General features: G+C 41.2%; 197 protein-coding genes, 9 pseudogenes and 1 riboswitch (1 of these 207 running past the window's edge). Of the genes and pseudogenes, 55 read left to right on the plus strand and 151 right to left on the minus strand.

The features are described from left to right. Positions 1–166 precede the first annotated feature (166 nt). Positions 167–1,036, plus strand: a complete 870-nt coding sequence (locus F0342_RS00275; protein WP_149154072.1) for a nuclease-related domain-containing protein — start codon at positions 167–169, stop codon at positions 1,034–1,036. A gap of 483 nt (positions 1,037–1,519) precedes the next feature. Here the strand turns inward: F0342_RS00275 and F0342_RS00285 are convergent, their stop codons facing one another. From F0342_RS00285 to vanR, 4 genes are all read right to left on the minus strand, one after another. Next, positions 1,520–2,176 carry a VanZ family protein gene (locus tag F0342_RS00285; RefSeq protein ID WP_149154074.1) on the minus strand — a complete coding sequence of 219 codons (657 nt, stop codon included), beginning with the start codon at positions 2,174–2,176 and terminating at the stop codon, positions 1,520–1,522. 76 nt (positions 2,177–2,252) lie between these two features. Then, on the minus strand, positions 2,253–3,131 hold the full coding sequence (gene vanY, locus F0342_RS00290; protein ID WP_149154075.1) for a VanY-A/VanY-F/VanY-M family D-Ala-D-Ala carboxypeptidase: 879 nt from the start codon (positions 3,129–3,131) through the stop codon (positions 2,253–2,255). Between the two features lie 105 nt (positions 3,132–3,236). Next, entirely contained in the window at positions 3,237–4,349 is a 1,113-nt protein-coding gene (locus tag F0342_RS00295; protein WP_149154076.1) for a sensor histidine kinase, read from the minus strand. Continuing rightward, positions 4,342–5,043 (minus strand): vancomycin resistance response regulator transcription factor, VanR-F/VanR-M family, encoded by a 702-nt coding sequence (gene vanR, locus F0342_RS00300; protein WP_149154077.1) that lies wholly within the window; start codon positions 5,041–5,043, stop codon positions 4,342–4,344. Before vanR ends, F0342_RS00295 begins: the two co-directional genes overlap by 8 nt. A 702-nt stretch (positions 5,044–5,745) precedes the next feature. Here vanR and F0342_RS00305 point away from each other — a divergent pair. Beyond that, positions 5,746–6,480 carry a DUF421 domain-containing protein gene (locus tag F0342_RS00305; RefSeq protein WP_483861458.1) on the plus strand — a complete coding sequence of 245 codons (735 nt, stop codon included), beginning with the start codon at positions 5,746–5,748 and terminating at the stop codon, positions 6,478–6,480. Between the two features lie 479 nt (positions 6,481–6,959). On the opposite strand, the gene F0342_RS00310 is transcribed toward F0342_RS00305, so the two are convergent. The 5 genes from F0342_RS00310 to F0342_RS00330 form a co-directional block, all read right to left on the minus strand. Further along, the gene (locus F0342_RS00310) at positions 6,960–7,349 is read right to left on the minus strand and encodes a glyoxalase superfamily protein (protein ID WP_149154079.1); all 390 of its coding nucleotides are present in this window, start codon (positions 7,347–7,349) and stop codon (positions 6,960–6,962) included. A 189-nt stretch (positions 7,350–7,538) separates the two neighbouring features. After that, positions 7,539–7,892, minus strand: coding sequence for a ribonuclease toxin immunity protein CdiI (cdiI, locus tag F0342_RS00315; protein ID WP_262481615.1), 354 nt, complete (start codon positions 7,890–7,892; stop codon positions 7,539–7,541). 32 nt (positions 7,893–7,924) lie between these two features. Beyond that, a complete protein-coding gene (locus F0342_RS00320; protein ID WP_149154081.1) occupies positions 7,925–10,144 on the minus strand; it encodes a PrsW family glutamic-type intramembrane protease in 2,220 nt (739 codons plus the stop codon). A gap of 977 nt (positions 10,145–11,121) precedes the next feature. Next, positions 11,122–11,979, minus strand: a complete 858-nt coding sequence (rsiV, locus tag F0342_RS00325) for an anti-sigma-V factor RsiV (RefSeq protein WP_188048340.1) — start codon at positions 11,977–11,979, stop codon at positions 11,122–11,124. Next, positions 11,979–12,476: an RNA polymerase sigma factor SigV gene (locus tag F0342_RS00330; RefSeq protein ID WP_149154083.1), complete on the minus strand. Its 498-nt coding sequence runs from the start codon at positions 12,474–12,476 to the stop codon at positions 11,979–11,981. Before F0342_RS00330 ends, rsiV begins: the two co-directional genes overlap by 1 nt. Positions 12,477–12,816: 340 nt before the next feature. Between F0342_RS00330 and F0342_RS00335 the strand changes: the two genes are divergently transcribed. Both F0342_RS00335 and F0342_RS25595 read left to right on the plus strand, forming a co-directional pair. Continuing rightward, complete coding sequence (locus F0342_RS00335) at positions 12,817–14,691, plus strand: acyltransferase family protein (protein WP_149154084.1); 1,875 nt, start codon at positions 12,817–12,819, stop codon at positions 14,689–14,691. Positions 14,692–15,267: 576 nt separating this feature from the next. Next, entirely contained in the window at positions 15,268–19,425 is a 4,158-nt protein-coding gene (locus F0342_RS25595) for a S8 family serine peptidase (RefSeq protein WP_149154085.1), read from the plus strand. A gap of 329 nt (positions 19,426–19,754) precedes the next feature. On the opposite strand, the gene F0342_RS00345 is transcribed toward F0342_RS25595, so the two are convergent. The 5 genes and pseudogenes from F0342_RS00345 to F0342_RS25660 form a co-directional block, all read right to left on the minus strand. Then, entirely contained in the window at positions 19,755–20,639 is an 885-nt protein-coding gene (locus F0342_RS00345; RefSeq protein WP_149154086.1) for an LCP family glycopolymer transferase, read from the minus strand. Positions 20,640–20,657: 18 nt separating this feature from the next. Then, entirely contained in the window at positions 20,658–21,077 is a 420-nt protein-coding gene (locus F0342_RS00350; RefSeq protein WP_149154087.1) for a polysaccharide deacetylase family protein, read from the minus strand. 538 nt (positions 21,078–21,615) lie between these two features. Further along, positions 21,616–21,957: a zinc ribbon domain-containing protein YjdM gene (locus F0342_RS00355; protein WP_149154088.1), complete on the minus strand. Its 342-nt coding sequence runs from the start codon at positions 21,955–21,957 to the stop codon at positions 21,616–21,618. 215 nt (positions 21,958–22,172) lie between these two features. After that, a complete protein-coding gene (locus tag F0342_RS00360; RefSeq protein ID WP_149154089.1) occupies positions 22,173–22,511 on the minus strand; it encodes an ArsR/SmtB family transcription factor in 339 nt (112 codons plus the stop codon). Between the two features lie 318 nt (positions 22,512–22,829). Beyond that, positions 22,830–23,036: pseudogene (locus F0342_RS25660) on the minus strand (SulP family inorganic anion transporter); the annotation flags it as partial. Positions 23,037–23,414: 378 nt separating this feature from the next. On the opposite strand from F0342_RS25660, the gene F0342_RS00365 reads away from it, so the two are divergent. Then, positions 23,415–23,888, plus strand: coding sequence for a DNA mismatch repair protein (locus F0342_RS00365; RefSeq protein ID WP_149154090.1), 474 nt, complete (start codon positions 23,415–23,417; stop codon positions 23,886–23,888). Between the two features lie 180 nt (positions 23,889–24,068). Then, entirely contained in the window at positions 24,069–24,743 is a 675-nt protein-coding gene (locus tag F0342_RS00370) for a DUF421 domain-containing protein (RefSeq protein ID WP_149154091.1), read from the plus strand. A gap of 525 nt (positions 24,744–25,268) precedes the next feature. On the opposite strand, the pseudogene F0342_RS25225 reads toward F0342_RS00370, so the two are convergent. After that, positions 25,269–25,343 (minus strand): annotated as a pseudogene (locus F0342_RS25225) (chitin-binding protein); the annotation flags it as partial. A 141-nt stretch (positions 25,344–25,484) separates the two neighbouring features. Beyond that, on the minus strand, positions 25,485–26,036 hold the full coding sequence (locus F0342_RS00380) for a carbon-nitrogen hydrolase family protein (protein ID WP_149154093.1): 552 nt from the start codon (positions 26,034–26,036) through the stop codon (positions 25,485–25,487). A 371-nt stretch (positions 26,037–26,407) separates the two neighbouring features. On the opposite strand from F0342_RS00380, the gene F0342_RS00385 reads away from it, so the two are divergent. Continuing rightward, positions 26,408–27,952 carry a metal ABC transporter solute-binding protein, Zn/Mn family gene (locus F0342_RS00385; RefSeq protein WP_149154094.1) on the plus strand — a complete coding sequence of 515 codons (1,545 nt, stop codon included), beginning with the start codon at positions 26,408–26,410 and terminating at the stop codon, positions 27,950–27,952. Positions 27,953–28,070: 118 nt separating this feature from the next. On the opposite strand, the gene F0342_RS00390 is transcribed toward F0342_RS00385, so the two are convergent. The 12 genes and pseudogenes from F0342_RS00390 to F0342_RS00440 form a co-directional block, all read right to left on the minus strand. Next, entirely contained in the window at positions 28,071–29,312 is a 1,242-nt protein-coding gene (locus F0342_RS00390) for an ATP-binding protein (RefSeq protein WP_149154095.1), read from the minus strand. Between the two features lie 644 nt (positions 29,313–29,956). Beyond that, a pseudogene (locus F0342_RS00395) lies at positions 29,957–30,873 on the minus strand (DMT family transporter). Beyond that, positions 30,873–31,004 carry a hypothetical protein gene (locus tag F0342_RS25230; protein WP_262481577.1) on the minus strand — a complete coding sequence of 44 codons (132 nt, stop codon included), beginning with the start codon at positions 31,002–31,004 and terminating at the stop codon, positions 30,873–30,875. Before F0342_RS25230 ends, F0342_RS00395 begins: the two are co-directional and overlap by 1 nt. 796 nt (positions 31,005–31,800) lie before the next feature. Continuing rightward, on the minus strand, positions 31,801–32,253 hold the full coding sequence (locus F0342_RS00400) for a VOC family protein (RefSeq protein ID WP_149154096.1): 453 nt from the start codon (positions 32,251–32,253) through the stop codon (positions 31,801–31,803). Between the two features lie 445 nt (positions 32,254–32,698). After that, positions 32,699–33,046 carry a hypothetical protein gene (locus F0342_RS00410; protein ID WP_149154097.1) on the minus strand — a complete coding sequence of 116 codons (348 nt, stop codon included), beginning with the start codon at positions 33,044–33,046 and terminating at the stop codon, positions 32,699–32,701. 149 nt (positions 33,047–33,195) lie between these two features. Next, positions 33,196–33,585, minus strand: a complete 390-nt coding sequence (locus tag F0342_RS00415) for a VOC family protein (protein WP_149154098.1) — start codon at positions 33,583–33,585, stop codon at positions 33,196–33,198. Between the two features lie 59 nt (positions 33,586–33,644). Then, on the minus strand, positions 33,645–33,923 hold the full coding sequence (locus F0342_RS00420; protein ID WP_149154099.1) for an ArsR/SmtB family transcription factor: 279 nt from the start codon (positions 33,921–33,923) through the stop codon (positions 33,645–33,647). A 532-nt stretch (positions 33,924–34,455) separates the two neighbouring features. Then, positions 34,456–35,186 (minus strand): annotated as a pseudogene (locus tag F0342_RS00425) (class I SAM-dependent methyltransferase). Positions 35,187–35,505: 319 nt separating this feature from the next. Then, the gene (locus F0342_RS00430; RefSeq protein WP_149154100.1) at positions 35,506–35,775 is read right to left on the minus strand and encodes a hypothetical protein; all 270 of its coding nucleotides are present in this window, start codon (positions 35,773–35,775) and stop codon (positions 35,506–35,508) included. Positions 35,776–35,900: 125 nt separating this feature from the next. Next, positions 35,901–36,455, minus strand: a complete 555-nt coding sequence (locus F0342_RS00435; protein WP_149154101.1) for a cysteine hydrolase family protein — start codon at positions 36,453–36,455, stop codon at positions 35,901–35,903. Between the two features lie 124 nt (positions 36,456–36,579). Beyond that, complete coding sequence (locus tag F0342_RS24575; RefSeq protein WP_188048341.1) at positions 36,580–36,741, minus strand: hypothetical protein; 162 nt, start codon at positions 36,739–36,741, stop codon at positions 36,580–36,582. 138 nt (positions 36,742–36,879) lie between these two features. Beyond that, positions 36,880–37,389, minus strand: coding sequence for a MepB family protein (locus tag F0342_RS00440; RefSeq protein WP_149154102.1), 510 nt, complete (start codon positions 37,387–37,389; stop codon positions 36,880–36,882). Positions 37,390–38,685: 1,296 nt separating this feature from the next. Here F0342_RS00440 and F0342_RS00445 point away from each other — a divergent pair. The 4 genes from F0342_RS00445 (at position 38,686) to F0342_RS00460 (ending at position 41,985) form a co-directional block, all read left to right on the plus strand. Then, positions 38,686–38,961 carry a hypothetical protein gene (locus F0342_RS00445; protein WP_149154103.1) on the plus strand — a complete coding sequence of 92 codons (276 nt, stop codon included), beginning with the start codon at positions 38,686–38,688 and terminating at the stop codon, positions 38,959–38,961. Between the two features lie 651 nt (positions 38,962–39,612). Continuing rightward, positions 39,613–40,236: an HNH endonuclease family protein gene (locus F0342_RS00450; protein ID WP_149154104.1), complete on the plus strand. Its 624-nt coding sequence runs from the start codon at positions 39,613–39,615 to the stop codon at positions 40,234–40,236. A 14-nt stretch (positions 40,237–40,250) separates the two neighbouring features. Next, the gene (locus F0342_RS00455) at positions 40,251–40,556 is read left to right on the plus strand and encodes a hypothetical protein (protein ID WP_262481578.1); all 306 of its coding nucleotides are present in this window, start codon (positions 40,251–40,253) and stop codon (positions 40,554–40,556) included. Between the two features lie 238 nt (positions 40,557–40,794). Next, entirely contained in the window at positions 40,795–41,985 is a 1,191-nt protein-coding gene (locus F0342_RS00460) for an MFS transporter (protein ID WP_149154105.1), read from the plus strand. A 73-nt stretch (positions 41,986–42,058) separates the two neighbouring features. On the opposite strand, the gene F0342_RS00465 is transcribed toward F0342_RS00460, so the two are convergent. From F0342_RS00465 to F0342_RS00495, 8 genes are all read right to left on the minus strand, one after another. Then, the gene (locus tag F0342_RS00465) at positions 42,059–43,204 is read right to left on the minus strand and encodes a serine hydrolase domain-containing protein (protein ID WP_188048342.1); all 1,146 of its coding nucleotides are present in this window, start codon (positions 43,202–43,204) and stop codon (positions 42,059–42,061) included. Between the two features lie 141 nt (positions 43,205–43,345). Next, a complete protein-coding gene (locus F0342_RS00470; protein ID WP_149154107.1) occupies positions 43,346–43,783 on the minus strand; it encodes a DUF4275 family protein in 438 nt (145 codons plus the stop codon). Positions 43,784–44,517: 734 nt separating this feature from the next. Then, complete coding sequence (locus F0342_RS00475) at positions 44,518–44,961, minus strand: GNAT family N-acetyltransferase (protein WP_149154108.1); 444 nt, start codon at positions 44,959–44,961, stop codon at positions 44,518–44,520. Positions 44,962–45,139: 178 nt separating this feature from the next. After that, the gene (locus F0342_RS24580; RefSeq protein WP_188048343.1) at positions 45,140–45,310 is read right to left on the minus strand and encodes a hypothetical protein; all 171 of its coding nucleotides are present in this window, start codon (positions 45,308–45,310) and stop codon (positions 45,140–45,142) included. Further along, complete coding sequence (locus F0342_RS00480; RefSeq protein WP_149154109.1) at positions 45,297–45,494, minus strand: hypothetical protein; 198 nt, start codon at positions 45,492–45,494, stop codon at positions 45,297–45,299. Before F0342_RS00480 ends, F0342_RS24580 begins: the two co-directional genes overlap by 14 nt. Positions 45,495–45,751: 257 nt before the next feature. Next, on the minus strand, positions 45,752–46,261 hold the full coding sequence (locus F0342_RS00485) for a DinB family protein (protein ID WP_149154110.1): 510 nt from the start codon (positions 46,259–46,261) through the stop codon (positions 45,752–45,754). Positions 46,262–46,543: 282 nt separating this feature from the next. Continuing rightward, the gene (locus tag F0342_RS00490; RefSeq protein WP_149154111.1) at positions 46,544–46,753 is read right to left on the minus strand and encodes a hypothetical protein; all 210 of its coding nucleotides are present in this window, start codon (positions 46,751–46,753) and stop codon (positions 46,544–46,546) included. Positions 46,754–47,051: 298 nt separating this feature from the next. Next, positions 47,052–47,243 carry a hypothetical protein gene (locus tag F0342_RS00495; protein WP_149154112.1) on the minus strand — a complete coding sequence of 64 codons (192 nt, stop codon included), beginning with the start codon at positions 47,241–47,243 and terminating at the stop codon, positions 47,052–47,054. Between the two features lie 288 nt (positions 47,244–47,531). Between F0342_RS00495 and F0342_RS00500 the strand changes: the two genes are divergently transcribed. The 7 genes and pseudogenes from F0342_RS00500 (at position 47,532) to F0342_RS00530 (ending at position 54,669) form a co-directional block, all read left to right on the plus strand. After that, positions 47,532–47,849 (plus strand): DUF3870 domain-containing protein, encoded by a 318-nt coding sequence (locus F0342_RS00500; protein WP_149154113.1) that lies wholly within the window; start codon positions 47,532–47,534, stop codon positions 47,847–47,849. Positions 47,850–47,953: 104 nt separating this feature from the next. Continuing rightward, on the plus strand, positions 47,954–49,120 hold the full coding sequence (locus tag F0342_RS00505) for a DUF819 family protein (protein ID WP_149154114.1): 1,167 nt from the start codon (positions 47,954–47,956) through the stop codon (positions 49,118–49,120). Positions 49,121–49,135: 15 nt separating this feature from the next. Then, a complete protein-coding gene (locus tag F0342_RS00510; protein WP_149154115.1) occupies positions 49,136–50,221 on the plus strand; it encodes a dipeptide epimerase in 1,086 nt (361 codons plus the stop codon). Positions 50,222–50,248: 27 nt separating this feature from the next. Next, a complete protein-coding gene (locus F0342_RS00515; RefSeq protein WP_149154116.1) occupies positions 50,249–51,280 on the plus strand; it encodes a C40 family peptidase in 1,032 nt (343 codons plus the stop codon). Positions 51,281–51,344: 64 nt separating this feature from the next. Continuing rightward, positions 51,345–51,595 (plus strand): annotated as a pseudogene (locus F0342_RS00520) (PTS transporter subunit EIIC); the annotation flags it as partial. Between the two features lie 89 nt (positions 51,596–51,684). Continuing rightward, complete coding sequence (pbp4b, locus tag F0342_RS00525; RefSeq protein WP_149154117.1) at positions 51,685–53,046, plus strand: penicillin binding protein PBP4B; 1,362 nt, start codon at positions 51,685–51,687, stop codon at positions 53,044–53,046. A gap of 954 nt (positions 53,047–54,000) precedes the next feature. Further along, on the plus strand, positions 54,001–54,669 hold the full coding sequence (locus F0342_RS00530; protein WP_149154579.1) for a Type 1 glutamine amidotransferase-like domain-containing protein: 669 nt from the start codon (positions 54,001–54,003) through the stop codon (positions 54,667–54,669). 261 nt (positions 54,670–54,930) lie between these two features. Here F0342_RS00530 and F0342_RS00535 read toward each other — a convergent pair whose 3' ends face one another. The 8 genes from F0342_RS00535 to F0342_RS00570 all read right to left on the minus strand — a co-directional run bounded on the left by F0342_RS00535 (position 54,931) and on the right by F0342_RS00570 (position 61,265). Next, the gene (locus F0342_RS00535; RefSeq protein ID WP_149154118.1) at positions 54,931–55,191 is read right to left on the minus strand and encodes a CPCC family cysteine-rich protein; all 261 of its coding nucleotides are present in this window, start codon (positions 55,189–55,191) and stop codon (positions 54,931–54,933) included. Positions 55,192–55,377: 186 nt separating this feature from the next. Continuing rightward, positions 55,378–55,665: a DUF4181 domain-containing protein gene (locus tag F0342_RS00540; RefSeq protein ID WP_149154119.1), complete on the minus strand. Its 288-nt coding sequence runs from the start codon at positions 55,663–55,665 to the stop codon at positions 55,378–55,380. A gap of 325 nt (positions 55,666–55,990) precedes the next feature. Continuing rightward, positions 55,991–56,977: an HAAS signaling domain-containing protein gene (locus tag F0342_RS00545; RefSeq protein ID WP_149154120.1), complete on the minus strand. Its 987-nt coding sequence runs from the start codon at positions 56,975–56,977 to the stop codon at positions 55,991–55,993. After that, positions 56,974–57,315 (minus strand): PadR family transcriptional regulator, encoded by a 342-nt coding sequence (locus F0342_RS00550; protein ID WP_149154121.1) that lies wholly within the window; start codon positions 57,313–57,315, stop codon positions 56,974–56,976. Before F0342_RS00550 ends, F0342_RS00545 begins: the two co-directional genes overlap by 4 nt. 300 nt (positions 57,316–57,615) lie before the next feature. Next, positions 57,616–57,792: a hypothetical protein gene (locus F0342_RS00555; RefSeq protein ID WP_262481580.1), complete on the minus strand. Its 177-nt coding sequence runs from the start codon at positions 57,790–57,792 to the stop codon at positions 57,616–57,618. Between the two features lie 162 nt (positions 57,793–57,954). Continuing rightward, a complete protein-coding gene (gene add / locus F0342_RS00560) occupies positions 57,955–58,950 on the minus strand; it encodes an adenosine deaminase (RefSeq protein WP_149154123.1) in 996 nt (331 codons plus the stop codon). Between the two features lie 53 nt (positions 58,951–59,003). Beyond that, positions 59,004–59,103: riboswitch (purine riboswitch) on the minus strand. Between the two features lie 88 nt (positions 59,104–59,191). Then, positions 59,192–60,580 (minus strand): sensor histidine kinase, encoded by a 1,389-nt coding sequence (locus tag F0342_RS00565; RefSeq protein ID WP_149154124.1) that lies wholly within the window; start codon positions 60,578–60,580, stop codon positions 59,192–59,194. Then, complete coding sequence (locus tag F0342_RS00570) at positions 60,570–61,265, minus strand: response regulator transcription factor (protein ID WP_149154125.1); 696 nt, start codon at positions 61,263–61,265, stop codon at positions 60,570–60,572. Before F0342_RS00570 ends, F0342_RS00565 begins: the two co-directional genes overlap by 11 nt. 192 nt (positions 61,266–61,457) lie before the next feature. On the opposite strand from F0342_RS00570, the gene F0342_RS00575 reads away from it, so the two are divergent. Beyond that, a complete protein-coding gene (locus F0342_RS00575) occupies positions 61,458–61,895 on the plus strand; it encodes a hypothetical protein (RefSeq protein ID WP_149154126.1) in 438 nt (145 codons plus the stop codon). A 57-nt stretch (positions 61,896–61,952) separates the two neighbouring features. Here the strand turns inward: F0342_RS00575 and F0342_RS00580 are convergent, their stop codons facing one another. After that, entirely contained in the window at positions 61,953–62,468 is a 516-nt protein-coding gene (locus tag F0342_RS00580) for an SRPBCC domain-containing protein (RefSeq protein ID WP_149154127.1), read from the minus strand. 452 nt (positions 62,469–62,920) lie between these two features. Between F0342_RS00580 and F0342_RS00585 the strand changes: the two genes are divergently transcribed. Beyond that, positions 62,921–64,207 carry a phytoene desaturase family protein gene (locus F0342_RS00585; protein WP_149154128.1) on the plus strand — a complete coding sequence of 429 codons (1,287 nt, stop codon included), beginning with the start codon at positions 62,921–62,923 and terminating at the stop codon, positions 64,205–64,207. Then, positions 64,207–65,073, plus strand: coding sequence for an RNA polymerase sigma-70 factor (locus F0342_RS00590; RefSeq protein ID WP_149154580.1), 867 nt, complete (start codon positions 64,207–64,209; stop codon positions 65,071–65,073). Before F0342_RS00585 ends, F0342_RS00590 begins: the two co-directional genes overlap by 1 nt. A gap of 322 nt (positions 65,074–65,395) precedes the next feature. Here the strand turns inward: F0342_RS00590 and F0342_RS00595 are convergent, their stop codons facing one another. The 20 genes from F0342_RS00595 to F0342_RS25665 all read right to left on the minus strand — a co-directional run bounded on the left by F0342_RS00595 (position 65,396) and on the right by F0342_RS25665 (position 91,240). Continuing rightward, positions 65,396–65,593: a hypothetical protein gene (locus F0342_RS00595; RefSeq protein WP_149154129.1), complete on the minus strand. Its 198-nt coding sequence runs from the start codon at positions 65,591–65,593 to the stop codon at positions 65,396–65,398. Between the two features lie 356 nt (positions 65,594–65,949). Beyond that, the gene (locus F0342_RS00600; RefSeq protein WP_149154130.1) at positions 65,950–67,035 is read right to left on the minus strand and encodes a Ger(x)C family spore germination protein; all 1,086 of its coding nucleotides are present in this window, start codon (positions 67,033–67,035) and stop codon (positions 65,950–65,952) included. Further along, positions 67,028–68,113, minus strand: coding sequence for a GerAB/ArcD/ProY family transporter (locus tag F0342_RS00605; RefSeq protein WP_149154131.1), 1,086 nt, complete (start codon positions 68,111–68,113; stop codon positions 67,028–67,030). Before F0342_RS00605 ends, F0342_RS00600 begins: the two co-directional genes overlap by 8 nt. A 19-nt stretch (positions 68,114–68,132) precedes the next feature. Beyond that, positions 68,133–69,602, minus strand: a complete 1,470-nt coding sequence (locus F0342_RS00610; protein WP_149154132.1) for a spore germination protein — start codon at positions 69,600–69,602, stop codon at positions 68,133–68,135. Between the two features lie 282 nt (positions 69,603–69,884). Beyond that, the gene (locus F0342_RS00615) at positions 69,885–74,273 is read right to left on the minus strand and encodes a discoidin domain-containing protein (protein ID WP_188048344.1); all 4,389 of its coding nucleotides are present in this window, start codon (positions 74,271–74,273) and stop codon (positions 69,885–69,887) included. A 74-nt stretch (positions 74,274–74,347) separates the two neighbouring features. Further along, on the minus strand, positions 74,348–74,770 hold the full coding sequence (gene agaF / locus F0342_RS00620) for a PTS galactosamine/N-acetylgalactosamine transporter subunit IIA (protein ID WP_149154133.1): 423 nt from the start codon (positions 74,768–74,770) through the stop codon (positions 74,348–74,350). 22 nt (positions 74,771–74,792) lie between these two features. Next, on the minus strand, positions 74,793–75,668 hold the full coding sequence (locus F0342_RS00625; RefSeq protein ID WP_149154134.1) for a PTS system mannose/fructose/sorbose family transporter subunit IID: 876 nt from the start codon (positions 75,666–75,668) through the stop codon (positions 74,793–74,795). Then, the gene (agaW, locus tag F0342_RS00630; protein ID WP_149154135.1) at positions 75,658–76,434 is read right to left on the minus strand and encodes a PTS N-acetylgalactosamine transporter subunit IIC; all 777 of its coding nucleotides are present in this window, start codon (positions 76,432–76,434) and stop codon (positions 75,658–75,660) included. The genes F0342_RS00625 and agaW overlap by 11 nt, the downstream gene beginning before the upstream one ends. An 18-nt stretch (positions 76,435–76,452) precedes the next feature. Continuing rightward, complete coding sequence (gene agaV, locus F0342_RS00635; protein WP_149154136.1) at positions 76,453–76,926, minus strand: PTS N-acetylgalactosamine transporter subunit IIB; 474 nt, start codon at positions 76,924–76,926, stop codon at positions 76,453–76,455. Positions 76,927–77,901: 975 nt separating this feature from the next. Next, on the minus strand, positions 77,902–78,864 hold the full coding sequence (locus tag F0342_RS00640) for a carbohydrate kinase family protein (protein ID WP_149154137.1): 963 nt from the start codon (positions 78,862–78,864) through the stop codon (positions 77,902–77,904). A gap of 4 nt (positions 78,865–78,868) precedes the next feature. Then, a complete protein-coding gene (locus F0342_RS00645; protein WP_149154138.1) occupies positions 78,869–80,374 on the minus strand; it encodes a glycoside hydrolase family 32 protein in 1,506 nt (501 codons plus the stop codon). Positions 80,375–80,438: 64 nt separating this feature from the next. Further along, positions 80,439–82,052 carry an ABC transporter substrate-binding protein gene (locus F0342_RS00650; protein WP_149154139.1) on the minus strand — a complete coding sequence of 538 codons (1,614 nt, stop codon included), beginning with the start codon at positions 82,050–82,052 and terminating at the stop codon, positions 80,439–80,441. Positions 82,053–82,081: 29 nt separating this feature from the next. Further along, positions 82,082–82,960, minus strand: coding sequence for a carbohydrate ABC transporter permease (locus tag F0342_RS00655; protein WP_148967672.1), 879 nt, complete (start codon positions 82,958–82,960; stop codon positions 82,082–82,084). 15 nt (positions 82,961–82,975) lie between these two features. Further along, positions 82,976–83,941: an ABC transporter permease gene (locus tag F0342_RS00660; protein WP_395940606.1), complete on the minus strand. Its 966-nt coding sequence runs from the start codon at positions 83,939–83,941 to the stop codon at positions 82,976–82,978. A gap of 187 nt (positions 83,942–84,128) precedes the next feature. Then, a complete protein-coding gene (locus tag F0342_RS00665) occupies positions 84,129–85,466 on the minus strand; it encodes an ABC transporter substrate-binding protein (RefSeq protein ID WP_149154140.1) in 1,338 nt (445 codons plus the stop codon). Then, positions 85,463–87,055: a response regulator transcription factor gene (locus tag F0342_RS00670; protein WP_262481581.1), complete on the minus strand. Its 1,593-nt coding sequence runs from the start codon at positions 87,053–87,055 to the stop codon at positions 85,463–85,465. The genes F0342_RS00665 and F0342_RS00670 overlap by 4 nt, the downstream gene beginning before the upstream one ends. Next, a complete protein-coding gene (locus F0342_RS00675) occupies positions 87,030–88,787 on the minus strand; it encodes a sensor histidine kinase (protein ID WP_262481582.1) in 1,758 nt (585 codons plus the stop codon). The genes F0342_RS00670 and F0342_RS00675 overlap by 26 nt, the downstream gene beginning before the upstream one ends. Positions 88,788–89,237: 450 nt before the next feature. Beyond that, positions 89,238–89,456: a hypothetical protein gene (locus F0342_RS00680; RefSeq protein WP_149154142.1), complete on the minus strand. Its 219-nt coding sequence runs from the start codon at positions 89,454–89,456 to the stop codon at positions 89,238–89,240. A gap of 158 nt (positions 89,457–89,614) precedes the next feature. Continuing rightward, positions 89,615–90,871 carry an MFS transporter gene (locus F0342_RS00685; protein ID WP_149154143.1) on the minus strand — a complete coding sequence of 419 codons (1,257 nt, stop codon included), beginning with the start codon at positions 90,869–90,871 and terminating at the stop codon, positions 89,615–89,617. Between the two features lie 48 nt (positions 90,872–90,919). Beyond that, positions 90,920–91,240, minus strand: coding sequence for a GNAT family N-acetyltransferase (locus tag F0342_RS25665; protein WP_149154144.1), 321 nt, complete (start codon positions 91,238–91,240; stop codon positions 90,920–90,922). A gap of 152 nt (positions 91,241–91,392) precedes the next feature. Between F0342_RS25665 and F0342_RS00695 the strand changes: the two genes are divergently transcribed. Further along, the gene (locus F0342_RS00695; protein ID WP_149154145.1) at positions 91,393–91,716 is read left to right on the plus strand and encodes a hypothetical protein; all 324 of its coding nucleotides are present in this window, start codon (positions 91,393–91,395) and stop codon (positions 91,714–91,716) included. Positions 91,717–91,872: 156 nt separating this feature from the next. Here F0342_RS00695 and F0342_RS25235 read toward each other — a convergent pair whose 3' ends face one another. The 4 genes from F0342_RS25235 to F0342_RS00705 all read right to left on the minus strand — a co-directional run bounded on the left by F0342_RS25235 (position 91,873) and on the right by F0342_RS00705 (position 93,009). Beyond that, entirely contained in the window at positions 91,873–91,998 is a 126-nt protein-coding gene (locus F0342_RS25235) for a hypothetical protein (RefSeq protein WP_262481583.1), read from the minus strand. A 14-nt stretch (positions 91,999–92,012) separates the two neighbouring features. Beyond that, positions 92,013–92,267 (minus strand): sodium:solute symporter family transporter, encoded by a 255-nt coding sequence (locus tag F0342_RS25240; RefSeq protein ID WP_262481584.1) that lies wholly within the window; start codon positions 92,265–92,267, stop codon positions 92,013–92,015. A gap of 173 nt (positions 92,268–92,440) precedes the next feature. Further along, complete coding sequence (locus F0342_RS25245; protein WP_262481585.1) at positions 92,441–92,572, minus strand: hypothetical protein; 132 nt, start codon at positions 92,570–92,572, stop codon at positions 92,441–92,443. Continuing rightward, a complete protein-coding gene (locus F0342_RS00705; RefSeq protein WP_149154146.1) occupies positions 92,563–93,009 on the minus strand; it encodes a hypothetical protein in 447 nt (148 codons plus the stop codon). The genes F0342_RS25245 and F0342_RS00705 overlap by 10 nt, the downstream gene beginning before the upstream one ends. Before the next feature lie 235 nt (positions 93,010–93,244). Here F0342_RS00705 and F0342_RS00710 point away from each other — a divergent pair, with 235 nt between their 5' ends. Both F0342_RS00710 and F0342_RS00715 read left to right on the plus strand, forming a co-directional pair. Then, positions 93,245–94,897, plus strand: a complete 1,653-nt coding sequence (locus tag F0342_RS00710) for a M14 family metallopeptidase (RefSeq protein ID WP_149154147.1) — start codon at positions 93,245–93,247, stop codon at positions 94,895–94,897. A gap of 795 nt (positions 94,898–95,692) precedes the next feature. Further along, positions 95,693–95,962: a DUF3986 family protein gene (locus tag F0342_RS00715; protein ID WP_188048345.1), complete on the plus strand. Its 270-nt coding sequence runs from the start codon at positions 95,693–95,695 to the stop codon at positions 95,960–95,962. Positions 95,963–96,028: 66 nt separating this feature from the next. Here the strand turns inward: F0342_RS00715 and F0342_RS00720 are convergent, their stop codons facing one another. From F0342_RS00720 to F0342_RS00780, 14 genes are all read right to left on the minus strand, one after another. Continuing rightward, positions 96,029–96,313, minus strand: a complete 285-nt coding sequence (locus F0342_RS00720; protein WP_149154149.1) for a hypothetical protein — start codon at positions 96,311–96,313, stop codon at positions 96,029–96,031. A gap of 62 nt (positions 96,314–96,375) precedes the next feature. Next, positions 96,376–97,728, minus strand: a complete 1,353-nt coding sequence (locus tag F0342_RS00725; protein WP_149154150.1) for a replicative DNA helicase — start codon at positions 97,726–97,728, stop codon at positions 96,376–96,378. Then, complete coding sequence (locus F0342_RS00730; protein ID WP_149154151.1) at positions 97,679–97,993, minus strand: replicative helicase loader/inhibitor; 315 nt, start codon at positions 97,991–97,993, stop codon at positions 97,679–97,681. The genes F0342_RS00725 and F0342_RS00730 overlap by 50 nt, the downstream gene beginning before the upstream one ends. Further along, entirely contained in the window at positions 97,990–98,835 is an 846-nt protein-coding gene (locus F0342_RS00735) for a hypothetical protein (protein ID WP_149154152.1), read from the minus strand. Before F0342_RS00735 ends, F0342_RS00730 begins: the two co-directional genes overlap by 4 nt. A 207-nt stretch (positions 98,836–99,042) precedes the next feature. After that, entirely contained in the window at positions 99,043–99,804 is a 762-nt protein-coding gene (locus tag F0342_RS24585) for a hypothetical protein (protein ID WP_188048346.1), read from the minus strand. A gap of 55 nt (positions 99,805–99,859) precedes the next feature. Continuing rightward, a complete protein-coding gene (locus F0342_RS00740; protein ID WP_149154153.1) occupies positions 99,860–100,879 on the minus strand; it encodes a restriction endonuclease in 1,020 nt (339 codons plus the stop codon). Positions 100,880–100,912: 33 nt separating this feature from the next. Further along, entirely contained in the window at positions 100,913–103,381 is a 2,469-nt protein-coding gene (locus F0342_RS00745; protein WP_149154154.1) for a restriction endonuclease-like protein, read from the minus strand. 2 nt (positions 103,382–103,383) lie between these two features. After that, positions 103,384–105,948: an MrcB family domain-containing protein gene (locus tag F0342_RS00750; protein ID WP_149154155.1), complete on the minus strand. Its 2,565-nt coding sequence runs from the start codon at positions 105,946–105,948 to the stop codon at positions 103,384–103,386. Positions 105,949–106,517: 569 nt separating this feature from the next. Next, on the minus strand, positions 106,518–109,316 hold the full coding sequence (locus F0342_RS00755) for an AbiH family protein (RefSeq protein WP_149154156.1): 2,799 nt from the start codon (positions 109,314–109,316) through the stop codon (positions 106,518–106,520). 368 nt (positions 109,317–109,684) lie between these two features. Beyond that, the gene (locus F0342_RS00760) at positions 109,685–112,840 is read right to left on the minus strand and encodes a type I restriction endonuclease subunit R (RefSeq protein WP_149154157.1); all 3,156 of its coding nucleotides are present in this window, start codon (positions 112,838–112,840) and stop codon (positions 109,685–109,687) included. Positions 112,841–112,863: 23 nt separating this feature from the next. Continuing rightward, entirely contained in the window at positions 112,864–114,027 is a 1,164-nt protein-coding gene (locus F0342_RS00765) for a restriction endonuclease subunit S (protein ID WP_223145689.1), read from the minus strand. Next, a complete protein-coding gene (locus F0342_RS00770; RefSeq protein WP_149154159.1) occupies positions 114,017–115,609 on the minus strand; it encodes a type I restriction-modification system subunit M in 1,593 nt (530 codons plus the stop codon). Before F0342_RS00770 ends, F0342_RS00765 begins: the two co-directional genes overlap by 11 nt. Positions 115,610–115,636: 27 nt before the next feature. Beyond that, the gene (locus tag F0342_RS00775) at positions 115,637–116,203 is read right to left on the minus strand and encodes a restriction endonuclease subunit S (protein ID WP_149154160.1); all 567 of its coding nucleotides are present in this window, start codon (positions 116,201–116,203) and stop codon (positions 115,637–115,639) included. A 304-nt stretch (positions 116,204–116,507) separates the two neighbouring features. Beyond that, positions 116,508–116,831: a nucleoside triphosphate pyrophosphohydrolase gene (locus F0342_RS00780; RefSeq protein WP_149154161.1), complete on the minus strand. Its 324-nt coding sequence runs from the start codon at positions 116,829–116,831 to the stop codon at positions 116,508–116,510. A 257-nt stretch (positions 116,832–117,088) separates the two neighbouring features. Between F0342_RS00780 and F0342_RS00785 the strand changes: the two genes are divergently transcribed. After that, a complete protein-coding gene (locus F0342_RS00785; RefSeq protein ID WP_149154162.1) occupies positions 117,089–117,352 on the plus strand; it encodes a helix-turn-helix transcriptional regulator in 264 nt (87 codons plus the stop codon). A gap of 252 nt (positions 117,353–117,604) precedes the next feature. On the opposite strand, the gene F0342_RS00790 is transcribed toward F0342_RS00785, so the two are convergent. Then, complete coding sequence (locus tag F0342_RS00790; RefSeq protein ID WP_149154163.1) at positions 117,605–118,621, minus strand: HNH endonuclease; 1,017 nt, start codon at positions 118,619–118,621, stop codon at positions 117,605–117,607. A gap of 99 nt (positions 118,622–118,720) precedes the next feature. Here F0342_RS00790 and F0342_RS00795 point away from each other — a divergent pair, with 99 nt between their 5' ends. The 3 genes from F0342_RS00795 to F0342_RS00805 all read left to right on the plus strand — a co-directional run bounded on the left by F0342_RS00795 (position 118,721) and on the right by F0342_RS00805 (position 120,729). After that, a complete protein-coding gene (locus tag F0342_RS00795) occupies positions 118,721–119,545 on the plus strand; it encodes a nuclease-related domain-containing protein (protein ID WP_149154164.1) in 825 nt (274 codons plus the stop codon). Between the two features lie 188 nt (positions 119,546–119,733). Further along, positions 119,734–120,432: an alpha/beta fold hydrolase gene (locus F0342_RS00800; protein ID WP_188048347.1), complete on the plus strand. Its 699-nt coding sequence runs from the start codon at positions 119,734–119,736 to the stop codon at positions 120,430–120,432. Positions 120,433–120,528: 96 nt separating this feature from the next. Continuing rightward, on the plus strand, positions 120,529–120,729 hold the full coding sequence (locus F0342_RS00805; RefSeq protein WP_149154166.1) for a hypothetical protein: 201 nt from the start codon (positions 120,529–120,531) through the stop codon (positions 120,727–120,729). 86 nt (positions 120,730–120,815) lie between these two features. Here the strand turns inward: F0342_RS00805 and F0342_RS00810 are convergent, their stop codons facing one another. After that, positions 120,816–121,307: an LURP-one-related/scramblase family protein gene (locus F0342_RS00810; RefSeq protein WP_149154167.1), complete on the minus strand. Its 492-nt coding sequence runs from the start codon at positions 121,305–121,307 to the stop codon at positions 120,816–120,818. Positions 121,308–121,890: 583 nt separating this feature from the next. On the opposite strand from F0342_RS00810, the gene F0342_RS00815 reads away from it, so the two are divergent. Beyond that, complete coding sequence (locus tag F0342_RS00815) at positions 121,891–123,435, plus strand: peptidase G2 autoproteolytic cleavage domain-containing protein (RefSeq protein WP_149154168.1); 1,545 nt, start codon at positions 121,891–121,893, stop codon at positions 123,433–123,435. Between the two features lie 433 nt (positions 123,436–123,868). Here the strand turns inward: F0342_RS00815 and F0342_RS00820 are convergent, their stop codons facing one another. The 3 genes from F0342_RS00820 to F0342_RS00835 all read right to left on the minus strand — a co-directional run bounded on the left by F0342_RS00820 (position 123,869) and on the right by F0342_RS00835 (position 127,793). After that, positions 123,869–124,366, minus strand: coding sequence for an LURP-one-related/scramblase family protein (locus tag F0342_RS00820; protein ID WP_149154169.1), 498 nt, complete (start codon positions 124,364–124,366; stop codon positions 123,869–123,871). Positions 124,367–125,092: 726 nt separating this feature from the next. Beyond that, entirely contained in the window at positions 125,093–126,850 is a 1,758-nt protein-coding gene (dhaK, locus tag F0342_RS00830) for a dihydroxyacetone kinase subunit DhaK (RefSeq protein ID WP_149154170.1), read from the minus strand. Positions 126,851–127,151: 301 nt separating this feature from the next. Then, the gene (locus tag F0342_RS00835) at positions 127,152–127,793 is read right to left on the minus strand and encodes a pyridoxine/pyridoxamine 5'-phosphate oxidase (protein WP_149154171.1); all 642 of its coding nucleotides are present in this window, start codon (positions 127,791–127,793) and stop codon (positions 127,152–127,154) included. A gap of 372 nt (positions 127,794–128,165) precedes the next feature. Here F0342_RS00835 and F0342_RS00840 point away from each other — a divergent pair, with 372 nt between their 5' ends. Genes F0342_RS00840 through F0342_RS00855 form a run of 4 tightly spaced genes read left to right on the plus strand, consistent with a single transcriptional unit; the run spans position 128,166 to position 132,389 of the window. After that, entirely contained in the window at positions 128,166–129,920 is a 1,755-nt protein-coding gene (locus F0342_RS00840; RefSeq protein ID WP_149154172.1) for an alkaline phosphatase D family protein, read from the plus strand. 19 nt (positions 129,921–129,939) lie between these two features. Then, positions 129,940–130,704, plus strand: coding sequence for a twin-arginine translocase subunit TatC (tatC, locus tag F0342_RS00845; protein WP_149154173.1), 765 nt, complete (start codon positions 129,940–129,942; stop codon positions 130,702–130,704). After that, the gene (locus F0342_RS00850) at positions 130,701–132,134 is read left to right on the plus strand and encodes an alkaline phosphatase PhoX (protein ID WP_149154174.1); all 1,434 of its coding nucleotides are present in this window, start codon (positions 130,701–130,703) and stop codon (positions 132,132–132,134) included. Before tatC ends, F0342_RS00850 begins: the two co-directional genes overlap by 4 nt. Before the next feature lie 21 nt (positions 132,135–132,155). Further along, positions 132,156–132,389 (plus strand): twin-arginine translocase TatA/TatE family subunit, encoded by a 234-nt coding sequence (locus F0342_RS00855; RefSeq protein WP_148967593.1) that lies wholly within the window; start codon positions 132,156–132,158, stop codon positions 132,387–132,389. A 542-nt stretch (positions 132,390–132,931) separates the two neighbouring features. Here the strand turns inward: F0342_RS00855 and F0342_RS00865 are convergent. From F0342_RS00865 to F0342_RS00930, 15 genes and pseudogenes are all read right to left on the minus strand, one after another. Further along, positions 132,932–133,864, minus strand: a pseudogene (locus tag F0342_RS00865) (ISL3 family transposase); the annotation flags it as partial. A 192-nt stretch (positions 133,865–134,056) separates the two neighbouring features. Then, a complete protein-coding gene (locus F0342_RS00870) occupies positions 134,057–134,611 on the minus strand; it encodes a T6SS immunity protein Tdi1 domain-containing protein (protein WP_149154176.1) in 555 nt (184 codons plus the stop codon). 14 nt (positions 134,612–134,625) lie between these two features. After that, positions 134,626–134,979, minus strand: a pseudogene (locus F0342_RS00875) (polymorphic toxin type 15 domain-containing protein); the annotation flags it as partial. 160 nt (positions 134,980–135,139) lie between these two features. Continuing rightward, a complete protein-coding gene (locus F0342_RS00880) occupies positions 135,140–135,745 on the minus strand; it encodes a hypothetical protein (RefSeq protein ID WP_188048348.1) in 606 nt (201 codons plus the stop codon). A 36-nt stretch (positions 135,746–135,781) separates the two neighbouring features. Continuing rightward, positions 135,782–135,955, minus strand: a complete 174-nt coding sequence (locus F0342_RS24590) for a hypothetical protein (protein ID WP_188048349.1) — start codon at positions 135,953–135,955, stop codon at positions 135,782–135,784. Positions 135,956–136,062: 107 nt separating this feature from the next. Beyond that, positions 136,063–136,446, minus strand: a complete 384-nt coding sequence (locus tag F0342_RS00885) for an immunity 22 family protein (RefSeq protein WP_149154179.1) — start codon at positions 136,444–136,446, stop codon at positions 136,063–136,065. A 4-nt stretch (positions 136,447–136,450) separates the two neighbouring features. After that, positions 136,451–138,202: a ribonuclease YeeF family protein gene (locus F0342_RS00890; protein WP_262481586.1), complete on the minus strand. Its 1,752-nt coding sequence runs from the start codon at positions 138,200–138,202 to the stop codon at positions 136,451–136,453. A 20-nt stretch (positions 138,203–138,222) separates the two neighbouring features. Then, the gene (locus F0342_RS00895) at positions 138,223–138,522 is read right to left on the minus strand and encodes a DUF5344 family protein (protein WP_149154181.1); all 300 of its coding nucleotides are present in this window, start codon (positions 138,520–138,522) and stop codon (positions 138,223–138,225) included. After that, complete coding sequence (locus F0342_RS00900; RefSeq protein WP_149154182.1) at positions 138,523–138,951, minus strand: YwqH-like family protein; 429 nt, start codon at positions 138,949–138,951, stop codon at positions 138,523–138,525. Positions 138,952–139,249: 298 nt separating this feature from the next. Beyond that, positions 139,250–140,602 carry a (R)-1-hydroxy-2-aminoethylphosphonate ammonia-lyase gene (gene pbfA, locus F0342_RS00905; RefSeq protein WP_149154183.1) on the minus strand — a complete coding sequence of 451 codons (1,353 nt, stop codon included), beginning with the start codon at positions 140,600–140,602 and terminating at the stop codon, positions 139,250–139,252. Next, positions 140,577–141,407, minus strand: coding sequence for a phosphonoacetaldehyde hydrolase (gene phnX, locus F0342_RS00910; protein ID WP_149154184.1), 831 nt, complete (start codon positions 141,405–141,407; stop codon positions 140,577–140,579). The genes pbfA and phnX overlap by 26 nt, the downstream gene beginning before the upstream one ends. Next, positions 141,404–142,498: a 2-aminoethylphosphonate--pyruvate transaminase gene (gene phnW, locus F0342_RS00915; RefSeq protein ID WP_149154185.1), complete on the minus strand. Its 1,095-nt coding sequence runs from the start codon at positions 142,496–142,498 to the stop codon at positions 141,404–141,406. Before phnW ends, phnX begins: the two co-directional genes overlap by 4 nt. Before the next feature lie 18 nt (positions 142,499–142,516). Continuing rightward, positions 142,517–143,497, minus strand: coding sequence for an extracellular solute-binding protein (locus F0342_RS00920; RefSeq protein ID WP_262481587.1), 981 nt, complete (start codon positions 143,495–143,497; stop codon positions 142,517–142,519). 83 nt (positions 143,498–143,580) lie between these two features. Continuing rightward, positions 143,581–145,203, minus strand: coding sequence for an ABC transporter permease subunit (locus F0342_RS00925; protein ID WP_149154187.1), 1,623 nt, complete (start codon positions 145,201–145,203; stop codon positions 143,581–143,583). Then, entirely contained in the window at positions 145,196–145,948 is a 753-nt protein-coding gene (locus F0342_RS00930) for an ABC transporter ATP-binding protein (RefSeq protein WP_149154188.1), read from the minus strand. Before F0342_RS00930 ends, F0342_RS00925 begins: the two co-directional genes overlap by 8 nt. A gap of 220 nt (positions 145,949–146,168) precedes the next feature. Here F0342_RS00930 and F0342_RS00935 point away from each other — a divergent pair, with 220 nt between their 5' ends. The 3 genes from F0342_RS00935 to F0342_RS00945 all read left to right on the plus strand — a co-directional run bounded on the left by F0342_RS00935 (position 146,169) and on the right by F0342_RS00945 (position 149,065). Further along, positions 146,169–146,930, plus strand: coding sequence for a DeoR/GlpR family DNA-binding transcription regulator (locus F0342_RS00935; protein WP_149154584.1), 762 nt, complete (start codon positions 146,169–146,171; stop codon positions 146,928–146,930). A 149-nt stretch (positions 146,931–147,079) separates the two neighbouring features. Beyond that, positions 147,080–147,577, plus strand: a complete 498-nt coding sequence (locus F0342_RS00940; protein WP_149154189.1) for a DinB family protein — start codon at positions 147,080–147,082, stop codon at positions 147,575–147,577. A 171-nt stretch (positions 147,578–147,748) separates the two neighbouring features. Next, positions 147,749–149,065 (plus strand): MFS transporter, encoded by a 1,317-nt coding sequence (locus F0342_RS00945; protein ID WP_149154190.1) that lies wholly within the window; start codon positions 147,749–147,751, stop codon positions 149,063–149,065. 73 nt (positions 149,066–149,138) lie between these two features. On the opposite strand, the gene F0342_RS00950 is transcribed toward F0342_RS00945, so the two are convergent. The 5 genes from F0342_RS00950 to F0342_RS00970 form a co-directional block, all read right to left on the minus strand. Continuing rightward, positions 149,139–150,029, minus strand: a complete 891-nt coding sequence (locus F0342_RS00950; RefSeq protein ID WP_149154191.1) for an EamA family transporter — start codon at positions 150,027–150,029, stop codon at positions 149,139–149,141. 81 nt (positions 150,030–150,110) lie between these two features. After that, entirely contained in the window at positions 150,111–150,815 is a 705-nt protein-coding gene (locus F0342_RS00955) for an AraC family transcriptional regulator (RefSeq protein WP_149154192.1), read from the minus strand. 488 nt (positions 150,816–151,303) lie between these two features. Then, positions 151,304–151,915, minus strand: coding sequence for an FMN-binding negative transcriptional regulator (locus tag F0342_RS00960; RefSeq protein ID WP_149154193.1), 612 nt, complete (start codon positions 151,913–151,915; stop codon positions 151,304–151,306). Positions 151,916–151,937: 22 nt separating this feature from the next. Beyond that, on the minus strand, positions 151,938–152,456 hold the full coding sequence (gene paiA, locus F0342_RS00965) for a spermidine/spermine N(1)-acetyltransferase (protein ID WP_149154194.1): 519 nt from the start codon (positions 152,454–152,456) through the stop codon (positions 151,938–151,940). A 15-nt stretch (positions 152,457–152,471) separates the two neighbouring features. Then, entirely contained in the window at positions 152,472–152,924 is a 453-nt protein-coding gene (locus F0342_RS00970; protein ID WP_149154195.1) for a MarR family winged helix-turn-helix transcriptional regulator, read from the minus strand. 147 nt (positions 152,925–153,071) lie between these two features. Between F0342_RS00970 and F0342_RS00975 the strand changes: the two genes are divergently transcribed. Continuing rightward, complete coding sequence (locus F0342_RS00975) at positions 153,072–153,905, plus strand: YitT family protein (protein WP_149154196.1); 834 nt, start codon at positions 153,072–153,074, stop codon at positions 153,903–153,905. Between the two features lie 207 nt (positions 153,906–154,112). On the opposite strand, the gene F0342_RS00980 is transcribed toward F0342_RS00975, so the two are convergent. Both F0342_RS00980 and F0342_RS00985 read right to left on the minus strand, forming a co-directional pair. Beyond that, positions 154,113–154,532, minus strand: a complete 420-nt coding sequence (locus F0342_RS00980) for a universal stress protein (RefSeq protein WP_149154197.1) — start codon at positions 154,530–154,532, stop codon at positions 154,113–154,115. Positions 154,533–154,543: 11 nt separating this feature from the next. After that, the gene (locus tag F0342_RS00985; protein ID WP_149154198.1) at positions 154,544–155,992 is read right to left on the minus strand and encodes a SulP family inorganic anion transporter; all 1,449 of its coding nucleotides are present in this window, start codon (positions 155,990–155,992) and stop codon (positions 154,544–154,546) included. 196 nt (positions 155,993–156,188) lie between these two features. On the opposite strand from F0342_RS00985, the pseudogene F0342_RS25795 reads away from it, so the two are divergent. Continuing rightward, a pseudogene (locus F0342_RS25795) lies at positions 156,189–156,272 on the plus strand (SRPBCC family protein); the annotation flags it as partial. Between the two features lie 92 nt (positions 156,273–156,364). Further along, complete coding sequence (locus F0342_RS00990; protein WP_149154199.1) at positions 156,365–156,745, plus strand: VOC family protein; 381 nt, start codon at positions 156,365–156,367, stop codon at positions 156,743–156,745. A 184-nt stretch (positions 156,746–156,929) separates the two neighbouring features. Here F0342_RS00990 and F0342_RS00995 read toward each other — a convergent pair whose 3' ends face one another. From F0342_RS00995 to F0342_RS25600, 14 genes are all read right to left on the minus strand, one after another. Continuing rightward, positions 156,930–158,018 (minus strand): Ger(x)C family spore germination protein, encoded by a 1,089-nt coding sequence (locus F0342_RS00995; RefSeq protein WP_188048350.1) that lies wholly within the window; start codon positions 158,016–158,018, stop codon positions 156,930–156,932. Further along, the gene (locus F0342_RS01000; protein WP_149154201.1) at positions 158,015–159,139 is read right to left on the minus strand and encodes a GerAB/ArcD/ProY family transporter; all 1,125 of its coding nucleotides are present in this window, start codon (positions 159,137–159,139) and stop codon (positions 158,015–158,017) included. The genes F0342_RS00995 and F0342_RS01000 overlap by 4 nt, the downstream gene beginning before the upstream one ends. A 22-nt stretch (positions 159,140–159,161) precedes the next feature. Further along, positions 159,162–160,454 (minus strand): spore germination protein, encoded by a 1,293-nt coding sequence (locus tag F0342_RS01005; RefSeq protein ID WP_188048351.1) that lies wholly within the window; start codon positions 160,452–160,454, stop codon positions 159,162–159,164. Positions 160,455–160,654: 200 nt separating this feature from the next. Continuing rightward, positions 160,655–161,812 (minus strand): Ger(x)C family spore germination protein, encoded by a 1,158-nt coding sequence (locus F0342_RS01010; RefSeq protein ID WP_149154203.1) that lies wholly within the window; start codon positions 161,810–161,812, stop codon positions 160,655–160,657. Then, positions 161,809–162,900, minus strand: a complete 1,092-nt coding sequence (locus F0342_RS01015) for a GerAB/ArcD/ProY family transporter (RefSeq protein WP_149154204.1) — start codon at positions 162,898–162,900, stop codon at positions 161,809–161,811. The genes F0342_RS01010 and F0342_RS01015 overlap by 4 nt, the downstream gene beginning before the upstream one ends. A 35-nt stretch (positions 162,901–162,935) precedes the next feature. Continuing rightward, on the minus strand, positions 162,936–164,447 hold the full coding sequence (locus tag F0342_RS01020) for a spore germination protein (protein WP_149154585.1): 1,512 nt from the start codon (positions 164,445–164,447) through the stop codon (positions 162,936–162,938). 592 nt (positions 164,448–165,039) lie between these two features. Beyond that, positions 165,040–165,459 (minus strand): RidA family protein, encoded by a 420-nt coding sequence (locus F0342_RS01025; protein WP_149154205.1) that lies wholly within the window; start codon positions 165,457–165,459, stop codon positions 165,040–165,042. A gap of 46 nt (positions 165,460–165,505) precedes the next feature. Then, positions 165,506–166,033 carry a DinB family protein gene (locus tag F0342_RS01030; RefSeq protein ID WP_149154206.1) on the minus strand — a complete coding sequence of 176 codons (528 nt, stop codon included), beginning with the start codon at positions 166,031–166,033 and terminating at the stop codon, positions 165,506–165,508. 190 nt (positions 166,034–166,223) lie between these two features. Continuing rightward, the gene (locus F0342_RS01035) at positions 166,224–166,931 is read right to left on the minus strand and encodes a DNA alkylation repair protein (protein ID WP_149154207.1); all 708 of its coding nucleotides are present in this window, start codon (positions 166,929–166,931) and stop codon (positions 166,224–166,226) included. A gap of 87 nt (positions 166,932–167,018) precedes the next feature. After that, a complete protein-coding gene (locus F0342_RS01040; RefSeq protein WP_149154208.1) occupies positions 167,019–167,231 on the minus strand; it encodes a helix-hairpin-helix domain-containing protein in 213 nt (70 codons plus the stop codon). A 168-nt stretch (positions 167,232–167,399) separates the two neighbouring features. After that, a complete protein-coding gene (locus F0342_RS01045) occupies positions 167,400–168,644 on the minus strand; it encodes an MFS transporter (RefSeq protein ID WP_149154586.1) in 1,245 nt (414 codons plus the stop codon). Positions 168,645–169,629: 985 nt separating this feature from the next. Then, the gene (locus F0342_RS01050; RefSeq protein ID WP_149154209.1) at positions 169,630–170,883 is read right to left on the minus strand and encodes a helix-turn-helix domain-containing protein; all 1,254 of its coding nucleotides are present in this window, start codon (positions 170,881–170,883) and stop codon (positions 169,630–169,632) included. A gap of 290 nt (positions 170,884–171,173) precedes the next feature. After that, the gene (locus F0342_RS01055; RefSeq protein WP_149154210.1) at positions 171,174–175,400 is read right to left on the minus strand and encodes a S8 family serine peptidase; all 4,227 of its coding nucleotides are present in this window, start codon (positions 175,398–175,400) and stop codon (positions 171,174–171,176) included. Between the two features lie 706 nt (positions 175,401–176,106). Then, positions 176,107–179,949 carry a S8 family serine peptidase gene (locus tag F0342_RS25600; protein WP_149154211.1) on the minus strand — a complete coding sequence of 1,281 codons (3,843 nt, stop codon included), beginning with the start codon at positions 179,947–179,949 and terminating at the stop codon, positions 176,107–176,109. Positions 179,950–180,823: 874 nt separating this feature from the next. Between F0342_RS25600 and xylE the strand changes: the two genes are divergently transcribed. Together xylE and F0342_RS01070 are read left to right on the plus strand one after the other, a co-directional pair. Then, a complete protein-coding gene (gene xylE / locus F0342_RS01065; protein WP_149154212.1) occupies positions 180,824–182,239 on the plus strand; it encodes a D-xylose transporter XylE in 1,416 nt (471 codons plus the stop codon). Positions 182,240–182,320: 81 nt separating this feature from the next. Then, positions 182,321–183,358 (plus strand): aldose epimerase family protein, encoded by a 1,038-nt coding sequence (locus F0342_RS01070; protein WP_149154213.1) that lies wholly within the window; start codon positions 182,321–182,323, stop codon positions 183,356–183,358. Between the two features lie 31 nt (positions 183,359–183,389). On the opposite strand, the gene F0342_RS01075 is transcribed toward F0342_RS01070, so the two are convergent. The 3 genes from F0342_RS01075 to xylA form a co-directional block, all read right to left on the minus strand. Next, positions 183,390–184,370, minus strand: a complete 981-nt coding sequence (locus tag F0342_RS01075) for an aldo/keto reductase (protein ID WP_149154214.1) — start codon at positions 184,368–184,370, stop codon at positions 183,390–183,392. An 89-nt stretch (positions 184,371–184,459) separates the two neighbouring features. Continuing rightward, positions 184,460–185,959: a xylulokinase gene (gene xylB / locus F0342_RS01080; protein WP_149154215.1), complete on the minus strand. Its 1,500-nt coding sequence runs from the start codon at positions 185,957–185,959 to the stop codon at positions 184,460–184,462. A 25-nt stretch (positions 185,960–185,984) separates the two neighbouring features. Next, positions 185,985–187,310 carry a xylose isomerase gene (gene xylA, locus F0342_RS01085; protein WP_149154216.1) on the minus strand — a complete coding sequence of 442 codons (1,326 nt, stop codon included), beginning with the start codon at positions 187,308–187,310 and terminating at the stop codon, positions 185,985–185,987. 327 nt (positions 187,311–187,637) lie between these two features. Here xylA and F0342_RS01090 point away from each other — a divergent pair, with 327 nt between their 5' ends. Beyond that, the gene (locus F0342_RS01090; RefSeq protein WP_149154217.1) at positions 187,638–188,252 is read left to right on the plus strand and encodes a YesL family protein; all 615 of its coding nucleotides are present in this window, start codon (positions 187,638–187,640) and stop codon (positions 188,250–188,252) included. 555 nt (positions 188,253–188,807) lie between these two features. Here the strand turns inward: F0342_RS01090 and F0342_RS01100 are convergent. The 3 genes from F0342_RS01100 to F0342_RS01110 all read right to left on the minus strand — a co-directional run bounded on the left by F0342_RS01100 (position 188,808) and on the right by F0342_RS01110 (position 191,906). Next, a complete protein-coding gene (locus tag F0342_RS01100; protein ID WP_148967542.1) occupies positions 188,808–189,629 on the minus strand; it encodes a carbohydrate ABC transporter permease in 822 nt (273 codons plus the stop codon). A 13-nt stretch (positions 189,630–189,642) separates the two neighbouring features. Then, complete coding sequence (locus tag F0342_RS01105; RefSeq protein ID WP_149154218.1) at positions 189,643–190,521, minus strand: carbohydrate ABC transporter permease; 879 nt, start codon at positions 190,519–190,521, stop codon at positions 189,643–189,645. An 86-nt stretch (positions 190,522–190,607) separates the two neighbouring features. Next, on the minus strand, positions 190,608–191,906 hold the full coding sequence (locus F0342_RS01110; RefSeq protein ID WP_149154219.1) for an extracellular solute-binding protein: 1,299 nt from the start codon (positions 191,904–191,906) through the stop codon (positions 190,608–190,610). 157 nt (positions 191,907–192,063) lie between these two features. Here F0342_RS01110 and F0342_RS01115 point away from each other — a divergent pair, with 157 nt between their 5' ends. Continuing rightward, entirely contained in the window at positions 192,064–193,248 is a 1,185-nt protein-coding gene (locus F0342_RS01115) for an ROK family transcriptional regulator (RefSeq protein WP_149154220.1), read from the plus strand. Positions 193,249–193,278: 30 nt separating this feature from the next. Next, positions 193,279–194,889: a glycoside hydrolase family 43 protein gene (locus tag F0342_RS01120; RefSeq protein ID WP_149154221.1), complete on the plus strand. Its 1,611-nt coding sequence runs from the start codon at positions 193,279–193,281 to the stop codon at positions 194,887–194,889. A 152-nt stretch (positions 194,890–195,041) separates the two neighbouring features. Here the strand turns inward: F0342_RS01120 and F0342_RS01125 are convergent, their stop codons facing one another. The 7 genes from F0342_RS01125 to F0342_RS01155 form a co-directional block, all read right to left on the minus strand. Then, the gene (locus F0342_RS01125; RefSeq protein ID WP_149154222.1) at positions 195,042–195,929 is read right to left on the minus strand and encodes an EamA family transporter; all 888 of its coding nucleotides are present in this window, start codon (positions 195,927–195,929) and stop codon (positions 195,042–195,044) included. 273 nt (positions 195,930–196,202) lie between these two features. Further along, complete coding sequence (locus tag F0342_RS01130; RefSeq protein WP_149154223.1) at positions 196,203–196,673, minus strand: SRPBCC family protein; 471 nt, start codon at positions 196,671–196,673, stop codon at positions 196,203–196,205. Positions 196,674–196,840: 167 nt separating this feature from the next. Further along, on the minus strand, positions 196,841–198,793 hold the full coding sequence (locus F0342_RS01135) for a DUF4910 domain-containing protein (protein WP_188048352.1): 1,953 nt from the start codon (positions 198,791–198,793) through the stop codon (positions 196,841–196,843). A 151-nt stretch (positions 198,794–198,944) separates the two neighbouring features. Beyond that, the gene (locus F0342_RS01140) at positions 198,945–199,688 is read right to left on the minus strand and encodes an ankyrin repeat domain-containing protein (RefSeq protein WP_149154225.1); all 744 of its coding nucleotides are present in this window, start codon (positions 199,686–199,688) and stop codon (positions 198,945–198,947) included. A gap of 157 nt (positions 199,689–199,845) precedes the next feature. After that, the gene (locus tag F0342_RS01145; protein WP_149154226.1) at positions 199,846–200,973 is read right to left on the minus strand and encodes a Ger(x)C family spore germination protein; all 1,128 of its coding nucleotides are present in this window, start codon (positions 200,971–200,973) and stop codon (positions 199,846–199,848) included. Continuing rightward, complete coding sequence (locus F0342_RS01150) at positions 200,970–202,064, minus strand: GerAB/ArcD/ProY family transporter (RefSeq protein WP_149154227.1); 1,095 nt, start codon at positions 202,062–202,064, stop codon at positions 200,970–200,972. The genes F0342_RS01145 and F0342_RS01150 overlap by 4 nt, the downstream gene beginning before the upstream one ends. Then, complete coding sequence (locus F0342_RS01155) at positions 202,061–203,575, minus strand: spore germination protein (protein WP_149154228.1); 1,515 nt, start codon at positions 203,573–203,575, stop codon at positions 202,061–202,063. Before F0342_RS01155 ends, F0342_RS01150 begins: the two co-directional genes overlap by 4 nt. A gap of 199 nt (positions 203,576–203,774) precedes the next feature. On the opposite strand from F0342_RS01155, the gene F0342_RS01160 reads away from it, so the two are divergent. Further along, on the plus strand, positions 203,775–205,379 hold the full coding sequence (locus F0342_RS01160; RefSeq protein WP_149154229.1) for an acyl-CoA dehydrogenase family protein: 1,605 nt from the start codon (positions 203,775–203,777) through the stop codon (positions 205,377–205,379). Between the two features lie 23 nt (positions 205,380–205,402). Next, the gene (gene menE, locus F0342_RS01165; RefSeq protein ID WP_149154230.1) at positions 205,403–206,920 is read left to right on the plus strand and encodes an o-succinylbenzoate--CoA ligase; all 1,518 of its coding nucleotides are present in this window, start codon (positions 205,403–205,405) and stop codon (positions 206,918–206,920) included. Between the two features lie 40 nt (positions 206,921–206,960). Here the strand turns inward: menE and F0342_RS01170 are convergent, their stop codons facing one another. Then, on the minus strand, positions 206,961–207,563 hold the full coding sequence (locus F0342_RS01170; protein WP_149154231.1) for a TetR/AcrR family transcriptional regulator: 603 nt from the start codon (positions 207,561–207,563) through the stop codon (positions 206,961–206,963). A gap of 233 nt (positions 207,564–207,796) precedes the next feature. Further along, positions 207,797–208,483, minus strand: coding sequence for a FadR/GntR family transcriptional regulator (locus F0342_RS01175; protein WP_149154232.1), 687 nt, complete (start codon positions 208,481–208,483; stop codon positions 207,797–207,799). A 163-nt stretch (positions 208,484–208,646) separates the two neighbouring features. On the opposite strand from F0342_RS01175, the gene F0342_RS01180 reads away from it, so the two are divergent. Then, entirely contained in the window at positions 208,647–209,813 is a 1,167-nt protein-coding gene (locus F0342_RS01180) for a trans-sulfuration enzyme family protein (RefSeq protein WP_149154233.1), read from the plus strand. A 19-nt stretch (positions 209,814–209,832) separates the two neighbouring features. Next, positions 209,833–211,311, plus strand: coding sequence for a Na+/H+ antiporter NhaC (gene nhaC, locus F0342_RS01185; RefSeq protein WP_149154234.1), 1,479 nt, complete (start codon positions 209,833–209,835; stop codon positions 211,309–211,311). Positions 211,312–211,506: 195 nt separating this feature from the next. On the opposite strand, the pseudogene F0342_RS01190 reads toward nhaC, so the two are convergent. The 3 genes and pseudogenes from F0342_RS01190 to F0342_RS01200 form a co-directional block, all read right to left on the minus strand. Further along, positions 211,507–212,607: pseudogene (locus tag F0342_RS01190) on the minus strand (GerAB/ArcD/ProY family transporter). 24 nt (positions 212,608–212,631) lie between these two features. Next, complete coding sequence (locus F0342_RS01195; RefSeq protein ID WP_149154235.1) at positions 212,632–213,858, minus strand: Ger(x)C family spore germination protein; 1,227 nt, start codon at positions 213,856–213,858, stop codon at positions 212,632–212,634. After that, positions 213,848–215,470 carry a spore germination protein gene (locus F0342_RS01200; RefSeq protein ID WP_149154236.1) on the minus strand — a complete coding sequence of 541 codons (1,623 nt, stop codon included), beginning with the start codon at positions 215,468–215,470 and terminating at the stop codon, positions 213,848–213,850. Before F0342_RS01200 ends, F0342_RS01195 begins: the two co-directional genes overlap by 11 nt. Positions 215,471–215,600: 130 nt before the next feature. Between F0342_RS01200 and F0342_RS01205 the strand changes: the two genes are divergently transcribed. After that, a complete protein-coding gene (locus F0342_RS01205; protein ID WP_149154237.1) occupies positions 215,601–215,825 on the plus strand; it encodes a YczF family membrane protein in 225 nt (74 codons plus the stop codon). A 51-nt stretch (positions 215,826–215,876) separates the two neighbouring features. Here F0342_RS01205 and F0342_RS01210 read toward each other — a convergent pair whose 3' ends face one another. From F0342_RS01210 to F0342_RS01225, 4 genes are all read right to left on the minus strand, one after another. Beyond that, on the minus strand, positions 215,877–218,459 hold the full coding sequence (locus F0342_RS01210; protein WP_149154238.1) for an ABC transporter permease: 2,583 nt from the start codon (positions 218,457–218,459) through the stop codon (positions 215,877–215,879). Further along, positions 218,456–219,139, minus strand: coding sequence for an ABC transporter ATP-binding protein (locus tag F0342_RS01215; protein ID WP_149154239.1), 684 nt, complete (start codon positions 219,137–219,139; stop codon positions 218,456–218,458). Before F0342_RS01215 ends, F0342_RS01210 begins: the two co-directional genes overlap by 4 nt. Positions 219,140–219,259: 120 nt before the next feature. Further along, positions 219,260–220,255 carry a sensor histidine kinase gene (locus F0342_RS01220; protein WP_149154240.1) on the minus strand — a complete coding sequence of 332 codons (996 nt, stop codon included), beginning with the start codon at positions 220,253–220,255 and terminating at the stop codon, positions 219,260–219,262. A gap of 1 nt (position 220,256) precedes the next feature. Next, positions 220,257–220,943, minus strand: a complete 687-nt coding sequence (locus tag F0342_RS01225; RefSeq protein ID WP_149154241.1) for a response regulator transcription factor — start codon at positions 220,941–220,943, stop codon at positions 220,257–220,259. Between the two features lie 334 nt (positions 220,944–221,277). Here F0342_RS01225 and katG point away from each other — a divergent pair, with 334 nt between their 5' ends. Then, positions 221,278–223,494, plus strand: coding sequence for a catalase/peroxidase HPI (gene katG / locus F0342_RS01230; RefSeq protein ID WP_149154242.1), 2,217 nt, complete (start codon positions 221,278–221,280; stop codon positions 223,492–223,494). A gap of 165 nt (positions 223,495–223,659) precedes the next feature. Here the strand turns inward: katG and F0342_RS01235 are convergent, their stop codons facing one another. The 3 genes from F0342_RS01235 to F0342_RS01245 are packed head-to-tail and all read right to left on the minus strand — an operon-like array spanning position 223,660 to position 225,293. Continuing rightward, positions 223,660–224,142, minus strand: a complete 483-nt coding sequence (locus F0342_RS01235; RefSeq protein WP_149154243.1) for a DMT family transporter — start codon at positions 224,140–224,142, stop codon at positions 223,660–223,662. A gap of 13 nt (positions 224,143–224,155) precedes the next feature. After that, positions 224,156–224,851 carry a Crp/Fnr family transcriptional regulator gene (locus F0342_RS01240; protein WP_149154244.1) on the minus strand — a complete coding sequence of 232 codons (696 nt, stop codon included), beginning with the start codon at positions 224,849–224,851 and terminating at the stop codon, positions 224,156–224,158. Positions 224,852–224,867: 16 nt separating this feature from the next. Continuing rightward, positions 224,868–225,293 carry a DMT family transporter gene (locus F0342_RS01245; RefSeq protein WP_149154245.1) on the minus strand — a complete coding sequence of 142 codons (426 nt, stop codon included), beginning with the start codon at positions 225,291–225,293 and terminating at the stop codon, positions 224,868–224,870. A 246-nt stretch (positions 225,294–225,539) separates the two neighbouring features. Here F0342_RS01245 and F0342_RS01250 point away from each other — a divergent pair, with 246 nt between their 5' ends. After that, positions 225,540–226,091, plus strand: coding sequence for a DUF3231 family protein (locus tag F0342_RS01250; protein WP_149154246.1), 552 nt, complete (start codon positions 225,540–225,542; stop codon positions 226,089–226,091). A gap of 144 nt (positions 226,092–226,235) precedes the next feature. Here F0342_RS01250 and F0342_RS01255 read toward each other — a convergent pair whose 3' ends face one another. After that, on the minus strand, positions 226,236–226,589 hold the full coding sequence (locus F0342_RS01255; RefSeq protein ID WP_149154247.1) for a hypothetical protein: 354 nt from the start codon (positions 226,587–226,589) through the stop codon (positions 226,236–226,238). 187 nt (positions 226,590–226,776) lie between these two features. Beyond that, a complete protein-coding gene (locus F0342_RS01260) occupies positions 226,777–227,241 on the minus strand; it encodes a geobacillin-26 family protein (RefSeq protein ID WP_149154248.1) in 465 nt (154 codons plus the stop codon). Positions 227,242–227,381: 140 nt separating this feature from the next. On the opposite strand from F0342_RS01260, the gene ahpC reads away from it, so the two are divergent. The 4 genes from ahpC to F0342_RS01280 form a co-directional block, all read left to right on the plus strand. Further along, entirely contained in the window at positions 227,382–227,945 is a 564-nt protein-coding gene (gene ahpC, locus F0342_RS01265; RefSeq protein WP_113971351.1) for an alkyl hydroperoxide reductase subunit C, read from the plus strand. A gap of 12 nt (positions 227,946–227,957) precedes the next feature. Beyond that, complete coding sequence (gene ahpF, locus F0342_RS01270) at positions 227,958–229,484, plus strand: alkyl hydroperoxide reductase subunit F (RefSeq protein ID WP_149154249.1); 1,527 nt, start codon at positions 227,958–227,960, stop codon at positions 229,482–229,484. A 264-nt stretch (positions 229,485–229,748) separates the two neighbouring features. After that, complete coding sequence (locus F0342_RS01275; protein WP_149154250.1) at positions 229,749–230,309, plus strand: CBO0543 family protein; 561 nt, start codon at positions 229,749–229,751, stop codon at positions 230,307–230,309. 195 nt (positions 230,310–230,504) lie between these two features. Continuing rightward, positions 230,505–230,686 carry the 5' end (the start) of a spore germination protein gene (locus F0342_RS01280; RefSeq protein WP_149154251.1) on the plus strand. 1,225 nt of this gene lie beyond the right edge of the window, so the window shows 182 of its 1,407 coding nt (coding positions 1–182); its start codon is at positions 230,505–230,507; its stop codon lies off the right edge, out of view.

The raw sequence follows: 230,686 nt of genomic DNA on the forward strand, positions 1-230,686 counted from the left end.
TGTCCTATAATAGAATTTAAGTTTTGTATAGACTGTAAGGCATACATATATCTAACGGCTTATACTGGGAATCAGAATTCACCATAAAAGAGATATACACCAATGCGATGTTTCCAGCACCTCAATTCGTTGATGGACCAAAAAATTAAAATTAAGGAGAAAATAAATGACCTGGTTAATTTCTACTTTACTTGCTGTTTCTGTCGCTTGGTTAGCTTATAAAGTAAAAAAGGAAAAGGCTAAACAAAAAGAAATGAGAAACAACCATTACGAAGAGTTAGCGGCTATTAAAGAATTACAAAAAGCTTCTATGGAAACGTCAGCAGCCAAATTCGATGAGAAGGTTATTCGTTTGTCCGAAACCTACAAACGAAAAATAGAAATGTTGATGATTGAGAATGAAGATATACGGAAAAATTATAGAAACCAAGGGGAAATCATCACCCATCAAATACTAGAAAATTTCAAATCGGATCTAATTAGTAATCAAATCATATCACCAGATGAAATGATTATTATGCCGAACATTTTTATACCAGAAATAAACGGTAATAGCCGGCAGATCGATCACCTTGTACTTTTATCGACCGGTATATATGTAATAGAAACAATAAATTGGAAAGGCCACATAGTAATGGGATTGACAAGAGGGGGCAGCCGCAAATTTTCTTTTTTAGCAGATTTATTAGACAGTGAAAAAGAGGAATCGCTTATATTTGATAAAGATGAGTCGGGAGCATTAACTTTAAATACTTATGAAAATCCTATAAGTCAAGTTCAACAGACAGCTGTCATCCTATCAAATTATTTAAAAAGTCAAGATATTGAAACGTGGGTAAATCTCTTGGTATTCTTTAATCACGATGAAAAAGAGCTACACGATTGGTCGGATAACAGCATAGTTAAGAGGTTTACAAATAGTGAGCAATTACAACAGTTTTTTATAAATGAACTTACTTCCCAAAAAAGAATATATGGAGCTTTTCAGCTTAATAATATAAAGCATCTTATCGAAAGCGCTAATCATATTAATTAATAGATATGTAATACCAATCAAAAGTTTAACCGTTTTTGCAAAGCTACAATTTTCATTTGATACATCTTTATCAGTTAGTTTATTAACTATATCTTGAGCGTTCTTCAAGTCAGTATCTGATATTGATTCCTCTACTTTCTTGTCATTTGTCCAAGCTTTGGTTTCGTCAAATTCTGGACGACCCTTTACATCGACATGGCCAAGTTAGCCTACTACGAAGACTTAAACTAAAAAGGCTGAGACAAAACAAAAAACCACGACATCAAGACGAACAATTTCAGTGTAGGATCTTAATACCGCTAATGATTTCCGTGCAAGACTACGCTTTCCGCGGGTAGCCCGTGAGCCTCCTCGGCAAGCCTGCGGGGTCTCACATAAGCTACTCTTCCCGCAGGAGTCTTCGTCTTTCACTCCAATCAACCGCTGGAAAGCGCTAAAATCTAAATGTACATTGAACAAATTAGTTCGGGTTTTACTTGACTATCACACTTTTGTCCCAGCCTCTTTGTCTTGCCTGTAACCTTGTCGTCTAAAAGCCCAATAAATCCCTCTGTCATAAAATTTGACGCCAAAGTGTCGGATTAATGCAAAGGTCAGAAAACCTACCAAAATCCCCGTCATGTTAGTCATCACATCCACAACATCCGTGATACCTAGGCGAAAAACATATTGAGAGGACTCAATCAGCAGGACCAAAGCCAATCCCGCGAACATTGTCCGCCAGAAACCTCGCAACAGCAGATAAAGCATCCAACCAATAGGAAGAAAAATCAGGATATTGGCCAAAGTTTTTATAGTATTATTCCAGAAGACCGCCTGCCACTGCAGATTAACCCCGGTAATGCCATCACCGTAAGTCTTGAAAAGAATAAAAATCATGCTACTTAGAAAATACATGATGCCTTCCAACCAAACAAACCATTTGTAAAAGCGCCCACGGCAAAGCTGATAAATATTAGCCACAAAAAAAAGACTGGTCAAAAGATAGAGAGCCGTGGCTGGCCAGATACTATCAAAAGCAGCCATTCCAAACATGAGCCTGAGCAAATAGCGCCCAAAGCCCCCATAAAACCATAGATAGGCGCACAGAAAAGGAAGAAAAAGAATAGTTGTCAGAATAAGTGCTGTTTTTTTAGTCATGTACCATAATGCCTTTCATCAATTTCGTTAGTTTCATTCCGCATCCTCACCTTCCCTTTAGTTTCATGCGTGCTTATTAGGGAAACACCGTCACAATCACACCATCGATATTGTTACCCGATATCTCATAACGATGATTGGCAGGCACATGTATGGTCGTATTTTTAGTAACAGGATAATAAGAAATCTCATAGTTTTCCCCATTTAAACTAGAAGAAATGGTTTTTTTTTCTTTTAGGTATGCCATATATTCTTCTAAAACGAAGTTCTTTTCTTTCATAATCGCGCTATGAGGGAAACCAACATAGCGGATGTGCCATGGTTCATATTGAATTCCTGTTATGTCCGTTTTATCCTCTGGATAACGTAAAATGAACCCGTATTTCCAAGCGTTTTCTTCTATCCACTTTCCTTCTGGTGCATCAGCCATCTTCATTTGAGTAGATCCTACATCAAGGGATAAGCCCAGATTGTGTTCACTATAGCCAGGTGGCAAGGCATAGGCAGAACCCATATCTTGATAAAGGACACTTTGCTCACCAAAGTCTCGAAAGCCGCTTGTAATGGCGAAATATTGAAGGCCATCTTTTTCAGCAGCTGCAACCATCTCTGAGAATTTATTTGCAACATCCTCTGACAAATGAATGTCACTGCCTAACAACACGTAACCTTGTGCCAATTCATAGTTTGCAGATAAATTGACAATATCCGATTTAATACTCTCTTGGTGAACAGGATATTCACTATTGACCAAAAGCAGATCTCCTTGATAGATTTGGTCTTCTGAAATTTCAATTTTTTTGATATCTCTATTAACTCTTACACCCTCTGCTATATCAATTTTAGGTTGATCATAGTGTTGTATTTTTACTTTTGGTTCAGAAAGAGGTTCCATATTTACGAAAGTTAACCCTAGGCAAAATAATAATAATAATAAAAAGCCCCACTTCTTCATTAATCAGTTTCCTCCTTAATCTTATTTGCTTATAAGTGTAGGGAAAACTATTTAAAAAAAGAGTGGGGTAAATTTTAAATTTTTCTTAAATCCTTTTCTCGGACTTTATACTTGATCTTTTTTTCCACTATCCTCCGGTAAGCGCACTTCAAAACTGGTACGTAATATACTACTTTCGGCAGTAATGGTCCCATCATGCTGCTCCACAATATTCTTGGCAATGAACAGGCCGATCCCGGTGCCACCTCCTTGATGAGTTCGTGCCTTGTCACCGGTATAAAACATATCAAAGAGATAGGGCAATTCATTCTGAGGAATGGGATCTCCATAATTCACAACCTGAACAACCACTTTCCCAGAATCAATAAAGCCGTTAATATCCACAAACTGGCCATCGTTACCATAGCGATTCGAATTGGTAAGTAGATTTTCAAACACACGCGCTAATAGCTCTCCATCACCCAATACAGGTAATTGCGGAGTCACATTCACTCTAGCAATCAAATCATTCTTCTCGAAGACAGGATACAATTCTTCCTTTAATTGATTAAGGAGGTCACTTAAATTTATATGATTTTTTTTAATTGGCAATATGCCATAGTTCATTCGCGTTATTTCAAATAATTCATCAATAAGTCTTTCTAAACGCTGAGATTTCGTAAAGGCAATTGTTAGAAAATGTCTGACTTGTTCTTTTGTCAATTTCTCATCCTTAAGGATTAAATCTAAATAACCTAAAACGGAGGTGAGCGGTGTACGGAGATCATGAGCTAAATTGACGACTAACTGCTCTTTACTACTTTCCGAAAAATCCCCTCTTTCTATGGCTTGTTCCAATTTTTCACTTGCCAGATTAATGCTTTGTGCAAGATCACTAAATTCATCATTTGACAATATTTGAACTCGATGCTTAAAGTCACCCTGAGCGAGATAATGAATTCCTTTTGAAATCTCATTGAAATAAGCAGAATAGGGTTTTGTAAGTAAAAAGAAAAAGAATATCGAAAGCAGGGTAAATACCAGTAAAAAGACGTTAAGGTCTCCAAAATTCCCTATGATATTGCGAAAATAAGCTAGTGTATCCCCATAATTAACATTTGAATAATAATACAATTGGAGTCCTTTAAAGAGTAAGTATGTTATGGCGCTAGACAACAACATGCTTAAGCCTAACAACATTATCATTTTTGAACGAAAGCCTCGTAGAATATTACCCATTGAATGTATACCCCACACCCCATACCGTTTTAATAAATTTATTTTTCCGTTTATCCTCTTCAAGTTTTTTTCGTAATGTACGGATATGAACCATTACGGTATTCCCACCTTCAAAGTATGCATCGCCCCATACCTGCTGAAAAATATTTTCCACACTAAATACTTTCCCTGGGTGACTGGCTAGTAAGTACAAAATATCAAACTCTTTAGGCGTTAGTTCGATATTTTCACCATATAGAGTCACTTTACGTTGATCAGGAGAAATAATTAATCCACCATTTTCCACGTAGGCTTTATTTTCTGTACTTGTTTTAGGTTGATTTAGCTTCAAAAAACGGCGGAGCTGAGCATTTACACGAGCAACCAATTCTATTGGGGTGAATGGTTTAGTCATATAATCATCTGCCCCAATTACCAGGCCCTGTACTTTATCGAAATCAGATGTTTTGGCACTCAAAAATATGATTGGCATATTATGCTGTTCCCGAATGCGGCGGGTGACTTCATATCCATCCATTTTCGGCATCATGATATCCAAAATCAGCAAATCAATTACCTGAGTCTCGACAACACGAACAGCCTCTTGTCCATCCGATGCTTTAATCACATGGTATCCTTCTTTTTCTAAATGGATGGCAATCAGATTTGCAATTTCCTCTTCATCATCTGCTATTAAAATTGATAAACGTTTCATTTATTTCACTCCTATGTAAAGTGATATTCAGTAAATATCCGTCAAGACTTTCCAACCGAGAAAAAATTCGTTTTTTTGGTAGGGACGCTTCATCATGATATTAACATTCGTGGCAGCTAATTGAATCATTTAGGGCGTTCATTTATTTTCTATTATTTTTTCCATAATAATACTCTTTGGATAAATTATATATAACGGCAATGAGATCCCTCATTTTCTTCTCTTCAACCACTACGAGTATTGTTTATTTACTCATAAAAAAACTTCCAATTGTCAATAAACTTATGCGATAGTTTAAATGAAATTTCTTAAAAAAATAATGGGAGAATTCTTAACTTTTTCTTAAGTTAATATTATATTGTGCATTAATTACATTTTAAGTTATATTCTACTTTCACAATATGAACCGTTCATCTATTTAATAAAACTACATAACTGTAGCTTTGGAAAAATGATCAAATTTACACTAATAACCTTTGGTACTTCTTTAATTAAAGCGCCCTATAATGAATAACTTAGAGCTTTATTTCATTTACTTTAATTTCCCTCATTTCGCTTTTTGAGATATTAGGGAATAAATGTGAAAAAATTAAGTTGTAGAGATAAAGATTTTTCTACAGCTTTTTTATATTTCATCGACATGTAAATAAATAATAAATATTTGTGTCATATTAAAATGTAAAGTTCCCTATATGAGGTGATATGATGGAATATACATTACAAATATTAAAAATTTTAGGACGAATTGTCACCATTTTGCCACTAGCACTATTTGCAACACTTTATATGGGAAAACGCTCCATAGGTGAATTGCCGGTGTTTGATTTTTTAGTCATTTTAACTTTGGGTGCTGTAGTTGGCGCTGATATTGCAGACCCAAAGATTAATCATATATATACAGCGATTGCGGTTATTGCAATAGCTTTACTACAGAAATTAGTTGCAACTTGGAAAATCAAAAATCGTAAAATAGGCCGTTTGTTAACATTTGAACCTACAATGGTTATTTATCAAGGACAATTTTTAGTGAGCAAAATGAAAAAAATACAGTATCCTATTGATACCATTTTACAGATGTTAAGAGAACAAAAAATTTTTAATGTACAGGGTGTTGAATTAGCTATAGTTGAAGCAAATGGAAATTTATCTGTTAAATTGTATCCTGAAAAGGAAGTTGCACGCGTCGAACATATTCTACCAAAACCGAATGTACCTAATAAGGGAATTGATGTACCAGTAGTTATTGAAGGAGAGATTTATGAAAAGGTCCTATATTCAAGGAATTTAAATGAATCATGGCTTTATGAGGAGTTAGAAAGAAAAAATATTTTCGATGTAAAGGATGTCTTTTATGCTGCTGTTAACGATATGAATGAACTACATGTAAGCATAAAAAACACAAATAATCTTCAAAACCTTCCACCTATTCTACACTAGCTTGAAAAGGCAGGTTTTGAAGTTTTATATTTCTAATTATAAAAATCTGACTATAAATGGGGTTTTATGTAGCTTCTTATTCAATAACATTGCCCTTTAACGGAACAACTATATTGTCACTCCACAGGTGACAAACTTGACCTCACTCATTACAACATAAGGAATCGATGAATGATTCCAGAATTGCTTTACATTTTCAACGATTATTCCATTTTTCGTCTATATTCAATCTTAATATATCCACATAATCATCTTCTTGATAATCTCGAACCACAACTGCTTGTCCGTTTAGGGTCAGTTCCATAAGTATCTCCTTCTTTTATAACGTATGACATCAAATATATCATTTAAAATACTCCATGTTTCATACTTATTCCTGATACTCGTTTAAGATCATTAATGTTGTATTATAAAACTAAAGTAGCACTCGTTACTTCAAGAAGCACCAAATAATTAAGCTATATGTACAACGAAAATTATCAATGTTTTTTTCGAAGGTTCTCAAAAAACACAATTCTATTTGCGAATGGGTCTTTAACGGTAACCTCCTGAGTATTCCAAGGCATTGTTTCGATACCAGGACGGGAATTTTTATATTTCTTTGAAATAAGGTTTGAATGGAGTAACTTTATGTTTTCTACTTCAATTCTGATTGCTGCTCCTGGACAGCAATCTCCGTGATGCTCTGAAAGATGAATAATACAATTTTCATAAGATATTTGCATGTATAAAGGCATACCATCAGCAAATCGATGTTCCCAATCTAACTTAAATTCCAAAAATGATAAATAAAATTCTTTGGCTTTTTCCTCATCGAAAATACGCAGGATTGGAGTAGGGCTTTTCATATTTAATTTAGATGTACTCATTATATCATCACCTTTTCTTAAATTTATTTTAGAACTACATTCCTCTACTCTTTTGTAGTTGAAATTACACTGTCTCTCACACGAGATCTTTATATATTCATTTTTCTTTCAAGAAAAGGTCTCTCTAAGTATGGTCTATAGAAGCATTTATAAAGCATATTAAAAACCTTGAAAAGCATAAAAAGCTAATCAAGGTTCTCGTATATTAAATCTTTCTTTAATCCTTTCTAATTGTTCTTCTACTTCTGATTTATCTTGGGGGTAATCTTTAAGATAACGAACACAATCTTCTCTTAAATATTTAAAGAATGCCGGATAATCTAAAATAATTTCTTGGTCTTCTTCTACTGCAGGCCGATCAATGTAATAAGCTATACCTTCTTTACCAAAATAATCTTCTTCCCACTCTTCATAATAGTCAGCAAACACAAACCTCGCATATTCGGTACCATATCCTTCACCATTCGCATAACTTCTTAAGATTCGTAAAAATTTACCGTCTCCCATATGGTGATAGAAATAACTAATCAATTTTCTATTCATATCTTCCACGTTGCTTCCAACTCCTTCATCAATTAATCCAGGGTAGGGAAGAAATTTGATATTTCTCCTGATTCATTAATAAAGCCTCTAAATTGGAGTCCGTTAGAGGAAACACCTGTTATCTCTCTCCCAGCGCCAACGACCTTACCATTTTTCATGGCTTCCTCTCCCCATTTTAGCATCTGTTCGTCTGATATGATGTTTGGGTCGTAAACTGTTTTTGGATGGGAAACATTCTTAAGCTCCCCAGGTATTAGCTTTCCTTCCATGTCTAGTTTAGGTAAGCCATATTCTATTTCATACACTCCCTCGATGGAAGGGTGCTTTCTTTTTGAAATAATACACTCCTCTAAATCCCATCCTTTCCCTTTAAATGCCTTTTCGAAATTATTGAGATTATGTCCTCCAACTACGCCCTTACCTTTTTTCCTAACAATATCTACTACTTCCCATAAATGTTTATCATATCCTGGTTTAAAAGTAATATTTTTAGTTGTTTCCTTATTTTCTTTAGAATCATCTTCACTATTACCGTTCTTATTTGTTTCCTTATTTTCTTCAGATTTATCTTTCCCTCTATCGTTCTTATTCTCTGGATCTTCTTCCTGGTGATCTTTTTTCCCAGAGGAATTTTGGTCATGGTCATGATTATTGTTACTTTTACTTTTCTTGCCTGTGAACGATTCAATGATCTTTTTTAAATAAGGTTTTAATTTCGATGAAACTGAGTCACCTAGTTTTACAAGAGCTTTCCCAAAAGGAATTCGACTTAACAGTGCACCGATTCCCAGTGCAAGAGCCGTTTCTGGCGTAAGATATTTTTTAGGATTGCGGATGATGTCTGCAATCTGACTTCCGCCTGCTGCAATTCCGATTCCAGTCGATACGGCACCTATTGCCGACCAGAATCCTAATAACGGGAACGTTAAAGCAAATGCTCCAAGGACAATCAAACTTTTTTCCAAACCAGACAAACCATTCCACCAGTTTTGCAGATTATCAAATAAACAGGCAATACAAGCTTCGGGGCCATTGGCAGTAACTCCCCATTCAGTTAGAAACATAGTTGAGAATAATGCTACAAAGACAACGATTAAAGCTTTGTAGTACTTCTGAATATTTGCTTCTATGCCTGATAAAAGTTCCCTTGCTTCTGTTTTACCGTGTAACAAGGTAAATCCCAGTTCTCTCCGTTCTCGATAAAAAAGTAGCATGTATCCAAAACGCTGTCTTTCCTCAAAAACACATCTGAATAAATTCCACATTTCAGAAACAGGATTAATCAAGGTTTCCCCATCCAGCATAGGAATCTTCGCTCTTACTCGGTTCAATTCCCAATAATCGATGAGTAACGCAGCACTGAGCATCATTAAAAATACCGGTTTTGCCGCATATCCGCTTCCTAATAAATCATGAATTCCGGTTAACCAATCCGGAGCATTGTAACTAGCATTCCATATTGCGTGATCAAAAATGGCCCAAACCAAAAGGATAACAGGAAAAATAAATGTAGACCGTTTTAATTTACTTTTATACCTCACTGCTAACCCGATTCCTAACGTTACCATAGCGGTGAGCAACGAATGTCCTGCAGACATTTTATCAGGGAAAAAGCCCTCCTCAAAATAGCCTGGAAATAGTGTAAATAAATCCCAATGGAGTACTTTCCCTCCAAATAGTGTCACACCATATTCGAAAATACCTCCAGAAATAAACCGACGAGTGGTTTCCTCCAAAAATTGAAAACCAGCTCCCGTTGCCGCTCCAATAAGCGCATAATCGCTTAAACTCAATGTGGAAGCACGTCGTGACAAAAACAGATAAACTCCAATGGGGATCAGTTTTAACACTTCTTCAGAAATCGGGGTTAAAAATGCTTGACTCCATACATCTTGTTCCCTCCCACCGAAAGTAGCCGTAATGAAACGGACGATAAAAGAATTCAAAGGTACGATTAACCATGCCCCCGCCAAAAAGAAATAGGTGTACTTCTTCCAAGTTAAAGTTTTACTGCGACATAACAACCAAAATTGCAAAATGACGTAAAATGACCACAAAAACTGGACAAACATTTTTCTGGAGTCTTCCATAAAAATTAAGCTTAGTACGAACGCACATAGCGATATCCAAGAAAAAATCGTAAAGAGCCGTAAAATGAATGGATGGTTCTGAATAAATTCATTCCAAAAGTGAAAGAAAGACTCGAGTATCTTCCTTAAACTCACTTTAAAATTTTTAACCTGACTCGTCATATTGCTCAACTCCGATGCAGTATTTTTTCACTCCTGCATGATTTAAATAAAATTTTTTATGATAACCGCTGCTTCCGATTTCATACTATACCCCAATTCACCAATAATTGGAATAGGTCGAATATTATAAATATTTTTAACGATAGTATCGTTGTTCCTATGTCAATATCAAAAAAAGGGGACATAAACAATAATGTTTGATTACGCAATTGATTTGTAAATATAGGGAGGTAAAAAACTTAAAGACAACAACATCAGGGTTTTGTAACCGTCAGATAACTTTGAACACTTTTTGTTAAATTGAAGTGAACACTTTACTGGAATTTGAACTTGCACATTTTCACTTTACATAGAGCCTCTACAGGCAAGATCATGAGTCATGAAGTCAGATGTACCAAGGTATCTGGCTCATCCGAAGTAGGCAATCATGCCCACCTCTCCAAATAAAGTGCACGTCCCTACTAGAAAATAGTGCTCAGTCTTATTCAGTATTTTCAGGTAAGAAAGTGTTCAGCTACTTGGCGGTTACAGGTTTTAGTGGATAAAATCGAGGCTATGGATGGATTATTTGTTGATAGATACCTTGGTGGTGATGTAGCCTTTCAATAAAGTTTGATTAAATTAACTCTATAAACCTTAATTAAAGAGCAAAAAGGATTGTGTTTTGAGAAAAAATTTGATGATTTTCTACGTATGTTGTTCCACAATCTGGCCCGTTTGATGAATAAAAAAAATCCTATAATTTCAATACAGGATTTTGTACGAACATTATTTCTTTATCAAGATCTAACTCGCAAAAAGTGAAACATATTAGTAGTCTTCAGCTTTTGCTCCTATTTAAACAGTAGTGCCCAATGAAAATAGGGCAATCGCCAAGTCAAAAATGGCGACCGATTCCTGTTGTTAACATGGTTTTCAAGAAAACCTAACTAACAAAAAATCAGGTGAGCGCCACCTGATTTTTTGTCATATTTCTGCTATTTGATATATTCTTTACTGGCTAATACATTGGAAATCACATCAGTTGGAATGGTAAATTCACAAACTCCCATATACCCTGGTGCGACTTCGTATTTATTGAATACGATAACAAGTTTTCCTTTATCGTTAATATAAAAGCTTTGATCTTTGGCAATGGTTTTAAAGCCCAATTCACCATCCAGCCAATAAAATTTGTCGGGGTTTGCTTCCATTTGACTCCTCATCTGTTCCTTAATATTTTCGTTTATCAGGTTAATATAACTATCATCCTTAAATAAACTTGGCAAGGTTATCAAAAGTTCATTCTTCTTGTCGATCGTATCATAGGTATATTCGGAGTAAGAATTCACCGTGCTTACAACATATCTGCCTATAGCAAGAATTTGATCATTGTCAGTTTTGATATCATATCCGCTTTCTACACCCAGATGACCTCCGCCATTCTCCTTTACTGATTCCATTTCCTCCATAAAATCTTTGTATAGTTTTTTACTTTCTTCCAGGTATTTTTTGTTCAAGGTGGATTCTAATGTTTTATTTTCCATATTCGTAATGACAGGTACTTTTATTTCCGTTTTGGCAGTTCCCTCATCAACTTTCAATTCTGTAAAAGTTATCACCTTAACGAGTGAGCCAAAAATAGGTACTCCTGATAAGGTATTTGCAAGGCTTGGACTCGCATTAACCCCTGTGATGAATATCAGAACCGCTGCTCCGACCCCAATAAGACGCTTCATCATGTTCACATTTCTTTTCTTTTTTTGCTTGAGGGCTTTTTTCACGATGAAATCCAATTCATCTGGGATAGGTGTATTCTTATATTCTTTTCTCAAAGCTTCCAATTTCTTGTCCATTATACTAATTCCCCCTCGGCAATGATGATCCGTAATAATTTTAATCCCCTGTAAAGCCGTGATTTCACTGTATTAATATTTTCATCCATTATTTCCGCTATTTCCTCCAATTTTAAATCTTCAAAAAAGCGAAGAATAATAACGGTTTTGTACTGAGTGGGTAATTCATCCAAAGTATTGTAAAGGTCAATGTCATGGTATGCATCTACTTTTCCCTGACTTAAAAAGTCAATCATTTGATCATCCACAAGGGTGATTTTCTTTTGTTTTCTTAAAAAATCAATCGACGTGCGAACGACAATTTTATAAAACCAACTTTTAATCGATCCTGATTTTTGAATGGTATCGATAGAGAGAAGTGCTTTTTTTATTGATTCCTGGACGATATCCAATGCATCCTCTTGATTTTTTACATAACTGAACGCCAAACGATAAAAATCCTCTTTGTGATCATTCATACAGGTGACGAATAGTTCATTCACATCTTTTTTCTTCATTAGTTCAAAGAGCCCCTTTTTGCAAAATACTTTATTTTTATAAGCTATTCAAAGTTTAGACGAAGAAACGTCATTAAAAAGTTTCATTCGCATATTTGAGAATTCGGTCCACCATTAAAAAAATTCTGGGTTTGACAATTAGACCATCCTATTCTATCTCTTTAAGCAAACTATGTTGAATAGAAAATAATGTATTTTTTTATTATTTCTTTATCTTTTTTATGAAACTAAATGATTGGGTGTTCACGTCTATTCACGGGAATGATTTTTGCTCCTCTACCGTAATTTTAAATTTCATGACAACCATGAGGAGCAGTATAGATTATTGGAGGAATAAATTATGTCAGGCAAAACACCAAATCACCGTTATATCCATGGATTGGATGGACTTAGAGCTTTAGCTGTACTATTTGTTATTGCTTATCATTTGAACTTCAGTTGGGCTAGGGGAGGGTTCCTCGGAGTAAATATCTTTTTCGTTTTATCAGGATACTTAATCACGTCGATCATGTTGCCGGCACAAGGGCAGCGATTTACAATTAATTTGCGTGATTTTTGGATTGGACGTATGAAGCGTCTACTTCCGGCAGCCTATGTCATGATTTTGCTTACTATCATTTGGGTGACGTTATTTAACAGAGAGCTTCTTCATACAGTAAGAGGAGATGCAATCTCTTCTATTTTTTATACAAGTAATTGGTGGTTTATCTTTCATGAAGTTTCATATTTTGATAGTTTTGGCTCCCCTTCACCGTTGAAGAATTTATGGTCATTAGCAATAGAGGAGCAATTTTATATCATTTGGCCGATTGTGTTGGCAATTGGTCTATACATATTTAATAAGCAAAGCAAGTTTGCGATTTATGTCTTTAGCGGTGCAATCTGTTCTGCCATGTTAATGTCTCTGCTCTATGAACCCGGGACCGATCCCAGTCGTGCTTACTACGGGACCGATACCCGTTCATTTGAACTGTTGATTGGCTGCTGGTTGGCTCTTGTTTGGCCAATGAAGAGACTCTCGTCCAAAAAGCTTTCTGTCAAGCTTCACAATACGCTGAATATAACAAGTATCATTTCATTGGTCATCTTCATTTTTTGCGTATTGTTTGTAGATGAATATCAGGTGTTTTTGTACAGGGGAGGCATGTTCCTGATTTGTATAAATGCTGCGATCCTGATCGCTTGTGTTTGTCATCCGGCAAGCCTATTAGGGAAATTACTCGCCTGGAAACCTCTATGCTGGATAGGTACAAGATCTTACGGAATCTACCTATGGCATTACCCAGTGATCGTGTTGAGCACTCCCGTTTATGAAATAGGAAATCCTGCATACTGGCGTGTCGGTTTGCAGCTAGCTGTTACATTCATCATTGCGGAACTGTCTTATCGTTTTATTGAAATGCCGATTCGAAAACATGGATTCCGATCATTTTTTCGGAGGTACTTTGTCATCAATAGGATAAAGTGGAGAAGCTTTTCTTTTGGCAGAAAGATAGTAACGGGGCTCACCCCTTTAGTCCTACTGGTGTTTATTACCGGGATCACGGGTATGGTAAAAGGTGAAGAACAAAAGGAAGTAATGGTGTCATATCCAGATAAAGTGAAAATAAGTGGTGAAGCGACTTCCGGCAGTAAAAATACCGATACGAATCAGGAAAGCACTGAGCATCCTTCACCAGGAACCGAACAGAACAAAGAAACACCCCAAAAGGAGAAAAGTGATATACCTCTAAATCAACCGTATACGGAAATACTGGCCATTGGAGATTCTGTTATGATAGATATTGCTCCAAACTTGCAAAAACTATTTCCTGACATTACGATTGATGCGAAAATTGGAAGACAAGTTTCACAAACTATCAAATTAGCCCCTGGTTATGCCGATTTTAATCATCCGGATAAAGCAGTCATCATTCAACTAGGAACAAATGGTTATTTTACTAATCATCAAATGGACACATTACTCAACGCTTTCTCGCAGGCTCATATTTATTTAGTCAATACACGTGTTCCGCGCTCCTGGGAAGGCAAAGTGAATCAAGCATTATATAAAAAATCTCAAGAGTATGAGAATGTTACGTTGATTGATTGGCATTCCGAAGCAATTGACCACCCAGAATATTTTGCAGCAGACGGTGTCCATTTGTTGCCAAAAGGAATTGAAACCTTAACAGATCTCATTAACCAATCTATCATTCATTTAGATTTAGAATAATTTTTGATCAAATTGATACGAATAACCTGAACAATATATTCGTATCAATTCTCCAGCCTCTCTCATAATAAGAAAAAGTCATTTGCAGAGTTCTATGATGTGGTGTGCCCCCCAAAAGTTAGAGTTTATTTTAAACAGCTATTTGGCTAGTGTGAAGACGGTGCTGAACCGGACTCACGCCAGCCAATTTTTGTTTACTCCGTTTCCTTGAGCTCTCATAACAAGTTTTTCATAATTCCACTTAATTTCGCTTATATTCTGGCTGATAGCTCCAGAAAAAGCAGGATATAAGACCTATATATCGAGGAATATAAGCCTTCCCAAAACCCCGATTGCCGATTGCTCTATTTATTAGGAAAATAATAAAAAGTGGTACGCACTTTTTTTCCGAATGAAAGGAGTTGATGGGGTTTTTTTGATGGCCAAACATGTTCTGTCACCATAATTGCCATTCCTGTAAATATCAAAGCATGTGTGACTAGCAAAGCTAGCTTCGGGTATTCTCAGCACCTATGAAACTACTAGATATGGAACATATTCACAAATTCTTTTTTTAGAGAAAGGGTTGATCCGAAATTGAATAAGAAATCTCTATTTCTATCTAAAGTAGTATCTACAAGTTTTATAGCGGTTAGCTTGATATTTTCTAGTGCTCTTCCGGCTTTTGGAGAACCTGCTGATCAAAGCAATATTACAAACGTAGAACTCTATCTACAGCATGTTACGAAGGAAGACAGAGACCGAATCCATAACAGCCAGGAATTTGGGGAAGAAAACAAATATCTCTCTCCTACTCTCGACACAGTAAGTAAAAAAGAAGTAAACATCATTGTTCAATTCGCCCAAGAGCCTGTTAAATTAGGAGTAAAAATGAGTGCTGAAAATGGAAAAACACTATCTCTTAGCGAGGCAAACAATAAAGTAGAGCAATCTCATCAAGATTTCAAGGGGAAAATAGGAAAAGCAAAAAAATCTATCCCTAGCCTAAATATCAAAAGAGAATATCGTCATGCCTTTAACGGTGTTTCAATGACAGTACCGGCTCATGAAGTACAAACGATTCTCTCCATGGATGGCGTAAATGCCATTTGGGAAGATAAGCAAGTAACAGTGGACCCACCTGTTACAGAAAATAATGAACAAACAAAAAGTGCCTCCCTTGCTCTAGATAGCATTTCCCATATCGGTGCAACAAAGCTTCATGAAGAAGGCATTACCGGAAAAGGCATAAAAGTTGGCGTTATTGACACCGGCATTGATTATACACATCCTGATTTAAAAGATGCATATAAGGGTGGATACGATTTTTTCAATAATGATATGGATCCGATGGAAACAACCTACGAAGATTGGAAAAAGTCCGGAGAGCTTGAAATACACCCTTTGAACGGATCAACATACTATACTGACCATGGAACTCATGTGTCTGGTACCATCGCTGGACAAGGAAAAAATGTGGCTGATTATGCAGTAACTGGGGTTGCACCAGGGGTGGAACTATATGCATATAAGGTGCTAGGCCCATACGGTTCAGGCTCATTAAGTACAATTATAGCAGGGATTGATCAAGCAGTAGAAGACGGTATGGATGTTATTAATCTCTCATTAGGAAGCCCATCTAATAATCCACTTGATCCGTCCTCTATTGCTATTAATAACGCTGTGCAGGCAGGAACTGTTGCTGTTATAGCTGCTGGAAACTCAGGTAGCGATTTGTATACTCTAGGCTCTCCAGGAACTTCAGCATTAGCTTTGACAGTGGGTGCAAGTGATTATTCTATTACTATTCCAACAGCAGAAGGAACGGTATCATCTAGCGACAATCTTTCGTTAACCAATTTACGATTACTTGCAAAAAACTACAACGATGATTTAACTACACTGAAAGATGAAGCACTTTCCATCGTTAACGTAGGGCTGGGCTCTGTATACGATTACTGGGGAAAAGATGTTAATGGCAAAATTGCACTGATCGCCCGTGGAAATATTAGTTTAAACGAAAAGGTTATGAATGCTAAAAATTATGGAGCAAAAGCAGTATTACTGTATAATGATAACCCCGAAGAAGGCCAAATCCCTTATTATCTAGGAGAAAGCTTTAAATTTATTCCTACTTTTTCACTTACGAATGAGCAAGGCTTGCAACTAGTAGAGCTTGTCAAGCAAGACAGCGCTACATTCACCCTCGATACAATTGGCGAGCTAAAAACAAACGGAGATACATTGGCTGACTTCAGCTCCCGCGGTCCTTCCAATAGAATTTATGATATTAAGCCCGAAGTCACCGCGCCAGGAGTAGCTGTGTATTCAAGTGTACCTGCTTACGTACATGGAGAAGAGCATCTAAATGATTATCAATATGCCTATCAAAGATTCTCTGGTACTTCCATGGCTGCACCACATGTAGCAGGAGCAGCAGCTCTACTCTTACAATCACACAAGGATTACAAGCCGGATGACGTAAAAGCTGCATTAATGAACACGGCTGACTCAATGCAGAAAGATTACAGCGTATTTGAAGTTGGTGCCGGAAGAATTGATGTGTATGAAGCCGTTCACTCTGATGTACAGGTGAAAGTTCATGATCAAACTCCAAGCATTATGGGTGATAAAGACATTACCATATCTGACGTTACAGGTGCTTTAAGCTTCGGACCACAGGTTATGAAAAAACGAAAGATAACCGATAATCGAAAACTAACCATTACCAATACAAGTAACCAAAGTAAAACATTTGATGTACAAGTGAAATTCAATCAAAACGTTCCAAGTGCAAAGGATGCAGCGAAAAATAAAGTGACGCTGGATGTACCAGAAACGATCATTGTAAAGCCAAACAAAACGCGTAAGCTAAAACCATCTATTCAAATTCCATCTGGGGCAGAGCTCGGCAATTATGAAGGGTACATCTATTTTACAAATAATGAAAATCCTGAGGAAGAATATCAAATCCCATTTGGATTGAAATATATGGAGGAAGGCGTTAATGAAGTAGATGCATATTTTAAATCCTTCACAACAAGACGTGATTATAACCATGGCTATATGGGTTATACTCCAATCCTATTTTCACTTAACAGTGCCATGGAAACTGTCGATATTATATTGAAAGACGCGAAAACAGGAAAAGCACTAGGTATAATGGATTCATGGCAAGGTTTCTTTCCAGAACATAATCTTTATGGGATTGAATTTGGATTTGTCGGTTTATATTTCCTATTTACAGGAAATCCGGATAACCCTGTTGCCTATGCAAAAAAGCTTGCTGGTCCAGGAAAATATGAAGTAGAAATTGTTGCTACGAATAGAGAAGGCAAAACGTTTAAAAAGTCGGATACATTTTTCATTGAAAATACTCTTCCTGAAGTAAACATGAAGCAATTAGGCGGGGTATATGAGGTAAATGAAGAAGGCATGACGATTAAAGGGAACATATACGACAAGCATGTAGACACGATGAAACGGAATGGGTTTGATTGGGATCAATCTTCCAAGACTATAGACAATAAGAGTAATAATGCAATTAATCTGATAAATCAAACGCAATACGCATCAACACCTCTTTCAATTGATAAAAATGGTAATTTCGAACTTAAAGCTGGACTGCTTGAAGGTAAAGATGTTACAAAGGTTACACTTCAAACATTCGATTATGCTATGAACGGAATGCAGAACCATCCTGATTTCACATACACACTCGTGAATCAAGGTCTGCCATATGCAAAGCTTGTTTCTAACAAAAACGATGCAAAATACGGAGAATCTGTAACTGTAACGCTAAGTGCACATCATATTGAAGATTTAACAGGTGGAGAGTTTACATTATCATTCCCTTCTGGCACATATGAGATGACAAATGTAGCTTTAAATAAAGAATTTACTGCATTTGCGGGGTCACATAACATGAAAGCTGACCTAACAGCAGGAGATGTTACTACTGAAGGTAGTCAAAGCAATATCACTTTAAACACCCGGATAACAGGCGAAGCAGTACAGCCTATTCCAAACTCTATGCCGTTAATCGATGTAACATTTAAAGTAAACGAACATCCAAGCAGCTATATCAAGTGGATTCAAAATATTGATGTAGTAAATGCAAAAGCATTCTCATTAAATCAAGAACCGGCATCCATTCAAGGATTTGGACAAGGAGTGAATATCGTTCCAACCGTATCTCAGCTTGAAGGAGGCATTCTTGCAGATGGCTTCTTAGATAAATGGGGCACTTGGTTAGACTACACTAAGGATTTTTCTAAAGCTGGTATGACTATTCAAGCAGTTGGAGAAGACAGGAAAAAGTATACGGGCGAGTTTAACAGCAGTGCTCGTTACTTTCTAAAAAATCTTCCAACAACAGATCAAGCATATGACATAACAGTGAAAATACCAGGCCACTTTGACCGGCATGTAACAGTAAGTGATTTAAATGATATGCATCATGGCGAATCGGTTGGCCGTATGACCTACATTTTCTACGCATCAGTAATGGGTGGAGATGTAAATAATGATAACGTGATTGATATTAAGGACGCAGTAGCAATCCAAAAACATTGGGGATCGAACGAACGGAGCGCAGACATCAATTTTGATGGTATGGTAGATGAGAAGGATATGCAGTTTGTACAGAAAAACTACTTAACGCAAAACCCAGATATACAAAAAGCGCCAAAAGCGAAAAAGGTTTATAAAGGAAAAAGATTGGAAGATATTTTGAAAGAACTAAACATTCAATAGCCTTATGTCTTTACAAGGGATATCTCAAAGTTGCGAGATATCCCTCTTATTATTGTGGAATACGGGAATTGCTGGCTCAGGAAATGGCTAACTATTCTTCCTGAATGAATTAAAAATGCGCGATTTCTAGTGCTTTATTCGTTTGGTTTGTTTTGGAATAGTAGCTCGTTTCAAATTGATTATAAGTATAGAAGTGAAAAACTCCTCCTGGATTATTATCGTCACCAATCATATATATGTCTTTTATGATAAGCATGTAGAACCATTTAAAAAGGGCTTTTCATGCTTTTAAAGTGGCTTTAGCCATGGGATTCTCAATTGATTCCTGTTTATTGAAATACGGAAGTCGGTTCTTCAGCTCTAAAATACCAGAGACCGTCTTCCTCAAGGCTACCTTCGCCTGGCAGTTTTTCCTGTTTAATAGCCCTTAAAGAAGGCAGATAATTCGTATACAAAGTTTTCAAATCTTTCCCCTGAATATTCCATTGTAGATATGGCGATATTTTTTCAAGAAATCCTAGTGCCTCTACAAAATCCTTCTCCCCGATGATTTTTTCGATTACCGCTTCGATCACCTGACGTTGGCGGATATTCCGTCCCTCGTCCCCTAGTGAATCGTCTTTTCGCATTCGAACATAAGATAGTACTTCATCTTGATCCAGTTCTATATTTCCTTCCGGGAAATGATGACCATCATACGTAAATTCTCGTTTGTTTTGAACCTTGAGGGGTCCTAATTCTCTTATGATTTCTTCAAATCCGTTCATGTTCACTTTGGCATAGTAGTCAACTGAAATATCCAATAGTTGCTGTACAGTTTGAACCGTCAACGGAACGTCTCCATAGGTATAGGAATGGTTAAGTTTCGTCGTTTTATTCATACCTGGGATCTTCACTTTCGTATCCCTTGGCAGACTCACGATCTTTGTTTGATTGGTCTTAGGGTTCAGTTCTGCAACCATCAACACGTCTGGTCTCCCTTTATCGTTCTCCCGCTCATCTACACCCATTAACAGGATATGAATGACTTGATCAACGTCCACGTCCTCTTCAACTGTTTTCTCATGTAGTTCATTCTTGGTACTCGTTTCAATAGGATGATAGGTATCATCAAAAAACGCACCTATCTTAGAAAACACAAAATATAAAAAGACTCCGGATATTACAGTTAATACAATTAATATACTAATAGCAATCTTCCACTTTGACTTCATTGATACTTTTCTCCCTCCTTAAAACGTGATCGGTTCCATCTGTTCTGTTATTGCCTTCATACTATAGCCTTGATTGGACAGTTTTTGAAGGAGAGGCTCTAAATGAGTGCCCGTCGACTGGTTCTCATACGGAAAGGAAGCTAGTCGTGACATGACTCTTTGAACATACTCCTCACTATCTACATTCCAATCCCGTAATCTAAAGCCTTCATTCTTCACTGCGTCCAAATAATCCAGCTTCATATATGCTACGGACTCGTAAGGAACACGAATCAATTCACTATGAATTCCTGTAATGGACTCTAAAGTAGACTGGACCGTCAACATTTCTCCCACAACAGATTTATAGATTTTGGCCACATCATGAGTAATACCATGCAATCCTACACTATGACCATCTTCTACCATATGTTGAACGGCATTACTATGCTTTCTCATATTTGGTTCTTCAGTTAGATGTTGGTTCTTCCCCTACATCAAGAGTTGGTTCATCTTGAACCTTTTCTGTTTGATAGTCGTTGTATCGTTCGAAATCTTTGCTTCCCCCGTATCAAGTACCCACGAAGTGGAAAGTATGAGTAAAATCACGGAAGCTCCCACTCCCCCGTCAATTCAATGGGTTTGATCCATTTTCTTTTATCCCTCGTCTACCCATGTCTATCACCTTTCTGTTTTCTAAGTTACGTTTAATGATAGAGTCATAGGAAAAGAAAAGGGTTACTTATTAGTTACAAATAACGACGACTTTTGTTACTTTTTTGTTACTTTTGTCGATTGAGTTTACACTATGCTAGTGAAAATCTGAAATGGAAAAGTTTCTATCACATTTTGTTTTGGAAGAACCATCCTATTTATTAGGATTATTAAAAGCCTGTTAGAACTCAAATACAAGTTCAAACAGGCTTTGCTATTTATGTGCAATAGTTTTTAATTATGTTGATAAATGAAATCATTTCGGCTCTACAAACGACCTTACTTATACCTTTTTTACAAATTCCGATTTTAATTTCATAGCTCCAAATCCATCAATTTTGCAATCAATATCATGATCTCCATCAACTAAACGAATATTTTTTACTTTTGTACCTATTTTTAAGACAGATGAACTTCCTTTTACTTTAAGGTCTTTGATTATTGTTACGGAGTCACCATCGTTTAAGACATTTCCATTAGCATCTTTGAAACTCTTTTTACTTTCACTTTCCTCTGTTTCTAATTCTTTAGACCACTCGTGAGCACATTCTGGACAGACAAAGAGATTTCCATCTTCATAAGTGTATTCAGAATTACATTTTGGGCAATTCGGCCAATTAGACATACTTTTATTTCCTCCATTTGTTAATCTTCACTATTCATTATGTTATATAACTAATCAAGGTTGCTTAATTTTTAAAGTCCTTAATTTTACCTGTTCCATTACAAATAGAGCACTTTACTTTAATAAAAGGAATCTTCGTTTGCATTTTCCCCTTGCCTTTACAACGTTTGCACAGAACAATAATAGCCATTTTATATTCCTTCTTTACTTTTACTCTACTCTCCATTATCTGTATCTTTGATTTTATCTAACATAGTTATCGTATCAATAAGGTGATTATTGAATATTTCACGAGCGACACTTAGTAGGTCAATAATCATTGGATCTCGCAACGAATAGATAACCCTGTTAGCATCTTTGGTACCTGTAACGATATTTTTAGCTCTTAAAACGGTTAATTGCTGGGACACAGCAGATCCTTCACTTCCCACTAGGTTTTGAATTTCATTTACATTTTTGTCTCCTTCAGCTAAAAGTTCAAGAATTTTTATCCTTAATGGATGAGCAAGAGCTTTAAAGAAATCAGCTTTAAATTGTTGCATTTCTAAATTCAAATTAGTTCCCTCTCTTTCTAGATACAATTAAGATGTCGTAACGACTCCCCTTTTTGTCCATTGCTCTCCCGTGCGCTAGAAAAGGGCTTTACATTCCCCTAATGGCAATATGTTTGCATCCGAGACATTTGTCCTTATTTAGATGTTCGATTGTAATATTTATTGCACTACCCGTATGGTCAAAAAAATGTTCTTTCCCCAGGTACTCATATAAACCTGTCTTAACACTCTTAGGTTGCGGCTTGATACCTGATATCAATACAATTCCATGTTTTGAAAAACTCTTTATGATACTTGATAAAAAAGATTCACCAGTAATTTTGACCCACCAAACAGTGAAATTAATATACCTGCAACGATGGACGTTTATATTCGTATTCCGGTTTAACCCCAGAAGCAATCGCAATCGCCAATCCCTAAAGGAATAGCAATTACCCCAACAACTAGACCAGACAGAAGGTCTTTTTGAAAACTTTGTAACGTATAGCTATTAAATCTTCCAGTAAAAAACCATCTATGTTGCATAGCGCCCTTTCTCCATTTATAATAATCATAACATGTATATCTGATTATTTGAATATACCACTATATGAATTTACTCTGTTTCCTAACTAATGTCAGAATAAATTTTAGAGGTGATTTTTATGAAAATAGGAGATAAAGTTATTTATAATCGTGATTTATATCAGATTCTGTATATTTATACAACAGGATATTGTGAAATTAGGAAAGAAAAGGCGAACTATACTTTTGAATTGGTACATATGAAGGATTTAGAAAGAACTCAGGATACTTTTTATTTCTACATTGACCATATTTTTTAGTGAAAATTCAAATGAAAGGTTTCGTATATTGACCCATTGAACATTTTCATTTGAAAGATTTAAGAATGGAGCGAGAATATTGACAATGGAAATAAAAAAACAGGATCTTATACAGCATGGATTGAAGGTACTTCAATCCGTTGGTTCTCATTATATTTGTGAAGTCTGCATTAATAGTGGGAATTCTTGTTGTTTTGGGTGCCAACATTTAGAAGATGGGATTGGATGTCAAAAAAGAAATACCAGTTGCACCGCTTGGTTATGTGGTTTACAAATGTTCTTTTTAAATGAGATTGGGTTGTTGGATGATTGGGAAAACTTATGGGATCAGATTCCAGGACAAGGTTTTCGTGAAGATAACACCCCAGAAAGGATAAACATAAAGTCGTTCCTTCCTTTTGAAGATTTAGATGATAAAGCGGGTAAATTGGTAGCTGAAAAAATAGAATTATTTGTAAAAGATGGAGGGGATATTGATAAGTTAGAAAGACAGTTGAACAAAGATTTTGTTCTTAAAAATTCAATTAATTTCCACCCTTTATTTAGAAGATAATATGGAATGACTTTTAATTTATGAGGTCCCTTAACCCTGTATAATTTTGCAATTGCCTATGTACTTTCATCGTTTCCGTTATCTCTTCAAAATTGAATATACTTAAATTAAGTATGGATTCAATTTTATATGACAAATATAGAATTTGTATACTTTGAGAATAATAATGGTGGTGATAGCATGTTCAATTTTATTTGGACGTTAATATTACTTTTTGGTCTAGTGATTCTGGCTATGCGTTGTATGGGTAAAACGGTGTTGGCTCAGTTGACGCCGCCTGACCTTGCTGCCATTGTGTTTATCGTCACGTTGTCCGTTAGACCGATCAAAGCAGATGGATTAGGACAGACTGTTATAGGGATTTTCCTTATAGTCCTCATGTATATCTTATTATCTAAGTTAAGCCTTTTTCGCTGGTTGAACAGACTATTCATCGGCAATCCGAGTGTGTTGATCAAACATGGAAAAATTTCAAAAAAGGAATTACGAAGAACACGCTTTTCTCTCGTAGAATTATTGTCGGCTATTCGATCAGCAGGATACCCGAACATACAGGATATCGACTACGTGATTCTTGAACCTAATGGAGATCTTAGTATATTGCCTAACCAAGCTGTTGTTAATTTAACACCCAGCCACTTAAATATTGAAACAGATTATCAAGGACTTCCTATTGCAGTGATTGTTGAGGGAAAAATCCAGCAAAAAAATTTAAATTTGATTCAGAAAGATGAAAAATGGCTTCAGGAAGAATTAACGAATAAAGGAATTCACAAAATCAATAACATTTTTTATGCCGCCGTCAGTGATAAAGATCATTCTTTAATCGTTGATACAGGAAATCAATCATCTTGATGATTGTAATGACAATGTTTTTTTATCCTTGTAATTAACTATAAATTCTCCATATTCAATAAACTAATGGAAATGCCCCCAAATTTTAGTTTATATGTTGCAGAAACTCAATTTCATTTAATTTTCAGTACATTACCCTATTTCTTATCTCGGCATTTAAAAGTGTGGCTTCTTCAGAATGTTCCTTATATCTTTAATTTCTTCCCCAAAAGAATGGTGATGCCAAACCATCTAACAGTACCATACACACATCCCCGAATTAAAAAACATAAATACCAACCTTATATATTTTGAATAAAGAAAAGCTGGAAATCCACTGTCTGATCGTCATCTATACTTCAGCAAATGGTTCCTTTTCTTCTTCGAAAAAGCAAATAATGTTATTTTGTGAAATAATATGCTTATTAACTTAATAGCTATTTTTGCTTGAAATTAGTATATAAGATTAAATGAAAAAAGATTTTTTGGAGGCTAAAAATGCAATACGAATAAGCTCAAAATCAGACCGCTCATCCCAACCTTATTTTTTGTTATGGAATAATGCCATTTGGACGTAGCATGAGCGGCCGTGTATTTCCATGTAAAGGTATTCAATCCGCCTCTCATGTCCTGCTTTTTCCACGCCTCATTATAGGGGGTTTCTCCTACTTACCCGACGGAAAAGGACATTCAAAACCGTGTGTTAAGAGATAAAGAGGATTGAAGGATCTATATTACAAAACGATCTCCACTCCAAAATTTTTATTCATGTACGAGTGGTACAAAGTATGTCGTTTTTCTTGAGTGGATTAAACGTTCTTGATTAAACCAAGCGTCCGATTGTAAAGTTTTAAATTTAACAACCAAAGCTTCTTCTTTCTCCTTTGAAGCTACAATTGGTTGATCCAGTCCATATAAAGGATCAAGGGTGTATAAACTACTTCTTCCTAAGTAACCCTTTTCTGTACCAATATAGTTTGCTATAACCGTGTAAGCTTGTGCTCCTATCGCAACTGCATCCCACGTAACCATTGAACCTTTTGGATATTTATTAACTGAGATTTCTTTATTGATTTCCATCTCCCCTCCATATTGTCCATGCCACGCAGAGGGTATTGCTATGATATCAGCCCGTTTGACCGCTAACACACCTGATGCCTCTGGATATCGAGCATCTTCACCTAATAGAACACCGATTTTCCCTAATTCTTGAGTCTCAAAGACTGGTAACAAAGAGCCAGGTTTAGCCCATTTTCTATCGGATTTATTAAGATGTGTTTTTTGACTAAAAAACCACGATAAATAGACGAACAATAGAAGTGTAGGTTCTTCATACCGCTAATGATTTCCGTGCAAGACTACGCTTTCCGCGGGTAGCCCGTGAGCCTCCTCGGCAAGCCTGCGGGGTCTCACATAAGCTACTTTCCCGCAGGAGTCTTCGTCTTGCACTCCAATCACCCGCTGGAAACAGCTAAAATCAAATGAGTCGAAAATAAATAATAAACCCGAACAAATCTGCACACTAAGAGGCAGGTTTGTTCGGGTTTGACTTAGGCTAAAAAACTTTTGTCCCATCCTCTTTTAATCAATTAATTATTCTTGTTACTCATAAATAAGAACCATTACTATTTACAAATCGTAATAGTTACGATATATTATTTAAAGAAATAAAGAGGAGGATACAAATGAGGAAAAAATGGTTGGCTTTATTTAGTTTATTAATAGTCCTCTCCCTTGCTGCATGCGGAGAAGGAAATGAGAAGAACAGTGCGGAACAGGCATCGTCTTCAACTGATGCGGTGAAAATTTTCACTACGGTATATCCCTTGCAGTTTTTTGCAGAACGGATTGCAGGTGAAGAAGCTGAAATTGAATCACTTTTACCTCCTGGATCGGACTCGCATACATATGAGCCCACTTCTAAGGACGTAATGGCAATTGCTGAAGCAGATGCCTTTATTATGAATGGCGCGGGACTGGAGGCGTATGCTGAAAAAATCGTTGAGGCTGTAGAGGCTGAAGATGTGACAGTTGTTGAAGCAGCTGAAGGGATTGAGCTTAATGAAGGAGCCCATGACCACGATCATGGAGAGGATCATGACCACGGAGATCATGATCCTCACGTATGGCTGGATCCAATCCGCTCCATTGAATTAGCAGAGAACATTAAGAATGTATTAGTAGAATTGAAGCCTGAAGAAGAGGCACTATTTAATGAAAACTTTGAAACACTCAAGGCTGACCTTGAAGCTCTTGATCAGGAGTTTGCCACTGAACTGGAAGCAACATCAGGCAATCACTTTATCGTCTCTCATGCCGCATATGGCTATTGGGAAGAAGCTTATGGTGTACATCAGATTGCTGTTTCCGGATTGAGCCCGACACAGGAACCGTCTCAGAAAGAACTCCAGACAATTGTAGAGACAGCTAAAGAATACGGATTAAAGCATGTCTTTTTTGAACAGAACATTACGACGAAAATAGCTGGAGTCGTAAGGGATGAAATAGGTGCAGAAACACTCAGACTTCATAACCTGTCTGTACTGACAGATGAAGATATTGAAAATGATGAAGACTATTTTACACTGATGAGACATAACCTGACACAGTTGCATACAGCATTGGAACAAGCACCTGCTATAGAACCGGAAGATCACGACCATGACCACAGCCATGAATTAGATGAAGAAGCAAAGAAGATTTATGATGGTTACTTTGAAGATGATCAAGTTAAAGATCGTGAGTTATCTGACTGGGAAGGTGACTGGCAGTCAGTTTACCCTTATTTACTGGATGGTACCCTCGATGAAGTATTTGCTCACAAAGCAGAAGACGGAGATAAGACTGCCGAAGAGTATAAAGAATACTATACAATAGGATACAAAACTGGCGTCGAGCGTATCATGATTGATGAGGATACGTTCACCTTCTATGAAGATGGAAAAAAATCGTCTGGAAGCTATACCTATGACGGGTATGAAATTCTAAACTATGAAGCGGGAAATCGTGGAGTACGCTATATCTTCAAGCTTGCTGACGAGCAGGAAGGAAAGATGCCAAACTATATCCAGTTTAGTGATCACAGCATTGCCCCAACTGATTCACATCACTATCACTTGTATTGGGGAGATGACCGGGAAGCGTTGCTGGAGGAAGTCGTTAACTGGCCAACCTATTACCCTTCTGACTTGAGCGGCGAGGAAATCGCTCATGAAATGATGATGCATTGATTACCCCTTCTTGAGATAAGTACAACAATAATATCCGGTGACCCCTTCTTTGGGGAACCGGATATTTATATATATATATAGAAGTCATTTTTACACATTCAAAATATTGTATACATTCTTATGGATTCCCTGGAAAAAAAATCCGAAACGTCGTCCCCACACCCCGTTCACTCTCCACCTGTATTTCACCCTTCATCCGTTTGACAATTTGATAGCAGACGGTCAAGCCAAGTCCCGTCCCTTTTTCCTTGGTCGAATAATAGGGTCTGCCCAATACTTTGAGTTGTTCCGGAGGCATGCCGGCTCCATTATCTTGGATGACAATCATCATTCTGCCGTCTTTATGTACATTGGCTGCCGCCGTGATTTCTCCATTTTCTTTTACTGCCTCGATCGCATTTTTAAGAAGATTGAGCAATACTTGCTTCACCTCAATCTTTATCCCTTTGATCATCAGATCATTTTCAATATTTCGAATGATTTGAATGCTGTTCATCACGGCATAAGTAGACATCACGTCAACGGATTCATTCACGGTGTCGGTCAAACTGAACACCTCGTATTCCTCCGTTTGCGGCTTGGCAAGGGAAAGGTATTGATTGATGACGTCTTGTGCGTGATCTAATTCCTGTATGGAAATGTCGATAAAACCCTTTTGTTTATTAGTTAACGTTTCTCTTTGCAGGAGCTGCATGAACCCTCTTACGGTCGTCATGGGATTTCGGATTTCATGGGCAACGGAAGCCGCCAATTGGCTGACTATATTTAACTTTTCAGCTTTCATGAGCTCTTTTTTGATCCTGTTTTGTTCCAGTCGGTTTTCAATCAGATAAATGGTCAGGATCAGCGTGATCCATATGATCAGGGTAGAGCTTGCTACAAGCGGGAGCTGCTCTATTTCATTGTTCTGGATTAAAAAAATGGATCTTGTAACCGGGATGAACAAATAAAAAACAGAAATCAGGAGCATCTTGTTCTTCCAAGTCAACCTTTTATACCATTTCGATAAAGGGATCAGTAACACACCATAGATCGCATAATTCACGATCAAAAAGGTCATTACATGGTTGGTAAATAAACCAATCAACAGCATGGAGGTGAACGTACTGAACCCCATTCTCTTACCACCATAGATAAAGGCAAGGATGACGGGAATCACTTTGAAATCGTACACATATCCGCTTGAGTAAACAACGGGGAAGATCATAGTAAACACTAAAATAGCGAGATTCATGAGAAAGAACTTAAGGGTAAACCCTTTTGTTCCGCTGTCCGATTCACTCGTAACCATTTGAAAAAGAAGAATCGTAAAGAGAATAAATACCACATGCAAAATTAATTGATGGACAGTCTCTAACATACAAGGTCTCCTTTAAGAAAAAAGCGTCTACTCTAATTCTTCGACATCCTTATCGGAAATCCTTTCCAATTAGCACGAACATTCGACAAAAATTAGGACCTTTAGGTGAGGGAATTCCTTGCACCTCACCGATAAGCGCTTATTCCTAATATGTCAGAAAAAAACGTCCCATGGCAACCCAAGGGCTGTTTTCTATACATTTTTTGATCTAAATAGCATTTTTCAAACGTTCAATCCAATCATCCATACCTTTGGAAAGGGGTATGACCTAGATTCATGCGGGAATTAATTTTATCGTGCGGGTTATGGAATAATCATGCGGTTACCGGAATAATCGTGCGGCCTTCAGATTAATCATGCGAGAAAACCGATAATCATGCCGCCGTGTCGAATTTTCTTTATTTATTAGTCCTAAAAATGCACCTGACTCCCCGTACGCTAAAACTTTCCCGTGCTGAGAGTCAGGCACCGATATTCTTTTCTGAATACATGTATCTATCTGCCTCTAATTGGGGCATTTTTTATGCTTGACCCCTGCGCAAAAAAGAACGCTGCCTTGAAGACAACGTCCTCCCCAATTCCTTATTTGCATCTCCGAAAAATCCAGAGCAAGCAAAAGAACCAACCGCATGCCCTCGTTTACTTCATCGTGTACCGCCTTCAGCGACTCTTTTATTCATCCCAAGTCTAGTAATGTATTGAAAGAAGTTGAGTGCTACTGCAGCCCCTAAACATCCTAATAAACACCCAAATACCAGGTAAATAGAAGGTTCCGATTCCCCAATAAGCACTGAAGCAACCCCACCTACTGCTGGGAACAATGCCACCATGTAGCTACTTAAAGCTGCTCCAATTTGCTTGACTAAATTCAGATAAAACATCCAGGCCGCAAATGAAGCGACCACTGTAAGATATAGAAGAGCTCCTATATATGAAGGGTAGTAGGTAAATAAAATTCCTGTCCTTGAAATATCGAAATAATAAGTAATAGCACGGCTGCTACTGCTCCACCCAAACTGTTTGAATAGACTGGATTTAAGTTATGTTTCGCATTACGTGCTGAACTTGCATCACCAATGGAGGTTAACATCGTTCCCAGTAGTGCGATACAGATTCCTTTTATGTAATTAATCGCAAAGTCATGAGCCAGGATAGGATAGACCATGACCACAACACCAATTAATCCGATAATCCCACCAATCAAGATCCGTGGTTCCAGCTTTTCTTTCAAGAATATCTTTAATGAGATTGGTGTCAGGACCGTTTTAAGTGAAAAAATCAAGGTAACTAATGCTGCATTACTCCAAATGGTTCCATAATACAAAAACAAATAACTTAATGCAAAATTACAGATTCCAAACGTGATGATTGGAAAAAGATCTTTCCTTTTAGGAAATCCTTTTGGTCGTGTGAAAATAGCTAAAATAATGAAAAGAAATGCAGCTCCGAACAATCTGTATGTCAATGAAACCTCCAGACTAACAGGAGTACCCTGGATTTTCACTGCAATAAAATTTAACCCCCAAACCATCAAACAAAAGATATACATAAAGGTTCTCATTAACGACACCATCCTACAACCGGTTCATCGCGTAATCCTCCAGTTAAACAAGCTAAAGGATCCTTCTCATTTAATTTATTGCCAGTAACGAATTCCCGGTACTGCCCTCTTTCTAAGATTTCATTGTACATTGTCTAACTTCCCCCAATCAATACGGCTCAACTTAGATTAACTTCGTGAACATAACCTTTGATATATGTAAAAAATTTGAAGTAACTAAACATTACCAGACATTTTTATCAACCACAATGCTAAAATACCGGTGCCTGACCCCCGGTACGCTAAAACTTTAACGTGCTGGGGGTCAGGCACCAATGTTGGACTAGGTTACCGATGAGCGCTTTTTCCTATTACGTAAGAAATAAACGTCCCATGACAAGCCAAGGGACTTTTTCTATACAGTTTTTGATCTAAATAGCATTTTTCAAACATGCAATCCACACCCTGGAAAAGGAGTATTACCAAGAATCATGCGGGAATTAAAATAATCGTGCTAGTTTCGGAATAATCATGCGGCTCTCGGAATAATCGTGCGGCTTTCAGATTAATCATGCGAGAAATTCGATATTCATGCCGGCGTGTCGAATTTTCTTTTTTTGTGAGTACCAAAAACTTACCTCTCCCCCGGTACGCTATTATTTATCAGGTAAGCGCGGGGACGACCTAATGTCTTCATCTGTATATATTGAGAATTCCAATTGTCCTTTATAAGCTCACATTACGGCAGAAACCGCTCAAGCATGTTACGCTTTTCCCCTTTAGACGCTGCCAGACCCCCAGTACAAAAAAACGGGCTCTTTTCTAAAAGAAAGCCCGTTTTCCTATTCTTAACTCAATTTAATTGGTGAATGTATATCATCAGAATCCGATATGCTCGATAGGAAACCAATGCCTTTCCAACAGTAAAGGCTCAATTCGTCACTTACCTTATTTATTAACCAGTTGTTCCGCCAAACCGATTAGAAGTCCTTCGGTTCCACGAATGTAGCAAAGCCGATACGAGTCCTCGTACTGAACCACTTCACCAACGAGCAGAGCACCATGCTTAGTGAGTCTGGATACCATTTCGTCAATGTCTTCAACGGTGAACATGGCGCGTAGATAACCGAGGGCATTTACAGGAGCAGTCCGGTGATCTGATATAGTAGGTGGGTTGAGAAAACGCGAAAGTTCAATTCGGCTGTGGCCATCCGGGGTAACCATCATAGCTATCTCTACGCACTGAGAACCCAATCCGGTTACGCGACCAGCCCATTCACCTTCGACAGTGGCTCGCCCTTCGAGGATCAAGCCAATCTCCTCGAAGAAAGAGATTGCGTCATCAAGGGATTCTACAACGATGCCGACATTGTCCATTCTTAGTAATTTGTTTTTTTCCATCGTTTAACCTCCTCATGTGTGAAAATTTATTATCTGATCATCTTCATAATTATTCTATTAAAAAGTTTCAAATTCCTTCCTAACAAAAAACACCTTGCCACAGTTCATGATATCAATGAAAAGTCACAGTATAGGAAAATTCGGGTATTTGTTAACGAACAACACTTCGTAAACCCTCTACTATTGGAATATTCGCGAACCTTATTTCTTGATGCCGTCATGTTCAATTAGTTTCAAAAATTCGATACCGTAGTTGCTATTCGGGAAGCGCGGGGACGGACCTAGCGTTATCATCTGTAAGTATTGAGAATTCCAATTGTCCTTTGTAGGCTCTTATTTCGGCAGAAACCACTCAAGCACATAACGCTTTTCCCCTTTAAACGATGCCAGACCCCCAGTACGAAAAAACAGGCTCTCTTCTAAAAGAAAGCCCATTTTCCTATTCTTAACTCAATTTCACTGGTGAATGTATATCACCAGAATCCCGATAGGATCGATAGGAAACCAATTCCTTTCCATTTAAAGAACCATCCAGTTGTAAAATGCGTTCATTGGTGGTCTCTAAGTAGAACTGATAGTTGTTCATTTTTAGTCTGAAAAAGGAATAGGTGTTGCCGAGCAGGTGCTTCCTGATTTCACGTGTGTCAGGGTGTATCTGAATAAAATCCGCCAGCTCCTGTACGGAAGATGAAGGGATTTCAGCGATAGAATAGTACGTCCCCTTCATATTGTCTTTTAACTTACTCATTGCGGTCATAGCCCTGTCTTTAAATTTTCTGCCATCTAACTCCATAGGTCCACTCCTCTTTCGTTACTATTAAGAAGAATCCCCAATATCTCATAGAATAAACCGATATTTTTTCAGCTGGCCATTCCCCTATATAAAGAAAAGGGCCATGCCCCTGCACGCTGAATACAGCACGTAGAGGAAAGGCCACGACTTTAAGACTTCTGTTCAATCATCTGAATAAGGTTTCCACATGTATCGTCGAAGACAGCTATTGTGATGTCGCCCATTGCGGTCGGCTCCATCGTAAACGTTACACCTTTTTCTACTAATCGCTTGTGCTCTTTGCGAATATCCGAAACCCCAAACATGGTTACAGGGATGCCGTCTGCGAATAATTTCTCTTGATACTCTTTCGCAGCCGGGTGCTCATTTGGTTCAAGTAAAAGCTCGGTCCCGTCTTGTTCATCAGGTGAAACAAGCGTAATCCACCTGTGTGCTCCTGTGGGAACGTCATGCTTTTTCACAAAGTCCAGCGTGTTCGTATAAAACGCCAATGCTTTGTCTTGATCTTGAACGAATATACTGGTAATAATAATTTTCATCATAATTGCCTCCTTTAATCGTCGCAATGGCAGATTCTCTTCTGCCTATTTGTGATAAATTAGTCTACCCATCCTTTCAATAAGTCTTTAAGTGGTTCTTTGTTAAACATAAGTACTCGATATTTTCCCTTCCGTTCTGAAATGACGAGTCCTGCATCTTCCAATAGATTAAGATGTTTAGTGATCGCCTGTCGCGAAATGGAAAGGTTGTGTTTCATAACGAGACGTGCCGTAAGTTCATACAACGTCAGCGCGTTGCGGTCGGAAAGCTCATCTAGGATAAGTCGCCTAGTCGAGTCGCCAAGTGCCTTGAATATAGTGTCTTTGTCCCAAGTCATAAATTCATTATATGCAACTCATTGGTTGCCTGTCAAGCATAAGCAACTATTTGGTTGCTCGATAGAAGGCACTTAATGATTCAGCTATAATAAAAAGAATCCCCTTTTAATGTTCAGAGAGTTATTTGGACATAGAAAGAGGCTGGGACAAAAGTTTTTTATCCTAAGTCAAACCCGAACAAACCTGCTTCTTAGTGTGCAGGTTTGTTCGGGTTTATTATTTATTTTCGAATCATTTGATTTTAGCTGTTTCCAGCGGTTGATTGGAGTGCAAGACGAAGACTCCTGCGGGAAGAGTAGCTTATGTGAGACCCCGCAGGCTTGCCGAGGAGGCTCACGGGCTACCCGCGGAAAGCGTAGTCTTGCACGGAAATCATTAGCGGTATGAAGAACCTACACTTCTATTGTTCGTCTTTTTATCGTGGTTTTTTAGTTTTGTCCCAGCCTCTTCATCTTTTTATCGTCTTTTTAAAGCACCCTTTAGTGGAAGATGAAAATAGCCCTTACATTTCGTAGGAGCGATGATACGCATTTACTTTTCAGCTGAGATTATCAAGAACATAGGTCTACGGAGTTCGTCTTTCATTTCGGGCATACTTTCTAACATTTCATTAGAGGGAATAGGTTCTTTAATTTTCGTTAGGTTAAAACCTGCAATAATTAAGTCGTTGACATAAGTTGAAAATGTACGATGATATTTTATAACATTTTCAGTTAGGAACGTTGTTTCACGTAATCCTTCTAATTGGTAATTGTCAATTGCCCAATGCAAACGATTCCCTTTGTCATCATAATACCAATCCTGTTCATTTCGAGAAGTGAAAATTGGATGTTCAACGGAAAATATAAAAGAACCACCTGGCTTTAGACAGTCATAGATTTTTTTACAGATGGTTTCAAAGGACTCTATATAGTGAAAAGCCAATGAACTGATCACAACATCAAATAGCGATTTAGAAAAATCAATGTCCTCAATAGGCATCTTAAAATATGAAATGAAGGAATCATTAGTCATTTCACGAGCTTGTTGAAGCATTTTTTCAGATATATCTACTCCAATAACAGACCTTGCTTGCTGTTCACGAGCATAACGACAATGCCAGCCAAAACCGCATCCCAAATCAAGCACACTTTTGTTTTGGAGTTCGGGTAAAAGCTCTTTTAATACATGCCATTCTCCCGCACTTTTGAGCCCTTTGACTGATCGTTCCATATTTTTATATGCAGAAAAAAATTTACATCATCATACTTATTTTGCTTCATAACCTTTACAACTCTTATATATTTAGTTAGCCTCCAAACAAATAAAGCAGGTCCAATTCAATTGTGAATTTGCCTGCTATTTTCAAAGCTATTTGGAATTTTCTCTCCCCAAACGTAACCCCTTACTTTAAAAAGGATTCCTTACTTATATGTGTAACCGTTACTCCAATTACATTAAACAACCTACCACACAACTCTACAACGTTTAAATCCTCACTCGTGCCAACGGAGATTTCTTCTTTTGGAGAAGTACCAGGACGTTTCTAGTACTGCTTTTTGAATCGGGAGAACCGTCCAGTGCTTTCAGGGAGTATTATGCCTAAGGTATTGAAATCCCTTCCTTAATAAAATATTTTATATTTCCTATTATTGAATCAATGAGTTCGACTTCATCTAAGGGGTGATTTCCTAATGATCCTGTTTTCTTTATTTCGTTCTTATCAATATCAATAAATAATTTCATTACAATGTTTTGATGCTTATGATCAATAACGTTGACTTCCGCCATTTTATTATAGATATCAATTCTCACATACTCATACTTGACTATTGGAGTTATGATCGCCTTACTCGTCCAATCTTCTTCCATTAAAGGTCACTCCATTCTTTGCAAGAATAGCTGCCATTGTCACTATTGATCTCCCTGACCATTTGGCTTCCAGATTTACAATTAGAGCTTTTACCTCTTCAATTAAAGCATTAAGGGATAAAATATTAACTCAACATATTTAGCAATTGTTCCGTTGAAAGTATGGTGGCGAATTCATCATTCAAGGTAGCCAAAGACACATTATGTATAATTTCTGGATCATAATAATGGCCATCTTGATCTTCCATTCCAAATGCCGCTGTAGCATCGGATATAAGGTATGTTTCAAAACCTAAATTCCCGCTCATTCTGGTAGTTGTTGAGACGCAATGAGGAGTGGTTAATCCTGTTATTATTACCGTTTTAATATGATTTGCATTTAACGTTTCTTCTAAATTGGTGCCAATAAAACTACTATTCACTTTCTTGGTAATAACCACTTCTTCTTCAAGAGGACTAACCAATTCCTTTATGGTGAAACCTTTATTGTCGGGATAAAATACAGAATCAGGATGATCTGACTTGTGTTGAATGTGAATGACTTGTCCTCCTTTCGCCCTCCAAACCTTTAGTATTTCACTAATATTCTCTTCTGCATTTACATTATTTCGTTCTCCCCATTTTGGGTCATCAAATGCTTTCTGAACATCCACTATAATCAATGCACTGTTATTATTCACGATCCTTCCTCCTCTATGAAATTCGGTTAGTCATTTATTTATTATAAGATTCAACAAAAAGAGAGATAAACCTTTTCAATAAACGCGCTCAATAGTTGATGAATCGAGAGCCCTCATTTATATGCTACCGTTCCCTCTTTTCAACAAATAACAAAATTAACGTCGCCAAAGGACCCATTACAAGTGAAAGCAGAAACCAGTTTAACCCCTTCCTATTTTTACCTTGTGCAAGTGCAGCATTTATCAATGCCAGTGTACCCCAACCTACAAAATATTGATTATCCATCATCTGTCCTCCATGTGTTCTTCAAATCAATACCAATTATTTCAAATCCCATTATCCTACTCAAGCCAAATTTTCACAATAAAAAAGCTTACCGTGTTCTCGATGATCATATCCGGTATTAAATTTAAACCTTCTAATTTACTGCGAATACAGTTCTACTATTTTTTTTATGGGTAATTTATTTGTATCACTCAGATCAACAAAATAGGGTAACTGCCATTTTTGAGTTTTTATCGCTTGTTTGCTAGTTGGGGTATCCCAACTAGGGTAAACTCTAATGGCCATTTTCCCTTTTGTAGCACTTGTTTTAAGAATATTTTGTTTGGCAAGAATGTCTTTCGGGAAAATAAATTGTCCCCATTCATCATTACTCAAAAAGGTATTGATGACCAACAAATCGGGTGCCTTTTCATATGTATATGGCTGATTTTTATCATTTTCATCTTTTTCCCAAAAAGCAACAAACTGCCCTACCTTATTAGGTGTTTTTTTTGCGACTCTAAATCGAACTGAGCAAGAAGCTAATTGAAATGTACCAGCTCCGTAATTTGAATTTTGTTTTTCTTCTTGAATCGATTTTACGTTTAATTGATTGGGTTCATAAACTAATTTGTTTACATGAGTTAACGCTTTATTAAAATTGTTCACATCTTCACTCCTAACCTTTTAATTTTTTCAATACTCAAATAAGTTTTCATAAAAAATGAGCTTACCGTGTTCTCGATAAGCCCCCTTTTAATGGCATAAAGTACGTGTTGAGGGTCAGACCCCAACGATAGCCCGGGCCAAGCTTTTACCCGTTCTTATCTAATTTTTTTTCGAGCAATTCCACTCGTTGTTTTAAAGTGTTTATTTCCTTTATCATTTCTCTATCATCTTTCTTTTTTGACTTTTCTGTATCTTTATAGATGATTTGATTGACACCCCAATAAACCATTAAAATGCATAGTCCAAGTACGATCAAGGTAATTATGATACCAAAGAACGTTTCTAAAATAATACGTCAACTCCTCCTTTTTTTAAATTCGAAGTTTTTTACCGGCCTATATTTCCATTATTTCTTTAACAGTCCAATAACGGAATATAGAATAATCTGCTACTCAAACGTCAGCTTTTGCCCTCTATAATTGAAAAACGATTTAACTCTTTGAAGTAGTATCATATTATTTAAACTTCTTTGAAAATATGATAAAATATGGAAAAAGAAGTGTCAAACATATTTGACACTTCCATTACCTAAACGTTTGAATTTCTCGATGTCTATTCCTATAATTAATGTCTGTGAAGTTTTTGGATATAATTCATATTAAAGGCCGCCAGGTAGATATGATTTTGTCCGTTTTGCTTGCCTACTCAGGACACTCCGTTTAGGGAGAGAAACAGCAATTGAACCAGACATAGCAGTCTAATTCACATAGGAATTAGATCTGCTTCTTTTTTTGTTAGATCAGTGATTAAAATTGGGTAGATTAAATAAATCATTTGACTTCGCCGGAAGCTGAAAAATTGATTCTTCCATGTTCTATAGTCATTCAAAAATGATAAAAAACGATAAAACGCCAAAGTTAGAGAAGGGGGTGGCGTTTTAACAAACTTTATTTACGTTTTGGTTATGTTATCCTGATTGAGTTTAACAGACTTTGGAATCAGGGATTTAATTTTAAACTACGGGAATACATTCAAAGCAAATGAACAAACTAATAAACGGGAAGCAATTAGCTCATGCTCCTTTCTAAAATGGATACCTTCAAATATTAATTTGGAGGTATCTTTATTTTTGGATTTGTTAATTCACCAAATCTAATTTTTGTATAACTAACTAAACTTTATCCCAATAGAGATTTTTTAAGTAAACTCTAAAGTTCTCATAATAATTTCATGCTTCGGGGAAACAATAACTATAGATCTGAAAGATCTAATTTAAATTTAGAAAGGAGAATGAATGTGAATAAAAAGTGGCTTCTCTTGCTAACAAGTATGTTCATTTCTGCTATGTTAGTTGGATGTAACTTTGGGGATCAGGACCCACCACCTCCTGAAACAGAACAAAATGGAGATCAAGATCAACAACCAGAACCGAATCCGGCACCCGAAGAAGAGCAAGATCCAGACCCAGGAGAAACTCCTGCAGAAGAGCTTGAAGAAGACCTAGAAGAGCCGTTTGAAGATCCAGACGGTGATGGAATAGACGAAAATGATCCCAACCCAGAAGAAAACTAATACCAATTAATTGCAAAGTAATATAAATTGATATTAGAACTAAAAAAGTAAAAGAGCCAATCCTTTTAAAGAAATAAGGAGGTGGCTCTTTTCTCACTTCCGAACTTCTGCAAGATAGACAAAAGAAATAATATGGTCTATCCATTTATCAACCCTGGATTGATCTTCAATTTAGTGACCCGATTGCAGAATAACTATAATATCACTCGGAATTCACCTAGTATAAAACCAGAAGTACTTTCCCTAACAAATATGTACTTATGTCCCATTGTCTTTTTTGAACGGTATCATCATACTTAAAATTGACACCGCTATCGAACTTAGAATAAACCATCATTCATACCCAAGCACCATTCCAACATCTGCTTTGATGACTACATTTATTAACATTTTCCGACAGATTCTTTACAAGAAATTAACTTGAGAAATAATAACTCCGTACACTATCATTGCAAGTAGAGGCATATTCAACTAATTGCCAATCCCCATTGAAAACTATTTCAACCAGTCTTGCTTTTAAACAGTCCCTAATCGTTCTAAATCGTGACCGTTCCACATTTCACTTTGATTGCCATCTTTGTCTTACTATTAACCTCTCATTCTCTAAGAATAAGGGGTTGATATATAAATTTACATACAGGAGGCATTCCCATGTTGAAGAAATCGATGTTGTTTGTTTTTGCACTGGTTCTCTCATTCGCTTTATTCCTGCCGACCGCCTTTGCGTTTCCGCCTGGCACACCGTCCAAGTCTACGGCCCAATCACAACTGAACGCTCTGACCGTGAAGTCCGAAAGCTCCATGACCGGCTACTCCAGGGACAAATTTCCGCACTGGATCGGGCAAGGCAGTGGCTGCGACACCCGTCAGTTAGTGCTCCAGCGTGATGCTGACTACTACAGCGGCAGCTGCCCTGTGACGTCCGGCAAATGGTACAGCTACTATGACGGTGTCACCTTCTACGATCCTTCCGACCTTGATATCGATCACGTCGTCCCCCTTGCTGAAGCGTGGCGTTCCGGTGCCAGCAGTTGGTCGACACAGAAGCGCGAAGACTTCGCCAACGACCTGAGCGGCCCGCAACTAATTGCGGTGAGTGCCAGCTCCAACCGCTCCAAAGGCGACCAGGATCCATCGACGTGGCAGCCACCGCGTTCCGGAGCAGACTGTGGTTACTCTAAGTGGTGGATCAGTACCAAGTACAAATGGGGTTTAAGCCTGCAATCTTCAGAGAAAACCGCACTTCAGGGCATGCTGAACAGCTGCGTTTACTGATTTGAATAACAGCAATGCCCGTACGACCGGCTCGTACGGGCATTGTTCATACCAAACACAATAGTGGAGGAATACATATGGATAAGATATCAACGATTTTCACCGCAACCCATGGTGTCATGACCTCTGAGGTCGGCGTGATCAGCGGTGAGCTTGAACTTGTCACCACCTGCGATAATGATGGCGTGCTGACTCTTGCTGTGACATATGTTGGGGCTGAGGAGTGGTATTCGCTGCCGGGTGAGGAGTATCGTTTGCATGATATACGTGATCATAAAGTGGTTCATGAAATGCTTGTGAATGTGTTGGCGCGTCCTTGAAACAGAGGGACATAGCAAAACCCCTTTCAAAAAACGATGCCTGCCCCCGGCACTTGAGTAGAAGAATATAAATCAATCCGGATGATTACACGTGGCAGGACAACATCGTTGAGTCCTGCCTTATTTGTGTTTTGTTTTTACTGTGAGGGATGCTTCATTTAAAAATTTTATGGTATGATGATTAAATTGTTTGCCATAACAAATACTTATGTATATTCATCTTAGAAAAGAGGTACTTATGCAAGAGACTGTATTATCCAAACAACATTGGTTTCTCATCTTCACACTTTCGTTACTGACATTTGTTCTCGGGACAAGCGAATTTGTCATCGTCGGGATCTTAACGGAGATTTCCTCGAGCCTTCATATAACGAACGCAACGGCAGGTACGCTTGTATCAGCGTTTGCGATTACCTTTGCCATCGCCACCCCGATCGTCATGTCCGCAACAAGCCATTTTCCAAAGCGTAAATGGATGTTGTTTTTGATAGGGTCATTCATCATTCTGAATGCTTTGTGCGTGATTTCGACAAGTTACATCATGCTCCTGGTACTCCGAATGCTGACAGCCATTGTCACAGGCGTTTCAATTTCCCTTGCCATGACAATCGCGAGCGAAGCGATTCCAGTGACAAAACGCGGAGTGGCCATTTCCTTCGTTTTCGGTGGATTCACTCTGGCAAACGTGATCGGAGTTCCCATCGGTACGGTCATCGCGGAGTGGTACGACTGGCATGCCACATTCCTTTTGACGACGATTCTTGGTGTGGTTGCCTTTTTGGCATCTTTTATGAATTTGCCCAGTAAGCTCAGTCAATACCGCAGTTCCATGCGTGATCAGTTTTCTTTATTGACTCACCCACGGATCTTGATGGCTTTCTTTATCCCGGCTCTTGGGTTCGGCGCAACCTATGCGGTATTTACGTATCTTGTCCCGATTCTGGACATGATGGGAGCACCAGGCGACTCCATCAGCTTGATCCTGTTCGCCTACGGATTCATATCGATCTTCAGTAACATACTGGCCGGAAAGATTGCCAGTCACAATGCCATCGGACGCCTCCGATTCGTTTTCCTTATCCAGGCCTTTGTCCTGATCGGATTGTACTTTACGACCGGCCATTTTATCATCGGCTTGATCAACATTGGCCTGATGTCCTTGATGGCGATCCTGCTAACCACCTCAACCCAGCTTTACTTAATTGACCTTGCCGGTGTGTATCAACCTAAAGCGACAGGACTCGCCGCTTCCTTGATGCCCGTTGCAAGCAATGTCGGTATCGCCATGGGATCGGCACTCGGAGGGCTTGTCTACCATCAAGGGCCATTGATGAATGTGTCACTTGTCGGTGGTGTGGTTGCGCTTTGTGCGAGTCTGTTGACTTTCTTGAGTTATCGATTGGATCGGAAGCATGAGAGATTAGCGTAAATTGCGAAAAAGAAAAAGGGGGCCAGATCCTCAACACGCTATAACGTGTTGAGGGTCTGGCCCCAAACTTCTCCTAAACGTCATGTGATGAATCAATAAAAACGTCCATGATCTTATCACAAATATCATGATGAATAGTCCCGTCAAAATTCAATAAAACCACCACTCCCAGATTGAGCTCAGATACCATGGTCATCAGGGATCTTACACCTAACTGACCTCCCCCATGTTCAACGATTTTATATCCCCTATAAGTATCTGTAAACCATGCAAGTCCATAGCTCCTGACATCACATCCAGGCGCCCTCCATTCTTCGCTTACAAGATGGATGGGCTTTTGCATTTCGCCTATTAAATCTGATTGTAAAACAGTAGATTCTTTATTCAAATGGAATGTTAAATACTTGCCTAAATCATTGGCGGTTGAATACAAATACCCGATTGGCGCCGAGATTGGGTTGATGGGAAAAGGCGTTTCTATTTTACCCTCGCCTACATAATATCTGGCACTGTTCTGATCTATTTCCACCACATGTGAGTCACTCGTTGTCCGTTTCATACCCAGGGGTGTGAGGATGTCATCGGTAAGGGATGCTTCCCATTTGCTTCCTGTCACCTTTTCAAACAGATCGGCAAGAATCACATACGCATCTGTGCAATAATTCCATCCCTCTCCTGGCGGGTATTCCAATTCTACTTTTTCAAACCATTTCGTGATATCTTCGCGATTTTTTATACTAGAAATCTCTTCTTCTGTCAGCTGATAATGATCCAATGCTTCTTGAAATTCCGTCGGTGTATCTGAGAATATTTCTCTTACATTCGGAGCAATCATATTGGCGATTCCTACTTCTGAAGGAAAACCTGCCGTATGAGACAACACATGCCTGATCGTGATCGCGTCACTATGCTCTTTATTCTTCGTTCGGAAGTACGGCAAATAGGTAACAACCGCATCGTCCAATCCAATTAAATTCTTCTCTACAAGCTGCATAATGGAAAGGGCCATAAAGTTCTTGGATATACTTTGAATGCTCATCCATGTATCGCCATCAATCTGGCGTTCTGCGTTTCCGATCCGGGCGTTCCCAAAACCTTTAGAATAAATCGTCTCTGAGTCTTTCACAATAGCAACGCTTACTCCGACTCCCTGGTGATCATGAAGCAGGTCATTTATGTATTCTGTTATTGGGTTATATTGTTCATTACATGATTTCATACGAACCTCCATACATGTATTTCTAAGTCCTGTAGTATCTCTTATTCAAAAAAGGATTCAGACCGCGAAAAAATCAAAATTTGTAAGGGGCCTCAACTTGTCTCTACTGTTCTCCACTTTGGATTGAATCGCTGCCGACATTCAATCCGTATTACTGCTAAAATATGGACCACAATACCCTATTTCGTGTGTTTGTATATAAGTCCACTTGAATCCCTTATCTACTATATAAATATCTTGTTCCTCTATTAAGTCATCTGTTTTAAGCATCGAGGCTTTTTCTAGAAGAAGAGCATAATCTGAATGTTGATAAAACACATAGCAATCATTCTTTAGTTGTTTAGTAAAAGCTACTTCCGCTTTGTCTCTTTCCAGACAATCTTTTTTCATATAACTGAACAGGTGCCATAGATAGCCACATGAACCACCAGTATCATGAAGGAAAATCGATTTCTTATCTTCTTCGCTTAAATGAGCCGCAAATTGATCTTCCCATTTCTTTCGTAAGTACGGACCCCATTTTGGCATTTCGATGATCTTTATCTTCTGAGCTTTAAGTCTATCGTATAGGTCGTTCATCTTTGTTCCTCCATAAGTAAATCTCCCATTAAATCCAGGACTCTTCTTCAAGTATCCTATTCCACTCAATACCAATTATTTCAAATCAACTCCAATAATTCCACCCTTTTTATCTCTTGCTTTTCAATCACATAAAGAAAACGGTGACCACCGTCCTGTAGGTGTAACGACTCACTCAAAGCCGAACCCTGATGAATACATGATCCTAAAGGAATAGGAAGAAGGATTCAACCTTTGAAAAGTGTGATGATTCACAAAATTTCAACTTGTTAGAAGGTTATTCAATCCACTATCATTTCAAGTAGAAGCGCACTCAACTTATGGACAATCCCCTTTAATAAATCACTTCAGCTGATGAGTCTAATATACGATTGTAATGAAGTTGCCAGACAGACTAATCAGTTTGTCTGACATTTTTACCTTTTCATTCAATCAACGTGCCTGGGTTAACGTTCAGAGCGTTCAGTTGTGATTGGGAAGTGGACTTGGATGGTGTGCCAGGCGGAAACGCAAAGCGGTCGGCAGGAATAAAGCGAACGATAGAACCAGTGCAAAAACAAACAACATCGATTTCTTCAACATGGGAATGTCTCCTGTATGTAAATTTATATATCAACGTCTCATTCTAAGAGAATGGGATGTTAATAGTAAGCCGTCAGCGAGAAGGGTGTAGTACAATCTATCCATTGCTAAGAAAAGTGTTTGTTCGGTTCCATGTTACAGAAAGGGATCCATTACTTTTGCAAAATCATATCGATATGGGGGATGCCATCATCCAGATAGGTTTTCGTTATCGCCCTGAATCCATATGATCCATAGAACTCCCGCAAATATTCCTGAGCCTGAATCCTCACCGTTCTTTCCCCTAATTCATCAAGAATGAAATCCAATCCTCTTTTTACTAATTCACTTGCCAGTCCTTTACCACGATATTCATCCTTCACAAGAACTCTGCCAATGGACGGTTCTTTATACGAAACACCTGCCGGTAAAAGTCTTGCATAAGCAACCACCTCCCCGTTTTCTTCTTTATAAAGATGATACGCGTGCAGATCCTTCCCATCCACTTCCAAGTAGGGACAATGCTGTTCCACCACAAAGACCTGGGTCCTCACTAGTAAAATCCCGTACAACTCGTGAGTGGATAGTTCATTAAAGCTCTTTAATTTCCAGTTCATTGATATTGGACACCTCTTATGTACTGTTTTTTTGTGTGGGTTAGAGAACCGTCCCCATACTTACTTTCGATTCTATTCCACAATTAGAAAAAGGTCGAGGATTATACATCCCGACCTGTCAAAGTTTACTTCATGTGGAATATGCCTTTGCCGACAAACTTTTTGTATCCCCAAAGGCTTAAAACAGCATGAGAGGCACCCACCATGCTAATACCATTCCAAGCTTAACGACATCTGATATTGTAACCATAAACAATCCATATCCAATCAATAATCCTGCAATAACACAGTTTAGTGCCCAAAATATCCTCTTTCCTATTTTAATCACCTCTCTTTTATGAGCAGGCATATGCAAAAACATAACCGCATATTGCTGAACATGCCACCCCTTCGATAACGTTTATTAACGCCCAAACAGAAGCATGCACACACGGACTAAACTCAAGTGTCTTTTTATCTGCAGATATTCCATTAAATGCTATGTGATTAATATTACTAAATGTTTTTCCATTTTTAAATACCAGTTCCTCCATATGCAACCCTGCCACTAGATCGCTTACCTCTAGACCACTTTCTTTAAACCACTTTAATGACTCCCTATATTCCTATTACTATGAAGTTTTCCAGCACTCTTCTTAATTTCTTTCTTGCTCATCTCCGTAATTCCATCAGGAACATCCGATGCAGTTATAAGGGATAGCGTCAGGAATTTGCAGGAAGGTTCAATATTAAAAAACCTAATTTTTCAGCATTAAATGAGAAATTAGGTTTTTCATTAATAGAAAAAGGCTTATAAGTATTTATCATTAATCACTTTCATATGGTGTAACTCGTGCCCGACAATTCCATATGCAATGGTACCTACCGAAACTGGGCTGTTCATTACAGTTCCATTACGAACCCATGCTGCATCATCAATGGTTGAAATAAGGCTTAACGTGTTGGAGCGTACTATGTCTAAACCAGCTAGTAACTGCTCCCAGGATAATTTGTTGAAGTTTGCCGAAGAAACATATTGATCCTGTTCCATTGCTGGGAGTGATGCACTTTCATTTCGTGCAATGGCAAGCATTCGATACGACATCACACGTTCCGAGTCGGTCATATGTCCAATCACTTCTTTTAAAGTCCATTTCCCTGGTGCGTATGCCCTCCTTGCTGACTCCTCCGATACGCTGCTTAAGAGGGTAATCGTCTTAGTTCGTTGCTTACTAAGTATTTCTTCAATATCTCCATCCGGCACAAGACTAACATACTTATCATGCTCAGGATTTTCAATACATAATGGTCGTGGACGCACAAGGATCCTCCTCATCGGAATAGTTAATTCTGGTTATAGGCTAATATTCGACTGTCTAGAAGATATTTCCTTTATTTTTGATATTTAATTTCATTACCGCAAAATAGTTGCAAATTTAACAACTTTATTACCTCTGTACAACTGATTAATGCAGTTTACTCAAGAAAAACTTTAAACAAAAAAGAAGCTCATCCTTATTCCGGATAAGCCTCCTTTAATTTAAGTGTATTTCTTTTCATATATTCAATAAATGGTATATAAACGAGTATTGGTATTAAATGATTAGAGGATTATTTCAAATATTTTTTGATAACCAAAAGGTAAGATCGAAGCAATTAACACACTTACTACTATAAAAGAAGTTGCTAGAACTCTGTATTTTAAAATCGAAATTTCTTTTCTTTGATAAGCTATACTTAATACTTTATTCATAAAAAAAACAGTAACAAAAATTATTATAGCTGAAAAAATACTTGTTAGAATTACTGGCATTTTTATACCTCCCTTAACAAAGTTTATGTATTTTACGAACGCTCCCTTAACATACGAAATAGAAAGAAAAAAATTTCTCAACTTCCTTATCCTGCCCTTTAACTTAATACCAATTATTTCAAAAACATTTAATCCTTACAATGATTTTATTCCGCAAAAAAAGCGCGATGTTAAATAATCGCGCTCGTTTGCTAAACAATTAAATTTATACTCGATCTTACACTCTGACACATTTTTAAAGCCTCACATTTTAACCTAATCCATATTAATTCTAATATAAAACCTTGGAAACTTTATATTATTCATCCAAGATTTCATTAAAAATTTGACCTTCATTTATTTTAATTATTTTAAGTCGACTGGTGTTTTTGATAAATATGGTTTTGTATTGTTCTACACCGTTCTTATCAATGAGAAGAAGAACCCGTTTACCTTCGTTATCTGTTACATTTTGAAAGCTGACCCGCTCGTATTCGTAACTTTCTATCATTCTACTTTGCGGTCTGAAACAACTCCCCTGTAAAATAGGTCAAAAAACTTGTCGAAGTTCAGGGAAGACTATCGACCCAACGATTAATTTGGTTGATGACCACAAACGTTACCAGGCACCAAAAAGGGACCAGAAAATGTATATTCACAAAATGTTCAAAATTGTATTGTCAAATGTATATGAGTGCAGTATTATATTATTTGTAAGCGGAAGCATATGCCGTTGCCCATTCCTTCCTTTTCGGATTGAATATCGAACGGAATACTTGATTTCGCAGGAGGAAATAAAGTGTACAGTAAGGATACTATTTATATTATTGGGGACTCAAAGACCACATCCAATAATCCGATTATGCAGCAATATAATGCTTTTTATATCGGATTAGTCATCGATAGGACGACTCATTTGATCGTTGATACCGATTGTTCAAGTACCCTTTCTTTGACTTCATCCTTTGTGAAGCAATTATTCTTTGGACAATCAATGATGAATATGGATAGAGTCATACATGAAATTGAGACACGTTATTTTGGTGCATCCCAAAAGGCTTTGGCCGTAGCCTTCAAAAACGCGCATATCAAATACATGAAAATCATTGAAACTTAATGCTGCTTTTTCTATTTTTGTAGATTAAATCCAGCTATTAGAAAGGTATTCCCTTTCTAATAGCTGGATTTTTTATTTTTAACATTTTAAAAGGGGGAAACAAAATGATTCAAGATGGCGTGATTTATATTAGCTTGTTAATAGCATTTGTTGCCATTATTGCTCTTGCAGAAAAACAGATTGGGGGAAAATTTTTCAAATATGTACCTGGAATTGTGCTCATTTACATTGGTTGTGCGCTCTTAAAAACGTTTGATGTCTTTTCGACAAGTGACTCTGTTGAAACAACATACAGTACGGTCAGGGGGTTGCTCTTACCTGCAATGCTGATGTTAATGCTTCTGCAATGTGATTTGCGGAAAATCATACGCTTAGGGCCGAAAATGATCTTAACTTTCTTAGCAGCATCACTGAGTATCGTGGCAGGATTCACGATTACGTATGCTCTATTAAAAGGTTTCTACGCAGAAGGAACCTGGAAAGCTTTTGCGGCCTTGACGGCAAGCTGGACAGGCGGATCTGCGAATATGGTGATTTTGCAAGGGATCCTCGATGTTCCGGAAAATATTTTCGGCTATGCACTCATTATGGATACCGTGAATTACTCGTTCTGGGTCATGTTCATGTTCTGGCTCGTTCCTTTTTCAGCCGTCTTCAATAAGTGGACGAAAACAGATACGAGCTACATGAAGGGGATTACAACTGAACTAGCAGCTACCTCAGAAGAAACGGAATCAAAAAGCTTTGGATTTGTAGAATTACTCTCTTTCATAGGTTTGGGATTATTCATTTCCGCTTTATCAACAAAGATAGGCGGCATGTTACCTGTGTTAGGTGCTGCTGTTAATGCGACCACGTGGACGATCATAATCGCATCAGCTGTTGGGTTAATATTAGCGATGACAAAAATCGGACGTGTTCCCGGCTCTTTTGAGCTTTCAAAAGTGATGCTCTATATTGTCATTGCACTGATCGCCTCTCATGCCGATTTCTCACAGTTATTCCAAGCACCTATTTATATCATTTCGGGCTTTATGATTCTGTTTTTCCATGGCTTGATCATGGTCATTTTGGCTAAATTATTCAAGCTTGACCTTTTTACAATGGGAATTGCCTCTTTAGCGAATATCGGAGGCGTCGCATCTGCTCCCATCCTTGCAGGCACCTACCATCGTTCACTCATCCCTGTTGGTATTTTGATGGGTGTATTTGGAAGTTTACTAGGGACGTATTTCGGTATTTTGGCAAGCAGCATTTTATCTGCCTTATAAGAAAGGAGCATAACGATGAATATTCAATCCATTCAATTACAATCAGAATCATTGCCTTTAAAAAAGCCATTTAAAACAGCGCTTAGGACCGCCACGGAAGTTGAGAACGTCTTTGTCTATGTCCGATTGGAGGATGGACTCATCGGAGTTGGAGCTGCTGCACCGACACTCGCCATTACGGGAGAATCAAAAGAAAGCATTGAAACAATCTTGAAGACGGTGCTTACCCCGCTATTATTGGGACAGGACATCAGAAATATCCATCAGCTTTCACTCATGATCGAACGCTCGTGTGTGGCGAATACGAGCGCAAAAGCCGCATTGGAAATTGCACTGTATGATGCCTTATGCCAGCATCTTCATCTTCCACTCTACCAATATCTTGGCGGAAGAACGAATAGCTTAACAAACGATATGACCGTTAGTGTTGGAACGGTGGAAGAAATGCGTGAGGATGCGCGCCAAATCATCAAGGATGGTTTTTCTACCTTGAAAATTAAAGTCGGAAAAGACTGGATCAAGGACGTAGAACGAATCAAGGCCATCCGAGAAGAAGTGGGAAAAGGCGTTTCGATTCGTGTGGATGCCAACCAAGGCTGGACGCCACGGCAGGCTGTCTCGATCATTCAAGCTTTAGAACAGGCTGATACGAGATTGGAATTAATTGAACAGCCGGTCCATGCCAGTGATATTGATGGATTGAAATTTATCAGACAGCATGTCAATACACCGATCATGGCAGATGAAAGTCTATTTTCTCCACAGGATGCCTTGCGCCTGATAAAAGAAGATGCGGTGGACTTTCTGAATATTAAGCTAATGAAAACGGGCGGAATCAGAAGAGCGATGCAAATTGCCGATATGGCGGAAAGAGCGAATATCCCTTGCATGATCGGCAGTATGATGGAATCTTCTATTTCTGTACTTGCAGCCGCCCATATTGCGACAGCTCATCCAAACATTCAAAAAATCGACTTGGATGCACCGCTCTGGTTAGCTAACCAGGATTTTGATGGAATCGAATTTATCGGGGATGAGGTCCATTTAACATCCCTGCCGGGTCTCGGGCTTCACCGAAGATCACTTAATGTGTCTTCGTGAAAATATAAATATGAGAGGAGTTTTATCATGAAAAAGACAAAAAGATGGGTGCTGGGTTTTATTGCGGCCACGCTACTATTAACAACATTGGCATTCCAAGTATCCGCCAAAGCCCCTGAATCATTTAAACCAGGTAAGACCGCCTATGTCGATGTATCCGTATCGACCCAATGGACAACGAATGGAAGGCACCTTGTCAGAGATATTGATGCCCCTTCTTTAAGCAATCCGGTTGATCCGTGGCAATGGTCAGCCAATATGGAGGACAGCGAGGTTCGGCGCTGGCTGACAGGGAAGCTTGAAACACAAGCAGTCTATGGAACGAAAGTCACAATCTTACAAGAGGACGGTGACTGGGTGCAAGTCGCGATAGACGGTCAGCCTACTCCACGCAATCCTTTAGGTTATCCAGGCTGGATGCCAAAGGAACAATTGACATTGGAAAAGCGCTTAGACAATTTCACCAATTCTCCGTTTATGATGGTAACCAGTCCTACAGCCTGGTTATATGACGGTAAAGAGCTAAAAAATTCATTTATGGAAATTAGCTTTAATACTCGCCTGCCTGTGCTGAAAGAGTATGGAGATGTCGTCATGGTCGCAACTCCTAATGATGGAAACAAATTTATGAAGAAAGAGGATGTTGCGATTTATCAATCAGAAGCCGATATCCCAAAGGCAACACAAGAAGATTTACTTGAAACAGCGAAGAAGTTCCTTGGACTACGCTATTTGTGGGCCGGTGTATCCGGTTTCGGGTTCGATTGCTCAGGATTCACCTACTCGATTCACAAGGCTTTTGGCATCACGCTTCCACGGGACTCTTCTCCCCAATCTCAGAATGGTAAAGAAGTCAACAAGGATGAAATTCAACCCGGCGACCTATTATTCTTTGCAAGCAACAACGGAAGTGGATCCGTTCATCACGTCTCCATGTATATCGGTGACGGTCTGATGATTCATGCCCCTAACGCATCTAAGAACGTCGAAATTATCCCTTTGAACACTCCCGGATATATTGAAGAATTCTCAGGTGCCCGTCGCTACTGGGAAGAATAATAGAGAATAATAGAGAAAACTAGATATTCTAGCCAACAAAACCCGGAAAACATTAATATAATGCGAGATTGGTAAAAAGAATACAAAACCTTTTAAACTGTTTTTACGCAGAATCCCAAGCATCTTCATTCCACTGATCCTGCCCTTGTAGCATCAGGATTAATAACCGGTATTACAAAAACGATTGTTCAAGCAGGCTGGATTGTAGCAGATTCATAATTAGCTATTATATAAACTGTTATACGATCTAGTCTGTTTTCTTACCTTGGAATCTTAGTCGGAATAAACGCAGCAAAAAAATTTGGAGGATCACCTTTTAGCTACTAAAGCTTACACTGTCTGGTCAACAAATTGGTTGTTTAATTTAATAAGCTATAAAAATATGATTTCAAAGGAGAAACATGATGAAAAAATGGACAAGCTTTGCACTAATTTCTGTTCTGGCAATCTCACTACTTGCACCTTCTGCTTCTTTTGCAGAACCAAATGAAAAAGCATCGCCTCAAGCACACGTTGAGTATCCTGTTTTAACAAAAGCAAAAAAGCCGGAGGAAGTCGGATTTTCCTCTAAAAAACTTGAAAAAGTGGATCAGTTGATTGAAAAAGAAGTGGCCGCCGGTTTTCCTGGAGCAGCCCTGATTGTCATAAAAGACGGGAAAATCGTGAAGAATGAAAGTTACGGCTATAGGCAAAAGTTTGACGGACATACACCGCTTAAAAAGTTTTTGAAAATGGAAAACGACACCCTGTTTGATCTTGCTTCAAATACTAAGATGTATGCAGTGAATTTTGCCCTCCAGAAACTTGCGAGCGAGGGAAAGCTTGATATTCATGCAAAAGTTCAGGATTACATACCTGATTTTAAAGATACAGAAGCAGACGTGATTAAAGGCAAAGATACGATGCGGATCATTGATGTACTTCATCACACTGCTGGATTTACACCAGACCCGCAATACCACAATCCTGCCGTGTCAAAAGAGCTTTATTCTCAGGATCGCGAAAAAACGATTGAAAACATTAATAACACCCCCCTTACATATGAGCCTGGGACAAAAAATGTCTACAGTGATGTTGACTATATGCTGCTTGGCACCATTGTGGAAAAAATCACTGGCCAAAAACTTGATGAATACGTTGAAAATGAATTGTACAAGCCTTTGAAGTTAAAAGATACGGTATTTAATCCGCTGCAAAAAGGCTTCAAGTCAAAAGACTTTGCGGCAACCGAGCTATTAGGTAACACACGTGATGGAGTTATTAACTTCCCGAACATCCGAACGTACACGCTTCAAGGAGAAGTGCATGATGAGAAAGCATTTTATTCAATGGAAGGTGTTTCAGGACATGCAGGCTTATTCTCGACAACTAGTGATCTCGCAGTTCTATTGCAGGTCATGCTCAACGGTGGCGGTTATGGTAATGAATCACTCTTTAATAATGAAACGATAGAAGAATTCGTTGCGCCTTCTGAGATGAACTCAACATACGGTCTCGGCTGGAGAATAAACGGCGATGACAGCATGGACTGGATGTTCAGCAAATACGCAAGCGAAAGTGCATACGGCCATACAGGCTGGACAGGAACGGTAACAATTATTGACCCTGAACAGGACTTAGGAATCGTCCTGCTCACTAATAAAAAGCATTCGCCTCTTGTGAATCCTGCTGATAACTCTAATCAATTTTTCGGTGACCTTTTTGCAACAGGAAGATACGGAAGTGTGGTAACAGCTATTTATGAAGCGTTAGAATCAAATAAATAATAAGACAAGAATCCCATTCATTACACCGTAATGTGTAGGGCATGCGGATTGCCGTGCCTCTTATAAATTTATTTATTCAGAAGGCTTTTCGGAATCGAATCGGGAGGTTTTCGGAACTCTCACTCGAGAGATGATTTTTCACGGATCTCCTTGCCAACACTTCTCTAAAGCATTATTATTAGTCGCTATCGTGGCGGTTACAATGTTAAGGATATAAAAAGCCAAATTTCCCAGCATAAGAATTGAGAAATTTGGCTTTTTATTACTCAAGAATCGCGCCCGATTACAGTATGAAAGTGAAGCTCCATCGCATCAATAATTATCCATAATTCCCGTACCTAATAACCAACCACCCGTTCTTCAGCTATCGCACCCATTAGCCAAAGGAGCCTTTATTCATCTTTATTATCCCGTTTGAACTTTTTATTAAAAAAATAATAAACAAGGAGTGTTATGACTACTACCATAACAAAAAAAGTAATAACTTTTACCAGTTGTTCATCCCACACCCAAAAATAAGAAATTATTAAAATACCGATAATACTAATAATTTGAAGTATGCGATAGAAAATCCTTATATCCAAAGTTATCCTCTCCCTTGGTATATTGTAACATTTTTGAATATTTAAACATTTAACTAACCTTTAGTGAATAAATAAACATTTTTATTGAACACCTCTTCAATTCTTGAACACTTGAATTAATAATCAGATAGATTGTTATTTATCGTAAATACACAAAAACATATGAAGGGAACATGATAAAATGAATAGGAGATATTTAACCATCGAAGAAGTGATTTCTATGCACGACCTATCAGGATATGGCAGTTAGGAATCAAGAAAAAATACGTAATAATCTTAAATATTCAGGTGAAAAAGTTCGTACCCTAAGGAGGAAAAACATATGTCGCATAATTATTTAGAGGATTCCAAGTCCTCAAGAACGTTGGGAATGAAACTTCTGCTAACTTCCGCGGGTGTCAATAACCCGACTATACACAAAGCGCTGGTTGACATGCTGGGCAAGCCGATCGCCGACTCCAACGCTCTGTGCATCCCCACCGCGATGTACGGACACCCCTGGGTCGGTCCTGGAGACAAAGCCTGGCAGTTCATCAGCGGGAATTCCGAGAATCCCATGGTCGACCTGGGCTGGAAGTCTGTCGGCGTTCTAGAGCTCACAGCGCTGCCAAGCATCGACGAAGAGCGCTGGGTGCCTCTTGTCCGGGAGACGGATGTCCTGCTGGTGTCTGGAGGCGACGCGCTCTACCTGTACCACTGGATGCGGCAATCGGGGCTTGCAGACCTTTTACCATCACTGGATGCAGTCTATGTGGGAATGAGCGCTGGAAGCATGGTGATGGCCCCGAATATCGGCGAAGAATTCGTAGGCTGGCGTCCGCCCACAGGGGGAGATAAAGCACTGGGTCTGGTGGATTTTGCGTTGTTTCCTCACCTAGACCACGAGATGTTACCGGACAATACCTTGGCCAATGCAGAAAAGTGGGCCGCCGGCGTCTCAGTACCAGGGTACGCGATTGACGATCAGACGGCCATCAAAGTGACCGATGGGGCAGTTGAAGTTGTTTCCGAGGGGCAATGGAAGCTATACACCCCTTAATACCGAGACGGTCCGCCTACTAGCTCGCTTCATTTAGGTAAGTTGCATTAATGGAGTATTGAAAAAAGCCTGATTTCTTCACTTAAATTGAGAAATTAGGCTTTTTCATTTTGAGTTTTCATTAACGCTGTATGTCCATACAAAAGATTTATAGATTTTATTCCAGCTAAATCTAGTATTACAATGATCGCATTTCTGCAGAATAAAACACCTCGATAATAGAGTTTCATGAATAATGTACTTCATGTATAAAATCCCCACTTATAATGGTTCCCAATTAGGGTCTTTTATGTCAGATTTATTTGGAGTTCTTACATACTTCAAACTTCTTTCACCTTTAGCACGAAATTTTATAAAATTTTGTTGAGCTTCTCTAAAGGAAACATAATTGGCACCTGTTTCATCTGGATATTTATATTGGTAGCCATCATCTTCCCAAAAACAGATTTCACAGATCTCATAAGTGTATGGCGGTTGTTCATCTAATGTTTTGTAACCACAACAAGGACAAGTAAATTTCATACTCTCACCTCGGTACTTTATGCATTCTACTATGTATTTTTACTGAACTGCTCAATTGTTAAGAAGGCAGGAACCGTACATCCACCATCCATTTTGGAAGTTCCCTTTGTTCTGAATAATGTCCTAACACTTTAGTTCTTTAGAAACGCATTTCATAAAGATCCGCTCCCTTTTGGTTGATAAGAACTAAGTAATCCAAAATTGAAATACAATTAAGACGGCTGTTAACATCATGAACATTTCAGCTAGCGTTAAAATAGCTTGATTAGGATATTCACTAGATTTCCATTCAAAGAATGCCCTTACAGCATAGTCCAATGCCAATGAGGTGATAAATCCAATTATGTATAAGTAGGTTAAGTCTTCATAGTTTAACATTAGAATCGCTAAACCCATTAGAGTGATTGCAGTAAGAATCCTCACCCATTTGTCAACATTACGATGGGACTCATTGATATGATTATTGGAAAAAATTTCCTTTTCACTTTCTCTATTCTAAAAATCTTTCTTAAAAGAAACTTAACTATTGAGATAAGCACAAAAACAATTATCGCCATCAAACAAAATTTTACCCAGAACACAAAACCACTCCTATTAAAAAAAACCGCTCTTTGCTTGAATAAGACTTTAGTAATTAGACGAAAGAACAATTACTTAAGTTTCAAATTGTTCCATTCTTATGCAAATTCTATTGTATCCCCAGTTTAAAGGAAAATGTGAACATTTAACACCCAAGTAAAAAAGGTTCCAATCTCCCGGATCAGAACCTTTCTCCATTTATAGAATCCATGCGTCCCATTCATTTATAAGCTTTCTTAAACCCATCATAGCTATTGACCACCGCAGTGACCAATAATCCAACCGATACGGTCAGGTACAGCCACTGAAAATTGAAAGAGGCGTCGAACAGTTCCTGTACCCTATCTATGAAATCTGTATTCAGCACCTCCATGTTCCTGAAAACAAACATAAAGGCTAGAACAGGAATGAACTGATATACTGCATTCACGATCGCAAGCTTCCTGGTCCAGACCCCCGCTTTCCATTTTCTAAGAAGCAGGAGAAGCTCCAAGCCAATTAGGAACACGACCAACGGCCAATACCCGATGAGCACATCCCCATCAAAGAATGGAGTGAACATTCTTTCGTTGTCACTCTTTTCATACAATCCGACGATACTTGACGCTTTAAAGTAACAGGTTGACCAGATGACCGTCCAAATCAGACCTCCGAAAATCTCCAGCTTGGAAATTCGTTTTTCTTTCGGGATATACATGATGTCCTTCAAGTCATCAGGCGTCCACTCTGTTCCTTTCATGGTGATTGGAAGCTGACTGTCCGAGGAAACGGTCCGCTCGATGATAGCGAATGTGAGGGTCAGCCAGAAGAAAACCTGCATTGCTGTTCCGATGACCTCGACCACGCCATTTCCTGCGATGGACAGGAATATCTCAATTGGACTTCCTTCCCCTGAGTAGCTCAATACAGATGATACGGCTAACACGATGAACGTGACAGCAGCAGAAATCGGGAGAATGATCTTCAAGAGCGTCATATACAGATCATAATATCTTGGCCCGATCAGGTGCATCGGCCGGTCTTGATAGTTTGAGGCAAGAACAGCAGGGTTCCCGAGTGAAGTCAGTACCTCTCTCACATCATCCTCTGTATAATCCTCCGGCAGCATGTCTTCAATCGTGGATTTCAATTCAAGGGCAATATCCTCCCGGTTCTTCTCCGGCAGCCTTCTCATTACTTCTTGAATATAGAGTTCAACAAGCTTCATCCTTCCTCATCCCCTTTTAATAAAATGGACAATTCCCCAGACATCTTTTCCCATTCGGTCTGTAACTGTCTCAAGATCTCAGTGCCGTATTCGCTCAGCACATAATATCTCCTCGGCCTGCTTTCCGACCGGTCCCAGCTGCTTGTGACCAGTTCTTGCTTCTCTAAACGGCGCAGCAGTGGATAGAGTGTACTCTGCTCCATCGAAATTCCGCTTTTCTCCAGTAATTGGACAAGTGAATATCCATACTGCGGTGTCCGCAATTGACTTAATACCGCCAGGGTCAATGTCCCCCTCCGCAGTTCCGTCGTCAGAGATGTCAGCAGTGACTTATCCATATGTTCACCTCTTTGATTGAATTATACTGTGTATCGTACACTATATTGTTTATACTATGTATCATACACTATAGAGGTGCGTAATAGAACAATTTTTTAAAAAAGAAGGAAATTGATCAAAAAACGTTGGTTGTTCTTTAAACCTTCTTATTCCTAATGAAAAACGGGCCTGCCCCCGGTACCAAAGCTTTACCGTGCTGGGGGGCAGGCCCAAACGTAGAACCGTCCCTATTCACTTTAATATATAGCCAGAGCGTAAAGGAAATCAAAATAAAAAGCCCCTAGAAACTTAGGGACTTGTTAATAAATTAGAAACTGTTGCATTTCTTCTTCAGTTAAATCTTTTGGTCTAATGCCGTGCTCTTTGCAGTATTTGTCCAATGCTTTTATTTTCACTTTTGGGGATTCGTCGGGTGCTGGGGATGCAAATACCCCATCAGGAAAAGCATTATCAAATTTTGCGATATCTTTATGCATAATATCACTCCTGGTTATAGCATGACCAATAGCTAAGCTCAAATCACTTTCGTTTGATTGTCATTCTATTATACCATAAATATTGGAAATAATCAGGGGAACCACGGTTACAGGTACCGTGGCTCTCATACAAAATGTGGCCAAGGAACCTGTCCCCATGGCTCACAACAAATACTTCTTCAATCCTACCTTTACCTCATCACTCGCAAAAGCAGCCTCCACACTATTCATATAAATCTCCCTATAATCCTCATCACTCATCGCAAATTCATTCCAGACTAAATCACATTCCTTCGTCATCGTTGTATCCGATACCGTTCTGTTGTCTGTATTGATGGTGATTTTGATCCCGTCCCTGTGAAAATCGTATAATGGGTGATCACGGAATTGGTTTACGGCTTTCGTTTGAACATTACTCGTTGGGCAGATTTCAAGCACGATCTGTTTTTCCTTAACAATCTGATAAGCTTCTGCACAGTCTGTAATATATACACCGTGTCCGATTCTTTCTGCCCCTAACCATTCAACAGCCTCGAGCACATTTCTTCCGATTCCCGTTTCACCGGCGTGGATCGTGACTCTGTAGCCATATTCCCGGGCAAGTGCGATGGGTTCAATGAATTTCCCACAGAACCCTTCCTCTTCAGAAGCACATAAATCAATCGCGACAACTCCTTTTCCAAGGAAGTTCTTACCCTGTTCGACGACCTCAAAGGCACTTTCCGCAGACATCGTTCTCATACAAGACAAAATGATACTCCCTTTAATATCAAATTGTCCTTCTGCCTCTTTCATCCCCTCTATCACACTTCCAATGATTTCTTCTACAGATAACCCCTTTCGTGTATGAAGTAATGGGGCAAACCGAACCTCCATATATTTCACATTTTCTTTTGCCGCATCTTCATAAAGCTCAAAGGTAATTCGCTTTAGATTTTCTTTTGACTGCATAACGGCATTAGGGATCGAGAATTTCTCTAAGTATTCATCCAATGATTCGCAGTCTAACGGGGCAATGAGCTCTTCTTTCATCTCTTCTATATCAAAGGAAGGGATATGGATGCCCTCTCTCTTTGCGATATCAATAATCGTCTCGGGTCGGACACTTCCATCCAAATGGCAGTGCAGTTCAATTTTGGGCATAATAGAATAATTCATTGTTGTACCTCCTCAATTTTTCAATAAAAAAATCCTGATTACGAAGAAAATACAAATAAAAGTATCTTCTTCGTAATCAGGATTTATTGGTTCCTGGTAGAGACCTCCAAACCATATTATTGGAGTTATACGAATGTGTGAATCGTATTAGGTTTTTTATTACGATAATAAAATTTTTATTCGTTGTCAAGGGGAAGCATTGGGGGGAAGCGCTGGGACGGTTCTCGTGCTTCCTTTCAGGTCAGGACGCAGCAGCAGAACCGTCCCCATGATCCGCAAACCTCACCACAAACCGGCAACCGTCATCATAAGTTCCATCCAATTCAATGGATCCACCACTTTGCTCGATAATTTTCTTCGCAATAGCAAGTCCCAGCCCCGTTCCCCCGGTCTCACCATTCCTGGATTCATCCATCCGCACAAACGGTTCGAATATCTTGTCATGGAAGTCGGCGGGTATCCCTATTCCCCGATCCTCAATGATCATCACGGCCTGATTCTGTTTCTCCTTTAGTGAAATGAACAGATATCCATCACTGTACGCCATCCCATTATGGATAATGTTCGTAATCGCCCTCTCAAGCTTTGAAGGATCGAATTTCACCATCAGAGTTTCCTCCGTAATATCCAGATGATACTCCATCCCTTTCTCTTCGAACTCTTCTACATAAGAAGACAGCATGGTACGGAGCCATTCGCCCATATCATATTCCTTAAGCGAAACCGAGTCCCTGTCTATATCCATATGCGACAGGTCGAACAGGTCATGGATGAGCCGGTTTGCTCTCTTGCTGTTTGACACGATGATATCGGTATATTTCTTCTGATCTGCTCGACTCAGATTCGTCAATCTGGTCAACGTTTCAGCGTACCCCTGTATATTGGTCAATGGTGTTTTCAGATCGTGAGAAATATCCAGGATCAGCTGTTTTCTCAAATTTTCAGACCTTTCCTTCAATGCGATTTCCGTGCCGATCTTCTGTGCCATTTGGTTAATGTTATGTTTCAACTGGTTCAATTCTTGATTCGCCTCGAACTCGATTTTCTCTCCATAGTTTCCTGTTGAAATCGAATCGATCCCCTTCAGAAGCTTCTGAATCGGCTGAATGAGCTGGACGGATGTTCTCTTCACATACCAATACAGGATGACGATCAAGCACACCATGAAAAAGAAGATGGTGAAGAAGAACACATCATCCAATTGGAAATAGTCATCTGCGGGAAAATAGAGTAATAGATACTCTTCACCCTGTTCAGGTATATATAAATCCGTATCATACGTATCGGTATTCTTCAGAAATTCATTCAATCCATAGTTAAACCCGATCTTGTGAGGGCTATTGAATTGATCGATCACCTTATAATCGGGACTGACGATTTCAAGGTAGGCATGATCCGGCAGCTCATTCTTCTTGAATGCCGCTTTCATCCCCAGTTTCTTCGCATCTTCATACGTCCCTTTAAGGAATTCCTGATCCAAGTCCTCATACACGGTCTCGACATACACAAAGTTTGCCACCAGGGTGAACGTCCCTACTCCGAGTAGAATGATAAACAATAAAGCATAGTTTATAAAAAACTGTTTGGTGATAGATATGGGCTTTTTAAGGAGGATTGGATTAGTCTTCATGGTCCTCCATCCGATAACCGAGTCCTTTGACTGTCGTGATATAGTTCGGGGATTTAGGATCTAATTCAATTTGTTCTCTGATTCGACTGATATGAACCATGATCGTATTGCTGTCACCGATGTAGTCCGTATTCCATACGAGCTCATACAATTGAGCCTTCGTATACAACCGGTTCACATTTTTCATGAAAATCGATACCAACTTCGTCTCCTTCGGGGTCAATAAGAGCCGCTCCCCATCCTTCGTCACCGTCTGATTGATGGGGTCATATTCCAGGGATCCGTTGCGAATGACCCCTTCTTCCTCCACCACACTATAATCCGTATACCTTCGAATCTGGGCATTCACTCTCGATACGAGCTCAACCATACTGAAGGGCTTCACGACATAATCATCTGCCCCCAGCCCAAATCCCAACACTTTGTCTGCATCATCCGCCCTCGCTGTCAGCAGCATGATCGGAACCTTGCACCGTTTCCGAACTTCCTTGATCACCTGAAAGCCGTCCACTTTCGGCATCATCAAGTCCAGGATGAGAAGGCTCGGTCGCTTCTCCCTGCACTTACGGATCACTTCATCCCCATCATAACTCTGCTCTACACGATACCCTTCATTCCGCAAATGAAGGCTGATCAATTGGTTAATTTCCACATCATCTTCTGCTATATAAATCAACTCTGCCATACCCTTACTCCCAGTCTTGTAAAATCAAATTTTCATCCTATTTTACCATGAAATTGGCAGCGTTTTTTGAGATTTATGGTTAATTTAAGGTTGCTTTAAGGTTGGGGTTAAGGAAGTCGTGTACAATGAATTAGTTAATGGTCCTTGAAAACTGGCCATTTTAAATAAAGGAATAATTGGTGGGTAATGAACATGACAAACAAACTAAATGAGTTCATCATAAAAGGACATTTTGAAGAAGCAAAAGAAATGACGAATGAACTTTCCTATTCAGAACTTGATGGAGAACTGATGGAAATGGCCTTCAAGGATTCAAGTATAACGAATTACGCATTCATTATGAGTTTACTAGTCGAAGAGGAAAACGTTGAGTTACATGAGATGGCGTTTAGATTGATGGTGATTCCACTAAGTTACCTGGACGGTGCTTATTACGCTGCCCTTTATCATGCAAGGCGATGTGTAGAGTTAACCGATCGACAAGATATCAGGTATTTATCCAATCTGTTATTTTTGCATCATATCCCCGATAAAGTAGTCAGTGAAGAGGAAGCATATGATACGGCGAGAAGGATGCTGTCATTAGATCCTGATTATGTACTTGCTAAGGAATTTTTGAAGAAACGTTGAGATGGAATTGAAAGAGGGACGGACCTCGCTAAAGTAGGAGGTCCGTCCTTAATTTCTTTATTTCAACTTCTGAAGGGCTTCCTCCAAGCGGTCCCACGTTTCGGAGATGCCTTCTATCACACCCATGTCAGTAACGGTCTTGAGAGACTCTGCCGAATCATATTCAGCACGGTTGATCAGCTTCGTCCTGCCACCCAAATCGATGAATTCCAATGTATTAGTAGTCGATGGCATGTCTTCATTCGTATTGCCTTCCGGATCTGAGAAGGAATCGACGTAGATGATCTTCTCCGGCTCGATGATCTCCTTGTAAACCCCTTTTCCCCAAGATTCCATTCCGAAGTATTCTCCTTGATTTTGATCAGCGCACTTCATGCAGAAGTGCCACACACCTCCTGGACGGAAATCCACGTTACATACCGGAAGCTCCCAGCCTCTTGGTCCCCACCACTGTTTGAGATGTTCAGAGTCTTTAAACATAGTAAACACTAGCTCACGCGGCGCATCAAAATCTCGCTCAAGCACAAGTACCCGATCATTCTCCACCCTTGAAGTCAACGTATTGCTGGTCATTTCATTTCCTCCCGAACATTAGAGTATTTTGATTCGAATCACATCATAAAACGGTATTTCGTTTGTACGGCGAAAAACTTGGACACTGCAAATATACCCTATGATGAAAAATACCCAAGGATCACCCATTGCGATAGAGAATACATGACACATGTCAAATCAATAGCCGACATGATATCTGGAAAAGAACCTAAAAGCAAGAATGGGATCAACAGCCTGTAAGAAACCAGTATCCGCTTGTACTATTCTTCAAAGATTCCTTATTTCCTTCTTTGGTTTTGAGATTCTTGATGAGTTTCTATTTTCAACAGAAGTGAGGAAGCACTGGGACGGTTCTGGTGCTTCTTTTCACCTTAAGAGGAAGCACCAGAACCGTCCCCATGCTTCCCATTTTGTCACAGAATCATTCACTTATCCGTTATATCAGTAAATAACCGAAAAGGATGATGAAGATGGTAAAATATGAAGTGGCCATTGTAGGTGGAGGAATCGCTGGATTAACGGCTGCCGTCTATGCAGCAAAAGCAGGAAAACGAACCCTTGTATTGGAACAGCAAAAGCGATTTGGAGGCAGAGCCATCACCAATAAAAAGCAGGGGGTATATTTCAACTTGGGCAGTCATGCACTGTATAAAGGGGAAGCGTATGAAGCTTTCCGCGAACTCGGGTTACGACTTGAGGGAAGCTCACCCTCTATTAACGCTCACGGGATGTGGAAAGAACAAATCGTCCCTTTACCAACGAACACCTCCTCTTTTTTTCAAACGCCGCTCCTAAGTTGGGCAGGAAAGGTCGAATTGGCAAAATGGTTCATTAAATTAGGAAAAATGGATACAAGTGCTTGGGACCAAATCAGTATCCGGGATTGGATTGAAACTCAATTGCATGATCCCATGTTGCGCAACGTGTTCTATTCACTGCTTCGAACATCCACTTATGTTCTTGCACCTGAATTACACGCTGCCGGTCCTGCCTTAAAGCAACTGCAGCGTTCTCTTCAAGGGGTCCTGTATCTCGATAAAGGATGGGGGACACTTGTAGAAGAACTGCGTGAACTTGCTGTCCAACTGGGAGTGGAACTGGTTAGTGATCGTAAGGTGGGGGTAATCGAACATCAAGATCAAAAAGTACACTCGATTTTATGTCAAGATGGTACTAGAATAGAAGCATTGAATGTCATACTAACTACGCCACCCTCTATTTCTCACAAGCTAGTTCCTCATGCAGATCAAACCGCCCTTCACACGTGGCACAATCAATCGATTCCTGTTACGGTTGCCTGTCTGGATGTTGGTTTGCGCCAGCTGCCTAAGCCAAGGCACCAATTCATCTATGGATTGGATCAGTCCATTTTCCTTACCAACCAATCACGGGAGGGTAAACCAAGGCCAGCTATCTTGAGTGATGATGGGACACAACTGATATCGCTTTTTAAATATCAAGGGCCGCAACCAGATGCAGCAAAGGATGAGGCTGAGTTGGAACAAATGTTAGATGTGGTTCAACCCGGTTGGCGGAATGAATTAGTGATAAGACAGTTCCTACCGAAAATGACGGTAGTCCACGATTTTCCTCATATGAAAAGAACGGAAGATCCTGGCCCTGCAGTCCCTGAAATTGAGGGGCTTTATGTTGCTGGTGACTGGGCTTCACATGGCGAGCTTCTCGTTGATGCATCCGTAGCTAGCGCTAAGCGAGCCATTTCACATTTACTAAACACTAGAGAGGAAATCAAATGATGAGTATGGAAGGACTTTATCAAACCTATCAACCTTTGCTTTTTTCATTAGCCTACCGTATGTTAGGCAGCGTGATGGATTCAGAGGATATTGTCCAAGAAGCGTTTATTACCTTTGACCAGCTTCCCAACCGCGAACAAATTGAAAACAAAAAAGCGTATCTATGTAAGATCGTAACCAATCGCTGTCTGGATCTAATACGGTCATCCGCCAAGAAACGTGAGGTATATGTCGGACCGTGGCTTCCGGAACCATTGCTTGAAGGAGAGAATTCACCTAACGATCCTACCCATGCCTTCCTTCAACAAGAATCCATCTCTACAGCCTATTTACTATTATTACAACAGCTAAACGCGATAGAACGAGCCGTCTTTTTGCTTCGAGAAGTTTTTCAATACGCTTATGATGATATCGCTGAGATTCTTGGAAAAAGCAATGCGAACTGCCGGCAAATTTTCCACCGTGCGAAAAAAAGCATGGAGTACGACCTTAAGAAACAGCCTTCGATTTCCATAGCCGAATCTACAGTCAAAGAGTTTGTACAGTCCATCTTAAATGGAAACGTAAATCAATTATTGGACCTTGTCAGCGAAGATGTCGCTATGTACTCGGATGGCGGCGGCAAAGTAAAAGCTGCACAAGTTCCTATTTTCGGTGCTAACAGAGTCGTTCAATTGCTCCAAAACCTAATGAAACTGTATGCAGGCAAGTTCACTATCAACTATACATCTGTCAACAGTCTACCAGGACTGATATTAACAATTGATGACCACTTACAATATGTGTACTCCTTTACCTTCAGTGGCAATCAAATACAGACGATCTATACGGTTGCTAATCCGGATAAACTGCGACATTTGCAATAGATTGCAGTTCTCTTTAGAAATAGCAACGCATACAAATCCCCTTTTAATACAATAAAAAACGGTGCCTGCCCCCCCAACCGCTAAAGCTTTACCGTACCGGGGGCGGGCACCAATATGAGACTTCTCTTTAGTTATGACCTCTACCTTTTTTTCTAAATCTAGAAATGAAATATACTACTAAAACTATGAAACCAACTAGAATGATTGTTCCATAAAACATGTCATTCACAACCTTTCTCTTCCTACCTTCATTTTTTAAATCCTTAGTTTGAGGAACAATTGAATATGGCATATGTCATGCCATAGATCTTTCAATCTTCACCTATTTCCTCATAATAAAGCTAAAGATGATACTCGTAAGGATATAATAGATTCCTATGATCGATAACGCATCTGTTATCACGGTCCATAGTCCATTTCCTTTTATCACAAACCCCCATAACAACAAGCTCGTGATGAATATGAGTGGGAATACAAGAAAGTATCCGAGGAAGTATAGTTGCTCTTTTTGTTTCTCCATCATCATCATCCTTATCTAGGTAATGGATTTCTTACACTTTGTCTGTGTAATATGGAATGTTTGAAGGTTCATAGATAGAGGATACAATATTTCCCTTATAGGAAACTTAAGGGAAGGTTAAGGGAAGCTTAAATTGGTTTTTCTATGTAGGCAGAGCACCCTTTGTCCTCACTCTATCAATCAAACGCAAAGAGACAGCTGGCACTCACGTCTAAGCCAGCTGTTTTTTTACCATTTATCGATTATTCAGTTAGTAAGTTTGTTCCCCAATCTTGAAGAAATGCAAGATTTCTCTTGAGCTAATTCTTCAAGACATTTTGATCACTAAAACACAATTTCTAAGGGGAAGAAACTGATTAATCGATGGTACCTGTTTGTTGGATTTCCAAATTTACCTTAACAGAAACATTTACGTTTGGATAATACGTTTCCCATTGTTCTTTGTTAAATTTACGATAATGTTCCTTATATTTCACACCTAAACCTAGTGGATCAACTTTCTCCTCTTTTAGTTGCGTGATGATTTTGTCAGCCTTTTTTTCTATTTGCTGCTCTATCTCCTTTTGATAATTCTTTTTATTAAAAGACTGCCTTTTTCTCTTAGAGGAAGAAAATTCTTGTAGTTTTGTTCTCATTTTAAGATTAATGGTAAACTCCGGTTTGCCCTGCACAATTTTGACCTTATATTGTGGATTTGAATAAAGAGTTTCCAGAACAACTTTGTCTCCATTTTCAAATGTAAACCTTTGGAATCCGTCACCTGTGTTATTATCAACTAATGATTTGAATATATAAATATCTTCCATTGGTATTGACGTAATATATTTATCATAATTAAAAATGGCCATTCCTGTGATTTTGATACTGCCGTTTACATTTTTTACTATAGGTAAATACGGATCCTGGCCTATTTGAAATAATTGAAATAAGAAAGTTTGTAAATTGGTGTGGGGAAGCTGCCCGGATTCCATGTTTTGATCCAGCAATTCTTGAAGATAAATGGAGATATTCTCCTTTTTATATTTATTCAAGTTTAATAACTCTTTAGTATTACCATCAACAATGGCCAATTGAACCAAACTTCCGATAGATGGATCACGGTTTAGGGTATCTATAAAATCATTTATACCATTTTCCGCTAGTTCCTTCCCATAAAGAGCAAACCTGAGTTGTCCGCTTACTAAGCGAATTTGTGATTCATTATTTATATTTGTCCGTATTTCTTTACTGGATTGTCCGATGGAGGATTTGATTTCAGTATTGGAAGGTTGGTCTTTCTTAATAATTGGAAACACAACGGTTCCCATTACGCCTCCTTCGTCGGCCAAGTCATAGCCGACTCCTTGTATCATACCAATCTCATTTACAATTTTGGTGGGAAGTAAGGAACAACCTGATAATAGTAAAATACTGAGCATCGAAATGGCAGCACGATTAACCACTTTGATTCCCCCTTTTAAGCAAAGTAAAATAAAGCAGGAGCAGAGGAATATAGATGTAAAAGATGTATAGATTCATTTGAGTGACAGAAGTATCAATTAACTCCTTGACAGTCTCGTTTGATAATTGACAAATCAATACACTTACTAAGCTTAGAATCAGTAATGCATACTTCTGTTTCATATTGAAAATTTTCTTTAACCCTCTGCATGAGCACCATAACAAAAGTGAAATCAATGCCGTAACAATGACTGAATACATAGAGATATACAAGTATTCAAATCGTTCCAAATAAGAGAACTTTATTATTTTAGTAATCGAAAGCTCAGGCCAAATTGTCGTCTTTAATTGATCTTCACTATAAAATGTGAACGAAACAATACAAGAAATGGTATAGAGTACTGTAGTAAAAAGGACACCAAGATGAGCAAACTTTTTGGATTCATCAGGATTCCTGATGAATGGATAGAACATTAATAGCACCTCTGTACCAGCTATGGTGTACATCGAACTCTTAATGGAGTCCAACATGTCCATTAAGGAGTGATTCATCATTGGCAGCAGGTTTGAAAACTGTGCAATTTTCAATGGAAAAAAATACAATACCATTATCCATACTTGCGGAAATATAAAAGACAAGAAAGACAAACCTACAACGACGCGGAATCCTCCGGAAATACAATAGTAGACTAACATTAGAATCAAAGTGGAGATAACCCAGGATGGTAACGCTGGAAACATCCACACTTGAATAATTTCGATGTATGCAAGCATGACCGAAATGCTTGCTAAACCGTAGTAAATGATAATGAAAAAACTTAAGAATCTCCCAAGAAACTTACCGAAGGCAGCGGTATGTACGTCAATAATATCCCCATCTGCTTTTCCTAGCAGTTTATACATAACCCAAATGAAAGCCTGGACCAAGCATCCTGCGGCTAAGACACTAATCCATGCATCATATCCTGCTTTCTCTGCAATCGTTCTTTGAAAACTTAAAATTCCAACGCCCACTTGGGAATTGTAAATGATAAAGAAGACTAAATAAGGAGAGACTTGGTGCCTTATATCTACTTTCAAAAGTAATCACCCTATAAAATTATTCATAAAAGTCATTCAATGGCTCAGGATGTTTCTTGCTGTCTACAAATTTTTTCTTTTGTTGTGGTCGTAAGGTTTTTGGATTATCTTTCTGCATGGAAAAAGGGAGTCTTACCCATAGATCTTGAAATGAAGTGATTCGTAAAGGAAACTGACTTAAATAAGGTCGTCCAAGTGATGTCAACCTTAGCAAATGGATCAATGTAAAAATCAAGCATAGAAAGATACCTAATAAGCCCATCCAAGCAGCAAGAAAAATGACTGGAAACTTAATAAAACGGATGGTGTTACTAAACTTATACACAGGAGATGTGTATGAAGCTAATGTTCCGAGTCCCACGATAATTAACAATACATTACTGGTTAAACCGGCTTCCACAACGGCTTGCCCAATGACAATCCCACCAACAACACCAAGTGATTGCCCAATTTTTAATGGTAAACGAATCCCTGCTTCCTTTACCATTTCAATCATTAGCTCTAAAAACAGAGCCTCCATAAATGGAGGAAAGGGGACCGTTGCCCTTGACCCTACAAGGGGCTCAAGTAATCGAGCTGGAATCAGTTCGTAATGATAGGTCATGATTGCCACGTACATCGGAGTAATAAAAAATGAGATAAAAATGGCAGAAAATCGCAATAGCCGAAAAAAATTGCTTATAATCCAAGAATAGCTATAATCTTCCATTGCAATAAAGGATTCCATAATAGTTACTGGGAGGATAACCAGGTTTGGAGATCCGTCAACCGCAATGATTATTTTTCCTTCCGTAAGACCAGCAGCCACCCTGTCTGCTCTTTCCGTTGAAATTGACTGTGGAAACAAAGAATTTGAATTGTCCTCAATCATGGCTGAGACATAGGAACTGTCCTGAATATGATCATATTGTATATCATTGATCCTTTGGATTACGGTGTTTACATTTTCCTTATCAGCAATCCCTTTCACATATAAGACAGCTACTTTCGTATTCGATAATTTTCCGACCTTCAATTCCTTGACGATAAGTTCTGGCATAGGCAATCTTTTGCGGATAAGATTAATATTCGTATCGATTTCCTCTATAAACCCAGTCTGCGGTCCTATTGCAGAGGATTCCAATGTCGGCATGCCGATATCACGAAATTTACTGTTCGCAATATTCACTAATAAACAATCTTCATTATGGGGATATATTTGAATAGCCATATATCCATTCATAATGTTCTGGATAATTTCATCTGTATCCCTAGTAAGAATACTTTCTTGAACTGGGATTTTTCTCATTAACTCTTTTAATGAAATCTGATCCTGTAAATAGGGAAGAACATCTTGATGTAAGATGTCTGAAGAACTAAGCGTACGATAATATGAAATCCAATATGGTTCTCCATCTGTTATTGATGTATGGAAATGGACAAAGTCATTTGAGTCTGAAAGAATTTCAACCCAATTTTGATTGTTCTTATCGTCACTTTTTAGCTTCATAAAACCCCCCCTACATCGATTTTTCTTATTGTGTGTGAAGCTGGAGAATTTATGCAAAACTAATGTAGTTAAAGAGCTTAGACGGGGACGTTCTGTAAACCCTTATATAAATGTAATTTCCTCATCTGTATTAGCATTATTTGTTTGTTCTTCAACAAATTAAAACCTCTTGCTAATTAAAAAGGGGAACTCCTTTGAGTAGAGTAGGAACCGACCCCTGTTAATCTGCAAAAGAAAAACCATGGATAAGTAGTCCATGGTTTTTCTAAACTATGTTGTTCGCTATTCTCCCTGGTAAGCGCTGTTTTTGGTCCGGAATTGCACTTCTGCAACGGATAGCATGAGCGGACCACTATGTGATTCTTCGAATACAATGGTCACTTTTTTCATCTTTGTACTTTCTTCTGTTAATTCAAATTGTACCTTTTGATCGGTGGTGAGTACTTCCTTCGTTCCGAGGTCGTACTCATTCCCTTCTTCATCTGTTCCGATTGCGCGAAGCTTTTTGATTTTCCCATTGGTGTAGAGCGATCTGTTAAAGACTTCAAATGTCGTCAGCTCCTGTGGGTCATTGAAGGTAAAGTCGACTGTCAGTGGCAGGGATATTCCGTCTGCTTCCGTAATGCTCCACTTCAATTCGGCAAGGGATGATTCGCTGATTTCTCCGTCTATCAATCGGGGAAACGCCGCCGCTCCATCCTGCATCTTATCTGCTTCGCCTGTCACGGTCATATCCCTTGCTGTCAGGAGCAGCTCTTCTGATTCTTCAGGCTGCTCGACTTCGCCAGGTTCTTCACCGGGCTGTAAGACATCCCCTATCCGATCAATAGTGTCAAAGTCAGTATTCACAAGCAATGATCTTGTAATCTGAATATCGAACGTCCCATCTTGCTTCGCTTTCAGTTTAATGACAGCGAGAGTGGATGTAGCTTCCAGTGTAGCTTGTGAGCCTTTATTGGAAAAGGCGGTCATGATCCTTTGCTTATCGTTACCGATTCCTGCTAGAATTGAATAATTCAACATTTCCTTCGTGGCATCTGTAGGAGCAGCAACTCTATCCCCGCAGCCGTCTTCGGATTCGCAATTTGTGATGATTTCATATTTGTTCGGGTCAATTTCCATCTCAAGATTGAATGCATTGATATCCTTCATCCCGGCACCGATGATCTCCACTGTCACTTCTTCTCCTGCCTTTAGCTCTTGTTTATCAGGACGAATGTTCAACATTCCAGCCACTGGACGCCCGGTGTCCTCAAGCTTTGTCTCACCCAGCTGACCTGCTACATACATTAGATCGTATGCGTCGATAACTTCATTATAATTAATGTCTACCTTTGAAACCTGATCCCAGGATGTATCTGTACTGTCCACGCCCATATAACTCGCAAAGAACAGGAGATCCTCCTCATCGATGGCACCATTCGGGATGTTTTCGCCTACAACCATCCCTTCCGTTTTATCCTTTTGGTATGGCCTGAATTCTTGGGCAGAACCAAACCCTCCGACCGCATCCTTTATCGTCAATTTAATATAGCGTGCCGTTACATCCTCATTGAATGGGATGGTCTTTATGTCTTTGCTTCTCTCAAACGTTCCATCGGTCACAACCTTCTTATATGCTTTTCCGTCAAGGCTGACTTCAAGGTCATATTTCAGGATGGTACCATTCCCTGCGTCAGGCCTTGGTACATATTCAAACTGATCTAATTGATACTCAAGCTTCATATCGATTTCAAACGTATGAGGAGGGACATTCCCAGAGAACCATTGTGTGTGCCATTGTGTACCTGCATCCCCATCTACCGCTTTCGATGCTTCACTTCCAGGTTGATGACTCGAAGCTGTGGCGGTCATGTTTTCCGGTACATTCCGGAACGGATCAAGCTTGGTTTTAATAGTGACTTCATCACTCCATTCCGAAGCACCTTTGGAATTGACTGCCCGGATTTGATAGCTGTATTCCGTATCGAAATCCAAATCTTCATGCTCGAAATACGGCTGATTCTCTCCCTCTTTTTCCACAAACACGTTTCTATAGATCATTCCACCAATTTTAAGATCATAGGAAATATTTTCTCCTTCGACCTCATCCCAGTGAAGGGTAATGCTTTTATCCGTGATCGTTTCATCATCTGCTCCAAGTCCTGCAGGGACAGCAGGGACTTCTTCATCAATGATTTCCTTCACCTCGGTATTATCGAACCCATTTACAGTTAGACGCACGGCTTTCTTCGTAATATCCGTCTTCCCAACCTTCACATAAAGCTTAGGTGCCGTTGAAATCTTGGTTTCGTCAAACTCGGATCCTTCCGTTGCATAGGTATTCAAGTTCGGACTTTCATTATAGAAGTACACATTTTCTGACTGATTGTAAACACTTTCCGACCCGGCTTTTTTCAGCTTCACATTCTTGCCCCCGACTTTTACGGTGACGGATTCAGGCTGTTTGCGGGTGTTGATGAGGAATTCTGTTCCCCTATCTTTCACCATCCCATCGTAGCCCTTTCCTTTGGCTTTATGGACGGTGATTTTCGCTTTATCGTTTGCAACAACGGATGTAATTTTGGTCTTTGTATTCTTTCCGGATTTATAGTCAATTGTCTTTCCGTCATCTTCATAAAGGGTAAACTCTGATTTCCCTGATGGATAGATGTCAAATATTCTATTCTCGGAACCGTCTAGCTCATTAATCGAGTTATTGGCCGGAGCCATCGGGATGATCGCACCATTCTTGACGAATACAGGTGTTTTCCATAATGGAGCATCGATATGATTGACTACGGCTCCACCTTTATGTTGTTCCCCTGTAAAATAGTCAATCCAAATCTGGTCCTTATCCGGCAGGTAGATTCCGTTGCGTACTCCCGCCTCCTGATCCTTTTCATTGTATACAGGAGCTACCAATAAATTGGGACCCCACATATACTGATACTGTGTTTCCGTGCCATACGTAAATGGATCTTCCGGATACTCAAGCATCATCCCTCTGACCGATGGCATCGATGTCGAAGTCGATTCCTCGGCAATGGTGTAAATATACGGCATCATTTGAGACTTCAACTTTAGATACATGCGGTTAATGGATGTGTAAGGTTCGCCATAATTCCACGGATTCTTTGATTTGCTGTAATCATTTCCTGAAGATGCCCAGCCGTCCATATCAATTTGGATAGGTGAAAAGGCTTTCCACTGAAAATCTCTTGTCTGGATGACAGGATCCCCTCCGAAAATACCGTCCATATCGGATCCGACATTCGGATTACCGGACAACCCTGCTCCGATATAAGTGGGGATATGCATGCGGATATACTCCCACTCGCCTCCATATTGGTCGCCTGACCAAAGGGTAGCGTAACGCTGGGTGCCTGCCCAGCCGTCAAGACTAATGACAAACGGACGTGCACCACCTGAATTCTCCTGCTTCTCGATTCCTTCTGCTGCCTGGCGCGTGGCGTTTAGGGCCATGGAATAGCCCTGCCCAACCCAAGCAACGTCGGTTTTGATGGCTCTTACTCCTGCCTGTACTTCGCCATCAAGATCCCTTTGCAATGGACTGTCCTCAGGGAGATTCGGATCAGGGTACAGGTTACTTTGTGTCCAGAGACCGACTTCAACATCCTGATCATTTGCTTCATCCACAAAGTTATTCAGATTGTCCAAGCCATTATAGCCACATCCATATCCATCATTCGGCAAAAACCAGCCTATCGGCATATCCTTGTTCACGTACTCATTCAATGTGTCCATCCCCTTGCCAAGAAGGGTTCTCTTATCCTTATGACCATTATGGACCCCATTAAAGCAGTCCGCATGCCCAAGGTAAAACGCATACTCCGGCATCAATGCTGCTTTTCCGGTCAGCTCGGTATATTCGTCAATGATCTCCGGGATGGAATCCTCAACGAAGTAGTAGGCATCAAACCTGTTTTCCTGATGCGAGAAGGTGGCCGTTTCGGAGAAATCATAGACTCCAGGCTTAAACGTATTCCTCATCACACCGTATCCTTCTGTACTCAAGTAAAAGGGAACGGGACTTGAAGCAGAACCCGCATCCCAACCGCCGCCAATGGCAATGTTGATTTTTGTATTTTTATGAGAATAATAGCCGTTCTGCTGTCCTCCTCCATAGAAATATTCGTCTCCTTTGGTGTTCAATGTCTGAACCGTTTTATTCTCTGCCAGAGTAAGTGGCTCTTTTTCGCTCCAAAGGATCTTGTTTCTTTTTTTATCCATTAGGCTCATCTTAGAGTCTGCTTTTGAAATCTTCAATTCCAATACTTTCGTCGTGATTCGATAAAAATGGGAATCTTCCTTTATTCTTATGCGTGTTTCCCCATACTCCTTGTTGTATTCCTCTTGATCTTTATCCACGATTTTGGTTTCATGATCCGGTTTATTAGGTGTCGGATATTCTGGGAATTTTCCGTCGGGATCAAGATGTAACCTGAACACATTTTCTTTTAGAAAGCTCATTTTGATTCCTTCACCGGTTGACAGTTCAATGAAGACATCACTACCTTTCTTATCTATCCCGCTTACTTTCCCGATGGAAGGACCACCGGCATCTTCACTAGCTTTCGTTATATTAGTCGGAATAAACGATAGGACCATCATGAGTGCCAATAACAGTGAGGCAAATCTTTTAAACTTATTTGCTTTTCTAAACAACATCCTGCACCTCCACAATTGTTAACTAGATTCCTTCCCAATAGACTGACCGAGATCTATTGCTGTAAGCAATGCCTTTAGATGCCTGCCCCATCCCGTTTGAGGCGTCCGGACTTCTGGAAGCATTTGATGGCTTCTTTCCCTGAAGACAAGGCTCTATCCTTTAATTCATCTATATGAACAGTGTCTTTCATGATCGCTGTTTCCAGAATCATGGATAGATTGGCTCCTCCGATGACCATAGCGTCATCCCTTTCCCTTGTAAGTGAAACAGCCGTTTTAAAAGGGGAGCCTCCAACGAGGTCACAAAGAACCAACACTCCTTCACACTCTTTCAATCTATCAAATGCCGACTTCAGCTTTTCTTCCAAATCTGTCATCGAGTCTATTTCTTGGAAATCCACATACTCTATGTGCGACTGCTCCCCTGCAATCAATTTCACTGAAGAACGAAGACCAGATGCAAAGAGTCCATGACCTGATACAAGTAAACCGTTCATTATTTCTCCTCCTGTCCCCCGCTTACAGAATGGTACCGAACGGGAATGGTATTTCACCAATAATGCCAATGATCACTGTAATCAAAATGAGTAGTACCGGTGACAAACCGCGTTTCAATAAATAGTACATCAATAAGGTATAACCCAAAGGCAGAATATTAGGCATGACCTTATCCAGTAAATCTTCCTGGATCGCGATTTCTGCTTTTCCCGCATGAATGACCAGATTGGCAGATACGTTGACAAAAGAAGCGATCAGTCCGCCCACTACGGTCAATCCAACGATAGAAGCTGCATGGGAAACTTTTTTCGTATTTTCTTTTAAGGAACTGATGGCATTGGTTCCCGTTTTGTATCCATATCGCATAAGTCCGAAACGCAGAGCAAAATGAACGATGTTGAAGATCACAAGGAATACAAGAGCCCCCATCGGATTGCCGTCTGCTCCAAGGGACGCACCGATCCCGATACAAATCGGCAGGAGAGTGAGCCAGAACAGCGCATCCCCGATTCCTCCCAACGGCCCCATCATAGCCACACGGATCGACCTGATAGTATTTCGATTCTGCTTCTTCTCTTCCATGGCAAGCACAATTCCCATAATGATATTCACCAGGAAAGGATGGGTATTGAAGAATTCCATATGGCTCTTCATCGACTTACTAAGGTCATGCTTATTCTTATGGATCTTTTTCAACCCTGGAAGGATGGAATAAAGCCAGCCTGCTGCCTGCATCCTTTCGTAGTTGAAAGACGCCTGGAGCAACAAAGAACGCCACACCATTTTATTGAGATCTTTCTTCGTCATTACCTGTTCAATAGAATTATCTTCATAATATTCAGAATCTTCAGCGTGTACTTGATGCTGTTGATCAACAGCTGCTTGTTCAGATGCCACGACCTCTTCCCCCTCTCACAGCAGCTCCCTGGCCGCCGGATGTCTTGTAAAAGTCATACATGGCAATCGCAAGGCCAATCAGTGCGACTGCGATAATCGGCATTTCCAAATACGTGACAAGGATGAAACCTACGATGAGATAAGCTACATACTGCTTTTTCAGCATGATTTTCAAGAGCATGGCAAAACCGATTGCCGCCATCATGCCACCAGCTGTCCCAAGACCTGTGATCAGCCATTCCGGCATCGTTTCGACAACATTTCTCGCCGCTTCTGCCCCAAAATAGATAGGAAGGAAGGCAACAACAAAGTAAAAGACAAACAAGGTAAGGATCCCCATGTAGTTAATTCTGTCGATCCCTTTTGTATTGGCAGCCTCTGCATATCGGTCTGCTTTGTGCATAACAGGTGAAAACGCTGTAAACATCAAGGTGATACAAGCCTGGACGGCAACGGCAAACGGTACAGCGATTCCAATGGCCACCTGTGGATCCTGGCCTGTCAAGATAGCAAATGCCGTTCCAATAATCCCCCCTATCACCACGTTCGGTGGTTGTGCCCCTGCCAGTGGAACCATTCCTGCCCATACTAATTCAATGGCTGCACCGGTGATGACACCTGTCTTCAAATCTCCAAGAATGAGTCCAATAATGACCCCCGTTACAATGGGGCGATGGATATGAAACAAACCATTAAACAAATCAATCCCTGCAATACCTGCCCATATGGCAATCAATAATGCCTGAAGCAAGATTTCCTGGTCCAACAAGATCACACCTTTCCCTTATAAAATGGTATAAATATCATCTGGCCTTTCATCAGGAACACGACGCACTTCAAGCTTCACACCCTGTTCCTTCAAATCACGGAAAGCTTCTTTATCAGAATCATCAACAGAAACAGTAGAGAACACTTGCGTTTTGCCTTCCGAGAAATGCATATTTCCGATATTCACCTTATCGATCGGGACACCTCCTTTAACAAGACGATTTACATCCTGTGGTGTTTTGACGACTAAGAAAATATGTTGGTCATCCGATGCGTCATGGATAACATCAATGGTTGTCTGAACCGAAAAAAAGCGGATCCCTATCGCTTCCGGAACGACCATCTCCATCAAATCTTGCTGCACTTCATCCTCTGCCACCTCATCATTCGCCACAACAATCAGATTCGCCCCAAGATGGTTGACCCACGTCACACCAACCTGCCCATGCACAAGACGATTGTCAATCCTTGTTAATAAAATATTCGGCATGATCTTTTCCCCCTTAATTATTAACAATGTATTTTTTGAACCCCTTTCACCAGGATAGGGTGATCAGGTGACCGTAACCTCAAAACCTACCACTTTCTTTAAATCATTCAACCCACATGAGCAACATCCTCAAATGTTCCCTTTCACTCTCTTAATCAAGGAAATTATTAGAGGACCACCATTCAACCCTTACATCCCTTTCATCTTATGAAAGAAATATCGTTACGTTATGACATCATTACCAGTTAACTAGTGTGAAAATCCATTTCATAGTGGAATGAAATGACATAAAGATGCGGATAGGATAAAGCATAACGTGATCTCTCGTTCGTTGATGAACAAAAGCCCTTTTACACGACCCCCTCCTTATTCATTCAAGTCAAGTCTACTTGTTGTTTTCAAAAGGAATTAGGTTTAAAGATGTTACACTCAGTTGGAAATTTTTGGGTTTTCTTGCCTAAGTAGAAGTTTTAGTGGTAGGGAGGTCATTACCAGTTAGTTCGTGATAAAAGAATCCGCTATTTAACGCCATTCTCCATCGTTATTTCACTTGTCTTTTATCATTACTGATAACATGTTTTCACTTTGGAGTATAAATGTAATCGTATACATTGTCAATACGGAATATCGAATTTTCTAAATTATCAAATATTCTTTATGATAAGAGCGGTTTTTTAGTTTTGCTATTATAAATTGACATATGAATCATCTCCTTATCTATTAAAAGTATTATGCCTAGGGGTTTGATATTGATATTCCTTTCTTAATCCAAGTTAATTGAGCCAGAACTCGATTAATTCTGCTTTTCGAACAATTGAGCATCCTTGTGGAATTTTCTTTACATGTATTTGATGATTATCGTTTTAGGATCTCTAGCATCTTCGATAAGAAAAATATTGACACCGTTGTTTCTCACTTAAACAATACAAGCGCATTGCAAAGTAAAGCCTCTCTCCAATGCGCAATGTATAGCTATCACCTAGAAGAAGTCCGTCCCTCTAATTCCCTAATCGCGCTGATCGCCCCTATTTTTGTACAAACAGTTGCCCCCACGCGATTGCTGGTTGAAATGACGTTCTTTAATTCTTCGAAATCCTCCAGGAGGTCTTTCGGACCTTGATAGTGATTGAATTGATGCAGTGTCGCCCCAACAAATGCATCGCCTGCCCCCGTTGAATCAATGGAATGAACGGGAATGCTTGGGACGATACACGATTCTTCTCCATTTGAAACCAGTGTTCCATCCTTCCCAAGGGTGACGGCTACGGTATTTGCTCCCAGTCTATGAAAACGTTCGACTCCATCTGATAGATGGGAGAATCCCGAAATGATCTTACATTCCTCTTCGCTTACTTTGACGAAGTCAGCTTGACTGATGCAATGCTCTGCCAACCCAATAAAGTCCCCCTCTCTCCCTTTCCATAAATCGCTTCGAAAGTTCGGGTCAAAGGAGATGAATTTCCCTGCTTCTTTAACCGTTTGGATGAAGGATACGTACGCGGACATGAAGGGATCATCCAGTAAGGCAGTGGCGGATCCGAAGTGAATGATTGAAGATTCTCTCCAGCTGCTTTCATGAAGCTCTTCCCTGTTCAAATGGGCATCCGCCCCTCGATTAAACACGAAATCTCTTTCCCCGTCTTCTTTCAATGATACAAACGCCAGAGTTGTAGGATGATGCTGATCAAGAAGAATGGAAGATTCATCAATCGTAAGATCCTTCATTGCCTGTTTCAAGAAAAGGCCGAACGGGTCATTTCCTACCTTGCTCAGGAATCTGGCGCGCCCCCCAAGTGTGGTAATGGTGGCACACACATTCGCAGGAGCCCCTCCAGCTTGCTTGGAAAAGTGTTGTCCCTGAGCCAAGTCTGTATTGATATCGGTACAAAAGAAATCGATGAGCAGCTCACCGATGCACAGGATCGATGGTTCATTCATAATCTCAAACTCCCTTTTCCCAGATTGATGAAAGTTCCGTAACCGAGAGTACTTCAACCTGGGCACCCTTTCCAAGGGCAGTGAGGGAAAGGGTGTGTTTCGTTCCCTGTGGGAAGATCAGGCTGGTTAATGCTCTCCGGCCTCCCTGTGCGAATACCTCCAAGGAAGAAGCGTCCAAGAATAGCTGAAGGATAAGCTTATCTTCTATTAATTCCACAAGGCATTCGGATATTCCGGGAAACGAATCCGAAAACCCGTTTTCTCCTGAATGAGTCCGATCGACGGATAACATGTGGGTGATTCGATCGTACCGAATACTGGTTTTCTCATCTGATGAATGGTGGATAGCCAAGCTGAATTCCTTTGCCTCATCCAACGTTACAACGAGATTCACTTCCATTAATTCATGATTCACTTCCATTAAGTATGCTTCTTCCGTTAGCACTATTGCCTTGCTGACCTTTGAATCTTTTCTGATTCTATTCATCTCGGATACAGGTTTTTGTAAAAGCTGAACTCCATCTGTAGTAGAAATCAAGGTCATTTCTCTAGGCAACGTCATGGCTCCTCTCCACGTTTCAGTCGGAACCTGGTTTGCATATCTCCAGTTGTTCATCCATCCAAGATAGATACGTCTTCCGTCCTTTTCAGGGATATCGGACCAGCTCACTCCCGCATAATTGTCCCTTCCGTGATCAAGCCAGAGGATGGAGTCCGCATCTTGATTGTTTATAAACGTCTTGCCGTCAAAGTCCCCAACAAAGTACTGGGTCCTTGAACCTTCTTTGAAATCGGGATTGTCACCGATGCTCACCAGCATCACCCATTTCACATGATCGGGATTTCCGTCGACCATGAGTGGAAACAGATCCGGGCATTCCCATACTCCGAAATGGGCCCCTTCGTCCTGGCCAAATAAACTTGCAAACTCCCAGTCGATCAAGTTAGGGGACGTATAAATGGTAATCGTCTGACCCGTCGCCAGCACCATGACCCAACGTTCAGATACCTCATGCCAAAACACTTTTGGGTCCCGGTAATCGGTAATGTCTTCATCTGACAGGACAGGATTCCCCTCGTATTTCTTCCACGTCCTGCCATGATCATGGCTATAGGCAAGACTTTGCCTCTGTCTTGGACGATCGGAATCCGGATATGAGTCCGCGCTTGTATAAATGGCGACCAGCCCCCCATTTCCCTTTTGAAAGAAGCCCGATGTATTCTTCCAATCTACCACGGCGCTTCCAGAGAAAATAGCACCGTGCTCGTCAGGATAAAGAGCAATCGGCAGCTCCTCCCAATGGATCAAATCACGACTAACCGCATGCCCCCAGTGCATCGGTCCCCATGTGGTTCCTTGTGGATGATATTGATAGAAGAGATGATATTCCCCTTCGAAATAGACCATCCCATTCGGATCATTCAGCCACTTTTCCTTTGGGGAAAAGTGAAATTGCGGACGATAGGTTTCTGAATAAAGGCTCGTTTTTTCTTGATAATTATTCGTCATAAGAATTCTCCTTTGCATTCGAAAGGCTGCACGATCGCCTGAGCAAGGTACAGCCTGAATTTGATTATGATTGGTTACGGTCATATCCATCCTGCTTGATTTTAAGCCATTCCTGTAACCCGAGGCGATCGAGTTCTTTCAAGTAATCCGCCCATTCTTCATCAGCTTTCCCGTTGGTGATCCATTCCGCCTTTTTACGCTTCACATAAGCAAGCAAATCGGCCTCGATCTTCGAAAGCTTATCTAATTCCTCAAGGGAGAAAAATACTTTTGGATAGATGTTTTCTGCCTTCATATCCGGTACCATGACATCCTTCATGAGCCCCAGTCTCCAGGCAGCATCTTCCGGTTTCGTCGTCACGGTTCCATAGTATTCGTCCAAGATTGCCAGTGGACCGCCGACGGATGTCTTTTCCCTGAGCTCAACAGGAGCCGTTCCTTCTAATGGAAGGTGTTTTAATGAATTACTGGCACTATCCATATCGAAGATGTTTTGCTGTTTGTCATCCCCATATGTTCCCCAGTTATTTTGAACCGATTGAAGCGGGTTATAGAATTGATCGATCCATTTCGCCGTTAATTCAAGGTTCTCGTTAGCACTCGTGATGACCATTTTGTTCCGGTCAAATCCCATACCGTTCGTTCTCGCTACATTCTTCGTTCCATCAGGTCCTTCAAGGGCAGGCATGAGGTCGTATTGATCGTTCATACCCGTGATGTTGGCTTTATCCCATGTGAAGTACATGCCGTAACGTCCTTCTTTCCCTTTCGACAGGTAGGTGTTCCAATCCTGTTCAAAAGCTTCTACGTCAATCAAATCTTCTTTATATAATTCATTCAAATAATTGATGGCATCCTTATACCCTTCGTCGGCTGCCGTCAGCTTCACTTCCCCGTCATTTGTGACGACAGTGTGATCCCAGTTCTCACCGAGTCCGAATGAACCGAACAAGAAGGACACATCTTCCCCTCCATGATTAATGATGAAGGACATCGGGATTTCATCGGCCTCTCCGTTCCCGTTTGGATCCTGAGTCTTGAATGCCCTGAGAACTTCTTTCAGCTCATCCGTCGTTTTCGGCATTTCAAGGCCTAATTTATTCAGCCACTCGACGTTGATCCATGGGAAGTCATCGACGGAGTGGATGCTTTCCTTCCCTGAACCAAGCTCTTCAATCCAAGGGAAGGAATAAATATGTCCATCCGGTGCCGTCATCATCGAGCGATATTCAGGCGCATCTTCCAGTACCTTTTTCAGGTTGGGCATATGCTCATCAATTAGATCCTCAACAGGAACGATCGCTCCATCCTTCGCAAGTTTCAACAACTCATAGTCACTGTATCCCGCATTCATGATCGCGTCTGGAAGCTCGCCGCTCGCGACTGCCAGATTCCGTTTTTCATTGAAGGTTTCCCCCGCTGTATAATTGGTCCAGTCGATCTTCACTCCCGTTTCTTCCTGGAGCCTTTTGAAGATCAGCTTTTCATTCGGATCATCCGGAGCAAGTGGTGAGCTGGATGTCATCATCTTAAGCGTCACCTGCTCCTCTAACGGAAACTTCACATTTTCCAGTTCATAATTCTCAGAAGAAGCACTTTCACTGTTGTTGCTGCACCCGGCTGCAAGCAGCATGCATGACATCAGAAGTACCGACATTGTCTTCGTCTTTTTCCCCATTGTTAAACCCCCATTGATAAAAATATAGATTATTTTAAAGATCCCACCATAACACCTTTTTCAAAGTATTTCTGGAAGAATGGATACATAATGATCAGCGGCAAGCTTGCTAATACGATGGATGAATACTTGATCATCTCTGAAATTCTTTGGAGTTCCGCTGCCGCCTGCTGGTCAGCGATCATTCCCGGTTGCACCTCATTCTGGATAAGGATCGATCGCAGGACGAGCTGTAACGGGTACAAATCCCGGTCTTCAAGGTAGATCATCGCATCGAAATATGAATTCCATTGTGCGATGAACGCATAGAGCGCGATGACAAAGATGATCGGCTTTGACAACGGAAACACGATGTTCAAGAAAATCTTGAACTCCGATGCCCCGTCGATCCTTGCTGCTTCCTTCAACTCATTCGGAATCGATTTGAAATACGTTCTTGCCAGGATAATGAACCAAACGTTGATGGCATTGGGAAGGATGATCGCCCAAATCGTGTTCAGCATCCCTAAGTCCTTCACCACCATATACGTCGGGATCAACCCTCCGTTGAAGAACATGGTGATGAGAAAGAACACCATGATGAACTTTCGTCCGACAAGCCCTTCAGCCGAGAGGGAATAGCCGGCAAAGATGCAGACACTCACAGTGATGAGCGTGAATCCGACAGAATAGAGAATCGAGTTGATGAATCCTTTGACGATGGTACCGTCCTCGAAGATTCGTTTATATCCCTCGAGCGTCCAATCCGAACCGCTGATGAGAAATCCTTTTTTCACCAGAACATTCGGCTCAAGAACCGATGATAGTAGAACGTATATCAACGGGAACAGAACAATGATTACGATTCCCCCAAGCAGGATTTTGTTAATGAAAAGAATGAGTTTATCACTCCTGGTGTATTGGTACACCTCGTTTCCCCCTTTCTATAAAAGACCTTCGCCTTCGTTTAGTTTCTTGACCACACGGTTTACGAAAACCAATAAGATGACATTGATGACGGCATTGAACAGTCCTACTGCCGTGGCGAATGAATAGTCACCTGCCTGCAGCCCTCGCTTGTATACATAGGTCGAAATGATTTCCGAGGTTGGCAGATTCATAGACGTCTGTAACAGATAGGCTTTCTCAAATCCAATCGCCATGATGCCTCCTGCAGCCAGGATGAACAGGACCGCCATTACAGGCTTCAGCGTCGGAAGGTCGATATGCCAGATGCGTTGCAGCAGGGACGCCCCATCCACGGTTGCTGCATCGTGAAGCTGGGGATCCACATTGGCGAGTGCCGCCACATAAATGATCGAGGCCCACCCCGCGCCCTGCCAAACCCCTGACCAGATATAGATGCTTCTGAAGGCATCGGGATCAGACATGAATGAAATCGGCTTATCCGTAAAAACCGACAGCATCGCATTAATCGGTCCCGTAGGTGATAGGAAGAGGAAGATCATCCCTGAGATGACGACGACTGAGATAAAATGTGGTGCATAAAGGATGAGTTGAATATTCTTCTTCACCCCTGCTTTTCGGAGCTGATTCAGCATGAGCGCAAGTATGATCGGGATCGGAAACCCGATCAGAAGCTCGAAGGAACTTAATTTCAGAGTATTGACCAGAATATCCATGAAATTCGGAGACGATAAAAAGTCCGTAAAGTGCTTGAATCCGACCCATTCACTTCCATTGATCCCCCTGATGGGACTGAAATCCTTAAATGCAATGGATGCCCCATACATGGGAACATACTTGAAAATGATCGTAAGAATGATGGCTGGTGCAAGAAACAAATAGAGAATATAGTTTTTCTTCATATAATGGAGCTTGGTTTTGAGTTTCGAATTTTTCTTTGTTTCCGTTATGACTGGTGTATCTGCCTTCGCAAGTTCTTGCAATCTTTTGACCCCCTTTATAAATCACTTTGTTCAGAAACAATGACCCTGCCCATTTCGGTGAGGATGTCTGTTGAGTTCACTTTACTAGAATCCCAGAATGAAAACGTTTACTATTTTCGGATGAAACAGTTTAAATTTTTTGGAAGTTTACAGCACAAAAAAAACCTCTGGCAGCTGCCAAAGGTTTCTAGTCCAAATCATTCAGTTCTTCATTTATCTTGTTTACTGCCTCTTCTGCCGAAGTTTTAACATCCTTCCCTCCGATTCCCACGTCTTCAAATAGCGCTTTGACTGCCTCGCTCACGACAGGATAAGCTGGGGTGATCGGTCGATTCCTTGAGTACTTTTGTGCCTGTTCCACGAAAATATTCTTCGGATACTCATTGAACTCGGGAAAGGCTTCTGCAACAGAATAACGAGCCGGAACATCCCCAGTGATCTCCACATATTTCTTTGCTCCTTCAAAACTGGTGACATATCGGATAAACTCCCATGCTTCATCGGGATAGTCAGTTTCAGACGAAATTCCGAGGGACCACCCTCCGTTTGGAACCGCCTGTTCGCTCCCTTTCGGCAGGGCGGTAATCCCGAAATCCTCACCCAGCCGGAAATCAGGGTTCATCATACTGAGACTCTCCACCATCCAGGAACCGAGGACCGTCATGCCGAGCCTATCGGTCTCCAATGCCTCCTCGGGAAGTTCGACATTTGCCACCTCGTGTTTCTGATATAAATCCTGATAAAACTGGAGGGCTTTCAGTGAGGCCGGGGAGTTCAAATATCCACTCGCTGTCTGATTGTCCAGATCCAGTACATCTCCTCCAAATTGCCAAAGGATAGGCATCTTGAAGTAGGATGGCGACTCCCCATCCGGAAATCCCTGGGCCGGGTCTATTCCCGTGATGTCAGGTGCTAAAGCAGAGATTTTCTTAGCAGCCTCGAGGACCTCATCCCAAGTCAGCGGGTCATGTGGATTTTTGGAAGGGAGGGGAACCCCTGCTTTTTTAAACAAATGGATGTTATAAAAAAGAGCCACACTTGATTCTGCAATGGGTGATAAATAGATTTCATCCTCGTATGTGATCCCCTTCAACGTAGGGGTTGCGAGATCCTCAATATGACCTTCTTGTCTCATATAATCATCCAAAGACAGCAGACCACCCGCACTTGCATAAAGGGCAAGAGTCGGCGTATCGATCGTCAAAATATCAGGTGGGTCACCTGCTGCCATCTCAGTTCTAAGCTTCAACTCATAATCCCCATAAGGGATAGGGACCATCTCCACTTCGATCGTGGGATGCTCCTTATTAAAGTCAGCCACCAGCTCTTCATACGCCTGATTCTCAAGTTCTGTCCCCTTGTTTCTCCAGAATGTCAGGTGGATCTTGGCTTGTTCATCCAGCATTCCTCCGTCCTTATCTCTGCTGGTTTCCTGGAATGAGGTAAAAGTGAAGATGCTGTAGATCCCTGCTGTCAACATGAGTAGCGCAGCCAGTACATAGATGGCGGTTAATTTATACTTCATCGTGCCTCCCCCTTATCCACTGTCATGGATTTCCGGTAATCAAGTGGCTTTTGTCCAAATCGCTTCTTGAATACAGTGCTGAAATAGCCGGAATTGGAATAGCCGACAAGATGGGCAATCTCGATGATCTTTAACTGTTCATCCATCAACAGGGTACGGGCTTTGTCCATTCGGAGGTTGACGAGATAATCACTGAAATTCTGTCCTACCAGTTCTTTGAACATCTCCGATAAATAGGCCGAGTTGATATGGAATTGATCAGCAAGGGAGGAAAGTGAAATTTCATTGGTGTAATGCTTGTCCATATACCGCCTTACATTTTCCACGATGGCAATTCCATTAGAGGAATGCCGGGTTTCACTCACCTTATCCGCAATCATTCTTGCTAGGTCAAGCAGTTCTCCTTTAACCCGGTACCGGGAAGTCAGTTCCCATATACCCAATTGACAATTCCACATCTTCTTCTTCAAATCATCGGTATACAGATCATATTTCCTTGCCATGGATCCAAGCATAAAGAGCACCCGGCTAGCTGCAAAGGAATAAGACATCACCGATTGCCGGTCGCATTCAGCAAGGGTAGTCAGTAGATGTTTCTTGAATGTCTCATAATCGCCTTGCTCCATGCTGTTTGACAGCTTCCATTCCACATCGTCAGTGAATTCCACCGTCTGTTTACTCGTTGTCCCGTCAATGAATTGGGACGTGGCATCAGCGGAACTTTGACTCCAGGAGAGAAGGGAGGATATGTATCCGTTCTTTAATTGAGATAAACCCATGACTACTTTCCCCACCCCAATGACCGTTTCAACATTCAGATAGTTGCTGACATTCCGTTGCAATTCCTGAACAAAAGTATGGATTGAATTCCCTCCCGAGTTTTGTAGAAATAAGAAATGAATCATATTCTGATAGCTCGTGTCGTAGAAGGACATGATTCCTTCATGCTCATAGGATAATTCTCGGCACAACATCTTGAACGGCAGAAACAAATCCCTAACCTGTTCGGGGTCACTACTTCGAATCTCTACGGTGATGAACTGGACGACCGTGTCCTCACCTGCCAGCACATCAAGCTTCAGCTGACTCAGTCTCTCCCCGGAAATATTCTTCCCTGCCCATTCATCCTTCACCAAATGAAGCAGGTACTGCTCTCTCATTTCCTCGGCGTGGAATTGGTTCATTCTGACCGTTTCCATTCTTCTCTGCTTCTCCGCTTCAACCTCGCCCCTGCTCTTCCTGAGGGCAGCCGTCAATTCCTCGGGATCGACGGGCTTAAGCAGATAATCCTTCACTCCTTCGACCAAAGAGGAACGTACATACTCGAAATCCGAGTATCCCGACAGGACGATCACCTTGATATCAGGATACTTACCCGATAACGCTTTCACAAGCTGCATCCCATCCAAGACCGGCATCCTGACATCGGTCAGGACAAGATCAGGCATCACCTCTTCGATAACCTGTAACGCTTCCTTGCCATTGGAGGCTTCACCGGCAATAACAAAGCCTTCTTCTTCCCAGTCCACTTTCCACTTCAACCCTCTTCGGATTTGAATTTCATCATCGACCAGAATCACCTTCAGCATGAAGATCCCCCTCTCCACTTTTTATGCGTAAGACAATGGTTGTGCCTTGATACTCTTTTGATGTAATGTGATAGGTAAAATTCTCTCCGTAATACAGCTTTAAACGCCCCAGGACATTTTTAAGCCCGATGCTGCGCCCTTTGCTTTCCAATACGTGCCGCGATTCATGACGACCCAGGTCACGCTTCAATTCTTCCACAATAGACTCAGGGATCCCGATTCCATTATCCTCAATCACAATCTCCACCCAGTCATTCACTTTCTTCGTCGAAATACGAAGAACAGCCTCCGTTTTCTCTATGAAACTATATTTAACTGAATTCTCCACGAGTGGCTGGATAACGAACTTAATGATCGGGAGCTTAGAGGCTGCAGGATCCTCCTGAATGGAAACGGAGAGCGCAGCTTCATATCGCAGCTTCAGAATTTCCATAAACCTCCGTATATAGGTCATTTCTTCCCCGAGGGTCACCATATCAGATTCCGTATTGAGGGAATATCGCATGATCCTCCCTAAATGAATCGTGACATCGATCACCTCTTTGTTCTTCCCTTGAGCTGCGAGACCACCGATGGTCTCCAGGGTATTATTGAGGAAATGGGGATTGATTTGCAGGAGCAGTGCCTTGTATTCCGCATCCCTCCTGCGTATATTGGCTTCATATTCTGTTTCAATCAGGGTATCGAGGCGGTTGGCCGTCTGGCCGAACACATCCACCACATAACCAATCTCATCATTCGCTGTCTTAATGGAAGGAATCAATTGCTTCGCTTTCTTAAATTCTCCCTTTTCAACAAGCTTCATGGCACCGGTCAATTTCCCTAAAGGCTTTACGATGGTAGAAGAAAGGAGATAAGACGCCATGATCGTCAATAAGAAAATCCAACCACTCGTCAAAAGGAGGTTCCTTTGAAGCTCGTTGATCTGAGAGAACAATTCTGACTTGGTAATTTCACTGACCAGCACCCATTCCCCTACCCTTGCCTTCTGATAGAAAATCATATACTCTTCCTTCTCAAAAGGGACCTCTATTAATCCGGATCTTTTGGGCTCCTTCTTAATCGTCTTTAAGCTTTCTTTTACTACCTTCTCCGGTGTATCGACGCTGCCGGTCAGCACATTTCTGCCAAGGCTGTCCAGGAGATAGACTCTTCCGTTCTCCCCCAGCTTGATCTTGCTTAGTGCGTTCTCAAGAAGGGACGATGGAAAGTTCACCTTGATCACCCCGGATAAATCAAGCGTATTGATATCAAAGAGGGGCAGAAGGTAACTGTTCACCTGATCCGCCATCAGATCATTATGAGACCGAAGCCAACGCTGATCGTCTTTATAGAATTCATCGAACCAATTTGTTTTCTCTAGAGGAGGAAGATTCCCTGCAGTCCCAGTCCCATCGCTCAGGTAAACCGATACGGACATCGACTTGGAATTGTTGATCATCATAGAAGATAACTCCGCCTTTAACTGGTTCTTCATCAAAAGACGTTCGGCATCTGTTACCTCCCTGTCATCCTCCTCTGACTTGATCCATTCCTGAGTCGTAGGGTTCACCAGTACCTGCTTTCCTAAATCCTCTGCCTGTGACGTGATTGAATCAATATACAGCGAATACTGCTCCATCATTTCAATCGTCGAACTCGTCGTACGCTCTCCCATGATGGACGTAAACCAGTTGGGAATGAGAATCGAAAGAACTAGAAAAGGAAAGGTCAGTAGCAGAGTGAAAATCATAAATAATCGGTTGCGAAGTGAGAAAAACATAGTGCCTCCAAGGTCGATGCTTATTATTTGAAAAGTAAAACTATTATTCTTTTAAATCTACCATAGAATGAGGGTGGGAAAAAGACAGAAAGATATGGGGAGGTTGGAATATGATTATAGATATTTAGAGGGTGCCTGCTTATGCGAAGACACCTAAATCGTTAAAGGAGAAATAAGGAACAACGATATAAACATACCGAACAATACCTAACAACTTACCTTATTGAATGAAAAAATGTATTGCCAATTTAAATAGAGATTTATTTCCCTTGTTTGGACAAGGACCTGTCCCCACGTCCCATTCAAAGCCGGCACCTTACCACCAGCACTTTAAAGCTTCTTCGTGTTGGGGATAAGGTGCCGATTAAAAAAGAAATGCACCCGCCCGCTTAAACATTCTACGCTAGAGGCATTTCCAACTCATTCATTTTCAAACTTAACTTCTTTTCTCATAACCAAACCAAAGAGAATACTTGTGAAGATATAATAGATTCCTATGATCGATAACGCATCTGTTAACACGGTCCATAGACCATTTCCTTGTATCACACCCCCCCATAACAAGAAGCTTGCGATAAATATAAGTGGGAATACAAGAAAGTATCCCAGGAAGTATAGTTTCTCTTTTCGTTGCTCCATCATCATCATCCTTATCTAGGTAATGGATTTCTTACACTATAGTATAAACGTGTCTGTTTAATATGGAATGGTCCGATTCAACCGTTTTACTGGCCCAAGGCCCGACAACTTCCAGACATTTAGCAAAATAATACGTTTGCCCCCAGCGTGCTAAAGCTTTAGGACGCTGGGGGTCTGACCCCTTTAACCCCCTGCTCTTCGTTTAAAAACATCACACCGATCAAGCCAACCATTGAGAAAATCATCGGGGTGAAGAAACCGTAGAAGTATCCATCACTGATACTGCCCGATGTGGACTGAACACTTTCCAATATAGAGCCAAAAACGCCGGGCAGCAATACGGCACTTAGAAATCCACCCGTATTCGCAAACCCTGAAACGCTGCCGGATTCCGTTACAGGAAAAGATTTACGAACAGCGGCAAACGTCAATGAATTTGCCCCGAATCCAAATCCTATGATAAAGAATAGGATTATCACCAGGAAAAGTGGCGGTTGCCCTTTAAATAATAAAAAGGCAGTCCAACACATTAAAACCGTGATATGAAAAACAACATAGGGCCGTTTAATTTTTCCTAAATAGCTTGAAACCCATCCTATAAGCGGCGCTCCAACTAGTGCTCCAATTAGACTGATCATAATGACCTGACTTGCTTCTATACGTGTCATTCCATATACATCCATTGCATAGGGAACCGCCCATGAACCGATAAACCCTATATATCCTCCTACAATCCCAAAGTGACACAAGAATAATGCCCAGGCCTGTCGATTTAAGAATATTCTTCGCAGTAACACTGATATTTTTTCATGTTGTAATGTACTTTTCATAAGTAACGGCTGTTTTGGTTTTTTGACAAGTATCAAAAAAAGAAAAAAACTCCATACACACAAAAGAATCCCCGCTGATAGAAATGATCCCCTCCATCCAAACGAGACGATCACTGCAGAGAAAGGAACGGTCGCCAATAGGAAGCCCAGGCTTCCTGTCATCCCGGCCAAACCAATTAATCGTGGGAATTCCCCCTTGCCAAACCACAGACTCAGTATTAACACCATACTTACCCAGATGGTCGCATCCCCGATTCCCGTTAGGATTCGGGCAAAAAACAGGATAAAGGCATGTGTGCCCAAACTATAAAGGATTGTACCTATACCAGTAAGTGCCGCACCGGAAATAAGAAAAAGATTCGGTCCATATCGATCAACCAAAATACCCATTGGAATTTGTAAGCCAGTGTATACAAAAAACTGAATACTTGCCACCAATCCGATCGTGGAAGCCTTCACACTAAAATCAGCCATTAATTTGTCTGTAATCAAACCCGGAGCCGTCCGCTGACTCGATATGATTAAGTAAGTAAACAATACGGAAGCAAAGATAACCCATCTGAATCTGTTAGTGTGTATGTCCAATGCTATCTACCCCTGTTTGCTTTTATTCCTATATATATATGGGGGACTTTATAAAGTAGTAACATAATTTAGTAAGAGTTCTTGGGCTGAAGATTTGAAACCTGCCCTTATATGTAACCAGTAAAAACGCTCTCCAAATGTAAGAATACGATCGTCTTGGAATCCCACTTTCAAATAAAATAACTTCCCTGCTTCATTGTATCGATGAACAGTCAACCGCAGACGTTTACAGGTAGGATTCGTATGCTTAACGTTTCTAATTAATTCTTGTAATGCCTTTGAACCCAACCCCTTTCGTTGAAATCTCTTATCTATAAAAAAATGAAAAAGCCAATAATCATCGGAGGTTCTCGTGCTTCCTCTTGTCAAGAAGAAACAGTAGAACCTTCTTGAACCAACATCCCTATTTTATCGTCTATATCTTGGCCAAGGTACCTTTCACTTGGCTTTCCAGTTCACTCAATAACAGGGTAGTATCATCGATTCATTTCCATTATAATTGTATGAAGGAGGTGAGAAAAATGGAAAAGCAAATAGTGAACATGTTATCCGATATCCAACGTAACATGAAGGAGTTCAACCGAAATTTGAAAGAGCTTGATCGGAATATGAAAGGACTCGAAAGTAATATGAAAGGGCTCGAAAATAACATGAAGGAGTTCGGAAGTGATTTAAAAGAGGTAAAGGAAACGGTTAACAGAATCGAAGCTGCACAAACAGAAGATGTCATTGCTTTGTTAAAAGTAGGAAACCAACGTTCTGAAACGGACTTTCATTATCTGAACACAAGAATCACAGATATTGATAAACGGGTTTTCACCCTTGAAAATCGAGTTGAAGGGTAATCGTCATTTCTCGATATAAAAGTAATGACGTGCCTTATACCTACTCTTCGTTTCCTCTCACCATGATCCACACTCCATTTCTTCGATTTTTCTTTTATTAGACTTTCCATTGAACTCAAAAACGGTGCCTGACCTAATGGAGTCAGACACCGTTTCTTATTCCACAACTCTCTCATTAAAGAAATAAGAGATAAAAGCAAAAATGCCGATTGGCCCTGTTGTATGGTATGCCTGCACCATATCAAGGTTTATGCTCGCAAGTTCCGAGTTAAGCTGGGACATACCGCCCACCATTTTCATACCACGATGAAGACAATCAGTACACCGGCAATCATGACGATCATCTGAATAAAATCAGTCCTGACAGCGCTGATCATTCCGCCTCCAACAACGTAAACGGTCAAAATGGCCACACCGATAAACAAAGCCAGCTTATAGTCCACACCAAGAACGGTTTCCAGCATGTTCCCCAGTGCTTTGTATTGAGCCATCTGGTAACCCGGTCGCTCCACCAATGAGCCACGGGGACAGTCACCTCGGTCTACTTTCAAAACCCAACAATGTTCCCTTGGCTTCACCCATGAATCCAACTCCCCCCATTAACCCTCTCCCTCCCAATCAATCCCCCATCCTCCACCACACCCAACATATCCATCATCACCGCAAACGGCACTTCATACCCCGACAAAACCCCAACCTTATTACACCCCTCCCACATCTCCCTTTAACTGATGAACGCATACCCATCCCCACGCCTCACCCGGTCTCCATCCATCAATCCCATCACCACCCCATAAACCTTCAAACTATCAATCTGAAACTCCGACACGTTCTTTGCATACTCCGTCACCAACATCCCAATCCCTCCCCTTTTTCATCATCAAACCATGAGCCAAGGGACCTGTCCCCATGGCTCACTCCACCTGCGTCCATCCACCCCGAAACCGCCCAAAGAAGCACGGGGACGGTTCTCGTGCTTCTTTTCGTCAAGACGAAGCAGCAGAACCTCCAACATGCTTCACCCAACTCTACCCCACTACCCCTCTCCCTCCCAATCAATCCACCACACTCACCATGTCCAATATCAGCATACCGCACTTCATACCCCGATAAATCCCTGCTTACTGACACCCTCAAAAAAATTGACGCATACCCACCCTTACGCCTCCTGAATGGTTCGCAACCAAACAATCCCATACACTCTGAAACTCCGCACTGTTCCCCTTTGCATACTCCGTCACCAAGTGCTTGCTCACAACGAAACAACAGAACCGTCCCCACGCTTCCCTCCATGCCCAACAAAAGAACTGTTTTTTTCAGAAGGTATCTCTAACATTTTAGGAAAATTCTTCTACAAGCATATTGAAAATGTTTCGTAAACCGAAGAAAAGTAGATCGTACAACCTAGCTTACAGACCCTTTACTAGAGACAGAAATTAACTACGCCGAAACTACTATTCAGAATTTTTTGACTTATTTTGTCGTTCTACTCTATCATTTAATTGAAAAGAAAAGGAGGAAAACCACTATGAAAAAATTGTTAACCAAACGTTCTTTACCTGCTCTAATAGCCGCCACTTTTTTACTTGCGCCTTCTGTACAGGCGGAAACCCCCTACTACGGAAAGACATACAGTCAGCCTGATCAGGTAAGACACCTCTATCCAGAACTGCCAATAACGGATAACACACCTGCCTTTTCTAGAGAGGGCGAAGCTTTTACTTCTCAGGAAGAAATGCTCTCCTACATTCAACAGCTTGAAGGCAAAAGTCCATATCTGACCGTCAAATCCATCGGAACATCACAGGAAGGACGAAACATCCCAGCCCTTTATTTCACCAAGGATAAACAAATCAATACAAGTCTCCTATCAAGAAAGCCAATTGTGTGGGTCCAAAGTCAGATTCATGGCAACGAGCCTGCAAGCGGTGAAGCCATCCTTGCTATAGCGAATCGTCTGACGGGTGAACTAGGGGAGGAAGTCCTCGATGACATCAATGTCATCGTCATTCCGAGAATTAATCCCGACGGCTCCTACGCCTTTATTAGACAGCTTGCCAATGGTCTGGATGGAAACCGTGATCATATTAAACTCGAAACACCAGAGGTACTGGCGGTTCATAAAGAATTCAACAAATACTCCCCTGAAGTCGTCATTGATGCCCATGAATATTCAGTGTACAGCAGTGCCTTTCGTCAAGTAGGCGAGGAAGGCGCTTTGAAGTATCATGATATTCTCATCCAATCCGGACGCAACTTGAACATTCCTGAAAGAATTCGAACCATGTCCAATCGCCTATTTCAAGAACCTGTTCTAGCAGACTTGGAATCTAAAGGGATTTCAGGAGAAACCTATTATACGGCCGGTTTAGATGATCAGGGTGAAATCGAAATCGTCGAAGGCTCAACCGAACCAAGGATAGGGCGCAATTCATTTGGGCTTGCTCCTTCTTTTTCCTTTCTTGTAGAAAGCCGCGGGATCGGGATTGGCCGGGAAGACTTTGCCCGACGAGTGAATGCACAGATTGCTACACATGAAAAAATACTTACGCAAACAGCCGACCATGCAAGACAAATAAAGAATGTCGTGAAAGCTGAAAGACTGAATCTAGTTAAAAAAGGCTTACTTCCAAATGACAAGGACCCTATTATCATCGATAGTGAAAATAAAGAGCTTGCCGATCAAACCCTTGAAATGGTAGACATCGCCTCAGGTACGGTTCAAGACATACCGGTAAATTATTTCAGCGCGACTGATGCAGAACCAACATTAGTAAGAGAAAGACCGACTGCCTACCTGCTCATGCCCGATCAGCAGGAAATAGCTGAAAAACTCAAAAACCAAGGATTAAAAGGCTTTACGTTGCCTAAGGATGTAAAACTGCCTGCCGAGTCCTTTACCGTCACAAAAAAGGACAATATTGGAGAATACGAAGACAGACAGCTTGTTGACGTGGAAACAAAGGTATCAAAAGAAGAAATCACTTTCCCGAAAGGCAGCTATGTATTCTTGACGGCGCAGCCTCAGACAAACCTATTATCCTTATCACTTGAGCCAGAATCAGTAGACAGTTATGTAAGCTTTAACTATGTCCCTTCTGAAGTTGACCAGGAATTGCCGATATACAGGTTTACGATTGATCCAAAGAAATCGGAAATGAAGAAATTTATGAATAGGTAATAGCGGTTGCTTTCGGTAGCTTCGGATAAGGGGTGAAGGTCTTAGACCTGGAGCTTACTCCCGTGACAAAAAAAATCAACTGCGCCCATTAAGTAGACTCACATAATAATAGTAGAGGCTGCTTTTACGCAGGTAAAAAGAAGACTCCGGTATGCTGCCGGAGTCTTCTTTTCCTTTTCAGTTTTTCCGTTATCGCGATACTGTGATCCATCAAAGGAATTCATATGCCCCTAGGTGAACACCTTTCACCTATTAACCATAGAAAGCCACGGGACAGGTACTTGGGACTGCTCTTCAAATGTACGAATCCCAAGCGCTAGATTAGTCCCAGCACTTCATCCAACATCTCTCATAGGAAATCATCTTCTCACCGCCACCAAAATAATTACTTCATATCAATAATAATAGGATCGCTATCATTAAAAGACTTAATTACATTAGATTCTTCAATAAATAATTTTCGAGCTACATTTCCTATAGTATTAGTTGAAACTGGATCAACAGTGCCACCAATTAATCCACCAGCAAAATTTTTTTATTAAATTTTTTAATTTTTTATGTATTTAACCTGTGTCCTCAACCACAATTACTTCGTCTTTCCTTGAAATTTAAGGTTCATTTAAGGGAAGCGTAAATGATGAACTGCTATACTAACTAAGTGGACATTACTTTATTAGGGGACTGTATAAGAGAAAATGAATTAACGTTGTAGAAGGTATTACTACATTGAGATTACATGTTGCAAAAGCATTAGACACTAAATTAAGTGATGATTTTTAGGAGTTGAATTTCAAATTGATTTTTGATGATCGTTATCATTTACATGTAGGATATTATAAAAATCAAAAAGATTTAGAAGCTATTTTCTTAAAAGTTAAAGATCAAAACATTTGGTGTATGTTCTTGGAAAATGATTTTTATAAACTTAATCTTTCGGAAGAGTATCCTGCTATAAAAGATTTTGGCTTATTGATAGGCATTTATTTAATTGAAAGTGAAGATTTATCTGTGGAACAAGGTTCTGAGCTATTTGAAAAATTTTTGAATGATCAAAATATCGTTTGATGTTTGAGGAAGCACGGCGACGGTTCTCATGCTTCCTTTTCATCCACACAAAACCTCAAACCCACTCTAACTCTTCACCCAACTCCCCCCACTAACCCGCTCCCTCCCAATCAATCCCCCAGCCTCCACGACACTCAGCATATCCATCATTACCGCAAACGCCTGATCAACCCCTGACAAAATCCCAGCCTCCTTACACCCCTCCCACATCTCCCGATAACTCACAAACACATACCCATCCTCACGCCTCACCCGCTCATCACCCAGCAACCCCATCACCACACCAAACACCTTCAAACTCTCAATCCGAAACTCCGCCTCATTCCCCTTCGCATACTCCGTCACCAACATCCCAATCCCTCCCCATTTTCATCATCAAACTCTGAGCCAAGTGACCGTTCCCCACGGCTCACTCAAACCGAACCAACAGAACCCTCCACCTGCGTCCATCCACCCCGAAACCTCCCAAACTCCCTCACAAACTCCAACTTCACCGTCCCCACCGGCCCATTCCGGTTCTTGGCAATCTTCACTTCCACTTCCTGCCCGTTCTTCGAATCCGGATAGTAGTAATCATCCCGGTACAGAAACAACACCACATCCGCATCCTGTTCGATATTCCCCGAGTCACGCAGATCCGACAGCCTCGGACGCTTGTCATCCCTCGACTCCACTCCCCTCGATAACTGGGACAACAGGATGATCGGAATCCCAAACTCCTTCGCCATCCCCTTCAATTGCTTTGTAATATGCCCAATCGCAAGATCATGCCGATCAAACCGCTCCTTCACATTGATCAGCTGCAGGTAATCAATCACCACAAGAAACGGCTCCGTCGGGTACTCCCGCTTCAGATTCATGATCCGCTGTCTGATCTCCGGCAGGGTGATCATCCCATTTTGCGAAAGTTCGAGCTTCGCTTTGTACACGGCGTTCATCGCCCCGTGCATCCTCGGCATCTCGTCCTTCGTCAGATACTTATAGGGATTCTGCCATTTCATCATGTTGATATCCGTGAGGCTTGAGAGGAGGCGCTGCATAATCTGCCTCGAGCTCATCTCAAGGGAGAATACCATGCTCACTCCCTGCTCCCTGGTGCATTCCCATGCGAGCTGGATGGCGAAGGCGGTTTTCCCCATGGAGGGTCTCGCAGCGAGGATGATGAGCTCCCCTTCCTTCCACCCTCCCGTCAGAGCATTCAAGCTCTCGAATCCCGTCGAGACACCGGGAAGTCCGTCCCTCTCCATGTAAAGAGATTCATAGAGATCCATGATGATCTCGTCCTTCGTTTCTTCGTCCGTGATCGTGTTGGTATGCATGTCAATAAGTGCTTTGTAGAGGTCCTGTGCGGATTCCGGGGTGTAGGCGCTCAGGAAGTGGTTGGCCGAATTCTTGATGAGGCTCAGTTCGTAATACTTCAGGACGATCTGTTCATACTGCTCGATGTTCACCGTCGTCGGGCAGTAGTTGGCAAGGGCCAGGAGAAACTGAACCCCTCCGACATTCTCAATATCATCCCCCAGCTCCTCCACCACCATGACCAGATTGATCTCAAGCCTCTTCTTCTGAAGCCCCTTCATCGCTTTAAAAATCAGGCGGTTCTTCACCAGACTAAAATGCTTCTCCTCCAGGGTCAGTTCATCCAGGACACCAGGCTCCATAAGAACAGCTCCAATGATCATGCTTTCCGCTTCATGCACTTCGCGAAGCAGCTGTTCATCGTGCCCAGGGTGGTGCAGGTCGTGTCCACTCGTTTCGTCGTTCATTCTCAATTCGTATCGCTCCTTCTTTTTCCCACGCTTCCATGGTTTGTAGTATCGTCGTTTCCTCCACCGACTGTTCATACAGCTCGGAGATCGTCGGCATATACTGGCTCACTTTGATATGGGCATCGACTCGTCTCTTCACCAGGTGATAGTCACAGTTCTCCAGGTGCCGGTACCAGATCATCGCCGTCTCACGACTGAGGAGCCGCTGAGGATAAGCACCCTTGATCATCTTCACCAGCTCCCTGAACTCCCCGAACGTCATGCCTCCGTCACAATCTCCTCCAACCCTTCCAGCAAGTCATCAATGTGCTGCATCGATTCCCGAGGAGAGATGTACGCCTCAAGGGCCTTCTCCAAATACCTCGGACTGTTGATCGTCAGCTTCGGATTGATGCTCTGCTGTCTGTCAAACTCCTCATCCATGAACACAATCAGCTCCTCCGTCGACAACTCGCTCAAGCTGATCCGCTCCATCGCCACATAATCTATCGGGGTCAATATCAACCCTCTCTCCCTCCTGCCAATGAAATGCCCGATCAGCGCCTGCAGCCTCTCTTCTTCCTTAGTGCCGTTAAGGTTGGTGGTGTTCTCTATCTCTTCTTTCTCTAAGTTCTTAAGTCTGTTTGCAGGTTCTCTCCGTACCTGTTTCACATCCTTTTCGCCGCACGAAGACGTCCCGGAACCAGCCCCATCATCAGGCTGGTCACCACCGGATTCATCACTCCCATCCTCCTTCACAGACATCCCCATCCACTTCAAATAATCGCCACAAGCGAAATCCTTCGTCGGCCTTAGCGTAAACACATACCCATGCTCATACTTCTCCGCCTTCAACCACCCACACTTCTCCAACCGCTTAATCGAACGCTGAATCCGCGAATGCGAATACTCATCAATCTTCTTCCCATTGTAGAACCACAGATCCTCCCGCAGCTTCCGGAGCGAACGCACATACTGCCTCTCCCCAAGCACCACACCCCCAACTTGAACCCCGCCTTGATGGGTCGCATTCAACAGAATCAACACATACAAACGAAGATCCTCCGGGTGGTGAAACATCTCCATATCCAACACGTCCTGCTCCAACTTTCTCCATCCACTCATCACAATCACTCCTATTTCATTTTGGTTTCACCCTTTATATAGGGGGATGGGAGTGAAAGGGACACCCTATGGATAAATTTTTTATAAAAAAAGCCATTCGGGTGGGATCCGAATGGCTTTGGGGCAGTTCCTTATTAAATTAGAATAAAATCTCGATTAACTATCAGGCACTAACGCTCAATATATATTTCTATTAGCTCCATTGTTCTATTTCCATTTTTTATTCTCTTCATTATAACTTTTTCTAGCGTTGTCTATAATCTTTTTTAAAATGGGTATAGTGACTGTATAAATAGTAACTGTAAGTGAGATAAGACTCACCAAATTAAAAAAAGTTATATACGATTTTCTATTTATCCAACTAGAAAGGCCCTTATTTTCATAGAAGTTAGGTAAGGGAAAATATTTATAAACCAAAAGCATAAAAAAGCAAATGATGGACAAATACAAACACCAATTCAATATATAAAGAGTTAAATATTTATGTTGATCCCCTGTCTCTATAAACCTAGATAACTTCTTCAAACTAGTATTAGCTAGCATATGTTCTTTTTTTATTGACTTTTCAAAAGGAAAAACTCTTCTCAATACAAGAACATAAAAGAAATTAATTAAGTAATATAGAATCATTCCCCCAACGTATAAATAACAAAAAATTACAGGAATCATTAAATATTTATAGAAGTGGGAATCATTTATTATAATCAAAATAATACCCAATATATAAGAAAAAGTTAATATTTTTATTATCATTCTATAGTAAAGAGGTAGTGTAAGTAACCTACTCTCTTTTCTCTTTATGCGATCCAGAGTGTTTAGGGCTATGATTAAAACTAGAAGAATGACACAGTAAGCCAAACTTAGTAGAATATTTGGCATAGTAAATACAAATGGTCCTATAATAAAACAAATTAAAAATAAAAGTAACTCTATAGCACTTAACTTCCTAAATTCACTTTGCTTACTCATGATAAATTATATTCACACTCTCAGATTATTAATAACATCCAATAATGAATCTTGGTTAATCTTCCCTATTCAACATCCATACCTTCTTCAAAGGAATCTCCGCTTTAAGATCATCACTTAAAGCATCATAATTTTCGAATAATTGTTCGATTATTTTAGCAGAATCCCATAATCTCAATCTGAAAAATTGTTTTGGAATTTCCTTCTTAACTGAACTTTTAAAACCATTCCATGAAACTAATAACCCATAATCCGCATTCATATTACTCATAGTACCAATTAATTGATCCATAGTTGGGCGATCAACAGGGGCATCTGTTGTTTTAATTTGAACACAAATTTTTGGTGAGCCAAATCCAAGGGTATCTGCAGCCGCTAGAATATCTACCCCTTGGTCAGCACCTTCAGGACTTTTATATGTAGTAAATCCTTTAGCCTTTAGTATTCCTTCTATAAGTGTCTCCATTTTATGACCTTTAAATTTCTTAATAATATGCTCCGAAATTCTATCGGCAATAAATTCTTCTAAATCAGGTATTACCTCATCTTCTGTTTCTTCAATCTTTTTAGGAATAGGTTTGTCAACAACATGCCAACCATTTTTATGCATAGACTTAATTCTCTCTTCAGCGTTATTTTTATGAATTTTACATATTGTCATAAAAGCGCCCATTGAGTAGAGTATGTCCTGTTCAAATCGATCACGAGGAACATCCTGAGCAAACCACTTAACATCTCGATAATGATAATAAGGACTTCCTAGACTCTGATCATAACTATAATCGCTAGTTATTTCTCCAAAATGAATAGTACGATTCATTTTACTTGGCAACACAATCCAATCTCCAATCTTCATTCTATGTGCAATAGGATAGATTTGAGAAGCCCAATTAATAGCTGTCTTTTGTTTCTCAAGTTCATACTTATCTACTAGATAAGTATATAACTCTTCTTTTTCTTCTAGTTTTTTTAAATTTATATTTAAGTCATCCCAGGTTAAGTAGACACGATTATCTTGCAGAAATTTATCTTCGAACTCACCATTTGATCCAGCACGAAAAAGCCAAATACTCATACATTATCACTCCATTTTGTTAGTATTGTTCATTTATTTAAAGATGCACTCTTTAATTATCTTAAAAACCTTTGCAGGGTATTTCTGTAAAGTATCTAAAGGGACAGTATTTATTAATTCGTTATTCTGCAAAATCTCAATCTGCTCATCAGTGGTATTCAACAAAACCTCCACATGCCCAATCTGATAAGCCAAAACCTTCCGAGCCCGATCCACCGAAACATCGTCCAAACTAGTAAACACCTTACTAGTCAAACGCCTCAACATCCGCCAAAGCTTAATCTCCTCACCAGACTTCATAAACAACTCCGGAAGCTCCTCAGACTGCTCTAACAATGACATCGTCGTCATCATATGAGACTGGATTCCATAACCTACTGGTCGAATCACCTGCTTCAAGGCTTGCCAACTCTCCACTTCGAATCTCACCTTACCGTCATACACCTTTATATCCTCAACTCTTCCATAATACTGAATCCCATTCACTGGACCAGTCTCACTACTCACTTCACTCGTGACATACAGAGCAACATACAAACTCTCCTGCCAACCTCTCTTCAAAGAAAAAGAGTCCAGCTCAAAATATTTGCCCCTCTTATACTCTTGATAACCCGACCTGTCATTCACCGTTCCAACAAGCACCTTCTCATCCAAAGAAGACTCCCAATGTATCCAAGCACCAGTAGGCAGCACACCCTCCTCCTGCAGATCCTCAGGGTTACTCTCCACCAACCGTTCCACTAATGTCTCCACCAGCACAGTCGAATTAGGCAAAAATGGCAGTCCACCAATATTCACCTCATCAATACTCTTATAAAATGGATGCTCTAAGTAAGCCTGCTCTTCATTCCACGGAAATAGCACATACGCACCAAAAGAATACCGCTCATAGCTATCCCTCTCATGATGCTTCTTCACTAATGCATCTCGGTATCGGTGCATCGTATTAATATCCTCTTCTAACGGGCCAACCTTTTCAGCCTGATCTGATCCGAAACCGAAATCTATTCGATACTTCGCATCAAACACATAATGATAGCGATTATGAGAATGCTTCTTCTCCACCTCAAGCATAATATCAGGCTTCTGCGTAACCGTAGGTACCTTCCCTTCTCTCTTTTGAAAAGAAAGGACAATCCGCTCACCAGTCTGAGGATGCGTAAACACCTGCTTCGCGTTTGAAGTTTGGTCCAGATCAACAAATAATGCGCCATGACGAATCGCCACAACATCCTGATATTCAGGTACATACTTCGCTCTTAATATCTGCCCCATCTTCAAGTAGGTCCAATACTCATAAAGCGTCGCTACATCCTTCACCGACATTTTAAATAGCTCACCTCCAAGCATTAACCCTCTGGTCACTACAAGATAGATTTTATAAGCGTCCCGATAACCGATCTTTCGCTGAATCACCATGCTTGTAACCGTTCGATCCACGCTGCTGATACCTTTCCAAAATGATTTATTCAAATAAGTCTTCAAGGTACCTTGCATCCGTGTCACCTTGTCCAGTAGTTCTTCATCTACCTTCCGCTCATACCTACCTGATTGACTGCTTATCTTAGCAGCAAGATCCGCCAGCTTATGAGTAAGCCGCTCCATCATCCACTTCACAAATCGATTCTCTAACGTATCATAAGTAATCGTCTTTCGAGCATTTAACCCCTTAACAGGAAAAACAGGCTTATCATGCAGCACCAGGCCATTTTCAGCTTCCATAAACATCTGAGGATTACTTCGTAAATGCTTTCTTCCCTTGCTATCCAATCTCTTAATCCGTTCCCCTCTCACCATCTGATGCTCCGTCAGCAACTGGTGATGAGGCTGTTCCTCAATTCGTTGAATAGACTTGATAAAGCTCTTAAAATAGAACTCTATTAGCCGATAAAACTCCGTCAAAGAAGGATTTTCCGATAAATGATTAGAAGCTCCTAGAAACGTCTTCTTTATAAAATGAAAAGCCAGATTATACACTTCATCATTAACTTCCTCTAGTAGCTTGCGATAATCATCCTTATAACTTAATTTCGTCGGGAAAATCTCAAGCTTCACATCAAGTAAAGTCTTCTCATTATGCTTAATCGAAAAGCTCGTATACCCCACTTCATTCATAAACTGCAAATTCCCCATAAGAATTGGCTGACTTCCTCTACCTACTGGTTCAACCGCATTCCTTAAACCTGGGTGCTCATGATAAAAAGTGAGACTTTTATCTGTCTTCGGTGATATCACAATCTGATAGACTCCATTTTCAAAGAAAATAGGTGCAAAAGACAGCGCCTGGACTTCTTCAAGAGAATCCGTTTCAACATCGTACAATTCAACCGATCGAACGCCCTCACCGCTATAGGTAAACGTCATCGCTTCCTTCTCAATAGCAGAATGCTTCCGATACTGTGATAAACTCTCGAACCTCGCATTATAAGGCATACCTTTGATATAAAGGGAGAAATCCTCGGTCTCAATGTACAGCATCTCTTTCGTTTCCGATCCATTCATCCTTAACTACCCCAGAAAGAAGTGAAGCCATCATGCATGATTTTCGGAATCATATTAGACAGCTTTTCGGCTGATTTTGAAAAACGAGCTTCTTTCACGATCGAGGTTGAATTCAGCTCATCCCACTCATGACTTGTACAGAACAGGAATAAATTCTTCAAAGCCTCTTCCGTTTTCAGGTCATTACCTGTTAACCTTGGTAGAACCTTTTGAAGCAGCTGATAATCAAAAGCGTCTTCAAACTCCATCAGCTGTCCTTCATTGTTATAAATCATGTAAAAGCACACTTCATCCCTTACCCGGTAGCCGAAATGAGCCTTTATCGGTTCTAATATCGTATTTACCTCAACAAGCAGTGCAGTGACATTTCTCACCAGTTCCTCATGATCAAAGAAAGCATCTTTCAGATTTAGAAACCTTCCAGCCATTTGTTGATTGTCTATAGCTACTGGTTCAGCAATAGAATCCTTTGTTAGAAAACCAAAATGATCTAACACCACGTCATTATACTCAACCGTATTCGCACGATCTAATACCTTCGGACTGAACGGATGAGTCGTCTCATCCATGTTCACTGTCCCAATAATATAGAAATTATCTCGTAAAAGAAGTCTCCCTACCTCTTCTTCCTCCACGACAGGAGCAGAAACCATCTCACCATCCAGACGATCACGACTTTCCATCACACTCAACAAGTCACTAAAATAATATTCTACACGTGCTAGATTCATCTCATCCAGAAGTAAGAAATAAGGTTTATTACGATTATCAGGCTGATTCGCTTCCATTAATACTTTTGTTAACGGTCCTGCCTGGAACTCACCTTTAATATCCCGATATCCAATAAGGTCCGATCCATCACTCCAGTCAGGTCGAACTGGGATTAGGGCAAACTGTCCATTTTCGGCCGTCGCACCGAGACTTTCAGCGAGCAACTGAACAATCTTCGTTTTACCAGTCCCTGAAATGCCGGACAGAATAACGAAAGGCTTTGTTTTTAGAGAAAGGAATAAGTTGATAATGTCCTTGCGATTATAATAGTATCCTTTAGTAGAAATATAATCATGAATATGATCAATCAGTTTATCATCATTCTGAAACTCTACTTTGATTTCCTCTTCTTCAGACAGAACATCCTCTGTATGGGCTTGAGTATTAGAATACTCTATGTACCTTTCATAATAAGTAATCATGCTCTCTAAATCGTCCATAAACTCTCCTTCAGAAGGCATGTCGTCTTTTTGGTATTCTATGTAAGCTGCAGTCGATAAAGTATACCCCTTCGCTTTAATTGACTCTCCTAGATATAATTCATTATCTTTCTTAACCGAAGCCTTCATTTCAACATAATCACGGATTTCCTGCTTACGCTTCAACATTTCTTCTTTGGTCGTTTCTGTTACTCCCTGTGCCAACGTTAAATAAAGTCTACTCATATCTTCACTGAATAAATAAACGATATAATAGCCTCTTTGAGTAGAAGTCGTAATTTCTTTATTCATAATCGCAATCCAAGGAACAGAAGCCCAGTTCCCTTGACCAACTGAACCCGTAACAGCATATTGTTCATTCAAGCAAGGCAGCTGTTTGAACACTTTAGGTACATCGTTTCTTACATATGATCCAAGCTCATTCCCTCCAAAAGGTTGGGCCTTAGCTGACACATAATTATTCATAATATATAAGAGTTTTTCACGTATCGAGGTCTTCACAATAGGATGCTCCTTTGGTCTATTGACTTGAATATTCGGGGTGTACTCATCATCAATTAAATCTACATATTGAAGCCATTTGAGGAGATTCGTCGTTCTTTCTTTGGCTACACTATCCACCATTAGATTATCCCCAAGTGAATTCCTTACAATTAATTTCCCTACCTCAATCAAGGCTCTCTTTTTCTCAATAGGGGTATGATTTTTTAAAAAGCCCAATATTTCAAGTGCGATTCTAAAATACTCTTTATGTAACATTTGTTGCCTTAATAGCTCTATCTTGTTAGATGATTGAATGTATTCATGGAAGAGTTCCTCGTTTTGATGTTGATCCTTATCCAGGAAACCTAACAACCTTAAGTCCTGACGTGATCTAGACTTGATTCGATACTCATTACCTTCCAGTTGTTCACTTAATCTTTCAGGTTGATAAGTACCCTCAATAACCTCCTCTAAAAAAGTGGTTACTTTATGGATCTGCTCATTCGGCAAATCATCTGTTCTGAACTCAATGAACGAAAGGGCAATCTTTTGTCCTTTCTCCACTACCTTTACAAAAGGCAGCTTTGCGAAGAAAGACATAATAAAAGAAGTTCTCCCCTTCGTTTTTACAAAGTCCTCTTTAGTAACCACTCGTTTCGAGGAAAACTCTTCCCACGCTTGCTGCAAAAACTCAAAAGAAATACTTTCATAGGAAGTCGTTTTTTCACCGCGCTGGAATTTCTCTAATGATGACCCCGTCTCTACAAAGATCCCTTTTTCATTTATCTTTCTTATGTAGTTCTTTTTCTTCAGCGATAAGGTCTCTATCATTTTTGTTTGCTGTGCTAATGATTTTATGATTTCTATTATCATAGTTGTCTCCTAAATAGTCATTTTCTATAGTTTATCACAATTATTTCCATGTAATAAAAAAGCCTCCCCGCAATATGCTAAGAAGCCTAAATAACTTTATTCCCGATTTAATTATAGAAGGATAGGTTCTGATAAAAATGATCCTCAAAGAAGTTGTGAACCCAGCAAGAGTTTTTCACTGAGACAACATGATAAGCTATCTTCTAAGTATTATTAGATGAAAGCGTTTGGAAAAGGACCTGCAGATTAGGGTTTAACAGAGCAAATAAATACCTCCAGCTGAAAGATGAAAAAACAAATATTTAAGTAGATTCGGTGAGTGATATTCTGGAATATAAAGAACATATCATGGAAGTGGATAGGCATTTTGAGTCTATTACCAGTAGAAAATATTTGAAGCGAGTGAACGTATCTTTCACTTTGGAAGTCAAGACACGTCCACTCGCTATACGCTTTTCAATTATTTTTAAAGCACTACATTGAATGATTCAAAACAAGTAGTGGTTCATGATGGCTTTTCCCCTTTGCTTAGATACTTACCTATAATAAATAAGAATTTTTGACACTCTTTATTGCTTCACTGAATACTCTTCATCAATGTCTATTGGGTTTGCATCTTCAATCAGATTATTATCTTGCATTTCTTCTAGTAATTCAGATAGATGATTTAACGAAGTCTCATGTTTTACTTCATTATTTATCCACACTACTTTTTCATCTAATTCTTTCTGCCAGAAATGTTTTATGTTTTGGGAATACTTAAATGGATTCATCTCCGGATGTTTTGCTTTGTATTTATCATAATCCTTGCTTTCAATAATCCTACCAATATTCGGGATGTCATTAGTACTGTCATACTGTATAGCCGATAGTTTAAGTTCATATTTTGAAACAAACCATTTTTCAGAAAAATCATTAATGATTTTATTAAGAGATTTTGCAAAATACTGATGTTTCAAATCTCGCACATCAACTATAGAATTTATTATTTCTCTGTCAATCTCATTAAAGATATCATAATAAATTCCACTTACAATTTCAGGTTTTTTCTGTTGTTGTAAGACATTTAACAATTCATCTCGTGTCGTTTTACTACCCATTTTGTAATCAAACAAAAATCTATCAATTGTGGTATAAGTAGAAAAATTATTTGTGACTGGTTTTCTCCCCGAATCATATTCAATATTTTGATTTATATCATATCCATCTTTTTGTTCATTATCAGCCTGTTTGTTAGTTTGAATAATTTTCTGTAATTTGGCACTCGTGTCTTCTAGAATCTCTTCAATAGTTGATAGGTCTGCTAAATTTGATATTTCTTGGAACAAGTCTTTTAATTTTAATAAGATATTATTATCTATTAATTCCTCATTAAAGGGCTCTTTATTTTCCAAGTAATATTCATTAATAGATTTTATATCCTTATCAACAATAAATTGAGTATCCTTTGAAAAGACATCTAAGATAACATCAACGATAACGTTTTTACATAAATTCATTACATCTGGGTTTTTAAGATGTAGAAGTCTAAGTTTAGGAAAGCCTACTGAACCTTCGTTATTTTTCATGATTGAAGAAAGTTTTAATAATTCTTCAGAATATCCTATTATAACTATTTCCTTAATATTATTACCAACTGTTATGTTAGGAACAAATCCAGAGGTATGGTCAATTTGTAAAATTTCTAAATCCTTTAGGTGAATCTCTTCTTGATAAACATTTCTAGTTGTTAATGCGATATTAAGCTCTATTAAATTTTTCGATTGTTCTAAAACACCTTTGTCAATTACAAGATCTGTATTTCCTAATATTGTTAAGTTCTCTATATTATTCGGTGCATCTGATCCAATGTAAAATATATCTTTTGAATCTGACAGGGCAGAACTAAAAAAACAGTCAGTTATTTCTAATCTCTTCAATGACTCACATACAGATATATCTGTATAGGAATCATCTATATCGTTAAGTAGTGTACAATGCTCCATTCTAATATAAATCAGGTTACTACCATTAGCTAATACTTGATTTAAGAAATTAGTATTAATTTCTGTGTTAAAAAAAATAACTTTACTAACCCATTTTAGTAATTTTAAAAACTCTTTGGAGTTACTAAGTTTATTAAAGTCAGCTGATTCAATAGTTTCTTCGATGTAAATCCGAGAAATTTTAAAAGTATTTTGATTGATTTGCAAATTTTTTACTATCTGAAGCACTTTTTCTACATTACTTGGGTTTATTCTCAATTCATTTATATTTCGAAAAGAAAAATGATGCCTAGTTAATGATAACTCCGATAAGATGTCTTCTTTTGGAAATCTATTTGGCAAAAAGGAACTTATAGTCTCATATTCTTTATAGCTAGAAACAATTAATTTATCATGCAATAATATTTCTAAGAAAGGAACTAGTACAATTTTCTCGGCAAGAGAAGAACCGAACTCCCTTAAAATCTCTTCCATTTTAAGAATATAGTCATCTCCGTAATAAAAAATGTATACTTTGCTTGCTTTTTTTATTATTCTTGAAAGGAATGGGAAGTCACTACCTTTAAGAGAGTGTCCTATAATATATAGGTTATTATTCGCATCTTTCTTGTCCAAATCAATAATAGACATTATTTTTTTTCTTGTTGAATTTAGTAATTCATTTTCTTTAATTCTAAATAACTTATCATTTATTAAAGACTGAGAATAATGAATATTATTAATATCCTCACTGTCAGTAAATCCACCCCCAAATAAAATATTTTCTTCATCTAAACTTCCATGTATATGGAAAACTCTGTCCTTTGCATTTTTCACTTTTATACTGGATCCTGGCATACTGTTATCATAAAGTACACTCTCACATAAATCCTCAATGGTGTTAGTATAATTAAAATTAATAAAAAATGTATTTTCATCTTCAATCATTTTAATAAAGAAAGGATTTATTGGTTCTGTAAATCTTTTAAACCCAGAACTGCCAATTTCAATTGTCTTGTGTTGAACCCATTTGGGGTATTCATATGAAAGATATTCCTGGAAATCTTCTTCTAATTTTTTTATAGAGTCATTTATAGATGATATATCAAAAATATCTTGCGGTTCTTCATTTTTATGAGATCGATTATTGATTTTCCTTACTGTTTCTTCATATAAACTTTCAAAATCAGACCAGTTTAAATGAAACCCCTCGTATTTCCTTAAAAATAGTCGATTATAGTTGTATAATTCGTTATCTCCAGAGAATCGTTTCCTATACTTAATATACTCAATAAAATGCTGATATGAACTTTTGAGACCAAGACTCATATCAAATCCATTCCCTACAATAACTATGTTCTTTGAACTATTATTATCTAACTTTTCTTGACTTTCTTTTCTCATATATAACATTCTCCCGTCCATCATCATCCAATTGTCTATAGCTTTATCCAAAACTTCACACGTTAAGATCAAAAAGGGGCGTTATTATAAAATTTAAATTGAGTATGTACACATAAGTGGTGAAGAAGCTTAACTTATTTTGATTTTAGTCGACATTATGTATTATTAAATTAAAAGTCATCTAATTAATTGGTACTTATTTCTATTATACTACAGGCATTTTATGATAGACATACTATTACTAATCATTTGATAAATCATGAAAAACAATGTTTAATTTTCACTTGTTCTCACTTATTATAAATAAACAAAAGAAGCGAGAGAACAGTCCCTTGCTTCTTTTGTTTAGATTCATTTGTAAAACGACTTTATCTTAATTCATCACTCAAAGGTACAATCACTTCATCCAGCGTAAGTCTCCACTGACGCTTCATCTCCGGTCCATATTTTAATGGCTTTGCATCCGGATGTACCGCTTTATACTTATCAAATTGCTTGCTGTTAATGATCCCTCCAATATTCGGAATAGGCTCTGAGCCTATCTCATATTGAACAGCAGAGGAGTGCAGCTCATTTTCTTCCACACACCAAGTGCTCGCGAAATCTTCAATTGCTTTATGATAGGATTTGGTGAAGAAGCGCCTTTTCACTGCAAAGATATCTTCTTTTATATCAATCTCTTCGGTATCAATGCCATTTAAAATGGTATGGTACACGTCTTTCACAATATCTGATTTATTCAGCTTTTGAAGGGCTTTTTCAATTTCGTCACGGATTCCCTGATTATTGGCTGAATACGTTTCTAATAGACGGTCAATATAGGTAGAGTCTATATCATAGATCTTAATCGCATTTTCCCCATAAAACTCAATGCCCGAGAAATCAGGGTTCGCGCCATCGCCACCTTCTTCCACTAACGATCCTTTCACCGTGTTGTACACCCCAATATATTCTTCCAGGGTCTTCACCTGTTCTTGAAGGGCCTTTGATTTCTCCATCTCATCGTTGTAATCATCATAGGTCACTAACGCTTCGAACGCATTATTCAGCTCTTGAAAGGCTTTTACAAATTCAATTCGTTTTTCAAGGGATGAATGCTCATCAATATCTGTAGGGTTTGGCACTAACTTTTGTAATGATTTGTGTGCCTTTTTAAAGCGTTTTTTGGATTCGTCATACGTCGGATACACTAGCTTCGATTCATCGTTTTCATTCGAGTATAACTTCGTCGCATCTTGGACGTTTCGTTCCATGGTCGAAGGTTTTCGGAATGTGACAATTAATCCCTTTGATTTACCAGGATAGGTTCGATTCGTACGAGAGAACGCTTGAATTAAATTGGCATAACTTAAGTTCCGATCGACAAATAACGTTTGGATGGTCGGGGCATCAAACCCCGTCAATAAGCGATCCACCACGATCACGAGGTCGATATGCTTCCCAAACTCTTTGAACTCTGCTTTTTTACGGGCTAGGCGATTATTAATATCTCCATTGTATCGGTCGATATCTTCAATCGACCAGGCTGTATCATAGTAGCCATTGTACTCTTTGATGATTTGTTTCATTTCATCTTGCGACTCTTTTGACGTTTCTTCATTTTCCTGTAACGAATAGGTGATCGCAATTCGAGGGAAGTCAGGGTCTTCAATCGTGCGACCTTTTCGAATGGGATGACCCGCAAATTTATTTTCTATCCAATCAGGATCCTTTGTCATTTCTTTAATCGCATGATAGTATCGCTTAGCCATATCGATGGAACTTGTGGTTAAAATGGCGGACTTTTGTGGACGACCATTTTCAAAATCAAATTTCGTGTAGGCGTTATCCGGCCGAAAGATTTTATCAATCACTTTTTTTATGTGGTCATCATCTTCGAACGAAGAGTTTGGAATATACGTTTCCTTCTCTACCCCATCCATTTTATCGATCATTTCGTTAAGCTCATCATCCGTGCTCTCTGCGTATTTTTCATTTAGACGCAGTTGCTCCAAGATATGATTGTATAAGGAGATGGATTCAATCGTATCTTCGTGTTCGACTTGGAATCCTAAAACCGAACCATCCTCTAAAGCGTTTTTAATGGTATACGTATGAAGGATTTCTCCATACTGATCACGAGTGGTTCGAGCCAATTGACCCTTCGCCTGTTTTTTATTCTCATTGAAGATCGGCGTCCCTGTGAATCCAAACCATGTCGAGTTCGGAAAGAATCCTTTGATGGCTTCCATTCCTTCTGCACTCAACGCCCGATGACATTCATCCACCACGAATACAATATGCTGCCCAATCAATTTCTTGAAGCGTTGAGATCCGTTCTTTTCTTCCTGTTTTTGAGCAAAGCGCAAAGCAGCCTCCAGCTTTTGGCGCGTCGTGATAATGACGGTATTGGAATTGCTGTCGGATAGGAGGGTCTCACTTAACTTCTTTGAACTCTCCGTTCCCACAATTAAGCTGTTGGACTTCGCCGTACCGGAGGAAATACCCGTATTGAACTCGGAGGCGAATTTGGTGAACTCGGTTGTCGTCTGGTTGTCCAAATCTTTCCGGTCAATGATCATAATGGTGCGATCGACACCGGGTTTCCGAGCTAATAGTTTTGTCGAAACAAAGCTTGTGAGCGTTTTCCCTGAACCCGTCGCATGCCATACGAATCCAGACTCGTGTTTCATCGCTGAAGTGAATAACGCTTCAATGGCGTGAATTTGATACGGATGCAATACCATTAACGCTTTATTGTCCTGATCTTCACTAACGATTGTATAATTGGCAATTAATCGGTGCGCATCCGGAATATTTAAGACTTGCTTGACGAATTCATAAAGATTTTCTACTTTGCGATTATCCGTCGTGCGCCAGCTAAAGACGAATTTCTTATGCATGTCTTTTGGCATCGCATTGGCAAAATAACGCGTCGTCTGTTCATTCGAGATCACAAAGAGCTGCAGCGTCGAAAAGATGTTATTTCGAAACATCCCTTCCTCCGCGTATTTCTTGATTTGATTGTAGGCTTGGAATACGCCGTCTTTCGCGCTGACCTGTTTCAACTCAATCTGAACAATGGGTAATCCATTGATTAAGAGTGTCACATCAAATCTGCGATCACGGCCATCCTCGTTTGCTTTTTGTTTCGCAATTTGATGAACAATTTCGTATGTAGAGATGCCGCCACCAATGTCCTGATTTGAATACAGCACCAATGACATGGATCCCAAAGAAACATCATCTCGTTCAATCGAGATGCGGGCAATTCCGTTCTCCCCCTTCAGCCATCTGGCAGCGTCAAAAGGGGTCTGTGTTTTCGATAGCAATTCGGTTTTAATCGCATCAAATTCTTTATCCGAAATGGGATGCTCCCCAATTTCGGATAAGTTATTTCGGGTAATGATTTTCCGTAAATTCTTCCAAAGGTCTTCTTCCGACTTTAAGTCCGGACGGTAATTCCACTGATTGTGTCCTTCCCCGAGCACTTCAATCAATCGACGTTCTACTGCCAGTTCATCATTATGAGCGATCTTGGTCACGTTTCTCCCTCTTTTCTATCCAATTACACAAACATCTTTTGCAGAAAAGCTTTTTTCGTTTCTTTTAATATGTCTAATTCACGTTGATGAAGAGCGATAGTGTCATCTAATTGTTTGAGGAAATCCCCAATTTTTTGCTGTTCTTCGAGTGAAGTGATATAAATCAGGAATACATCTGTAAAGTCTTTAACTACATGAGGAATATTAGGTGTTCTATAATGCTTATATATTTTTTCTTGATTATGAACTAATTGCTGATAAATAAAATCAGAATTATTTTTTTCATTAATTGAATAAGCCTTTAATGTTGATCCTAATACTCCACAAAAACCTTTGTATACAGTGCCCGCTTTAGAACCATCCCATAGTATTATGATATTATCTGCAGAAACATCTTGAATTCCATTTGAATAAAAGGGGGCACCACCATTTAACCTATTAGCATCTAGATACTCTACTTCACCATCTGAAAATTTACCTAATTGTGCTTTGCCTTTAATTTGCTTTTGAATTACTTTGTCTAATGTTACTCTACTCCATTCCCCACTAAAACCATCGAATCGAACCTCTGGAAAGGACTCCCCTTCTTTCGGGAACATTTTTTGTAGGAATCCTTGTTTGGTTTGTTTGAGGGTGTTTAGTTCTTGCTGATGAAGATAGATAATGTTATCCACCATTTTCAAGAATGAACCTATTTTGATCTGTTCCTTAAGTTCAGGTATGAAAAATTCGAAATTCTCCACATTAGGTTTGGAGATATTTTGAACCTTTGTCCCAGCTCCTCTTGAACTAAAATATTTACCGTTTCTATTAATAGCTTTAGTTAAAAAATTGCTATCCGATTCTTCTTTTGGGGTTAAAGATGCAACCCTTTGATTTAAAACATAATAGTTATTGAAGGGAATTACAGAAGTTTTTCCAAGTAATCCTGGAGCTTGTTCACTCAAAATCATGACTAAAGTATCTTTTGCCAAAGTGCTCACTTCTGAATCAATAAACTTTTTGGAAGGAACTAGATTCCCATTAATATCTACTGATTTTAAAGTTATTAATTCGTACTTTCCTTTATTAACTACTTCATTTTCAAAGCTTCCACCATTCCTATAATGAGCTACTTCTGCTAACCTACGCTTTTTCCAATCTCCAGAAAACCCAGGAAATCGAATTTCTGGTATATTACTCTTCACGATTAAACACCTCTAATGCACCCTTGATCCATTCTGCATTTTCTTCATCATATTGTAATGATGAAATCATGTCATATAGACTAGTTTCCAGTTCGGCTTTTTCTTTTCGAATATCTTTAATACTTGCCCCAATCGCAGCCATATCCACTTTTTCTTCTTCTTCAAACGTATCGACGTATCGAGGGATATTTAAATTGAATTCATTCCCTTTGATTTCCTCAAAGCTCGCAACATGGGCATATTTCTCCACACACTCTCTTCTTCGATACGTTTCCACAATCTTATCCAGATTTTCTTTCGAAAGTTTGTTTTGATTTTTCCCTTTGATAAAATCTTTACTTGCATCGATAAAGAGGACATCGCGCGTTTCACGATTTTTCTTCAGGATAATAACCGTTGTCGGAATAGATGTCCCAAAGAATAAGTTCCCCGGCATTCCAATAACCGCATCAATACTTCCATCTTCCAACAGCTTCTTCCGGATGACCCCTTCTGCAGCTCCCCGGAACAGGACCCCGTGTGGCAAGACAATGGCCATCGTTCCGGAATCCTTCAAGTGATAGAATCCGTGTAACAGGAAGGCAAAGTCTGCTTTGGATTTCGGTGCTAACTTTCCGTACCGGTTGAAACGGGAATCATCTAAAAACGTGTCATCTGCCGACCATTTGGCTGAATACGGAGGATTCATCAAAACCGAATCAAACGTATACGGTTCATCTGTCGGCCAGTCCTTGTTCAGTGTATCCCCATTGCGTACACGCATATCTTCTTTATTCACACCATGCAATATCAAGTTCATCTTTGCCAGATTGAAGGTGGTGGTATTCAATTCCTGACCATGATACTTCACGCTGTCTGGGTAGTTTATATAATTTCGAATATTTAACATCAACGAACCTGATCCCATAGTTGGGTCAAAAACGCTGAACAACTTTTTGTCTTCTTGTCCCATCGCCGCAATACGTGCCATCATATCCGATACTTCATGAGGCGTGTAGAATTCTCCTGCTTTCTTGCCAGCTTCTGATGCAAATTGACCGATTAAGAATTCATACGCATCCCCAATGACATCACCGCCATGCCCCATTAAGTCAATATGGTTTAGCTTTTTCAGAACTTCTGTAATGGTAATGTTTCGTTGCTGATCATCTGAACCTAATTTTTTTGATTTCAGATCTACGTCATCAAACAACCCATTAAATTGATCATACTTGGTTGCTAGATCCATAAATGCTTTATTTAAGTCATTTAATTGAAACGTGTTTTGTTTCGCTTGATCGGTTAATACATTGAATAAGTGGGCTGGAGCAATATCATAGCCCAGTGTATCTACTAATGTTTCGATCAAATCATCTTTGATCTCTTCGTCTGCAAACAAGTCCCTATACAATTGAGTTTGTTTCTCTTGGGTATTGTATTCTTCAAGTGATTCATCGGCTATGACAACCACTTTTTCTAGTAACTTATCCGATAAATACTTGTAAAAAATTAATCCTAATAAATAGTTTTTGTATTCAGATGCATCCATTTTGCTTCGCAAGTTGTCTGCGGCACTAAATAATTTTTGGTTTAACCCTGCCATGTAATGTTCCCCACTTCTTTTCTTAGTTTAATGATCTAGTTTTCTCAACATTTCTAAATAAAGCTGTTCTTCAAGTTTTGCTTGTTGCTTAGCCAACGCTTGCTTCTTTCTCAAGAAGAAATACGCTTTTCCAATGGTTCGTTGTTTCTCAAGCGTTGGTAACTTGATTTCCAACGCTTTTAATATCGCCGGTGTTAATTTTGGTAAAGTGCTTCCTTGCATCGAAATGGCCATTTGCTTTTTCATTGAATACGATTCATTCAACACATAACATAAATAGCTGCTATCCAAACCATCATGTTCGATAATGAGCTTCGCAAAGTTTTGGTTGATTATCTTCCCCTGGTTTACGTCACTCACTATCCCGGCTTTAGAACTTACAAAGCTGAAAACAACTTCTCCAGGAATGCTCAAATAGCAGTTTTTATGTTTTGAATTCACAATACAATACCTAGCTTTTGCATCTAGAAATGTGCCATCTAAATCATTTATTAAATCTTCGTATGAATAAGCCACTAAAGTTAGATCATTTTTCTCGTTTCCTCTAGAAAGGTTTCTTCCTATCTTAACTGTTAGAATATCTTCAAGTTTCATAACCCGCCCTCTTAAGAGAAGTATTTTTTAGAAATCACTTCATTTCATCAGCTACTAAATCTTATCACTCGGGAAGAACTCGATCAATATTTATATGTATTTTCACCGAATTACACCCCGCCATTCCATGAGAAAAACACAGTTGACCTGTTTCATTCCTAGAGAGTGGGTCTTAGGACCACATCACAAAACAAAAGAAGCACTTGGACGATTCTGATGCTTTTTCTTAATGCAAAAGTAACACGAGAACCACCCGCTATTTTCCTCTTTCCTATATAATAGGTAAGTTGAAACTTCCAATGAATCAATCCTTTACCTCAATCAAAAACACCTTCTCATGAAATCCCCCACGCTTCACAGCCTTATCTTTCCTCACTGATTCTAACTCTTCAAACGTAGATCCATGCTGCTTAGCCAGAGCCCTAACAACCTCTAACAGATCAACAAGCTCTTCGACCGCTTCTCCATCCGTTTCAGCCGCACAGTATTCATCAAGTTCCTCATATGCTTTTTCTTTCAAATACTTTATGTAGTCTTCATCGTTAAGGACCTTTGTTGAGTACTCCTTACCTTTACTTTCAATGATTTGTGGGATTTTATCCCGGACTAACTTGTTGTAGGTCGGCATGTTGTGACCTCCTATGGATTGTATTATCTATATTTTAACATTTTATTAGGTAGTCCATAGAGCAAAGATCGTAGCTCCAGTCCATTTATTATTTTTTTCATTCCCTTTTAGTCATCTTCATAAGTGATTCATTATGAAAATGAACTGCGGAAAAAATAAATCTTTAGTTTTATACATATTTTTCAATAATCCAACCACCTGTTCGTGGTGTGTGATTACTCCCGATTTGATAATGGGTTTAAAAAGGGGAGAATTCTTTGGTTAAAAAAGAAAATAAGCCTTTTGCGAAAACACTTGGAGAACTATTGAAACGGGGAAGATATGAACGTGGAATGACACAGGCGGAGTTTGCCTGGATCATTCACATGTCAGAGGAAGGCTACGGGATGATTGAGCGCGGAAAAAGAATACCAAGTGCACTTACACTGAGTAGCATACATAATAAAACAGGAATTAGTATTGACCGAATTTTTCAGGAAATTGATAACATAGAAAAAGAGAAGAAACTCAAAGAGGATTGACTTGGTCGTTTAAATGGGGGGATTACCATCAAAAAACAAGAATGGATCCTATTAAAAGGTAAGCAGACATACAGTTTTACAATTGTCGGATTTACCCGTGAACATGATTATGGGGAGATATATTTTACAGAAGATAATAGAAGGACTTCTATATATAGGGGTTCGGATGTGAAGGATGTTATAAGGGTGGCAAAAAGAGAAAGCCGCAGTTTACGACAGGAGTAAGCTACAGCTTTCTTATTCTTTTTATAGTCATACTTTCATTTTAAGACGATCTTTCAATTCCTCTACCATTAAATACACTCCATTCTCTTTCCTGTGAAGCATCGCATGACAATTCGGACACACAGGAATAAGATCTTCTATCGGATCCACCTGATAACCCTTTTGAATTTCATGTAGGGGTGTAATATGGTGGACGTGAATGAACTCTCTTCCCACTTCCCCATATGTATCTTGAAAGTTTATTTTACATACTTGGCACTCGGCACCATAATGATCCATACACTGCTTGCGGGCAAGAGGATTACGTTCATATGAATTAACAGTAATCGTTTTACGTTCTCCTTCCCACATTTCCAACACTTCGTCAGGATAAACCCCAGCTGACAAATCCTTATGAAAGAACGACATGATATAGTCACGGAGCTCACCGGTAAGTTTCATGGAACCCTGAATATTCCCTTTCAATCCATGCTCCCTTAATTGATAAAGAGATAAATCATCCGTATCAACCACATCCACCAAGCGGACACGTGTCTTATCCCCACCAATGGATTGATCATACTTCTCTTGATCTACCCAAAACGACTGATCATAGATAGTATCATCCGTTTGAACCAATCCCTCTATTACTTCGACCTTATACCTGACCTTTCTAACACTTCCTGAAACATACAAAAATAAGATATCACCATTTTCATAGTTGAAGGAACGTTTCCAGTCCAGTGCCTCATAATGGGTGAAGGCTCTCTCTAAGTCATATTCATTTGGATTCGCTGGCACCAGCCAGATACGACGTGCATTCTTATGGTCTCTGTCTTCTAGTTCCTGGCGACGATTAGCGGCAATCCTTGATGGCGCTATAAAACGATACTCGTCCTCTTCGAAATGGTAGGGAATATTGTACACATACCCCCTTTCGATGGGATCATAGCATTTTGACTTCTTTAGATTGAGATGATTAGCGAGGTATTCAGCAGCTTCTTGAATATTAGTAGCTTCATATAATAGTTGATTATTTTTATTGATGGTGATGGGAGTGGGCATTAGATACCTCCTTGTTTATTTATTCTGAATTCAAATAGTGGTTAAAACTTCCACCTTTAAGTACGATACTAAGTATATCAAACCACCAAGGAGAAACTCATGCTATTATTCCTAAACTTTTTAAAGAAGAAAAAAAGTGAATCCAAATCAAATCCAATTAGTACCGCAGCACCAAAACCTAAAAGAACCAATGAACAGCTAGCTTCAAGAAAAGGAGAACTAGGAGAATACAAAATTGACATCCAACTTGATCAGCTGCCAAAGACTTACCGCCATCTAAGCGACCTTCTAATCCCAAATCCGAAAGCAAAGTCTGGATATTCACAAATTGATCATGTGGTGATCACTCCATACGCAATCTTTGTCATTGAGACAAAAAACTATCAGGGTACCATCTATGGCGGGAAGGACCGAAACACCTGGCTGGTCAACGGGAAGTTCAAAATGATGAACCCTTTTGTACAAAACTACGGGCATATTAAAGCACTCTCTTCATTGATAGATGAGAAGTATCAAGATTTATTTGTTTCCATGGTTTCTTTTACAAAACGCTCTACATTTAAAGTAGACCCGGATTACCGTAAAATCGCCTCTAACGAACTGATTGTGTATGACATAGAGTTGTCGGAATTTATTCATCGGAAAGAATCGGTGTTGAAGATCCAGCATAAAGAACCTCTTTTAAATGAGAGTGATATCCTGGCCATTTATCAAGCCATCGTAAATGCCAATATCCCTGACCTGAGCGTTAGAGAAGAGCATAAACGAGCATTGAATAAATCTGTAAAAAAGACCAGTTCCTCCTCTACATGTGAGGTTTGCGATAAATCTGTTTCTGATAAGGTTAGGACTTATTGTTTGGCGAATCAGGCCTTTAAAGGGAAGGTTTATTGTTATGAGCATCAGAAGAATGTTGAAAAATAGAAATGCCTTTATGTAATCTAGCAAGAAAGGGTTCATATGTACCATAGAGACAAAACCAAGGGTCATACCCTCCTCTCTAAATAAGCCTTAAGACCTACATGAAAGTCCACCTCAGGCTCATTATCAGCAATGGCTTTACTCTATAAACTTAGTACATACGGTATATATGAATGAGGAGAGTGGCGAAAGTGACGAAGAATGTTTATTTGATTCATGGTGTAATGGGAACGGGAGAAATGCATTTCAAGGAGCAATTAGGTGCTTTACGTGAGAAATTCACTGTTATTCCAATTGATTTGCCGGGACACGGTCAGAATAGCCGTGATGCTGATGACCCCTTTTTCGAGCATACACTTGAATGGCTTATAAATGAACTCAGGAAAAGAGAGCCTGGTATCTTAATTGGACTTTCAATGGGAGCAAGTTTTGCCCTGCATGCAGCAATCAGATATCCTGAATTGACAAAAGGCATTGTCCTGACAGGCTATGCTCCAAGAATCCCCGAAGAAATGAACGCAATCATGGAAAGGCAATATCATTTTTTACATAACATCAAAGCAGAAGCGCCTGAAGTAGCGAAAGACTATCTTCTTCACCATGGCCCACGTTGGGAAACCACGTTACACAGGGTGGTGAAGTGTTTCACTTATCATTATCCGGAAGTATCTGATGACCAAATAAAGAAGTTAACCATCCCTACACTACTCATAAATGGCGGAAACGAAAAACATGAAGTGGATGCGGTCCACCATCTATCATCCATGAACAACCTCATCACACCAGGGATCATTCCAAATTGCGGACACTTAGCAAACATGGAAAACCCTTCAATGTTTAATCGAGTGACCTTAGACTTTATCGACAGTATTTCCGATAGCATTGCCTAGTCTCAAAAGATCGAAAGGAAACTGAGCCAGAGGGACAGGTACCTTGGCCGTCAGTTCAAAAGATCCACGTGAACTGTACATGAAAGGAGAATTTTCATGGAAGTGAAAAGTATCGGTATTTTAATATCCAGTCTCTCCGTTCTAACCTATTGCATTGTAAAGGCAATGGAAGAAGCATCCAGATACATCTCCAATGGAACATTTGATTCCATGGGGTGGTACATCTATGGATTGATTGTCATCGTTTTCTTGACTGGAGTATTTTTATTAATCAAAAGGGATGAAAGTAAATCCTAGATTTCCTTATTTCGAAAAGGATATGGGTACGTATGCTTCAACTTATGAAGTTTCAGGTACGTACCGCGCTTTTCCCTTTCACACTCTCAGTTAACTGAAGAAGCCGCTGCCTCATCAGCCTTCACACAATCAATCGCAATAACAAGAGCAATCATCATCGTCTCCATCTCTTCATTCATTACTTTCACCCTGTAGCTGTCGCCCCAAGTGAACCACTCCTTGCCCACTTCGCCGACAACTTTGCCATGCTTCAACACCTGAAAATCCATATCCCACCAATTCCCTTGCACTTCAATGCCTGCCGCATCAATCGTATAGCGTGCTTTTAAAAAGGAGAATTCCTTCTTGATCGTCAGTACTTCTTGACCATTCACCTCAACAAAAAACGTCGGCAAAAAGCTGAAAGTCTTCTTCGTAATAAGAGCCACTTCATCCCTGCTTGTATTCATAATGGAGAAAGTCTTCGGAACCTTCATAAAGCTGCCCTCCACATAATATTGATCCTTCTCCTCTTGATCCTTTACCGTGAATTTCCCGCTAAGACTGAATACTTTTTGCTTTATATAAAGCTGCCTCATGATTTTGCCTCCCACTCTTGAGTCTTTATTTTATTTACGTTTCAGATCGGCATTGGTTCCAAGATTTCGCACTCGCATCATCACTCAGCTATCGGCACCGCTTCCCCTGTCTTAATCTTACAAAGCTGAAACATCTGGAAAACATCGGGACATCTTTGAAGCTGCCTCATAAAAAAATAGAAGCGCGAGGTTGTCCATATTTATCTCTACTTAATTAATAAAATGACATTCTATCAAACCAGACTAAGAAGCAAGAGAAACAACATCTTCATTTTTTTCATAATAATAACCAAAGTTTGTCCAAACCAATGTTTACCTTGACCATAACATAATAATAAGAGTGAACTTTACTATCTTTCAGAAAAAATCTATGAACGGATGGTAATCACAGCTTACTATTACGTTTCTCATTACTCCATTCTGCCTGTGAATAGTACTCCCAGAATATTTACTAGCTAGATCGTGATAAGTAACTTCTTACATCATCTACTACAATGATCTTTTTTCATTAGATTTGTTTTGTTTTGAATGATAGACCTCTTAACGAGTTTTCAATTAATTTTATAAAAGGAGAGGAATAAACATGTCCAATGGATGTAATCAAAATCCTATAGGAACTTGTTCGGAAGCAGAAGGAATTGGCACAGTCGCCAATGGGTCAGCCTCACATGCAGAAGGAATCAATACAAGAGCTGGGGGAAACGCTTCCCATACAGAAGGTTATATTACCGAAACGACAGCTGATTTAGCACACGCCGAAGGTGCCTCTACCACAGCCAATGGAGTGGCTTCCCATGCTGAAGGATTCGCCACGACGGCCGGTGGAGCACATTCTCACGCTGAGGGAAACCAAACAATCGCTAGTGCTCAGGACTCTCACAGTGAGGGGCGGTTCACATCAGCTATCAATTTAGCTGCCCATGCTGAAGGAAACTTGACTATAGCCTCGGGCATTGCGTCTCATGCCGAGGGAGAAAATACGGTTGCTAGCGGGCTCGTTTCTCATGCAGAAGGACAAGGTACGATGGCTCAAGGAGAATCTTCCCATGCAGAAGGCGACCAGACGGAAGCAAACGGAAGAGCTTCTCACGCTGAAGGGAACTTGACAGTGGCTAGCGGCATTTTTGCCCATGCGGAGGGGCAGCGCACAGTCGCTTCAGGCGATCTTTCCCATGCTGAAGGAAATCAGACACAGGCAATCGGCCAAAACTCTCATGCAGAAGGCGCTCTTACCATTGCGAGCGGTTTCACTTCGCACGCGGAGGGAGTGAACACAATTGCCTCCGGATTATTCTCCCATACGGAGGGGCAATCGACGGATGCGAATTTATTGGAGGGCGTTCATATCATGGGACAATTCGGCGCGGCAAACGAGCTTCCTTATTCGTGGTACTTGGCTAATGGTACGGATGCTTCGAATCCAGGTTTGGCGGCTAAAATATTAAGCGACGGTAACGTCAAAATTGATGGCGCCGTCACCACCCCGGCAGCAGACTATGCGGAAATGTTTGAAACGATGGATGGAAATCCGATTGATTTCGGCTACTTCGTTACATTGGAAGAGGATAAAGTGCGTATAGCGAATGGGCAAGATGACTATATGCTGGGAATTACAAGCGCAAAGCCGGCTTTCTTGGCCAATAGCGGAGAGCTGCGATGGAAGCATAAGTATGTGACTACTGAATGGGGTGAAATTTTGTACGAAGATGTCTCACTTCCAGCAGTATTTGACTCTGGCGGTAATGTCATCTTGCCGCAACGGAGAGAACGCAGACCGAAATTGAACCCTAATTGGGACTCAACTAAGGAATATATTCCACGCTCCCAAAGACCGGAATGGGTGGCGGTTGGTCTAATGGGGCAACTTCTAGTTCGGGATGATGGCACATGCAAACCGAATAGTTATTGCAAACCAAACAATGAAGGGATTGCAACAGCCTCAGACCAAGGTTATAGAGTCACGAAACGTATAGGTCAAAATCAAGTCTTGATAGTTGTTCCTCAGCATTATAGAAATCCTAATAAACAGACTGTTGATCAACTAGTAAAACTAGCAAATTTAAAAGAACAGGGCTACCTTACTGAAAAGGAATTTCAGATTGAAAAGAACAAGCTATTAAACTCTTAATAATTTTATTTCTTCGTACAAGTATAACGATCTAAAATGGTAGAAACATGTATGAATTCTAACTCATTCTGGACAGATTTCATCATGAATGAGTTTGACCCCTTTTCATGATTGTGGAACTCAAAGGTACCCCTATCCGATTAGTATTTTCTTTGTTTGGTGATGTAAATTTTTTCACCATAACCAATTATTTTGTCCAATCCATTTTAATCTTCTTAACAAAGAAGGGATTAAAGTTAATCTACATGACGTTAAAAGATCTTATGATTTAATCGTTAGTTTAGGTAGTTCCTGTAGTTCATAAAATTGAGACGTGCATACAAAAAATAACCAAATTGCCCTTTTTAAATAGCCTACTTTTTCTCTGCCTCGGACGGTTCTTATGCTTCCTTTTAATGCAAAAAAAAGCACGAGAACTGTCCCCGCGCTTCCTTTAAACCGAAGCTCCAGATGAAGCGGCTGCTTGATCAGCCTTCACACAATCAATGGCAATAACAAGTGCAATCATCATCGTTTCCATCTCTTCATTCATTACTTTCACCCTGTAACTGTCGCCCCAAGTGAACCACTCCTTGCCCACTTCGCCTACAACTTCGCCATGCTGCAATACCTGAAAATCCATATCCCACCAATTCCCCTGCACTTCAATGCCTGCCGCATCAATCGTATAGCGTGCTTTCAGAATGGAGAACTCCTTCTTGATCGTCAATACCTCTTGCCCATTCACCTCAACAAAAAACTTCGGTAAAAAGCTGAACGTCTTCTTCGTAATCAGCGCTACTTCATCCCTGCTTGTATTCATTATGGAGAAAGTCTTCGGAACCTTCATAAAGCTTCCCTCCACATAATATCTGTCCTTCTCCTCTTGATCCTTTACCGTGAACTTCCCGCTAAGACTGAATACCTTTTGCTTGATATAAAGCTGCTTCATGATTTTGCCTCCCACTCTTAAGTCTTTATTTTATTTACGTTTGAGATGGGATTTGGTTCCATAATGATGCATTCGTTTTTATCATTCTGCAACCGGCGTTGGTTCTTAGTTATGAAGCTCCCTTGCCAATACCTATCATTCTGAAATACTATCTACTTATAGAGAAGAAAGTAATCGAAAGATAAGTGAGTTACGGCCTCTTATGATTGAAGGACTGCAGAAAACAGATCTGCGTTATCGTATCGAGCATACCTGCTTTTGCTACCGGATAAATAATTCAGGATAAAGGACGGATCGAATGGATTTCTTACTTTGGATTACTGTTGGTTTCTTTCTAATCGGATTTACGTACTGGTTTTTATTAATAGAAAGATAGAAAATACGAAAAATCGGAGTATCGAATCAATCATTTGGTTGATCGTGGGAACCACGGTATGGGGTTCAGCGAGCATCTTTCTTTTTGTTTGGTGGTTTAATACGATTTAGTAAGGTGGGAATACAGTGAAATATATAATCAACATGCATGCCGTGATGGCAAGGAGGAATCCGCTTTGCTTCTATTGAGTCGGAACCGTCACCAGTTAACCCAAATGAATGCTCATAAAATAGACGGTGCATGCCGGTTTTTTTTCATCAAGAATAGGTAAGCAAGGGAGCACTCCCTCGCTTACCTGTCCAATTAAGTAATCCATCTAATGAACCAAGGGACCCGTCCCCTCGGCATCTTTACCTCAAACTCTCCGAAAGCTCCGTAAATATAACCCCCAGCGCATATGCACCGGCATCCGGATGACCGAGGCTTCTTTCCCCTACGGTACCGGCACGCCCCATCCGGGCAACGATTTCCTTGGTTTTCTCGGCTCCTTCTACAGCGGCCGCTGCTCCTTTTTCAAAGGCTGTCTTGAAGTCATCACCGTTTGCGGCACTTTCTGACCAGGAGTCTGCACAAGGGACGAGTGCATCCACGAGGGTTTTGTCGCCGACCTCTGCTCCTCTGCCGAAGGATCTCTCGCCTGTATCCTGGATTCCCTTCACGGCCGCCTGCAGCATATCAGCGAATTCTTCCACGGTCAGTTCCATTCGATCTTGAGCCGCTTTTCCTGCAGCCCGGAATGCAGAACCCCATATCGGACCGGAAGCACCACCGCAATATTCCATGATGACCATGGAACTTGCATCTAAAAAGCTGCCGATTGTGAGATTATCCTGACTCAGGATATCTTTCCATTCCCGTTTCAATTGCTTGAAGCCTTTGGAAACGCTCATTCCGAAATCTCCGTCCCCGGCATGTGAATCCAATTCACAGAAAGGTACTTCATTCTTAATGATGATGTCGCTCATTTTATCCACGAGGTATATGATGTTCTCAAGTGTTGCCCTATCATTCTTGATCACAGCGTTCTCTTCCTGTGTTTCCACCTCAAATGATACCGGTTTCGTTTCCTCATCCTCCTCGAGGTCGATGTATTCAACACCCGGCACTGGTCCGTCCACTCTGAACGCAGGCGCAAGACTCTCGCTTGACAGCAATGTTTTTAACTCTTCGTCCAGCTTCATCACGGTCAGGGAAACGCCTGCCATATCGATGCTTGTCATGTAATTGCCGACAAACGCACGGTTAATCGCGAGCTTTTTACCCGATAAGATTCTGGTAACGGCATTGTTGAAAAGGTAGAGTTCTTGCAACGGCGTGCCTCCAAAGCCGTTTACTAGGATCGCGATTTCGGAAGAATCCCCCTCTTCCATTTTCAGATCCTTCAGAAGGTCGTTCACCATACGCTGTGCCAATTCATCAGCGGACGCGATTTTTTCCCGTCTTGTCCCTGGCTCACCGTGAATCCCGACGCCATATTCGATTTCATCATCATCCAATTTGAACGTTGGAGATCCGCTGGCTGGGACGGTACAGGATGTCAGTGCGAAGCCTATGCTGCGGACATTTTCAGCCGCCTTCTCCGCCACCGCTTTGACTTCCATCAAGTCCCTGCCCTCTTCAGCAGCCGCTCCGGCTATTTTATGTACCAACACAGTTCCCGCAACACCGCGGCGTCCCACTGTATAAAGGCTGTCTTCCACGGCAATATCATCATCGACTTTGACATATTCCACCGGGATGCCATCTTCTGAAGCCAAGTGAGCCGCATTTTTAAAATTCATGATATCCCCACTGTAATTCTTAATGACGAACAAGGCTCCCTTTTTACCGGCCGTCGCTTTAATCGCCTGATAGACCTGGATCTGCGAAGGCGACGCAAACACATCACCGCACACAGCAGCATCGAGCATCCCTTTCCCCACCAGCCCAGCATGTGCAGGCTCATGTCCGCTTCCCCCGCCGCTGATCAAGGTTACCTTATTTTCATTCAAATCCTTTTTCTTCATGACCTTATACTTTTTCATAAACTCGAGCTCCGGATGAGCCATTGCCATCCCATTGCACATTTCAACGACCAGATCTTCAGGTTTGTTCATGACTTTCTTCATTATTAACTCCTCCTCTAGCTTGTAGTTTCTCAAATTATCTCACTGCCCATATTAAAACGAAAGCATATCATCTTATAGGACGAAATCTGCTACGTTCAATAATTCTTTCTCTATTCTATAACCGTTTTTGGGGTGATTGAAAACCTGAACGTATGGAAAGGGATCATCTGCTGATTCCTCTTAATGTAAAAAAAAGCACTAGGTCCGTCCCTGCGCTTTCGTTAGTTTGTACATTATAATAGGAACACCAACAGAAGTAGAGTCGGAACCGTCCTCATTTAACCCCATTGGCTGGCTATAACTATGGATATAATCGATTCTTCAACCATGTTTCTCCCTCTAATTCATAACGCAGTCTAATATGTTTACGGTCTTCATCAGCTTGCCAAAATTCCACTGAATCTGCTTCCACTCGATAGAAAGTCCAAAACGGATCTACCAGATCTGGATTCAGTCGTATCCTTTGGGTTTGCTTGCTTAAAGCCTCCTCCAATTCAAGCTGATCTTTTAAAATTGTACTTTGTTTGCCCATGAGAGCAACTGCACGTGCCACTGTACCCCGCTTCAAAAAGTCTTTGGTGCTCTCGTCTTTTTCCATTTTCATTGCTTTTCCACGTATCCTGACTTGTCTTCCGATGAGTGACCAGTAAAAAGTTAACGCAACATGAGGATTAGCCTCGATCTGTTTCCCTTTTTTACTTTGTGAGCTCGATGCAAAACACCAGCCTTTTTCATCAACATCTTTCAAAATAAGTACACGTGCATCCGGGAAACCGCAGCTATCTATTGTAGAAAGAGTCATGGAGTGAGGTTCACGAATGCCTTTATCAACCGCTAATTGAAACCATTCTAAAAACAGTTCATGTGGGGATTGGGGTGCATCATTTACATTGAAATAAGGGAAAGGTCCCATAAGTGTCTTTAAATTTCTTATCCTATTCATAATGCTCCTCCAATTCTCTACTAATAGATTTAGTATAATCTAATTTGGTAATCTACAAGTATTTTTTTCACTTCAAATTAAGCACCCTCCTGTCTTTCCCCCTCTTCAACCATTATCATAAAATTCATTTTAATATATAGTTTTCTTTTCACCAATATTAAGAAAACCGAGACTTCCCGCCTACTTAATACTGATGAAATCTGCTAACTATCTCCCGTTTAATGAAATATTCAAACAATAACCGATCTTTTTTCCCAGGAATGACTACCCTCCTGTTCTATCCTCTGTTTACATTCATTTACAGCAACTTAAAAATGGTCTCCTATACTATGAACTGTTCGATTCAATAGATTCATGAAGGGAGTCATCCGCATGACAAATGAGAGATCGATGGAAAATTGGATTCAAAAGCTGAATGAAGAGACCTTACATAAAGGGGTTGACCGCCGCAGCTTCCTTCAAGGGGCGGGGAAAGTCGCCGGCATTTCTTTAGGAATGGCGATTGCTCAATCGATGGGCGGTTTCTCTGTCTCTGCAGAAGAAGCCGGGTTAGAGGATTATCCGTTTTTACTTGGGGTAGCTTCTGGTGACCCGCTCCCGGACAGCGTCGTATTATGGACACGCTTAGCCATCGACCCCCTCAATGGCGGCGGCATGCCTGATCGTAAGATTCCAGTGAAGTGGGAAATCGCGAAAGATGAACATTTCCATCGTATTGTTCAGCGCGGTACGGAAGTGGCAAGTCCGGCTCTTGCACACTCCGTTCATGCAGAAGTTGGGAACCTGGAAGCAGGTACGGTGTACTATTACCGGTTCAAAGTCGGGAAGGATGTCAGCCCGATCGGGAAAACGAAAACCCTTCCTGCCCTGAATGCAGACATCGCAAGCCTGACTTTTGCCTTTGCTTCCTGCCAGCAATATGAGCATGGCTATTATACTGCCTATAAGCACATGGCCAAAGAAGACCTTGATCTCGTTTTCCATCTTGGAGACTACATTTATGAATACGGTCCTGATGAGTATGTAGCAAGTACAGGAAATGTTCGACACCATAAAGGTCCTGAAATCCGTTCTTTGGAGGACTACCGGAACCGTCATGCTCAATATCGTTCAGACAGGGATTTACAGGCTGCTCATGCGGCTTTCCCCTGGGTTGTCACATGGGATGACCATGAAGTGGAAAACAACTATGCCGACATGATTCCTGAAAAAGGCCAGTCTGTGGAAGAGTTCGTGCAACGGCGTGTGGCTGCCTACCAAGCCTACTATGAACATATGCCATTAAGAAGATCTTCGATGCCTCATGGGGCGGACATGCAGCTCTACCGTCAGTTCTCATACGGGAACTTAGCTAATTTCATGGTTCTCGATTCCCGTCAGTATCGTTCTGATCAGGCGAATGGAGATAAAAGTTCTCCGCAGACGGAAGAATCCCTGGATCCTTCACGCACATTGTTAGGCGGCGAACAGGAACAATGGGTTCTTGATCATCTTGGCAAATCGGCTGCCTCCTGGAATGTACTTGCCCAGCAAATCTTTTTTGCCAAACGAAATTATGGTCCAAGCCCTGATCAACCTCGTTACAGTATGGATGGCTGGGATGGCTACACACCTGCAAGGGAGCGCATCACGGAATTTGCCCGTAAAGAAAACATGGATAACTTGATTGTCCTGACAGGTGATGTACACGCGAACTGGGCTTCCAATATCCTTGCAGACTTTGATGATCCGTCTTCCAACATGCTTGGAGCTGAGTTTGTCGGCACGTCGATCACATCAGGAGGAAACGGGGCAGACAAGCGCGCTGACACGGACCGTATTCTTGCGCAGAATGAACATATTAAATTTTTCAACGACTATCGCGGGTATGTCCGCTGTCATGTCACGCCGACCCAGTGGAGAGCAGATTATCGTGTGGTTCCATTCGTCTCGAGTCCCGGGGCAGATATTTCTACCAGAGCTTCATTTGTATACGCAAAAGATTCAGAAGGACTGAAGGAAATATCAACGTCAACCGTTCCCCAAGGGAAACAGACGTCTTCTGAGGTGGAAGATGATCGTCATAAAGCGCACAACCGGGCACATAAAAAACAAGCCCAAAAAGGTAAACACATGCAAATGAACTAGCACCAAGGAGGCTGAGGCCATGAAAGATCGCAACCAGCAGCTGATCGGACACTTGGAAGAACTCAGGAGCCGAGCCATTAAAACCGTACTCGCTTTCATTGGATTTCTTATAGTGGGGCTCGCTTTTATGAAACCGATCTACGGGTGGCTGATCAGAGATTTAGACATGAAGCTTGCGATTCTCGGACCGAGTGACATTTTATGGGTGTACTTGATGATAGCCGCGGTCTTCTCACTGGCTGCAACCATTCCTGTCGCTGCCTATCAAATTTGGCGGTTTGTCGCTCCAGGTCTGAGTCCAACAGAAAGAAAAGTCACCTTACGCTTCATACCAGCCTTGTTCTTTTTGTTCATATTCGGCATTGGGTTCGGTTACTTTTTACTTTTTCCGATCGTCCTGAATTTTTTAACCACCCTGTCAGCCGGCCAATTTGAAACGATGTTCACGGTGGAAAAGTACTTTCGATTTATGCTGCACCTTACACTACCTTTTGGCTTGTTATTTGAAATGCCTTTAGTGATCGTCTTTCTGACGGTACTTGGCATTTTGGACCCGGCCAAATTGAAGAAATCAAGAAGGATCGCCTATTTTTTGCTGATTGTCATTTCCGTGTTGATTACGCCGCCGGATTTCCTTTCAGATGTACTCGTCATCCTGCCGCTTCTCCTTTTATATGAAATCAGCATTACATGTTCAACGATCGCTTATAAGAAACGCGCTTCTCAATCAGCAGATTCCAATGCAGTTCAAGAAAATTTAGTTCTAAGGAGTGAAAAGACGTGAATAAACACGATATGAACAGAAGAGACTTTCTGAAAGCAAGCGGGATCAGTACAGCTGCCCTTGCCCTTGGTAGCACTGGATTGATGTCTTTCGGTGGAAATAAAGCATTTGCCGGCACATCCCAAAACAGGAAAGCGACTGGAGGCTATGGTCCCCTTGTCAAGGACCCTGGCGGCGTGATGGACCTTCCCCGCGGTTTCCAATACCGGATTATTTCAGAGGAAGGCAAAGCACTATCGGATGGCAGACCCGTCCCTGCCAAGTTCGATGGGATGGCCGCCTATAGTGGCCCCCATAACTCCACCATTCTCGTGAGAAATCATGAATTGAGCGGAAATAGTCAATACCCCGTGATTGGGAAAAATCCTTACCGTCGCGAAGAATCGGGTGGGACCACCTCCTTAGTCGTCGGCCCTAACCGCCAAGTCATGAAGGAATATGTCTCTTCTTCCGGTACTATCCGTAACTGCGCAGGCGGAGCGACTCCGTGGGGCACATGGCTCACGTGTGAAGAAACGCTGGAAGAAGGTCATGGCTATGTGTTTGAAGTAGATCCAAACAATCCTGAAGACAACATCTCGAAAACCCCGATCCGCGACATGGGTGCCTTTTCCCATGAAGCTACGGCCATTGACCCGGCAACAGGGATTGTCTATTTAACCGAAGACGCCGGTCCTAGTTATTTGTATCGCTACCTTCCTAACGACCGCAGTCAAAAGGTCGGTGCCCTGCAAAAAGGCGGAAAGCTTCAAGCGGCAGCATTCGAAGAGATGAGCAGAGACGAAACAAGCCATTTCCATACAGGTCAGAAATTCGGGATTGTATGGAAAGATGTAGATCCAGAAAAACCGACCCTTGATGCAGGCAGACATGGATGCATTGCCTTCAGCCGTCTGGAGGGAGCTTATTTTGAAGGCGGCGTGTTCTGGTTTGATGATACATCCGCCGGAGATAAAGATTTGGGCCGTGTGTACCGCTATATTCCGGCCACCAACACACTGGAGCTATTCTATGAATCTACAGCGCAAAATGATTTAGAAATGCCTGATAATATTTGCATCACTCCCTGGGGAGACCTATGGATTGCTGAAGACGGCGGCGGAGTCGATCGTGTCATCGGGATGACACCAGAAGGCGAAACGTATGTGTTCGCAGAAAATAAAGTGAACAGTTCCGAGCTTGCAGGGCCAACGTTCTCTACAGACGGCCGAACATTCTTCATCAATATTCAATCACCCGGGATGACCTTTGCGATCTGGGGACCATTCGCCAGAAAAAATGCATCCCGCAGAAGGCTGATGGGCCATGCTGCACCGCCCTCTGCCTACGCACCGAGAATTTCAGACAAACTATCGGCGTTTGCGGAAGTTCAGGGAATGTCAGACTTAGAAGCAGCTGCGTTCGCACGCCATGGCATGCCCATTCTATAAACCCAACAGGAGGCGGAAATTATGCTAACGAATATCGGAATCCCAGGATTAATTCTCGTACTAGTCATTGCGTTGATCATCTTTGGACCTTCCAAACTACCAGAAATCGGACGTGCTTTCGGAAGTACATTAAAAGAATTCAAAAGTGCTACCAGTGACCTTATGAACGGGAACGATCAAGAGAAGAGTACCTCTGCAGACGAAGGGCAACGACTGAAAGCCGTGGAAAAAGACAAACAACAGACAGGCAGCTGACATTCTTCACAAAAAAGCGTCCAGAGTTTCTTACTCTGGACGTTTTTGATGACAGGAATACATTTCTCTATCTTTGACCGTTCTCCTCTTTCTCTTTCAAATAGTTTTTATATACCTCTCTTGCCTTATCCGTTTTCGGCTTTTCATTGATTATTCTTTTATGTATGTCACTTAACAGATAAAGTCCCCTGAACAAACAACCTGCAAGGATACCGAAAGCAAGGATGCCGCCTACCTAGGGTCCAGATATAAATAAGACCAAACCTAGTATACTTGCTAAAAAAATTGATAGTATCAAGTACAAACGAATAAATCCCCTTTTTATCTATTGATTTATTTCTCTTTGATCGTAAAGAGTAAAACTTCAGCTCTACAACACTGACACGCCTGTGGATGGTTTTGAAGATTCCCCAGAATGAAAAAATAAGCACGAGAACTGTTGCCGTGCTTTTACTTCCTTAATGCCTCAAATGTTTTTAGTTAAGTATTGTAAACTTTTTTCTATTCATCTAAATACTACTTTAAGTTTTATTTATTTCTTCCCCATTCACTTTCGCTTTGTCAAACCACTGACAAAACCTCTCTTTGAGTTCATATGCCTGTTTCAATTCATGGGACATCTCGAGATACCTTTGAAGATACCACTGATCGCTCTCATTTAATTTATCTGACCTCTTATAAAACACATGTCGCATCTTCTTACATTTCTTCCGATCATAGTCATGCCAACTAGATTGTATCCTTCTTCTCACACCATCAAGTGCCCAATAAATATAGCGGACAAAGTGGAAGCAGTCGGCCACAATGACGGGCTTATCAAGAGCTTGTTGTACAGCTACCTTAAACGATTGGCTCATATCCATTACGACCACCTCCACTTGAGAACCATTTCTTCTTAGGTAGTGTTTAATGGTGTTTTTATAACGATTTGGAAGGATATCGATCGGTTCTCTGGTAATCCCATTCGCGATAAGGAGCTGGTATTTCCCTTCTTTTGTATCCCCTTTGTACTCATCTATGGCAATGACCTTAGGCAGTTCTTTAGCTTCTTCGTTGACCGTAACTTCTGCCAATTGATCAAAGCGCCTTACCACAGTGGAAGCCGAAGTCCCATACACTTCTGCCGTTTCTTTAAAGGTCTTCCCCTTAATACTTCGGATCTTTAAAGCCTGATTAAACTCTACTGATAACCGTTGGTATCGTTCCACAAAGGAGTTTTTTTCTGCAAATCTTTTTCCACAGGAGCAAGCATAGCGTCTCTTTCTGTAGAAAAGAAGCGTATGTCTTTCAAACACCTTTAGATGTTTAATCTTTTGTATCCGGTAATCATGAACTTTCATTGTGCTGGTCGCACATTCTGGACATTTGTGTGACTTAAGAGGAAGCTCTATATGTAAACAAAGTCGCTCATCCACTTCTTCCATCTTCGTGATGTTTACTTCTTCAAAACCAGGCAACATTATGATAGAATTCATTATGCACGTATCTCCAATCTTTACTTGTTTCTCGACAATTCAAGTATAAAAGACTGGGCGATTACGTGCATTTTTTGTGTCTTCTAATTGTGTAAGAACCCCAACAAATATTATAGAACCTAAAAAAAAGCACTTGATGCCAATAATGACAATCAAGTGCTTTTAGTTAAGTCTGTAACATTCTCTTGAAGATTACTGAACTGGTCCCATAAATTCAGTAATAATAAGAATGTGTTCCTTCATTTTTACTTTCTTTAGGTTCTCGACTTTCTCTGCTCCACCTAAACCTAGTAAAGGGGTATAGCCAAAGCATTCACCATACTCTGGTTCTTTATATTTTTCTATTGCTTCTGGATAAGGAAGCCAATCTAATGCCTTCTGTCTAAACGCCTCTTCCTCTAAAAATCTAAGAAATAGGGAATATTTTGAAGCTAGCACTTTTGTTTTACCTTTTCGGTAGTTAATCATTACAAGATAAGACTCTTGGTTTTCATCCTTTTCAAACAGTATAACATCACCCATGGATGTACTGAAAATAGGTATTGTTCCTTCGCTTCTTAAATAAGAATCATTTACTAAAGTGCTAAACTCATCAGGGTTAATTATTTTTAAATAACCATTCATAAATGTACCATACCCATATGTTTTCCATGCTTCGATCAACTCTTTTGGGAGTATATCTTTATATTTATGAATTGTATATTCCTCTACTTCACTTACCTTCTTAAAATCATTAAATAAGCTCAAATTACAAACCTCCTCTAATGTATAAGCTTAACATTTAAATACGTATTTTTACGCTGCTCAGGTGTCATTAATTGAGCTAGTTCTTCTATTTGTTCATCGACAATATCAATTCTATATTTCCACTGTGATCCAATTGATGAGTTTATTCTTTTATCTCCCATGCCGCCAATATTTAGCGGGTTACCGCCTGCTATTTGGTCTGGATTGTGAAGTGCTGCTTGCGTTTCCAACCAACTATTTGCTTGTAACTCAGATTCTTCCCAAGACATACCACTTTCAAATAATTCTTCTATTTTTTTATTTAAAGCTTTCTCCCGAGCTGCTTGTTGTGCAGCATTACCTTCTATTGCACGCCCTTGTTCAATATAGCACGGGGACGGTTCTGATGCTTCCCCAGAGTATAAAAATAAGCACGAGAACTGTTTCCGTGCTTTTTCTTCCTTTAATGCCTCAAGTGTTTTTAGTTAAGTATTGTAAACTTTTTTCTATTCATCTAAATACTACTTTAAGTTTTATTTATAAAGATTTTTAAATTAAGAATACACTAATGTCTTCATCGGTAAGATTATTTCCCTCCCCATGTTCTATCAGTAGATCTTTAACTTCTTTATTAAATATATAAATCAGAAATAGTTTCTTAAAAGCAAAGAAGAGTGCTCTTTTCTTACTGATAGGTGAAGTAGAGCTGATGGTCTTCCCATCTTCACCTCTATACTTAACTATAAATTTATCATCTTCTGCATCTATTATTATTCTGTTAGTTTTTAAGATGGTGTCATTTAAAGAAAACAGAGTTGGGGGGATCCCTATTAGATATATGGCTTCATGAAACTTTCTTTCATTAAATTCCGGACCACCAATATCAAATTCCTCATGTTCCATCATAAACGGACGGATTCTTTTAGTAAAATAGAAGGCAGTCAGCCTATTCATTAAAAAGTACACTGCTGCTTCCTTTTCTGATTTGAACTGTTTTATCACTTTTTCATTAGGGACTTCTTGTCTCTCAACCAACAGTGAGCCAAATTCCCACTCTTCCCTTACTTTTTTTAGATAGTGATAGTTTTCATAAGGGGGATTTATTTCAACTAACTTGTCAGGTTCTATTGTTATCTGCTTTCCTGCCTTATTCATGATTTTTGCTACAATGCTAATGTTCATCTCGTCACCTCAATGACTAATTTCACGAATATAGCCGAGTAGTGCTGCCAGGCCAAAGCTGTTTAACCAATTTTCCTTTGAATAGACATCATCAGGGTTCAGAGCAACGTTAAAGAGGTCCATGCCACCCATCGTCAGGTAGTTGATAAAGTCATTACTGAAGTCATGAGCTATTACTTTCATACAAGCATTAACTATGTTGTCCGAAACAAAAATTTTTCACAAAAAACAAAGCACCAGTTGCCTATTAGACATTCAAGTGCTTTACTCTAAACTGTATAATAGCAAGTTTAATCTATATACTCTGCTGTACCTATAAAATCTAGTTTGTATGCATTTTTGTTTATTGAATTTACAGCTCTACCATCTGTATCATAATTATAGTTAAAAATTAAAATAATGGTATTATATTTCGAATTTAACTTAACATCCATAAACTGCTTTATTAATTGATCATCATATGAAAAATCCACTAGAAGCTCTTTTATATCATCTTCAGCATCCTGTATCCAATCTTTTTCGATTAAGTCTCTGTCATAATACCCTAATTTAAAATCTCTCTCAAAATCAGAAGGAATACTATCACCATCTTCATCATATTTTATTTCAGTGTATTTCTCTAGCTCATCAAAATTGCTGAAGTTTCCCAACCATAAAGAAACATCGTTTTTCATTTTTTTACCTCCTTAGACCTTCTGGTAAATCCATAACTCCATTTTTCATTCTATTACTAGCCCATTCATTTAACCTCTTAACAAAGCTTTCATAATCGGGAGCAGTATCAATAATTTTTAAAATTTCATTATGAGCTTTTGTAGAACCCCGCCTACCATGACGTCCGGGAGGGTTTACAAATTCGACATCTTTAGTTAAGGACCTCATTTCTTTTATATCGTCCATACTAACACCCCATTGTTTAAATTTGGGTGTTCTTGCCACAAGGTGCCACTCATGATAACCCCCTGGACGCCTAATCCTATCTTCTATCTTACTTCTCAAATGAGGTACACTCCACATTTCGTCAAATTCATCAACTGATAAGCTATCAAACCACATATTAAATTCATTATTTCTAATTGAAGGAATTTCTACATCTTTACCCGTACCCTTAGTACCAACCCTATCACCGGTACCTATTTGTCTCTCCTTAACCGTCCTCTCCACAGAAAACCTACTCCACCCAGGCTCTCCACCAACCAACATCCCATTATCTGCAACCATCATAGGCCGGTAATAAAGATCATCAATCCCTAACCGGATTTGATCCCATCTATGAGTCAACGAAACTTTCGGAACGGTCTTAGGTGCAGGAGTTGATATATTCATGCCACCTTTGACTTTTAACCCAGGTTTCGCCCCACCGACAAGAAGTGCTGCCAGGCCAAAGCTGTTCAACCAGTGTTCTTTTGAGTAGGTATCTTCTGGATTAACTGCTCCGTTGAATAGATCCATTCCACCCATCGTCAGGTAGTTGATAAAGTCAGAGCCGGAGTCGGTTGCTACTTCAGCGCGTTCATTCAGGCCACTCGCGAAGCCCTTGCCTAAATCAAGGCCGCCAGCCGTAATATAGTTTCCAAACTCATAAACGGAGTCAAATTTGGTTTCATTTCTTTTCTCCATCCCGGCCCAGAGATCCTGTCCAATTTCTCTAAAACTGTTAAGGGATTCGGTGATGGGGTTTTCATTGACATCTTCTTTCGGGATCGGTTTGGGCTCTCTTGCCTGTAATTGTGATTCCTTGAATGTTAAATAAGAGTCGGTCTGTGCTGTGATGTCGTCCGTCAGCTGATAGGCATCACTGGAGTAATAGGCTGCCGCGTTGAAATAGAGCGGTGATATGCGATTCCCTTGCCTGGACGATTCCATCAATTCCCTCATCAGCCCTGAGAGTATCTGTTCGCTGACCTCTAAATGTTGATATTCCCTTTTTAATTCTTCATCAAATTGATTAACGGAGTCAAGTGTATCCTCCCGCTGCCTCCTTGCCTCTTGCATATGGGTATCGAATCGATCCCGCGAAAAGACATTCAGCGGATGGATGTCGCTTATACGATTGAGGATTCTTTGGAGTTCCTGTTGCTGTGCAGCGATCATTTCACCTGAACGTCTTTCGCTTTGATGAAGATCTTCCTCCAGAAATGGGAGTTCCACCGTTTCCCCGCTAAGGTTGCGCCCTTCTGCGTCACCTTGAATGCCATTGAAGAAAGCAATGTTACTTTCAGCAAGTTGAATCCAAATCTCAACGACATCGATTTGAGCGCCGTAGAAGCCTTTCATGGCATCGGCACCCTTTCCCTGGAATTCATCGTCAAGTTCCACAATGGCTTGAAAAGAGCTTTTAAGTGTAAGAAGTTGGTCTCTTAATGCCTCATATTCATGTCGACGTGATGACATTGCGTCGAGTAAAGTGAGGGCTTCATATACTTTCAATGGTCGCGTCTGCCTTTCTATCAGGATCTTGTTATGGCTTCATCCTGTTGTTTTAAAGCTTCTACATTTACTTTGGTATCTTCAATATTCTTTTCCACTGTGGCGATATATTCCTTCAATAACAATTGAATGTTCTGTTCACGCTGAATCCATGCATCTGTATAATTCAGCTTGTTCCTTCCCAACTGCTCCTGTGCGGGCGGCTTAAGCTGAAGCCGTTCCAGGGAGTTGTTCGCTTCATTCAGTTTCGCCATGACCGCAGTATGGTTGAGCTTTATTTGTTGCGCTGATCCACCGCCAGATCCCGGGATCACATTCATTTAAAATAACCTCCCTCTCAAATCACTGATTTTATGGGAAACCTGATCATAAAAATCTTCACCCTTAGACAGTAAATATTCTGCGTCATTGGCCAGATTGCCGTAGAAGCTAATAACCCCTTGTTGCGCTTCCAAATAATGAATCTTTGATTCTATGGAACTGACGTATTCGTCATAGTTTTCATGTCCTATTTGCCTCATCGCTTGAAACGCAGAATCTCGTTCCTCATGATAATCATCGGACCTCGGACCCATCCAATTTTTATGTAATTCCGGCTGCTGGATTTGCTTCATTTCATTTAGAAGTTGACTTTGCTCATTCAGAATGGCGCTTTTTGCTTCCCTCAACCGAGAAATCCTTTCCTGAATATCGCTCGATCGGGAAAGAATCACACTTTGAATGTAACTCAAGTCATTATAGAGTCCCATACCGGCATCTCCCTTACAGATTATTCCACTAAAGATATAGTACCACCCTTTTTTCCATCATTCTATTTAGAAGTGAGATCATTACAAAAAAAGGAAAATATTCACCGTTCTTTTTTACCACATTTGGCAATGAACGAAACCTCTTTACCTAACAAACGTGACTTTATGACTAATCCTTGACGAAGAGTGAGCTTCCTGTCTCACTTTTCAAGTGCAAGGGGAGGGATCTGATGCTTCCTCTTTATGAAAAAAAAAGCAAGAGAACCGTCATGCGTGTTCTACTTGCTTCCCCAATTTTTCATACTAATTTTTCCAGCGACTCATCAATCAAACCAACTGCAAATCCCAACTCCTCCTCCGTCACAACAAGCGGAGGATGCCACGTCATACAATTCCCACCCGAAATCTTAAACGACAATCCTCTTTCCAGGCAGTAATACAAGACGCGCTCGGCTAAATCATCGTGTTTTTCCTTCGTTCCCCGGTCCTTCACCAGTTCAATCGAGATCATGAGTCCTGCAATCCGTACGTCCCCGATGCATTCATGACGCTCAGCAAGCCTGTTCAGCTCGTCACGCACAAACGCAGAAAGTGCCTGGCACCGCTCCCCGAGCTTATGATCGTCGATATAGTCGATCGTGGCTAAGATGGCCGCGCTTCCGAGTGCCGGTTTTTCATGTGTATAATGCCCAAGGGAGATATCTCCGGCACAATCGTACTCCGTTTTGGCAAGGACCGCAGCCTGCGGGATGATTCCTCCTCCCAGGCCTTTCCCTAAAACAAGAAGGTCCGGTTCGACGCCAAACTGCTGATGGACGTAAAAGTTTCCGCTACGGTATAGGGCGGTCGGGATTTCATCAAAGATTAAGAGGATGCCATGTTGATCACAGATCCTCCGCAGTCCTTTGAAATAGCTGCGCGGTGGGATATGCGTATCGGTTGCCCGGATCGGCTCGAGTAAGATCGCGCCGATGTCCCCTTCGTTTTCAATCATGTATTCCAGATACCTGAGGCAAAAGGACGCAATCTCTTCAGGAGATTCACTGTTTATGAGATTGCGGTAGCCATTATACGGAATCCCTTTCAGTACTCCTGGCATGAGTGGGCCCATGTCCTTCTTGAACACATATTCCCCGCCTACTGAAATCGTATCAAGTCCTGCTCCATGGAACGATTCCCACATAGAGATGACCTTGTGGCGACCTGTCGCCTTGCGGGCGATTTTAAGAGCGAGTCCAACAGCTGCACTTCCTGATGGCGTAAACAGGACCCGGTAATCTTTTGACGTCGTCTTGTTCACGAGTGCCTGGGCTGCTCGAATCGTGATGTCGGCTGTGAACCGCCTTGGGATAAACGGCAGCTCCTCGAGTTGCCTTTTGACCGCCTCCACGACATACGGGTTTTTGTAACCGATCTGATGAAGGCTGTTTCCATGGAAGTCCAGATACTTCTTTCCATTCACATCCGTGATATAGCAACCTTCCGCATCTGCCACCGCCTCGAGGCAAGGAGTCGACATTGATTGCTTTAAAAATGACCGTTCATCCTCCTGAAGGAGTGCGGTACTTTGCCCGGATAATCGCTCATTCCACTGTGAACGCAAGGAACTCTTGTTTATATCTCCCTCACGCTTCAATTCGTTCTTGCACATACGGCCTCTTTCCTTGTGCGATCTTCTCGTCGATTCTCTCAATCAGCTCCGGCAGTTCCTTCATCGTTCGGATCGTAAAGTCAGCACCGTTCGTATAAAAAACCTGCTCCACTTTGGCTCGGATCTGGTCCTTCTCCGTCTCTGAAAGACTATCAAGCTCCTCTTGAGTCAGCCCCATTTCCGAACTCCCTTCGATCACACCCACGGTCCAGACTCCCGCATTGACACCTTCTTTCATATCAGATACCGTGTCCCCGACTTTTACAACCTTCCACTGGGCCGTCAGCTGCAGAGCCTCCATGTTCCGGAAGATCATATATGGGAACGGCCGGCCGAACGAGTTTGTGTCGTCCGCCGTGATATAGAAATCCGGTCGATACCCTTTCTTCTCTGCATGTGGCACGACGATTTTCATCATGGAACCTGTATAGCCCGTTGTGGAGCCAATCTTCAGCCCCATTTCTCGGAGGTTTTCCACTGTGTCAATGACATGTGGAATCGGATCCGTGTAGTTTGCCAGGTTCGTTAATAGAGTCGTTTCGAAGGTTGAATGAAGAGCTTCTACATCCTCTTCCCCAAACGGTTGGCCATGCTCATCTTCCCACAGACGGGAAATTCTCGGCATGGACAGCATCTCCCTGATATGATCGATCTTCAGCATTCCCATCGGTGCACGCGCTTCCTCCATGGTCACCTCGATACCCGCCTGCTTGAAGATATCCATAACCACCTTTACCGGGGCAAAACATCCATAGTCTACAGTCGTTCCTGCCCAGTCAAAAATGACAGCTTCTATTCTATTCATTCCGTCTCATCTCCCATATATTCTGCGATAACATCGCAAAGATTTTGAATATCGTCTTCATAGATTTCACCAATATTGCCGATTCTAAAGGTATTCACTTCCGTCAGTTTCCCGGGATAAATCACATAGCCTCTTTCTTTTACATAGCTGTAGAAGTCTTCGAAATCAAAGGCGTCCGACGGATACACAAATGATGTGATGATCGGTGACTGAAGCTCGTCTGTAATATAGGATTCAAAGCCGATCTGATTTAACTTTTCTCTTAAACTCCTATTATTCGTTTGGTACCGTTCAAACCTGACGGAAATGCCGCCTTCCTCCAGCAGTTCATCGATCGCTTGTGAGAAGGCTGCAACGACGTGGGTCGGTGACGTGAATCTCCATTTTCCGTCCTCATCCATCCCCCTCCACTGATCATATAAATCGAGTGACAGACTTTTGCTGTTTCCCGCACAAGTCATCAGCTTATCGCGTCTCGCAATGATGAAGCCGAAGCCGGGTACGCCCTGGATGCATTTATTGGCAGAGCTGATTAAGTAGTCAATCTCAAGCTCCGGTAAGTTGATCGGGATTCCACCGAAGCTGCTCATGGCATCAATGATGAGGGTTTTCCCATATTCCCTCGATACAGATGAGATCATCTCTAATGGATTTAAGATTCCAGTCGTTGTTTCACAATGCACAATCACGATATGGGTAATCTCTGAGTCTAACTCTAGTAATCTCCGAATCTCTTTTTCTTTCGGGACTTCATCATACTCCACACTGTACTTGCTGAATGTCATTCCGATGGCCTCAGCCATTTTGACAATCCGCTCCCCGTACGCACCATTGGTGATCAAGAGTGGCTTATCCTGCTCGGAGATGGCGCTCATCATGACGGACTCCACCGCAAATGTGCCGCTTCCCTGCATCAGGACAATCGTGTAGTCTTCGTTCGAACATCCGCCCAAATCAAGGAGCTGAGCTCGTATTTTTTGAGTGATAACCTTATAGTCTTGATCCCACGTACAGCGGTCAACGAGCATCTTCTCTTTGACCGTGCTTGAAGTCGTTAAGGGACCTGGTGTTAATAGCTTATACGTATTCATACCATACCTCTCCTTTCCTTATTTAGCAGATTTAAAGAAATCCTGATGTTTTTTCAACAAATCGACGGTCAATGGCTCTGAGAATGTCTTCGAATGGGCCGGTTTATTGCTCTCAGATACAGTTTCACCTTCATAGAGCGCTACAGGATAGGACTCTATTAACTCTTCTCGGCCGTCTTCAATGATGACCTTCGCCATTTCCTGTGCAAGCTCTGTTGTCGCTTCGTCCTTTTTCACGACCGCTACCGATTCAGTTAACGAGAAGTTCCCTTCTTTCGGGTCGACAAAGTCGATGGGCTCTCCATTTTCCTTAGCGGCGACTGCCTGGTGACGGAGTCCGAATCCAACGGCGACCTCGCCTGCCTGTACCTTCTTGATGGGACCGGAGCCTGAGCTTTCAAGATGCGGTCCGACATTCGCAATCAATTGTTTTAGAATCTCTTTTCCTTCTTCTTCACCATATTCGCTAATGATCGATTGGACGAGGAGCCAACCTGTGGAAGAATCCATAATGTTTGGAATTGATACGAGATCTTTGTATTCCGGTTTTACCAAGCCCTTGATGGACGTAGGCATCTCTAAGCCTTTTTGCTTCAGGATTTCCGTGTTGACAAAAATGGATCCTGTATTCGATAGAATCGGAGTATAGTAGGCTGGAGCAGAGTCCAATGCCTTCGGTTCGAACGTTAAATCAGCAAACATGTCATACTTTTTCTGAGCACTTTCAATATAGTAGGAACTCATCGTAATCAAATCTGCATCCGTTTTCTCTCCCTCTACTAAAAGCTTTCCACCCAATTCAGATGTTCCGAGGGATTGAAGGACATATTTCCCTTCATAGCCTGCGTCTTTCAATGCGGTTTCCATCGCTTCTACCGCTTCATCATCCCCGTTCGTTGCGATCACCACTTTTTCTTCTTCTCCTGATGCTGAACTTCCGCATGCTGCCAGTGTTGCAACACATAGAACCACCATTAAGTGTAGGAACCTTTTTTTCATTTTATTTATCATGTTCTTCTCTCCCTCTTGAATTGATTTTTTATATTCAAGGTTTGCGTCCGCTATTATGGGCCGCCACCTTTTTAAAACGTTTGAAGTGATGCCCTCTTTTGCCAGTATCCAAGCAGCAGTTTGACGATCAGATTGGTCCCGAAAATCAGCAGGGACAGGACAAAGATCTCGTTAAACTTCGCAAAGTGCTGAAGCTGCTGGATTTTACTCGAGACCAAAGACGTTTCGGCCGTAATCAGAAAGATGATTCCGCTGATGGTGACCATCGAGTTGATGAAATAGTAGCTCGCCATTTCAAGAATGGTCGTGGCTGAGTTCGGAATGATGACCCGGCGCACGGTTTTGAACCAGCTGTCCCCGAGGAGCTCCCCCGTCGTTTCCCAGCCTGGATTCATCTTCGACAGAGAATGCTTCGCCATCAAATAAGGGGTGGTGAAAAAGTGAATCAAATTACAGAAGATCAATATGGCAAAGGTGCCTTTAAAGCTCGTCCCATTGAATAGAAGCAGATAAGACAGTCCCAGCACCATCCCAGGAACCGTATTCGTCACCATCGCAATCCCGTCCATGACGGATTTCCCTTTCACGGCTGTCCTTCCATTGATCAGGGCCGCTCCATAGGCAACAATGGTTCCGAGTATCGCGGTCAGTACCGAAACGTAAAGAGAATTCTTATAGACCCCCGTTAAATCATTAGAGCTGAACGTGTCGATGATATGCTCCCAGGTAAATGTATTGTTGAACGGGTACTGCTTCAGGAACGGAGCAATGAACATAATTGCAAACGTCGCGACCATCCCAGTCAGGATGAGAAAAGCCAGTGATCCAAGGACCGTGTCCCTCCATCGGTTTCGCATCAGCTCGGTATCCGTCACCTTGTCATAGTGAAAATTCAATTTCTCCAAATAGCGAAGGAGCAAGATCCCAAGGACAGCCGGCAGCAGCATCAGTACGGCGATGACGGCCCCTTGATTGAAGTCCGGGATCGCTCCGAGCATCACCTGATACAACAGGGTCGCGACCACCGTATACGTTCCGCCGATGGAAGCGGGAATCCCGAAGTCTGTAAAGCTCAGAATGAACGAAAGGACAAAGGCCCCTCCGAGCGTTCCCCACAGCGGACGGATAATCGTATTCATAAAGCTTCGAAGCGTGTTGTCCCCCATCAGCTTCGAGACGATGATGAATTTCTTGTCAATGTACTGAAACGAATTATGAATGACCAGAAACGCCGGCGGCAATGTGTAGATTACATAACCGATGAGCAGCCCGTTAAAGCCATACATATCAAAGAGCGGTGAGCCAAACAGCTTCGAAAACAGCCCTTGATTTCCGAATGAGTACATAATGGCAAACCCGTATGTAATGGTCGGAAGCAGCATGGGCAGGAGTATGCCCGTTTTCAGCACTCCCTTGAAGGCTGGATGAATTCTCGTCGCATTGATCGAGTAGGCCATCATAAACGCCAGGACCGTTGTGATCAATGCGGTTACAGCCGATACTTTAAAGCTGTTCCCGATCGCGGTAAAAATGTCCTCATTCGATAAGGCATCGAGATATGTCGAGAACGTGAAACCCTGACCACTTTCCAGGGACTTCATCAGTAAGACCATGAGAGGCAGGACCAAAAAGATCAGAAACAGTCCTACTGCCGCGTAAAAGATGATCCTCATTTCCGGTTTCACTTTAATCATGGCTATCACCAAACAGGGCATAAATATTGTTTCGCTTAATTTGTAATTGTTTTAAAATGAACTCCCGGACGAACTCATCCTCTGGCTGTTGGATAATTTCCTTAGGTGTCCCATACTGGGCGACCTTTCCTTCATTAATAATGAGAATTTTATCGGAAAGCGTCAGTGCTTCCTCGGGATCATGGGTTACGATGATCGTCGTGAGCCCCAATTCTTTCGCGATCGACTTAATCCGGTCCTTGATGGACTCCTTGATCACGCCATCCAGTGCACTGAGCGGTTCATCGAGTAACAGCACTTTCGGCCTGGTCACCAATGTCCGTGCAAGAGCGACTCTTTGCTTCTGACCGCCTGACAACTCGCCGATGCGTTTTTCTAAATGGGGCTCAAGCTCCAGAAAGTCTATGTATTCCTGCAGTTCTGCCTCTGAGATTTTCGTTTTCTGATTTTTAAGGCCATACACGATATTTTGATAGGCGTTCAAATTTGGAAATAACGCATAATCCTGAAAAACGATGTTGAATCCACGCTTTTTCATGGAAACATGTGAAACGTCCTGATTGTTGAACAAGATTCGTCCATCATCCATGTTTGTCAGTCCAAGGATGATGTTGAGCAACGTTGTTTTCCCGCTTCCGCTCGGACCCAGAAGCGAAACGATTTCCCCTTGGTTAATGTCAATCGTGATATCCTCTAACACGACTTTTTTATCGAATTGTTTGCGAACTCCATGTAATGTAAGCAAACTCGTCACCTCCTTAATCACACCCTCAGTATAAAAACTTCGTGTAAATAGACGGCACGCTTTATGTAAACGTTATGTAAAAATCGCACATATCTTACGTAACTTTTAATTAACTTTTGCATATATTAACAGAGATGTTTTCATATTTTTACATAATCAACATTGAAAGATTCCACCAGTACGCTTACACTACAAGTAACAATTCAGAATGGGTGAGGTTATGTTTCCACTGGAAAGACGTCAAAGAATCATTGACTTATTAAAAGAAAAGAAGGTACTAAAGCACGCAGAACTTACGGAAGAGTTAGGCATATCCATTGATACACTTAGGAGAGACTTAAACATCCTTTCTGAAAATAGAGAGATCGAGAAGATTTATGGAGGGATCAAATTAGTCGAAGCTGACACAGGGGAATCCGCGATGGCTGATCGAATGGTCAGCCACCTGGAAGAAAAGGAAAGCATCGCCCGCCTATGCAATGAACAGATTCGAGAGGGAGATTGCATATACATCGACAGCGGCTCCACGACCTATCAATTGGCAAAAGCCATCAAGAACAGAAAAAACCTGACCGTCGTGACCAATTCACTGCCTGTCATCACGGAGCTCATCAACAGTGAAGTCGAACTCATCATTATCGGCGGAAAAATCAGAAGACATGAAAGCTCCGTCGTCGCTTATGATTATATTTTTAATTTCGATGAGTTAAACATTCTGAAAGCCTTTATTTGCGCGAGTGGAATCACGACCGAGCGAGGCATATCGGATTATAACCTTGAAGAAGCCGTCACAAGGAAAAAAATCATCGAGCTCTCGAAAGAAGTCTATGTGGCAGCGGACCACACCAAATTCGGCAAAGAAGTCACCGTCCGGATCGCCCCACTTGAAAAGATCGATTATATTGTCACGGATCAGCACGTTAGTCCTCATTGGATTGAGGAGTTTATCAGTTGTAATACGAAACTGCTCGTTTCAGAGTAATCTAGTTTTCAGTGTGAAAACCGCGACTGGCTCAGCCGTCGCGGTTTGTTTGGGTTATTCAATTGTCGAAAAACTTCAGTCCATAAAAGAGGCGTCATGATCATTCAACATGCTACAATGATGTTGATTACATTAAGGGAGGAATTGCCATGTTCACAACAGTAAATGATTTCTTACAAGAATGGAAACAAGAAGCCGCCGTAACCCAAAAGGTGCTGGATGCCCTGACGGATGAGTCATTGAAGCAAGAAGTTGCACCTGATCTGTACAGCATTGGAAGTGTCGCCTGGCACGTCACGGGAGCCACTTATTACTTCCCTGCTCAGCTCGGCATCACCTTTGAGGTTCCGGATCTTCGGAAAGTAGCACCAACATCAGCCTCAGAAATCAGCGAAACGTATAAAATCGTAAGTGCGCGTCTTTCAGAAGCCGTTTCTGAACAGGTTTCGGATGAAAAGATGAACGAAATGGTGAATCTATTCGGGATGGACATGTCGGTGCAAGCCGTATTCCGCTTGCTTATTCAGCACCAGGCTCATCACCGTGGACAGTTGACGGTTCTTATGAGACAGGCTGGTTTGAAGGTACCTGGAGTTTATGGTCCGAGTAAGGAAGAATCGGAAGCGATGAATGCTCAGAAGAGTTAATGAGAGTGATAAACGGCCGGCGAAAGCCGGTTGTTTTGTTCTCCCTAACATACCTGCAATGGTATATACTAAGAGTAGACTCCTATAATTTCTTTAGGAGAATAAGAGATTGATAAACGAATCAACTATCAATTTGAATAACCTCTCACTAATGAATAGGATGGATAACAGATGAAGAAGAATTCTGGTTTTACAAATAATGAAGAAGCCATTACAAGATGTAGGGACTCTTTCGAACATCAACAGGTTCTATATAAACGAACGTTGATGATCATCATGATCGCTCAAATTTTTGGAGGCGCAGGGCTTGCTGCAGGTATAACGGTAGGGGCGCTTCTCGCTCAGGATATGCTGGGGACGGACAGCTTCTCAGGCATGCCGGTTGCCCTGTTCACTCTGGGTTCAGCCGGGGCTGCCCTCTTTGTTGGACGGCTGTCCCAGCGGTATGGAAGACGAATTGGTCTTTCTGCCGGTTTCTTGATCGGAGGGATCGGTGCAATGGGGACCGTCGCTGCGGCTGTATCCAATTCGATTATCCTTCTTTTCTTCTCCCTCCTGATCTATGGAGCGGGTACTGCCACTAACTTGCAGACGCGCTATGCAGGCACAGACTTGGCAAAACCTTCACAAAGAGCCACTGCTGTCAGTTTTGCCATGGTTTCGACCACATTCGGTGCCGTCGCCGGTCCTAACTTGGTTGATGTGATGGGCATTTTCGCCGAATCAATCGGTATTCCACCTCTTGGCGGACCATTCATTCTGGCATTTGCTGCATACACCCTTGCCGGGATTGTCATCTTTATCTTTATGCGCCCAGACCCATATATGGTGGCGAGAGCTCTTTCGACACCACTGAAAACAAAGGATGGCGGCTTTGCCACTGAAGTGATCACTTCGTCCGAAAGAAACAAACGGGGCATTTTCCTAGGGGCGACAGTCATGATCTTGACTCAAATCGTCATGGTCGCCGTCATGACCATGACTCCTGTCCACATGGGCCATCATGGACATGGGCTATCGGCCATCGGTCTAATTATCGGCATTCACATCGGTGCGATGTACCTTCCTTCACTGGTTACCGGGGTCCTTGTTGATAAAGTCGGGCGGATGCCCATGGTTCTTGCATCTGCCCTTACGCTTCTTGCTTCCGGAATCCTGGCAGCGATGGCACCAACCGATTCAATCCTGATTCTTGCCATTGCACTCGCACTTCTTGGACTTGGCTGGAACTTCGGATTGATCAGCGGCACAGCCATTCTTGTCGACTCGACAGATCCTGCTACCCGGGCAAAAACCCAAGGAACGGTGGACGTATTCGTAGCCTTATCCGGTGCTGCCGGCGGTGTTCTATCAGGAGTCATCGTTGCTTTCTCAAGTTATCCCACCCTTTCGATAGGTGGGGGAATTATTTCACTTGTCCTTATTCCAGCAATGATTTGGTTTCTTGTAGTTTCCAAACAAACTGGCAAAAACAAAGGAGTTTCATAATTATAGAAACTCTGTAAGGAAATGTTCAAACATCCCCTTAAATAAAAGGCCTGACCCCTGATACACTACCACTTTAGCGTACCGGGGGTCTGGCCCCTTTTTTACTCTCTTCCGACTTCAGAATCAACATCCCAATCCCTATTAACAATAAACCAATCCCTATCCACGAAGTGAGAGCTAAGTGTTCACCGATCAAGAATACGCCCAACAATGCAGCCGTCAGGGGTTCTCCTAATGAAAGGGTAACGGCCGTGGAAGACGGAAGGTGAATAAGACCTATTGCAAACAGAAAATAAGCAAATCCAGTTGCGACGATTCCAAGATGGAGGCTTACGGCGAAACCATTCCCCTCCGTGATCCACGAAATGTCATAGAGGAATAACAATGGTGATAAGATGATAGCACTGATGGAAAATACGACTGCCACGATCACGATGGGAGAATGTCTCCCAACTAATTTCCCACTGACAAAGGTGTAACTTGCAAAGGATAATCCTGCCCCCAAAGCCATCACGATTCCATATGGATCTACATTCATGGACTCTTTATTGACAAAAATCATTAAGCATCCAATCACAGATAGGACCGTAGAGTACCACCATACCCTCCCTGGACTTTTTTTCAAAAAAAACCATTCAATCATACCCGATAAAATAGGCGCACTGCCAATCGCGATCACGGTTCCAATGGCCACTCCCGTCATGGTGACGGCTGAGAAAAAGAGAGGTTGATAACAGGCCATGCAAAGGGCAGCCAGGAACGTTTCCTTGATGGGCCAATGTCTAAGGTTCAACTTCCCCAGTAACAGAACGATCATGAATAAAGGAATACCACCCAGAGCTAAACGCACAGCCCCAATCACGACCGGGTGCGCAGCCTCTGGAGCGAGTGCCTGAGCGGTTCCGGTGGTACCCCATAATATGGCGGCAAGTAAAACCAAAAAGGGAGCCAACTTTTCTTGCATACGATTCACCCCAATAAAAAGAACTTACCCTCATTGTAGAAGAAAGCGTATCGTTTCTCTTTACCGGGTTTAAGCGACCTTTTATCCATTTTTAATCATTCTGTACGTCTGGGGAGTGGTTCCTTCCCACTTCACAAACCATCTGGTAAAGGATGATGAGTTTTCAAAGCCTATTTCTTCGCTTATAGCCGACATACTCCAGGAGGTCGTCATTAACAATTGCTTCGCTTCCTGCAGCCGTAATTCCGTAATATACATCTTGGGGCTTTTACCTGTTTTCCGCTTAAACCATGCGGAATAATAAACAGGATGATAATGTTCGATAGCAGCTAAAGTATCCAAGCTCAAGGACTCCTTATAATGATGATGAATATACTCAATTGAAGCAAAAGGATTTGTTTTTAATTTATGTGTCACATATCGGGTTAAATCCTTTAGAGCATCCGAAGATCCTCTCTTATTCTTGGACTCTTCTAACAGTAAAAAACGAATCGAAGCCCACGATTCATCCAACCGGACATACATACTTTCCGTATCACCCGGTAAAAAATGCTCAGGAATATCCAGGGTGAGGAATTCATTCCGATCAGTAGAACGAAAATCATGACTATACAGAGGCGGAAGATAAAAGCAATATTCTGAAGTGAGGTTGAATTCCTGCATGTTCGTCTTGATGTCTAAGGAACCCTGCAATGGAAACAAAAATTGACCAAAATCATGTTGATGAGATTGAATGTCTCTAGAATACGATCGTTTATCACAAATCACCTGATTACTTCTATCCACCCTAACCCTCCCTTTCTTCTATCCACCTCTTCTATAATGTATGAGAGATGTCATTTTATATATAATCATAAATAATCGTTCTGTCTACTGGCAAGATGAATCGGTACACTCAACCAACTCTGCTTTACCTCTGAATGAAGGTAGAATTCAACTATCTCCTTCCATTCATTCCTTTACTACTGATTCATTGATTTGCCAGCGTACCTGGGGTCTGGTCCCTTCTTCCTAAACCATTACATCTCAAAGCCCGATTTCCTTAAAATGAATAAGGACGTAACCAAGATAACAGGAACCGAAATGAATAAGTATAAAATACCTCTAGGCATCATCATGTTAAAAAAGTAGAAAAATAAAGTTACCCAAACGCCCGTGATCATCAGACCAAATATTTTTTTCATAGATGTATAGAAGCCCCCTATCAATCTTCTAGGAAATTTTTTACATTCTTAAATCTACTATACGCAGGTTTATGCACTAACCGAAAACCATCACTTCTTAAGATTTTCCTTCATTAATGAGGCAATCCGTTGCTCATCTGTATTGGGAATTTGTTGAAGATGATTGATAACCCGCTCTTGTCGTTGTAATGAATGATTTTGACTTAACTTCGCTTTTCCTTCGATATGATTGATTTTGATTTTGAACCCTTGCACTCCCTTGCTCATACCAGCGAGAAACTTAGCATCTACATCCTGTAGTCGGTATGAACCGTCTGGAGCTTCATATTTCGATACCATCTCATGTAAGGAACCGATCAGCTCATTTTCGTCCTTTATAAGCTCGACTTCTCCATACACATGAACGGACACGTAGTTCCATGTTGGGACTGCTTGATTCGTCTCGTACCAGGATGGGGAGACATAACAATGAGGACCATGGAAAACAGCCAAAACGGTTTGATTTTCAATCTCTTTCCACTGAGGATTCGGACGGGCAAAGTGGCCATATAAGTGCGTATTCTCCTTGCTTAATAGCAGCGGTAAATGTGTGGCAACCGGCCTTCCATTGTGTTGAGAAAAAAGAGTCGCAAAACTGTGTTCGTTTATGATTCCGTAAGTCACCGATTCATCTGTTACCTTAAAGTCATTTGGAATATACATAATGATCCACCTTTCAGAAATGTTATAGGAGTGTTTTGGTCATAATCAAATCCGTTTGCTCTTCATCCCCCATATAAAAAGAGTGGGATCCCGTTTGAACAAACCCCATTTTCTTATAAAAGGCAATGGCGTTTTCATTCTTTTCCCATACGCCAAGCCAGATTTTCTTTAGGTGATGTTCCCGGGCCATATCAATCGCTTTATGCAGAAGATATTTGCCAAGACCATGTTTTTGAAAAGTGTTCTTTATATAAATCCTCTCGATTTCGAGTGATTCATCCCCCATTTCTTCAGACTGTGCCTCATCGGTATTCACTTTTAAATAACCGGCGACTTCATGATGAACGTACACAAAAAAGAAGTGTGAGGAATGAGTGGAAATTTCCTTTTCAACTTGTTTTAAGTTAAAAGCCTTATCCAAATAGCTCTCAATATTTTCCGGTGTATTCTGATGCTTAAAGGTCTCATTAAATGTGTCATAACTAATTTCTTGAAGGATGCGTGCATCTTCAAGGGTACATTTCTTCAACGTGATCGTCATAAGCGGCTCCTCTCATCAATACTGTCTCTTATTTCCCTTTTTGACATATTCCCAGTCTTTTTCGACATTTGCCCTTACTCTTTGAAGAAGGTGGAAAATCGTTTCCACTTCACTATCGGAAAACCCCTCTAATGCCATGAGATCGGAATGATCATTTTCCCTTTTTACCAAAGGATAGACCGTCTTCCCTTTCTCTGTTGGAAAGAGTTTTTTAATTTTTTTGTTCTGATCGTCTTCTTTCTTTTCAATAAAACCATTGATTTGTAATTTTTTTATCGCACGAGCTGCTGTTGTCCGGTCTACTTTTATCATCTCAGCTACCTTTTCTTGAATGATCCCCGGGTTTTCACATATGCGCACAAAGTACAAATACTGCCCTTTTGTCAGGTCATATTCCTTAAATTCTATATTACTGATCGAATCAAGCGCCCTTGCAATCATTCCAATTTCACGAAGAATTCCTTTCATAATGAACTCCTTATTTTTAGTAAATAATATAGTTAAAATCTACCTTATTTTTGTTGCATTTGCAACAAAAATAAAAAAAACAGTGCTTCCTCATGCAGTTGCCCTGTGCTATAGTATCCTAGTATTCAAATAGAACGGAGTGATGAAATGAATACGACTGTGAAAGAAATTACGTTAATTATTATAGGGTCCCTTTTCTTTGCCCTTGGGGTTAACTTATTTGCAATCCCGAACGAGCTTGGGGAAGGCGGCGTTACGGGTATTTCCATGACCCTTTATTATGTATTTGGATGGTCACCTGGTATCTCTAACTTCGTGATGAACGGAATCCTCTTAGCAATCGGTTATAAAGTGCTAAATAAACGAGTGACATGGTATACCATGCTTGCGATCTTCTTTAGCTCCCTCTTTATCCATTTGACAGAAGGCATGGGCCATTCTGTCGACATCATGCTTGGGACGGTCTTTGCCGGTGTTTTCATCGGTCTCGGGCTGGGGATTGTGTTGCGTTCAGGGGGGACCACTGGCGGATCAACCATCATTGCCCGCATGCTTAACCAGCATTTTGGCTGGGCTGTCAGTACCTCGATGTTCGTGTTCGATATTATTGTCGTTCTTGGTTCATCGTTTGTCATCGGGGTAGAGAATACGATGTACACAGGAATATCCATCTATATCAGTACGAAGATCCTGGATTACTTGATTGATGGTTTTGATACAAGAAAGGCTGTCACGATCATTTCCGAGCACACCGCCGCCATCGCAGAAAAAGTGAGTGACGAAATGGACCGGGGGGTTACCGTCATTAATGCAAAAGGTCACTATTCGAAAGAGTCAAAGGATATCTTGTATGTGGTGATCAATAAGCAGGAACTGTTCCTCTTAAAGAAGATGATCCAGCAAATTGATGAGAAAGCCTTTGTCGTTGTTCATGACGTGAGAGATGTGTTTGGGGAAGGATTTACGTTTCCGAAGACGTAAGAAATTGTGTCTGGCCCGTGGCGGTTGCCGCGGGTCAGTTTTACTTTGCCCAACTCAGCCAGGGACTTTTACTCCTACACTCAAATTTTATATAAAATGAACCAACTTTTTAGAAGCCAGTGGGACAGGTCCGTCCACCGGCTCCCAGGCACATGGGAACTGCCCCTGTGGAATCTGTCCCACCCAAAGCGGTGCAGCCTCTTTTGCTTATTTCACGATTAAAACAGGGCAATTTGCACGTTTTGCTACCTTATGACTGACACTTCCCAACACAAACTCTTGAAGGCCATTTAACCCTCTGCTGCCAATAATTGCGATATCAAATTGGTTCTTATTAATATAATCAACAATGATCGGACCAGGTTCTCCATGCAAAATTGTCAGCTTATATGTTACTCCAGCTTCTTTTGCGATTTTCTCAACCGTTTTCAAACGCTCTACTCGGGAATCTCCCAATTCATTTGAATTCCAATTTTTCAATACATCTGATTTTGCTCTGTCATGATCAACGACATATACAACATCTACTGCAGAACCTTGACTGCATTTGGCTATGTGGATTGCATTTTCAGCAGCACGTTTTGAATGCTCGGAACCATCCGAAGCCAACAGGATTTTTTTATACATACTTTCCCCCCTTAATGTGAGCCTAGTTTATTCGCAAGCTTATTAACTAATTCTGTACTATCTTCGTTTAACCCTTTTACATTAACGGTTATTTTATTTTCTTCAAACTTGTACACAATTTTGTCAATGGCGGCTACTGCGGAGTCATCCCAAATGTGAGCCCTGGCGAGATCTAATTCAACACGATCTATCACTTCTGCATAATCGAATTTGGTCAATAAATCTGTAACGGATGCAAAGAAAAGTTCTCCATTAATTCGGTATACCCTTTTCGTTCCTTTTAATTCACTCTCAACACGGATTTGAGATATTTTAGAAACAAAGAAGATTGCGCTTAACAGAATTCCTGTGAAGACCCCGATAGCTAGATTATGGGTCAGGATAACAGTTAATACGGTGATAACCATCACAGCAGCATCACTTCGTGGGACTAAATGAAGGGTTCTTAATGAGTTCCAATCAAATGTGCTAATGGAAACCATGATCATGACACCCGCTAAAGCTGCCATCGGAATTTGGACCACAATTTCCCCAAGTACCACGATTAAAAACATCAAAAATACACCAGCAACGAAAGAGGATAATCTACCTCTTCCACCAGACTTCACATTGATGACCGATTGACCAATCATCGCACACCCTGCCATTCCTCCAAAAAAACCTGTAACGATATTCGCAATTCCTTGTCCTGTACTTTCTTGGTTTTTATTACTGGTTGTGGCCGTCATATCATCAACGATTGTAGCTGTTAATAATGATTCAAGTAATCCGACTACAGCTAAAGCCAAGGAATAAGGAATTATAATCATCAATGTTTCTAAAGATAAGGGAATGTTAGGGACGAAGAAGTCTGGTAATGATTGAGTGATTTCCCCCATATCCCCTACCCGACGAACCCCGACATTCATATAGATGGCTAAAGCAGTTATAGCCACTATCGCCACCAAAGTAGAAGGAACAGCCCTTGTTAAATACGGAAAGATGTAAATGATGACAAGCGTCAATCCTACCAACAAATAAATAATCCATCCTTCACCTTCAAAATGTTGTAACTGAGAGGTGAAGATCAATATGGCTAATGCATTTACGAAACCAACCATGACAGACCTAGGGATGAATTTCATATATCTGGCTAATTTAAATAGACCAAAAAGGATTTGAATAATACCTGTTAAGATTGTTGCAGCCAATAAATATTGAATTCCATGCTCTGCAATCAAATCAATGAATAACAAAGCCATGGCTCCCGTTGCAGCCGAGATCATACCTGGCCTTCCACCTACAAATGCGATTGTTATGGCCATTGTGAACGAAGCATACAGTCCAACCATTGGATCCACGCCAGCGATAATAGAAAAGGCAATCGCTTCCGGAATTAAAGCCAGTGCAACCACTAATCCCGATAAAATATCGCCTTTTATATTACCGAACCATGATTCTCTATACGTTACGTTTTCCATCGATATCTCTCCTTTCTCATAATGTGTCCTATGAGAACATAAATAAAAGGCAGTTCTGAAGGATGGATTGTTTTCCCTCTATTCTTTACCTTTCATATTTAGTAGGAAAATATTTAAACGTGGTCTATAATAATGAGGCTGGGAAAAAATTCTTTATGAAAACCATAGAGTGAAAAAAATCCAAACTAATGTGAAACTGACCGTTATGGACATGGGAATGATGCAAGGAATCACCGAAACTTGGGACCGCCTAGAAGAAATTCTTCAGCAGTTGAAATAAGAATATCACGGGCACGGAGACAAACCTGACCAATAGTAATGGTTAGAGCATGGAGTTCGGTAATTACTTATTACAAGGGAGTGGAAGAATCAATGATTAGTAAAGTCGGTCAAATTATGTTGTATGTAAATAACCAAGATGAGGCATTAAACTTCTGGACAGAAAAAGTGGGGTTTAGCCTAATTTCCGATGAAGATAACGGTCAAGGAATGAGATGGATTGAAATGGCTCCAACAAAGGACACAGAAACAAGCATCATTCTGCATAATAAGGAATTCGTTGCTAAAATGTCACCTGGATTAAATCTTGGTACACCATCCTTAATGTTTTTCTCGGATAACTTTGATGAATTATATACCGATTTATCCAATAAAAATATCAAAGTCGGTGAAATTGTAAATATGCCTTCTGGTAGGGTATTTAACTTTGCCGATAATGAAGAAAATTACTTTGCAGTCATGGAAAAAAGTTAACCAGATTGAACAAACGGAGCTTTTCAGAAATTGAGCTGCCCCCAAATGTTAGACACATCTAACATTTGGGGTGCAGTGTTTTAAATTGGATACCATTTCTTGTTCACAAGGAACGCTCTTCCTCTTAATTCTTTTCCTCTAATAAAGTCAGCATCTACCTACCGAAAACGTTCATTTTCTGATGCTACCCCTTGTTAATTCCTTCCGTTTCCTCTTGTTGGTAAGTTCCATAATCTTTAATATTTAAATCAATTTTTAATTTAATGTTATATTGGGGCCAAGCTTCCTTCCACTCATTTCCATGATAAGTTTGTGAAAATGCCCTTTTAGTAAATAACCCTAATTGCAGTGGGTCTATATTTTGGTCTTGAAAAGATTTTAATAAACCTAATGTTTGTTTATGAATTTCATTTGTAATTTCCTTCTTTAACTTTTTTTGTTCTTTTACGTTAGATAAATCCCTTTCTCCCTGGTACTCGCTAATAATCCCGTTAAGTACAATTTTCAAATCAACTGTTTTATTTGATTCATTCATTATAAGTTTCAGCTTATTATGGACGATTCCGATACTGACTTGCAATTTTTCAAGTGGAATAACATCTTGATATTGTTTATTATCTAAAAGTATTTCAAATAAACTTGATTCTAATATAGTTAATTTTTGCACTATTTTATGGTTTTTCATGAGAGCAACCCCATTATAGTGCAGATCTTCTCCTTCCATTGAATAATAGGGTATGTATGGATCAGCAAACTCCGAATTAACTGCTTTCAAATATTGGTGCATGTCCGTTACAGTCATGATTCCCCCCTTTTCATTATGTTTCATTTCTTTGAAAAGAAAGTAATCCGTTAACTCATTTTGATAAAGAAGGTTTATAAAATCACCTTTAACGATCCCTAAAAAAAGTCGATCGGAGATAGCGGGATCCATATAAAGAACATTTATAATTTCTCTAATTCCTTCATCTTTGGCTAGGTCTTCATTGAAAAAGACTAATCTTAATTGACCTTCCTTCACATCCCGAAAGTATTGATAATTTAATTTCTTTTTGACATCTTTTAACAGAGTATCTTCTGTTGATAAAACCACTCTTTTTTCATCCTTTACTGGTGGTACCATCGTTGACACTTGATACTTTTCATTCTCACCTTTTTCAAAGTAGTACAAAATAGAGGGTGCAATGTCTTCTACTATATTGTTAGGATTATCAGCACAAGATGTCAAAAAAACACTTAGTATGCAAATGATAATACACGATAATTTTCTCATGATTTTTTCATCCTTTTTATGATAAAAAATCCCAGTGGAAGAAGTAAATATGCAATGGCTGTAATATAGATATAGCATGAAATCCATACTCTCTCCTGGAAACTTTCCACCCAATAGTTACTTTGAACAAAAAGTATGATACAAGCAATAAATACGAGAAAGGAAAAAAAGGTAATATTGTTTTCCTTGAGCCTTAATGAATACTGCATCCCTTTAAATATATAAAAATTCACAAGCGATAATGAGAATATCAATGGAAATGAAAAGAAAGGAATAATAAACATTTCAAGACGGTCAATGAAGGGAGTGTGTATGTACCTTGCCATGGTTACGAGTGGATACTCTACCTTATTCAAATAATCTGAACCGTAAAAGAGAACGGCTAGTATAAATAACAGTGAATATTCTATAAAGGTAACAGTGTTCCCAATGGTTAAATATTTATATATCTTTCCATCATCTTTTATCCGATTTTTCATAAACAATAGGAGCTCTGGACCTGAAAACGCAGATAACACATATAGGATACTATGGAGATCTTTATCGGCATTAAAATCGCCGATTAACGGAAATAATTCTCTGAATGATACATTAGGTGAAAAGAAAAATTGTATATAAGCAAAGACGATCCAACCTGAAAAAAGAAAGGCAAAAAAAGAAAACTTGGTTATTTGATGAACCCCTTTTGATGTTAAATATGCAATAACAGCTAATAACACAATCAATATAATGTATTGCCTTTGTTCCGGTAATAAATAAATTTGAATGATCTTTGTATACCCAATTATTATCACTGAAAATTTGATAAGCAACATTGGTATACCGATAAGGACGAGTGGGTAAAGGATGGGTTTGGGGAGTAAGGATTTAAGCTTTATGGATTCCGAATGATTACTAGGATTTAACCATTTACTTATCAAATACATGTTTATCTGTGAAATGATAAACGCCAAGATGATAATCCAGTAATGATCTCCACGTACTAATTGAGTTGGTAATAATAACACTGTGTACCCTACTTGGAGACGGTTTACGACAAAAACCAAAATCCACCCCTTAATAGGAGGAGATGCAGTCTTTGTATGGTTTAAAGGTTTAAAAAAGTATTGATATTTCATCATTAACCCTCTCCAAAATCTTTTCTTAAGAATCTGCCATCAAGTACGGTTTATTCATTGAATAAATTGAGTTCAAATGGATAATCAAAAAACAAAAACCGATTATTACTCCATATAAACCAAATTGAAATGATAATAAGAGAAATAATAACCGTAAAATTTTTGATGAAACACCCATTAAATAATTGGGAGTAACAAATGAAGAGACTGCCGTTATCCCTATTATTACCACAAGTACATTACTTGCAATCCCTGCCTGGATGGCTGCATCGCCAATGATGATACCTCCAACTACTCCGAGTGTGTTTCCTGTCTTCGCAGGCATCCTTTTACTTGCTTCCTTTAAAATCTCTAAAGTAAGAAGCATAAGTACCGACTCCCAAAAAGGAGTAAAAGGGACATCGGATCTGCTCTCAATAATGATAAATAATAGTTCAAGCGGAAGGGCTTCATATTCATGAGTGGTAACTGCAACATATAAGGGCACAAGCATGATAGACAATATATAGCCAGTCAATCTAAGAATTCGAATTAGAAATGCGGTTCGAGCAATATATATATAGTCTTCTGTGGATTCAAAGAAATCTAAAAAAGAAACTGGACCAATAAGAGCAAATGGGTTTTGGTCAATGATTATAACAATCTTTCCTGAAGTAAGGGCAAGACTGATCAAGTCTGGTCTGTCTGAAACCTGGAATTGCGGAAAACTGCTAAAAGGTGAGTTTTCTAGTCTACGACCCAAAAATGCAGAATTGATAATCAATTTTTCGTCTACGTTCTTAATTTTCTCTTTCATAAACTCAATCTCATCTTTATTGACTGATCCTTCAATTTGCAATAGTGCTATTTTGCTTTTTGATATTTTCCCCACTTCAAATATCTCTGATTTCAATTCGGCTGTGGGTAGATATCTTCTAACAAGAGTAAGATTAAGTTCAAGTTGTTCTGTAAAACTTTCTAAAGATGTATAAAGGGAAAATTCTTGATCAGACGATTCAATGCTTCGCCCTACATCTGAGGGGAGACTAATCGATAAAAAGAATGGTTCATTTTTTTTACTGACAATAATATTCCCTCTCAAAATTTTTTCTTGTGCTTTTTCTGATGAGGAATCTTTTTCGATATTAGTGACGGGAAACTTAACGACTTGATTTGAATTTTCTTCAAGCAAGTGTTCTATTACGTATTTATTTACGTCTTCTTTTTTAACCAAAGATGATATAAAAAATATTTTATACTCATTCATTTCAAGGAAGGAAAAATCACTTAATCCCTTAAACTTTTCCTTTATAAAAATCTCTAGGTTATCTTGGAACATGGATGTTTTCCCTCTCCTGCCTCTGGAATTTACCAAATTTCCGATAACATTGAAAATGTGGTGTGCCCAATAATTATTATGGATGTTCCAAAACTTTTTATTCGGTATATTAAATTCCGACAAAAGCCTTGAAGAGTTGATGACAGAACTGAATGAAGAAAGGCTGTGCAAAACAAACCTAAATACGAAATGCATTTTCATTATTCACTTATATGCATATTCAACGTAGATATTTGGACATCTACTTGATATTCGATGTTTGCTTGACTGAAAGTTTTGTCCCATTCATTTTTATGGCTTTTCCAATAGTCTGGGTGTTGAATTCTCACATAATCGTGAAATCCTATGACGTCTACTTTTAATTCCTGTTGGATTTTCTCTAAACTATTTTTTATTTGTCCTTCGATTTTTTCTTGTATTTTTTTTTCTAAATCCTTTATATTCTCTTTCTTTGTGAGTTCATCTGTTTCTGTGATCAATTCAGATATGTCCCCGCTTACTTTTGTATCAACTTGAAAGGACATTCGTCCATTCTCTAGTATAGGTTTAACTTTACGCTTGATGGTTTCAAGCTCATACGTAATCGGTTTGTTGCTGCCTTCTTCCCTTACCTTTACGATTCCTCCATCTGTTAAAGCGGTTAACCAATTCATTCCTACCAATTCTTCTTCATTTAAGAACCCGATTTGAGTGAGAGTATCTCCTTTAATCACAGCTGCGCCGGTGAGGACGATTTCATTATTTCTCTTCTCTATATTTTGTAACAAAAAACTAGATTTTGCCTCCATCGTTGCGTTGATTTTCGAAAGAGACATGGGTTCGATTAGCTTATTCGATTTTTCAATATGATCTGAGACCTCATTAATATGAACCGAAGGAATTCCATTCGTTTCCATGTTCATGATGTCACTAGACAATCCATCCGTAACCATGATTAAGCAACTCATCCTGGCTTCGGGGTCACGAATGAAGAAATCTAATAATTCTCTAATATTTCTTTTTTGGGCTACTTTACTGCTTAATACAACCAGTCTTTGATGTTGCCCGTTTAAAGTGTTTTTTCGTTTTAGTAAAACTTCCCGTGCGGTCTCAAGTAATGATTCACCTGTTTCATTCACATTGACAAAAGGCTTTGCATCACCTGAATACGTGTTAGAAGATTGATTTCCGGACACATTCACGAGTTGAAAGGTCACATTAATTAAATCCTCCTCTGAATACTCATTACTATTACTCTCACCCTCATCTATCCCAACGCCCAATAGAAGGTCCAATTTTTCAATATCCTTAGAACTCCAACATCCTGTTAACATTAGAACAGTGAGTAAGAAGATGAAAAGATATGTAAGATGCTTCAATTGAATTTCCTCCTTAAGAAAGAGACTGCTAGTAATAGGATTGGCAGTACACCAAATAAAAGGATTGCAGCATTTCCGAGCATATCTCCTAATGCAAATAATTGGTATATATTATTCGGAACCATCGAGATGATCAATACGATGGGAAGAAAGACAAGCAGAAACATCTTTATATCCTTGTTAAATAATTGTGAAAAACCAAGAGAGGCAGCATAAAGCGTGATGGAGATTGTAGCGAATATTTGTAAAATCCATACGATCAAAAACAACGAGTCAAAGCGTTCAAAAAATATGCCTGGAAATTCAAACGCATTGATGAGTGAAATAGTTGGCCAAGTCAGATTGCTTACCCCATCTATTGATAACGCACCTATGACAATAATGACTGTAATCAGGTAAAAAATCGTCGGTAGTAATACTCCAATAAAGACAATCTTTTTCCCTTTCTTGGGTTCAGTTAAGTAGGCCGATAAAATAATCATTAACTCAATTCCAATGTATGAGAGAGAGGTTGTTTTAACGCCCTTTAACACGGGGAGGATTCCATCTCCCATAACAGGGCGTAGATTATTGATTTCAAATAAACCCAAACTCATTGTCGCAATTAAGATGAAAACGATGACGGTAAGGGGAAAAATAACTTGGAACACACGTGCTATGGAATTAATTCCATCCGTATTTAAATAAAAGGCAAGCCAAAGAAACAATACAATTAATACTTGAATGGGAGTCCCCTCGAGCAAATAGGTTTCGATAACTTCAGCCATTACCCTGACTTCAAAACTGGTGAGTGTGATGAAATAAATACTCATTGTTACCCCAAGGATGACACTGAGTATTCTCCCGACAATTTCTCGACTATACTGAAAAAAAGTTTTGTTAGGATATCTGTTATTGAGGGTTAAAATGACCATCCCTGCTATGATGGGAAAAATACTGCTGATAATAATGGTTATCCAGATATCAGGCGTCCCTACTTCAGCAGCAGCTGACCTTGGCAACGTTAATATTCCGACTCCAAGAATATAGTTAATGATGAGGATTATCGCTTGAGTAGGACTAATTCGTTCCTTTTGATTCAAATTCATTCAGTACAAGTCCTTTCAATAAGTGAAGTCTATGACTAGCCTTTTCTCATTTTATCGCCAGGCTTCAGAATTTCGGGTCTCCTTTTCATTGATTGGATCGGCAGCCTGATTAAAAAGTCTTTCCAATCGCTGACTTGGTACGGTACTGCTGGACCGAGGAAAGGAATTCCAAAGCTTTTCAAACGGACAAGGTGAATACAGAAAAAAAGAAAAAAGACGATTACACCGTAGAGTCCCAGAGTAGCACCTAAAAACATGGCTATAAATCTTAATATTCGTAATGAAATACTTAAAGTATATTGTGGGAGTGAAAAGGAAGAGATGGCCGTTATCGCCACAACAATGACTGTAACCGGACTAACAATACCTGCTTGCACCGCAGCTTCTCCAATCACCAGCCCCCCGACGATCCCAATGGTTTGACCGATAGGTTTTGGTAAACGCAACCCTGCCTCCCTTAATATTTCGATAGAAACTTCCATTAACAGAGCCTCAATGAGAACTGGAAATGGGACTCCCTCACGAGAACCGATAATGGAAATGGCTAGATTTGTCGGAATTAAACCCTGATGGAATGAGACAAAGGAAATATATAAAGCCGGAGTGAAGACTGATATGAAAGCAGCAGTATATCGTAATAACCGAATCAAAGAGCCCGGAATCCATCGATCATAATAGTCTTCTGGTGATTGCAGATACATATTGATAGTTACTGGAGCAATCAAGACAAAGGGGGTACCATCCAGTAATATGCCGACTCTACCCTCTGCCAATGCAGCGATCACTCGATCAGGTCGTTCCGTGCTTTGAATTTGCGGGAAAAGTGAGAAAGTACTCTCTTCAATTAACCCTTCTATATATCCAGATTCTGGAACATTATCGATGTGAATAGATTCAATCTTTTCCTTAACGTTCTGTATGATTGTTTCATTGGCAATTCCCTCTATATAGGCGATGACTAGTTCCTTTTTAAACCGTTCTCCAACTTGAAGGCTAATGAACCTTAGATCCTTATTTACACCAGCTTTTCTTAGAAGTGCTTGATTCTCATTTATATTTTCATTAAAACCATTTCTAGGACCTCTCACTACCTGCTCGGTTACAGGTTCTTCAATACTCCGATCTTTTGATTCACTTGTTTTTAAAATGATTGCCATATTAGATTTCTCATGAAGCAATGCTGTTTCCCCTCTTAAAATATGGGAGGTGATGATACTTATGTCCGATTCCTCATGACATTCACTCACTGGAAGCATTTCTTTAAGGGAATAAGGAATCCTCTCGTCATTTTTAGCGTTGAACATAAGAGGGTCTAAGATATTATTGTTAATAATAGTTGTATCCACTAACCCTCTCGTGAAAATGATCGAAGCCCTTGAATCATTAATGAAAAATTCTCGTGTTATGATATCGTTATTTTCCCCCAGCATTTCATTGATCATCGATATATTATTAGATAAATCACTTGAAATCATAAGGGGTGATTCCTTCTGTTTTGGTGAGTCAGGTTGATTCAATGCACCAATAAGTAAGGTCTTTATTTTCATGATGATAATGGGTACGATCAACGTTAGTATGGCATAGATGTATACGTTGAAATCGGGAAGGAATCCAATGACCTTATGAAGAAAATCCACTAAACAAACCTCCTAAATAAGCTTGCTCACATTTAGTTTCTCTTTAAAACTAAGGATTTATTCCAAAGATACAAGATCCGTTGGTTTTCGACTGATGCACAGCATATTACGGTTATAATAAATACTAATTTCATCCTTAACCAGAAAAAATGCAATGGTAGTCTGAGTAATGGATAAAGTGACATACTGATGAAATCTATTCTGTTCGAAATATTTTGCGAGAAAAGTAGGATCTTAATTTATGAAGAGGGAATTTATCACAACAAGAAATTAAAAGGAATTTGGGATAAAAAAAAATCCCCCGATTTATTTCGGAGGATAATCATGAAAATTAACTTTATAAATAGATAAGCCCATTATAGACTCTTCTTTCCTATTAATTTCCGTACAAGTTTCCTGTCGTTGACATCAATTCACCATTCTGACATGATCAAATCCGTTTGTGTAATTGGCTAGGCTGCCTGGATCTGTCCCCTATTGGAGCATCTCAATCGACTTCCTACTACTTTACATTTGTACCTTTTCCCACTGCAGCAATCGCTTCGATTTCCACCAATTGATGTGTGTAGCCGAGTACAGTCACTCCTGATAACGTACTGGGGACGTCATGATCTCCAAACTCTTTTCTTATCGCGTTCCAAGCCGTTACTAAATCAGACTGATGTTGAGATGCTACTAGTACCCGGGTATATACGACGTCTTTCAAGGAGGCACTACTCTCTTTCAGTACTTCCTTCATATTCTCCACACACAGTTTGGCTTGAAGTTCGTAATCATTGATATGAGGAACTTCCCCTTCTTTGTTAAGAGGACAGGCTCCGGCTAAAAAAAGGAGATCCCTGTCCGAAGGTACTCTTGCAGCGTATGCATAATCAACATCAGCTAATTGTGTTGATCGAATCAATGATATTTTTTTGTTCATGTTGTTCCCTCCATTTGTTTTGACGAATCCGAAGAGTCACTCATGTTTAAGAGTTCAATACCCCTAAATATTCTTTCCAATGTCCCACATCTTCCATATAACGATTGGAAAATACCCTTACAATTTGAGAAAGATGGGTCAAATCATGCACTACCCAAGTGGAGATTAGTTCACGGGCGCTGACCTTCCCGAAAGCAGGATGCATACCCGTTGCATCAAGGGAATGCTGGGGGTTGGCCACTAACTCTTTTAACTCATTCACATTCGCAGCTCTGAGCGAAGCAAACTCCAATATCTTCTCTTCAAGACTTTTGGAGGTGCCCTCTTCTAAATGTGAAAAACGATCAAAAACAGGAAACACCGTACTTTCCCCCTCTTGAAAGATCATCTTCAATCTCGGTATCCAATTGTGTTTCTCTCCTTCGATTAAATGCTCTACAACTTGAATGGCATTCCAGGTCCCATCTCCTTCATCACACTCCAACCATCCTTTCGACAATCCGGCAAGGAAACATTCAAGGGTCTTCGGGGTTCTCTCCAAGACCTCGATTCCTTCATTTAATTCAAAGTTCATAAGCTTTCCTCCTCAAATGGATATCACGACAGCAAAAGTGACGATAGGTCATCCTCGCTCACGATGCCTGCCCCCGGTACGTTAAAACAACGTATCGGGGGCAGGCATCAAAATGGGGCCAAGGGACCTGTCCACGTGGACTCTATTCCCGTAGGGTAGGGATGGTTCCCGATTTAGTGTTCCAAGTCAATTAACACCTTACATACTTCCGCTTAAAGCCGATCTTCCCACTCTCCACTTGCTTCTGAATATCATCGGCAGCCTTCAGGATACTGTTCTTTTTCTTCTCCCGTACCATTTCCACCGGTCCAATCTCTTTTGCTGTCTGAAGAGCCACATCATGAAGAGGTACATAAGAAACTCCGACTGTCGTGACGAAATTACTCATCGCCGATTTCGTCCGTTCTGGCGCATCATGGATGGTCTCTTTCACTTTCTCAAGCATTCCTGCAAGCTTCGTTTCAGAAAACTCTTCGTCCTTGCGATTCCCTAGCAACCAGCAGTAACAGCTCCATCCCGCTGACATCTTCAGCTCTTCCCCGCTTGCGATCCACTTATCGGCAACGTCCTGGGCAATGTCCGCTTCTGCCAATGTGACCGCCACCACGTAATCGGACAGCATATAAAAGTACGCCCCGTCGATCCAACGGTCAAAGTCTGCCTCCGTCATGGCCTTCGGATCGGCAATGACGCCTGCAAAGTACATGGCGTCGTAATTCCCTGTAGCATAAAGCTCCTCAGCCAACGCCTGATCCTTCTTGATCTTCTTGGCGATTGGTTTCATCGCACCTGTCGAGACGCCAAAGACCGGCTCGTGGGCACCATTGGATATGTACATTTTCTTCGATCGTTCCTTGCCCAGCGCTTCCAGCTCTTGCATTACCGTTTGTGAATCCATTCTATCCACTTCCTTTACTATATAGGTTGTCCATCTTATCATTACTAAAATGACTTATATGAATCCCACTTTTTCATCAAAGCCTGTTTATGATTTTTTGGCAAAAGACATCCCTTTTTCTTTCAGAGCCTCATTCAGAATTCGAACTGCTTTCGGTCCTACCCCATGAATCTTCAGAATATCGGATTCCGACACGCTGGTAAACTGCTCAAGGCGATAAAATCCGGCGTTATGAAGTTCACGGTTCGCGGGCTTACTCATCTTAGGCAATTCACTTTCTGGTGTTGGGTTATTGGTCATGTTCCTGTTCCCCCCTCTCAAATTATCTGTATTGCATCCAATACATCTGGAACGAATGCTCCTGTTTAGTATAAGTATTCTCCCTAAATATTGCTGTTCCTTTATTTCATGACAGAAAAAAGAGCTGCCACAATGACAGCTCTTTTTAACAGGTAATACAGATTCCATTTATTCAAGCGCAGGGGCAGGCTTCCCTGCTTCGATCAACACTTGGTCGCGGCCCAACATGACGGAAAGGAGGATGGTCAATACGCCTGTTCCGATGAGGAGCCATTCAATGGCGATGATATCTGCTAAGGGTCCGAATATCAGCATTCCAATCGGCATCATCGAGGTGGAGATCATCCCCATGACCCCAAAGACTCTTCCCAAGTAATTCTCTTCGATTTTCTCCTGCAGTAACACCATTGTCGGTGTATTGAAAATCGGCATGGCTACTCCGAATAAAGCCATGAATACGAGATAGAACCAAAAGACCGGAACGATACCAAGGGCAAAGGTGCAGAATCCCATTATCAGACTTGCGAAGGTCATCGTGGCAATCTTATTTTTAAACCCGCCCCAGGAAGCTATGATGGCTCCGCCTGCCATCATCCCGATGGAAAAGGCAATTTCGATGGCCGTCAATCTCCAAATATCGTCACCGAAGCTCCGGGTAACCTGCAACGGAGTCAGAAAGGCCGCAGGTGCCATCAGAACAAAAAAGATGGAGAAAAACAGGAAGAACTTCTTCAGGAACCCATGGCTGTTGACATATTGCAAGCCTTGCTTGAAGTCACTGAAGTAGCTTGTTGTTTGTTTGCCCGCAGCCTTCTCATGCACCGAGATTTTTAAAAAGGCCAGCAATGTGATGATTGCAATGGCTCCCGTAATGACATCGATGAAGAAGATGATTTCAATCGATGCCATCCCAAGCAATGCGGCACTGACCATTGGGGACACGAACATAATGACAGCTTGAATGCTTCCATTTGCCCCGTTCACCTTCGTCAGCTTCTCCTTTGGAACAATCTGCGGCAAAATCGCGCCGACAGCTGGTGTCTGAATCCCTGTTCCAAGCGCCCGGACCGCTGCCATGACAAACAGAAGCCAAATTGAATCGTATCCCATTAAGAAGAGAATCGCGAGAACCAGCGTTGAAGTCGCGATCAGTCCATCCGATAAAACAATCAGCAGCTTCCGGTTATACCGATCCGCCCAGACACCCGCTACCGGGGACAAAAGGAAGGTCGGAATAAACCCGCAAATGATGAACAACGTCATCATCAAACCGGACTCCGTCGTTAACGTGATATGCCACATGATCGCATATTGTACCAGGGACGACCCGAATAATGAGATCGTCTGACTGCTTAGAAAGAGAATGATATTCCTTAACCAATTCTCCTTATGATTTTGATTTACTTTGTTCATTTCCCACCAACTCATTTCTATTATTTAGTATAAAAACAAGCCTTGCCTACTAATTTTTAAAGACACAAAAAAGAGGGGAGACTCCTCCCCTCTTTAAAAATACCGACAAATACAGGTTTCCTTAAAAATAGACAGATCAATCCCATTGCTCTGAACATAGGCAGAGCCTTCAAACGTATTCAATTAACGAGTGAAAAGCGGGAAACGCAATCTGATTGATGCTGTCAACAGGAAAACCTCCATTTCATTTATAAGTAAGATAATCATAGCAGAGGAATACTGCTAGGGCAATCGTTTTTTGGGAAGAGGCTCATCAGCTAACTCTATGCCCCATTCAATTCTTAATGAAAGCCTGTTTTTTAAATTTTGTTGCTTTTGAAAAAGCGAGTAATGGTTGATTTCCGCTCCAGGTGCTCGCTTTCCGCGGGGCGTGAGTTGAGCCTCCTCGGGCTTTGCCCTGTGGGGTCTCAACTTTCCCGCTATTCCCGCAGGAGTCGAGCACCTTCCGCTACAATCAACTTTCTGAGCATTAAAAGAAATAAATAAAAACAAGAACATTTTCAAACAACCTCATTTTAGGTGAGTAGAGAATGATTTCCTTTTAATGAGGATTTCTGTTTTCTAATTACATTGTTCTTCTTGCACACCATTAAGCTCTGTCACGTAAATTCTCTTAAAGATGGTGAGGGGAACTGCGCAGACTCCTGCGGAAGTACGAGCGTGCCGAGACTCCGGAAGCTGAGGAGGCTCGGCCGAACGCCAACTGCAAGAGGAGCAGTTCCCCTCACCATCCAGCACAAACTGGTTACCTGAGCCCTGGCAGATCCTATGTTAGAAAACAACAATCTTTGCGAAAAGAGCCTATTGAAAAGTTCCCTTGAATTTCTTCGGCTTTTTAAACCCTTCAATCAATATTGAATCTGTATCCCCTATAACCTATATTCCTCTTCTATTCTCACATCGTAAGCAGTATAGTCCCATTTGTTCACTTTGACTCACCGTCAACAGCTTCATCCTTATTAAATGAGAGAAAGGCCAGTTCCAATGCCTTTTCTACTTCATTCTTTTTATAAAAATAATGAAATAGTTCCTTCTCTGAGCGTTGAACTAAATAGGCAAATCCATACTTTCTATAGTAAGGCAGACCTTCTGTATATAAATAATGAAAATACTGATCTTGTCTTCCTTTGATTAAATACAATAATAGGTTGAACAGGATCATAAATAATTCCTGGTGCATTTCCGTCGCTATGCGTAATCCCTCATTGGTCAACTGTATCAATTTTGCCTTTGATAATAAACCTGCCTCAAACGAGCAGCGGATATAGCCTTCAAAAGACAATAAGTATTCACTCGACTTCTTATTCTTTATACTGCATGATTCTTTATATAGCTCGCTTGCCTTTTGATAATTCTTTCTAACATAATAGAGGAACGCTAAATTATGTAATAGCTTCGATTTTCTTCTGATGGCATTACAAGTGACACAGCTTTCAATTAACGCTTCATATTGTTTTACAGTTTCTTTGAAATCATGGTGCTGATCAAATTGGAGTTGGACTAGCATGAGCATTTCAGTATCGATCACTCTAAGAAAGTTGTTACTTTTCTTAAAATAGTTCAATGCTTTCTCTGCATAGTGGTAGCACATAATTTGAGAGTTAAGATTATGATAGGCAACAGCAAGATGATAATAATATTCAGGATTATTGTATTCATTTTGCTTGATTGTTTTTAACGTATCGATTGCTTTGACATAATCGCTTTTCGCTATGTAATACATCCCTAGTATTTGTTTAAGCAAGTTCCTCTCATAATCGGATAAATGAAATTCGATTTTCCGGACATCATTTATGATCTCCTGTGCTTTGTCAAGATTATAATGAATGAGTTCGTATCTTATCTGGAGCAAACTGTAGAAATGTTTATAGTTGGAAATGTGAAGTAACGGCGCATTTTCAAGTTCTTTCTTGATAACTTCGACTTCTGGGAGCCCCTCTTTAATCATCACTTCATGCCAGCGATCAAGAAGCTCTTTGATTTCGTAAAGCTTCGCAAGCTCCTTGTTCAAATCGATACCCAAACGATCGGCAATGTGCAGGATCGTTTCAGAGGAATACTCTGTTAACCCTCGTTCAATTTTACTTAAATGAGTAACAGAACAAATTCCACTACCTAGCTCTTTTTGTGTTAATTTAGCTTTCTCACGATAAAACTTTATGATATTCCCCTCAATCATCCGAGCCCTCCCATTCTGCCTTTAAGACCATTTATTCACTTTTGTAATAAGGGAAAGTGTAATTGCCCATTTAGTAACCATTATACACTTTTCTAACTATCACTCCCACATGCCAGGGAGTTGATTCACATGCTGCTTCAAATGGAAAATGAGAACGAAAGAAAACCTCCCTTATTCAATGTAGGGAAAAAGGGAGGTGAAAAAATTTGATTTAGTCTCTTGTAAAGCTTTCAATAATAAGTCTCTTGAAAGAGGGCTTATAAAATGCCCTTTCAGCCTTCTCTACATTACTATTGATTTAATTCCAATCCAACGGAACGGAATAATTTCTCTAAAGTAACTTTTCCATGCTTTTCTTTTGGCTTTTTGTTCTTTTTAGCACCTTGTCCTTTTTCTAAGAAATTCTTTTCAATGAAACGAAGATCCGTTTCATCCACTTTTCCATCTTGATTAATGTCACCTTTATTTACTCCTACGCCTTCTTTTCCATAAGAGAATACTGAAATAATGGCGTCATTAATGTCAATTATATTATCTCCATCGACATCTCCGGCTAATTGCAATCCCGGATACATTCTTTCTTTTACTCCCAATACATCGCCATTCACCTCTTCACCTACAGTAACTGTCGTGTGGGATTCAAAGTGTCCTGGTACTTTCACCACTACCTTATAGGTCTCTTCAGATGCTGGAATACCGTGAATTTCAAATATTGATTTAGATGATTCGATCAGCTCACCTTCATATTTAGTTCCATCAGGTGAGGTTGCAGTAATTTTAACATCTTTATCATGTAAATCTACATTTACCCACCCTTCTTCATGAAGGAATGCTTCAGGTCCTAAATATCCCCAGACAACAGAGTGTTTAGGCACTATTTCTAACTGATCTGTAATAAAGCCTGGAACTTGTACAACTTCCTCTTCTCCAGATTTATGATATTTAGCTTCTGTAAAATTAAATGAAGAAATATAATCATAAAACTCGTCATTCGTGACCTTGAAGGTAACATCCAGAATAGGCATATCGCCATCTGCCCCTTTTAATGATTCCCCTTCTAAAAATGCACTAACAGGGATTTGATTCTCCCAAAGGTCATGTTTGATTTCGCCAACTTCCACTCTTGTGCTTAATTTCTTTTCATCTGCGAATTTCTTAAATTCCGGGTTTACTTGTGCATCAACGAACTCATAGTATGAATTTTGGTAACTAAGTTTAAACTCTCCACCAATTAGCTTCTCTACATTTTTCATCGTTAAAGTCACAGTTACTTCATCACCCAAGTACAGTTCGTCCTTATCAAGATCAGCCTTAGCATATTTTCCGCCTTTTTCTATGAAGTAATATTTATGCATACCCTTGCCTTGATCTCCTGCTGTGGCTGCATCAAATCCATAGAAACCAAAGTCAACGTATTGACCGTTAGCTACTTCTTCTGGAGTAACACCGAACTTAAAGCTTCCGTCCGCTTCAGGAGTAAAATAATGAGTCGGGAAGCCCCAGCCCTTACTATCATAGCCCACAACCGTATTCAATCCTTGGTCAACAGGACTTAATTGTCCATCCAGATTATTCCTTATTTCCTTTATTCCTTTTTCTTTCATAACATCTACGTTTGAATCGTAGATCTTTCCATTAAACCAACTGATCCCTTGCTCATCATCCTTGTTGTACTCAATTTCATAAACGCCGGGCTCTTTTTCCATTGTTATTTCCGGCACTTGATTATCAATGAATACATAATCTGATGGCTTAAACATTTCACCTTCTTCATTTGTCCCGATGATTTCAAGTTCATATGCTCCATCAGGCGCCAACACCATTTCCTCACTTATTGGGTTTTCTTCGTCCCCTGTAAACGGGTAGTATGCTCCACTACCGAAGACAAATGGTACTAAAAAGTCAACACCCAGCTGTTCGTTTAAGAATTCCGTATCAATCCAGCCTAGATACCCTAGATATTCACCTGTATCTCCATCTTTTACGACTAAATCCATGGTTTCCATCGGACTTCTCAAACCAACATTTAAGAACGTTGCAGGGACGCTCATATGTGCATGATACATGCTGGCGTCTGAAGCAAACGCAGGTCGGTCGACTGAATAATTTATTCCTCTATCAGCCACGATTATGGAGAAAGGAATTTGATATTTCTCGTGTTCGTTATCCGCATTTGTAAAATGGATATAGCCTTCATATGTTCCTGCCTCTGCTTCTTTCGGCACTTCAATACTTGGCGTCATTTCAACCTTACTGTTAGCCTCTACAGAGACTTTGTCATTTACAGTAATGACAAGGCCATTTGTTTCTGCATTATTTGCACCTGAAATATCAGAAGACAATAGTTCTACATTTACATTAAAATCTTTCTTTTTATCACTATCATTCTCTAATTCTACTGTTCTGCCATCTGCCGTTGATGAATCTTTTTGTTTATAATGATACCCGAAAGCAATGGCTCCTGTGATATCATCAATGACAATTTCATTAAAAGATTCATCTAAAGATATCGTTTCATCCATTACTTGAAGTTTCACTTCAGAATGAACAGCATTAGTTGGGTCAACTCTGCCGGCACCTACTTCAAATACACTGTAATCTTCACTTAAATCGTCTGCCGTATTCATTAATGCCGTTTTCACATCATATGGTGAATAGTCAGGGTTGTTTTGAAGGATCATGGCAGCAACACCGGCGGCATATGGTGTGGCCATGGAAGTTCCAGATAATCTTTCATACGCATATTGGTAATTTGAAGGATTTTCCTTATCGTTAATATAACCTGGTACTGTCGATAGGATACTAACACCTGGTGCTGTAATTTCAGGTTTAATATCGTAGGTTTTTAAGGATGGTCCACGAGAACTGAAGTCCGCTAATTTATCTCCTTCAGTTTTGATCTCACTGATTTCCTTAAATGTAAACATTTTCTCTTCAGTTAAAAGACCTTTTAGTCTTTCCCCCTCTTCCTTCGTCAAAGTGAAAGCAGGTATGTAATCAATACCTTCACCAAAATAGTAGGAAAGCTCTCCGTCAACATTATTCCATATGATGACTGCACTCGCTCCTGCATTTTTTGCGTTTGCAATTTTTTCATTAAAAGAAAGTGTACCGCGTTCAATCAATGCTAATTTACCAGAAAAATCTTTCCCACTAAAATCCTCGGCATAACCTAAACCTGCATCCACTACCTCAAGGGATGTATTCGTCAATTCGGCTATATTGTCATCAAAATGCTTTGCCATTAATTGAAGATTATATGAATCTTCCCCCATTTCGCCTTTTGCAGTAGGAATACTGACAGAAACATCACTGGCACCCACTGTTATGGCTAATGGTGATGTTCCAGGAGAACCCACTGTATAGTCATTCGGACCAGAATTCCCTGCAGCTACCAGCGCTACTGTTCCTGCAATCATGGCATTATTTAATGCAACGGATGTTGGATAAAGAGGATCATTTACTGTAGCTCCAAGCGACAGGTTAATAACATCCATCCCATCTTGAACCGCTTTATCAATACCAGCCAGAACAGAACCAGTAGACCCCGAGCCATAAGGTCCTAACACACGATAAGCATATAAATCCACTCCGTTTGCAACACCTGTGATAGTATGTTCAGAATCATTTTGACCTTGGCCTGCAATAATGCCGGATACATGTGTCCCATGAGATGTCCAATATGGAGAGCCATTCCATGTTTCCGGCCATGAAGCAGGATCCAGACCTTTCCACTCTTCATGAGTAGCTTCCATTGGATCATCATCATTATCTACAAAGTCATAACCGCCTTTGTACACATCCTCTAAATCTGGGTGATTATAATCAATACCAGTATCCAGGACTCCTACTTTTATCCCTTCACCATTGATTCCCTCATCATGAAGTCCATCAACTCCCAAGAAAGGAATACTATCATTCATCTGTGGAGAAATATCCTTTTTATCATCTACCGGAAGGTCTAGCTGTATCTCTTGATCTATCCAAACAGCTTTAACTTCTTGCAGTTCGATGAGTTCCAATACCTCTTTTGCCGGAAGTGTCATCGAAACTCCGTTAAACGCATTTTTATATTCCTTCTTAATCTTACTCTTTTTTGCTGATTTTGATTGGTTGATTTTTTCCTTAAACTCTTTATGGGACTTTTCCACTTTTTCCTGAGCATCTTCCAGTCGCAGCGCTGAAACGGATTTTCCTTTTGCTTTCTCATTTGCGACCTGTACAGCTGCAGGGTCTACTTGAAACTGAACGATAATATCCAAGTCTTCATCATTATTTAGATTGACATCGGATGAAATACGTAATTTAGATGCTTCATCCGAATATAAGTTATCAAACTGCAATCTTTGCTGCTCTGTCAGGCCCTTCAATGCACCTTCCACATCCGAAATTCCCGTTTGATCATTTGGAGCCTTTTTCAAGTAATCTAACCCCGTTGCCATCGAACTCATTGGAGTCATCAATAAACTTGCACTCAAAGCAGCTGACGCTACTCCCTTTAAAGTAGTAGACTTCACTAAAATTTTCCCCCTTTAGCCTTTTTTCAACCTAAACCGACAATTCCCGTTTTTTCTCTTTCAGAATGACAACTCAATGCAACTAGTAAATTATTACCAATACTTTTCGATAGTCAACTCCTTTTTTTATTCTTTTTCGAATAATCTAACTATTCACTCTGAATGTTAGCATGGTGCCTAATACACTGTAAATCGGGGTTTTGCTGCTGCAACACGTACGAACCTGTCCATTTGATTCAGTTCTATATAACCAAATAAGTTTTGCTGACATAGTCCTAAAGACTTATTTTTGTTGTTTGTCATTTGGGGTAATGCAAGATAAATGTGTGGAGGTATTTTCATGGTTGGTGGATCTTAATCTCGAGTGAAGAACCTGACTACATGTTAAATTAGGCTGGGACAAAACTAAAAAACCACCACATAAAGACGAACATTTCAGTGTAGGCACTGAATACCGCTAATGATTTCCGTACAAGACTACGCTTTCCGCGGGTAGCCCGTGAGCCTCCTCGGCAAGCCTGGTCTCGCATAAGTTACTCTTCCCGCAGGAGTCTTCGTCTTGCACTCCAATCAACCGCTGGAAAGGGCTAAATCTAAATGTCCATTTGAACAAATTGAAAACCCGAACCTAATTTGCCTCTTAGAATGCAAATTAGTTCGGGTATTAGTTAGACTAAAACATTTTTGTTCCAGCCTCAACTTTTTCTTAGTGTTTTACTGTTATGGTCTCCGGTTCAGATGTTAAGGAGAAACCTTTATCATCCGTACCAGTTACTGTTACATAATACTCTCCATCAGGATATTCAGTACTTGGATTCCACTCTAATCCATATAGGGAGTGCTCATTTTCAATATCCACATATTCTACTACATGACCTTCCGCATCGGAAATTTCAATATGCCAATCCATTCGGTTATAACCGAAGACTGTGATACTGGCAGGCTTGTTTTCGTTTACGTTTGTACCGGAAACATGCCACCATTGGATGAACGGTCCAGCATGCAGTAACTCCTCATTTCCAGCATAACCGAAACCTGTATTATAGAAATTATCAACTGCTAACACCATGACAGTCTCAGGTTTAACACTCGTAATATACTCTTTTTCACCACTTTCCATTAAATCATATATAGAATCATGATCATTTATCCAAAGTATACTTCCAAGATAGTCACTTTCTTCTTTTACATCCCAGGTAATTTTATATGTCCCGTCAGGTTGATCGGTTACCTTTATATTTTCTACATCTGGTGAAACAGAATCGATCTTAAACGGGATTTTGGTTTGCTGTGATTCTGCTCCCTCATAATTTAATGTACTTTCGTATACATAGTAATATTTTCCGTCTGGGAGATTATTCCCTTCGTCATCCTTTCCACTCCAAAACAATCCATCAAAGCCATAGTAATAATCCCCATAGCTCATAATATTCTTCCTGAAGGAAAAAGGACTTCCATCTTCCGTATATTCAGTAAAATTCGTGATATGAGCAACCTCGTTTCCTTGTTCATCTTCAACCTTTAGAGACATCTCCTTCAGATTTCGAAACGCCGTAAATGAAGGGTACATACCAGTCGGAAGCGATTTATGGGAATAGCCTACCTTCTCTTGATCAAATGAATTTGTATACAAATCAAAGCCTAACGGATACTGAAGCATGTCATTCCATAACACTGTATAACCTAAGTATGGGTCTCCATTAACTGGACTTTCATCAATATTATCAATGGAATCCCAGTTGCCGTAGAAGCCCATATAAGGCATTGTTAAAGAAGGTGTCTCTTCGTTCTTAGGTACAAGTCTTACAAATCCTTCTACAAACTGATTGTCTCGGAATTCCTCTGGAAGTTCTACCGAAACGTTTAATTCTACGTCTTTGTCTTTCATTGAAATCGTTGTTCCATTTTGATCGCTTATTTTCTTCCCATTGACTTTAACGGATGCGTTCTCTACTCGTTCGCTGGATAGAGTAAGGTACTCGTTGCTTTCGTCGACATTACCATCTTCGTTAAAATCGAATTCCTTCGTCACAGTACCATCCTTTAATACATCAACATATACGTCATATTCTGTCGGCTTTGCTACATTAACAGCAAAAGGTACTTGATATTTCTCTGTATCATCCTCTTCATTTACAAACGTGATATATCCTTCATAAATACCTTCACCCGCTGTTTTTGGCACAGATAAGAAAACATTTGTTTTCTTCGACTTTCCAGCTTTCACTTTTACCTTGTTCGAAACGGAAAACTGTACTCCATTCTTTTCCGCATCATTGGACAGTTCCGAATATTCAATTGAGGACGTAAAATTCTTATCCTCTGAACTTGAGTTTAATATTTTCAGAGAAGCATGTTCCCGGATGTTGGATCCTTCTAAAAACTTAGTCTCAAAGTTCAGATTTCCCATTGATTTATCGCTCACTTGGAACGTAATTTCGGAATCGTCAGGGTTTGCCGTTTCATCCTGAAATACGCTGAATACGTTGCCTTCAAGTGGATCTACTGTTAACGAAAATTTAAAGTTGTTTTCTACTTCTTTCAGTGCAACAGAAGCTGCCTGCTCAAGCTGCGCCCCTGTTTGTTTCAATAGATAAGGCGTCTCCACTGCCTGCTCAATTTTCATGAGCCCGGATCCTTGGCGCCTTGGTGAATATGGTACGTTTTCACCATTCGGATCTTTTAAAATTTCAGACGTGTTCATTAGAGCCATTTTAGCTTTCAATACTGTTTCTTCATTTTTCGGAAGTCCTAACTCCTGGTAGTATTTCTGCAGAAGCAGTGCTGCCCCTCCCGCAACATGAGGAGTCGCCATCGACGTTCCATTCCACGTTTCATACTGATTGTTTAGAACAGTAGAGCTTATTTTCCCACCTGGAGCTGTGATTTCCGGCTTAAAGCTTAGATCTGTTGGTGAACCATAGGAAGAAAAATTTGACATTGGCTCGTTAGCAGGGTTTTGTACCCAAAGTACTTCGGTTGATAACTTAGCAGTAATCTTTTCTCCGCTTTGCAGCCTCTCTGCTACCTGAACAGACTTGTTAATATCCGTTGTCACTGCTGGGATTGTGTAAGGAGAAAAGCGTACAGTGGCATAAGGTCCATGTTCATTTGCTGGAATTAGAATAAGAGCAATCGCTCCTTCTCTATTGACATTGAATTGAGCTGATGAATAAATATCATACGCTTGATCATATTGTGCCACAGCGATTTTCCCTTGTAAGTCTAACCCTTCTAAAGCTCCTTTAGAGGTATCACCAACAAAGACCAATTCATATTCTTTATCTGCTTCCAAAGAATCAATCAGCTTTTTAGAACTTGGCTGAAGTTGATACCCGAGTAAACTTCCATCATTTAGCTCGATCGTATCGATTCTCATCATGTCATTTTCAGAAGAAGCAACCTGAAGAGCAGATGGAGTTACTCCAGGGTCACCGACAAGTCCGATATCTGGATTTTTGGCTAATGGTAATAGAGATCTTTCCAGTAAGTTTTGCTTCGTGCTATAGGAAGCATTACCTGCAGCCGCAACGACTAAGACCCCTTGTTCTGTCGCATATTCAATTGCACGTTGAACAGGATCGTTTGGATCAACCATCCCTGCATCTGAACCTAAGCTTAAGTTGATAACATCGGCCCCAAGCTCTACCGCATGATAAATACCAGCTACGATGTCATCATCGTATGCAAAACCTCTTGTATCAGAGAAGACTTTTTCAGCTAATAATTGAACGTCTGGAGATACCCCGACTGCTTTCTGCTGAGTTTCTTCATATGCCCCTACAATTCCAGCCACATGTGTTCCGTGGGAATCACTAGCCGGGATGACATTATTATCTTTATCTGCCCAGTCATAGCCTGTCGGTACTTTGTCTGTATACCAAACATCATTTACTTCTGTGTCATCAAGTTCCGCTTGAACATTCTCTTCATTAAACTTGGCTTTCTTCTTCCCTTTCTCTGAAAGCTTCAAGGCCTCATGACGATAATCGATTCCTGAGTCTACAATCGCAACGACCATTCCGTCACCGCTGTAATTATATTTTGTCCAAACATTCATGGCTTCGACAAGTTCATTGCTCTTTACGTCCATGTGTTCATACGTTTTAGCGAGGCGAATATCTTTTACGCCTTCAGCTTCTTTCAGGTTCATAGCTTCTTCCCTCTTCATTTCCATACTGAAACCATAGAAGCCTGTGGAATACGTATGTAAGACTTTAGTGTCGCCACCTCTCTTCTTCATAAACGTATTTTTCACTTGCTCCACCAGCTGTTCAGGTGCTGATTTCGCTTTCTCATTCACCTCTACTTCAACGATTAAACGAACCTTTTCATTTGGATTGATCGTCGTCGAATCCTGCCCATATAACGGGTGGTTATCTTCTCCTGCTGTCAAGTCAGAAAAAAGCTGATCTTTATCTTTTCCCTTAAACTGTACTGGCTCCTGTTTCGACTGATAAAATTGAGCACCAGCTGGTGTAACGAAACTGCTAATAAGTAGTACAAACATGATTACGACCGATAATCTTCTTTTCAATGAACCCTTCATTTTCTCACCCTTTTCAATTACTTAATATTTTACATATCTAGTAGTCTCATAGGTGCTGAGTATGCCCAAATCCTGTTTTGCTAGTGCTTGGGATATTTACAGGAATGGCAATCATGGTAACAGAACGTACTTTGCCATCATGCAAAAAAAACCACTCACCTCCCTTCAATCAGAAAATAGTGCATACCACTTTTTACTATTTTCCTAATAAAAAGAGCAATCGGCTATCGGGGTTTTTCGAAGGTTTATATTTCTCTGTATAGGTAATTACTCTCACTCTCTCTAAACCTTCCACTCACAACATAAGCAAAATTTAGTGAAATTTATGAAAAAACTCTTATTTTGAATTGGCTTTTTTTATTTAATACGGGAGTTTATGCAGACTATGAGCGAAAGGATTAAATTGAAATAAGGAATTGGGCTCATACGATTACTTACCTGCTTACGGGGAGAAATATTTTTAATAAGAAATCTAGCGTATTACAGCTACGAAAAAATCCAGAATTTCTGTCTGAAAAATGAATCCATGGATAAGCAGTCCGATAAGCCACGATTCTGTCAAGATTTCCAGGAATCTATTGTCCTCCGGAATAGTGGGAAACATTCTTGTCTTCTTCTATTTAAAATGGCGGGGAGTAGAAATATAATTAGGTACAAAACACTTAGTTCATCCATTAGACAAACTATTATTCGTCTGCTATAATTCAGAATAATAAAGAAACTACTACTATACTAATCAAACAAAAGGCAAGGGGGGAATAACGGCAGTGTCCTCTATTATGCTCGTATTTGTAAACGCTTTATCACTCTCAGTGCTAAAATGTAAGCGTTGTCGCGAGCATGTTGAAAGAAATGGGATCTGCCTCAACACATGATGACAAACCAAAAAAGTTCACTTTACATTTTTTCTATTACGTTAGTGGCCACGCTCGGTGGTCTTCTGTTCGGGTACGATACGGCTGTCATATCAGGGGCTGAGAAATCGATTGAGGCTTATTTGATTGATGGCCTCGGCTTAAGCTCATTTATTCACGGCACCACGATTTCCAGTGCGCTGATCGGATGTATCATCGGGGGAGTGATCTCAGGCTACTTTTCATCACGATTCGGACGTAAGAAGTCGTTGATCATTGCTTCGATCCTCTTCTTATTATCTGCTTTAGGGTCTGCTTATCCGGAGTTCCTCTTCTTCTCTGCAGGAGAACCGACGATGGGATTATTGCTTGCTTTTAACCTTTACCGGATCATCGGCGGAATCGGGGTTGGCCTTGCTTCTGCCATCGTACCGATGTATATCGGGGAAATCGCACCGGCAGGGATTCGTGGACGACTCGTTTCATTTAATCAGTTTGCGATCATATTCGGGATGCTTGTCGTTTATTTTGTCAACTGGGGAATCGCCAATGGGCATTCACTGGATTGGATCAATGATGTCGGCTGGAGATATATGTTTGCTTCAGAAGCCATTCCGGCCATATTGTTCTGCGTTTTCCTTTTCTTTGTACCGGAAACACCTCGTTACCTCTCCCTTAAGAACAAGGATGAAAGCGCATTGGCGATTTTGACGAAAATCAACGGCTCCGCGTCTGCCAAGTCGATTCTGCGGGAGATCAAGCAATCTGTGAATGTGTCGACTGAAAAGCTCTCCACCTTTGCTTATGGGAAAACCGTCATTATCATCGGAATCCTGCTTTCCGTTTTCCAACAGTTTGTCGGGATTAATGTGGCTCTTTATTATGCACCCCGAATCTTTGAAAGTATGGGGGCAGCAAAGGATGCTTCGATGATGCAGACAATCGTCATGGGCTTGGTCAATGTCGTCTTTACGGTGATTGCGATCATGACGGTCGACCGCTGGGGACGCAAACCATTGATGATCATCGGCTCGATCGGGATGGCGATCGGGATGTTCGGTGTCGCGGGGCTTGCGTTCTCGAATATCATCGGCATCAGCACGTTAATCTTTATCATTGTGTACACGGCATCCTTCATGATGTCCTGGGGTCCGATCTGCTGGGTATTGATCTCAGAAATCTTCCCGAACCGCATCCGCGGCCAGGCAGTGGCCATCGCGGTGGCATCACAGTGGGCAGCGAATTACCTCGTCTCCTCCACGTACCCGATGATGATGGAATACAGCGGCGGGATGACGTACGGGATATACGGATTGATGAGTGTTCTTTCCGCCATCTTTGTGTGGAAGTTCGTACCTGAAACCAAAGGAAAATCCCTTGAACAAATGGAAGACCTGTGGAAAGTGCCTTCTGTAACAAAATCTAAGGCAATTTAGTTTCGTATTATGTGGCATCTGTTGAAAGGCAGATGCTTCTTTTACTAGATGAAGAGAATACTATACATACGGGGGGAAAACATGAAAATCGATATAAAGGATCTTCAAAGGGATTGGAAGGAATATACCTTACGGAACGATCATGGAATGGCTGTCAGTCTATTAAACTACGGGGGCATCATCACAAGGGTGATGGTGCCTGATCAGGACGGCACGATTGAAAATGTGATTATCGGATATAAACAGGTGGAGGATTACGAGACGAATCCTCATTTCTTCGGAGCCTTGATCGGCCCTGTTGCCGGCCGGATCCAGGGTGCCGCCTTTGAACTGGATGGGAATGTCTATATGCTTGAAGCAAATGATGGAGAAAATCATTTACACGGAGGCTCAAATGGATTTCATCAGGTCCTCTGGGACACGGAACCCTTCCAGGATGAGGACAGGGTCGGGGTGGTTCTCTCATATTCCCGTAAGGATCGTGAGGGCGGATATCCCGGCACGATCGATGTGTCTGTCACATACCTTTTAACAAATGAAAATGAACTGATCCTCGAGTATGAGGCAGTGACGGATCAGCCCACTCCCCTTACCTTAACCAATCATGCTTACTTTAATTTAAGCGGGAATGGAAAGGAGACGATCCATCATCATCATGTCACGATCGACAGCCATCAATTTCTTGAGCTCGATGAAGAGTTGATCCCGACTGGGACGGTGGTGGATGCTGGGGATACCCCATTTGATTTCCGTATGGGCCGCCGACTGAGTGACGGTATAACGGCGCGGACGGAACAAAACGACATAGCCGGTCATGGCTACGATCACTACTTCCTGCTTGACCACAGCAAGTCAGAAAGTGTCACAGTGAAAGAACAAACGAGCGGTCGTGTGCTGACCATCGAGACGGATCAACCCGGCATGGTCATGTACACGACGAATAATCTCCAACACGGACTGGAGCTTCATGAAGGAACGTCGAGAAAGCATTTGGGCGTCTGCTTTGAAACACAATACCCGACGGCCTCTCTCCATCATTATGGCCTGCCCTCTGTCATCCTGCTTCCGAATGAACGGTATCAGCAGCGGACTGTATTTACATTTTCAACTGAGAATTAAAGGAACCTCCAGCTAAAGGCTGGAGGTTCCTTTAATAAGCTCCCCGAATATGGGAGTGGACCTCTTTTTCGTAAAAATCTTTCAATGTCTGCAGTTCCTCGGGACTGAATTCCTTTGCATTCAGTGCCTTAAGGTTATCCTCCACTTGCTTGACACTTCTGAAACCCGGAATGACACTTGACACCTCTTCCTGCTGAAGAATCCACTTGATCGCGGCTCTGGTACGGTTGCCTCTCTCCTTTTCGATCCAGTTCAGCCCATCACTCAGTTCGACCCCTTTTTCGAAGGTCAATCCGCCAAAGGTTTCCCCGACATTGAACGCTTCCCCGTTGCGGTTGAAGCTGCGATGATCATCACTCTCGAATGTCGTGTCTTTTGTAAACTTACCGGTTAATAGTCCGCTTGCCAACGGTACACGTGCAAGGATCCCGACCTTCTTTTTCATCGCCATCGGAAACAGCTTTTCCAACGGTTTTTGTCTTAACAGATTGAAGATGACCTGCAGGGAGCTTGCCTTTGTATGCTCGAGACAGAAGATGCCTTCTTCTACTGTTTCGACGCTCACACCGTAGTAACGGATTTTGCCTTCTTCCTTCAGCCTTTCCAGAACCTCGAATACGCTGCCTTCCTTTAGGATTTCCATCGGTGGACAGTGTATCTGGTACATATCGATTGCTTCCCTGTCGAGTCTTCTTAAGCTGTTCTCGCAGAATGCCCGCACGCTTTCCATTGAATAGGTCCGAGGGTCATGGATATCGGCACTGCGGCAAAATTTCGTCGCGATCTGGATCGATGCCTTCCCTTTAACCGATTTCGCAAGCAGTTCTTCACTACGACCGTCCCCATACACATCTGCCGTATCAAAGAAGTTCACCCCTGCATCCATCGCCTTGTCCAATGCCTTCAGTGCTTCCCGGTCATCCAGCTTGCCCCAGGCACCCCCGATGGCCCATGTCCCAAAACTTAATTCACTTATATTCAGATCCGTATTACCCAGCTGATTATATTTCAATGCTTCTCTCTCCTTCCCTTCAGACGAGAAAGGCGGCCTCCAGAAGCAATGGAATCTCTCTTCGGAAGCAGCCTTATCATCGGTCGGTATTATTTTCGATAGTTTACCAGTTTTTCATTTAACGATTTTGTTTGCCCGTATACTTCCTGATAGAGATTGAACAATTCCTTATACATCTCTGCGTTGTCCACATTCGGGATGAACTCTTTCTCTACTTTCAGAAACTCTTTGGCACATTCCTTCAGGGAATCGAACCAGCCGCATCCATAGGCCGCTAACATCGCTGCCCCCATTCCCGGCCCCTGCTCACTCGAGAGCTTCACGATTCTGGCGTTGAAGATATCCGCCTGCAACTGCAGCCAGTCTTCATTCTTCGTCCCGCCTCCAGTGGAGACAATCGTCTCGATCTGCTTGCCGCTGCCTCGGAAGATCGCCAAGGATTCATTTAATGAAAAGGTGATGCCTTCCATGACTGCCCGTACAAAGTCCTTTCGTTCATGGGAGCTGTCCATGCCGATAAAGCTCGCCCGAATCGCAGCATCTGCATGAGGGGTCCGTTCCCCCGCCACATACGGTGTAAACAGCAAACCGTTAGACCCGGGAGGCACGGTTCCTGCCTCCTTCACCAATTCCTCAAAGCTCTCATCCTTGGCAAACACATTCCTGAACCAGCTCAGGCTGTAACCTGCTGCAAGGGTGACGCCCATCGTATAATAAGCTTCCGGGGCCCCGTGATTAAAGTAATGGACCTTCCCCTCGAAATCCTTATCATTGCCGGATTCATAGGATAGCACAACCCCTGATGTCCCGATGCTGCATAGAGTCTTGCCTTCTTCTAATATTCCGGAACCGATTGCGCCGCACGCATTATCCGCTCCCCCGGCAAATACTTGGGTGGAAGTGGATAGACCAGTCGATACAGCGATTTCAGGGCTTATGCTGCCCGTCTTCTCATAGGAATCGACCAATGGTGGACAAAGCGCGGGGTCAATTCCCAGAAGGTCGCAGATTTCTTTGCTCCATACTTTTTCCCCGATATCCAACAGCAGCGTTCCCGCTGCATCGGAATAGTCCATATGCAGCTTCCCCGTCAACTTGTAGCGGAGATAATCTTTCGGCAACACAAAGGTTTTCGCCTTTTCATAGATTTCCGGCTCATGCTCCTTCACCCAAAGGAGCTTTGGAAGCGTAAAGCCTTCCAATGCAGGATTTTTCGTAATCGAGAGCAAGCGTTCTTCTCCGATGACATCGTATATCTGTCTGCATTGGGCGCTCGTCCGGGTATCGTTCCAGAGGATGGCATTGCGAAGCACTTCATTGTTCTCATCAAGGAGTACAAGTCCATGCATTTGGCCGGAAAAGCTGATGCCTTCGATATCTTCCGTATCGCCTTGAAAGCCTTGCAGGAGATGAGACAGTCCTGCAACAGTCTGATCCACCCATGCTTTCGGGTCCTGTTCGCTGTAACCCGTTCTTTCTTGGATTAGCGCGTAATCCTTTGATATCTCCTGAACGACTTCCCCGGTTTCATTCACCAGCAGGATTTTCACTGCACTTGTTCCCAGATCGACACCAATTACGTATTTCATCACTACACCTCTTCTACGTTAAACCTTATTCTCCAGCGTATGCTTTCAGTAAATATTGATTGATGGTTGCCTTGATCTTCTCAAGACGGCCTGATTGGTGCTTCACTTCGGTTAAGCCCAGCGCATGCTCCTCAAGCTTGCGGAAGTCTGAATTTCCTTCCACGATTTCAAGACCGATGCCTTCCGTGTAGCTCTTATAACGATTTTCAACCACACCATCAAGTACGTTATCATCAATCAGCTTCTGAGCAACCTTGAGCCCGACTGCGAAACTGTCCATTCCGGCGATATGTGCGTGGAATAAATCCTCCGGCTCGAAAGAACCTCTTCTGACTTTCGCGTCGAAGTTCAATCCGCCGCGGCCAAGGCCTCCATTTTTAAGAATTTCATACATTGCAAGAGTGGTAGAATACAAATCTGTCGGAAATTCGTCTGTATCCCAGCCAAGTAACGGATCGCCCTGGTTGGCATCCACTGAACCGAGCATGTTGTTCACACGTGCATAGCGCAGTTCATGCTCGAATGTATGTCCGGCCAATGTCGCGTGATTCGCTTCGATATTGAACTTGAAGTGGTCCTGCAGTCCGTAATTCTGAAGGAACGCAAAGCCTGTCGCCACATCGAAATCATACTGATGAGTCGTTGGCTCTTTCGGTTTTGGCTCGATGAGGAACTGTGCATCAAAGCCGATTTCCTTCGCATAATCAACAGCCATATGAAGGAAGCGTCCCAGGTTATCCATCTCAAGCTTCATGTCTGTATTCAGGAGGGTTTCGTAGCCTTCACGTCCGCCCCAGAATACATAGTTATCTGCGCCTAATTCCTTCCCTACTTCCAATCCTTTCTTCACTTTCGCTGCAGAGTAGGCGAAGATGTCTGCGCTATTGGAAGTCGCAGCACCATGGATAAAGCGGGGATGCGTGAAATTGTTCGCTGTGTTCCAAAGTAATTTCGTTTTGCTGTCTTTCATGTAGTCCTTTATCATGCTTACGATTGTATCAAGATTTTGATTCGTTTCTTTTAAGCTGCTTCCTTCCGGGGCAATATCGACATCGTGGAAACAGAAGAATGGTACATCAAGCTTTTCAAAGAATTCGAAAGCCGCTTCTACACGTGCCTTTGCCAAATCCATTCCCGTATATTGGTCCCATGAGCGGATCATTGTACCGCTTCCGAATGGATCGGAGCCGTCCATCGTGAAGGTATGCCAGTAAGCCACACCAAAACGTAGGATTTCCTCCATTGTTTTGCCACCGATTTCTTCCTTTGGATTATAAAATTTAAACGCAAATGGATTGGTTGATGTTGAACCTTCGTAGTTAATTTTGTCGATGTTCTTAAAATAAGCCATTGATCGTTCCTCCTAAAATTTTATAATGAAGTGCTTCAACTTCCGGCTCACCGCCCATCCGGATGAGCGATAATGAATCGGATTTTCCATACTGCCACTCGAAACGTGATCAGCTTTTATAACAGGTTCTTTATATGCGGACGAACCGGTTGGCCGCCTGTACCATTTAGTAATGTAAATGCTTACAACGTCATTATAGCAACATAGCGTTAGTTTGTCTATTGAATAAACTAAGTTTTTATAAACTACTGTCAAACAAGCCGCGATACCGTATAATAGTTCATGATTGCGCATACAACTTACTCATCGATGGAGGTGGTTATGTCCATGAATACGTTAAACAGTGCAATCTACAGCATCTTTGAATGGATCACGCGTTTCGCTTTCATAAATATTTTATGGGTACTCTTTACCTTGGCAGGAGGCATCCTGTTCGGCTTCTTTCCTTCTACGGTGGCCATGTTCGCGATTGTACGGGATTGGTTAAGGGGAAATACGGAGGAACCGGTATTCAGCGCCTTCTTGACTTATTACAAAAGAGAATTCTGGAAGAGCAACCGCTTAGGAATCGTCATCATTGCGACCGCACTCCTGATCGGCCTCGATATTTGGTATATCCAAATGGATCTCCGTGAACTGTTCACTTGGACCCATATTCCGCTATTCGCCTTTATGCTGCTCTTTCTATTCTTCTCCTTTTATCTGTTACCGGCCTTTGTGCATTTCGATTTGAGCGTGCGGCGACTGCTCAAACAAGCGTTTCTGATCATGCTGATCCATCCGCTCCATACGCTGTTGATGCTGATTTGTCTCGGTTCCCTTTTCTTTATCATGTACTTGGTACCGGCTATTGCGTTTATCTTCGGCGGCAGTGCTTATGCCTTTATCACGACATGGCTTAGCCTGCATGCATTTAAACGGATTCAGGGGAAACAGTCATAATAAGAAGCTCTTTTTCGTAAAGTTTGGTGGTTTTCAATTAGCGAGTGCTGGTTGATTTCCACTCCAGGATGCTCGCTTTCCGCGGGGCGTGAGTTGAGCCTCCTCGGGCTAAAGCCCTGTGGGGTCTCAACTTTCCCGCTATTCCCGCAGGAGTCGAGCACCTTCCGTTCCAATCAACTTTCTAAGTGTTGAGCGATCAATGTTAGCTTCTATGGTAGATATCCTGCTTATTCGATTGCCTTATGTCACTGCTGAACTCTGTCACGCAATCGTGTTTAGATGGTGAGGGGAACTTGCTCAGACTCCGGCGGATATTGGTCGTTCCGAGCTCCTGTCGACTAAGCCACACTGGCTTTCAAGAGGTGCGGTTCCCCTTGGCAGATCTTATGTTACAAAACAACAATCTTTGTGAAAAGAGCGTAAAAAAATCACTTTTCTCTTTATCATTGAACTCCGTTTACACGAATGGTTGATTTTCCTAGTTCCAAAGCAGGAATCAACAACAGTGTTAATCAGAGGCAATTGAATAAAAGAAGAAGTGATTTTTTTCATTGCTTATCCTTTTACCGCACTTGAAGAGATCCCTTCCACAACTTTATTACTGAAGAAGAGGAATGCCAGCAGGATCGGCAGCACACTGATAATAAGCGTGGCACCAATGGCTCCCCAATCGGTCATGTATTGCCCGATAAAATTCTGAATCCCGACGGTAAGGGTTTTGTATTCGTCGGAGCTGATAAATGTGTTCACAAAGACAAACTCATTCCAATTGTAGATCATATTGATAATAACCGTCGTCGACATAATCGGGATCGTCATCGGCAGGATGATTTTGAAAAACATCCGATGAACCGAACATCCGTCCATAATCGCGGCCTCTTCTATTTCCCGCGGCAAGGTGTAATAGAAGCCAAGCAGAATCATCATCGTAATCGGTAGGTTATAGGCCGTATACGTAATGACGATCGACCATGGATTATCAATTAAATTCACATTTAAGAACATGCTGAATAGCGGGATGATGGCTGAATGAATCGGAATCATCAACCCTACCATAAACAATCCCAATACCAGTTTACTTAGCTTCCACTGCATTCTGGTGATGACGAATGTCGCCATGCTTGCAAATAATACCGTTAAGATGATCGCTACACCTGTAATCCAGATACTGTTCCAAAAGTAAATCCCGATTCCGCCTTCCCATACCTTCGCATAATTCTCCCATCTGAATTCAGAAGGCAGAGAAAAAGGAGATTTCGAGAAGATATCCTGGTTATCCTTTAATGAAAACAGGAACAGCCAAATGACTGGGAATATCTGAAAGACCGCGACAATGGCTAAACAAAGATAGAGAATAAAGTAACCCGCACGCTTCATAGTCTTACCCCCTTTAATATTGAATTTCTTCTTTAGTCGCTGTAACTTTGCGGACGATGACGGTCACGATTAATGTGATGATCAACAGCAGGAAGCCGATGGCGCTTCCGTATCCAAAGTCATTACTTGAAAAAGCCAGTTTATACATATAGGAAGCCATTACCTCACTTGCCCCATTCGGCCCACCGCCGGTCATGACATAAATCAGATCAAAATATTTCAGTGATCCGACAACCGCCAGCACGATGGTCACTTTCACGACTCCCATTATTAAAGGAAGCTTGATTTTGTAGGCAATTTGAAGAGGCGTCGCTCCATCGATTTTTGCAGCTTCCACCAGGGATTCCGGGATATTCTTCAAAGCAGCATAGTATATCAAGATGTAAAAACCCGCATATTGCCATAGAATCGGAATGAAGATGGCATACAATACAACGGATGGCTCTGCAAGCCACGCGGGCGGATCATCAACCCCAATCGCCATCAGTATGCTGTTGAGCATCCCGTTCGACGGATTGAAAACCTTGATCCACAACTGGGCGATAGCGACGGATGACAGGAGCATCGGAATCAAATAGATCTTCCTTAATAGATCGGCCCCTTTTATTTTTGATGCCAATATTAACGAGATTGCCAGATAAATAATCAGACTAAGTGTTGAAAATACAGCAAGTAAAAAGGAATGAAGTGCACTATCCCAGAACTTCTCATCAGAAATCGCATGGATATAATTATCAAGCCCTATGAACTCCATCTCCCCGATGCCATCCCAGTCCATCAAACCGTAGTACGCAGTCAGGATTAATGGGATGAATATGAATACACCGATCAAAAGGAGTGCAGGGAGAACGTAACAGGCGATAATCCACTTGTTAGACATTACTTTATTCATAACATTCAACCCCATATTTAAAAATAGAAAAGGACAATCCAGCTTATGGGTATGTCCTTTTCTTTAACTGATCATCAGAAACTCTATTATTCTTCCGAAAGTGCCTTTTCATGTTCTTTTGCAAATTCCTCCGGTGTAACTTCTTTACCAAAGAGCGATTGGATCATATCCAAGTGAACCTGTGCAACATCTGCGCTCATTTGAACGTCTGCAAATAATGTAATGTTGCTGGCGTTGTTTAGATCATCCAATACGTCGACATACATATCCGGAAGATCCAATGATTCAGCATCGACCTTCGTGGCAGGGATGACCCCGGCATCTGTCACCGACTTCTCTCCCCATTCCTGTACGAAGAAGGAGGCAAATTCTTTCGCTTCTTCCTTCACATCTGAGTCTTCCGCAACGAATAGCCCTACCCCTGGACCACCGACAAAGCTGTTCATATCCCCATTTCCATCAACCGTCGGGAAGTTGAAGTATCCGACAGAGTCCCTGAATTCCTGTGGAACATCTTCATTGGTTGTGTAGTTTGGCAGATCCCATGTCGCAATCAAGTACATGGCAGCCTGTTCGTTCATAAACATGCTCTTCGCTTCTTCATCTGAGAGACCATTGAATCCTTTGACAAAAGCGTCCATACCAACTAAATCCTGTACTTTTTCCGCAGCTGAAACAAGTGCAGGGTCTTCGAACGAACCAGATCGGTTGATCGCATTCGTCAAAACGTCTCCCCCGCCTATCCGATCCGCCAGGTACATATACCATAACGATCCGGTCCAGCGATCCTTGTTTCCAAGAGCGATTGGTGCTACATCATTTTTCTTCAATGTCTTCACGACATTTTCCAATTCTTCATATGTTTTCGGTGCTTCTAAGTTATATTTATCGAAAATCGCTTTATTGTAGAAAACCGTGGCAATGTTCAATTCAAGGGGCAGTCCGTATGTACTTCCATCAACCGCATACGCTTCTGCCGTGCCTGAGACGAATTTGTCCTTTAGATCCCCTTCAAGCAAATCATCTAAAGGTGCAAACTTCTCCCCGCTTACATACGGATCCAGGAATCCTGCAGCCCATGTCATCCCCACATCCGGTAATTCATTCGAAGTTGATAGTACTTTAAGCTTATCTTTATACTGTTCATTACTCAACACCTCAAGGTCCACTTTCACATCGGGATGATCACTTTCAAAATCCTTGATGATTCCGCTTACAATTTCATTGTGCTGCTTCGAGCTTCCTTCAGGCCAAAGATGCATGAACTCGATTGTTTTCTCATCTCCGGACCCATTGGCTTTCTCATCTGAACCAGAACAGCCGGTGATCAGTAACAGAGAGGAAAAAAGAGTGAAGACTGTTGTAACCGCTTTCTTATTTCTCAAACTAAATACCCCCAATATTCGTTTTTTTGAAACCAGATATGTTACTGATTTTAGATTACCACCGAAAACAATGTTTGTCTAGTGGATAAACTAAGTTTATAATAGAATTAGAAAATGGTACACTAAAGGAAAAATTGAGAAAGAATGGAGCTTCCAAATGAAAATGTCACAAACCTACAATCAGCATGTTGTCAAAAAAGGCAACAAGTCATTAGTCTTACAAACCATTCAGGAATTCACCCCTATCTCAAGAGCAGACATTGCCAATAAAACAGGGCTGAACAAAGGAACGGTCTCCTCCCAGGTAAGTGAGCTCCTTAACGAAAACCTGATCCTCGAGTCCGGTCCCGGAGTCTCAAGCGGCGGTAGAAGACCCGTCATGCTGTTATTCAACCATCTAGCCGGATACTCCATCGGGGTCGATATTGGTGTGAACTATATTCTCGGAATCCTGACCGACCTGCAGGGCAACATCAGGAATGAAAAACTGATTAAATTTCATGATTTAACGTATGAAGAAATAAAGGACGAACTGTTTACCATTGTCGATTCTCTTATTGAGTCAATGCCTGAAAGCCCCTATGGATTGGTAGGAATCGGAATCGGAGTGCCGGGAACGGTCAGCACAGACGGAGAGATTCTCCTCGCCCCAAATTTAAATTGGAAGAATATCAACCTTAAAAAGACTATGGAAGCCAAATATAACATTGCCGTTCAAATCGAGAACGAAGCAAACGCGGGGGCTTACGGCGAGAAGAAATTCGGTGCAGGTAAAGATTCCACCAATATCATTTATGTCAGTGTCGGGATCGGAATCGGCGTCGGCCTTATTTTAAACGGTCAACTCTATAAAGGAAATAACGGTTTTTCCGGAGAACTTGGCCACATGACCATTGAAGTCGATGGTCCGGAATGCCGATGCGGGAACCAGGGATGCTGGGAATTATATGCTTCGGAAAAAGCACTCGTCCATTCTGCCACAGAGCACGGCATCCAGCCGGAAAACGGCCAGACGCTTTCTCTTGAAAGCTTAAATGAACTAGCTGAAAACGGGGATGCAAATGTCATTCGTGTATTCGAAGGAATCGGCGGATACCTGGGAATCGGGATCAATAACATCATCAATATCTTCAATCCTGAACAAGTCATCATCGGAAATCGCCTGGCATCTTGCTCTAAATGGCTGGAAGAACCATTAAAGAAGAAACAAGGTCAGACTCTGTTTACGCATCAGAAAGATTTGAGCATCGATTTTTCACAGTTATCCACTCATGCCACTGCATTGGGCGTGGCTGCTTATGCAAGTGAAAACTTCTTGACCATCGATATCCAGGAAGTGTAAATCTATTTTCTATAGGAGAGGTGCAGAACAATGACAACGATTCAAAACCCGATTTTACCAGGCTTCAATCCTGACCCAAGTATTTGCCGTGCAGGAGAGGATTATTACATTGCCGTTTCTACCTTCGAATGGTTTCCGGGAGTCGGGATCTACCACTCAAAGGACTTAAAAAATTGGCGACTCGTGTCCCGTCCCCTGAACCGCCTCAGTCAATTGAACATGTTGGGCAACCCCGATTCAGGCGGGATTTGGGCCCCTGCCCTCTCTTATCGTGATGGCAGGTTCTGGCTGATCTACACCGATGTGAAAGTTGTCGAAGGACAGTGGAAGGACAGCCATAATTACCTCGTTACCTGCGAAACCATTGACGGCGAGTGGTCTGAACCGATCCATTTGAACAGCTCAGGCTTCGACCCTTCATTATTTCATGATGAAGATGGCAGGAAGTATCTCGTCAATATGCTCTGGGATCACCGCGTCGGCAATCACAACTTCTACGGCATCGTCATGCAGGAATACAGTGTGAGCGAACGAAAGCTGATCGGCAAAAAGGAAATCATTTTCAAAGGCACGGATATCAAGCTGACGGAAGCACCTCATCTGTACAAAATAAACGGCTATTACTACCTTCTCACAGCAGAAGGCGGAACGAAATACGATCATCAGGCCACCATCGCCCGCTCGAAGGATCTATGGGGACCATATGAAGTGCATCCTGACAATCCATTGATCACGTCGTTCCCTTATCCAAGAAACCCGCTGCAAAAAGCCGGACACGCTTCCATCGTTCAGACCCATACAGATGAATGGTTCCTTGTCCATTTAACAGGACGCCCGCTGCCGCAGGAAAATAAACCAATGCTTGACCCACGCGGCTTTTGCCCCCTAGGTCGGGAAACCGCCATCCAGCGTCTTGAATGGAAGAATGATTGGCCTTACGTCACAGGAGGCAACCAGCCGTCAGTAGAAATCCAGGGACCTGCTGTTGAAGAAGTTCCATGGGAAAGAGATATTGAAGAGAAGGACGACTTTAATAGTGACTCTCTGAATCTTCACTTCCAATCCCTGCGCATTCCATTGGGTGAAGACATCGTTTCATTAAAGGATAATCCTGGACACCTCCGTCTATATGGCAGAGAATCGTTATCTTCAAAATTCACACAGGCCCATATCGCAAGACGTTGGCAGCATTTCAACTTCACTGCCGAAACCAAGGTCGCCTTTAACCCGGACACTTTCCAGCAGGCAGCCGGACTAGTAAACTACTACAATACGCAAAACTGGTCTGCCCTGCAAATCACCTGGCATGAAGAACACGGCCGAATTCTCGATCTGACCGTCTGTGACAACTTCACCTTCAGCCAGTTGCTGAAAGATGACCCAATCGTCATCCCGGAAGACGTCGAATCTGTCTACTTGCGTGTAAATGTAAGCACTGCCATCTATGAATATTCATACTCCTTTGACGGAGAAAACTGGACAAAGATCCCTGTTAAGCTGGATTCTCACAAACTATCAGACGATTACATCCAGGGAGGCGGCTTCTTTACAGGAGCCTTCGTCGGAATGCAATGCCAGGACACTTCCGGACAGAAATTGCATGCTGATTTTGATTACTTTGTTTATAAGGAAGGGAATTAATCCTACTCGTAATCATAGTTGATTCTCCATTCAGGTTCCCTGTTCAATACGTTTAGATCAAAAGAAAACAAAAGGTCCGTCCCTCACCACGGTAAAACTTTACCGCAATGAGGGACGGACCTTTCTTTTATTCTTTTATCATTGTACTCCCATTACGATATGGATTTTATTCTCCCTTTTAATTTTAAATTGCCGATCACAATTCCACATAAAATGATGATAACTCCTATCCATTGTGAAAAACTGACTACTTCAGCCAATATTAGAGCGGACATGGTTACAGCCACTGGAAGTTCAGAAGCAGTTAAGATTGTGCCAAGTCCTGGTCCAACATGGGGCATGCCGATTGAAAATAAGAGAGGTGGTAAAGCAACGCCAAAAAAGCCGAGCAATAAACCATACTGTGCGACCCCCGTCAAGGTAGGTAAATCAAATAAAAACGTGGGTGGAAATATTAAAAATACGACAATTAAACCACCTGTGGAAAGGAAAGCACTTTTCAAGACGGGTGGAGAATCTTTTCCGACAGAACTGCTGAGTGTTATAAAAGTGGTAAACGTCAAAGCCGAAAGTAATCCCCAGACAGTTCCTTGCATGGATAGAACAACTTCACTCTTTGCAACTGCGCCAGCAGCTAAAATGGAGCCGATTATTAGTATGCCAATTGAGATGATTTTACCTTTAGTTGGTTTTTCTTTATATAAAATCCACTCAAATAGTGTGCCAATCCAAACAAATTGAAATAGAAAAATGATTGCAAGCGAAGCATTAAGTGTCTGCAGCGCCTGATAATAGAACACACCTGTCAGTCCAAATGGAATTCCAGATAATAATAGTTTGAAAGCTTGATTGAAAGGTATTCCTTTCTTTTTTGTAAACAGAACCAGCACCCAGGTAAGCAAAGCTCCAAATAAATATTGGCCACCTGTTACCTCTGTTACTGAAAACCCTGCTGAATAAGCAAGTTTGACAAATGTAGATAAGATTCCATAACAGCATCCACCCAAAAAAACAATCAATGCATATTGCCAAGTTTTCATTTTTTCTCCCCCTTTTCTACACATAAAAAAACCACACAATTGTCAATTGACATTGTGTGGCGAAAATAGAGCTGCCTCTATAAAAATCCACTTCCTAAAAAGGTTTTATCACTATAATAAATGTACGAAATCAAAACTACTAAAAAGACTGTTTTTATCGATAATTTTCCTAATTAATTGGAGCGGAAAACAATCATTCATCTCTTGTATGAAAGCAATCATGTTTACGACAAGATACTTTCATGCTTATTATACCATTTCCGATTGGCACTGTCAGGAGCTTGTCACTTTATTTTTCTCCAAATAATCTCTCAAGGAATCCAAATCCTTTGCGCAAGCCTTCTTAAAGACGCCTGCCATTAATTTACCGAACAATTTCGACAGTCCGGTCAGTCCTCTGATTTCACCAAGTAACGTAACCTCTGTTTGATCACCTGATGAAGTCAGCAAATAGGTAAATATAAATTCTCCTTTGCCTGTCGTCCCCTTCGTACCGTCGCATCGCAGCACAATCTTATCATGCTCTTTCAGCTCCACTACCTCAAAATGTTCTGAAGCCTCTTTGCCGAACATCTTCCTCGTTTCTTTCCACTCACTACCTTCACGGAGTGGTCCTTCATCCATCCTCTCTATTCCCACTAACCCTTGCATCCATTGTTTGGCAGATTCAAGGTCTAATAAACTCGCATATGCTTCTTCTTTGGAAACCTGGAAGATTCTTTTCACTTCGAAAGGGATACTCAAATGGAATGACCTCCTAAAATATTTCGTACTTTTGAATAGATTTGACAACTTTATCTTATTTCCTTCTTTTATTCGTTAATGGTTTCACGAAATGTTAAACCATAATAAGGCTGTACCTGAGTCCCATTACGCTAAACAGCAGTGTACCGAGACTTAGGCCCAAAGATTTAATTGACTACCGAAATCACCTTCAACTCCCTGCACAACTCTACCAATGCCTCAACATAATCGGGATACCATTGCCCAGTTTCATAGTTTGTTACATCCATTATCTCTTTTATGGTCCGCCTTCCATCCATCCAGTAAAAGATGAAGTCAGCATACCCCATCGGTGCTTTCCGTTCTATAACGTTCAGCCAGTGCAATCGTCTTTCTAAAGAGAGCCCTTTGATTTCATCCGATAATCGGATCGGGGCTTTGTAGTTTCTGCGGTAGATGCAGTTCATCCACTCTTGATCTACTTGTTCCTCACGAATTGGTTTGTCTATCGCTTCGGTTTCGGCAATTTCCCAAATCAGATCCGCTTGTCGTTGAATCATGTTTCTCATTTGCTTTAGATACTCTTGTAACCTTCTAAACCCTCTATGGTTGGCATATGTACTTAGTTGATCAAGAGATTGTTCTTCATATTGAGAAAAGAGTGCGTAAGCTTGATGGCTCTCTTCCTTCGTTCGATTCCCTTTCACCAGCCAGTCTTTCGCTTCACTTAGATACGTTCCGATTTTTCCTAAGTGATGGGATGTATAGGAGAGCCCTTCTGATTCTTCCCCAGTCGCTAAGCCATAGCCATATAGGGAGGTAACGGCTCCCACTACTTTCATCATGTTTTCATCGAGATTACTAGGAGAGTCCGACGTCGTGTGATAATGCTTGTCCGGCCATTGAATCAGCATCGGACACGGAATGCCGATCGTTGGATCTGAGATGATATAGTGATCGCTTCCTCCAGAAAACCGTGTTTTGACATAATGCACCGTACTATAGGTAGACGTTCCGGTAAAATTACTTGTATTGGTTGCCACTTCTTCCACCAGGCGATACAGATACCGGTCGACGAAGGTCGGGTTAGCCATGGGGGGCTGTTCTATACAAAGGGGACCTCCTCCTTTTGTTTGATCAGCTCCCACCATATCCAAGTTCAATCCCGCAACTGTAAGAGGGATACGATCCGGATGTTGGTGAAAATATGCGGCAGTTCCTGTCATTTCGGGCATCATCAGGAATCGGATGCCAAGCTCCGGTTTTGGCAGTTTTCCTTCTCTTATGAGTCTGGTTAAGGTCCTCATCACTTCCATTAAGGTTCCTGGTCCTGATGCATTGTCCTGTCCACCAGGGTAAGGGTGACAAAGATGACTGACGAGCAGGATCTCCTGTTCTTTTTTACCAGGAATGACATACTCGATATTTTCGAGCTGTCCTTCTTTTAAGTGTGATGTAACAGACGCTTTCATTGTGACGGTTTGATGTTTCGCTAAATGTCTGAGCTCTTCCCCTATTCGTGGGGAAACGACAAATCCGAATGACTTTGCTTCTTCCTCCGTATGCCACCAATACGAGGTATATTGCCTCGTGTCAGGCATATCCATACGGGATCGGATGGGAGTGAATTCTGCCAGATTATCGAATATGAGACCTGCACAGTGGTATTTCTCGACTGCCAGTGCATGAACGATAAACTGATTGCCCCTCACCAGTGCGATTTTCCCCTCAAGATCAAGGCCCTGATAGCTGCTTTCATTCTCTGCATCTTCAATCACCACGAGTTCAGCCTGGATCCCTCCAGGTGGTGTGGAGACACTTCGTTGGATCACAGAGATCTCTTCTTCTTCAAACCGGGCAATCCGTTTGCGCTCAGGTGTTTCAATCCAAAGTTCTGCATGTTCACATTCCCATTCGTGAAAAGAATGATGGGACAAGTACCGCTCGCCGAACTTGGCAGGATAGGACACTAATTCAGCTTCCACCCCATCCCTCTTGAGCAGCTGCAAGACTTCCTTTGCCGCTTGTCTGTATCCAGGTGATGCCTGGATCCGATGATATTGTCCAATTCTTTCGGCATATCGATAAGCCTGCCTCCCCGACAGCTCTTTTTCAATGATCGCTTTCCATTCATGAAACATTCTTTCGCCCCCCCCCATTTCTCTTTTATTCTATTATTAAAAGGATAATCTTTTAAATTTGGTGAAAGAGATCATTCCAGATTCTTATATTGTCTCCTAATGGGAAAACGGACCTGTCCCCTTGTCTATTTAGTCTTATTATTCTAATCTGTTACCTGGCGGATATGGCGCCGAGACTAACCAGCCACTCAACTAATTCGGAAGCGTTGCTGCGACGTGCGGTATCGAGTGGAGTGAGATCATCATAGCCGACCCAATTAAGATCCGCACCCTGCTCCAGGAGGTATTGAGTAACCTTCAACTGTCCACCATGACACGCCAGCCAGAATGCCTCGGTGATCTCATTGGAGGCAGGTAATTTTCTGCCCTCAAAACGTTCGTTGATGCGATCCATTAGCCCAAGTGCAGCTTCATTCCAGAGCTTGGTTTGTGCCCCGCGCTCGACTAGACGGCGTGCTGCATGCCACTGTCCAAATGCCACCGCATCGTCTAACGGAGTGCCGCCTCCGATGACTGCTCCTGTAGCCTCAATGTCTGCACCTGCATCGAGGAGAGCGTCAAGCACTTCAATGTCATTACTGCTCGCAGCCCAATGAAGTGGCGTTTCGGTGTGCGGTCCGGTGAATCGAGCGTTCACCTCTGCACCAGCACCGACCAATAAGTTCACTGTAGACGCACCATTAGGGAAGTGGCCAGGCCAATCAGTCACAACATGAAGCAACGTACGAGACATCCCCAAGCTATTGCATTTGTCATCATTATCTCTTCCAATAATTCTCGCCGTAACCAAACCTGGATTTTCAGCAAGCTGTCGCTTTAACGATTGGACGTCACCTGTATGAATCGACTTTACAACTTCACAGGTCAACGCGTCATCTTCGAAAATAAAGTCCACATTTATCTCCCCTCTCAATCAATAACATTAAACAGGAATCCTATTATTTTATAGCATAACGTAAATTTTCAAGATGCCTTACCTAAATTCCTTCCTTATATAGAATATAGCCCAAACAAAAAGACACGGTTGTTTTCAGTGGTTTACTACCGTTTTACTACTCATATATACCAGAGTTCATAATGACTACCTTCACGCTTGAATGGAACTGTACCTTTTTATATGCTTGTTCCCAATTTACTTGCTTCCACTGTTCAGGATGATTTGCTTTTAGATGATGTCCTATCCGGTACAAATCACAGTTGTGTTCTTGCAATTTCCGAATGGTTTTTTTAGCTTTTTCCGTAAGCTCCTTTGATGCGATCTTACTAAACTTCTTTCTATCTTCTTCCTGAAACTTCTCTTCGTGATCAAACTCTTGAATATGAGCAAATAACTCTGTTTTTAAATCCACAACAATTGTTCCATCCTTAGACACTTTCACATCCATATCTCTTTTTGAATCCCGAATGACTAATGTCATATAGTTTTTAACCATGGGCTTTAAATCTTGTAGGACCTTAAGTGTAATAACTGCTTCTTCAGGTTTTTGACCTGTAAATATAAGACTGAGAAACGATTCCTCTGGAGTCAATATCCCAACAAGCTTATTGTCATGAATGATTCCTGACCCTATCACATTTGGCTCATTATTAATTAATTCCAGCAAGGGAAAAATAGTCCCCATTCCTTTAGATTTGATTTCAGATTCAACGGAACCAATATTTTCTTTTGAGATGATGAATTTCTTTTCCTGACTCTTGATGATTTCTGATAGATAGGGGCCTACTAATGGATCTTTTTGAGATACAGCTTCTATCATTTTTTTTGCGCTGCCTTTAACAATTGCAAATTTAGCTGATAAATCACTTAATGGGTCCCGATAAAATAGATCCAGGAAAGAAGATATATTTTGTTCAGCCATTTCGTCACTCATTAAGACAATTTCATTTTTAGAAGCATTTAAGGTTTTAGGTATCTTTCGGTCGATATTTACTCTAGCATTTCTAACTGTGTCTCCAACCTCTGAAACCAATTTTTTTTCAACTTGTTCCCCTCCACTCCCGGCAGGTTGATCTGTTTCAGTGTTTCCTGTGAGAGACGTAATTGAAACTTCAACTTTTCCTTCTTCATATAAATCTAGTCCGACACTCATGATTAAATTCGTATCTTTTAAAAGCTCTTGATCCCAACAACCTGTTAAAAATAATGAAAGAGTAATAATCCAGAGGAGCTGCCTTTTCATTCGTATCCCCCTCTTTTCCTTTGTTTTATCAACGATAGTAGTAGTAGAAATATCGGAATACAAACTAAGGTCATGAGAGCAAAGCTTTCTAAATATTGCTCCCACTTTCTATAAAAGTCTGGATCATTTTCCCAAATGGCAATGCAATATGTAATAATAGCAGCAAACAAAACAAAACGACTATGGTTTTTTGTTTGGAACGTTTGGGCTAAGCTTTTGGAGCTTAAATACAGATATCCTGCGAATGTCGTAATGGTAGAAACAAGCCAAAATGACAAGAAAATCAAATCCACTCGCTCAATAACCTCAAATGAAATGGTTTTAAGAACATAGAGTGATGGTTCAGGAATAAACGTTATTTCTTCTGGTAAAAAAAAGATCATGGTCGATAAGGTAATAATCAAATAAAACGAGATAACATACCAGCTTGCCAAAGAAACAGTTTTTAATATCGCTCTTTCAGTACCTTTGACATATGGGTTTGCAACAATCAGAACACCAAACCCTAAAATTGGCAGCAATGTCGTTTTTGCTCCTAGGAGAATCGAAGAAAAATCTTCCTGTCCAACAGGTTGAAGATTGACTAAATTTCCATCCTTTAAGTTGATAAGCATCATGACTATAAAAAGGATATGCAAAAAAGTGGCTAACAAGTAAAAACGACTGATCGCTTTTAAACTTTGCCTGGCAATATAGACTGAGACTGCGACAAATAACAAAAGTATTACCCACTTGGGTGTTTTGGGATATGCCCACTTATTCAAGATATGACTCATATTAAGTAATAAAATGGCGTTGGTTATAATATAAAAAGCTAAATAAAATAGGTTTATTCCGTTGCCTAACCATTTCCCTAGAAGGATTTGAGTGATCTGAAAGAAATGAAGTCCTGGATAACGGGCCATTAAACACCAAAGAAGAATAATGACCAATTGTACGATAACTCCAGCGATCAATATCGATATCCAAGAATCTTTTTTTGCGTATTCATAGATATTATGGGGTAATACCAGAATACCGGTACCAATCTGTAATTGAATGGTTAAAACAAATAGTTGTGTTAGAGAAATTTTTTCTTCTTCTTTAATCATTCTTTCTTCCACCTTCTTGAATCACTTTCACGATCCAGTTGCTGAGGCTGCGGATCTTTGGGGCGCCTATTCATTTTCCAAATCGGTACTCGGATCCAAGTATCTTTAAAGTCAGTCCACCTACCTACGGATATAGGCGCTAAATAGGGGGTACCAAATGATTGCAACGTACACATGTGCATGAGCATGACAGTCAAGCCGAGGATAATACCTAAAAACCCAAAACTAGCCGCTACTATCATTAATGGAAAACGAAGCAACCTTAGAGTCGTAACCATCTCATTCGAAGGTACAACAAATGAAGCAATCGCAGTTATAGCCACAATAATAACCATAATATTAGATACCAAATGGGCCTCAACAGCCGCTTGCCCTATGACTAAACCACCTACAATCCCAATTACTGGACCAATCGATGAGGGCAAGCGAACACCTGCCTCCCTAATAAGCTCAATGGTTAATTCCATAATTGTTGCTTCAATGAGAGGCGGATAAGGAATTAATTCGATTGATTCTTTAATTGGTTTTAACATTTTCGTTGGCAAAACCTCAAAATGAAAGGCAACAATCGATATATAAATAGCAGGTAAAGTAATTGCCATTACAAAACTAATAAAACGCAGCAGACGATAAAATGAGCCCACATACCATCTGCTATTATAATCATCTGGAGATTGAAAGAACCCGAAGAATGTGATAGGCAGGATTAAGGCATTGGGACTGCCTTCTGATAGAATGGCTACTCTCCCTTCCATTAAATTATAAGCAACGCGATCTGGCCTTTGTGTGGTTAACATCTGAGGAAATGGGGAAAAAGGAGAATCTTCTATAAATTCCTCTATATAGCCTGGTGACGTGACAATATCCATATGAATCGACTGTAAACGAGTCTCTACCTCACTTACCAATTTCGGATTGACAATGTTTTTCATAAAAACAATTGAAACTTTCGTTTTTACTTCATCCCCAATCATGAAATTCTTAATGACAAGGTTCTTATTGGCTATTCGGGAACGTATCAAATTGATATTCACATTTACATTTTCTATAAAACCATAATGAGCTCCTCGGATTACCTTTTCATTATTCGGCTCTTCAATTGAACGGAGGTATTGAGATTTTGTATCAAAAGTATAAATGAAACGTTCGTTTTCAAGAATGAGTGCCGTTCTGCCATGTAACAAATCGCTTGCTACCTCATGTAGATCTGTTCTTTTGTTCATTTCCCGTGAAGGAAAAATATCAACAGATGCATGATCAGAATGATGTTGAATCGGCGATAAGATTTGTTCCTGAATGACACTCGTATCAGTTATCGTTTCAATATATAAGAGTTTTGCCTGTTTTGAGGGGAGTTGAATGTCTTGCTCTTTCAAATCATCCGATTCATTTAAGAGCTGTTTCACTATCCTGATATTATTATCTAATGATGGTGAGATGGGGATGGAGGAAGAATCTTTTCCAGTGGCCTGCTTCTTTTGAATTTTATTTTTATTCGAAAATAATACCATCTAATATCCTCCTCTCCACATCACTACAAAAATATAGTGTGTAAAAGGATTCATATATATACATTTATGCTTCGTAGTAGAGAGTCCCCTCTCCCATTTGTAAACAATGTTTACAAATTAAAACACCGTTGATTTTCTATGAATATGTGATAAACTTATTTTAGGTTATTTTTCAGAAAATTCAGGAAGGTGTGTCGCATTGATTACAAAAACAAGCAATCCCTATTCTTTTGACTCTTTTCTCGAGTCCCGCAATAGCCTCAATGCTTTAGAAAACCCTTTTTTACTCCAAGTCTACCAACGTTATAGTGATAAGGAATGGAATGAATGGTATCAAGAATTGAAAGCGTTCTCAACTATTGTTTCCGGAAAGTGGCGAGCGTTAACGGAGGAAAATGCACGAGTTGAAAATCATCCTAGGCTGAGACATTTTGATGCGCACAATCATCGGATTGATCGCATTGTCCGCCCACAGGAAATGCATGAGCTGGAAAAGGAAGTCTTTTCAGCCGGGCTCTTTTCTCAAAAGGTGAGTAAGCGGGAACGTACCATGAAAAGATTTTTGATCCACCATAATGGTGAAGCCGGGGTGGCTTGCCCCCTTGCATGTACCGATGGATTAATCGCCTTATTAGAACGGTTTCGGGATGACCTTTCTCCAGAAGTAGTAAAAATTCTGGAGCACAGCAAAGAAGGAAGGAATGGTGACTTTGCGATAGGGGCCCAATTCATGTCCGAGATCCAGGGCGGTTCGAATATACCTGCCAATGTCCTGGAGGCCGTTCCGGATGGTGATCACTACAATCTTTATGGAAATAAATTTTTCTGTTCAGCCGTACACGCTGATTATTCCGTTGTGACGGCTAAAGTGAAAAATACTGACCATGTGGGTGTTTTTATTGTCCCAACCTGGCTCGAGGGTGACAAAGAAAAGGAAAGACGGAATGGACATGTACTGAATCGATTAAAGTGGAAGCTTGGCACATGTGAGCTTCCATCTGCTGAGATTGACTATCGAGGAGCCGTAGCGTATCCGATTGGGCCCATTGAAAAAGGGGTTTCCATCGCGGTTGGGATTGTTCTTACCCTATCACGAATTGATATCGGTTTTGCGAGCGCAGCTTTCATGATGAGAGCGGCACGTGAGGCAACACTATACGCACGATTCCGGAGTGTATTCGGACGGAAGATCGATGAATTCCCTATGGCCAAGGGTCAGCTCTTGTCTTTACAAGAAGCGGCAAAGCGATCCACTGCAACTGCGTTTAAAATTTTTGAAGAGCATCTTCTTCTAGAAGAATCACCCATCCCCTTTGAAAAGAAACAACTTGATATTCGGATTTTGATCCTGATCCAAAAGGTTTTTTCTGCTAAAGAAACGGTAGAGGCATTGAAGACAACCATCTCCCTTTTTGGAGGGCATGGTGCGATTGAGGACTTCTCTTCCATACCGAGACTATTCAGGGATGCGATGGTGAATGAGCTTTGGGAAGGGCCAAGAAATGTCCTGCTTTCACAAGTCTATAGAGATCTAAAGAAGAATGAAAGTTGGTATCCACCTGAGGAATTGATCGCAAATCTACTAAATGGTCATGATCAGGAAATCATTCAACAATACAGTTCTAAACTTAGGAATCTATTATCAATTAATTTATATGATGCACCTAATGAAGAAACCATTTCTGCTGCACGTCAATGGGAACAACTTTGGTCTGACCTATTTCATTTATACCAGAGGATTGCCCTAAATGAATTTCCTGAAGCGAGTCTGATTCCTGAAGAAATCCTGGAAGCTGTTTATTAATCTATTTTAAAGGAGTGTCATGAATGAAAACGAATGTGGGAGAATGGTTACAGAATCGTTCTTATTTAATGGGCAGCAAGGAAGCCTTTGTCGGTAAGAAAGGGAGATATACCTTTCAACAAATGAATGACAGAGCTAATCAGTTTGCCCAATACCTGAAAGTCCAAGGAATGAACCAAGGTGACCGGGTAGCGTTAATTTGCAAGAATCATGAGGATTTCGTTGCTGCTTTCTTTGGCGCAGCAAAAATAGGTGTCATCACAGTCCCAATCAATTGGAGACTTCAGGCAAAGGAAACAGCCTATATCTTAAATGATTGTGGTGCCAGAGTCATTGTGTATGATGATACTTTCAGTAAAGTAATAGAAGAGATTAAGAGTGATTCATTGGCAGAACTATTTATCTGCAGTGGGAAAAGCCCTCACGACCCATCATTTGATGAAGTATTGAACACATCTTCATCAATCGTACCAGCCTATTCCTCCCACAGCGAAGACGCGATCCTTATTATGTATACGTCTGGGACAACGGGGAAACCAAAGGGTGCTGTTCTTACCCATTCAAATCTTTTCGCCTCGTCCATCGGGCTGACCCACACGGTTGATTGGTGGGAACAGGATCGCTTCTTATCCGTCGCACCCTTTTTTCACATAGGCGGAATCTCTCCAATTATAGCGAATCTACATACAGGATGTACGACCGTTCTAATGGAATACTTTGATCCGGTTAAAGTATGGCAAACGATTGAGGAAGAAAGAATTACGACCATGATGAGTGTTCCTGCCATGCTGGGTGCCATGCTAAAAACGTTAAAACACGCTAACACGGACTACTCCACCCTGCGTAATATCACATGCGGCGCATCGTCGGTACCATTGAGCATGATCAATGCGTGCAAAAGCCTTAGAATCTCCGTTCAACAGGTTTATGGAATTACTGAATATACAGGAGCCGTAACCTTCTGGAAAGAATCACTGGATCCAGAAAAGAAAGATTCAATGGGCAAACCTGTCATGCACGGTGGAATCAAAATTGTCGATCTTCATTCAAATGAAGAACTTCCTGCAGGTGAGGATGGAGAAATCCTTTGCAGTGGTCCTCAAGTATTTAAAGGCTATTGGCAAAATGACGAAGAAACCGCAAAGGTCCTTCACCATGGCTGGTACCGCTCAGGTGATATAGGCAGACTAGACGAAGAAGGTTTTCTGTATGTCGTCGATCGATTAAAAGATATGATTATTAGCGGCGGGGAAAATATATACTCCGCTGAAGTCGAAGAAGCCCTTTCAAATCATGATGAAATCATCGAATCGGCTGTGGTCGGAATGCCAGATGCAAGATGGGGTGAGATTCCTTGTGCCTTTGTCGTGAAAGTTGCAGAAAGTGACCTTACAGAAAAAGGAATCATGGAACACTGCAAAGCCCAGCTGGCTACCTATAAAGTACCAAGGAAAGTCGTGTTTGTGGACCAGCTCCCTCGAAACGCTGTCGGAAAAATCTTAAAAACCGTATTAAAGAAAGGTGACCAAGTCGCTACTTAATCCCCAAAATAACGCCTGCTCCCCCAAAGGATAGCAGGCGTTATGTTCTGAATTTGGAGCAAATGATTTCGGTGAGACGAAAGATGTGTTTCCGTACCTCTTCCTCACTTCTTCCCGGATAATTTCGAAATGTAATCAACACCCCATTTAATGATGAGAAGAAGGCATGTGTATGTAAACGCACGTCCTCTTTTATCTCCATCCCTTCAAATGAAGCATCAAATGCAGCTAACAACCTGCGCATACTCTTGTCGAATGGTTCCATCGCTTCTTCCCTTATGACATGATCCAGCATGAAATGTGTCATCATTTGAAAGAACTCATCATTCTCCAATAAAAAGGTGACATATAACTCACCCACCTTTTGGGTGGATCTTTGCTCCTCTTCCTGTATCAACCGTTCAAATGCAGACGCAATCTTCTCGCTTTGCATAAAAAAAGCCTCAATAAACAGTTCATCCCGATCATTAAAATGACGATAGATCAATGCCGGAGAAATTCCTGCCTTTTTGGCGATATCCCTAATTCCCACCTTTGAGATAGGTTGACTGCTAAACAATTCAGTCGCAGCACTAAGGATCAACTGCCGTCTAGCTTCCCTCTCCTTTTCCTTCAGCTCACTTAATGTCTTCCCTTTACTCATTGTAGTCCCCCATTATCCCTTTCTCTTTATCTTTCATTCTTCCATTATACAGTAAAGTCCATCATCTACGTATGGTGTGAGTGATCCATTTATCATCATCATTCTAACCATTTTATCTGCCCGACTAAAGTGGCCCCATCTTCCCTGATAACTTGCCAGCCGAAGGAAGGATGGTCGCCTTTTTCAGAGTTATATTGAACCTTTCACCACTACCATAACCGAGTTTCCTTCCATCAGTTAATATTATATATGGACTGTTTCACAGACTGAATGATCTCATCAAAGGCCTCTAGAGCTGATTTAGAATTCCGTTCACGAATCCCCTGGAGCAGCTTTTCATGGTAGGGGTAGCTCTGATCAAAGATGTCATCGATGCCAAAAGGCTCATTCCAGAACTCGTGAAATGTATCCCAAACGGAGTCGATGATACTTTCAAGCATCATGTTTTTTGAAGCTGCGTAAATGGCCTGATGGAAACGTGCATCGGCTTGGTTTGCAAGCTGTCGTTGCCCCGTTTGGAGAAATTGGACATATTGCTGAAGGTGATAAGTCATTTCCTCCACATCTTCATCATTCGCAGCCTTTACCGCCAGTTCGACGGCCTTTTTCTCGAGTGCCTCCCTTACCTCCAGTGTTTCAAGGAGAAAGTTCTTTTTATCCTCTACTTCGAAAGCCATTTGGATTTGAAATGGTTTACTCTCCCTGATGAACGTCCCTTTTCCATTCAATATCTCGATGACCCCTTGGGATTCAAGGAGTTGCAGTGCTTCCCTCAAGGAAGACCGGCCGATTTGCAAAAGATCTACAAGCTCAGCCACAGAAGGCAGGCGGTCCCCGTATTTTAATCCTTCATCCTCAATATATTTCTTAATTTCATCTGCTCCGATTTCTGATAAGCGTTTTTTCTTTATGGCTTTCATTCTTTCACCCCAACGAATAACCTATTTTCCTCATTATACTATTGATAGGTTTGATAAGAAAATGTACTTATTTTATATTCTGAATAATCTAACCTTTCATACAGGTTGACAGTATGATAATATAATAGCAAATAGAGTCAACATAGGAAAGGCAGATGGCATAATGGATAACTACGATACTCAAATTTGTACGCAATATGGCGATCACCCTGCTGAACATAAAGGAGCGGTATCTCCTCCGATTTATCAGACCAGTCTTTTTGCGTTCGAAAATTTTGAAGCGTTTTCACAAGCACAAACGAAAGAAAGGGAGAACTATGTCTATACACGCGGGGTGAATCCGACAACCGAACTTTTAGAAATGAAACTAGCTAAACTTGAGCGCGGAGATAAGTGTAAGTGCTTTGGATCAGGGATGGGTGCAATTAGTTCCGTCTTCTTTTCGCTCCTGAAGAGTGGGGATCATGTGCTTTTCGTCAATGACATTTATGGACCGACCAAACAGCTTCTCGCATTTTTCAATAAATTCAACATCACACATACCTCTACGTTTGACGATGTCGAATCACACATTCAACCAAACACAAGGGTCATCTACGTGGAAAGCCCTGGGACAATGAATATGAATGTCATTCACTTGGAAAGCATCTCTTTGCTTGCGAAAAAGTACGGCATCTATACAGTTATCGATAATACATGGTCGACCCCCCTTTTCCAAAAACCGTTGACCCATGGATTCGATCTTTCCATCCATTCTTTGACGAAGTATATCGGTGGACATAGTGATGTAACCGGCGGAGCTGTCATCGGGAGTCACACCCTTGTTGATCGGATCTTTGAATTCGGCTTTCAGCTGAATGGATCCACCCTTTCTCCTCACGATGCGTCTCTCATCATTCGAGGATTAAGAACATTGCCTCTTCGGATGCAGCAGCATCAGCAAAATGCTTTGATGGTGATAGATTATTTAAAAACGAAAGACGAAATTGCTAAGATTTATCATCCAAGTCTAATAAAAGGGGAAGAGTACCCTTTTATGAAAAATCAAATGAAAGGGTATTCAGGGGTTCTTAGCATTGAACTCAAGGAAGGAGGGTTTGAAAACGTCGCTGCATTCATTAATTCGTTGACGCTATTCAAAATTGGAGTAAGTTGGGGCGGCTATGAGAGCTTAGTCAACTCACCAATAAAACCACACAACGCAGATGAGCTTAAAAAAGCAGGGATCAGCACGGGCTTGGTTCGTTTTTCTATCGGTCTTGAAAGCCCTAATTCCCTGATCAGTGATTTAGAAAACGCATTCCAATCAATATCTCTTACCAAATCTTAAATCGAGGAGATGATTCATAATGAGTAAAGAGGGTATTAGACGTCCATCCGTTGGCATGGCCCTGATTCCGATCATGGTAGCCCTTGTCATTTTCATTGGAGGAATAGGAATTCTGAAATATCAAGCTGAGCTGATGTTGATATTTGCAGGCGTCGTGTTTTCCATATACGCCATTTGGTGTGGGCATAAGTGGGAAAAGATCCTTACCGTCATGGGGGAAAAAATCAAAACCGCACTGCCCGCTATCCTAATTCTATTTAGCATCGGACTGATCATCGGTACTTGGATGTTATCGGGTACAATACCATTTTTCGTCTATTATGGTCTTGAAATCATCCATCCTGGTTATCTCTATGTATTAGCTTTCATCGTTACCGCCATAGTATCTACATGTGTTGGGACATCCTGGGGATCTGCCGGTACGATCGGGGTAGCCTTGATGAGTATCGCCCAAACGATGGACGTTTCCCTTGCGATAACTGCTGGTGCCGTCGTTTCCGGAGCTTACTTCGGGGACAAACTTTCTCCACTATCCGATACGACAAATATGAGCTCGTTAGCCGCTGGTTCCAACTTGTACGAACATATCCAGCATATGATGTATACATCAATCCCTTCATCGATCATCGCCATCATAGTCTTTTATTTCGCTGGTTTAAGCATTGAATCGACACCGGGTCAACTTAGTAACATCGAAGAAATGCTTTCAGGGATCGATCAACTGTTCAACTTGAATGTCCTTGTCCTCTTGCCGGCTGTCATCGTCATTGCCGGCTCCCTGATGAAGAAAAGTCCGTTAATTGTCTTGTTCAGCTCTGCCCTGACGGCAATGATCGTCGCATTCTTTTTCCAACAAGCTACAGTTGCTCAGCTGTTCACTGCAGCTGTTGAAGGATTCAATGTTGAAATGGTGACTGCTTCAAACCCGGGTCTCGATCCTACTGTCATTTCAGAATCGATGCAGGGGCTCCTGAATCGCGGCGGCCTGTATTCAATGTATAATGCCACTTTCTTTGTGTTTTGTGCCTTTTTCTTTGCAGCAGCCATCGAGGTTTCACAGGCTCTGAATGTCGTCCTTGAAAAAATCATCTCTTATCTTAAGTCAATAGGCAGTGTCATTTTTGCGTCACTTGTCACTGGCTTTGCCGTCATCAACTGTACCTCCAATGCCCTGGTGACATACTTCCTAATCAAAGACATCTTCGGAGATGTTTATAAAAAGAAAAAACTGCATCCGGTTAATCTATCCAGAAGCATGGAAGATTCTGTAACGATCACAGAAGCATTGATGCCATGGACAGTTTCAGGTGTCTTCATGGCCACCACCCTTGGAGTGAGCAACTTCGAATTCTTACCGTGGGCCATTTTCAACCTTGGCGGATTTGTCTTCTCCCTCTTATACGGCTTCTTGGCTCCATACTCGAACAATTTCGGTATTCGAAGTTTGACTGAGAATGAAGTTGAAGAAGACATGGAATCCTCCAAAAAGATTATCTAACAAGGACTAGCTGCATGGCTCAATATTTAGAAATTCCGATAGAAATAAAGAGGCTGTCCCCAAAGATAATCCTTTGGGGACAGCTTTTTTCGATTATATCAACATTCGATTCATTTATATTGTGGGTCGCAAACAAACATTTTCACCGTCGCCTCGTTCCCCTTCACCCTCGAAGTACTGAGGCGAATAACCCTGTTACCCTCTTTTCTTTTTTCTATTTTTCAAAAACGCAATAAGAAGAAGAAGGATGGGAATGATCACAAAGAGGGGCAGATGAAAGACAAACATCGTTACCTTTAGTCCTTCATGGATATGCTCTTGAAAATTGCTCGCAATCGTCATCGACATAAATAAAACGACCAGACCCAAAGGATAGGATAGTCGTGAAGGAGATTTAATCTTAAATAAGCTGGCTGAGCCTATGACCGCTGCATAAAACAACATGCTTATCTTAAAAAAAATCCCGATCACTAAGGCAAGCATAAAAAACACATCCAGCCGTTCTAAAAAATCTGCTACTTGGATGGTCTGAACCGTACTAAGAAGCGGAAATTGTGACCGTGCAGTCAGCCCCACACCAAGCACACTAATATTAATGAGCATCGTAAGAATGAGATTGATTCCACTTAATCCCGTTGCACATATCATCGTAAGCTTTACTTTCTTGGGATTATTCATGTACGGCAAAATCATCGTAAATACAATGGCTTCTGTAAACGGGAAATATAAGGTTTGAGTAAAAACCACTTTCAGGACAGGTGCAATCCCTTATTCAAGTACTGGCTGTAAGTTGGTTAAGTCAATTAGACCAGAACTTACGATCAATACAAATCCAACAACCGAAAGGAGAAACATAAGCATAAAAAGCAGTTCTCCTGATCGGCCGATGACCTCTATTCCTTTATGGATCGTATAAATAATGACAAGCATTAACAGTGCATTGGCGATGAATAAAGGCGTTTCTGGATAGGCAAAGGTTAACAGCATTTCCCCAAAGTCACGAAGAACCCTCGAGGCATCATACATAAAGAAAAAAAGATAGAGGAAGGCAAGCACGGTTCCCATCACTTTACCGAGAATCTTTTGCATGTACTCGGTAGGCAAAAGATCGGGATAATACCAATAGAGTTTATGATAGACTAATAAAAGAACGAAACTGACGACCATTCCAAGCAGAATGGCCAACCAGGCGTCCTGTTTTGCATCTATGGCAAGAGGTACGAGTAAAGCACTCCCCAGTTCAAACAGAACCATTAAGACAAAGAGCTGCCTGGCACTAATTTTGGCTTTCTCCACTCCACTGGTACCCCCTTTCCCTCACTATTGATTATCATTTAAACTTGAAAGAAACGATTTGTTTCGTAATCCAGCACGACGGATATAGGCTTCCACTTTAATATCCACCTTTAATTCCGGAAAGTACACATCGTTCCACATCGGTTTTAGCTTCTTCCACTCACCCGGACTGGAACGTCGGATGGCTTCGCCAAACCCAAAGATATCTGCTTTATTTGTTTGAGACTGTTCAATCGCATTTGTAATTTCTTTTTTAACCTCTTTCTCCAGCTCTTTTTCCATCTTTGAAATCACCTTGACATCTGTGATATCTACAGGTACATTCATTTCCCCTATGCTTCCTTCCGCACGTGTATGAATAGAGATATGGGGCTCTCCATTCTTCACTTTCGCAGATACGGTTGTTTTTTGACGGACTGTTTGATAGGCGATGGCTTCCTTTTTTCCTTCCCAATCAATGTTGATGTCTGTTCCTTGGATTTCATCTCTGATCCATACAGTTCCTCTTGCCGTTTTCCCATCATACCAATCCACTAATTTCCCTTCTTTTATGATTCCGATTCCGCTGGCTTCAAGGGTGGATTCAGGCTCACTTTCTTGAATGTTCTCTAACTTACTCGCATGCTTGGGATCTCCTACAAGACGAAATCCTGATACCACGGTTGCTTCATCAGCGGATTGCAGTCCTTTCATCACGTCTTGGATCGACGTCTTGATGGTCTCTCCCGATACCTTTTGTGAGAATTCTAATGTTTTCAGCACCTTATTCGCTGGGATTTTATCAACGGGTGTTAATGTTTTCACGAGGTCTGCTGCAGATGATTGATTGGCAATCACCATGGTTGTAGTGATTCTAAATTCATGATCTCGATCGATTGCGTCGATTAATGTAGCTACACCTTCTTCTCTTGCAAGGTTCTCCCCAACCACCACCAGGTTGGCATGAGCATAATATAATCTTCTGGAAATTTTGCTTGAAGCACTCCTGCTTGCTTCTACTAAATTATTTCCAGTAGCTGAATAGATGGTAACAGGTGGGCTTTCTGTCCCACCACCTCCCCCTTGCATGCCTCCAGCCACGTTCCCTGGATTAATAATTTGAAGGGTGATTGCATATTTTCCGTCTTCCGTCTTATCTACTCCCATGGCTGCCACGATAGCAAGATCGGTTAGCTCTTTTTTGCTCCAACATCCGGATAGCAAGACGTTCATTGTCACCCATATTATAAGGAAAACCAACTTATGCTTCATTGTTGTCACCTTCTTTAAAATCCCGATTAACCATTGCACGGGATGCAGGAGGCTGAGGACGCGAATTCTTCCCTTCCCGTACTGTATTGGCACTAATTAAGCGGGGTCTTTGTCTTAGTGACCACCATGGTAATCTTACAAACGTATCTCCATTATTCACAGGAATAAAGGGAGCAAATGGGGCCATGTAGGGCACACCGAATGAACGTAAGCTGCATAGATGGACGACCATCATCAAGAGGATCAAAATAATTCCGTAGAATCCAAATGTTGCAGCACCAACCATAAACAAAAACCGGATTAAACGAGCTGAAATGGCCATATCAAAAGAAGGTGTCGCAAAACTGGCAATCGCTGTGATTGATACAATAATGACCATGGCTGGTGACACAATACTCGCCTGAACGGCTGCTTGTCCAATAACAAGTGCACCGACAATGGATACAGCCGAACCAATCGCTTTAGGCAGTCGAATTCCTGCTTCCCGTAAGATTTCAAACGTTACTTCCATCAGAAGAGCTTCCACGAATGCAGGAAAAGGAACGGATTCCCTCTGAGCTGCAATGGCAACAATGAGCGTTGTCGGCACCATTTCCTGGTGGAAGGTGGTGACAGCGACAAAGGCAGCAGGGGCAATAAGCGAAATCATAAACATCAAAATGCGTAAAAGCCGAATCGATGTTGCAATATCGAAACGGGCGTAATAATCCTCAGCCGATTGAAAAAATTGTATAAACAACGCAGGTGCAATCAGTACAAAAGGTGTTCCATCGACAAAAATGGCAATTCGTCCTTCAATCAGATTCCCTGCCACTACATCAGGTCTTTCGGTGTTAAAAATAGTTGGAAAGGGAGACAATGTTTGATCTTCAATTAGTTGCTCAATATAGCCTGATTCCAAAATACTATCAATGTCAATCTTATTTATTCGCTGACGAACTTCTTCAATAACCTGTTCATTGGCAATTCCATGTATGTACATAAGCGTCACATCGGTTTTGGTTACACGGCCAACCTTCACGGACTCCATCCATAAATCAGGGGTCTTAATGATGCGCCTTACCATGGCTGTATTGGTCTCAATCGACTCTGTAAACGCCCCTTTTGGACCACGGACCACCATTTGAGTGTTAGATTCCGAAATGGAGCGTTTTTCTCCCCCTTTCGTGCTTGCACTCAAAGCCTTAGAAATACCATCCACCAGGACCAGGGTGTCACCTGCCATTAAAGATGAGAACAGGTCTTCCCATGTATTAAGGGATAACACGTTACCAACCGTCATCATGTCCTCAGAAATCAGTTCTAATGCATCGTGCTCATTCAATTTTTCTTTATCATCATCTTTCATCATGGTTTGCAATAAGAACTCTTGAATCGTTCGATTGTCTACTATTCCTGCGATATAGACAATTGCTGTTTTAATATCGGAATCTCTCCCCATTTTCAGATGACGAACGACGAGGTCTGAACTGTTTCCTGTTTTCTGTCTAATGATATCAAGGTTGTCTGACAATGAATCTTGTATATGTTCTACCGAGTGATCAGCAGCTTGATTTTCAGCATTCGACTGGTGGTTCTTTTTTGGTTTTCGACCTTTAAAGAACGAAGGCATAGATTCAGGCACCCTTCTTTTATTTTTTATTACTTTAACCTTATCAGGGGTTTTTATGTAATTATTAACAAAGATATGACTGAATGATTCTAGTCCAAAGAGAAGAACCTAGTAGGAGGAGTTGATCGGCATGAAAATCATGGGCATTGCCCTTTTAATGATGGTATGTTTAATGGCTTTTTCTCTAAGTCTCGATATTCTCCAAGGGTTTGATGTTTCAGACGCATTGTACAATGCCGTACGTCCTTTTCGAGTAATGGAAATAACGGAAATATTCGTCCTCTTTTTTCTTCTTTCGATTTTTTTGGTTGAAACTGCCTATGTTTTTATAAAGAAGAGAAACGAAGACAAGTAAGTATACTTAAGCAAAAAAGAGATGAGCCTCTAAAAGCCCATCTCTCCTCTTCTATATATTCTCTTGCTTCAATCCTTCAATGATATTCTGCTTCTTGACCTTTCCGATTGAATAAAGCATCGCCGAGCTGACGACGATGAATATCGCTGCGATGACGGATAGGATATCGAACCACGGAAGCACGAACCCGTAATCGAAGGTCTCTCCGACAGATTTGTGGATCAGATACATGACACCGATACTGATCGGCAGCCCGTACAACAAGGCCTTGACTCCGTAAAAAATGCTTTCATAGTTAATCATTTTATTAAATCCTTTTGGGGTCATCCCAACAGATTTCAGCATGGCGAACTCTCGTTTTCTCAATGAGATGCTCGTTGAAATCGTATTGAAAATGTTCGCGATGGATATCAATGAAATCAGTGCGATGAACCCATACGTGAAGACTGACATGAACAGGATGAGCTGTTCTTCTTGCTGCCTATCTTGATAGACATTGTAAATATACAGATTCGATGGCAGCACTTCTTCAAGGGCTTTCTGGGTTTCCATCGGATCAGTACTGTTAATATATAATTGACTGCGGACTTCCTTTTTCATCTCTTCATCCATCAAGGCGTCCATCGTTTTCACCGGCACAATGACATCCAATCCGCCTATCACTGAGGTACGAGCCCCCATAGGTACTTTGTCTGTCGTGGCCCCGATTGTAAACGATCCCAAAGGTTTCGATTTCTCTGTAGCATAGTCTGTGAAGATCAAATCGAGGACGTCTCCCGGTTCAGTTACGATCGATTTGGCGTTGATGAACTTGGATTTCGTTAGATCATAATAGGAAATCTGATCAATGACGATGGCTGTTGGCTTTTCGGGATCGTCGAACATCTCGAGATCTGCGCCTGCTTTTTTGGCAAAGTCTGTAAAGCTCTGTTCATCCAATCCATGGAAGTTAACATAGTATTGATAGCGTCCATCATCAAGGGAGATGTTATCCCTTTTGATCATGTCTTTCAATTCTTGAGGAAATTTGTCTTTGTCAATAAGCACAGTCGGGTTCAGGCTTTTATGGATGCTGTATGCTGTGACATTTTCCATGTGAACCAAGTCTTCCAACTGATCTGTATCCCCAGTATTGGCGGATACGGAAATATCGAAATTCGTGCCCTCCTGGGACATGACTGCCGATTTCTTCAGATTATCAGTAAAGAAAGACACGGATAAGAAGAGAACGATACTAATCACAAGGGAAAAAATCGTCGCATGGTAACGTCGTTTATTCCGTTTCAGATTCTTCAATCCGATTTCCGCTTCCAGCCCGAACAGCTTTCGGACGAGCTTGGACGTTTTGACCGTCTTACCAGTCAATTTGACATCCTGCGTCTGCCGGATCGCATCGATCGCTGAAATCTTCGATGCTTTTCGTGCAGGGATATACGTGGAGATGAATATCGTCACGCTTGAAATCAGGCATGAAACCAGAACCGTTGACGGTGTGACGACCACCTGAAGCCTCTCCGAAATGCCCAATGCCCCGTCAATGTAGGTGTTGATGAACCAAAAGGTAGCTCCGATCCCAAATGCCCCTGCCAATAGACCAAGTGGGATGCTGATGACTCCGATGATCATCCCTTCGAAAAAGACGGAATTTCTCTTCTGTTTCTTCGTCGCACCCACACTCGACAGCATCCCTAAGTGTCTGGCACGTTCGGATACACTGATGGCAAATGCATTATAAATAAGCGATACCGAACCAATGATGATGACTGCCATGATAATCCCGAGTAAGGAAAACAGGGTGAAGCGGAGGTTGTCATTGTCCGTTACACCGTAGTAGCGCAAAAGTTCATCGTTGAAAGCTACTTTCTCGATTCCATTCTCTTTTGCCAGGTTTCCAGCATGCTCAAATACGGATGAGTCCACTTTGTCCAGCACCACAATCGCATCCACCATATCTGACTTATTCAATGAATTCATATCGATATAGCCGAGCACCGTATAACCGGGAGACCATGCCGGTTCCCATGATGGACTTTCTATGATGCCCGTCACGGTAAAGGTCTCCGTGGAGTTCACTTCTAGCCTTTCAATAATGCCCTCTTCATCCCGTTGGAGCGGGTCATTCTGTCCTAATGGTTCGCCTTCCCCCTCCATCATCCGGGCCCCAATATCCAGTTTGATCTGGTCCCCGATCTCGTACTTAACTCCGGCATCATTTTCGATTTGCTCGGAAATGACCACTTCCTGTTCATCGGAAGGCAGGCGGCCTTTACTCAACTCGACCGGAAACTGCTTCAAGCCTTCTGCATTATATTCTTTTATAAATAAGTAAGGCTTCTCTTCCACCTTGGCCCCATCGAGTTTTGCATACCCAAAGTCATTGGATAGGAGCAAGTCTCCTGTATCTTCGTCATTCGCTATCGCTTCGATTTGATCGGGGCTGACATTGTGATATTTGGCATGCCATTCGCCATTGTCGGCTATCGATTGTCTTTTCATAATGTCCAGGAATGAAACGCCGAGTGTCGCAACGGCCATGATCATCGACACGGAGATGATCACCCCGGTGATGGTCACAAGGGTTCTTCTTTTGTTTTCTTTCAGGTGCCTTAACGTCAGTTTGTTGATGATATTCACGGGCGGATCACCTCATCCTTTGCGATCCTTCCATCTGCGATTTCGATCACACGATCAGCCTGCAGGGCAATCCGTTCATCATGGGTAATGATGATCAATGTCTGGTTATAGGTCTTGTTGAACATTTTTAACAGTTCGATGATTTCGGTAGAGTTCTTACTGTCGAGATTTCCTGTCGGCTCGTCCGCGAGAATGATGGCGGGATTACTGATCAGCGCTCTCCCGATGGATACGCGCTGCTGCTGTCCTCCGGATAATTGGTTCGGTAGATGATTCAGCCTCTCATGAAGGCCCAATGTCGACACAAGATCAGTCAACTGCTTTTGATCTACATTATGCTGATCCAATAACATGGGGAGGGTAATGTTCTCTTCCACCGTCAAGATCGGGATCAGATTGTAGAACTGATAGATCAACCCGATCTGCCTTCTTCTGAAAACGGCCAGCTGGGTTTCATCCAATTGATAAATATCGGTTTGATCGATTAGCACTTTCCCGCTTGTCGGACGGTCGACGCCTCCAAGCAGGTGAAGCAAGGTAGATTTCCCCGATCCAGAAGGACCGATGATGGCGACGAATTCTCCTTTTCTCACAGAGAATGAGATATCATCCAGTGCCTTGACCGCCGTCTCCCCCTTGCCATATATCTTAGACAGATTTTCAATTTGTAAAATATTCATTTGGTACCTCCATAATGTTGATGTAGACCCTAGTATATCTGTCCAATATGACTTTAAAGTGACTAAGAAAGTGACAATTTATTCACTTTAGGGGGTACGGGGAGCAAGAATAACTAATTCCTATTTATAAAATTTAATTGAAAATTGGGTACCATTTCCTTTTTCACTTCGGACCTCAAGATCCCCCTGCTGACTGGTAATGATGCTGTAGGCCATGGCAAGACCGATTCCGACACTTTCTTCGCTAGCATTCTTGCCTTTGTAAAAACGCCTGAATATGTATGGAAGATCTTCTTTAGGAATCCCGTCTCCATTATCTCCAATGGTGATTTCAGTATAGAGCGGATTCTCCAAATATGAAATGGAGATCACCCCTCCATCTCCCGTGTGCTCCACAGCATTTTTCAGGATATTGATGAGGGCTTCGGCCGTCCACCGAAGATCACCTGTGAAAGTGACCGATTCGTCCCCACTTACATTCAGTACCTGCTCTTTAATATCCATTGGAATCAAGACAGGCTGCACGGCACTCTGAATCAGATCCCGGACGGCCACCTTGTCTTTCTTAAACACGATGGTTCCTGCATCGATCTTGGATAGTTTCAGAAGCGAAGAGACAAGCCACTCGATCCTTTCCAATTGCACCCGGATATGTTGAGTGAATTCGGCACGCTTGGATTCCTTCAATGTGCTGTCACTTAAGAGGTCGGCCATCACCATCATCGAGGTCAAAGGTGTCTTCAGCTGATGCGAGATATCAGAAAGGGCGTTGGTCAAAGTAAGTTTGTCCTTTTCTAAAGAAGAACGATGCTCAGACAGCATCAAGGTCACCTTATAGATGTCATTCTTTAATATGCTGAGCTCTCCTTCTTGGTTATCCCGGACATCGAGGCTGTCATCGCCGCTGCTGATCTTCCTCAAGTAACCCGAAAGCTTTCCAATTTCCCGGTATCGCCACCTTGTAAAGAAAAAGCTGCATCCCACGAGCAAGCCGGATGTGACCAGCACAAACAATGCAACCCGAATCGAATAAAGAAAACCTGCCAATACCGATGCTCCGAGACTGATGAATAAATGGCTGATGAAAAACCATTGAACCTCCCGATTCCTCCACATATCAATCGCCTGCCTTATATCCCATACCGCGAACGGTCTTGATGATCGTTGGTCGCTGCGGATGGTCCTCTAACTTCTCACGGAGCCTCTTGATATAAACAGTCAACGTGTTATCATTGACAAAATCACCGGCCACATCCCAAATTCGATCGAGGAGCTGAGCCCTCGTCAACACCTGTCCGACATGATTCGCAAAGATGAGGAGAAGCCGGTATTCCAAAGCGGTCAATACTACCTCATCACCATTCTTATACACTTTCCCCTCCAATGTGTTAATCCTGATATCCTCAATATCCATCCACACGTTTGCCTGTGACGGCTTTTTCTGATACCGCCGGAGCACCGATCGGATACGGGAAAGCAGCTCACGGACCCGGAACGGCTTCGTGATATAATCATCCGCTCCCATATCCAACCCCATCACGACGTTCACTTCGTCATCCAGCGCTGTCAAAAAGATCACCGGCTTATCATCCCGCTTCTTCACCATCTCACACAAATCATAGCCGCTCCCATCAGGAAGCGACAAATCAAACAAACACAAATCGATTTCACCTAACCGATCATCAATCATAGCTTTTGCAGACTCCGCATCATAACAAACAATTGTTCCATATTCCTCCTGACGCAACGAATACTCCAACCCAGCCGCAATCGTCCAATCATCCTCTACCAACAACACTTTCATATACATACACCCTAACCGTCATTCATTTTTATTAACATATTTTATCATGGAAGCGGGATCCAGGGACAGGTTCCTGTCAGTCGATGCTTTTCCCTTTCCCTTGAAATCTGTTTCATTCATGTTATTCCCCGTCGACTTCCTCTTATTCTATAAGGAGCCTTCTACTTGATACATTTTCCATAAAAATCCGTTGATTCAACACTTCTCACTTTGAATCAGACTCCTGGTCCACTATAATATAAATAAGAATTATCATAATAATCTAACTTCTTATCTCTAGCAAATGGTAATGGTTTACTCGACCCTTGTCCCATACTTGAAAGGAGAAATGTAAATGGAAAATAACAATCGCCCTGACCAAAAGGATCACTCAGCAGCTGCAGGACAGTGCCCTGTCACCCACCACAAGGATAGCGCCATCACGACAACGACGGCCCCGGGTGGTACGACGAATAAAGACTGGTGGCCGAACATGTTGAACTTGAATATCCTTCGCCAGCATGACACAAAATCGAGCCCGATGGGGGAAGACTTCAATTATAAGGAAGAATTCTCGAAGCTGGATTACGATGCCCTGAAACAGGATCTCCATAACCTGATGACAGACAGCCAGGACTGGTGGCCGGCTGACTACGGTCACTACGGCCCATTCTTCATCCGGATGTCTTGGCATGCTGCAGGTACATACCGCGAGACGGACGGACGCGGAGGCGGTTCATCAGGTTCACAGCGCTTTGCCCCGCTCAATAGCTGGCCGGATAATGTCAATCTTGATAAAGCCCGCCGTCTGTTATGGCCGATCAAGCAAAAGTATGGAAACAAAATTTCATGGGCGGACTTGCTCGTCCTGACAGGTAACGTGGCCCTTGAGTCCATGGGCTTGAAAACATTCGGATTCGGTGCAGGACGAGAAGATATCTGGCATCCTGAGGAAGATGTGTATTGGGGAAATGAGAAGGAATGGCTTGCTGACAACCGTTACTCAGGCGACCGTGAGCTAGAAAATCCACTCGCTGCCGTCCAGATGGGTCTCATCTACGTGAATCCGGAAGGTCCAAACGGTGAACCGGATCCACTGGGAAGCGCCCGTGATATCCGCGATACGTTCGGACGAATGGGAATGAACGACTATGAAACCGTGGCCCTTATCGCAGGTGGTCACACATTCGGGAAGGCCCATGGAGCCGGTGACGCATCTCTTGTCGGTGATGATCCTGAAGCTGCGGATCTTGAGACACAAGGATTCGGCTGGATCAGCTCACACGGAAGTGGAAAAGGACGCGACACGATATCAAGCGGTGTCGATGGTGCCTGGACGACGAATCCGACGAAGTGGGACAATGGTTACTTCGACCTCCTATTCGGCTATGAGTGGGAGAAAACGAAGAGTGCGGCAGGCGCGTCCCAATGGGCACCGGTCGGCATGACGGAAGAGCATATGGCACCGGACGCCGAAGATTCATCGATTAAAGTGAAGACGATGATGACAACCGCCGATATGGCGTTACGTACGGACCCGGACTATGAAAAAATTTCCCGTCGTTTCCATGAGAATCCGGAAGAGTTTGCCGATGCCTTCTCCCGCGCCTGGTTCAAACTCCTTCACCGCGACATGGGGCCGAAAGCAAGATACTGGGGTCCAGAGGTTCCGGATGAAGAGTTGATCTGGCAGGATCCGGTTCCTTCGGTGGATTATGATCTATCTGAAGGTGAAGTCGCCTCTCTGAAAGAAAAGATCCTCAACACAGGATTAACCGTAAGCGAGCTGGTAAAAACCGCTTGGGCTTCAGCCAGCACTTACCGCGGTTCCGATATGCGCGGAGGCGCGAACGGTGCACGTATCCGTCTCGCTCCTCAGAAAGACTGGGAAGCGAACGAACCGGAACAGCTTGAAAAAGTCCTGGGTGTTTACGAAGACCTTCAAAGCAAGCTGGACAAAAAAGTCAGCCTGGCTGATTTGATTGTTTTAGGAGGAAACGCAGCCATCGAAAAAGCCGCTAGTGACGCCGGATTCGAGGTAACCGTTCCATTCTCTCCTGGCCGTGGCGATGCAACGGCCGAGCAGACCGATGTGGAAAACTTCGGTGTACTTGAGCCCGTTTCAGACGGATTCCGTAACTACCAAAAGCAGGAATACGCTGTCAGCCCGGAAGAAATGCTCGTGGATAAATCACAGCTACTAGGTCTGACTGCGCCGGAAATGACCGTCCTTCTCGGAGGTATGCGTGTTCTTGGCGCTAACCACGGTGATGCGGATCACGGCGTATTCACAGACCGCGTCGGTGCATTGACCAACGACTTCTTCGTGAACCTGCTGGACATGGGCATCGAGTGGAGACCGAACGGATTCAATCAATATGAAGGACGTGACCGTCAAACGGGTAAAGTGGTTCGTACGGCATCACGCTTTGACCTGGTGTTCGGTTCCAACTCTGTGCTTCGTGCTCTTGCTGAAGTGTATGCGCAGGATGACAACAAAGAGAAATTTGTCCGTGACTTTGTTGCCGCTTGGGTAAAGGTGATGGATGCGGATCGGTTTGATTTGAGATAAAGTGAACACGCCTCCTCCCTGTTGGGAGGAGGCGTGTTTTTTTGATGTGACTGGCAAAGACTTTTCAACCTTTTTTAGTAAAAATTTCACTTAAAATGGATGACTTGCGGCATAGGAACCTGAATCTTTCTCATTCAGCTGACCAATCTCCAAAAAAAGGTCTCTTTATATCGTTAAACTCTCACTTTCACGTACAACTTCAGGATTCTTTTCCGTCCGCTTCTCCAACTTATAAACCAACACCCCGCCAATCAACAGACCGATCCCAAGAATCTTCTCCCAGGAAAGTGCAGACGGTTCAAAGCCGAACCATCCACCTGTATTGACGATAAAGGCAATGGAGATTTGAGAAATAAGTGCGATCGAGATCGCATACGCCGGTCCGATCAACGTGACTCCCCTCATCAGGAAGAACACGATCCCGACTCCGAATACCCCGCTGAACAGAAAGACAGGATTGACCCCGCTGAAGTCCAGCAGACTTTTATCTTCCATTGTATAAAATACCGGCAGAGAACATACAAGGCCGAGGCCGAGGACAAGGCTCGTCGTTGCCCATGGGCCTGTTTTTTCACTGACTCGTGCATTAAAGACATTTTGCAAACTGATTAAGATTCCTGCCATGATGGCTAATCCGATTCCGATCATCTTTAGACCCTCCTTATTCATAGATGTTTCCTTTCGCAAGGATGCTGAGTTTTTCAAGATCTTTGATGGTGATGGAACCGTTGACCCGTTCGATTAGGTCGTCGGTTGCCATCTTCTTTAGTACCCGGTTCAGGTGACGGTAGCTGGTACCGATCCATTCGGCGAGCTCCATGAGATTGGACGTATGCATTTCCTGATGGAACATGGTCCCTTCGCCTGCTTCAGAAATGGATAGCAAATAGCTCGCTAATCGTACTTCGACGGGATACAGCATATGCATGCTCGTTATATGTGATTCCGTATAAAACTTGTGGGCAACTGTATCAAATAGAAAACGCATGATCGCTGGATGCTCCTTCTCAAGCCTTGAGAGATCCGTGAACGGAACTGATAAGAACACCCCGTCCGTGACGGCTTCCACTGAATTGAGAACCGCAGTACCCTTCGCATATTCCACATCCCCGATCAGGGCCAGGGGACGCTTGAATCGATTGATCAATAGCTTCCCTTCAGGTGTATGGGTGAATATCTTGATTTTCCCCTCCATGAGGAAGTACAGTTCATGGAGCTCTTCCCCCGTCGAAAAAGGATTGTCCCCTTTTTCAAAAGAATACATCTTGATATGCTTTCTGAAATCCGCCGGAAATAACTCATCCAGCTCGAATTGTTTTATATAATGATTGGGAGCAGCCCCTTGTATTTCTTTCATCGTTAGACTCCTTCTTCTACAATTGGAAAAGGACGACCCCTGCAAGCATCATCGAGAGTCCGACTGCCTGCCTCGGCGTAACCGGGATCTTCTTCTCCCCGAACCATCCCCGTGACTCAATGAGGAATGCAGTCCCGATTTGTGCAACGAGAAGGATCGCAATGGCCGATGCCGGACCGATCATGTGAATCGCCGTCAGTTCTGAAAACACCACGATCACACCGAACGATCCCCCGATCAAATACAGGAACGCCACCTTCCTGAAGCTCTTTCCTTTTCCATCTCTTACTTTCATATATATCGTCATCGCAATCGTAAAGGCCACAAGGTGTACCATCGAAGTCGTATGCCACCCGCCGATCGCGTCACTCATCCTTGCATTGAAGATTCCCTGCATCGTGATACAAAGTCCACCAAGCAGCGCAAATAAAGCACCTTTCATCGTTCATCCTCCTATTCTTTGTTCTATTAAATAGGAGGTTGGCGTTTTTCGAAAGGACATATGTCCTAAGGGTTGCCGATTTGGTGATTTGGTAAACCATGAGCCCAGGGGACAGGTATCTTGGCTACCTTCAAAGCACCTAGACAAATTTTGGCTTCCGGTGTTCCTGATCACCCTGAAATGCAGAACAACAGATTAAAAGGATAATAATTGGAAATAATGGTAGTAAAAAAAGGATGACAATGAATGCAGAATCTCTTTGAAACCGCTTTTGATTACCTGCGAACCACCTTTGATACAGAACCAAAGACACCTCCACATATCGGTGAAGCGATGGGATGTTGGATCTATTTCACTGCCTTGGCAGAAGAAGTACCTGTCCTCGAAGCTTCATTAAATACAACGACAGACGACGATTTAATCCAACTCATTAACAAATCAAAGAAGCTTGGGCAACACCAATTGAATATACTTCAACAATTCATGGTAGAAGAAGGCATACCCCTATCGAAAACGTCAGAAACCAGACCTAAATCTGACCCCAACAGTATTCCCTTAGGGGCCAAAATGACAGATGATGAAATCGCTAACTTTATCTCCATTAAAATTGCCTCGAATATTGTGATGTGTGCCACAAACATGAGCCAAAGCGTTCGTAATGATATGAGTCTCATGTGGTCACGATTTCAGACTGAAAAAATGGTGCTTGGTATGGAACTGAAAACAGCTATGCGCAAAAGAGGATGGCTAAAGGTACCACCGTACTATTATCCTCCAGGGGTACCTAAAAACCAGTAAGTACAATCATATGGAAAGAAGCTGAAGATCCTTTTCTTGATCTTCAGCTTTTGTGACTTTTCCCCTTTAACCAATCTATTTTTTACAAGTAATTGATGATCGATAAAAAAGTCAATCAATACCGATGGGACTGACCTCTTGGCTTTAATTTGAAGTACAACCCAGGAGTCTCCCAATATTCATAACCATCAACACCATCATGATCATCACAATGATATAAAAAATACTGCTATGAATCATTCCTGTAACCATTTGAAATCCAACAAACAGCAGTAGAAACGACGCATTCCAGATCAATTTTATCTTGCTTACCTTTCCCTCATTAATACCCTTACTGAATCTGGGGTAATAGATTCCTAAACCCAGCAGGATGAGGATTGTCGATAGATTAATGAAAGTTGTGAAATCTCCAAACAGATTCATCCTGCTGATAGAAAAATAGAAAAGAATTAAATACAATACCAGTAGGAAAAGGTTGAATCTGATTATGTTTGTCATGCTATTCCCTCCTAAATTGCCAAGGTACCTTGTGTCTACTAACTCTTTTTCGAATCAATCCCCACCACCAAACGATCACATATATATAACCGAACAGACTTTTCCCGAAAAATTGAAAAACTGGATCCTATTTCAGACCAATCTGCCTCTGTTGCACACCCCACCAGTGCCACCGAATGTACAGCTTTCACGAATCAGTCAAGGTGACGTAATAATATCCCACATCCTCTATAGCTGCCTTCATCCCTATAAAAGACGTAATGCCATAATACACCGCACCCAAAGTCAAACAAGCTATGATCACCCCACTTACCCGGGGGATATGGTTGGTTTTTTTATAAAAGACCAGTGTCGTAATGCCGACAATGATAAGGTAGCAAATCGATAGAATGAGCCCGAATTTGTGACTGTCCAGATCATTCACAGCCGTTCGAAAACGGTCCAGATGATCTTGATTTTCCTGGTTCTCGTCGATCGTCACTAAGTGACCTTGATAACCGATTTTCCACGTGAATGTATTATCCCCTTTTATGACCGCGTATTGATAATCACCCGAACTTCCTTCCCCTATCACAAATGGTGCCGCCGCATAGATATGGACGGGAAGTAGGGTGATAAGCATCGTAAACAGGACAAGCAATCGTTTATTCAACTACATCTTCCTTTCTATTAGAACCTCAATCTTTTCCCTTGACAAAAAAAAGTAAATATATAATAATAAATATCGAATTAGAATTATTATAATCTATTAATGATTCTCAATCACACAAACCACTAGGAGGAATTTACACTATGTCATTAATCGGTTCACAAGTCGTACCATTTAAAGCAGAAGCATTCAAAGATGGTGAGTTCATCACTGTTACAGACGAAAGCCTGAAAGGTCAATGGAGCATCTTCTGCTTCTACCCTGCAGACTTCACATTTGTATGCCCGACAGAACTTGAAGACCTTCAAAATAACTATGAAACGCTTAAAGAGCTTGGCGTAGAAGTATATTCAGTTTCTACGGACACTCACTTTACACATAAAGGCTGGCACGACAGCTCTGAAAAAATCGGTAAAATCAAATATGCCATGATCGGTGACCCATCTCAACGCATCACTCGCGGTTTCGATGTATTAAATGAAGAAGATGGTCTTGCTGACCGCGGAACATTCATCATCGATCCGGATGGTATCATCCAGGCAGTTGAAATCAATGCAGGCGGAATCGGCCGCGATGCAGATATTCTAGTTAGCAAAATCAAGGCGGCACAATATGTGCGCAACAACCCAGGCGAAGTTTGCCCGGCTAAATGGCAGGAAGGTTCTGAAACACTTAAGCCAAGCCTTGATCTAGTTGGTAAATTATAAGGAGTGCTGAGCATGCTTGAAGCAGATATAAAAGCACAATTAGAACAATACCTGCAGATGATGGAAGGCGACATCGTCCTGAAAGTCAGTGCAGGCGACGATGCCATTTCGAAGGATATGCTGGCTCTTGTTGAAGAGCTCTCTTCCATGTCAACCCGCATCAGTGTTGAAAAAGCAGAACTGACAAGAACACCAAGCTTCAGCGTGAATCGTCCTGGTGAAGAGACCGGCATCATTTTTGCCGGGATCCCCCTTGGACACGAATTCACATCCTTGGTCCTTGCTCTCCTTCAAGTCAGTGGCAGAGCGCCGAAAGTGGATCAAAGCGTCATTGACCAGATCAAGAGTGTCAAAGGCGATCACCACTTCGAAACGTATGTCAGCCTAAGCTGTCACAACTGTCCTGACGTGGTGCAGGCACTGAACATCATGAGTGTCCTGAACCCGAACATCACGCACACTATGATCGACGGAGCTGCCTTCAAGGAAGAAGTGGAACGCAAGAACGTGATGGCCGTTCCTGCTGTCTACCTGAATGCGGAATTCTTCAACGGCGGACGCACGACCCTGGAAGAAATTCTTTCTAAGATCGTGGAAGGCCCCGGTGCGGATGAGCTATCGGATAAAGATCCTTATGATGTCCTTGTCGTCGGTGGCGGACCTGCAGGAGCCAGTGCGGCGATCTATGCTGCACGTAAAGGGATCCGTACGGGAATCGTTGCAGAACGCTTCGGTGGTCAGGTCCTTGATACAATGAGCATCGAGAACTTCATCAGTGTGAAGCACACGGAAGGACCTAAGCTTGTGGCTAGCCTAGAAGAGCATGTGAAAGACTACGGCATCGATGTCATGAACCTTCAGCGCGCAAGCCGTCTTGAGAAAAAAGACCTTGTCGAGCTTGAGCTTGAAAACGGTGCTGTCCTGAAAAGTAAGAGTCTGATCATCTCGACAGGTGCACGCTGGCGTAACATCGGCGTTCCTGGTGAGCAGGAGTTCAAGAACAAAGGAGTGGCGTACTGCCCTCATTGTGACGGACCACTGTTCGAAGGCAAAGATGTCGCTGTCATCGGCGGAGGAAACTCCGGGATCGAAGCAGCCATCGACCTTGCAGGAATCGTCAAGCATGTTACGGTCCTTGAGTTCAATCCTGATCTGAAGGCGGATGACGTCTTGCAGAAGCGTCTTCACAGCCTGCCGAACGTCACGGTGCTGACAAACGTCCAGACACAGGAAATCACCGGTACGGATAAAGTAAACGGAATTACCTACACCGATCGTGATACACACGAAGAGAAACACATCGAACTGCAAGGAGTGTTCGTCCAAATCGGTCTCGTTCCAAATACAGACTGGCTCGGTGACCTTGTAGAACGCACAAAATTCGGTGAAATCGTGGTTGATAAACATGGTGCCACCAACGTCCCTGGCGTATTCGCTGCAGGAGACTGCACAGACAGCCCATACAACCAAATCATCATTTCCATGGGATCAGGAGCGAACGCCGCACTAGGCGCATTCGACTACCTTATCCGGAATTGATCTACTATAGAGGTCCGTCCCTCCATCTTGAGGGACGGACCTTTCATCTTTTCAGGACAGCTTCTTCCGAAACAGACTCCGAACCATCCGTCCTTTCAAATCATCAGGAAACCCCAGCCCAGACAAACCAGGAATAAATCTTAAGTACAAACCGCGACGAATAAATCACTTATTTTCTCTAATACTACTTAATACTACCATTTCAAATCTATTGGAGTATGGACAGACAAAACCTTTTATACACCAAGGGGTCTGGAGGGAAAAATGAGCACCGAACAAAAAATCCATAAAATATATGAAACCATGCATCAAACTTACATAGAAAAATTCGAATTATGGCGAGAAGAAATTATGTTCGGGTGGCAGTGGTGGATAGGAGTTTTTCTGACAATCATCCCTTGGATCTTATGGGCCAAATACCGCCCAAAAGAGAGCACCCACAGGTTATTATATATCGCCTTTTTTGTCATGGTTATCGCGATTTGGCTGGATAGCATCGGGGTCCAATTGGGATTATGGCATTACAATTATGAGGTTCTTCCCTTCTCCCCTTCTTATAAACCATGGGATATTACCCTAATTCCTGTATTAACAATTGTTTTCATTCAAATCAAACCAAACGTAAGTTTCCTTAAAAAAGGGATACTATATGGTTTTTTGGTTTCATTTATAGCAGAGCCGGTATTTGTGTGGAGTGATTTTGTCGTTTATACAGGATGGAAATACATTTATTCATTTCCTATTTATACAGGAATTTATTTCATCTCTCATTATTTAAGCACGAGAAATCACTTTGGTCGGATACAAAAGAATAGGGACTATTGATACTTATAATCAAAACTCTTGCTATAGAAAAAAGAGGTACAGAAAATCCTGTTCCATTCTGCCCTTTGCAATGATCAATGGGCGAATTCTCCAGGCAAGGTATTGTCTGTCCAATCGCTCCCTTCTTTATCGAACATAAATAACACCATTTGGGGCAAGAATATTAGAAATACCAGAGCGGCAGGTGAACTATAAATGAGTCCTTCTAAAAAGCTGTCAAAAAAAATTGAAGAGAATGTAGAGATCATTCGATCTGCCGTCTATGAAGCAGAAGATTTGAAGATGAGGGATCTCATTTTCCTGAATAAGCCTTGCAAACTTCTCTTTATCGACTCTCTAGTGGATAAAAAGTTGATAGAAAGAAATATTATTGAGCC

Origin of the sequence: Bacillus sp. CH30_1T (assembly GCF_008364765.1) — a bacterium.
Lineage (GTDB): Bacteria > Bacillota > Bacilli > Bacillales > Bacillaceae_B > Rossellomorea.

Coding starts and splice junctions, on each gene's coding strand:
- F0342_RS00275 (WP_149154072.1), top strand. CDS start 167: ATGACCTGGTTAATTTCTACTTTACTTGCTGTTTCTGTCGCTTGGTTA.
- F0342_RS00285 (WP_149154074.1), bottom strand. CDS start 2,176: ATGACTAAAAAAACAGCACTTATTCTGACAACTATTCTTTTTCTTCCT.
- vanY (WP_149154075.1), bottom strand. CDS start 3,131: ATGAAGAAGTGGGGCTTTTTATTATTATTATTATTTTGCCTAGGGTTA.
- F0342_RS00295 (WP_149154076.1), bottom strand. CDS start 4,349: ATGGGTAATATTCTACGAGGCTTTCGTTCAAAAATGATAATGTTGTTA.
- vanR (WP_149154077.1), bottom strand. CDS start 5,043: ATGAAACGTTTATCAATTTTAATAGCAGATGATGAAGAGGAAATTGCA.
- F0342_RS00305 (WP_483861458.1), top strand. CDS start 5,746: ATGATGGAATATACATTACAAATATTAAAAATTTTAGGACGAATTGTC.
- F0342_RS00310 (WP_149154079.1), bottom strand. CDS start 7,349: ATGAGTACATCTAAATTAAATATGAAAAGCCCTACTCCAATCCTGCGT.
- cdiI (WP_262481615.1), bottom strand. CDS start 7,892: ATGAATAGAAAATTGATTAGTTATTTCTATCACCATATGGGAGACGGT.
- F0342_RS00320 (WP_149154081.1), bottom strand. CDS start 10,144: ATGACGAGTCAGGTTAAAAATTTTAAAGTGAGTTTAAGGAAGATACTC.
- rsiV (WP_188048340.1), bottom strand. CDS start 11,979: ATGGACAAGAAATTGGAAGCTTTGAGAAAAGAATATAAGAATACACCT.
- F0342_RS00330 (WP_149154083.1), bottom strand. CDS start 12,476: ATGAAGAAAAAAGATGTGAATGAACTATTCGTCACCTGTATGAATGAT.
- F0342_RS00335 (WP_149154084.1), top strand. CDS start 12,817: ATGTCAGGCAAAACACCAAATCACCGTTATATCCATGGATTGGATGGA.
- F0342_RS00345 (WP_149154086.1), bottom strand. CDS start 20,639: ATGAAGTCAAAGTGGAAGATTGCTATTAGTATATTAATTGTATTAACT.
- F0342_RS00350 (WP_149154087.1), bottom strand. CDS start 21,077: ATGAGAAAGCATAGTAATGCCGTTCAACATATGGTAGAAGATGGTCAT.
- F0342_RS00355 (WP_149154088.1), bottom strand. CDS start 21,957: ATGTCTAATTGGCCGAATTGCCCAAAATGTAATTCTGAATACACTTAT.
- F0342_RS00370 (WP_149154091.1), top strand. CDS start 24,069: ATGTTCAATTTTATTTGGACGTTAATATTACTTTTTGGTCTAGTGATT.
- F0342_RS00385 (WP_149154094.1), top strand. CDS start 26,408: ATGAGGAAAAAATGGTTGGCTTTATTTAGTTTATTAATAGTCCTCTCC.
- F0342_RS00390 (WP_149154095.1), bottom strand. CDS start 29,312: ATGTTAGAGACTGTCCATCAATTAATTTTGCATGTGGTATTTATTCTC.
- F0342_RS25230 (WP_262481577.1), bottom strand. CDS start 31,004: ATGTACAATGAAATCTTAGAAAGAGGGCAGTACCGGGAATTCGTTACT.
- F0342_RS00400 (WP_149154096.1), bottom strand. CDS start 32,253: ATGGAAAAAAACAAATTACTAAGAATGGACAATGTCGGCATCGTTGTA.
- F0342_RS00410 (WP_149154097.1), bottom strand. CDS start 33,046: ATGGAGTTAGATGGCAGAAAATTTAAAGACAGGGCTATGACCGCAATG.
- F0342_RS00415 (WP_149154098.1), bottom strand. CDS start 33,585: ATGAAAATTATTATTACCAGTATATTCGTTCAAGATCAAGACAAAGCA.
- F0342_RS00420 (WP_149154099.1), bottom strand. CDS start 33,923: ATGACTTGGGACAAAGACACTATATTCAAGGCACTTGGCGACTCGACT.
- F0342_RS00430 (WP_149154100.1), bottom strand. CDS start 35,775: ATGGAAGAAGATTGGACGAGTAAGGCGATCATAACTCCAATAGTCAAG.
- F0342_RS24575 (WP_188048341.1), bottom strand. CDS start 36,741: ATGGATAATCAATATTTTGTAGGTTGGGGTACACTGGCATTGATAAAT.
- F0342_RS00450 (WP_149154104.1), top strand. CDS start 39,613: ATGTTGAAGAAATCGATGTTGTTTGTTTTTGCACTGGTTCTCTCATTC.
- F0342_RS00455 (WP_262481578.1), top strand. CDS start 40,251: ATGCCCGTACGACCGGCTCGTACGGGCATTGTTCATACCAAACACAAT.
- F0342_RS00460 (WP_149154105.1), top strand. CDS start 40,795: ATGCAAGAGACTGTATTATCCAAACAACATTGGTTTCTCATCTTCACA.
- F0342_RS00465 (WP_188048342.1), bottom strand. CDS start 43,204: ATGAAATCATGTAATGAACAATATAACCCAATAACAGAATACATAAAT.
- F0342_RS00470 (WP_149154107.1), bottom strand. CDS start 43,783: ATGAACGACCTATACGATAGACTTAAAGCTCAGAAGATAAAGATCATC.
- F0342_RS00475 (WP_149154108.1), bottom strand. CDS start 44,961: ATGAACTGGAAATTAAAGAGCTTTAATGAACTATCCACTCACGAGTTG.
- F0342_RS24580 (WP_188048343.1), bottom strand. CDS start 45,310: ATGCCTGCTCATAAAAGAGAGGTGATTAAAATAGGAAAGAGGATATTT.
- F0342_RS00480 (WP_149154109.1), bottom strand. CDS start 45,494: ATGGAGGAACTGGTATTTAAAAATGGAAAAACATTTAGTAATATTAAT.
- F0342_RS00490 (WP_149154111.1), bottom strand. CDS start 46,753: ATGCCAGTAATTCTAACAAGTATTTTTTCAGCTATAATAATTTTTGTT.
- F0342_RS00495 (WP_149154112.1), bottom strand. CDS start 47,243: ATGATAGAAAGTTACGAATACGAGCGGGTCAGCTTTCAAAATGTAACA.
- F0342_RS00505 (WP_149154114.1), top strand. CDS start 47,954: ATGATTCAAGATGGCGTGATTTATATTAGCTTGTTAATAGCATTTGTT.
- F0342_RS00510 (WP_149154115.1), top strand. CDS start 49,136: ATGAATATTCAATCCATTCAATTACAATCAGAATCATTGCCTTTAAAA.
- F0342_RS00515 (WP_149154116.1), top strand. CDS start 50,249: ATGAAAAAGACAAAAAGATGGGTGCTGGGTTTTATTGCGGCCACGCTA.
- pbp4b (WP_149154117.1), top strand. CDS start 51,685: ATGAAAAAATGGACAAGCTTTGCACTAATTTCTGTTCTGGCAATCTCA.
- F0342_RS00530 (WP_149154579.1), top strand. CDS start 54,001: ATGAAACTTCTGCTAACTTCCGCGGGTGTCAATAACCCGACTATACAC.
- F0342_RS00535 (WP_149154118.1), bottom strand. CDS start 55,191: ATGAAATTTACTTGTCCTTGTTGTGGTTACAAAACATTAGATGAACAA.
- F0342_RS00545 (WP_149154120.1), bottom strand. CDS start 56,977: ATGAAGCTTGTTGAACTCTATATTCAAGAAGTAATGAGAAGGCTGCCG.
- F0342_RS00550 (WP_149154121.1), bottom strand. CDS start 57,315: ATGGATAAGTCACTGCTGACATCTCTGACGACGGAACTGCGGAGGGGG.
- F0342_RS00555 (WP_262481580.1), bottom strand. CDS start 57,792: ATGCATAAAGATATCGCAAAATTTGATAATGCTTTTCCTGATGGGGTA.
- add (WP_149154123.1), bottom strand. CDS start 58,950: ATGAATTATTCTATTATGCCCAAAATTGAACTGCACTGCCATTTGGAT.
- F0342_RS00565 (WP_149154124.1), bottom strand. CDS start 60,580: ATGAAGACTAATCCAATCCTCCTTAAAAAGCCCATATCTATCACCAAA.
- F0342_RS00570 (WP_149154125.1), bottom strand. CDS start 61,265: ATGGCAGAGTTGATTTATATAGCAGAAGATGATGTGGAAATTAACCAA.
- F0342_RS00575 (WP_149154126.1), top strand. CDS start 61,458: ATGACAAACAAACTAAATGAGTTCATCATAAAAGGACATTTTGAAGAA.
- F0342_RS00580 (WP_149154127.1), bottom strand. CDS start 62,468: ATGACCAGCAATACGTTGACTTCAAGGGTGGAGAATGATCGGGTACTT.
- F0342_RS00585 (WP_149154128.1), top strand. CDS start 62,921: ATGGTAAAATATGAAGTGGCCATTGTAGGTGGAGGAATCGCTGGATTA.
- F0342_RS00590 (WP_149154580.1), top strand. CDS start 64,207: ATGAGTATGGAAGGACTTTATCAAACCTATCAACCTTTGCTTTTTTCA.
- F0342_RS00595 (WP_149154129.1), bottom strand. CDS start 65,593: ATGGAGAAACAAAAAGAGCAACTATACTTCCTCGGATACTTTCTTGTA.
- F0342_RS00610 (WP_149154132.1), bottom strand. CDS start 69,602: ATGAAGCTAAAAAGTGACGATAAGAACAATCAAAATTGGGTTGAAATT.
- F0342_RS00615 (WP_188048344.1), bottom strand. CDS start 74,273: ATGTTGTTTAGAAAAGCAAATAAGTTTAAAAGATTTGCCTCACTGTTA.
- agaF (WP_149154133.1), bottom strand. CDS start 74,770: ATGAACGGTTTACTTGTATCAGGTCATGGACTCTTTGCATCTGGTCTT.
- agaV (WP_149154136.1), bottom strand. CDS start 76,926: ATGCCGAATATTTTATTAACAAGGATTGACAATCGTCTTGTGCATGGG.
- F0342_RS00640 (WP_149154137.1), bottom strand. CDS start 78,864: ATGAATGAACCATCGATCCTGTGCATCGGTGAGCTGCTCATCGATTTC.
- F0342_RS00645 (WP_149154138.1), bottom strand. CDS start 80,374: ATGACGAATAATTATCAAGAAAAAACGAGCCTTTATTCAGAAACCTAT.
- F0342_RS00650 (WP_149154139.1), bottom strand. CDS start 82,052: ATGGGGAAAAAGACGAAGACAATGTCGGTACTTCTGATGTCATGCATG.
- F0342_RS00665 (WP_149154140.1), bottom strand. CDS start 85,466: ATGAAGTATAAATTAACCGCCATCTATGTACTGGCTGCGCTACTCATG.
- F0342_RS00670 (WP_262481581.1), bottom strand. CDS start 87,055: ATGCTGAAGGTGATTCTGGTCGATGATGAAATTCAAATCCGAAGAGGG.
- F0342_RS00675 (WP_262481582.1), bottom strand. CDS start 88,787: ATGATTTTCACTCTGCTACTGACCTTTCCTTTTCTAGTTCTTTCGATT.
- F0342_RS00680 (WP_149154142.1), bottom strand. CDS start 89,456: ATGGAGCAACGAAAAGAGAAACTATACTTCCTGGGATACTTTCTTGTA.
- F0342_RS00695 (WP_149154145.1), top strand. CDS start 91,393: ATGGAAAAGCAAATAGTGAACATGTTATCCGATATCCAACGTAACATG.
- F0342_RS25235 (WP_262481583.1), bottom strand. CDS start 91,998: ATGTCCCAGCTTAACTCGGAACTTGCGAGCATAAACCTTGATATGGTG.
- F0342_RS25245 (WP_262481585.1), bottom strand. CDS start 92,572: ATGTTGGTGACGGAGTATGCAAAGAACGTGTCGGAGTTTCAGATTGAT.
- F0342_RS00705 (WP_149154146.1), bottom strand. CDS start 93,009: ATGGAGGGAAGCGTGGGGACGGTTCTGTTGTTTCGTTGTGAGCAAGCA.
- F0342_RS00710 (WP_149154147.1), top strand. CDS start 93,245: ATGAAAAAATTGTTAACCAAACGTTCTTTACCTGCTCTAATAGCCGCC.
- F0342_RS00720 (WP_149154149.1), bottom strand. CDS start 96,313: ATGTTGGTGACGGAGTATGCGAAGGGGAATGAGGCGGAGTTTCGGATT.
- F0342_RS00725 (WP_149154150.1), bottom strand. CDS start 97,728: ATGAACGACGAAACGAGTGGACACGACCTGCACCACCCTGGGCACGAT.
- F0342_RS00730 (WP_149154151.1), bottom strand. CDS start 97,993: ATGACGTTCGGGGAGTTCAGGGAGCTGGTGAAGATGATCAAGGGTGCT.
- F0342_RS00735 (WP_149154152.1), bottom strand. CDS start 98,835: ATGAGTGGATGGAGAAAGTTGGAGCAGGACGTGTTGGATATGGAGATG.
- F0342_RS24585 (WP_188048346.1), bottom strand. CDS start 99,804: ATGAGTAAGCAAAGTGAATTTAGGAAGTTAAGTGCTATAGAGTTACTT.
- F0342_RS00740 (WP_149154153.1), bottom strand. CDS start 100,879: ATGAGTATTTGGCTTTTTCGTGCTGGATCAAATGGTGAGTTCGAAGAT.
- F0342_RS00745 (WP_149154154.1), bottom strand. CDS start 103,381: ATGAATGGATCGGAAACGAAAGAGATGCTGTACATTGAGACCGAGGAT.
- F0342_RS00750 (WP_149154155.1), bottom strand. CDS start 105,948: ATGATAATAGAAATCATAAAATCATTAGCACAGCAAACAAAAATGATA.
- F0342_RS00755 (WP_149154156.1), bottom strand. CDS start 109,316: ATGAGAAAAGAAAGTCAAGAAAAGTTAGATAATAATAGTTCAAAGAAC.
- F0342_RS00770 (WP_149154159.1), bottom strand. CDS start 115,609: ATGGCAGGGTTAAACCAAAAATTATTTAGTGCCGCAGACAACTTGCGA.
- F0342_RS00775 (WP_149154160.1), bottom strand. CDS start 116,203: ATGAAACTTGAAGATATTCTAACAGTTAAGATAGGAAGAAACCTTTCT.
- F0342_RS00780 (WP_149154161.1), bottom strand. CDS start 116,831: ATGCCGACCTACAACAAGTTAGTCCGGGATAAAATCCCACAAATCATT.
- F0342_RS00790 (WP_149154163.1), bottom strand. CDS start 118,621: ATGCCCACTCCCATCACCATCAATAAAAATAATCAACTATTATATGAA.
- F0342_RS00795 (WP_149154164.1), top strand. CDS start 118,721: ATGCTATTATTCCTAAACTTTTTAAAGAAGAAAAAAAGTGAATCCAAA.
- F0342_RS00805 (WP_149154166.1), top strand. CDS start 120,529: ATGGAAGTGAAAAGTATCGGTATTTTAATATCCAGTCTCTCCGTTCTA.
- F0342_RS00810 (WP_149154167.1), bottom strand. CDS start 121,307: ATGAGGCAGCTTTATATAAAGCAAAAAGTATTCAGTCTTAGCGGGAAA.
- F0342_RS00815 (WP_149154168.1), top strand. CDS start 121,891: ATGTCCAATGGATGTAATCAAAATCCTATAGGAACTTGTTCGGAAGCA.
- F0342_RS00820 (WP_149154169.1), bottom strand. CDS start 124,366: ATGAAGCAGCTTTATATCAAGCAAAAGGTATTCAGTCTTAGCGGGAAG.
- dhaK (WP_149154170.1), bottom strand. CDS start 126,850: ATGAAGAAAGTCATGAACAAACCTGAAGATCTGGTCGTTGAAATGTGC.
- F0342_RS00835 (WP_149154171.1), bottom strand. CDS start 127,793: ATGAATAGGATAAGAAATTTAAAGACACTTATGGGACCTTTCCCTTAT.
- F0342_RS00840 (WP_149154172.1), top strand. CDS start 128,166: ATGACAAATGAGAGATCGATGGAAAATTGGATTCAAAAGCTGAATGAA.
- tatC (WP_149154173.1), top strand. CDS start 129,940: ATGAAAGATCGCAACCAGCAGCTGATCGGACACTTGGAAGAACTCAGG.
- F0342_RS00855 (WP_148967593.1), top strand. CDS start 132,156: ATGCTAACGAATATCGGAATCCCAGGATTAATTCTCGTACTAGTCATT.
- F0342_RS00880 (WP_188048348.1), bottom strand. CDS start 135,745: ATGAATAAGGCAGGAAAGCAGATAACAATAGAACCTGACAAGTTAGTT.
- F0342_RS24590 (WP_188048349.1), bottom strand. CDS start 135,955: ATGAAAGTAATAGCTCATGACTTCAGTAATGACTTTATCAACTACCTG.
- F0342_RS00885 (WP_149154179.1), bottom strand. CDS start 136,446: ATGAAAAACGATGTTTCTTTATGGTTGGGAAACTTCAGCAATTTTGAT.
- F0342_RS00895 (WP_149154181.1), bottom strand. CDS start 138,522: ATGAATGTGATCCCGGGATCTGGCGGTGGATCAGCGCAACAAATAAAG.
- F0342_RS00900 (WP_149154182.1), bottom strand. CDS start 138,951: ATGGGACTCTATAATGACTTGAGTTACATTCAAAGTGTGATTCTTTCC.
- pbfA (WP_149154183.1), bottom strand. CDS start 140,602: ATGTGCAAGAACGAATTGAAGCGTGAGGGAGATATAAACAAGAGTTCC.
- phnX (WP_149154184.1), bottom strand. CDS start 141,407: ATGAATAGAATAGAAGCTGTCATTTTTGACTGGGCAGGAACGACTGTA.
- phnW (WP_149154185.1), bottom strand. CDS start 142,498: ATGAATACGTATAAGCTATTAACACCAGGTCCCTTAACGACTTCAAGC.
- F0342_RS00920 (WP_262481587.1), bottom strand. CDS start 143,497: ATGAAAAAAAGGTTCCTACACTTAATGGTGGTTCTATGTGTTGCAACA.
- F0342_RS00925 (WP_149154187.1), bottom strand. CDS start 145,203: ATGATTAAAGTGAAACCGGAAATGAGGATCATCTTTTACGCGGCAGTA.
- F0342_RS00935 (WP_149154584.1), top strand. CDS start 146,169: ATGTTTCCACTGGAAAGACGTCAAAGAATCATTGACTTATTAAAAGAA.
- F0342_RS00940 (WP_149154189.1), top strand. CDS start 147,080: ATGTTCACAACAGTAAATGATTTCTTACAAGAATGGAAACAAGAAGCC.
- F0342_RS00945 (WP_149154190.1), top strand. CDS start 147,749: ATGAAGAAGAATTCTGGTTTTACAAATAATGAAGAAGCCATTACAAGA.
- F0342_RS00950 (WP_149154191.1), bottom strand. CDS start 150,029: ATGCAAGAAAAGTTGGCTCCCTTTTTGGTTTTACTTGCCGCCATATTA.
- F0342_RS00960 (WP_149154193.1), bottom strand. CDS start 151,915: ATGTATATTCCAAATGACTTTAAGGTAACAGATGAATCGGTGACTTAC.
- paiA (WP_149154194.1), bottom strand. CDS start 152,456: ATGACGATCACGTTGAAGAAATGTACCCTTGAAGATGCACGCATCCTT.
- F0342_RS00970 (WP_149154195.1), bottom strand. CDS start 152,924: ATGAAAGGAATTCTTCGTGAAATTGGAATGATTGCAAGGGCGCTTGAT.
- F0342_RS00975 (WP_149154196.1), top strand. CDS start 153,072: ATGAATACGACTGTGAAAGAAATTACGTTAATTATTATAGGGTCCCTT.
- F0342_RS00980 (WP_149154197.1), bottom strand. CDS start 154,532: ATGTATAAAAAAATCCTGTTGGCTTCGGATGGTTCCGAGCATTCAAAA.
- F0342_RS00985 (WP_149154198.1), bottom strand. CDS start 155,992: ATGGAAAACGTAACGTATAGAGAATCATGGTTCGGTAATATAAAAGGC.
- F0342_RS00990 (WP_149154199.1), top strand. CDS start 156,365: ATGATTAGTAAAGTCGGTCAAATTATGTTGTATGTAAATAACCAAGAT.
- F0342_RS00995 (WP_188048350.1), bottom strand. CDS start 158,018: ATGAGAAAATTATCGTGTATTATCATTTGCATACTAAGTGTTTTTTTG.
- F0342_RS01000 (WP_149154201.1), bottom strand. CDS start 159,139: ATGATGAAATATCAATACTTTTTTAAACCTTTAAACCATACAAAGACT.
- F0342_RS01005 (WP_188048351.1), bottom strand. CDS start 160,454: ATGTTCCAAGATAACCTAGAGATTTTTATAAAGGAAAAGTTTAAGGGA.
- F0342_RS01015 (WP_149154204.1), bottom strand. CDS start 162,900: ATGAATTTGAATCAAAAGGAACGAATTAGTCCTACTCAAGCGATAATC.
- F0342_RS01020 (WP_149154585.1), bottom strand. CDS start 164,447: ATGAAAATAAAGACCTTACTTATTGGTGCATTGAATCAACCTGACTCA.
- F0342_RS01025 (WP_149154205.1), bottom strand. CDS start 165,459: ATGAACAAAAAAATATCATTGATTCGATCAACACAATTAGCTGATGTT.
- F0342_RS01030 (WP_149154206.1), bottom strand. CDS start 166,033: ATGAACTTTGAATTAAATGAAGGAATCGAGGTCTTGGAGAGAACCCCG.
- F0342_RS01035 (WP_149154207.1), bottom strand. CDS start 166,931: ATGGATTCACAAACGGTAATGCAAGAGCTGGAAGCGCTGGGCAAGGAA.
- F0342_RS01040 (WP_149154208.1), bottom strand. CDS start 167,231: ATGACCAATAACCCAACACCAGAAAGTGAATTGCCTAAGATGAGTAAG.
- F0342_RS01045 (WP_149154586.1), bottom strand. CDS start 168,644: ATGAACAAAGTAAATCAAAATCATAAGGAGAATTGGTTAAGGAATATC.
- F0342_RS01050 (WP_149154209.1), bottom strand. CDS start 170,883: ATGATTGAGGGGAATATCATAAAGTTTTATCGTGAGAAAGCTAAATTA.
- F0342_RS25600 (WP_149154211.1), bottom strand. CDS start 179,949: ATGAAGGGTTCATTGAAAAGAAGATTATCGGTCGTAATCATGTTTGTA.
- xylE (WP_149154212.1), top strand. CDS start 180,824: ATGACAAACCAAAAAAGTTCACTTTACATTTTTTCTATTACGTTAGTG.
- F0342_RS01070 (WP_149154213.1), top strand. CDS start 182,321: ATGAAAATCGATATAAAGGATCTTCAAAGGGATTGGAAGGAATATACC.
- xylB (WP_149154215.1), bottom strand. CDS start 185,959: ATGAAATACGTAATTGGTGTCGATCTGGGAACAAGTGCAGTGAAAATC.
- xylA (WP_149154216.1), bottom strand. CDS start 187,310: ATGGCTTATTTTAAGAACATCGACAAAATTAACTACGAAGGTTCAACA.
- F0342_RS01090 (WP_149154217.1), top strand. CDS start 187,638: ATGAATACGTTAAACAGTGCAATCTACAGCATCTTTGAATGGATCACG.
- F0342_RS01100 (WP_148967542.1), bottom strand. CDS start 189,629: ATGAAGCGTGCGGGTTACTTTATTCTCTATCTTTGTTTAGCCATTGTC.
- F0342_RS01105 (WP_149154218.1), bottom strand. CDS start 190,521: ATGAATAAAGTAATGTCTAACAAGTGGATTATCGCCTGTTACGTTCTC.
- F0342_RS01115 (WP_149154220.1), top strand. CDS start 192,064: ATGAAAATGTCACAAACCTACAATCAGCATGTTGTCAAAAAAGGCAAC.
- F0342_RS01120 (WP_149154221.1), top strand. CDS start 193,279: ATGACAACGATTCAAAACCCGATTTTACCAGGCTTCAATCCTGACCCA.
- F0342_RS01125 (WP_149154222.1), bottom strand. CDS start 195,929: ATGAAAACTTGGCAATATGCATTGATTGTTTTTTTGGGTGGATGCTGT.
- F0342_RS01135 (WP_188048352.1), bottom strand. CDS start 198,793: ATGTTTCATGAATGGAAAGCGATCATTGAAAAAGAGCTGTCGGGGAGG.
- F0342_RS01145 (WP_149154226.1), bottom strand. CDS start 200,973: ATGAAAAGGCAGCTCCTCTGGATTATTACTCTTTCATTATTTTTAACA.
- F0342_RS01150 (WP_149154227.1), bottom strand. CDS start 202,064: ATGATTAAAGAAGAAGAAAAAATTTCTCTAACACAACTATTTGTTTTA.
- F0342_RS01155 (WP_149154228.1), bottom strand. CDS start 203,575: ATGGTATTATTTTCGAATAAAAATAAAATTCAAAAGAAGCAGGCCACT.
- menE (WP_149154230.1), top strand. CDS start 205,403: ATGAAAACGAATGTGGGAGAATGGTTACAGAATCGTTCTTATTTAATG.
- F0342_RS01170 (WP_149154231.1), bottom strand. CDS start 207,563: ATGAGTAAAGGGAAGACATTAAGTGAGCTGAAGGAAAAGGAGAGGGAA.
- F0342_RS01175 (WP_149154232.1), bottom strand. CDS start 208,483: ATGAAAGCCATAAAGAAAAAACGCTTATCAGAAATCGGAGCAGATGAA.
- F0342_RS01180 (WP_149154233.1), top strand. CDS start 208,647: ATGGATAACTACGATACTCAAATTTGTACGCAATATGGCGATCACCCT.
- nhaC (WP_149154234.1), top strand. CDS start 209,833: ATGAGTAAAGAGGGTATTAGACGTCCATCCGTTGGCATGGCCCTGATT.
- F0342_RS01195 (WP_149154235.1), bottom strand. CDS start 213,858: ATGAAGCATAAGTTGGTTTTCCTTATAATATGGGTGACAATGAACGTC.
- F0342_RS01200 (WP_149154236.1), bottom strand. CDS start 215,470: ATGCCTTCGTTCTTTAAAGGTCGAAAACCAAAAAAGAACCACCAGTCG.
- F0342_RS01205 (WP_149154237.1), top strand. CDS start 215,601: ATGAAAATCATGGGCATTGCCCTTTTAATGATGGTATGTTTAATGGCT.
- F0342_RS01215 (WP_149154239.1), bottom strand. CDS start 219,139: ATGAATATTTTACAAATTGAAAATCTGTCTAAGATATATGGCAAGGGG.
- F0342_RS01220 (WP_149154240.1), bottom strand. CDS start 220,255: ATGTGGAGGAATCGGGAGGTTCAATGGTTTTTCATCAGCCATTTATTC.
- F0342_RS01225 (WP_149154241.1), bottom strand. CDS start 220,943: ATGAAAGTGTTGTTGGTAGAGGATGATTGGACGATTGCGGCTGGGTTG.
- katG (WP_149154242.1), top strand. CDS start 221,278: ATGGAAAATAACAATCGCCCTGACCAAAAGGATCACTCAGCAGCTGCA.
- F0342_RS01235 (WP_149154243.1), bottom strand. CDS start 224,142: ATGATCGGAATCGGATTAGCCATCATGGCAGGAATCTTAATCAGTTTG.
- F0342_RS01240 (WP_149154244.1), bottom strand. CDS start 224,851: ATGAAAGAAATACAAGGGGCTGCTCCCAATCATTATATAAAACAATTC.
- F0342_RS01245 (WP_149154245.1), bottom strand. CDS start 225,293: ATGAAAGGTGCTTTATTTGCGCTGCTTGGTGGACTTTGTATCACGATG.
- F0342_RS01250 (WP_149154246.1), top strand. CDS start 225,540: ATGCAGAATCTCTTTGAAACCGCTTTTGATTACCTGCGAACCACCTTT.
- F0342_RS01255 (WP_149154247.1), bottom strand. CDS start 226,589: ATGACAAACATAATCAGATTCAACCTTTTCCTACTGGTATTGTATTTA.
- ahpC (WP_113971351.1), top strand. CDS start 227,382: ATGTCATTAATCGGTTCACAAGTCGTACCATTTAAAGCAGAAGCATTC.
- ahpF (WP_149154249.1), top strand. CDS start 227,958: ATGCTTGAAGCAGATATAAAAGCACAATTAGAACAATACCTGCAGATG.
- F0342_RS01275 (WP_149154250.1), top strand. CDS start 229,749: ATGAGCACCGAACAAAAAATCCATAAAATATATGAAACCATGCATCAA.